The following is a 230,686-nucleotide window of genomic DNA, read 5'->3' as shown; positions in this document are numbered from 1 at the left end:
TAATTTGTAACTTCATAATAGGACACCTGCCCTTTCATTAGGAACATTCTGATGCCGATCTACCCGAAAAGCTTCTAGTGAAAGAACCTTCTCCGTCTTACCTTCGGCCCAATCTGCAACTAGCTTCCCAGTCATTGGACTAAGTAGAATACCATTACGATAATGCCCTGCCGCCACATATAGTCCCTTCAGCGACGGATGTTCACCCAAATAAGGTAAGCCATCTAATGTCTGTGGACGTAGCCCACTCCAAGCTCGCTCCCACTCTGTTTCGACGATACCCGGTAACAGTTGCTTCGCTGACTCTAATAACTTGGATATTCCCTTCAAAGTGACCTTGCGATCATAGCTATGTGCAGTTGCAGTTGCTCCAACAACGAGTCGCCCGCCTTTCTTCGGAACTAAATAACAACCATGGCTAAATATCGTAGATTGTAGCAACGGTGTGTGACTTAGAACAGAGAAACATTCCCCTTTGACCGGATAAATTGGGCATGTCAATCCAGCCTGCTCAAGAAGTGGCCCACTCCACGTTCCTGAAGCAATGATGACCTGATCAGCATGAACTGTTCCTTCACTTGTAACCACTCCAGTCATACGCCCATGTGCATAAATAAGAGATTTCACCTCAGTAAACTCCTTAATTTGTGCTCCAAGTGCTGCCGCTGCTTTGGCAAATGCGAGACATAACTCAGGCGCATCCACTTGACCATCTTCTTCAACTAGCATTGCTCCAAGCAGATCTGAAGAAATGCCCGGCTCCCGTTGCTTCACTTGCTCCAATGACAACCACTCAGCTTGTTCCCCTACTGTCTTTTGAAAAGCTAATGTACGTTGAATTTCGGTCACATCCGCTTCTGTTACTGCTACACGGAGTAGACCTTTACGCTTTAGACCAATATCTATCCCTGTTAACTCTCTTAGATCCGTAGCGAGCTTTGGGAATAACGCACGACTTGCCCGCGCCAAATCGAACATCGGTCCAACTTCGGTCATTTCAGCTTGTGCCGCAAGCATTCCCGCTGCCGCATTCGAAGCTTGACTTCCCAGACGATCACGCTCCAAGAGAATCACATTCATGCCTCTTGCGGACATATGGTAAGCAATCGAACTTCCAATCACTCCCCCACCTATAATAATGGCATCTAATTGCTTCATTCTGGTCATTGACCTCCTAAAGGTTTTTGGGTATAAACTTTAATTCCGTGTTCAAAAAGTTGACTTTTTGAACTTCCTCTAAACTATCTAATGCCTCTCGGTAGTCCTTCACCGACCTTAATGGATCATCTGCTGCGGTAATTCCCGATAGTATTGCAATTCCTGCTGCTCCAGTTGCGACAATCTGCTGCACATGGTCGGGCTTAATGCCCCCGATCGCGATAACTGGAATAGGGACTCTTTTCACAACTTCCCCTAATGCCTTCGTTCCTCTAGCTTGCTGTCCTGGCTTAGAAGCTGTTGGGAAGATATGTCCGTACACTAGATAATCAGCTCCTTGCTCACTCATCTCCACTGCCTCTTGAACATCGTGAACAGAACGTCCTATTCGCAATCTAGAAAAAGCTCTCCTCACTGCCTGCACCTCTAGGCTACGGTAGCTTAACTGGACTCCCCCAGTTCCAGCGGCATAAGCGACATCAACTCGGTCGTTTATGATCACTTTACTAAGAGGTACTCCAACTGTTCTTAAAGCCAATATCCCTGCCCAAAGGTCGGCCGCATGACTTGAGTTCTCCCTTATATGAAATGCTGTTACAAAAGGATGAATAAGTGCCGCTATCCTTGCAAAGCGTTCCAGCTCAGACTGACCATTCGAGATCACATGTAATTCTCGCGCTGACATTGTACTCCCTCCCTATTTTCCCTCAAGTCGAATCTCGGATATGATAGAACACCAAATAGGCCACCTTCTGCAATAGAAGGTGGCCTATAACTATAGTCAAAAGAATGCAGACGTATACACGCATACAAAACGATCTTAACCAAAGCTCAAGCTCACTTCCCTACGCTGGTATAATCCAGATCAGGTTCAAAGGGTTTGGAATCACACATTCCGTCTCAGCCAAATAGCACCCCTAGTGATCTAACGTATTCAATTGGATACATACTAACACAAATATTGGAATAATAGAATAACTTTTATTTATTAATTGCGTATCACTAGCTTACCTACCTTATGTCCTAGTAACACTAAAGGGAGCACGATTAACCCTGAAGGAGCGTATAACAATATTTCTTTTAGAGTAACAATGTCTTCGATTATTAATCTATAAAACAAATATCCTGAGTATGGCAAAATCACAATTAGTGCTGTTAATACCCCTGGGGTGTACAATTTCAAATATAAGGATTGTGCTAGATGAGTAAACACATGTACAAACATCAAGGCATTACAGCCTATGAATAGAACATAATGATGTTGCTCCACAGCCAGATAGGTAATGGGTATAAAAACAATGAACTCCATGAATACCGCTACCGCGAACTGAGATGATTTCACTTCTGACATGTTCTTAACTAGTTTCCGCGCAACCTTTGGTATGATCTTGTCGATTGTAGCATAATTCCTCTTCATCCAGGACTCCACAAATATGATTTCTTCAAAGTCATGGATCATAAAAACCGCTAGAAACAACCACATGAAAGATTCTATGGTTATAAATGAGTCAAGAAGTATCATTTAAAATCAACTCCCTACTACGGTATCTCTCTGCTAGCTTTCCGCCCATTCCTTAAAGATCTGTATCATCTCTTCTAAATTTCTCAATCCACCTGCACCTTCGAAATATCCATCTTTGATCCAACATCTCACCCAATCATGATCATTCCGATCAATGATAATTTCATCTAACGTTTTCCCCTCTAATTCAGTCTCAAGTAAAGGTACCGTTAATCTCCATCCGGGAGTGTCTATCGATTCAATCTTCAAAATATGAGTCTGCTCCCACTCATCATCACAATGATTCTCATACCAACCTTCTAACCATTTCAGGTTACTCATCTTCTTCCTCCTCGGTTAAACAAGTAATAATCCATAATACAAGAACAAGTAATCCCTACCACATATCGGATTAAATCAATGACTAAGAAACCTTTTCCTAATATTAATGCTCCCAATAGTGTTGATCGTATTCCAATAATCCAATCCGCCTGATACAACTGGCTGAATTCAATCGTAAAGCTAAATATTAAACTTAAATAAACAGAGATAAGCAATTTTTGCTGTACGAACAATATCCGACAACCGAAATAAATCATACTTGCCCACAAAGCATCTCCGAAATGTCGTGATACAAACAAGGGTAATACATCTGAAAATGCCCTCGAACAAATTCCTAAAGTCATTACTATAAAGAATAGGAATACGTATACTATTCTATTCTTCACTAACTTATCCAAATAACTGCTGCATATGCTCGTTTAATGGTTCATTGTCCGAGAATAAATCGGGATACTCACGCAGCATTTCTGTAAGAACCTCGGTCATCTTGACCGTGTCACATACACGTACAACCGCATCACCCAATTGTCCTAAATACATCGCACCATGCTTCACCATCACGTCCTCAACCTTCCAGAAATACTCTGACCATGACTGTCCACAATGCCTACGGGATGGTACTTCAATCACGGTTCCATCAGCCAAGACGGTTTGCAACGGTTCAGGATCATCGGTCATTCTACCTGGAATATCAACCCATTCCTCTACCCCATGCATGAAAGTATTCCTGCGCAAATCTACCCCAACAAGTAGTATGGTCGCTTGTCGATCCAACAATTTGCCCCATGCTGAACCTCTAGCACATGGTGTATCAAACACTTCATCACCCGTAGTGAATGATTCCGCTCCCTCTCCTAGGGCCGCCACGGAATGTGTGGGATGCCAAGACCGTACGACACCCGGTCGCTTACGGAATATTTCAGGAAGGATACCAATACAAGAAGGTGATTCTTCCACATAATATACAGGATTGCTCGCGTTGATATTAGCCCATGTATGAGTAGGGAAAACTAGTAGTCCGTCTTCCATAAATTCTGACAACATGTTGATGACCGTATCAGCCCCACCTTCTACTTCACCTAAGCTTTTCATGGACGAGTGTACAAGTACGACACCTTGTTGGTTAATTCTCATTTGTTGCATTTGTTCCAAAAGACTAGCGTGTGTATGCATAGTTGAATAGTCTCCTTTATGTCGTTTATGATATATGATGAGCTTACATTACTCTATTATATCCCATCTCTAATAAGGTAGGGAGTCCACTACATACCATTCGACAAGTTCAACTTCATTCCTTCTGTTTCTTCTTACCCATTGCCTCCATATACACACGTGTCTCAGATACTACAACACCCGATAGACCTAGTAGTGCAATCAAGTTAGGGAATGCCATCAATGCATTCATAATATCTGCAATAATCCATATGGCATCAAGCTTAATAAATGCTCCACCAGCTACTAATGCTATAAACAAGAAACGATATGGTTTAATCCCCTTTACCCCTATTAAATATTCAACACATCGTTCCCCATAGTAATTCCATCCTAGAATAGTTGTAAATGCGAACAATATCAAACAGATCGTCAGTAAATCTGCTCCAAATGCAGGGAAAGCGCTGGCGAATGCTGCCTGTGTCATAAGCGCACCTTCGTTATTTCCATTCCATACTCCTGTTACCAATAAAGTCAGTCCGGTCAGATTACAAATAATAATCGTATCGATAAAGGTACCTGTCATCGAAATCAATCCCTGCTCAGCTGCCCATTTCGTTTTGGCTGCAGCTGCAGCGATTGGTGCACTTCCCAGTCCAGACTCGTTGGAAAAGATCCCTCTTGCTACACCACTGCGTATTGCAAGCATAATCGTCGCCCCGACGAAACCACCTGTTGCCGCAGTCGTTGAGAAAGCAGATGTGAACACTAGAGCAATTGCGCTTGGGACCTCTTCAGCGAAGGTGATTAGAACTCCAAGAGCAGCAAGAATATACAAGACGGACATGAATGGAACCACCTTCGTGGACACTTGGGCAATACTCTTGATCCCTCCAATGGTCACGATCCCTGTCAGCACCGCTAGAATAACAGCCGTTACAACGACCGGAATTCCAAAGCTTGCTTCTGTTGAGGATACAATCGCATTCACCTGTGGAAACGTTCCTATACCGAACAATGCTACTAATATACCACTAGCAGCGAACATGATTGCTAGCGGTTTGAAGCGAGGACCGAGACCCTTTTCTATATAGTACATCGGTCCCCCCGAGTAATTTCCATTCTTATCTAACGTGCGATACTTAACAGCCAATAATCCTTCTGCATATTTCGTTGCCATCCCCAGAAAGGCTGCAACGATCATCCAGAACAACGCTCCTGGACCACCCATCTTAATAGCTGTGGCTACACCAACAATATTACCCGTACCGACGGTTGCGGCAAGAGCTGTGCTTAATGCCCCAAAGCTGCTAACATCACCATCCCCCTCATTAGGTGCTTTACCAATCAACTTGAGTGCCATCGGTAGACGAAGCACCTGAAGTAAATTTAATCGAATCGTCAGCCAAATCCCTGTTCCCATTACTAGAATAAGCAAGGGCGGTCCCCATACCCAACTATTAATATTTCCCAATACTTCTACCATCACAACCCACTCCCTCATCAATATTAATAAAAAAAGAGCCAAATCGACTGATTTGGACTCTTAGAGAGGTACAGGATATGAGATACACAAATACTCCGCCAATTAGTGAAATTAATCACAAATTATAGGTGATATCTACCATATTTTAATCCTGTCTCTGTCCTTTTGCCTGAGAGTTTAAGCAGATCTTCATCTGCCTTGCACCTTCGGCGCCCATAAAGGGTCTCTCCAGAGTTCTGTCCGTTTACGGTCCCGCTTCTACTAACTAAGCACCTGAGAGCTTTGCCCCTTCGGTCGGAACTTGCATTCCATCTCCCGCAAACTTCATCCAGCTATATGAATTTTCACTATTATACATAGTTAGCAAGCTACTTCACAAGTGGACAATCTGTGAAGTAGCTGGATGCCCTCTATTTCTATACCACTAATCGCCCCCGCTTCTCCGCTAAACTGATCGTCGCTTGCACACCTGAATTAAATTCTAGAAAGTCGCTTTCCACTCCATCGCTAAAGATCACACCGTTCTCCGGCATTTGCGATGTAATCTGCAGCGGGGTACCTCCATTAATCTGCCCAAAGACGAGCTCCGCAGAAGTTGTCCGGCTTGGAAATGGTTCTCTCACCGTGAAATACAAGTGGGGGCAGTTCCAATCCACCCGATAATCAGTAATGCTATGAGTATATTCCTCTGGAGCTGTTACATTTTGCATTTGTGCCGCATTTCTGGCGATTCCAGCAGCTCCAGCAAATACACTCTTCAGCCAGCCAGTTGATCCCATTCCGGTAGAGATAATAATTCCACTGGACGATTGCTGCTCAACGGCGCCATTCAGTTGAAGGAGATAACGCGCGGACACATGCGTTTTACGTCCCACGAATAGATCATTAACACCGTATAGACACTGACCATCATTCAGCTGAGCCTTCGCTAGAGTTACTTCCTTGATCGGTCGCCGCTTCTGGAACACATCCTGCACAATGAGCCTCAAATCCTTAACTACAAACGGTAATAGGACTCCATCCCATCGAAGTGGATCGGGATTAACACCAATTAAAGGCTGTTCCCCCAAATATTTCAACGTATTAGCCACTAGTCCATCCTGCCCTAGAACAACTACTGTATCCTCAGCACCAAAGATAAAATTCGGTACATGTTCCCTCTCCACCATTTGAACCCGCCCCATGGCGCTAAGCTCAACTAGCGCCATCTCCACCGCTGTCCGGTAATTATAATCTTCGCTGATATAATCACTGAAGTCCGCACCAAGCCTTTCGATATGGAACTGTGCCTGCTGTATCGTATTGTAGCGTACAACTAATTCTTCTAGCCTTGTTTTACGCTTAATCAGAACAATTTTATTTTCTGTCATTCGGTCACTCATCTTGACCCAGATCCTTTCACAACCGAACGCTCAGGAGCAGTACCCGACATCAATCCCTGCAATAGATCCGGTGTAATATTAAGCTGTCCAATCTTTTCGGCATTCTCTGCAAGCTCTTGGAATGCGATCGCAATCAATTGATCTGGGTTCATGCCTATGTTGGTCAACGACTGTAACACCTTCGGCTCAATTCCCTCCAACGACTTCATTACAGCAGCAAGCTCGTAAGCTTTGGCATCAGCTTGAGCTTTTTTATTGGCGACAGCTAACTCAATTAATTCCCGCTTCTTCTGTTCATGTATGGTATCAAAGCGAAGTTGTTCATCTTTCATTTCATTTTGCTTCTGCTTCACCGAGCGTTCCGCGTCAAGTTGTGTCTCACGGATTTGTTTTTTCTTCGTTTCAACCGCGATCTCTGTGTTTAACTCATTCTCCTTCACACGTCTTTCCTGTTCAATCGAAGCATTTCGGCGTATATAAAGAGCATCATCCGCACTACGTAGAATTTCCTCTCTCGCTTGGGCTTCTAGTGCACGTAACGTCTCTTTATTGGGTAGGATCGCAAGAATCGACATGCCCATCAGATCGATGCCAAGCTTCTCTAGCTCTTCATTGTTGCCAATCTCCCTCGTGATACTTTCTACTAACCGTTCACTAGATTGAATGGCTTCCTTAATCGGCATTTTCTCTAGATATTTTTTAGTTAGCACCTTGGCGATATGAATAACCCGTTGAGCTAACTTGCTTGGATCATCGGAAAGGTAATTATTCTTTCTCAAGTTATACGTGTAATTCAAAATTTGCGTTGTTTTGGAATAATCGATGATTCGATACGTCAATTGACCCTGCACTGTCACCATCTGATAATCCTTCGTGATTTCTTCAAATATGAACGGTACATCGATGGAAGTGACAGGTACGACAATAACCGAAGTTGTAGGAGCAAAGTAATAGAATGAGATACCGATCCCTTCTTGAACTACTTTTCCATTCTTCACCTTCATGACATAATCACTGGGTTGAAACTTCACAAATTTCAGTCCAAACATAATGATAACCTCACTCTCTTGTTAAACCAATTTTGTTGATATCCACATTCTATCATATCGTTTCGATATTATCAATACGACATTATAATTAAATTGGTGAATTTTCGCTCACGAAAGTCACCTTATCTAGGTTAGAAAATAGTGGGAGTGGTAAGGCATTCTTTTTATTTTTCTTCATTCAAACTTAAAGAGCCATCAGGATCATTGATCCTGATGGCTCTTTAACTTCGTGGATCATTTTAGAATGACCCATCCATTTATACACGTTTTTTTCTCGATCCAGACCATCCATCCAATGCATGGCGAAGTGATTCTAACGGATGGCTCCATAGCATTCGTGGTCCAGCATACTTCATAACAGCCTTGATCTGAAAACGTCGGTCTGCCTTGTAACAGTGGACAGGACAACGTCCGCACGTCGTCTTACCCTCACCGAAGCGGCAAAGCTCAAGACGAGTATGCGCGTAACGAACTAGATCCTTGCAGTCAGTGCACATTCCGTCTGAACCATTCTCCGTGTTCTCATTTCGAATATGTCCATGCCCCTTACAATATTTATAGATCATAATTGCTACGATATCTTTCTCCCTAACAATGCGATGACCCACATTTCCTGGTTGTTTTGCCAGCCGCTTCATACTCGTTTCTTCTGATATGGTCACGCACCTCACTTTCAAGTAACCATATCATTATAATTCCAAATGGCATCACTCTAATATTAACTATATCTCACCTCTGATATCCGCATCCTTGTCCTCCGATGGCTTGACCGCAAATAGGGTCAGCAACCCACCAACTGCTGCGACTGCCGCCATTATACCGAAGACAATCCAGTGATCTATATTATGTAACAGGGATATAATAGGTGGTCCGAGAGATACCCCGATAAATCTCATACTGCTATATAAAGAGGTAATGGTTCCTCGCTGTTCTTTCTCGATCCCCTCCGTAATTAATGCATCCATACAAGGAAGTGCGAGCCCAATCCCTGCACCGCAAAGCGAAAATAGACTTATCACGAAAATAATTTGGCTGCTGAATCCTATAATAACTAGGCAAACTGTTAATAAAGCCATTCCTGCAAATCCGGTCCATTTCATTATTTTCTTATTCTGACCAATGACCTTCCCACTAATGTATGAGCACAGACAAAGCACTGCAAGTGGGATCGCCAGCACCAACCCTTTAATAACGCCATCCAGTTTATATTTCGACTCCAGAGTCTCAGACAAATAGAACAATACCCCAAATAGAATAAACATACATATGCAACCCACAGCAAAAATCGCATATATCCAACGACCCTTTTCCTTCAAAATATCTTTCGTTCCCATCAAGAATTTCTTCAAAGAAACGTTAGACTCACCTTTATGAGGGGATTGGACTAGAAATATAACCAACATCAGGGAAATGAAACAGAGGACTGGTATACTAATGAAGGGTAAATACCATAGGATCATCCCGAGCGCTGCACCCAGAATCGGGCTAATAACCTTGCCGAATGTGTTGGACGTTTCAATAATGCCAAGACCGTGACTGACATCTTCTTCTTTCTCAAACATATCTCCAACTAACGGAATGACGATCGGAAATGCACCCGCTGCACCTATTCCCTGTAAAAGTCTACCTACTAAGATGATCCAGTATGCAGACATATCCGTTAATAACCAAGAAGCAGCCGCAGAGACCGCACCCCCTACAGCTGCTATGATTAGACTTGGAATAATGATTTTCTTTCTACCGTACCGATCTGAAAGATATCCTGCAATAGGAATGAATAGAATAGCCACAATCGCATACACCGTAATCAACATACTTACTTCAAAGGAACTGATGTGAAGTTCACGTGAAATTTGCGGCAATATAGGAATCAGCATGGAGTTACCCAGCGTCATGATGAGCGGAATGGAAGCGAGTGCTACTAAGTCCCATTTCTTATTCTCCATTGAATTAAACCACCTTTAAGGTTCTGTAGACATATCTATTGTGGTTTAATTGATCCCTTCATATTCACATACCAGTTAATACATTTCTTTCAAGCGATCACGAAAGGGATTATTCCTCCATAGTCTCTACTACCCTGAGTGAATCAAATACTTCCATATCAGCCGGCTCGTCTGATTCGACATACCTCTTAAGCATAGAAAGTTTATTGTCCCAGAAGCGCTCGTAGTATGCGAGCCACCGCTTCAATTCAAGCAGTGGCTCAGGATCTAGACGATAACGCGTTTCTCGACCTACCTTCCGAGCCTCTACCAATCCAGCATCCGCCAACACCCGTAGATGCTTGGATACAGCCGTGCGGCTCATCGTAAAATGCTCGCATAAGTTGTTTACCGGCATCTCCTGATCACCGAGTAAGTGTAACAGCCTACGGCGCGTTGGATCGGCGATTGCTTGAAAAACATCATGTTTAGACGCTGATTCAGCCATCTTAGGCCTGGACAAACTTTCTAAGCGACTCCACCATGCCAATCCAACCGTTTGCCATTCTCTCACGTACAAGTGCATGTGCTTCGCCGAATTCGGTAACACTATCCGCATCCCAGCCGGAATGAATGAGCGTAAATTCTGTTGTACCCTCTAATTCGACCAACTCAAATGTTAATGTCCAATCCTTGCCCCAATTGAAGGAAAGCTGGCGTGGTGGATCAATGACCGTCACTTTGCAAGGCGATTTGCCGAAAGGTCCTGCATCCAAATGAAAACCATAACCCTCTATCGGCTGAAAGTCATTCGGCATAAACCATATAGAAATCCCTTCGGAAGTTGCAACAGCATCCCATACCCTTTGAATGGGAGCGTTAAGTACTAGCGTTTTCCTAATCTCCTGAATCTCTCCTTGAGATTGCTTATCAATATTCCCCATTTGTTAGCCTCCATTAAGTATATTTCTATCTAACCGACATGAAACCATTTGGTTTCATGTTATTATATGGCTCCTTTTAGTTTCATGTCAAACACATATGTACGCTTATTAGGATATCCAAGAGCTTGTCGAGCATACTGCATACTAATACATACAGAAAAGACGGCCCCGCAGGACCGCCTAAACCCTATTCTAAGTTCGCGTGATTGCCGTACATCACCTTACCGCTCAATGACTGCTTCTCCATCAGTCGCAAAACAACGGCATCGCATACGAGTAATAGCATTTGCTCAAAGAGTGAACCCATCGGTTGAATCGTGCTTGATTCATCGTCTAGCTGATCCTTAGGCGCACCAGGCAGCTGAATAATAATATCTGCTAGCTCACCAATCGTAGTAGCTTGCGATAGCGTCAAAGCCGCGACACTTGCCCCCAAGCTTCGCGCCTTCTCTGCCATCGGCACAATCGACTTCGTCTCTCCCGAGCCCGACCCGATAATAAGCAGGTCTCCCTGAGCAAGACTTCTCGTTACCGTCTCACCTACAACGTATACATCCAGTCCGAGGTGCATCAGCCGCATCGCAAAGGCGCGCATCATGAGTCCAGAGCGGCCAGCCCCAGCTACGAACACTCTCCCCGCCTCACCTATTCGCTCAACGAGTAGCTCCAACTGTTCATCCGCGAGCTGACTAGAAGAGTTGTCCAACTCGCTCAATATCGCAGCAACGTATGACTTCGTTTCCATGATCATAATTACCCTAGCGTGATAAGTTGCTTCATCTCAGATGCAGCTGCTGCCATATCTTCTTGTCCTGTAATACCGCCACCTACGATAATTAGATCCGGCTTCACCGCAATAACTTCTGGTAATGTGCTGAGTTTAATACCACCAGCAACTGCTATTTTTGCATTTTTGACTACCGCTTTGATCGTGCGAAGATCATCGAAGGAGTTTTGACCTTCTGCTTGAAGATCATAACCCGTGTGAACACAAATATAATCCACACCTAGAGCATCAACCTCTGCTGCGCGCACAGCAAGATTTTTCACGGCAATCATATCAACCAATATCTGCTTACCATGTTTTTTAGCCTCTTCAACTGCACCCATAATACTTGCATCCTCCGCCACACCAAGAATGGTGACGATGTCTGCACCAGCCTCAACTGCTTTCATAACTTCGTATCCGCCTGCGTCCATAATTTTCAAGTCAGCGAGTACAGTCATATTAGGAAATGCTTCCTTTAACGCTTTTACCGCGTGTAAACCTTCGTTAATAACTATCGGTGTACCAATTTCAACAATATCAACAAAAGATTCGACTTGCTTCACAACTTCAATTGCTCCTGGAATATCGACAAGGTCTAACGCTAATTGTAATTTCATATATGATAATCTCCTTTAAAATGTACTAGACTTACTAATCCTTATTCTAGACACACCTTGTCAAAATGAAAAGTACGCACCTTTATGTAACGTAGTTACCAAATGGATACTATGAAGAGCCATTTCATTCATATTTCGCGGTGCGGTTCAGGCCTTTCCTGATGCTTCTCGCCCCAGTTCGATAGTGTATTAAGTAACTCCTTAACAGTTAAACCATACTCCGTCAGGGAATACTCTACCTTAGGCGGCACTTGTGAATACGCCTTCCGATTGATAATCCCATCTTCCTCTAGCTCCCTCAATTGCTGTGTCAACATTTTTTGCGTAATAGGCATCTCTCGCTTCAGCTCGCCAAACCGATGCGTACCCTCCGTCAAATGACATAGAATAACCGGCTTCCACTTTCCTCCAATGACCTTCAAGGTTAACTCAACCGTTTCTTTAAAATGCTGATCTCCCAATTCCAATCCCCCTTCAGTTCTATCTAATTCCGCAATACGCAGAACATAGTCATGCCCTCTTTGAACGAGTATACATCATTCTGATCTGCTTCACCTTTGTATTGGGGCCGAATGTATCGGTCACCTTCCATTTACTAGTATATAAAATGAACCGAGCCATATCAGACGCGCACAGCTGCACGTCTTCATGACTCGGTTCATGTGTATTATCAAACCCACTTATTCATGTTTCAAATTTCTTCTCATTCATGAAGGAGTTATCTTAACTTATACCAATGTAATCTTCACAGAAGTTGCACCCGCTGCTGGTGTAATTACGACACCGTCTGCACCGGATTCTGACTTACCGCCATCAACGGAAGCCACTTCATTAATACCTCTAAGTACAACAGACCAAGCTTTACCAACACCTGTTGTTGTTACTTCGATTACGGAACCAGAACGTGTAGCTGTAACATCAAGTTCCTTCTCCGCTTGTAGGTTAACAACCTCAGCTTGCGCTGTTGCACCATCAGCCAATTGGAATACATGTAGACTAACACCATCAGCAAAATCATAATCTGTCTTGTTATCTTGTTGACCCACTGCAATGATGCTGTTGGATTTAATCATCATAGGAAGCGTCATGAAATCATGATTCTCGCTATACCAACGTCCACCTTCAAGTACATCACCTGTCAGATAGTTCGTCCAAGTGCCTTCTGGAAGGTAATACGTCACATCGCCTTCTTTATTGAAGATTGGAGCAACCAAGATGGAATCACCGAACATATATTGCGTATCCAACGGAGCACAAGTTGGATCTTCAGGATATTCAAGCACCATCGCTCTCATCATCGGTATACCCATGACTGTAGATTCTACAGCAGAGTTAAATAGATACGGCATAAGTCTGCATTTCATCTTCGTGAACTCGCGAACGACATCAACTGCTTCGTCGCCGAATAACCAAGGAACTCGGTATGAAGTACTTCCGTGTAGACGGCTATGCGAAGACAACAGACCGAATTGTACCCAACGTTTGTATACGTCTGGTGCAGCTGTCTTTTCGAAACCACTAATATCATGACTCCAGAATCCGAATCCAGATAGACCTAGTGACAATCCACCACGAACGGTTTCCGCCATCGATTCATAACTTGCGGAACAATCTCCACCCCAGTGTACAGGGAACTGTTGTCCGCCAACCGTTGCAGAACGTGCGAATAGAGCAGCTTCACCTTTACCTAAGTTTTCTTCCAACACTTCAAATACAGCTTTGTTGTATAAGAAAGTATAGTAGTTATGCATTTTGACTGGATCAGATCCATCATAATAAACTACATCTGTAGGAATTCTTTCACCAAAGTCTGTTTTAAAGCTATCGACACCTTGTCCAATAAGGGTTTTCAACTTATCTTTGTACCATTGAACCGCATCTGGATTGGTGAAATCAACAAGACCCATACCTGCTTGCCATTTATCCCATTGCCATACGCCGCCATCAGCTGTCTTAACCAAGTATCCATTGTCCATACCTTCGTCGAACAAGTGGGATTTCTCTGCGATGTAAGGGTTAATCCATGCACAAATTTTTAGACCTTTATCTTTCAGACGTTTAAGCATGCCTTCTGGATCTGGGAACATATCTTTATCCCATTCAAAGTCACACCATTGATATTCTTTCATCCAGAAACAGTCAAAGTGGAATACAGATAGCGGAATATCACGATCTGCCATACCATCAATGAAATGATTTACAGTATCTTCATCATAATCTGTTGTGAATGACGTTGTAAGCCATAGACCAAATGTCCATGCTGGAGGAAGTGCAGGTTTACCTGTCAATTTCGTGTAATTATTCAACACTTCTTTCGGAGTGCCACCACCAATGATGAAGTATTCAAGCGATTCACCTTCGACGCTGAACTGTACTCTTGATACGTTCTCGGAGGCAATTTCGTAAGATACTTTCTCTGGATGATTAACGAACACGCCATAGCCTTTGTTGGATAGATAGAAAGGAATATTCTTATAGGATTGCTCAGAACTTGTCCCGCCATCCTCATTCCACATATCAACAATTTGACCATTCTTCACAAACGGTGTGAAGCGTTCGCCAAGACCGTAAATATATTCTCCAACGCCAAGATCAAGCTGTTCACGGTAATAAGTACTCTTGTCAGCAATATCTTCGATGTAAGCTGGTGCTCTCCAACCGCTACCTGTTACACGTTTACCTGAAAAGTTGAAATCAACATTCCAACCTTCCTTTCTGTTCACTTTGACGCTAAGACTTCCGCTCGTAAGCTCAGCCACTTCTTCGCCAATAGCGATTTGTACATCTGTATTTTCAGTGAATAATTCGAACTCAGGACCCTTTTTCACTTTACCTTTATGATGGTTATGCTGAACGCGAATAACATTAGGCATTGGAGAGCTATAAGTAGTTTTCAACAATGCACCATTTAGCGTATCACCTTTTGATTTAATCTCTTTCGTAGCTGCATACACGGTCATCGAATCACCGTTCTGCGTGATGTCACGGATATCCGCTGGACTCTGAATTTCATAACCTTCTCGGATTTGCCAATATCCATCCGTAAATTTCATGTATCTTACCTCCTTTGGTTTATACTATGATTATATTGATATAAAATAGACTTATCTTACGATATTTTGACCAAATGTATTAATATATTGATGTTTATCAGCAATTTACCTTATAATTAACCTAAAGGTGGAATCCAATACTATGAATCGGGAATTATTAAAAGAAAATCGGGCGCATGGCAACCCCCTGTATCCTGTTAGCATCTATCCTAATGTTGAGCAACTAAACGGTCAAAGCATCTTAGATTGCCATTGGCATGACGAAATGGAGTTTATCGTTGTCAGGCAAGGCAGTGCCATTTTCCAAATTAATACATCCTATTATGAAGTCCACGCAGGCGAGGCTATCTTCGTAAATAGTGGTGAGCTCCATGCTGGCTATGTGGAAAATGAAGATGATATTCCTTGTATTTTCTCAGCGGTCGTGTTTAGTCCTGACCTGCTTCTTAGTCAAGCCTTCGATATTGTACAAGAAAAGTTTATTACGCCAATACTTAAGAAACAAATACTCCCACCACCGCATATCAAGAATAACGAGCGATGGGAAATTGATATTCTTCATTACTTGGATAACATCCTTGCAGAGAATGAAGAAAATTCAGTAACATGTGAGTTAACGACCAAAGCTCAGCTTTACCTTATTTTTGCTAAGATGTTCAATCATATGCACACGACGACAAGGAATGAAAGCCGTTCTACTGGAAGCCATGAGAAGGTGGAGCGGATCAAAAATGTGCTGAATTATATTCATGAGCATTATCCAGAGCCGCTTAAGTTAAACGACCTCGCTTCAGAAATCAATATGAGCGAGGGCCATTTCTGCCGATTCTTCAAGCAAATGGTCCAGAAAACACCAATAGACTACATGAACAATTACCGCATTCAGAAAGCCTCTAAACTACTTGAGAACACGGATAAGAAAATCGTCGATATTGCCATGGATGTTGGCTTCGATAATCTGAGCTACTTCATCACGGTGTTTAAAAAACAAAAGAATTGCACTCCGTCTCACTACCGGAGGCAATTCTATGAAGGATTAAACTAAATGATACTTATCTGAATCAACATCTGTAATGAAATGACTCGGTTCCCCTAAGCTGAATATATGGAGGAGATGCATCGCGCGCGTACAAACGGTATAGAACAGCTTCCGTTCACTCTCACGCGCATACACCTCGTTAGAGGCGTTGTAGATGATCACCGCATCGAACTCAACCCCCTTGGCCAAGTACGATGGAATGACCAGCGTCCCCAACACATAGGAAGGCGTTGTTTTGGTTACTTTTTTCAATGTCAAATGACCCTTCAAAGCTTCATATACTAGCTCGCTCTCCTCAAGCGTCTTACAAATAATTGCTGTATGTTCAAATCCTTGAGCATTCAGCGATTCAATATCTGCAATGATCTTCTGGTGCAGCTCGTCAAGATCACTTTCAATGACAACCATCGGCTTCTCCCCTTGCCGATTAAAGGCAATGATCTTCTCCCCACCTGGCATCATGCTGCGGGTGAAATCCACAATCTCATAGGTTGAACGATAGCTTCTAATCAGATTGATCATTTCAGTATTCTCTGGACCATACAGCTGTTGCAGCGATTCCATGCTACCAAGAACGGATGCATGTGTATAAATCCCCTGATTCAAGTCACCAAGTGCCGTCATTCGAGCGCGAGGAAATAGTCTTTTTAAATAATGCAACTGGAATGGTGAGTAGTCCTGCACCTCATCTATGAATACATAACGTATGAGATTATTAGTTTGAAAACCTTGAACTAATTCCTGTAAAAATAAATACGGCGTTGCATCTTCATAAGATAGCTTGCCATTCTTCAAGTCACTTAACGTACTCTCACTAATTTCATTCCAATAATCAGGTAATTCGTTAGCTCCACTAATCGAATTGAGAAGTTCTTCACTCCGAAATAATTCCCGATATAGTCCTTTCGCATCCACGAACCTCTTCCGTCTAATCCACTTGCGAACTGGCTTCAGCCATTCATTCACAATCATACGAGCTAATAAATTCCGCTCTTGATCATAGCCATCAAAGCTGTCCTTCTTCGCATGCTGTTTACGCCGAATATGCGTGTAAGCTTTCTGATACTCATCAGGACTTAGTAGATCAATCTGACTATCTACCCAAGGGGCCTCCCTTTCCTTCCGAGCAAATAGCGTGAGTTCCTTCAACATCCATTCCACCATCAGCTCAATACGATTAGCTAACTTCACTCCAGGATCGAAGCTATAGAACTTTTCGCTCATCTTTTCTGACGAAATGATCAATCTTCCTTGGAATCGAATCGGTCGGAACATCATACCCTGGGTTTCTAAATATTCTTTATACTGGATAATAACTTCTAAGAATGCAGGTGATGATTTGTAATTAATAGCTGCCCGCTTCACATCAAGTGAATGCCCTTCTTCGGACTTCAATAAAGTCTCCATTTGCGAGAAGATATCTTCAAGTTCAAAGTCTTTAGCTAATCGGTAATCTAAATATGCCTGAAAGGTCGTCTGCTGCATATTCTCTTCCCCTAGTTCAGGAAGAACCGATGAAACGTAACTATTGAACAAGGGATTAGGTGAGAACAGAAGAACCTGATCGGCTCTCAAGGTTGCACGGTGTTTGTATAGTAAATAAGCGATACGCTGCAGAGCAGCAGATGTCTTACCACTACCGGCCGAGCCCTGAACAACCAACATGCGGCTCTTCTCATTACGAATAACGGCATTCTGTTCCTTCTGAATGGTTGCAACGATACTCTTCATTTGATTATCAGCGCTGTGGCTAAGCACTTGTTGTAGCAACTCATCACCAATCGTCACACCTGTATCGAATAAAACATCAATTTGGGAATTGCGTATAACGAATTGACGCTTAAGCTTCATTTCTCCTTTAATCTCTCCGCTGGGAGTCTCATAGTTAGCTGGGCCTGGCGCACCATCATAATACAGGCTTGATACGGGCGCACGCCAATCATAAACAAGGAATGTCTTATCATCATCATCTAGGAAAGAAGCGATACCCAGATAAATCGTTTCATTCTGATTCGAACCGTCTTCTTCAAAGTCTATCCGCCCGAAATATGGAGATCTAACAAGCAATCTCATTTTTTTCAATGATTCAGACGAATGAAGATGTCTTCGTTCACGCTCTGATAATACTTGAGACTGTTGGCGTAGACTGGTAGATGTTTCACCTAAGTCATCTGAGCTACTAAAGTTCACTCTTACTTCATCCCAGAACTCCTTACGTAAATCTACAACATCACCGCGTACCGCTCCCACTTCTTGTTCAAGCTTATCTATTCTTCTAGTCACTTTCGTGGTTACTTCATCAACTCGTTGCTGCTCGTCACGCCATTCTTGATCACTCGTGCTCATGAATGTTTCATCCCCTTACTCTCTATCTATTCGTTCACACCCTATTCGTTCACACCAACAGCATCAAATAAAGGAATAATTTCAATCCCATCGGCCGATATTCGCACCAGTCCCTTATCCGACAGACGAACTTCTGGAATGACTACAAGTGATAGTAGTGATAACGTCATGAACACGTTATTAAGACTACAACCTGCTCGTAACAAAGCCTGGCTTATCGCCTCAGATTGATGCGCTACCGTCTCGAATGGTTCTGGGGACATCAATCCACCAACCGGCAGTGGGAATAATGTTGTCTCACCTTCCGTCACCATGACCACACCTCCCTGCATTTCAGCAGCAAGGTTTCCTGCCTTAGCCATCAGAACATCATCATTCCCAATCACAGTCAAATTATGACTATCATGTGCTACCGTCATAGCGATTGCCGCCGGAACTTGCAATCCAATACCCATCAGAATCCCGATGGATTGACCACCATTCAATCCGTGGCGCTCAAATACAGCCATTTTGCACAGATCATCCGAATTCTCTAGATTCACATGGTCATCTTCTACTTTAACTTGAACTTTCCTTTCACGCGTATCCACGTGATTCTCGATCACTTCGATTGCTGTAGCGGATACCATCCCCTCAGCTATTGGAGCTACGATGTTGAAATCCTCTTCAGTCAATTGTCTGCCAATATGAACGGTCTCGAATGCTTCCTCAGGAATACGATATCCATCCCAAGTCATCTTCATCTGACCATTCTCAGCCACAACTTGACCCGCAGCAATCGTCATCACCACATCTACATCGGCTAAATTGCCATCAAGTAATATGATATCTGCACATGAACCCGGTGTTATGGAGCCAATATCTCTTGATACCCCAAACCGTTCAGCCGTATTGATCGTTGCCATTTGGAAGGCAGTCACAGGCTTTACCCCTTGCGAAATCGCATGTCTAACTACAAAATTGATATGCCCTTCCCGAAGTAGTGATTCAGAACTTCGATCGTCTGTGACCAACATCATACGTCTTGTATCAATTCCGTCTTCTGTATGAGCCTTAATGGTCTCTGCCACATCATGCCAAGCAGATCCTTGACGCATCTTCGCATACATTCCAAGTCGAATACGTTCGATAACATCTTCCTTCGTCACACATTCATGATCCCCACTTATACCACTCGCAGCATATACTGGCAAGCGCCAGTCATCCGATTTCCATGTGAAGTGCCCATCAGCATATTTCCCTGCACGTAGCGTTTCTTGAATCTCACGAATCATCTTGTCATCACCATATACAACACCTGGAAAGTTCATCACTTCGCCTAGTCCAATCATATCTGGTCCCCAACTTAATGCTTCGGCAACTTCCTCAGGTCCAATAAAGGCCCCTGTTGTCTCAATATCTGGATGTGTTGAGGGAACGCAAGATGGAGCCTGCATATATGCTGCCAGAGGTGTGGTTCTTGCCTCATCTAACATGAAACGCAGACCCTTTAGGCCCATGACATTTGATATTTCATGTGCATCGAAGAACCCACCTGTTGTTCCCAGGGGGAGTACCGCTTTGGCGAACTCGGTTACCGTAAGCTGTGTGCTCTCAATATGACAGTGACCATCCAGAAGTCCTGGAGCAGCATATTTACCTTGCGCATCAACTACAACCGTATTCTCATCTATAGTATGACTAATATCTTTGCCTACATATGCTATTCTTGAGCCCTGTACTGCAATCGACATTCCAGGTAGGATTTCACCTGAGATGACGTTCACTAACTTAACATTTATCACTGCTAGTGAAGCCTTAAGGTCCCCACGCGCTGTTGCAACAAGTTCGGGCATACAATCTGCTAATGTTGATCTGTTCCATTTGTATAACTCTGTCATTATATATTCTCCTTATCCTCTTCATTCTTGAGATAATTATCCACTAATCGATTAAGGCGATTCAATTGGTGACCATAGTCGTACATCGATGCGGCTACAATCGTTAATCGGAATGAACGACCACCTTCTTGTTCGATGTAATGCTTAATATTTCTTTTAATAAACTCATCGCTAGTTTCTTCCGTCAGTAGTGCTTCTGTTGTGTTCGGCTTTAACTTATGATCGAGTTTCAGCAGAATATGTTCGTGAAATTTCGTTAGCATTTCAATTTCATCAGTGAATTCCTGATCTGTATCCGCAAGACGTTCCGATTGGAAATAATGCTCCCCTATCGCATCTAACACTTCCTGACCCTTTCGTAGCGTATTCAGCATTTGCTTATACACAACTAAGTGCCTACTCTCACTGAGTGAACTCCTCTTAAGCTTCTTAAATTCTTCCTCAAATAACGAATACTTGTCGGAAAGAATATTAATATCCTTCTCCAAGTTATTCTTCTCATCCCTAAATATATGTTCCTTCAATTCATCGGTAATCGACGTCCGTAGCAATAACGACATTTGATCAAATATCCTTTGAATTTGCCCCGTTAATTGCTGTCTTGGTTTCGGTGGCATAACCAGAATATTAATTAAAAATGCTGAGATGATCCCAATAATACTTAGCGAGAATCGATTCAACGCAAATTCCCATTGACCTGAAGCTTCCATGACAGAAATGACTGTTACAAGAGTCAAACCAATCGTATCACCCATTTTGAATTTCAGACAGATCATTATAACAACGATACATACGAGTCCAACAGCAATAGGTTCATTTGAGAAGTAGTAACCGGCCAGCATTGCAACGACTGCTCCCAAAGTATTCGTCTGTATTTGGTCAAGAAAATACCGCCATGAACGATATATAGAAGGCTGCATAGCAAATATAGCTGCAACAGCCGCAATGACAGGAGGCGAGAGTTGAAGCCATGAACTAAGATATAAAGCGAGAGTAACCGCGATCCCTGTTTTAAGCATACGTGCACCAAAAGTCACAGTCATCTGTCCCCCTCTATAATTGGTTATTATGCATGAAATCCTACATATGGTTCATACTAATTCTGGAAAGCAAAAGAAACCAGAGGTGAAATAAAACATGAGTCACAAGCGAATCCTAACTAAATTAGCTATAACAACATTGATGACAGGTCTTCTATTCAGTGGGGCACAGATAAGAGAGTCCACCGTATATGCTCATTCGGAATCTCCAATAACGGAAACACCCCATCATAACAGGCAACACAAACATCAACATCGTCATGGTGGCATCACAAGAAATGCAGCTCATTTGCTAGGTATGGAAAGTCAGGAGTTATTGAAAGAATGGCAGAAAGGAAAGACCCTAATTCAAATCGCCAAAGATCGAAAGGGGTGGGACGAAGAAACGTTCACCAAGAAACTAAGTGAGATACAACTCAAAAAAATAGACACCGCCATCAAGTCTGGTAAGATAAGTAAAGAACAAGGTGATATGATCAAGCGGAAATTACCAGAAAAACTAAAGAACGCTCTAAATCATAAGCATGGAAATCACCATGAAATACAGCGTGGTACGTTCTCGCATCTTTAACTTAATTACTTTTCTATATGACGGATTAGCGAACTCTCTTTCACTTGACTTGGCAATTCGTCATATTCATTCAACTTTGAAATCCTAACTTTGCGGTTAGGATTTCATTCACTCCATATCATTCAATTCATTATATCTTCTTATCCGGTTCCGACACGGGAACCTCCAATAAATCTAAAATAAACATGAATATCGGTACTCCAAGAATCAGCCCCCATACCCCTAAGAAATGTTCGAATACGATGAGAACGGTAAACGTATAAAAGATAGGCAAATGAGTTTTAGAAGACATAAACTTCGGATTCATGAAATAAGCCTCAAAAGCATGTAATGCTGCTACCATCGCCAGCACATAGACAACACTGATCATTCCACCAATTTTGAATGCAATAGCGCATAATGGGACTAATGAGACAAACACACCTACAACAGGAACCAGACCTAGAAGAAAGATCATAATTGCAAGCGCGAATAAATTAGGAAATCCCATCATCCACAGGAACAACGTTGAAACAATACAATTAATGAGAGAGATTAGAAATTGAACTTCAATTACTTTTCCGAATGAGAAAATAAACTTCTTACCATAGTAAGTTAATTCATCGTAGAAATAAGCAAATTTACTTTCCTTAAATTTCGCGGTGAAGTGAGTAACTTTCTCCTTCTCTAACATGAAGAACAAACTCATAATAAGGGCTATTCCAATATTGAAGCTCCACTTACCAATATCAGATATCGTCTTCATTATGATACTTACACCTTGATCCACGTAACTAACCACATCAATCTTACGAATAGACTCCATTAAATAGTTCATTATTTTGTTATCTGTAGGCTCAAAGGGTTTACTGTAAAAAGAAATCACTTGCTGTACGAGATCATTGAGCTGCGATATCAGCTTAGGGGCATATTTGTATGTACCAATCGTTAAAATACCCAGGGCAATAACATAGAGAATAATAACTAACAAAATTCCATTAATCTTTAACCGTTTAGTGACCTTTTTAGTAAGAAATGAATGCAACCGATTAACCAAGTAGGTGATAATAAACGTGATTAACAATAGATTCATCATACTTCTAAATAAATAAAGTGACATAATAAGTGTTGCCAGAACAATGATTCTTTTAACAGCCGGGATTTGAAGAGTTTCTTTAAATGATGTCATCACGTAAGGCTAGGCTCCCTATGTTCAAGGTATTTTTGTTCGTACTGGACTCTATTGTATCATTAGATTCATACTGTTGAAAAGTGTGACCTCCAATGATCCATATGTTAAAGAATGATTCCCTTTTTATACTTCAATTATGATTCGTCATTTTTTCCAAAAAGGGTTATATTTGCTGAGATGCTCACGGAGTAATGGACAAAAATTAAAATTCCCTTAAAGAAAATTAAAATAATTTTATAAACTCTTAAGGAATGGAACTCCAACTTCTGTTAAACTAAAGTCTAGTAAACGTGCATCTAATATTAAGGGGGATTACAAAGTAATGACTGACAAAGAACTAGGAAATCCAGAGAATGAATCTTTTGAAGAAAAGCCTGAGGAAACAAACTCAGAAAAAAATGAGAGTATTGAAAATGAAGTGGTTGAAGATGAACTGATTGTAGACGAGCCCATCCTTTCCACTACAGAATCATTAAACTCGGATGAGACGGCTGTTCTTTTTCAAAATCAAGACAATCAGAATCCATCAAATCAAGTATCCGCAATTGCTCCACCATCTAACAGTAGCCCTAAGCTATGGATGGGTCTTTCTCTTCTGCTTGCTATTGTTCTAGTGATTGTTCTTATTAAACCACCTTTTGGTGGCAATGGAGGAACTACCGCCGTAGCTACTGTGAATGGTGTTGATATTACTAAGGAGACGCTTTATAACGAATTGGTTACTCTTGGTGGTACTCAGACACTCGACAATCTTATTACAGAACAACTTATTGAACAAGAAGTGACCAAAGCAAAAGTTACTGTATCGGAAGAAGACGTAACCAAAGAATTGGATACGATTAAGAAAAACTTCGGAACGGAAGAAGAGTTCACAGCAGCTCTTACCCAAATGGGTATGACATTGGACAACCTAAAGAAAGAAATGCAAATTCAAGTAAAAATACGTAAATTAGTAGAACCACAAGTAAAGGTAACTGATGAGGATATCAAGGCATTCTTCGAAAGCAATGCAGATACATTTGGCACAGCAACACTCGAAGAGTCATCTGCTGATATTAAAGAAATGTTGACCGGTCAACAACTTTCAACTTTATCTTCGGAATGGATCGCTGGACTTAAATCAAAAGCAGACATCAAGAATACACTAGTTACAGATGTGAAGACACCTGAGACAACTACTGATGAGCCTACTACTGATGAGCCAGTTACTGAACCCGTAAAATAACATTTAACTAATTTCAGCAAACAGACCACATGAGATCAACTCATGTGGTCTGTTTGTTAGTTCTTATTGGTTATTAGGCGGCTAGACGTTTAGCAAATCCAAGTGTTTGCCAATATGCGACTTGAGCGACTGCTCATAAGCCTCTTCTTTCTTCTCAAGCGTATCGAAGAACTCGTCACTAAATAGATTCTGACCAGATTCATCTTGTGCCTTTAGTAATATACCATACGTAATATGGAGTAATTGACGTGCATTATCTTCTTCCATATACTCTGGTAACTGCTCGTCAGACACTTGATCCAAAGGCTTAATTCTGGAAATGTTTGTAGTCACATGATAGTAGGCTTTGGCTTCTTCGAAGTGCTCCAGTGCGTAAGCATGCATTCTACGATACAATGAAGGGTTCTCCTTCGCTACTGTTCTTATCGCTTCGAGCCAATTCGTTCCTGCTGTTTTCACATGGAAGCGTCCCTTCGTATACTTAGCAATCACCGGAAATACGCTTAACTTATCGCTTCCAGAATGGATACTGAGTTTAAATCCAAAGTGATCAGCAATCGCTGCATGAATACGTAGTTCTTTCTCAAATTGTTCGAGATCTCCGATGTAATCTATTCCTTTTTGGAATTCTCCACAAAATCTTGGGGCCATACTAAATATACTAACATGGTTACGTTCTAGTTCCGCTGCTACGAAATAATGAGCTTCCGGAGATGTTGGAGTCACCGTTTCGTCTATGGAAATTTCAAAGTCAATCTCGCGATCCACCGATTTAATATATTTTTCATAAATGTAGACCATGAATGGAATAGCTTCATTATAAATAAGGACACATTTCATAAATTCTTTATGATCAAAGAATACTTTCTCTTCACCCACCTGGAATGATTGATCTAGGTATCTTCCTTCATAATCCTTACGTATCTCTTCTGACAGTAGCCCATAACGTTCATTTAATTCAAGATCATTGAGATCCTGAATATCACTTGGAATCTTCTCTGAACAATCTAGCGTCAGCATGGTAAATCCTAGATCGAGAGACATCTGAATGTCTGCTTCTTCTTTCAAATGATCCCCATCAGCTCCGTATCCATCTCTGAATCCCTCTTGAAATGCTGCAAAACTAGCTGCATCAAGCACATCAAGATAAGTTCTGCCAGTCAAGGCAAGTTCACGGATACTTTGTTGTGCTAGAACCGGTGAGACAGGACGACCTCTGAGTGTCGCTAAATGCCCCGGCCCTGCAAGTCCCAAGCGATCCCCTAAACCAAATGTTGTTGACTGTCTTCCAAAAGCTTTCGGTGATAAATGCGAGAAGTATCTGGCAAGAATGATACGATTCTCATGGGATAAAGGACATAATTTAAACCCATCTTGCACTTCACCAGCCAGTTCATTAAACAATTCACCGTCGCCAACCACCATGATTGCTTTCTTACCTTCCACTTTAAGCATAAGAAGGTGATCTGTATTATGGGTATGTAGAGAACGTTCATAAATTTTCACCTGTTGTGGTGATGCGGATTCAACGCGACCTTCTTTTAAAGATTGGGCAATTTGTTTCATAATAATAAACCTCCATATAATAGTATTTTATTATTGCTAACGAGTTAATTGTGCTGAAACCTCGTCATACACCCACTTAATGGGGATCTGATGTTCTCTAGCCGCCTTAGCGGCATCTTCGTACTCGGGGCCTTGGTGGATAACCTTCTGATCTTGCCACGCTTGCTTCACTCTAATCGTTCCATATTTCGTATCCACAGAGATCCATTTACGATCTAGTATTTTGCGAGACCATTCGCTTTTACGAACCCCAAAGGTTGTCGTTTCTCTTAATAGCGTCTCTTCACATTGATCCACATGATCGGGTAAAGATAATACAGTCACTAATACACCAGGTCTGTTCTTCTTCATATAAATGGATGTGTAAAATACATCCAGTGCTCCTGCTTCCAACAAACGCTCCATCGCGAAAGCCATCATCTCACCTGTACAGTCATCTAATTGAGCCTCCAGAACTTGAATCGTCTCTCGCTGGCTATGCTCATCGTGTTCAATTAGACATACACGTAACACGTTGGGATGGGCGAAATCCTTCGTCCCTGCTCCATAACCCATTCTTTCGATTTGTGCTGCAGGGAGTAATCCAAAGCGTGTCGCAAGAGCCTTTAGAATTCCGGCTCCAGTAGGAGTTGTCAATTCGCTCTCTACAGCAAAGTCATCCAATGGGATGCCCTTTAGAATCTCCAATGTAGCGGGTGCCGGAATAGGGTACAGACCATGCGCCATTCGCATTCTTCCTCTTCCCGTCGGAACAGGCGATGATTCGATAGTATCAATATCGAGGTTCTCGAGTGCCAGACACACGCCGATAATATCAATGATAGAATCCATGGCACCTACTTCATGAAAATGAACATCTTCTGGACTCATGCCATGAATTTTACCTTCCGCAACAGCGATCGCTTGAAAAATCCGAACACTTCTAAGCTTGACACGTTCCGGTAATGAGGATTGTTGAATATCCTTTATAATTCCCGAAGCTTTACGATGGACATGATCTTGGCTATGTCCGTGATCATGACTATGATCGTGACTGTGTCCGTGATCATGACTATGATCGTGACTGTGTCCGTGATCATCATTATGATCGTGGCTGTGTCCGTGATCATGACTATGATCGTGACTGTGTCCGTGATCATCATTATGATCGTGGCTGTGTCCGTGATCATGACTATGATCGTGGCTGTGCCCGTGATCATGACTATGATCGTGACTGTGGCCATGATCATGGCTATGATCGTGACTGTGGCCATCAGCCTCTTTTTCAAATCGGAGGACTAGTTTCTTGGCTGACATCCCTTGCTTCACGACAGTTTCAACATGCATTTCGAAAGGATCAAAGGGAAGTAGCTTCAGGTGATCTCGGATATAATCGATATCCGCTCCTAGATCAATTAAGGCTGATAAGGCCATATCTCCAGCAATCCCTGCGAAACAATCGAAATATAATACTCTACTCATTTGTCATTCGCCTCCGCTACCAATTGTTGAATAATGGCTGCGTTGTACCCCGCACCGAAACCGTTATCAATGTTAACTACTGAAATCCCTGCTGCACAGGATGTCATCATCGATAATAGAGGCGTTAGACCTTCGAAATGGCAACCATATCCTACGGAAGTAGGCACTGCGATAACAGGTCTTCGCACAAGACCACCTACAACACTAGCCAATGCCCCTTCCATGCCGGCAACTACTATGACAACATTGGCACTTTGGATATTCTCGCGATATGCTAGTAATCTGTCAATTCCTGCCACACCCACATCATAGATTCGCTCTACTTTACAACCCATCCACTCCGCAGTGATGGCCGCCTCTTCTGCAACAGGCATATCCGAGGTCCCCCCGCTTAGCACAGTAACTTTCCCTAAGAAAAGACGCTTCGCTGTTCCATAGGTGAAGATTTGCGGAATGGCTTGATAGACTCCCTCAGGAAATAACACCATCAATTCAGCGCCTATACTTGGCGCTAACCTAGTAACCATAACGCGACCATGTTTCTCAATGAGACGTGAAACTATGATTGTAATTTGTTCCTTAGTCTTCCCAGCACCAAACACAACTTCGGGGAATCCCGTTCTTTGTTCACGGTCCGTATCCAACTTACAGAATCCCAATTCCTCAAACGAGCTCATGACTGCCTCCTCGTTCCAATACGCGATTCATACTGCCACTTTTATAACCGGAAAGATCCATCGTTACAAATTCATAGCCTATCTTACGCAATTGGTTCGTAATTTCAGTTCCCATCTCGAGCAGATGGGTCATTTCATTGGGTTCAACTTCAATTCGGGCAATACTATTATGCGTTCGAACTCGAACTTGACGAAACCCTATTGACAGAAGATAATCTTCTGCTTGATCTACTTTGCTTATATTCTTAAGTGTAATCGTCTCCCCATAGGCAATCCGTGAAGACAAGCATGCGAAGGATGGTTTATCCCAGTTCGATATTCCGAGCTGCTTCCCAAGCTCTCTAATCTCAGGTTTGAATAAACCCACTTCTTGTAGCGGTCCGCGAACTCCATATTCTCGAGCTGCTTTCACGCCTGGTCTATGTTCACTCATATCATCTGCTATGAGGCCAAATACTAAGTGGTCATATCCTTCTACACTGTCATTAATATAGGGAAGTAACTCTTCGAACAGATTTTTTTTGCAGAAATAACAACGATTCTGTGTGTTCTCCACATATCCCGGTATTGCTAGCTCAGATGTATATACTACTTTATGCGGCGCACCTAACTCTATAGCAATTCGCTTCGCATCTTTCAACTCGCGAGAAGGGTATGTTTCCGAATCTGTTGTGACAGCCAATACATTGTCCGCCCCAAGTGTATCCAATGCCACTTTTAGTAAAAGTGTGCTATCCACACCACCGGAGAATGCCACCACTACTCGCTTCATTTCAGCTAATGTCTCTTTTAGTTGGTCATATTTATGCTGTAGTTCAGACATTTCCTCACACCTTTCATTCCATTAAAGAATCCACGAAGTTTTAAGTTGTCATTTCCTTAATACTAGTAGCATCCGGTATTTGGAATTTGGCAATTTCCTTATAGCTATCTTTCAATTGGCTATAGACTTTCAGATATATAGGCAGTAGTTGTTGGTAAAGTTGATGATTCTGTTCATTGGGTTCATAGCGCTCATTAGAGGACGCCTTAGTAGACCCAGTAGGATCTACCAGCTTATCAATCACTCCCATAGCGTATAGACCTAACTTAGCAGCACCAAGACCTGAGCTCTCAATAACTTCAGGTACTTCAACTGGAATCCCCAGAACATCCGCCATAATCTGACAGATAAGTTCAGATTGTAGTACTCCACCAGAAGCTCTTATAACTGTTGGCTTCACAGCAAGCCCCTCCATCAAGGATACAATCGATCCAATTTGAAAGATTATTCCTTCCATTGCTGCTCTTAGCATATGAGATTTGTGATGGCCCATTGATAACCCGAAGTATACTCCTCTTGCCTTAGCATCCCAAAACGGCGCTCTCTCACCTGTTAATAGTGGTAGAAACAAAAGCCCATTAGCCCCAGGAGGTGCCTGTCTAGCTACTTCTAGAAAAGAAGTATATTGTGCAAACTGATGTTGCCCTAGCGGTGCTAATCCATCCGAGAATAATTGTTCAACCGTCCAGCGAAGTACAACCCCACCGTTATTCGAAGCGCCACCAATCACCCAGTAGTCCTCTGCTAGCGCATAGCAGAACAATCGACCTTCAGGATCAAGTGTTGGTTGGCGTACAACCGCACGAACGGCACTACTCGTTCCAATCGATACAGCAGCTTCACTTGAATCCATCACACCGATTCCAAGGTTAGCTAGCACACCATCTGATGCTCCAATGACAAATGGCGTATCCTGATTAATCCCAATCTTAGAAGCGTATTCAGGATCTATTCCTTTTATCACATGTGTTGTGGGCACGGGATCAGATAACTGTTGCTTACTTATCCCAGTCACTTGAAGAGCCTGCTCATCCCAATCTAACTGATGAATATTGAACATTCCTGTGGCACTTGCAATCGAATAATCAATCGTGTATTCCTTAAACAAACGATAGAATATATATTCTTTTATACCGATAAATTTAGAAGCCTGTTGATATATCTCTGGTCGATGCTCACGTAACCAAATCAGCTTCGTCAAAGGAGACATCGGATGGATCGGGGTTCCCGTATTCTGATAAATGGATTGACCCTTCCCATTTCTGATCAATTCTTCGGCCGCTTCAACACTTCTCTGGTCTGCCCATATAATGCTCGCGGTCAATGGTTGATGTTGCTCATCCATAACGATAAGACTGTGCATAGCTGAACTGAATGACACACACAAAATATCATCCGGATGAACTCCCGATGTTACAATTACTGCATTCATACCATCAATAACTGCTTGAAAAATTTGCTCAGGATCTTGTTCTGCCATATCTGATTGCGGAACATGAAGTGGATACGCAATGGAATGGACACCTGTGACCTTCCCTGCACGATCAATCAATAATGTCTTTGCGCTTGTCGTACCGATATCCACAGCAACTACAAAATTGGGTTCATTCTTCATTTACTTAGATACCCCTCCTGATCAAATTGCCATTCAAAGGGTTCACTAATAACTTTGATTCGAGAATTTCCCTTCACTTCTTCAAGTAAATTCTCAGAAATCTCAATCTCACCCAAATGTAATGTATCTTTGATTCTTACTAATCTGCATGTGGTGAAATCAAGAATATTGCAAGTTTTGACCGCTGCTTTAATCGCATCTCGGTCATTACTAAGTGTTGTTGCCTGTTTCGTAGGAGCACATACCGTGGAAGTCAGACCATTGGCATAAGTAGCTATCCAATCAGCCTTACTAACCAACCGTTGCGTCGTGAAATCTGCTGTACCTACACCATTAACATTCCCCTGAGACTCTTCCGTTAAATCCAAAACAACCATCTTGTTGATCTCAGGTCCTCCATGTGCATAAGGCGTTGGATAACGGCCCGTCACATTTGGATCCATACCATCTCCACTAATATTTTTACCGATATAATCTATCACTAATACATCCAGATTAGAGAACATGATTTGTGGTAAACGTCTTTTCGCTTCAAGAAGAAGTTCTGGTTCCCGCTCCTCCATTTCCGCTGCTGGAACGACCTCTATTCTACATGTCTGATCATAAGCATTCTCTATCAAGGCAACTCCGAATACGATCGGTAGCTTGTCAATCATTCTTGCAGCCATAGCCGGAACATTCTCCGCCATATATTTAAATCCCAATTGATGGGTTGCTTCTGCACCTTTTTGTTTACCCAGACCAATCGCGATCATCTTCAGCAATCCACTTTCAATGGAACCACGGAATGCTGTATGCGGCTTCACGCGATTAATAACGACAATGGCATCTGCCTCTGTTGCAGCAATTCTATCCACATAGACAGGTAATCCATTAGGAAGAGTATCTATCAACACAACATCCATAGATGATCGAACCGGAACGCCCATGCTCTTCTCATCTATTCCTAAATGCGCAAGTACATCACTCTGTCCTTGATCAGTCGCGCCACCGTGGCTACCCATGCAAGGGACGATAAAAGGTTCTGTTCCTGCACGTTTCAATTCATCAATCACGCATTTTGTTATTTCATCAATCTTATATATTCCACGGCTTCCTACAGCAACGGCTACTCTACTCCCCTTAGCAATGGTAGGAATACATCCCGATTCTTCGAGCTTCAACTTTAATTCAGCAATGGGATCATCCAGCTTCGTATCATCGAAATGTTGACGGATCTTCACCATGCGAGGCACGGGGATATCCTTCAGCATTTGACTTAATAGATCGTTACTCATATGGTCATCGCTCCAAATCCGCCATCTACACGAATTAATGCTCCCGTTACGAATGAGGACGCTTTCTTAGATGCTAAGTAAATTGTAGTTCCTTGTAATTCCTCTGGATTACCAAAGCGATTCATTGGTGTATGAGTCATAATAGATGCTGTCCGTTCTGGTGATAGAATCTTCTTATTCTGTTCAGCTGGGAAGAACCCAGGAATTATCGCATTAACTCTAATATTATGCGGTGCTAACTCACGAGCAAGAAATTTCGTTACACTGTTCACGCCTGCTTTGGAAGCAGAGTACGTAAACACTTTGGATAACGGTGGATCAGAGGAAACAGAAGATATATTAATGATCGAGCCACCCCGGCCTTGATCAATCATTTGCTTACCAAATATTTGACTTGCTAATACAACGCTCTTCAAGTTGACATCCATAATCTTATCCCACTCGTCCATCTTAAGTTCAAAGAATGGCGTTGAACTATTCGTTCCAGAACAGTTCACCAAAGTATCAATGCTACCCGTCCATGCCAAGACCTGCTTCAGCACTTCTTTTAATTCATCTTCCACTGTCACATCTGCTTGGAATACTTCAGCTTCTCCACCAGCTTCTTCAATCCGTTTCTTCACGTCATTTGCCTTATCAAGATTACGTCCAACGATAGCTACTCGTGAACCTTGAGATGCTAAAGCCTCAGACATCGCTCCTCCAAGTACGCCGTTCCCACCTATAACTACTGAAGTTGTATCAGTTAGATCAAATAAATTCATAATAATAGTCCCTCCTAATGGTATATTGCTATATTAACGCAAATAACAACGTTGTTATTAATCATAATAACCCACTTTATATGTACTGTCTACCTCTTTACAACAAATAAATTCCTTATCGTTTTGAATGGTCTATGCTATAATAACAACGTTGTTAATTGTAGGAGGGATCAATGAAGTGTCCGTTACGATTAAAGATATAGCCGAACGTGCAGGTGTAAGTTTCTCCACTGTTAGTAAGGCACTTAACGACAGTCCGCTTGTGCACATGGATACGAAACAGAGAATATTAGATATCTCTCTCGAGTTAGGATACCAACCTAATACTGCCGCTCGCAGACTCGTATCGAATAAAAGCTGGACAATTGGCGTAGTATGGCCTTCAGTAGAACGATTCGCTCCATCAGCGTTAATTACTCGGATCAATAATGAAATGGCCAAGCATAATTATACAACACTGTTGTCAATCAATCAGACCGAATTAGCAATTGAAACCTTCCTTCGCTTACAGTGTGATGCCATTCTTGTGTTCTATGACCGAGAAGGTGAAGAATTACAGAACTTTACTAAACAGTCAGTCATTCCTATTCTTTATTATGGTGTGAATGGATTAACACCATTCACAACAATTGACGCTACTCGAAGTAAAGCTATTGAACTTGCCATTGAGCATTTGGTTTCACTAGGTCATGAGCGAATTGCCTATGTAGGAAATACGAATTCGAAGGACCCCTTACAATCTGAGAAGGTAGCTGCTTTTACCGAGCAATTGGCCAAATATCACCTGCCTATCACGATAGAATCCCTTATTCCCGTGAATAGTCTAGACACTTATGACGGTTATATGATCACGAAACAATTACTTGTCTCTTCCAATCAACCAACTGCCATCATCAGCGGAAGCTACGATCTTACTAAGGGAATCTTGCGTGCTGCGACCGAATTACAAATCCAGGTGCCGGAACAATTGTCCATCATTAGCTATGATAATATTCAACAAATGGAAGAACTTGAAGTGCCTATGACAGCAGTAGGTGTATCGCTGGAGGAAATTGTTAGCACGACGGTGCGAACCTTACTTACGATGATTGAGCAAAAGGATCCTGTACCCTCCATTTATTTGGTACCAGAGCTAGTTATCCGCTCATCCACATCAATACCTGCAAGGATTTGATTCTTATCGGCTACCGGGACAAAAATAACGGATTCCACACGTATTTTCTACGTTAAAATCCGTTATTTTTCATATACTAAGGCAGCTCTGTTAGACCATTAGGCTTACTTGTTATTCCTCTATGCATTCCCTTGAAGAATTCCTGCAACTGGGGTGACACCGAAAGTCTTTGCTAAATCAATCAATTGCTGGTCCGTTATTTGCTGTTTAATCGGATGTTGAGCTACTAACATATATATTTGCGCAGCCTTTTCTACCGTTTCAATCAGTCCAAATGTTTCATCCAACGTAGATCCTGTACCGAATATGCCATGTTGCGGCCAAATGACAATTCGATGATCCTTCATCTTCTTCGCTGTTTCTCGCCCAATCTCATTACTCCCTGGCACCATCCAAGGAATCACACTAACACCATCAGGGAAGACAACGATACATTCCGTACACATCTCCCATAAGGTCCGAGTAAACATCAATTCATCCAAATCATGAATAAAAGTCATCGCTAGTGTGTTAGTCGAGTGCGTATGCATGACTACCCGATGCGTGGGATCCACTCGTAACCGTTCAATATGACTCATGAAATGAGATGCCAGCTCACTTGTTGGAACTGCTCCATCATTCAATCCCCACAAAATATCGATGCTCTTCCCCGTAGACGATACCCGAATAACACCCAGGTTCGACTCAGGATCTGAGATCATATTTTTGAAATACTTACCCGAACCGGTCACAATGAAATACTTACTTGCTAATGGCTCGACTGGAAAGGTCAAATCAATCGTCCTAATCACTTTCTGTGTATCGATATATTTGCTAACTTCGGACTCATCTAACAAATAACTGATATTCCCTCCGTTACGTTCGTCCCAACCCAATTTCCACATATGATAAGTAATATCCGCCATTTCACGTATAAAAGGTACTTCGATTGCTGACAAATTACTCCTTGCTGGCTCATCAACCTTAAATACTAAAGTCACAGTAGCTCTCTCCTTTATAGTCAGTCTAGTTTAAGATTATTGGGGTCTATACATTTATCCTACGTTCACTATTCTTTATTGTCAACATAACAATCATATTTAATGTTGTTTTATGTTTTGTTTGTGTATTTTTAATGACAAGTAAAGAAATAATGTATCGGTAATCACTTAAAGTTGCTAATATTAAGATGGTTGTCTTATTGTAATATAAGATTAATTTGTTAATGAAAGAGTGGTGTCCTAATGTTAGCAGCTGAGAGAAGGCAACGAACGATTGACCTTATTCATCAAGATAAGCGCGTATTGGTCGCGGACTTAAGTAAAATGTTTGATGTCACAGAAGAGACCATTCGTCGTGATTTAGAGAAGTTAGAGAAAGAAGGAATTGTAACTCGTACTTACGGTGGAGCTATGCTCAATCGACACACGAACGAGGATCTTCCCTATTCGACTAGGAATACGATTAATATGGATATGAAAAGAGATATTGCCTTGAAGGCTCTACATTTAATTCAAGATGGCGATACCCTAATGGTGGATCCCAGTTCAACGGCATTCGAATTTGTGAAAACGTTAACTAATAAAAGTAATCTCACAATGATCACAAATTCTATTAATATTCTTTCTGAATTTGCAAATTCCAACTTGAATATCATTTCAACTGGAGGCTCTCTGCGCTACCGTTCACTTTCATTAGTAGGTCCGATCTCTCTAGAAACAGTTCAGAAATATAACGTGGATACGGTTATTATCGGTTGTAAGGGACTTTCGCTCGATAAGGGGATTACAGATTCCAATGAACCAGAATGTGAATTGAAGAAAACGATGCTCAAACAAGCTAACAAAGTTATTCTGCTAGCTGACCATACGAAATTTGATAAGGTTGCCTTTGTAAAGCTAACCGAACTGAATTTTATCCATTATATCATTACAGATCAGAAGCCCTCCAATCAGTGGTTAGAGCGATTAGCGGAGGTTGATATTGAAGTTATTTATTAAACTGTGAGGAGGATGAGTATTATCCTCCTCTCTACAGATGTTTCCCCAAATTACACTTGCATGTAATACATCCAACTATTATTGTTTATTGACAAGATAGGTAACCACTGGTTATAATGTTACCATCGGTTACTAACCGTTGGTTATCTTATTTTATTATCCCAATAGGAGTGCTTATCAGAAATGTTAACTAAACAGGAACTTCGTTCACAAGAGACGAAGAAAGAGATTATTAAGGCGGCTGGACAGCTGTTCTCTACTCGAGGGTTCGATTCGGTTACGATGCGAGAAATTGCCAAAGTGGCAGGTTGTTCCCATACTACGATTTACATTTATTTCAAGGATAAAGAAGCACTACTTCACCAGCTCTCTATGCCCCCACTCGAAGCATTAAAAACACAGCTTAAGAGTATCTCCCTACAGATAAATTTATCCCCTGAAGAAAAGCTTAAAACCGTCAGCCTTGAATTTATTCGTTTTTGCTTGCTTCATCGGAATATATACACGACCTTTATAGCCGTAAAGTCATCGCGTGTGGATCAAGAAGACTCAGCGAATGAAATTAATAAAATGCGGATTTCTTTGTTTACATTTCTGGAGGAGACACTTCAATATTGCTTTGTCATTGAGGGGAATGATGAACTTCTCTTGATGTACACGCGCATCTATTTCTTCACCTTGCATGGCATCGTAAGTACTTATACCCATTCTGAAGAATCCCTCGAGAGCCTGATGGACAGATTGTTACCTACTTTTGAAGAGGCGATTGAGGTGCTATTGATCGGTATACATGGAAAATTAAAAGGAGTGAAATAAAATGAAAATAACACAAATTTCAGATCATATTTGGAGTTTGAAGATATGGATAGTGATTCCGATTCACGTGTGGATTGTTGTTAATGAGGAAGGAGTAACCTTGGTCGATGCAGGGATACCCTTCATGGCCAAAGGTATTCTTACATTTATAGAAAAACTGGATGCAGGACCACTGACAACCATTCTCTTAACCCATGGTCATGGCGATCATACCGGAGCCATCCAACGAATACTAGAAGATACCCAGGTCCCTGTATTCGCCCATCCGATTGAAATCCCTTATATAGAAGGAGAACTTCCCTATCCTCGTAGAAAAAAGGCAGCGATCACCGTTGCTAAGCAACTCACGCATGCCCTTCCCGAGAACGAACACGGGGTACTTCAATCCATTGGGGGATTAACACCTTACCACACCCCGGGTCACTCACCCGGTCATGTCGTCTATTACCATCAGGAGGATCAAGTGCTGTTGGTTGGAGATCTTTTCACTGCTAAAAAAGGTAAACTCCGTAAACCAATGGCGATATTTACCGCTGATATGGCTGAAGCCATCCGAAGCAGTTCCATTGTCCGTCAATTGAAACCACTCCGACTTGAAGTCTGTCATGGATCATCCGTTCTCCGACCTGCGGATCAGTTAGACAATTACTTGAAGTCATAACAAGTGTCAATTTCTACCCGACATCATACTCAACAAGCCAACAGTCCCTTAATTCTCCTTCATGCCATTCGTGTTTCTCAAGCAGCTTCTTTTTCTCAAACCCATTCTTTTCGTATACCCTCAGAGCTCTTGTATTCCAAGTTTGAGGGTCCATAACAATTTTGCCCGCTTCTTTATTCGTGATTAGATAATGAACGATCTCTTTTATCAAAAGTGAACCGATACCTTGGTTCCAATATTCAACTTCCCCTATGAATTGATCCAATCCATATATATTACCTGCAAATCCTTCGTATCCATATTCCTTCTTTTCTTGATCATCAATGAAGTAGAACTGAATATACCCTATCTCTACTTCTTTGTATTGAATGATGCATTGCGTGATACCTTCTCTATTGTCATAGAAATTCTCTCTAATTAATTTCATATCGTGTGGACGATCACGACCTTCGTAGTATTCCAGCACCATTGGATCAGACAGCCATTTCAACAATAAGGTAGCATCTTCCGCTCTAAGTTGCCTAAGCCTCATTTCATCTTTTCTAAATAAAAACATCAAATTTAATCTCCTGTCTTAGAGCGGGTTAGACGCCTCAGCGTATTCTTCTATGAAAATCGATTGATTCTAAGTTGTCCGATTTCTAAATTGATCTAACAGGCTTTTCACTTCCCTAAATGATCTAAGGATGATAATATTCTTATCCTTTTCATGAATCTTTAGTTTATCGAGAATGGCTGGTCTTTTATGTTTTCTGAAATTCCATACCCATCTAATGAATTCCCAATCTAACTGTTCAGGGCATCCTTCATTTAAATCTGGCCTAGTTCTTCCATGGTACTTAATTCTTCGTTTAATAACTCTAAATGTAGTTATCCATGGGGATAAATCAAAGAAAATGATTGTATCTGCTCTCGCAATTCTAATATCTAATGTTCTACTATAGTTTCCATCGATGATCCATTCATTGTTTAGAATAAGCTCTTGTTGGAAAGTATCCCACTCCTCATTTGGAGTCGCAATCCATCCAGGTTGCCAATAATACGCATCCAAATGATATAAAGGCAATCTAGTAATATTCGATAGTTTTCTAGCAAGTGTTGATTTTCCCGATCCACCTGATCCAATGATCATGACTCTTTCCATTCGTATTCTCCTATTCAGTCGATCTGAGCCGTCCAGCCAAACAAATGTCGCATGCAAACAATGAACGATGGATGAAACAGACCCTCAGATCGATGAGCTGGGGTGATACATCCAACTCTTCCCTGCCCGTAAGTATGAATCCAACCAGCTGGTGCCTCTCCATCTTTCGAGCTGGAACGCAAGAATACATGTGTATTGGCTTCGTCGCATTTCACAAAATAATGTTCATCGAGGAATGAGAATGATCCCCTGTTCATGCCAAGCTCTGATACCAGATCTGAACTCTCTGTCCATGGAATAGACTTGTCCAATACTGGATGATATGTAACTTCAGCATTTTCTGATGGATGGTAAAGAAAGGATCCACGTAACATTTGTACATATTCGCAATCCTCATCATAAGATGCCATTCCGGCATGCCACGCAATCCAAGCTCCATCTTGTTCTACATACTGTTCAATCTGCTTTGAGACTTCTGATGTCATCCAACGCAGTTCAGGTTCGTTCTGTGGATCTACTCTATTTTCTGCAAATAGAATAGTTATATCCGGCTTGTCATTCAGCCGTTCACTTATCCAACTGGGTTCACAAAATTCAAGCTGAACCTTCCCCTCCGCGATGTGCGGAGAGAGAATTTCAGTCAACGATTGTTGGATCAGGGCAAGGTCATGGTAAAAGTCCCCAACTATGGCTAGTACCTTTTTCATATCGGCAAATCTCCTTTCTGTGCTTAAATCTATATGTTAGAAAGGCATCGGTTGACCTTTATGATCAACCATCCAAGCATCATCTGGCAACTTCACTTTCCCCTCGATCATATCTAATATTCCTCTGGCTGTATCCTCTGGATCCCCCGGAGCTTGGTCTCCACCCATTGGCGTGCGTATCCATCCTGGATGAATTGAGATGACACTGAAACCTTCCGGTTTTAATGCATTCTTTAACTGAGCCGAGAAGAAAGTCAGAGCATTCTTAGATATCGCATACGGATAATCCCCACCGTAAGCGCTAGTGAAGCATCCTGATTCGGAGCTTACATTGATAATACAAGCATTTTCACTCCGACGAAGTAATGGCAAGAAATGCTTAATCATCTTCATCGGACCGTAGACATTGGTCTCCATCGTCTGTTCCATATCACCAAAGTCTAAAGATTCAATAGTCTCATTACGGGCGATTAGAATGCCTGCGTTATTCAGAATTACATCAATATAGTCCATCTCAGACTCAATCGTTTCTTTTGCCTGGAATATCGAATTCTCTTTCGTTACATCTAATGGAACAATAGTAAGTTTCCCTGTGCCAGAATGTAATTCGCGTAGTCGTTCCTCATCCCGCTCCGGGTTTCTACTTCCCGCTATGACATCATGTCCACGTAACAATCCTTCTCTAACCGCGGCGTAGCCCAATCCTTGTCCAGCACCTGTTATCAATATTCTCATGGCGTTCAATCAGTCTCCTTCAATCTATCAATTTCGTTACACTGGGTGTTTAGTTATTATCATTCTCAAGCAATTCAATAAGTACCTTCAAATGATCAGAGCTGTCTATGTAAGCGTAGCGCCCACCTGTATATTCACCTTTCTGAATCAACGGCATGCCATTCTTCTCGAGCAACATCACCTTTTCCTTCATTCCATGGATCATGAATGCGATATGATGAACTCCTTCGCCCTGTTCATCAAGGAATTCACGCCATGTACTCGGATTCTCATCGGGCTCAATTAATTCAATTTGCAGTTGGCCACAATCGATAAAAGCGAGCTTTGCCCGTGCTTCTGCAGGTTGACCTTTATATTCAGTCTGTGACATTTCAAGCGGATCAGTCATAGACCACTTTGGTTTCTCAATGCCGAAGAAATCAGCATAAGCTTGTGATACCTTTTCAATATCTTTTACGATGATCCCGATTTGTGTCACGACTTGAGTTCCCAATATGTTCTTTTCCATCGTTATCAGTCTCCTTTAGTAGTAGTAGTCACAACGAAAGCGCTTGCACAGATTTCCATTGATAGAGGCGATCACAGGATGACTCGATTCTACCAAATAATCTACACCTTGTCACATCCCACGAACTCTTCACCAATGAATCCCACGCCAAGCGATGTGTCATCCGTACCACAAATACCGATACGTTGGAAGATGAAAGGGTATCGGCATGCGATGACCCTACATCTTCTATTCAAGAAGGCAGCAGTAAGCTCTTCACACTGAATGACTCACATTCTCTTTTTTTGTCTATACCAATAGGAGTATATTTCCTGATATCCGAGTCTCTCATAGAGCTTTACAGCTGGTGTATTACTTTTCACTACCAACAAGTAACTGTGGCTTGCCCCATTCAACTTGGCCCACTTCCCAATGTGTAAAATGAGTTCTCTAGCATATCCTCTATTTCTATATTTAGGATCTGTCACAATATCATACAGTCCAACATGGTTTTGTTCGATCACACCAATCCCACAAGCAACAGGAATTGTATCATAATAGAGTGTAAAGAATCCTTTCCTTAGAAACGACTCAGACAGTAATTTCTGGGTAATTCCAGCATTAGATTTGGAGAGTTCATTCATATCCGCCAAAGTGTGTAGCCACTCGTTCGTCATTTCATAACTAACATGTACATGGTTTGTTCGAGGTTCTTCAAGCTCTGACAAATCAAGTATTTGAACACTTGAAAGGTCCACTACATCATAACTCAAGCCGTTCAATATATTGTCTATATTCCCTGGAGTAACAAAAGGAGTTATTTTAAAGATGGTATCCAATCCAACGCTTGAATAAACATCTTCACAATACTGGATTTTATCTAGAGTGTTCTGCTCATTCTCATTGTAAATGGGGCTAATGGAATTCGATCTTTTCGTATATCCGTTAGCGAAACGTAAGAGCCACCCATCATAAACAAAACTCTGTAATGCCGGCCAAGCGTTAAGGGCGTATTCCTCAATCTTTCTATTCATGCCATTCACCACCATATATTCACTTTGAATAAATATACATGTGAACGAATGTTAATTCAATGGTTTAAGATCACTTTTCTTAAATATACTCTGCCTTGAATGAACTAGAACCACACTAATACTTTATTCTATTCATCCTGAAAGTAATAAAACATAGCAGATATATAAGATTTGCCACACCAAACAGTAAAAAAACACTTGGGGTTAAGAACATATATAGACTGTACGGTAAACTCCACAAAAAAGCGATTAATACAACCAAACTCCTCAATTGCCTTAATCCGATTATGAATACACCTGCCGGGATAACTAACATGGTAAAAGTAATTAAAGGACTACTCCTGTTCATCCCTTCAAAATATGGATTGCTCCACACTAAAATAATCCAAAGAATTATTGTAGATATACTTGCTACATATCCAAGTACTTTCATACATTTAATAACGCCTTCATTTTTCATTTTGAATCCTCTATTCTTTATTGTGTTTTGTCCGTGGTGTTTTATCAATAGTACATGATTATCGTTTCAGGCTCTCCGCTAAGTGACTTAGGCAATAAAAGCTATAGGGTCTGCGTCTTTTTGTAGCTTGGTAAACAAACTTCTCGTTTCTGTTACGCCACTTCTCATATTTTAAATATGAATCTTTATACTGCTAGAGAAAAATATCAAGAAGGACTCATCCACCTCGGATCAGCACCTGTCCAATGTCGAACACCTTGCGTAAAAAGTTCTTCTTCATTTTCATCAAAAGCTATTAGAAAACGAATGACAGTATTTCTTGCATATACCCAGTTTGATCTAGAAATATCATTTTGAAGTAATTCTTGTTCCACACAGACTATTCACTCGACAACTTATAAACTTTACCACTTACCGGATTAACAATGTACTCTACTTGTGTTTCATTTTCATTGAGTTTAAATAAATACCCGTGCTTGATAAAAATATTTCCAGAGTTAACCAAACCAAACGTTCGTTCTTCAGTCTCTTCAATTTTATAATCGGTAGTGTTTTGCTTTTGTTCATGAATTAACATTTTGGCTTCTTCATACGAGTAATTAGGAAAGAATGCCCACAGCATGGTCGGTGCCAATAAGAGTATAAATATTTGTAACCCATATACAATTTTTAGTTTGGCTGGAGATACTCGTTTGGTTCTAAAACAGCCCAAGATTCCTGACAAAGGTAAAGTAATTAGGAAACTACCATTCATCACTCTACTATAATAATTATTGAGACCTACGAGAATGAAAATCCCACCGATGATCTCGATAAGAAAAACAGCTGCAATAGCCAAGTTCATATATTTAAAGAAATCAGTGTTTAACTTTCCCACTCAATCACCTCTTCCTTGAAATATATTCGTTTTTCTACATTAATTTCAATCTTTCGTTTGCGTAAGTTGCCGCACCTATCATTCCTGCTCTTCCACCTAGTTGGGCCTGCTGAATCTTACATGCCTGATTGGATAGCTTTAATGCGTGTTTAGCAGTTGTTTCTCGAACGATGTTTAATAATCTATCACCAGCAGCAGACATACCTCCACCTACAATAATGACTTCAGGGTTCAATAAATTGATCACGTTAGAAAGTCCATAACCTAATATCCTTCCCGTTTCATGCATCACTTCAATAGCGAGATGATCTCCTTGATCATATGCTTCGGAAATCATTTTTGCTGATATTTCACTTTGATCTTGCCCGACCCATTCTTGAATAATACTTCTTTGACCCCCATTGAGTCTTTCAATACATGTGTTTACCATACCTACAGCAGAAACGTATCTTCCTAAGCATCCTGAACTTCCGCATTTACAAGGACGCCCTTCTCTGTACATATTCATATGTCCAATTTCCCCAGCACTTGAAGTTGTACCATAAATGACTTTTCCATCATTGACTATTCCCGACCCTAATCCTGTTCCTAAAGTAATTAATACCAGGTTTTGATAACCCATTCCAGAACCATATCGCCATTCACCGTAGAGATTTACACGAACATCATTATCAATAAAAGTGGGAAAATCAAAAAAAGTCTTCATACGATTAACAACATGAATGTTGCTCCAGTCAGGGAAATTAGGTGAAAAAATCGAAAGCCCTTCATGAGGATCTAAAAGACCTGGAATACCCATCCCCATACATTTGATATCGGTTAGAGATACATTTGTTATATGAATCATTTCCATTATCGTTTCTCTAATTCTATCCATTACATGGTCAGGCCCCATGGCTGCTTCTGTAGGAATAATTTTTTCTGTTAGCGTCTTAAAATCATTATTAAATATAGCCGCTTTAATGTTGGTACCACCAAGATCAATTCCTATAGTAAACTGATTCATATACTTCCTCCCATTCTGTATGTATTTAAATTTATTATTGCTAATGCACCTCCAAGCAACTTAAGACTCGTAGGGTCAGGTGGGCTTCGCCGGTTGGATGTGTCGCCTGCATCGACTTAAATCAGTCTTCCCGATTGAGGTCTTCTTACCATAAATCTTTCAGTGTTTTTTACAAATCCATATTGTTCGTACAATCCGTGAGCATCAGCTGTTCCTAAGAATCCAGATAAATCTTTTAAATCTTCGCTCTGTATAATGACTTTTACTAGTTTTTTGCCAATGCCTCTACCTCTATACTCATCATCAATTACGACATCACACAACCAGTATGTGGTTGCCCAATCAGTGATAACTCGTGCAAATCCAATCTGTCTACTTCCATGATAAACGCCATAACATAGTGAAGTTTCAATCGATCTATTCATTATTTCAACTGGCCTTTTATTCGCCCAATAAGACGCAGCTAAAAACATATAGATAGTTTCATGGTTTAAGAGTGTTTTGTCTGTGCTAATCAAATATTCCTCGAATCTAACTTCCATAAATACATCCTCCATTTTGCTTCATGATAGAACTGGATACCTTTCTTGAATCACTTAGTTGCCCTTCAGATTATTAAATGTTTGAGAAATTACATTAAGTTTTCCAGGCAATCCTTCAACTTCAACACTCTCTTCCTTTTCAACATAATTAATTCCATTTTCCTTATAGTACTTTTTCCAAAATAAAACTGCCAGTTTATTGTTCATTAATTGATCTACTTTAAATTTGCCATAGAACCGCTCTAGTACCAAACTGACTCCTTGAGCTGCTATTTTCATTCCTCGGTATTTTTTTATAATAAACAACTCTTGCACAATAAAATCTATCCCTTCCGGTACAAAAGGAGTTGAGCACACTAATACAAATCCTATGATTTTGTCATTATATATGATAAAAAATGGGTTTAATTCTTCTCTCTCAAGATATAAGTATGTATTCGTCGGATCGAAACTACCATCATCTTTTAATTCGTCACCACTAAATTCTGATAGATCATACAAATATAAATTATAAAGGTTTAAAAATGTTTCCTTCTGTACTTTGGTTATTTTAGTAATTTGAACTTTCATCTCATCACTCCATATCTTTATATTTATATACCTTTCACATAACGTTACACATTCCTGACGTTCAAGTGGCTTAACGCAACAAAGTTACCGGATCATCAGACTTAGCCAGTTGGATGTGTCACCTGAATAATCTCCATGAAAATTCTTCTAAGCGATCAAGGGCGAATCTGTCGCCTGAATTCACCTCTCCGATATCCCTCTTGGCGACCGAGGAGCATCAGAGACGATGCCGAAAAATATTGTTAGATGATGCTAAGGTAACCATACTTCCAGCAGTGTTTTCCTAAACAATTCATCCAACTTAGTCGTTGGGTTTGATGTTGCAAAATTCACGGTTTTTATATATGCTTCAAGATATTTAATTTCTAAATCGATATATTCATTGATTACGTTGACTCTCGGTTCTAAATCAAGTTCTTCTCCTTGAATTTTACGAGATAAGAGTATATTTATCTGAGTTTTCAAATCTCCCTCTAACAATATACTTTCTACTAAATCCTTAAATAATATAGGAGGCATAGTGTTATGTTGTTCAATCCATCTGCAAGCTAATACTGGGCGTAATACGTAAAAATACTTCTTGATTTTAACTTGATCACCTTGTAGATATTCACGGTAATTATTGCGTGCCATATTTAGATAATGATAAAAACACGATATAGGCGAGAAAACCTCACTACTCAAATCTCCCAAATCATTAATAAAGTCATATTTCTGATAATAAACTATATTGGAAAGTAACCATTCTTGTAATGGAGGATTAGATTTTCTAAGTAGTTTAAGTGCTTTTCTGATATCCCACCCGTTAATATCTAATAGATCATTAATTGGTAATTCAATAACATCCCTCTTATCATCAATAGATAAGTACCAATCAGGTTGATTAATATAGATGAATCTTACGTCATAATCACTATCTTTAGAAGGAAACCCCCATGCCCTACTTCCAGATTCACAGGCATATAATATTTTTACATTATGCTTTTCTTCAATGGTTTTTAATTCTTCTTTGATAATTTCCTCCATTATTTTCCCTCCAGTAGTTTCGTCTAACTTTCGGCATTCCTGACAATCAAGCAGCTTAAGTGACCGAAGGGAACGGGCCATCAGACTTAGCTGGTTGATTGTGTCGCCTGAATTCACTTCTCAGCCCCCGCCTAGGCTACCGGGAAGTGGCAGCGACGACGTAGGTTTACTTTGTTAGACGAAGATCCCTGCATCTAAGCGTTACCTTCACGGTTCCATTGTTCTATCATTCCTTCAAGTTCTAATAAATCTCTTACAATTCCATCTGATTCAAATCGTTCTGTATAATAAGTGTCTTCCTTCCATATCCCTCTCATACCAGCATTTCTACTCGCAATTACATCATTTGTCGGATGATCTCCAACGTAGACACATTCTGTAGGTTGTACGTTCATCCTTTCAGCTGCTCTAAGGAATATAGATGGATCCGGTTTTCGAATTCCCTCTAATTCAGATATCAATATGACTTCAAAGTAGTCTTGTATTCCTAATGCTTGAATATTACTGGATTGAAAATCACCATACCATTTGTAATCATTCCGAGCTTGTATCCCTGATTTTTGAGATTATTTAGTGTTTCAATTGTATTGGGGAAAGACACTGCAAAAGATGAGAATCCAGTTTTGTAGTCAGACAGTAAGTCATTCCAATCCAAAGGTAACTCAAATTCCTTGATGAGGTCTTGGTAGACTTTATCCTTCCAGACATACCCACGATTATCAAGTTCAATGAAACGGTTAATATAGTCTTCTTTATTAATATCCTTAGAGTGCTTAATAAGCCTTTCATACTGATCAACAATAAAAAGGTATAACGAATGATTACGATCCAAGAGAGTTCCATCAAGATCAAAAATAATTGATCGAATCATATAGTTTCCATCCTTTAATGGTTTAAGTGATTTTCGTCTAACGTTCGCGCATTACCGACGGTCAAACGGATTAAAAGTGTTCTTCAATATGTTTAAATATCTCTTGATTCTTTTTTACTATTATTCTTTTAACTTCAAATTTATTTGTAATCTCAAGTATTTGGCATATACCTTCCTGATCGTATTCGCGATTCCATATAAATAGCATTTGGTATAAATTCTTTAAAGATTGCTTGTAATTCCATTGTTCTAAACCCACTCTTGTCTTTATAAACCTTTGAATTACTCTAAGATCACGAAAAAGTCTATTAGGTTGAAGAAAAAATATTAAGTCAGCTTCCCCAAAACTCTCCTGTCCCCATTTATAATGTACGCCTTCAAGTATCCAACTTTCTTTATGAAGGATTTCATCCAACATTGAATCTCTTACTTCTATTGGATATCGTAAATTTTCAGCACTTCGATCCCATACTAGATTATCTAGCTCATAGTAATTTACTCCATACTTGTTTGATAGCTCTTTTGCAATATAAGACTTGCCACTACCACAAGCTCCAATTATACGAATTTTGATTTTCACTCACCACCTGGATTCACATTCAAAAAACACTTGCAAAATCCCTTAAACCATCTTTTAATATTTCAATTCCTTCAATATCGATTCCCAATAATCGCCTTTGTTCATGCCTTATCTTATGTATTAAAGAGATATATTCCATTTGTTCTTCAACCGTTAACTCATCCATGCTGTAAAAATGTCTTTTCGAGGCTAGTATCACTAGACCTGTAATCGGGTAAGCAACATCTTGATGTACATGAAAATTGGAACTTTCATAAATTGTTCCACCCGTTGGTGTGATTAATCCACTTGTTAAAGCGCAGCTTAAGCATTCTACTTCTATTGATCTCTCGTCAGCCAATGTAATATGTTTTGGCATACTTCATCTCCTGATTTTAAATAAAAGCTGACTTCGTAATTTCATCTGACGTTCTTGTATTCGCGATGTCCATCCCCCTTAGATAGCTCTTATCTTAGGAGAATGGATGTATCTTCCTGATTCTTCTTCCTCGAAAATGCTTCTAGCAGATCAAAGGCAGAATGGGCCGTAGCGCAAATATGATGCTATCGAAAGTTATTGTTTTTTATTGAATATTAAAACTATTGATTATTTTTTCATATTCTTTAAAATCAGCTTCTTTGAACCTTGTTTTATCAACAAAAAAGTCTAAGGTAACAAAATCAGAGCCTTTATGAATTACTGCGAGTTTACCCACACTATCATTAGTTGTATAATCTATGACTTTTGCTTCGGTATTATAAATTTTAGTATTAACTTCATTTGTTACTTTGATATATTCATAATCATTCTTTAGTAAGCTTTTATAATATTCATCTAATGTAGTCTCACTTTGAATAACCAAATTAATGTCAATACCCATGTAGTAGTTACTTATCATTTGCCTTGAATTAGTTTGTATAGAAGAATTCCAATTTCCGTTTACTATAACTTGATAGAAGTTTTGAGATTCGGGGTCGTAGATATTTACATATTTAGGCCCGCCAATGGTTACTTTGTTATTCTTACTATCATATTTCAGGGTGGAGTTTAATCCAAAATACTCAGACATACTTCTAACCGATAAATAAAGTGATCCCTCATACTTTAGAGCTTTAATAGAATTAGCTTCTTGACCATTCAATTCAACATTTACTGCAGGATAGAATAATGCCTTTACTTCTTTGTACTGTGTTGCTGCAAAAACTCCAGCGGCATTACCTATTAAAAAAATAAATACAATCAATGAAATACTGATCTTTTTTTTCAATTAGTTCTCCTCCAATATTAATAATAATTTCCTATTACGTTGTGGTATTCACGACGCGCCATTATCCTAAGGTCCGAAAGAGCGGCGGCGACGCGGTTTGATATGTACGGGTGTTTTCGCCCGAATCAGCTTCCATCTTTTCCTCACCAGACGAGCCTACGGGCGAATGCTCCGAAGTAGAAATCCTCTGGTTTATAGGGGGGGTGTCAGTGCCTCCTTTGTAATACCCTCAACTTCAGTTATCTTTGACTATCGTGTTCCGCTAGATTAATTAATTCTGGGGATGTTTATATTATTATATGTACTTTTAACTTATCGGCCTCTAGTGCCATCTCCTGATGAATATTGATAATTTGCTCAAGCTGAACAACACGATCTTGAAGCTTTGAGTTTAGAGGATCATCTTTTAACTGAGCCGCTAATGATAAAAACTGGGGTACTTCCCAGACGCTTCGTAAAGCAGTACTTAAACAGTAACCATACCTAGCTAGTCGCTCGTCCCCCTGCCATCCCATATCCCTCAATCCTTTGATGTAGGCTTTGAATAAAGATTCTTGAAAAGCTTCGTATTCAATTGTAGGGATAATGCCCAGGCTCATGTTTACGCCAAACATCTTGCCAAGGTCCTCACCAATACCTGATATACTCATGAATTGCCAGTCTATCAGCACTAATTGATCGCTCTCTGAATCATTTTTGTTTATTAGCATATTCATTTGACTCAAGTCTTGATGTGCTAGCACACGTGGCAAGCACTCAAGGGAAGTTAAGTTTTCTTCAATATCTTTAGTAAAGCCTTGAAACCACGTCCAAATGCTCAGTTCATTTTTCCTTTGTAATCGATTTAAGTAGACTTCCGGATTAGGAGCATACATTCGACTTGATGTTGTCCACGACTTAAGCCAGCCTCTGCATATCCATTCCTCATTGGGTATTTCTTTTCCCGTAATATAACTCCCATTAAAACGTCCTAGCTGACGAGCGATAAAGTCAAACTGTTCCAGTGAGTGTGCATAGTTACCTTCTACCCGTTCCATCGATAACCATATCGTACCATCCCGCTGTTCTTCAACAAGATAACTCCTTGCAGCTTTAATTACCTTGGGCAGATCTTCCAACAGCTTTGATTCAAACACAAGTGCTTCCCGGCGCCAGTAATTGTGATGATGAGGTTCTTCTTTCTCTGCACTATCCGCTTTAATAACTTTTAATATAATAGACCATGGTTGCTGCTCATTATTAATTCTTACGAAACCATGCAGATGAAAGATTCCCGCTGTTGTAAAATTTGGTGTTTTATAATCTAAATCGTCGCATGTGATCGTTATAAGTTCTAATGTAACTTCACCAAATATTTTTTGGATACAAGCATAGATTTGATCAATTTTGTTGCCTATAGGTAAACTTGTATTATTATATACCAACAGATTCAAACCCATAGAACCCCCTTATTTATCACCAGTATTTTTCGCACTTTATTATTTTCATCAATCCGAGAATTATATTCGTTCAAAATTTTACTACCCTGCCTGTTCGCTGATTTCCTATAACGTTTCAGTATTCACGATATGACCCAGCCTTAGATAGCTCTCTTATCTTAGCCTGGGTCATTTGTTGTCTGAGCTTCTTCCATGATTATACATCTGACAACTAAGGGATGATAGCCCTGCAGCGTGAATATGGTGCTATACGGCGTGCTTGACGAAATAATTCAAGGTTGAGCCATAACATAAATATTTTTTACAAAAACACCTAAACTCCTTTAAACATCAGATATAAAAGGAGGAATGACAAGACCCTTTTAAACACTTATCCGGGAGGTGAACGGGGATTTACTTCGCGGATTGTCGAAGGCAAGTAGCGAAGCTAGGTGGCTTTCGCTTACCCACAATCCGCTTAAGCAACCATAAACAATGGCGGTCCAGAAATATCTCCCTGGACCGCCATCGTTCACATCAATTTTAATAAAACATCCAAACTAGACATTGCCTGGCTTATGGCTTTCAAAAACGACCGACGCCCCGCTCTTCATTCGCACTGTGTAGTACGAAGGGCCCAGCGGTGAAGGATGAATCTCTTCGCCGGTTATTTTGCATGCTCCCGACCATTCAGGCATCTTGACAGTTGTATCGGTATCTCTATCCGCTGTAAGTTCTGCTCGGAACGACCCCGTATCGATGTTCCACACAACTGTCGCTTTGCCCGTATGGAATCTCCAATCGGCGAACCGTCCTCGCTTCCAGCGGCCCGGCAGAGCCGGTAGCAATTTAATGAGGTTAGCCGATACTTGAAGCAATTGCTCCTGAACGGCGTTCACCCAGCCCATATTGGCGTCCAATTGTACCGGAGCCGTAGGCATGAGCATCGAAACACCCATCCCTCGCCAGTCATTATGAAGCGTAAATAGATTTGGCAACAGACTCGATCTAGAGAGAATATCCAAACAATTTAAGGAAGCGTCTCCATCACCTAGCCGCGCATAAATAGCTGCCATATGCGCAAGCGACCAGCCGCTTTGCGCCCCGATCTCGCGCTTCTGCACCGCCGTTTCGAACGCCCTGAACAAGTTCGGATCGCTCTCTCTCGTTACTTCCTGCCCCGGGAATACTGGGTATAGATGCGAGAGATGGCGATGTGCGTAACGGTCCTCGAAAGTTGAATGAATCCACTCACTGACCGCACCGTCCTTATTCAGCCTATAAGCTGGCAAGCGGGTCAGCATGAGGCTCCATTCTTTTGCTACCTCCGGATCTCCGCCCGCTTTCTGATTCACTTCTATTAAATGCTGAAGAAGCTCTTTCAGAATGGCGATATCCATCGTTGCATTAATCGCCGTAGGCATAGGGTGCGCAAGCGGCTTACCATCCGTCGGCATAAAGTTAAGCGGAGTATTCTCAGGTGATACGGAGGGATACATTTTGTAAAGCCCATCCGTATCACTAACCAAGAAGTCTTCGTAAAACCACAATGTCTCAAGCATGAATGGCAACGCCGTCTCCTGTAGAAATTGGAGATCACCAGTATAACGGAAATGTTCATAATAGTGACGGGCAAGCCACCCAGCCGCACCGATCCAGTTCATAATGACGGGTACGATCTGATTCGGAACGCCGATGCCCGGCGTAGAGCCTGCAGGAATATAGATACCGCGACAGCCGTACAGCTTACTTGCATTTTCGCGAAAATCATCCATCAACCCATCATAGTAACGGAATAACGAAGGGACCAATTCGCCCAGACCGCCAACATGCGCATGCCAGTACATCATCTGAATGTTCTCGTTCGCCATGTTGTGGCTCCATACCAGCCTGTAATCTCCACCCCACAGTCCATACAGACCGAAAGGCTCCGCATCTCCCGCAGTTGAAGTACCGCTCAAGAACAAATAGCGACCATATGCCCACATTTTACGCACTAGCGCAGGTGGCGCCTCTCCCTCATAGGCGTCCAACAGCAGTCGTTCATTAGTTCGTGAATCGTGATCTGCATCATCCAATTCCAACGAGACGGAATGGTACAACGGCCGATGCAGGGCAAGATGGCGATTAAGCAGCTTGTCGTAGGAGGTATCCACAGCAAGCTGAGCCAATTCCTCTTTCAATCGCTCCCAATCCTTAGACCGCTTACCTAGGACGAACACCTTCACCAACACCAGCATTCGCCGAACTCCCTCGAAGCGGATTACGCTCCCAATCGTTTCGATGCGTCCGTCCTGTGGAATGACCTGCATAACTGCACCGAAATCCGTTCCATCATCATTTGTTCCGGCAAACCAAGCGTAAGTACCGCTGGCTCCGACTTCAATCGACTGTTCGAGCTCCTTGAATTCCGGCGTATCCGCCCAACGGTCACTCGGATGTAGAGCAAGACTAATTTCTCCCGATATAGAGGCTTCCTCATCCCCTCCGAGTTCATAGACAACTGTATCGTCAGCACGCGAGACAAATAGCCGCCGATTGTACTGGCTCGGTCCATCTGTCCAGCCGACTGTTACTTCGCCGCTGTCCATCGCAAGCGTTCGGCTGTAGCCGCGAAAAGCATTGCGACAAGGCATGACAAGGTTTATCGCAGCCAGTGGAAATCTGGAGGCTAGCTTCGTTCTATAACCGCTCTCATGCAATGCATTCGTAAGCTGCCAGCTAGCCTCGGCATATCGCTCTTCATCCATCAGCTTGCGCGTCTGAGCAAGTGTATCGCTTACATCCGGCAGCTCATCCTTGCTCCCCCAATGCCAGAGGCGAGCATGATTAAGAAGTACCGTCTCCTCCTGAACGCCTCCAAACACGGATGCGCCAATCACGCCATTGCCAGAGGGTAGCGCTTCCCGCCACATATTTCTCCACCAAGAGGCGGGATAACTCATGATGAGTTTATCTGCGCTTCGCTTGTCTTCTTGCTCCTGCATCCATATCATCCTTCTTTCAGCTGCTCGCGAAGTCGCTCCAACTCAATACTGGCAAGCAACAGCGGTGCAACCCCCATCAGAACGTCGCTCACAATCTTCTCACTCATATAATAAGTATAGGAACCGTCGCGGTATTTGCGCCCGCCTAGTCCAGCCCCATTGCAGATGCGATGGAGATGAACCCCTTGCTCATCCTCAGTTACGAATTGGGTAAGTATTCCTTCATAGGCCTTTTCTACAGCCTTCCTGTCAATCTCCGCTAAATAACCAAGCCGAATGCCTTTCGCCATCGCATACGTTAACATGCAGGAGCCTGACGCCTCCAAATAGTTCCCTTGGCGACCATTGCAGTCCATAAGCTGATACCAGACGCCGCTCTCTTGATCCTGCACCCGCAGAACCGCATTCGCCATTCGCTCAAAAATCCCCATCAACTGCCCTCGCTTCGGATGATGAACGGGAAAATGCTCAAGCGAGTCAACGAGCGCCATGGCATACCAGCCCATTGCCCGTCCCCAAACATGTCGAGAGCGGCCAGTTTTGCCATCGCACCAAAGCTGTTCCCGACTCTCATCCCAAGCATGATGTAGCAATCCCGTTTGCGGGTCACGTGTGCGCTTTTCGATAAGTAGCAATTGATGCGCTGCTTCATCGAACCAGTTGTCCTCACCGAAGGTCCGAGCAAATTCGGCCATGAATGGCGATGACATATACAGACCATCCAACCACATTTGGTAAGGGTATATTTTCTTATGCCAATATCCGCCCTCATCCGTACGAGGCTGACCCATCAGCTGAGTAATTAGAAGTCGAGCCGCCTGCTCATACTTAGGTTCGCCAGTCTCTCTCCATAATCTCAGCAAGTTTTTCCCTTTGTTAATATGATCAAGATTGTATTCCTCCAGCGTATAGCCGCGAATAGAACCGTCTTCTTGGATGAACACGTCCATATGCCGCTTCACAGTCGCTTGGTATTCCGGTTCTCCTGTCCAATTACCCAGTTGTCCGATCGCCGTCAGCGTCATACCAGACACATAGCCCCATTTGTTAGCAATATTCGGGTGATAACCGTTCTGGCTATGAGATAAGATCGTCCTAGCAATCTTAATCGATAAGTGTTGGGTGCTAATGATTTCAGTTGCCGTGTTCACTCGCCTTCTCCTCCTTCATTACGTTGCCATTAGCGGCAAAGAAGTGAAATTCTCTGGAATGTTTACTAGATACAGATTCCCATAACCGTTCTTATCACTTGTGAACAGTAGCTGCTTCCCGTTCGCGTTAAAGCGCGGGTGGGCATGCACCTTTTGTGAATGAAAGCTGCAGCGAAGCTCGCAAAGAGTGCGCGGGCCTTCATACACACCGTCAATCTTACGCCAAAGACTAAGTGACTTGACCGCACCCTTACCATCCACGATTACCTGACCCAATCCATCCGAATATCCATGCCAAGTATCGAAATCGAACTCCGTCTCTTCCATTTCCGTATTGTCATAACGAATACTGCCGAAAAAGTTAGTACCGTTCGCACGAAATCCGTGATAGCCAACCGTCACTCCATCCGGATAAAAAAATTCATGCCCGACCTTTTCCCCATTCTCTAGCCGCTCCCTGATTTTCCAGGCCTCTCCGGTACGCAGATCCAGTCCCCATATCCGATGGTCAACGAGATGCCATGGCCCTTCATGACAGAAGGTCATTAACCATGGCTCCTTCGGCGATGTATTGATATGAGTAATGAACTTGTTCGCTTCATATACTTTCTCTCCGCCGCCGACCTGTGCATCAATGCGTATAATCATACTGTGAGGTGCAGCATCCATCAGCTCTCGATGGCCGACATAGCCATTGCCTAGATCGAGTCGAATTCGATGCGACAGATCCTCTTGCACGCAGGTCATAACGAATCGGCCGTCAGCTGTTGCGTTCGCATTGCCCAGATGATACCCCTCTGGTGCTTCATAGATTAGCTTCTCTTCAAGCGATACCAGATCCAGTCGGATAAGCTGCCTTCCGATCTTAATGAACGCTGCACTTCCATCGGGCAATAAGCAAGCATCCATTTGACCAACATCCTTGTAATCCGTCAACTGGGTTATCAGACCGCTTTCCACATGAAGACTGTACAGATTCGTGTTATTTCCCCTGTCTGAGATCATGAGTAGCCTTTGTTCTCCGTCATACCAGCCGTTCTCTGTAAAATATAAATGATAGCTATGCGCCTTATAATTGGTCAATTGTGTGACTTCCAGCCCTGTTAGCCGATCAATTTCCGTTTTTCGCTCCGAGGGCCACACTGTTCCTTTTGCAGACATGCTCTCGCCTCCTGTATATACGAACTTTGGTAACCTCTATAACCAGGGCTTCAGCCCTTCCCATTTCACCGACCAACTGCCATCTTGCGGGAATCCGGGATTGCGGACAGCCGAATTCGCCTCTGACTCTATGACTGCACCGTCGCCTTCCTTCCAGCCAGAAGCCATCATTGCAACAGCGGCTAGCAGGCCTCCGTTACCCGGCAGATAAGCGGATAAGCCAGGGCGCTGGTAGTTATGCCCATTAGTTAAATACGTATTCTTGGATGCATCCATCAGTAGGAAATCCACCGCAAGATCCGGTTCCCCGAGCCTTGCCGCTGTCATGGCGCACATCGGGAAATCCCAGCCCCATGCCGATTCCCAGATCCAAACCTCCTTCACCTTCAGCAAAGTGGCCAGCATGACCTTACGGTCAATTAATGTGCCCGGCAGAATGCCCAATGCTCCTAGCATAGACGGATGGTCGCGATTTTTCGTCTGAAACGTTTCCGGACACAGCTCATGGGCCAGATAGACGCCTTCCGCTTGCGGAGGCTGTGCTAACGATTGGGCAACCTCTGCCCAAAGCGGATTGGCCGACTGCTGCATGCGTTCCGCCCAGCGAATCGCAATTTCCAAACCATACTTCCAATACTCCAGTTCATATGGAGGGTTTTTGCTGCCTTCCAAAGGATGACATTCTTGCGCAGGGATAAGGGGCGGTCCTAGATCATAAACTCGCGTCTCTTCATTCCAGTGAGCGAAGGATACCATGAAATCGGCAGCTTCGAACACGATATTACGGAACCGCTCCAGCATAGCGCTTGAGGGATCAGCCTGATAACACAGCTCAGCTAGTGTCATCGGATGAGGCTGCTGCCAGATTAGGCCGTTCGCAACCGGCGATGGGCAAGGCTTGCCGGCGAAGCCGACCATCTTAGGCCAACGCGCCCCCTCATAGCCTTGAGACTGCGCTAATTCACGCGCCACAGGTAAGATTTGTTCATACCAGTCCATGCTATTGAGCAAATAATTTTCTCTGCCCCACAATGGAAAATGAGCCGCATGCCACCAATGCATCTCTAGATGCATCTTTCCGAACCAGCTATTGTACATCAGGCCAGTCTCTTGCGGTGGCAACGATCCGCCGCTATGCAGCGCAAGCAAAAACTGCGACAGTACGACACGCCTTTCCAGCTCATACGCTCTTGGATCAGCGCTTCCTGAAAAGTCGATCGCTGCACCACTCATCCAGAACGACTCCCAATGACGCTCGCTCGCAGTCTCGATAGCGGAAACCTCTGCCGTTTGCGGCGATTCTTTTGCGAAGCCAATCGAGAATTCCAGTGATTTACTGTTTGCATCCGGCAGCAGAGTGAACTCATGCACGCCGGTCCGCTCCAGACTTCCCGCATTCCACGACCAACTGACCTCATAACGATCCTCGTCCATACTTCTTACAATGCTTGCTCTGTTAACGTCTAACTCACCTAATTCCGTCCGATGCCTATCGTCATTATCAAGATCCGGGAATACAGCTTTGGCCCATGTAGTTGAGGTCATATCCGGCCTAGGAAAACGCATGAACACCTGCAGCCTTCCCTGCTCGATTAATGGAGACATGACTCTCACGCCGATGGCGTCAATCGTTGGATCACAAGCCGTCATGACATGAACCGGCACATCTCGCACCGTAAATTCACTTGTCAGAATGCCTGACCATAAATTCATTTTTTGACTAATGTTCGTTATGTCCTCTGCTGGCGCCTCTCCACCCGATTCACTTATGAAACGAAACGAAATGCGGCCCAGTTGAAGGCGATGCGGATTCTGACGCAGCCAGTGATAAGCTTCGACTTTATCGCCCGGCTTCATCGCATATCCGACCGACCTGCCGTACGTATCGTAGCTCTGGTATGCTGCATCACGCTCGGTGAACCGTTCGGGACCGTCTGTATAATGCCATCCCCAATTGGATTGCGTACCAAGAGGTACCTCATATTCATTCGGAAAACTTTGCAGACCTGTAATGTCAGCGCTGAAGGCAAACTCTCCGTTGCCTACAGAAAACGGGGATACAGGGTCCCATTTGTTCAACTCTGGTTGATGGCGTTCCACAATCTGTCGTCTGTCCATTTGGATCCTCCTATTTGCTTGAACCCGGGACCGCGCCCAATCTTTATCTATTCGAGCTGGTACCGGCTTCTCATCATATCCCGATACTTGCCGGGGGTAATATCTTTGAACTTACGAAAACTACGAATAAAGCTGTTCTCATGCTGATAGCCTACCATTAACGCAATATCCGAAATACGATCATTCGTCTTCAACAGCAACTCACTCGCCCGCTCAATACGAAGTCGGGTCAAATAGTTATAAATGGTCTCACCCGTTTCTTGTTTGAACAACTGACTGGCTAGACTGCTACTAATACCAATCGCTTCAGATATTTCAGGTATGCCAATCGGCTCGTTTAGATGCTGCTTCAAATAGTCAATCATGCGATGACACATGATAAAATCTTTACTCTCAGTTAGTCGCAGGAAACGTTGCGTCATTACGATAGCCCGACTCTCCAATTCCCCTTTGATATCCTCAAGATGAAGAGTGTCGAATCCGATATAGGTTTGACATGAAGAGCCATCTGTAGCAGGACGGAGCCCCTCGATTCTCTCGATAGCCGACTGCAGGAAAGTTACCGTTGCCGATGGATACCCATATTGACTGCGGATATTATCAACCATTCTCCCGATTGCTTCCAGAGAGTCCAGCTCGTTGCCTGCTTCTATGGCACCAATCAATTCATCAAGTGTATTTTCATACTGCGGCTGCTCATTCACTTCGTGTCCAGACACCTCTTGAAATGGGATTACTTGTTCATAGCCTTGATATAACCGGTAAGTAAGCGCATTCTCAGATTCCAGCATCACTTGCTTCAGCCTGGTAATATCCGTCTGTGTGTGGCTAATCCCTGCCGATACACTAAATTTCAACAAGCGCGACACAATTTCTAGTGATTCCGCAAGTAATTTCTCGCATCGCAGCCCTTCAACACGAGGCTGCAGCAAAATGGCTGTCTTGTCCTTGCCGAAATCAGCACATACAATTCGCCATTGCGGCTCGAACAGCTCTGCCACAATATTGGCCAAAGCGAATTTCAACAGCGAATGATCACCACCAGTGAAAGTCCGCGACCATTCCTCGTAACGATCTATCGACAGAATAGCTACCGTTACTGGCGCTACCGTCCATTCACCTAAGTAACGGCTCCATTTCTCCTCAATATCCCGCTTCCCGCTCAGGTTACCGGAATAAATATCAGTAAGCAGCTTAGAGGAAGCATCCGACATCGACTCTCGGACGAGCTGTGCCAGATGCGCATGGTTGGTGAACAATTCTCCGGCAAGTCTCTCAAGATCGATTCCGTCCGGACTGTTTGTCTTACGATCATAATTGCTGAATAACTGTTTGAGTCGACGTACTGGGCGGAAAGCCGCCGCATTAATATAGTAAATTGTAGCTCCGCCAAGGCCGAGAGCCGCAATAGATACCAACAGAACGACATTAGCCACCCGCTTGGACTTCGCTAGCAAGCTGTCTTGCTCAACAATAGACACATACCTCCACCCCGTTACTGGCGATTCGAGTTGATTAATGAGCAGTTGGCTATTCTGGATCGTGATGTCTCCGCCATCATCCTTTCTCTGCGCATCCATCGCACGACTCACTGCCTCTCTATCAAAGTCATAGTTCGAAACAGAGTAGAGTATCTCGTCATGTTCGTCAATAATGTAGCGCATTCGGTTCAAGTTGTTCATGATTGGCGGATTTAGCTTAGCGAACAATGTATCGTTTTTTAGATTGACAGCAACAATCCCTTTGAACTCTCCTTGAATCATAATCTTACGAAACAACGTAACGCTCGAACCCTTTGCTCCCGCCCCTTCAGGCACCATTCGTTTCTTAATGAGCGTCGTTCTCTTTCCGAATTCAGAAGCTACACCGGTCCAGTCAGAATCGTCAAATGTCAGCTTTCTAGAGCTGAAACCTTGCGGAATGGCTAGAAAACTTTCTCGGGTAAGATCATAGACATAAATGCTTTTGATATACTTAGAGTTGCTAATTAATGTCGACAGCAATTGATAGGTCTCCGTAATATTCGTATAAGAGTTCTGTACTTTACTAGTCAAAAACTTGTTCACATTATCGCTCAGGGCGACTTGAATCGCGACCTTGTCAGTCTCACTGATCAATCCGTCGATCACGTTCATATCCAGCATCAGCATCTGACGTTGCAATTCGCTGAGCTCTTCTTGCATCACCGACTTCGACGTGTGATACGAAGTCAGACTTACAGCCAAAATAATGAGAAAGACTGATACGGTCAAAATGAGCACAAGCCTAATCTGAGTATTCGCCAGATTATATTTCAAAAATTTCTTAATAGACTGAGTCATGGGAAATTCCACCTTATACCGAAGATCCTTTTATTATAACGTGATCTTCTCCTCGTAACATACCCCGTCTGACCTAATTATTCGTCCTCCAGCACCACTTAAGCTTTCTCTCTCAACCATTCTTTCATTAGTTGAGTTTCAATACCGGCCAGCAATACGATGCCGATACCATGTGTATCGTTCAAATTCCAGCCTAGTTCATGCTTATAGTAAGCGTGGGAATAGGACCAACTGGAGCCTTTGCACACGCCGAACAAATTCCCTCGTTTATCAACAGCCCGTTCGCATATTCCCTGCCAGCCGTTCAGCGTCGCCCGGACGTATGGAGCAGGATTTTCCAGCCAGCTATGACGAACTCCAAGTGCGAAGCCATATATGAACATCGAGGTGCATGAGGATTCCTCATACGATTCCAAATCAGTCAATACTTGATGCCACAGACCATGCTTGCCCTGTAATCTGCGGTACCCTTCCGCCAACTCCCTATAGAAAGCGAGTATAGACGGATAGCTGTCATGCGTCTTCGGCAATACTTCAAGCAACACGGCCAGCGAGAAGAATACCCAGCCATTCCCTCTGCCCCAGGCCGTCCGAGAAGGCTTTCCATTACGAACATCGTACACATGAGACATAATCTGTTGCTCCGCTATATACAAATATTTCTTATAAAGTAGCAGTTGCTTAGCGGCTTCGTCGATGTAACGCGAATCGCCGGTAATCTCGGAATACCTGCATAGGAATGGAACACTCATATACATATCGTCACACCACATCGTGTTATGCATGCTTGGTGAGACACCGATCTTGCGGTAAAGCGCCCCGTCCTCTAATCGGTCCTGTACGTTCATAATGTAATCCGCAATGTCATCGGCGACCATACTCGATCCTTTGAGGGGGCGGTGGCGTTCAACCATAATCGCAAGTGCCCCGAAGGAGCCGCAGTCGTCGAGGCTATCGATATGAGAAAGCTGATTGTTCAAACCTGCTGCTCCGAAACGCTCGCGGTCCCACAGCGAGTATTCATAAGTCGATGTTGCAAATTCAACATGATCTGCGACGTAATTCGCTAGCTCTTCATGCTGCAGCAGCCTACTCGTACCCAACAGTCCAGACAACGTAACACCAAGCGGATAATTCCAACGGCCGTATAGCTCATTCTCAAGAAAGGGACGTACATATGCTTCCGGCTGATCCGTCGTCCAGAATACTCTCGTATGCCGGTCAACCGCCACCTTATCAAGCGCCAAATAATCGACCGGATCGATATTCGCTTCCGCTGAGAACGGGCCCAAATACAACCATTGACCGTGATAGCCATGTATGCGTCGAGGGGCAACGAGTTCCACTTCCGGATTGGCGATATCTCGAAGCTGGAAGCCCCATCCTTGACCATCGCAATGGCAACAGGCAATCAGGTCGCCGCTCCCCGGTGCTGCTTCGAGTGTGAATGAGAAGTCACCTGGTTGCTGCTCTGCGTACATTTCCTTCCCCTGCCATATGAATCGTATTGGACCATAGGCGGTTCCAGCGATCGTTACATGCTGTCTCGAAGCAGAACGATTGACGATCGTCGCCCATCCAAAGGCAGAATAACCCGGTTGCATGTCATATATAAGATCCAGACGACCTTTCCCCTCTTCACTTGCAGGAAACCATGCTACACCCGTCGCTGCTTCCGTCTGATTCGTTCCCGGGATGTCAACCATCGACTGATCCAACGGTCTCGTATAAATCCAGCCTTCCTCCCCGTCTCGTTCAACGGTGGGCGCCAAGAAGTGAAACGGTTTATTTTTGCGACTACCTGTACCAAAGGTTGCTCCGCAGTTCCCTTCCCGGCCCTTTCCCAGCTCCAATACGAAGTGATTCCATCCACGCACTAAATTAATCTTTAGTTTGATCGGCACCGCCTTTGACGATGACGCTGATTCCTCCTCAGAGATCTCCTCCTCTGGGGAGGATCCGAAACGCTGATTCCCATTGTGATACAACTTCACTTGCCCGAAGCAGCGAAGATGGAAAATGAACTCATGCGGCTGATCGATCCACAGCTTTGCCCAAGCGTACACCCGCTGGCCGTCTTGCATATCGGCAAACATGTGCTGCAACGGAAACTGATAGGAATGATCCTCTCCCTTACGAATTTCGCTGGTCCGCGTCACCCGATAAACCGGCTCATGCGGCGGATTATCACCGACATACCGCTGCGCGATAATCTTTAGCACATGCGGTATACTGTCGCCCTTCGTCTGCGTAGCTATACTATCCATCGAATCGAAATATCGGCTTAAATTTGCTATCACTATACTCCGCCTCTCTGGCCGGTTAGGCTCTCTTCTCGTTCCTGCGCTCCATTGCTATCATTATCGGTTCCGTTGCCGAGTACCTCCTCTATCGTAATCGGCCGATGCTCCTTCACCGAACGCCATACCGCTTCGCCCGTCGCCACTGAATAAGCGCCATCCACTGCACCCGACAAAATACGATACGGCCGTCTCGGATCCTCCCCCATGAACAGGTCTTCAAGCAGCAATGGATCTCCCCCTCCATGTCCGCCTTCACGATGTACGACATGAATCGTTTCCTTCGAGCCGAACAATGGAAAGTAGTCGATCGTTTGCACAGACGTGGGGAAAGGTGTTCTACCTGGCATATGATATTCCACTGTCTCAATTCTCCCTTTCGTCCCGTTGATGGCAAGCCGATAGCCCTCATAAGGTAGCGAGAAGTTAACCGAATAACTGAGGAGCGCTCCGCCGCTATATTTCACCGTCGCCGTATACGTATCTTCAATTTCGATATCCGAATCGAAGATACATCGGTCCGGACGGTAATCTGAATAAGGGAAGGACTTGCCTGCTTCAAGTGAGCCCAGATGATCATCCGGAACTTTAAGATTCCGGCTGCGAGCATTCCAACGCGAGTAATACGAGCAATTCTCCGTATACTCGCATGTACTGCAGAATCGGCCGTCTTCCTTCTTCGGATTCGCCTCTCCATCAGCACCATAATAATTCAAAGCGCCATATGCGAACACCTCGACCGGCTTCTGATTAATCCACCAGTTGACCAGATCGAAATGATGCGTACACTTGTGCACAGACAAGCCGCCCGACAGCTCACGTTCTCGGTTCCACCTTTTGAAGTAACTGGAGCCGTGATAGGTATCCAAGTACCAATTCAAGTCAATCGACGTAATTCTGCCAAGCTTTCCTTCCTGTACCATTTCTTTAATCTTCGTATGAATCGGAGTATAGCGATAATTGAATGTCACAATAACCGAGCCCTTGCTCGCCTTCTCCGCTTCCATGACACGCCTGCTGTCCGCTCCAGTCGTTACCATTGGTTTCTCCGTAATGACATCCAAATCACGCTCAAGGGCGGCAATCAAGTACTGTGCATGCGTATCATCGCGGCCGGCGACAATAATCACATCCGGCTTCGTCTCATCTACCATTCGATCAAATTCGTTTTCGCCATACGTCCCTATGTCGGCATGCTCCGGGTATCTCGAACGGTACAGTTCAAAGCGCATCGGATCACGGTCGAGCAGTCCAACAACCTCACAGCTTCCAGCGAAGGTGCTCAGAATAGGCTTGGCGAACATGCCCAGCGCACGTCCGCTCACTCCGCAAATTGCGTATCGTTTTCTCATCTGAACCAATCCTTTCGAGCAATTAGGCTATCATATAGACAGCAGCAGGACCGGCAAGAACACTGACCCTGCTGCTAACCACCTATTTCTTAACTTTGGCATACCATTCTTGTGCCCGTTTGGTGACGGTCTCGCCGCCAGCTTTATTCCAACGGTCCACGTACTCGTCAAATTTCTCCAGCGGCCATTCACCAATGACGATCTTCGTCAAATATTCTTGAAAAAGTTTATGTGATTGAATATCCGGGAAGCCTTCGTACACCGTATTCGGCAATCCATCGCCGGCAATTCGGCGTGCGTCAGCCGTACTGACAGTGAAGACATCCTGAACCATCTGCTGCATATCTTCCGGAATCGTCTCTTTAATCCGAATATCCATATCTTCTTTTGTCGTCAAATTGCGCATCCCCAGCGCGATAGGACGGCTATCCTCTGGCGGCAGTATGACCTTCTTGCCATTCACAACTTCATGCTGTTGTCCTTCGATGCCAAAACGAATGAACTCTTCGTTGCTATTATCGTAGAAGAAATCGAGCAGCTTAAGGGAATACTCCGCTTTATCCTTTGCGACAGTCGGGATCATCCACTCCGGCTCACCCATGCTCTTCTGCGTAACGAAGCCTTCAAAACCTTCTGCCTTCGGTATCGGCATGCCAACAACATAAGCATCCGGCGCACCTTTGAGCATTGCAGTATAACGATCACGGAGGTTAGCAGGGAGGTGATACCAGCTACCAACTAAGTTATTGTTAATTTTGGCCTGCCAAACATCACCTTTGTTCAAGAACGTCTCATTGTCCAACAGCTTTTCTTCATAAAGCTCACGATTATAAACAATAGAGGCCTTCATATTTTTCGTAACACCCGCATATTGAATCTCGCCTTCATAGACATCCCACTCCGGAACGCCCTCCCACATTGCAACACCATACATGCCGAACAGGTGGTCCATCCACTTGCCGAATTCACGTCCCGAAGTAGGTAATTCATCCGCTTTGCCATTGCCATTAGGGTCCTTATCACGGAATGCCATCAACACCTCTTTATACTCCTCTGTTGTTGTCGGCATCGATAGTCCTACCTTATCAAGCCAGTCCTGACGAATCAACGGCGCTCGCTCAGGAACGAGAAACACTTTAGGTATGTAGTAAATCTTACCGTCTGGGGATGCTGATCGTACGATATCCCAAGCTTCTTCCGGAATGTTCTTCCAAACATTAGGCGCATACTTAGGAAGTAAATCATCGAGCGGCAAAGCTCCGCCTTGCTTAATTAACGTCTGTTCGACACCGCCAATTGGCCGTAGAATGTCCGGCAAGTCATCGGACGCAATCATCAAGTTCAGAAATTCTGTCGGCTCCGAACCTGGAGCCGTCGTTATCAGTTCATATACGACGCCTGTATTCTCTTGCACATACTTCACATGCTCATTATTTTTGTCAGGTATGGTCCCTACGCCCATATGGCTTTTGAATACTTTTACCGTAACAGGCTTATTCCCCTCCGCGTCATTCTCCGAAGCCTTCGGCTTCTCTCCACTGTTAGAGCAACCGGTTAGGATGGAAACTACCAGCACCATTGCCATAGCGGATACTTTGGCCGACTTTCTAAACACATGTTTCTTCATACGTTCAGCCTCCCTTTTTAGTGTATAAAAGCTATATATTAAGCCAGTAAATCGGCTTCATACCCTTTTTCCATCCACGATAAAACCAACTACTCCTTCAAGGAGCCGAGCATAGATCCCTTCACAAAATATTTTTGCAAATATGGATATACGAGAACAATCGGAATGGTAGCGAATAAGATTGTTGCCGCTTTCAACGTGGTCGTGTTGAAATCATAGTCACCTAGAACCAGATTGACTGCTGCTAGCTCCTCGGGCGAAGTCAGATAAGCGCGAAGCTTCGTTTGCAGCGGCCATTTCTCCGGGTCACGAATGAACAGAATCGCTCGTTGAAAGGTGTTCCAATAGCCTACTGCATAAAACAAGCTCACGGTAGCGATCACCGGCTTCGAGAGCGGCAAATAGATTCGGAACAATATCCCCGCCTCATTGCAGCCATCGATTCGGGCAGAATCATCCAGCTCTTTCGGAATACCTGCAAAGAAGGTACGGATAATGATCATATTAAATGTACCAATTAACCCTGGCAAAATTAGTGACCACAACGAGTTCATCATGCCAAGCTCGCGCACCGTCAGAAAGAACGGAATCATCGGAGCATTGAAGATCATCGTAATGATAATGCCAAGCATGATCGGCTTACGCAGAAGAAACTGCTTATGCGACAACGGATAGGCCGTCAGCACCGAGAAGATCATACTCAGCAAAGTTCCCACCACCGTTATGTACAGCGTGACACCGAATGACGTCCACAGCCCCTTATTCTGCAAAATATGTGACCAGGATGCCGTCGTGAATTCAACAGGGAACAGGAACACCAGCTTGGAATCCGCTGCGGCGGGCGAACTGAAGGATACAGCCAGTAACTGAATGAGCGGCAGCAGCATCGTCGCAGCAGCAGTGATTAGAAACACATAATTAAAAAACTGAAATAGATGTTCTCCTTTAGTCCGTTTCATCACCACAACCCCTGTTCTGTTTTTCGAGCCATCCGGTTAAATACCCACAATAAAACAAAGCCAATGACCGATTGGAATAAGCCGATCGCAGTCGTTACGCTATATTGCCCTTGCAATACCCCTGCTCGATATACATATGTTTCGATAATATCTCCGACCGAGTACGTCATCGGTGTCAATAAGTTGTAGATTTGATCAAATCCAAGTTCCAAGAAGTTACCAATATTCAGTAGGAACAGTACCAGGATGGTTGGGAACATAGTAGGCAGCGTAATAAAGATCGTCTGCTTCCACCGATTTGCTCCATCCATGACCGCCGCTTCATATAAGCTCGGATTAATGCCAGCGATTGCGGCCAAGTAAATGATCGTTCCCCAACCGACATCTTTCCAAATACTAGATATGACGACAATGGTACGGAAATATCGCTGCTCCTGCATGAATAGAATCGTATCTGCTCCGAACCAGCCGCCCACCATATTGATAGCACCCTTACTCGACAATAACTCGAATACGATTCCCCCAACAACGACCCAAGATAAAAAGTGGGGAAGATAGAATAAACTTTGCACCACCCGTTTGGCTAGCATCAACCTAACTTCATTAAATAGAAGTGCGAGGATGATCGGAGCTGGGAAACCAAAAACGAGTTGATAAAGGGCGATTGTCGCCGTATTCCTTAATACGATATAAAAGTCTTGATACGTGAAGATAAATTTGAAGTTGTCCAATCCAACCCATGAACTTGATAACATTCCTTTAAAAATCTGGTAGTCTTGAAACGCGATCACACTGCCTGCCAGCGGTAAATATTTAAATACGAGATAATAGATGATGCCGGGCAATATCATGACATAGAGCATCCAGTACTTTCGCATATTAACGAGGTACCGATTCCCCATCAAGTTAAATCCTCTGCTCGATGTACGGCTGGAGACGGGCTCCAATTGATCTTGCGTTTGTGCCATCTTGAACCCCCTTCGCTTATTGTTCCGCCATCATAACTGCTCAAGAGCTTCATAAACAATCGCTCATTCCTCCATTGCATACACAAATCCATGATCTAGGATTATTTGGACGATTCGCATACTCCAACCGTGATACGTTGATAAACAAATGAGACTATCTCACTGTTCAAAAGTTCATCAAACCGATTGTGAAAAGACCGCAGCAGCAAGGCCGCAGTGGATTTGTTGATGCCGTAGTGGATTCGTTTGTTGACGCGCGACGCGTCTTTCTCATTCATTTTTTTCTCTTATTGCATGCTTCGCAAATCCTCCCATAAAGAAGACTGCCGAAGGCTTCCGCTCCTGGGTTAGTAGGTGGCAAAAAAATGAGGGCACCTCATCTAGGCACCCTCTTGTTTATTCCGTATTGTATGTCTACATTTAGAATCTGAAATATTGCTTCTCATTATAATTAAGATACGTTACGGACAATTTCGTCATGGTGTTTTTGATCTCCAAGACAAAGGATCCGCCACGGCGGACCCTTCTGCTGTTTTATTGAACTATCGCGCGTTAGATCCACTCCAACGATCACGGTGCATCACAGATTGTCGTCTGTTAACACGTAAAGAAATGTATGTGGACCTAGACGAGGATTATTTTAACAAACAGAAACAGCAATCTATTGTAATGTACGCGGTTCGACGACTAGAAAACTTAGGTTATTCTGTAACTATTGCAGAAGTCTCTTAATTCATTAATATACCAATATTCCTTATTTCGGGTGCTGTGACTTTCTCGAATAAGTTGGCTAAACTGTATGTACCTTATCTCACTATTGTGAAGTCTTCCTCACCCTCACTAATAGGCAGATCAATTATAGTCGTTTTCTTTACAGATGCCCGTTTCAATGACTGCATGCAATTGACCAGAAGAGAAATTTGCAACTCTTCCCCTTGTATTTCTACTTCCACACTTCCATCTTTTAAATTTTTTACCCATCCCGTTAATTTCATTCTTTGAGCAATACAATATATTTCCAAGCGGAAACCTACGTTTTGTACCCTTCCAGAAAAAGTAATCTTTTTTCTGACTATAGTGCTTGATACAAGTTTTGGAAACTTAATGCGATTTGCATGCCAAATGACATATTCATCTCTTAATTTCTTGAAAACATTCATTCTTTCATGTACTCCTTTTTATGGCTGTTTTATTTTTCGGATTGCTTAACACTCTTCAACTAAGTTGCCCTTTAGTTTAAGTAGATACTAAGCCTCGGCCGGTCTACTCCTTGTTTGATTGATACTCTAGCTTGTAAACAATTTCCCCATCTATCACTCGACCATCTGCTTCAAAACCTAATTTTTCATATAAATGCTTTGCCCAAGTATTATCTGGTTCAAAGCTTATATAAATTACCTGATGCTCTTTATCTTTTTTAATCCTGCCAATAAGTTTCTCCATTGCAGCTTTCCCATAGCCTTTTGACTGATATTTAGCATCTATCATTAAACGATAAATCCAATATTCATTATCCTCTATATCGATACAATACATCGTGAATCCCACTAAAACGTCATCGTGATATATAGACAAGCAAATACACTCTGGAAATGCCTTTGCCTGTGCAATAGAAAACAAATTAGTCGCTACAAACTTTTTTTGTTCATCTATCACACCCAACTTAATAACATCAAAAAAATTATTTCTATCTATCTCCCTAAATGCTATCATAACTACTCCCTCCCTAAATAATTATTTATCCCTTTATTATTACTTACTTATGATACGGTTCCCTTCGATTGATCTTAAACAATCCTGTAAAAAGCCCATTAATATTCCTGCGAATTTAGACTTAATAGAAAGTTTTAATAACACTCTATCAGCACGATTAGATATTTGAGTTGGAAACTGTCAATTACTCTCTAATGCTACTATGATCACAATTAGTTCCTTCGTTGTAAAGCCCTTCGGGTCAACTCTTTGATTCAACTATCGAAATTATTTTAAAATGTTCTACTACAATTATTGTTTCGTCTGTTAAACATAAACCTTCATTTAACATAGATTGTTCCCAGCAATTATTATGATCTTTATAAAATTCTTGTATGGAAGTATAATTTTCTCCCTGTGCTATTCTGTCATCCACTAATCCATATGGAATCTCATAGTTCTCTGTGATTTCTATTGTACATTTATAATTTCCTCTTCTATCGAATACAGCTACTAAATCACCAACATTAGTTGGCTCTTCTTCTGGATCGTCATAATACCAGATCTTTGGTGTACAAGTAACTGTTTTCACCTCTGAAATAACCTCATTTAAAAGTCTATCGTCATTCTCGTCCTTACCCCAAAATACTAATTTTTTCATTTCTCTTCTCCTCATATCCCAAATACAATAATTACTTCGCTTTACAAATTTCCAAAAAACACATTTTTCACTTCCGCTTTTGCTTCGGGCGAACCGAGTAGCCGTCAGACGTCGATGCATAAAAATGGTGTTATCCGATGCTACTCCTTCATTCTTCATATATAAGGTTTTCACCCTCATGAATTGCTACAACGGACGTGCCTTCTGTGTTTATAAAGTTTAATGTTACTTCACCAAACTTGTGTGGATGGTATTTCTCAGGTTCTTTCTTGGACTTCTCAATCATTAATTCAAAATTTTCATCTATGGGCAAACCTCTAAGTTGCAGTAGATATATCGTATGTAAGGATATGTGCGCTATTGGTATCTTTAACCCACTTCACTTTTGAGCCAAGCATCTCACTAACAAAACGTAGCGGAACATAAGTAACTCCATCTTTGATATTCGGACTAGTATCAAGTGAATATGTTTTCTCATTAACCTTAATTTGATTAGATCCAGACTTCATCATAATATAGATGTTATCTTTCGTTATCTCTATAATAAATTCGGCAGGCATCCATTTAACCACGGCACCTAGCTCTTCAAAAACTCCTCTTAACGGAATAAGCATACGACCATCTTGGATAATTGGTTTAGCTGATAACGATAACGGATTACCATTAATATATACGTGTATGCTTTCACTATTGTTTTCGTAAATTAAATGATGGTTTACACCGAAAAAAATAATGTAATTAAAAACAACTTGAGTATGGTTTTCATTTTTTAAATCCTTTGAATTAGTAGTTTCGGATAACGTCTCCGTGTTCACGACGTCCTACCACCTAAAGCCCCATAGGAGCGTCCTCGATTCGTTTGGGTGGTAGGATGTCTCCTGGCCTGGAACCACTTACTTCCAGGACCGAGGCAGCTTGTCTGTCGATGCGAGAACAGAATGTTACCAGATGTCAAATATCTTCTTGAACTACTTACTTTACCTCCTATTTTTTCTTTCTTGATATTCCATAATCGCTGAAACTAATAATTCCTTATTGAAATCTGGCCATAAAGTTTCCGTAAACCAAAGTTCAGATCGTTCTGACTGCCACAATAAAAAATTGCTTAATCTTTTCTCTCCGCTTGTTCTAATTATTAAATCCGGAGTCGGACATCCTTTCGTGTATAAATAAGATTCAAAAAGTTCTTCAGTTACTTCACTTCGATTATGATTATCATTTATGCAGTTCTGAATTGCTTGAATAATATCTGCTCTCCCGCCATAGTTCATTGCAAAATTAATGATCATCCCAGTATTCATTTGGGTCATTTCTTTACTTTCTTCCATAATATTTTGAATGGATTTTGGAAATTTAGTAATATCACCAATATATCGAATTTGAATATTCTCTCTTTGGAGTTCATCAAGTATTTCGCCTTAAAAAAAGAGCTTTGGTAGGTTTATCAAATAATTCACTTCTTCTTCAGGCCTAGTCCAATTTTCTGTAGAAAAAGCGTAAAGCGTGAGATATTTAATTCTCAGTTGGTGACAATTCCGAATAATCTCACGCATTGTCGTCATTCCTGCATAATGACCTGAGGTTCTTGGTAATCCTCTCTTCTTTGCCCACCTCCCATTGCCATCCATCATAATCGCAATATGGTCTGGTACAATATAATTTAACTCCTGTCCAGAGTTAGTTTCAGTTTTTTTAAATAACATCTTGAATCGCCTCCAAATTACTGCAAATGATTTTTAAAACAGTAATTTATAAATTACATACCCTATAATCAATATTAAAATTAAAGTTCCAGTGCCTTTCCATCCCAAACCGCCAACTAAATCAGCTAAATTTCCATATTCAGCACGATTTACTCCATCATTAAACGCACCAAAAGGGTTATTTTTTAATTCTTCTTGTCTTAAACGTTCTCTTTTTTTTTCAGGTGTTTCTGTTTGAGAATCCATTTAACCACCTCCTGATAAAAACCTGCCCTTTTCTTCACCAATTGCTCTATATTCAATGGATTCTAACTATTCTCATGTTCAATCAATTGACATTCATTTAAGCAATGATATGAATTTTATGGTCTTCGACTGCTCTTAGAGATAACTCCATATAAATCAGTCCTTTGATCGAAGAGTCTTTGCTTTCGCCCTTACAATATTTACTAAGGACTTAGCCTCGCAGGGTTGTTCTTTAATTATTCGGTACTTTTCAGAGGTTGACACTCGTAGATACTTCAAATCATTATTGATTTGTATCGTTGCTGATAGACAGTAACTCAAGCTTAATTTTGTCCGTCACTTGTTCATCTTGCTTATTCCGAGGATCTAATACGATTTTATCAGCAATAATAATTAATCCCTGATCATAATAAACATTCTTATCGAATACTTCCATAATAACTCTCAGTGGCACAAAAATACGGTCATTTTTCTTCTCGATCGTTGTATTCATTACATCTTTAAATCCATTGATTGAAATATTAGATTTATTTTCATTAAATACAATCTTTTGATTACGATATTGAATAGTAACCTCATACTTTTTTTGATCATAGTTAACTTGGGCACCAAACGCACTTGATATAAAACGTAGTGGCACCATCGTTTTACCATCCCTGACATACGGGGTGATGTTAGTGTCCGCATAATCTATCGTTGTTTTTGTTCCTTTGACAAGAACAGTGGCGTGTCCAACCGAAAGCACGACAGCATTCCGAATGACATCATTCACCATGGAATCAGTCACTATTGGCTGCTGAACTTTGTTTTGACATGGACTACCCTTGTACAACTCCATGTACCTAACTATAATGTCGAGTGCATCTTGCCTAATATCCATATGCAAATTCTGATCAGTAAGAATTTGTTCTATATAATTCCAACTGCACATCATATCTTGTTGGGATAAGGCAATCGTATACACAAGTGCAACAGTCATACTATCTGGTATATCCTTCCTAGCTTGAGATAACCAATTCACATCTGGATCCATATAATGATCCAGGACCCTCATATATCCAAGAACAAAAACCTCATCCGCCCTAAGTGCCCCTATATCTAACGAATCGAAAGTCATTCCATATACTTGAATCGCATACTCGTCTGTAAAGTTTCTTTCGTTCCATATTTGATCGGAATATAATGCATTAATAACTGCTGCTCTCTCGTCTAATGGGGAATCTTTCGCTGATAAGAAATCTGCAACTTTCTCACTTAATCCGTTGTTTTTGGACTCTGTAACCATCTTTACGTCAAGGTACGCTTGATAAATAGCAGTAGAAGTAATAGGTGAGTCAGCATACACGATGCCTTGTTGACTTACAAAGAAGATACATAAAAGGAGTAATAGTTTCGATTGAAACAATTTACGAATTTTCACCGATTTGTTCATTAACCTTTCCTCCTTGTGCTTAATGAAATAGTATATTCTATGATTTGTGCTAAGCATCTTAAGTGACCGCAGGGAACGGGTCTTCAGACTTAGCTGATTGAATGTGTCGCCTGAACATACTTCTTGGAAATCCTTCTTAGCGATCAAGGGCGAATGCCCGAAGTAGGAATGCTGTGTTAGCAGATGTCAGTACCTTCTTCGAATAACGTTCGATGGCTGTTTATATTTGTTTGGTCAAAATTACTTCAAGAGGCTCGTTCTCTTGTAACAAACATCCAACATCACGATATCCAAGCTTCCTATAAAAGTGCTGTGCTCCTTCATTAGATTGAGTAGACGTCATAACGGTTGTAAATCCTCTTTCGCTCATTAATTCTTCCCAATAAAGTACTACTTCCTTGCCAAAACTTTGTCCTCTATATCCTTCATCAATCCATATCATATTCATAAAGGGAGTATTATCCCAAAAGTATCCATACCTCATCCAACCAATTTCTTGGCTCTCATCTCTAAGTATAAATATCTCTTTTTCGTTAATTTTTGATCTGATCAGTGTTTCGACTATATGCTTATCTCTTTCTAAAATGTACATATAATCTGTATCTTTTGCAAAATCAATCTTCATAGCTAACCCTCCGATTTTTTTTCTGAGCTTTCTTCCTTCTTGATGATAATCTGTACTGATTTCTGCTAATGTTTCCGCATCTGCGACCCGGATTTAGATAGCTCTTATCTTAGGTAGGGTCGTGTGTTGTCTGAGCTACTCCTAAGTTTATACACCAACAACCTAGGGGGCGAATGCCCCACAGCTCAGATGCTTTGTTAGGTGATGTCAGTTGACCTCTTCGATTAATCCCAATCCCTCTGTGACTACTCTTAGGAAATATTCTTTATGCTCTGGGTGACATGCAATTAAATATGGCTCTTCATTCATTCCATTAAAGGGGTTGCCTTCAAAATCTATGACAATCCCTCCTGCTTCTTTAACCATTAATATCCCAGAGTATAAATCATCTCCCTCGGAGTTATATAATACAATTCCATCTATATCTCCTTTAGCCAACATGCACCATTGCAACGTTGGAGCCCATAATCTTATCATTCTTTTAAAATGAAGGTCTAAATGCTGGCGCAATTTGACAGCATTCTCATCGTTCTGTACCTTATGACCCTGAATCCAAGCAATTGTACCTTTTTTTATCTCCTCTTTCTTCTTAACTTGCAACTGTTCATTATTACAGAATGATCCTTCTTCTTTACTGGTTATATAGAGTCGGTTTACTAGCGGTTCATAAACGACACCTAGAACCGGTTCTGATCTATACATCAATGTTATCGATGTTGAAAAAATCGGCAGACCAATCGCGAAATTATTCGTTCCATCCAATGGGTCAATCATCCAAAGCCAGTCACTTGTTTTGCCGTTATTGCCACTCTCTTCACTATCGATTTGATGTTCTGGAAACACATCCATGATTTCATCCAATATAATTTTCTCTGCTTTATGGTCAACATCAGTAACAATATCACCATAAATATCCTTTTCCTGTAGATCAATACCTTTATCAAAGTAATCTTTTGCTACTTGACCAGCTTTCAATATTGCTGTAATTGAGATCTTTTTTGCAACTCGTATGATATCTTCTTCCATGATTCACCTCAACAATAAATTTTACAACTGATTTCACCAAACGTTTCCGTGTTCACGACGTCCCACCACCTTAAGGTCAGTAGGACCGGCCGCGATGCGGTTAGGTAGTTTATGCGATGCTTCCGACTTCTTGATATGCTTACAATACGCTTTATACGTTCTTAAATTTGTGCTTTAAAAAGCTTTTTCAAATCTTATTACCGTTCTCAAAATCCAATTTTAATAATGACAAGTTCTTAACCTATTAATTTCCCCACTCTTCTAATGATAATTTTTCGGTCACACCTTTCAGTTCTTCAGGTGCATTAACAAAACACATTAATTCTAAGCTATTTCCGTCTGGATCATTAAAATATACCGACGCATTTTCTTGATATGGGCGAATAAAGGGTTCTATACTTTTCCTCGTTCCAAAAGGAACAGGCTTTATATTAATTGAAGATAACCATTCTAAACTCTTTTTAAGATCTTCAAAAGATACTCTAAAAGCTATGTGTCTTAAGGAAGGATGGTACGGTGTTTTATATTCATCTCCTTCCCACAACCCCAACCAACTTCTGCCTTCTTCAATCCAAAAAAAAGCCGTTTCTTCATCACGCCATGCTAATTTCAATCCTAATTTATTATAGAAATCTATTGAAATCCCCAGGTTTTTAACAGGTAAATGTGCCTCATATAAACCTATTATCATAATTACCACTCCTTGGTGTAAAAATATATTGCTACTAGTACTTCGAAAGTAATTGATTTCATGTATTTATGAGAATCTTTAATATGTTCTTCACACTTCAGTAGTTTCGCATAATATTATTGTGTTCCTGAACCTGAAAGGCTTAAAGGAGCGTATCCACTTAGCCTTGCAGGGTTGTCTTCCTGATTCCACTTCCTCGGAATTCCTCGGGCAGACCAAGGAGCGTCAGCGTCGATGCTGAAAAACATTGTTATGCGTAGTACCCTCTTCTTGAATATCCACTCAAAAGGTTTAGTTGCCTCCTAATAATTCTAATGCTTTTCTGTATTTCTCAAGTCTTTTATAATCAATTTCTGTCGGTTCTTTAATTCTTGTAAGATTCATATTTTCTTTAATATCAGCTATCTTTACATTTCTTGAGATTCGATTTTTAATAGTCTTTTCAATAAATTTTTCATAACTATCTTTTTCTGATCTCGTTAATAAATGAATTGCTTCGATTATCTCTTCAGAAAAGCCTTGCTCCCTTAATTGTTCAAATGTTACCTGAGTATCTTCAATTACATCATGTAATACTGCCACAATCTTCTCTTCAATTGTTTCTACCCTGTTCATAACTGCGATTGGATGTAATATATATGGATTTCCGCCTTTATCATGTTGCCCCTTATGTGCCTTTAAGGCTATTAATATTGCTAACTCAATATCATCCAAGCTGATCATCTCCGATCTTGGGTTTAATTACACTCAGGGTATTACACATAACGTTTCCGTGTTCACGACGTCCTTTCCCCTTAGATAGCTCTTATCTTAGGGCGATGGATATGTCTGGTTGAACAAGCTTCTCTACTACTGAATGACTTCATATGAATCCGCTTCTTCCACTTCGGTCCAGACCAAGGGCGAATGCCCGCTGTGTGAAAACATTGTTCGATGATGCTTGCAGACTTCTTTGAATTAACTTACATAATCTTTTTGGCTACAAAGGTTATACAATCAGTTGTCAGTTTTACGGGTTTTCCATTCCTGTCAATGTCATATTCTAATTGCTTTACAAATCGCTTTTGAATTTCCCATGTAGCATACTGATGATCTAATAATTCCAACATTCTTTCTTTAGTTATGTTCACTTCAAACATTGGATCCAACTCTAGTCCATTTTCGAGATTTACTTCTTGTATATTTGATCCGATTATTATGCAGTTGGATCCATTTCTTTTCGTTCCAAAAGTCATTTCATTAAGTTTTCTTTCCAATGCTCTTTCCGAACTTACATGTTCTAAGGCAGATACAGCTACAATAACGTCATATTCTTCTTGTTCGATATTAAATTGTTCAATATCTGATAGTCTTGTTACAATTTATTGTTCGACCCCAGATTTCTGACTATAATCATGTAATTTATCTATAGCGGACTCCAATAAATCAACGCAAACTACTTTTCCATTTCTATTCTTCATTGATTCGGCTATGGGAATGCTATTCCTACCAACCCCAGATCCTAAATCAAGAACACTTAAGTATTCTTTATCTTTATATTCTTCTAAAAGATCGATTACCGTTTTTACTGGTTTATGCAGCCAAGTGCCTGGCTCAAATAAACTATAATTATTGTAACAAAAGTCATGATATTTCTTCTCTTCTTTCCTTATATTTGCTACTCTGTTCATACCCTCACCTCAAGCTTTCTGCAAGTTTCATCTAACGTTTGGTATTCCTGATGTTTAAGCAGCTTAAGTGACCATAGGGAATGGGTCGTCAGACTTAGCTGGTTAAATGTGCGCCTGATTCTACTTCTCTGAAAATCACCTTGGCGACCAAGGTGCGAATGCGACGATGTAGGAATGTTTTGTTATCAGAAGTGATTTCCTTCTTGAATTAGCGAAAAAATGACTTATATATTCTTAATGCGTTTTAGTATCAATTGAGCGGTTTCATTAACTTCTTCAAGCTCTTCACCACTAGTTGGATCATACACTATTCTTGTTAGTTCGCCTTTAAATTCAATAATTAAATGTTCTGATAACTCTTCAACAAAATATCTTAAGCACCATTCTTTCCATATATCATCTTTGGCACTTAAAACCTCTTTAACGTGTGGAATTGTTTCTTCTGGGTATCTGAGTAATAATTTAGCTATCTCTGTAGATATGGGCCAATTTATATCTTGAAGCCATTCTAGTAGGTTTGGGATCAGTATAATAACATTTGAATATTCCAACTTATTCAATTCAGTTACACTATCAAAATCATGTTTGTCTTTGGGTAAATAAATTCTTAAATTCTCCATGAATACCCCCAAATAGGTTCATCTTTTATATGTTTAATAAAACTTTGCAATCATTTCTGATAACGTTTGTGCATTACTGACGTTCAAGCGGCTTAAGTGATCGTAGGGAACGGGTCACCTGATTTCACTTCTCCGAAAATCATCTTGGTGACCGAGGAGTGAACGCGACGATGTAGGAATGTCTAGCTGATGTCTGTCACTTCTTTGAGATACAATCAGCAGCTTTTAATATTTATATAACCCCGAATATTTTTAAAGCGTACGAAATACCACCTTCACTTGCTCTTCTTGTAACAAAGTTCGCTTTCTTTTTTAATAGATTCTCACCATTTCCCATTGCAATTCCCAAGCCAACATACTCCAACATATCTAAGTCGTTTCCTCCGTCACCGAAAGCAATAGCTTCAAATTTGTCAATTTCTAAATAATCAAGAACCTTTTTAATCGCTGTTGACTTGGAAACTTCCGCTTCTTCAAGCACATTCATGACATATCTGTGAAACCTCACGAACCTGAGCTTGGGGAAGTTAACAATATATTTTTGAGCTTCGCTGCCGTCTGCATACAGGCACATGCAATAAACTTCCTCTGCCGTAGAACTCATTTTTGGGGGATATTGAGTAATACTTAACGTCTCTTTCAGTGCCTCCATGACTCGTTTATTATCTGAGCCAATTCCGTTCATCGCGAATGCCTCCGTAAAATAAGAAACGCTATGTCCGTTTAATTCAGCAAATGCCGTGACGTCTCGAAGGGTTTCTGTCGAAAGCGCTGATTTATAAATAACGTTTCCATCACATTTTATAAGTGCACCGTTTGCAGAAATAATTGTGTCAATACCCATTAACACCAACTCTTCACACAAACTGTACGGTCTCCCTGTCGCAACCACAACTTTTATTCCTTTGTTAATCAACAGATTAATTGCTTCTTTCGTACTTTGCGGTATGCTCCTATCAATCTCACTTAATAGGGTACCGTCAACATCGAAAAATACAACCTTGTACATAATATATTGATCCTCTCTCTAACTTTATTACTTGAATGTTAACTGTTCACAAGACATAAACGCAATTAGTATGTTCGTAGTTCACATGATCCTGACCGATTTCTGCTAACGTTGCGCATTCCTGACGTCCAAGCAGCTTAAGGACCGTAGGTCCGGGTGGCTCTGCCACTTAGCCGGTTGGATGTGTCGACTGAAAACACTACTCAGAAAATCTTCCCGGCGACCAAGGAACGTTAGCGACGTAGCAAGAATGTTGTGTTATACGATGTTGGCGTCTTCTTTGATTTACAATAATATATCGTGAGGTAAACAAGCATGTACTCCTTTGACTCCATTAACAATTTGAGTGATTCGTAAATCAATAATGGAACTTCCTAATGCGATAGCTTCTACCCTATTCAATCCATATTGTTCTCCAATTAGATCTAACATTTGATCCAAAGCTTGAACAGTCGCCTTATTCAAATCTTCATCAAAACCAAACGTAAGCCATCCCGAAGGTGTGTTAGCTCGAGGCAGAGAAATCACCATATCTTCAAGTACCTCGATTGTTACATCTACTAATTCCATTGGACATTCAATTGCCTGACAACTCACTTCTCCATCCCCTTGCATTGCATGCCCTTCTCCTATTACGAGATATGCCCCATCAACAGATATTGGCAGATACAAGGTACTACCTTTCACTATTTCCTTACAATCTATATTACCACCACAAAATCTAGGAGGCCAAGTGGAATGATCTCCACTTTGTTCCGGTGGCATCCCGACTACACCCATAAAGGGCTTTAATGGAACTGTAAAATCACGTTCATTAATATGACATGAACCCTTCATCATCTGATTATCAAGTTTCCAATCAAGTATAATTTCTTTATAATCTAACAAAAATAATTGTTCATTTTGCCAATTTGGATACTCTCCTGCTGCAGTAAAGCCATATTGGCCAGGTTTTATTTCATTAAAATGTATTTTAATCGTCATCCCCTTTTTAGCTTCTTCAATAAAGATAGGACCAACTAACGCATGGCCTGAGCCTTTTCTTGCAAAAGGCTTAATACGTTCCTTGTAACTTTTACCTGTCCCCCACCCAGCATCAAGTGTTTCAAAACGAAGGGTGTCCCCTGACTTAATTGAAACACATGGCTTAACTTCTGTTGTTAATAAGCCAATCAAGGATTCATTACTTAATTGGATATTATATACTGCCATGATTACACCTCCAATTATTCGCTTTTACGCCAATTTCTTATAACGTTTAGAGGTTCACGACGAAAACCCACCTGCTTCTTGCTCTTGCTTTCATCAGGTGGGTTTCTGTGTTAGTGTAATTGCTTCTCCCAATCAAGGGCGTATGCCCGCAGCGTGAAGCTTTTGTTAGACCAAGTCCCTTGAATTATCTTCACAAGCCTTATCTATTAATATTTCTTTATAAGTTTTTACAATGAAAATTAAAATAGAAAGGTTTTCTTCCACATTTCCAGTTTCTAATCCATGATCTGCATTTGGTATTTCAATAATTCTTTGACTACTTTCTATTTGTCTTACACTTTCAACTATAAATAAGGGATCTTTACTACCAAATATCACAATTCCATTTGTAGTATTAATGAATTCAATTGTTTCAACCAATGGTGTCAGAAATATATGGTTTATTTGAACTTGCAATCTTCTATGAACTTCACCAGCTATAATGGTACCTAAGCTTTTACTAATAAAAATGACTTGATCATAATTGTTAGCAATTATTTTAATTGATTCAAAACATTCATCTATTACTTTAGGTAAATCATTAAGATCAAGACTCATTCTTGCGGCTTGATACCCGTACTCTAAAATTAATAAATCATAGTCAAGTTGAAGTGCAGTATTACCAGCATAATAAAGAAGTGGAAGTTCACAGGAATAGTTTCTACCTGGGAAAAGTACGACTAACTTTCTATTTCGTTCTTGAACTGAGATATGTTTTTGGTTTAATTCAGTTCCCCAAAACGAGGGGACACGAATTAGTTCAAATTTCATTTTACATCATCCTTCCAATCTTCAAGTGATTTCGTCTAACGTTTGGCATTCCTGTCGTTCATTCAGCTTAAGGACCGTAGGTATGGGTCGTCAGACTTCGCTGGTTGAATGTATCGCCTGAATATACTTCTTAGAAATCCTTCTTAGCGATCAAGGGCGAATGCCCGCAGTAGGAATGCTGTGTTATCGGATGTCAGTCTCTACTCTGAATCTCAATCATTCATTATCTATATATCCAAAGTTCTATGACATAATTTGACCTTGGTAGATATGTTGCTTCTACTTCTTTATCAAGATCTTCTTCTGGGATGATATATGTACTTTTGAGTTCAATATTATTAACTTCAAATGTTTCAAAAAGACTACGTGCAGTGACATGGCCGCTTGAAAATCCTTTTACTGTTTTATAATCTTTTGAAAAATAAGCTCCAATATCCAAATAACTAGTAGCCCAAATGTAACTAAAAAACACTACCATTCCGATCCCACCTAAAAAAGTAAAAGCTCTAATAAAATATCTTTTCAGTTTCTTCTCTATTGTCTCTAACTTGTTAAACAGACTTAAAGTAGTTAATAATATACCAATCAGTAAAATATATATACCAAATAATAACCAGAATAAAAAATGATTAATACAAAATATACTAATAAAAAACGGAAAAATAAGCAGTCCCCAAAGGAAGTTCTTTAATAGATTATTCACTATAGATCTCCGATCTTTTTGTGATTTTTGCATTTACACTGATTTCCAATAACGTTGCGCATTCCTGACGTTCAAGCGGCTTAAGTGACCAATGGGAACGGGTCGTCAGACTTAGCTGGTTGAATGGGTCGCCTGAATTAACTTCACTGATATCCCTCATAGCGATCAAGAGCGAATGCCCGCAGTAGGAATGTTGTGTTAGACGATGTTCATGCCATCTGCGAGTTGCTTAAACCTATACTTCGTGAGCATTATATACTATCGCAATGATTTTCTTGTATTTTCTCTATAATCTCTCTTACACAATGATCTATATCCTTATTTGAGCAATCAAGAGTTTTATCACTATACTTAATGTATAGAGGAACTCTTTCCTCGTAAACGTTCTTAAGGCTATTTCCTTTCTTTATTACAATACCTCTGGTTGTTATGTTTATTAGTCTCCTTTTAATTTCCTCATATGGGACATGTAAATAAATAATCTGTCCACCCTGTTTAAGGACATTCATAGCTTTATCTGAATATATAACACTTCCACCTGTAGATATAATGCAATTTTTAAGTTGCAATTCAGACACTATTTTTTCTTCGACCTCCATAAATTTCTCTATACCATCATTATCAATGATATCTTGTAATAACCTACCTTCATGTTGTTGTATAATAATATCTGAATCCGCGTAATCCATTCCTAAAGCTTTTGCAAGTAACACACCTAAAGTGCTTTTACCAGCTCCAGACATACCTATGAGAACTATATTCATATTCTCCCTCCAATTATTTCTAACAGTTCTGATTATTTATATATTGTATGAATTTCGTCTAACGTTAAGCATTCCTGACGTTCAAGCGGCTTAAGTGACCGAAGAGAACGGGTCGTAAGACTTAGCTGGTTAAATGTGTCGCCTGAATCTGCTTCTCAGAAAATCCTCTTGGCGATCAAGGGCGAATGCCCGCAGTAGGAATGCTGTGTTATCGGATGGCCCTGTCTTCTTCGATATCACTCACGAAATTTACTATGTAGTTTACCGCATCCTCGAAATCCCTCGCAATATAATCAACTTCTGTATTTGACCATTTATGTTTATATTTATTTACTGCTTCATTTCCAGCACCTGTTAATACTAAAACCTTCATACATCCAGCATTATATCCGGCTACAATATCTGACCATCTATCTCCGATTACAATACATCTAGTTAAATCTAGTTTATTCTCTTCTGCTGCTTTGAATAGCATCCCTGGATTAGGTTTACGACAGTTACATCCTTCAGTATGTTGATGTGGGCAAATGTATACTGCATCAAAGCCAAAATCTATCATTTCATTTCTAAAGGATTCCTCTGTGGCTTCTCCTCTTGAAATGCCCGGTTGATTTGTAAATCCAAATAGTTTTATCCCTTCTTTTTTCAGCCTATTTAAAGCTTCATCAGTATAAGTAAACAATTCAAACGAACCCGGATAAAGTATTTCATCGGTTCCTCCAATTGTTCCATCCCGATCAATAAACACTGCTTGTATCTTATTCTCTTCCATGATCTTCATCCTCTGCTGTTTCTTTGATTAGTTTTGTTATTCATATGATTCACAGTCCTTTCACATAACGTTGTGCATTTCTGACGTCCATACGACTTAAGGACCGTAGGTCCGGGTGGCTCTGCCACTTAGCCGGTTGGATGTGTCACCTGAATCAGCTTTCTACGAAAACTCTTCTTGGTGACCAAGGGAGCGTAGTGACCGATGTGGTAATGCAATGTTATCGGATGTAACATGACCCCTTGAATCAACTAATAAAATCTTGTATTCTTCTTCCATTCTCTATCCGCTCTTTAAATTGCCCTTTTGTATATTCATCAATGGCTTTGTTCCAAAATATCTGCGCCGATTTGTTTCCTTCGATCTGATAGACTTCCCATTGTCCTTTATGTAAATCAAAAATACGAGCAGCTACAGCTTTGCCAATCCCTTCTCGTCTATATTTCTTTAATATAAAGAACTCAGCAATTGAATAATAATCACGTTCAGCTGTTTCAATTAACCTTACCAATACAAACCCTACATACTTATTATCTTGTTTAATTACATACGCAAATCTATGATTCTCTTCTTTCCAGTAATCTTCTAATGGATACGCTCCATATAGTCCGCCTTTTTCTACATCGCATTTTATAAATTCGGAAAAATCATAAATATAAAACTGCATTAAATTAGCCAGTACTTCCTTATATTCTTTGTTTACTTGAATTAATTCAAATTTCATTTGAATTTCTCCGCCCTAATTTATATATAATACTCATGTTATTTCCGATAACATTGTTGTATTCACGACGTCGATCCCCCTTAAATAGCTCTTATCTTAGGGGGATCGATGTGTCCGGCTGAATCCACTTCTTGCTGCTGAAATGCCTCTTCGATTCGACTACTAACTTCAGACTGGACCGAGGGGCGAATGCCCCGAAGCATGAATATCGTGTTATATGATGCCAGTGCCATCTTCGAAATGCTCACAAAACTTTTACTTAGTCTTTAACAATTCTTCAATCAGTATCCCGTTTATCTTTAGTCCAGTGATATTACAATCATTAATCTCCATATTGGTTAGGTCACAGTTGTTAAATATTATGGGCTTATAGTTTCCATGCGGATCATAATCCCAGTCAGATTCTTGTGGTAATACAACATCGACAAATTCCGTTCCGAAAAGGTGAACATGCTCGATCTTCATATGACTCATATTTGCATGTTGAATTGAAGTGCCTGTCAGGTTAGCATCTGTAATTCTAAGTTCAGATGCATTGATGTCATTTACTGCCATTCCACTCATATTTGCGTTATTAATCTTAGTCTTTGATAGATTAACATTATCAAAATCTAGTCCCTCCGCATTAACTTCCTTAAATGTAGATCCAGAAATGTTTTTCATCTTTAATTCCATCTTTGCGACTTCTAATCCCATGTTCATTCTCCTGTTTGATTATATTGTTAAATGTAAATTTCAATGGTGTTTAAAATAGGGTTGAACTGGTTTCATATAACGTTTTTGTATCTACAAACCCGAGAGGCTTAAGGCGCAGAGCGCCGGGTCCGACGGACTAAGCCTCGCAGGGTTGTTCGCTGATTCAGCTTCTTGGCTTATCGCTTCTCGCGAACCAAGGGCGTAGCCCGCAGCGTAGATACGATGGAACATTGAATTACTTGCATTATTTATTATTTATTACTATTCTGAAATCTATAAATTATCTTGTTACCATCATTTCTTGTTTCAGCAGTTTCCTCTTTGTAATTTCCAACAGTATAATTATGAATTATTCTTCTCCAAAAAGTCTGTGCTCTTTTATTAGTTTCTCTTGGGTTTGTCTGCAACTCCCAAGTACCTTGATGATTATCAAACACTTTAACCGCAGCAGTTTCAGCCACACCTCTACCACGAAATGACCGTAAAATAAAAAACTCATTTATGTAAAAATCACTACCATGAGGTGTGTATGGGGGTGTACCCACGAGAGCAAATCCTGCAGGAACTTCATCTACTTTTATCAGGTATGGAAATAGTATTGATGGTTTAGTCCACCATACATCAAATACTGTATTTTGCTCAAACAAAGTCAATGTCTCATCGTCTTCAAAAACTCCGTATTTATTGGGTTTCCATCCCCATATCTCAGATAAATCATGCAAATATAATGGGTATAAATTATTGATAATAAATTTAGTGTTTTGGTCTGTTAGAGTTATAGTTACTTGCATTTATCTATCTCCGTTCTGTCGTATAACGTTTGTGTATTCACGACGAGCCCCGGCCTTAGATAGCTCTTAAGGTATAACGTGTGTTTAATTCGACTTAAAACCGTGAAATCCTTTATCTATGCGGTTTTCACGGTTTCAGAAGAGTTGTGAAGTGTTATCAAGTTGTTATGCTTTGTGGGCAAGTTGTGGGCATGTATAATCAAAATAATAAAAGAATACCCTGCCGACCACAATTAAGGTTAGCGGGGTATTCTTTACCCACGCTATCAGCTTGGAAGGCTGATACTTGCGATTAGCAACGTGTTTCTGTGCTATGCAAAACCGCGTAAAGTAAGGGATATTATTTTTTTGCGATGTACTATAGAGCACTCAGAATCTAAATAACAACATATGGACTGCCCCATTTGGGGGCAGTCTTTTTTTTTTGCTTCATTATATATACTCTTTTATTTCTAAAGTGAATTTGTCTTTCTATATAAAAAAAACCACCGACCAATAAAGGTTAGCGGAAGATTATTTGCTTTCTCGTCTTCGTTAAATAAATCCGAAACTCAAATCTTTCTCTCATGTAATACTTATCGGTGATCTTGACAGTTTCAGGCGTATATTTCTGGACTGGTCCACCATAATCAACTATGCAATCCGGTTGATCCTCGCTGATCTGTACGACATATACCCTTACTTGAGCGAGTGCTGCAGCAAATAGTTCAGTGTCCGTGCTAAGGACTTTGTATGTAGTATTCATAAGGTTTCTCCAACTTACTTATTATTAGTATTCGAATTTTTTTTCAAAACAAACTTAAGTTTTAATAATTTCCATGTCGAAATTATTAAATCATCTTCTCGTTGTCTGGAATCATTCGCTGTCTTTTTATAAAACATATATGAGTAGGCCAGTGAGCTCAGATAAAGCGGAAAAATAAACCCTACAGTAGCTACTAATGTATAAAATGTCACTTGAATGGAAAGAAGGTTTAATTTAAGTGAATAGTCCAAAAGGATAATATACAATACAACACAACAAAAACTCATCACCAAAGTAGATAATTTCTTGATTGTCCCAATGAATTCAATGTATAGAGCTTTTACTGGTTTAAAATTTTGATCCTTATGTCTAAAGTGTTCTTTATATATTATATCGTGGGCATCCCAAAATTCTGTTTCCAATAAAGTATGGAAATCAATTAGTTTTTCAGTAATAATAGATTCAAGTGAACTTTTGTTTTTATGAGTATTGAACAATGCATTTAAATCTATGTATTTTTTTAATAAAACTGAGGAGCCTAAAAGCTGTGCTTTCGAGCTAAAATCTTTAAAGAACGCATCGATTAATCCTTGCTTCTCGTTATCGTCTGTTGATTGATTAATTTCTTTAAGCCTAAAAAACATGGGTCCATACACTTCATTATAGCTTTTTGATAGTTCAGAATATGATGAATCTTTCCTTTTCTCTCTTATTCTAAATTGATAACCAATAAAAGCAGTGAATACAGCAATTATAATTACAGAAATCTGAATTCCAAACATTATACTCCCCCATTTTAAGTGATAAGCTAAATAAAAAAAATTCCTCATTGGCTTCGGCTTATATGACATTTTCCCGATGTTCGGATTAAACTGTCGGTACTTCCGAACTGTGTAACATCAATATAGTTCATTGGGGACATTATGTATACGGAAACTAAACTTCCATTAAGGAAAGATTCCCTTAGCTTAACGCAAAAAAAAGGCCCTACCAGTTTATATACCGGTAGGGCCTTTTGTATGTTGTTAAAGGGCTTTTGTTTATCTTATTAAGGGATGAACCTTAAAGGGAGATTATATTGAGGTTAGAAACAAATAAAAGCTTCGTTAGCATATAGCCAACGAAGCTTTTATCATTCTTTCATGTATATTTATTTTATTGGACCAGAGATTCAACCCGGTAAAGGGATGAATCTCTGGTCCATAAGCTCACTTTTTATTAAATTTTCAAAATGACTACTAGAAATAAAAATACCACGATCATAACAATTAAAACCCAAGTTAGGATGTAACGGGCATCTATATTCATTTAGTACTCACCTCCTTAACTGCTTAATAAGCAAATCAAGGAGCTATGGAAAGTGTTTTCTAGTTTTATCATATGCAATCATTCAAAGAAATATTCCAGATAATTTGAGGTTAGAAATAGATGGAATCTCCGATAGCGAATGCCAAAACAGCTTTTAAAAGTTGCTTTCACATTCTGTTATGATACTTTTTGTGTATTCAGTGTAGTGTATATTTACTCTTGTTTCTTATTAAGATTACCAATAATACACTATAACAATTCTACTTTAGAGGAGAATGACAATTAAAAGAGAAATACCTAAGGTAGGCGACTCTTAGTCTTCTATAAAAAAATTAGGAGAATGATAATGATCTTTAAAAATCTAAAAATTGAAAAGTGGAACCAATTTGAGATGGTTGACATCACCCTCAACCCCAGGTTGACAGTTATTACTGGTGCAAATGGTGCTGGGAAAAGCACCTTACTTAGACTTTTAGGTAGATTGGTCGGTTGGGGATATTCCGAAACTGCGACACCTTCCAACATAAAAGGTAGAAAGGGGTCAATATATAAGCTAGGACGAAGAAAATTAACAGATAGTCCCTCTGATGCTCATAGCAGTATCGGAAGCATCACTTTACAAAATGGACAGAAAATTAATATTAACGCTCCAAGCCTATCCCAGCAAGTCAACTACAATATCACTCTAGAACCACATATGCAATTAAAGGGTCTTAATATACCTTCACACAGAACTGCTTATTCTTATAAACAGATTACTTCAATCCCTGTAAAAGCACAAACAAAAAACGAAGCCTACAACATGTTTAATTCATCTTTAATGAGTAGTTTCTTTGGACAGTATTCAAATCCGCCAATTATTCAAATGAAATCAACAATAATTAGTCTTGCCTTATTTGGGAAAGGAAATGAATACGTCCAATCTGATGATGACGCATTAGAATTATTTTTGGGTTTTATAGAAATACTCAGAAAATTACTCCCTCCCACCTTAGGCTTTAATGACCTAAGCGTCAGAAACGGCGAAGTCATTCTTGAAACAAACAGTGGGGACTTTTTATTAGATGCCGTTTCGGGTGGTATTGGAGCAATTTTAGATTTAGCATGGCAAATTTATATGTTTGAAGCTGGAAAGGATGAACCCTTTTTCGTGCTGATTGATGAGGCCGAAAATCACCTTCACGCGTCAATGCAAAGGCAACTTCTCCCTAATTTACTTTCTTCATTTCCTAAGGCACAATTTATTGTGACTACTCATAGCCCTTTAATGGTGAACTCGGTAAGAGAGTCAACCGTTTACGCACTTAAATACAACGATGAAAATGCTGTTATTAGTGAAGTACTCGACTTCGAAAACAAAGCTGCTAATGCATCCCAAATACTACGAGAAGTACTTGGAGTACCTGTAACAATGCCTATATGGGTTGAAGACAGCTTGAATGAAATCTTAAATAAATATAAAACATCGGAATTAACACCTGAGGGGTATTTAGGTTTAAAAAGTGAACTAGCAAACGTTGGATTAGCAGATCATTTGCCTCAAGCTTTGGGTTTACTTCAAGGAGGCGAATAGTCATTGAGGTCTTTAATAAAAGGGAGTAAACCCGCTATTCTTGTTGAAAAAGAAGATGAGTGGACTAATGAACTTATGGCTTTTGTATTAAATGATGATAAAATCCCAAAAACGGTCAATGGAAGATATGGACACCCAGAAATAAAGGCGGCTCTACTATTAGAAACTTCTAATAAATGTGTTTACTGTGAATCCAAAATCACTCATATAGATCATGGAGATATAGAACATATTGAACCCAAATCAGAAGTTCGAAATAAAACCTTTTTGTGGGATAACTTAACTATTGGTTGCTCTAAGTGTAATCAGAACAAAAAAATATATTATGATCCACTCCTACCTTTGTTGAACCCATATATTGATATTCCTGAAGAAAAAATAATTTTTTGCGGTCCACTTCCGTTCCCTGCTAAAGGAAACAGGAATGCTGAAATGACTATACGGCTCCTAAAGCTAGATCGCCCTGAATTGATAGAACGCCGAACAGAATGCATAAAATCAATAGATCCACTAATAATTGCATATGAGCAGACAGATAACCATACGTTAAAAGGGCTTATTTGGGATGATATTCATGATAGAACGTTACCGGATAAAGAATTTTCATTAATGATTGAACAAATGATCAAAGTGAGATTACCAGTTACAGCCTAATCAATAAAACAGCATGGAAGAGTTAGTAGACTCCTACATGCTGTTTTATTCTAAATTCAGGTTTCACTATTAAGTCGTGTGAGTTGACCATCTTTTTTATACAATTAAAACAAACGAATTTCCCATTTTCACCGATTCCATGTTCTCCACTATCACACATAATACATTTGAAGTTAATATTCAACTCCCGCTTATTACTGTATTCCATATTCAACACTCCCTCTATTAGAATTTTATGTCTAATTTTTCTTCCCTAGAACGAAATAAATATGCCCCACCGACCGAAGTCAGCAGGGCATAATCCCAAGCGCTTGCGAATTTACTTATCCGTTTTGTTTAGCCTGTCCTGAAGCTTCACGCACAGTGTCGGTCAACCTTCCGATTTTCTTTTTCTCTTCCTGTGTCTTAGCGGCTCCATATGCCAGTTTCATATAGGAGATAATACCATCGGCATCTTCTTTTTTCAATTCAATCTCCCCCTTTGCATAGTAATCTTGAAGATACTTCGTAGGCTCCACAACACCGGATTCAGACTCTGTAAACCCATAACTAGGTGTGGATTTCTTCCGGATCTCGTAATGTAGATGCGGTCCAGTTGAAACCCCTGTACTACCTTGAAGCCCCACCTTCTGCCCTCTCTTGACCTTATCCCCCACCTTTACCGATGCGACGGATAGATGAGCGTAAACATGAAGGAATCCTTTGTCATCCTTGACTGCCACTACGATACCGTACCCACCGAATCCCGAACCTTTGGCACCTTCCTTTGCATGGGTGACTTCACCAGCTACAAATGCGTACAACGGGCCCAATGAGGGCGTGGTGACTAAATCAACGCCCTTGTGGAACTTTGCTGTTTTATAAACAGGGTGAATTCTCATTCCGAAAGGACTTGTCAATCTAAGAGTTTCAAATGGATTCATTATTGATTGCCACCCTTCTGTTTAAAAATAGCTATGACATCTTTGATCTTATTTGGTAGAGGTAAACCCAACCGTCCGTAATTTTCCGTAACAGAAATAAGTTCATTAGCCAGATAAAAGTAAATGGCACCGATCATAATTACGTCAGTTCCCATCAGGACATCTAGCCTGTGAGCCAATATAACAACGAGTAGCATAAGTCCCTTCTTGGCTATCCCCCAAAATCCAACGCTACTACTTAATCCGTGACCCTCTTTGATCGATGCCAGCATGCCAGTTACATAATCGATCACAATCGCAATCAGAAAAAATGATATCAACTCAGACCAGCCTCCCCATAAATACGTGCCTACTGATCCAAATAACGCTATGCCCCACTTTAACGCTAAATCCAATCTCTCCACTTCATTTCCCCCTATTCAATAAAAAATAGCCCTCATAGTTATGAGGGCAAAATAAAAACGCCTTACTGGGCGCTGTGTCTAAACTGTCTCTATCGGCTGACCATTCTCATCGTAACCGAGTACAACCAATCTTGCTCTTACTGCAACCTTTGACTTATCCGGTACTTGAGAAAAAGTAATGTCGCCATAAACAATCAGTGCTGCCATAACTACTATCATATTGATTCCACCTCCCTTCGATACCTTTAGTAAAGCCCATAATAAAAGGCGGGTCATGACTGTCAAGGTCATTCACCGCCTAATAGCATGCTGTATATTTCGAACAATGCTGTTTTGTTCTCCCTATCTTTTTCTTCCATTTTCATATCAAGATCTTTCATTTGTTCGCTTAAAGGTTTCTGATATACAGGCACTTCCGGTTCAGGATCACTTGGATCGGGATACGAAAACTCTAATGTCAATGTATCGGGATTAACTCGCCCTAATATCTGCGTGTTAAATTCTTCGGAATATTGCCCAATTTCCAATTCTATCACTATCACACTTTGTGGGTCGCGACCTTGTAAGGCAGTGAAAGACTCGAAATCTGACTCGATAGATGGTCTATCAAAGCCTTCCATAACTCTCGGTTCTCCTGTGTTCACCAGTATAATACCTGTTGATTTATCAGCGTAAATTCTTCTATTTAATGTTTTCATATTATCCCCTCCTACTTTCTCTCATAGACATAAATTCTATATACTCCACCTGGTCCATAAGGTTGGAGACTAAAACTCGTATTTGTAACATTGTATAGTGCTGGCGAATAACTCCCGCCTGAGTTATAGCTAAATTTCCCAGTCGGTGGGTCATATCTATATACCGTATATGCACCATCAAGAAGAGAGGACTGTATTTGTATTATTTGCCAGTTGAATCCAATATTAATATCAACCATTGTATCGCCTGTATATTCCCCGTAAAAAAACTTTTTACCCTCTATCAACGTCCCGACCAATTGACCGTTAAACATCGGTACGCCAGCTCTAACATTGTTAGGGTTTAGATTAGGTTCACTCAGATATGCCCAATTGATACCATTAAGATAATGCGCATTGGGGATACCCATATATAAACTGCCAGGACCATATACAACACTACTCGCATAAATTTGATCGGCCATATCCGGATTTCGAACAGGCATAGTTCCCTGTTTACCAAACATCTTTACATCTGATCGCCAATAAGCAGGGTGGAAATTAGGATCTGATATTCCACCATAAGTAGCACCGTCCCAATATCCTTTATAAGGCATAACGTCAATAACTCCTTGTGTCACCGACGCAACCCCAATCATAGTTGTACCTTGATATGCTCCGACACGTTTAGCCATTGTTCCAACAAATGGTCCATTTTTATTTGATGCAGTAACGCCCGCCAATACATCAGCGGCTGTTGCTGCTCCTGTTGCCCTAATAACTGCCGCAATCTTGGGGATGAGTTGCGCCCATGTCTCGTTCGTGGTTGATGGTATCCCAATGGAATTGAGCGCGGCAACCGTTTCATTTTTACGCTCAATTCCAGCTTGCTTTCCCGCTGTAGCTTCTTTCATAACCAGCCCTAAAGCTTTTTCTGTTGGAGCTACGTTCTCCCTTGATCCGTTTGTGGCGTTGGAGAGCATCACTTTACCTGCAACGATTAAACTGGCATCAGGAATCGTTATGCCCTCTACCTTTTCACTTACGAGTTTCAATTGAGTGTCTATGATATCCATATTCCCATTTGACACTTCAACGTCATAGAATTCAGTTTCATCAGGTTTTACAAGCCCGTAATTCGGCGTATTAATTGGCATTAACTTAACACCTCACTTCTTAATTGATCATGCGTATATGCCGCAAGTTGAGCATGTGTATACCTTGCAAGTGTGCTGTGCTGGTTATAGCGTAGCTCGACAGTGATAACCATGTTTTGAGGAACAATACGTCCAAGCATTTCACCCACTGCATCAAACATTCCTTTTACAGTCAGCTCAATCTTTACTTTCAGAGTCTTGTCAGCTCCATTAATCGTTAATTCGTACCCTTCATCACCAAGTAATGAATTTAACAAATTACGCAACACAGATCGGGTATATGGCACCTGCTCATTATATCGAGTCAACAGTCTGAATCGTCTTGTTTCAAGATCATCTGTTGCCATCACGTTCATGTGCAGCATGTCTTCATAACGTTTAATCCCGCGATTAGTAGCTGATAAAAGGAATTGGTCTAGCAAACCATTTTCAATCTCCTGCCACAAAGCTTCAAGCACGGGGTTCTCAACTTTTGCAATCTCAATCATCTCTTTAACCTCATGAAAAATAGGTGGTAGGTAATCAAGAACGCTAACTGATCTAGCCAACGACAACACCCCGGATCGGTATAGCATCATTGTCTAGTACCGCGTTTTGCTGAATACCGTTTAATTTGGTATTAGCAATATCAATAATGCCGGGCATACCAAGGAAACGAGTCTCGATTTGAGAGATCCGGACTACAATAGCATCTGATTCAGCCCATTCTTCACTCAGCTCAGTGAAGTAAGTGTCGATTACAGTTTGAACATTAGGTTCAATGGCTGCCCAATCCCAGCCACTTTGATAGGTGATGGTAGTCTCAATGTCGATCGTATCCTCTGTTACACCAAATACAGTAACGGTATGATCGATAGGAGCAATCCCCAAGCCATCCCCTTGCTGACCTACTGGATCAACCTCTTCCTGTAAGGTCTCTATGAGGGTTGGTGAAGGCTTCTGAAACCGCGAATCTATAATCACTAGCTTTACAGTCCCGCCACCGTTCCAAGCACGATACACTTTCACGCCACCCACACCCTGCAGCGCACCAACTTTTTCTTTATAGTCAGCCCTGTTACCCCCGAAGGCTTGAGATTCGAAAGTGTTAAAATATCGGGCACGAAACACTTCGGTATCTTCTTCATCTTCACCAGGGATCAGTATTTCTGTTAGCTCTGCACCGGTTAATCCATTGATATAATCAATTGGAGTCAGTGCGCCTAGATATAGGTTTCCTATGTTCCCAGAGGTCTCACATTCCAGCATGTATTCATGCTCAGCTATTTTTTCAATCACGATATAGTTTAAATCGTCAAGAGAAAACCGATCGGCTAAGCCAACATTAATGTTGAACACACCTTTTATTTGGGCTTTGGTCGCTTCATAGGGTTTTAGTCCTCTTTCAGCTGCACGCTTGATTAAGTTTTCTCGTGACATTGTATCTGCAAAGGTCTCTAACAAGATTCCCTTCAGGGCTACCAAGGCTTGCACCATTTCCACTGAGTTTGCCGCAATAGCATTAAATACAATAGAGCCCACTCGCTTGTCTAATTTGTTATCAATGCCATTCAACTTCTGTTGCATTAAATCTTCATAGGTCATATCCAGCATTAGATACTCACCTCTTTCTCTGACTCGAAATTACCGTAAATGGAATGTACCGTGAAGACCACATGCACCTTACCTCTTTTTACATCAAAAGAAAAAGCATCAACACTTTCGATACGTTCATCTTGTGTCAATGCTTCCGATATTCTTCTCTTTATCTCTGGTAATACAAAATTCGTGGGTTTACCAAAGAGATCCTTCAGCTCCACTCCGTAATCCCACGGATATATTAAATAATCATAGCGCTCAATGCTCAACATTAAGAAGATTGATTGTTTCAATGCTTCAATCTCATCGATGAATCCTATAATTCGATCAGCATCGATATTAAGCTTGTACGTCTTGGTAGACTGTGCTTCTATCTCAAAGTCAGCTTCTAGATCGTCGTTGATTAAAGGGATCATACTTTCACTTCCTTGTCTAAGACAATGTACTTCTGTCCACCCTGAGTCCTCACAAGTATCACCCCATCGCCTATCTCCAACCCATTATGAACCGTCACCTTTGATGTCCCTCCGCCATCGGCCGTCATATTCACATCGTAATCCACCACGTTATGCGTCAATATCAAATGTACAGATGTCAGGGTAAGCTTTTGTTCAACAAGAATCTTCAATGGTATTACACTTGTCACTTGTCCGTACCGAATAGCCATTGGATCGGCTGCGGCTACCGCTTCAGTTGCAGCACGTTTAATAGCTCTTACGATATCATCCATATTACGCAATGAACTCACCTCCCCTAAGTGTCAGATTCATAAGGTGCTCGTCTTGCTTGAAGGTGTGCTTAACACTTTCCACTATCATGTAGTTTGCTATGTTAATGTCTCCAAGGTTCAACTTCACGACTAGACTACTACCAGCACGCACCCGGACATCACCAAAGGCATTCGTAATACTCAAGTTACGTGTTTTACGGTTATACATTTCTAATAACGTGTTCGCTTTCAACTTACCGTTAGTAGTTTCATTGATTTCTTCAAAGTATTGAAGCGTGCCCCAGTTGTTCATATTATTGCTATCCATAGCGATATAGATTTCTCGTTTTTTTGTTTTCTCATTATCGTAGGAAAGCTTAATCTTGTTGTACGTGTTCGAGTCGATTGAAGTCGTATAGTCGAAGTTCTCTCCAGTTTCTTCATCGATTAGCAAGTCTAGTTTCATTGATTCAATATCTTTTAGCGTTAATTTACCAAAGTCATCATATAAGACATACAGCTTCTTTTTGTTGTCTAACGTTAGATCGAGGGAGCTTTGAATCATGTCGAACAAGGTTTTATTCTCTTCTAGCCTATATGCAATCTTATAAACCGTATTCTCGATCATGCCAGTATTCAGATTAAAATCAGTAGCAAGCATTTTCAAAAATTCACTAGCAGTTTTATTCGTATAGTCCTTGGTGTCTTTATTTTTAAGGTAACGTAACTGGTCGTAAGCAGTGACAGTAATCGAATTATCTCTTGATCTCTTTTTGGCAAATACAAATCCATAGAATACGTTTTGGTCGTCAATCTTCAGGCGAACTGCATTACCCTCCTGAAAGTTTAACCCCGCATCTTTAAGCACCGAAAATGTTAATTTACCAGGAGAACCTTTCCTTGCTGTTTCCCATACGATCCCTTCTTCAACTACGGGATATAGGATAGTCGAGCCATTCTGAATACTTAGTTCGATATTACTCAAATTTAATCACCTGCCCTACAGAAATTAGATTAGGATTCTTGATTCCATTCAGCTTGGCTATTTGAGTATACTTCGAACCATCACCTAGAGACTTTTTACAGATTGCCCAAAGAGTATCGCCACTTACAACGATATGTGATTTGACTGCTTGCTTTGTGACCTCTCGTCCCTTAGTCGTCGTTAGTGCAGTTGTCTTTAGATCTGTATCCTTTTTCAAGGTGACTATCTTTGTTCCGTATACCCGATACTGCTTCAAGTTCAATGCAACCGTTATGTCAGATCCGTTATTCGCATCCTCAGTGATGCTGTAGTCTTCTAACGTCACTTTGAGGTTGGTATCGAATAACAGTACCCCACCAGGAGATACACGGGATACGATAAACTGGAATGGCTTCAAGCTAGTCTTTAACTTCTCGAATTTATCTAAATAATACGCAGCTTCTTGAAATCCATCCGGATAAATAGCAAATGGATACTTAACTTGCGGAATTATTATGCTGAGTGAAACTTCTGTTAGCCCTGCCTTTTTCAAAAGGTTTACTTCGCCTTCATTAATAAGAGTGATGGTTTTATTATTATTACTGATTTTGATTTGCAACTTTGAAGGAGCGATCGGTAACTGTACGCTATCCATGTAAAAACTATATGCCATTATCCTTACGCCCCTTCCGCTACAGCATCAATGGTTTCTTCTAACTTTTCACCGAAATAATCAACCATACCGTCCAGATCCATATCCGAACTAACCGTGTTATGGTTTGTTAACTCTACCTTGATCTCTGCAGTAGTGAATCGGTTAACAACATCTCGCTCTGCAGCATCGCGTAGGTATTTCAAATCCTCTTCTGATGCTTCCATGGATTTTGCCATCTTTGCTGTATTTGCAGCAGTGTCCGCTATTTTATCGCCAGTATCCATTTTGTTAGCATAGTCTCCAGCGTTAATCGCACTTGTAGCGGCATCCGAACCTGGGATGTTAATTGAGTCCATTAAGTTACTCAGGCTAAACTTATCAGCAACATTTTCCCCAAATTTATATCCGGAATCATAAGCTTCTCCGTAATCAAAACTGTCATAATGTAACGCACTAGCATCCATACGTGGAATTTTGATTTCAGCCTCCCCTACTAGATCCGTAACGGCACCTTTAAGAGATCCACGCCAACCACTTACCGCACTTGCAAGGTTAGACCCGAATATAGTATCTATTGCTGATGCTATGCCTTCCAAGATCCCCAGAATCGTATCTCCCATATCGGCGAACAATCGAACAATTGAACCTACCGGATCGTTGAATACATTTGCAAAGAATTCAGCAAAACTTGCGATGAAGTTCCAAATGATCGCTACCACATCAATAACTAGATTTCCAGCTGCTACAAATAGATTTCCTATAAAGGCTAGGGTTGTCATGAATACACCTGCAATGATTCCAGTCGCCGATACACTTGTACCCGCGAACTTATTTACAGCTGCCACTACTGCATAAAACACCACAATCAATCCAACGATAGCTAGTACGATCCAAGTAATGGGGCAGGCATATATAGCGGCATTTAGACCGTGTTGGGCGACTGTGGTCATAAATGTGGCACTAGATTGGGCGATCGATGCTGCCCAATCAACCCACTTAGCTGCTGCCTGAGCCATTATTATTCCTTTGGTTATTAATGCGACTACATTATAGGCAAGGAACGCACCAACAACTCCATAAACAACAGGAGAGATCCAAGACCAGTTATCTACAAAAAAATTAGTTATACTCGATATGATATTAAACAGATCCATAGCAACACTGGAGAGAATAACAATACCTGCGATAATATTATTGGTAAGTTCTTCGAAACGACTACTGTTTGCTATCTCATTTATTTTTACGAGTATAGGTTGAAAGGCCATTAGAGCATTATTCTTAACGCTCGTCCACACCTGACCTAGTGTCTTAGGCATAGATTCAAAACTAGCGTTAATCTCATCTGTAGCAGATAACATGGCATTTTTAACAATGTCGGCTGTAATCTCTCCATCGGAAGCCATATCTCGAATCTTGCCTATTGGGACATCTAGATAATCAGCTATCGTCTGGATAACGTTTGGAGCAGCTTCAAATACTGCGTTTAACTCTTCTCCACGTAAAACCCCAGATCCTAGAGCTTGTGTTAACTGTAGACTTGCAGAGGATACTTCCTGCTGTGAAGCTCCCGCAATAACAAACATCTTATTTAGATTTTCCGCAAATGCTATCGTCTCCTGGTTGGATTTAAACGCATCTTTTGCCCTTTGACCTAGTTTTGCAACAACATCAGCAGTACCTAAATAAGATGCCCTTGCACGTTCCGCTGATTGAAATATCATATTTTGCAATTGTTCTGTCGTTTGCAGTCCGTCATTCATTAAATTTAGCCTGGCTGTCGTCTGTGCTACGCTATCAGATAATTCAATAATTTTCTTCGCACCTATCACGGAACCAATAACTGCGGCAACTTGCATGAATTTACTAGCTAATCCACTCGCTGCGTCTTGCCCGTTATGAATGTCTTTATTCAATTGTTGTTGTGCTGCATCTGCGTCCCGTATTTCTTGTTCGACACTATTAAATGCTATCTCAGCCTTTGCAAGTTCTTGACGAGCGGTCTGAATACTAGCTGTATCAATAGCCTGGCTAGAAGCGGATTGTAAGGACTCGAAGCTATTTAATACGACATTCATAGCTGTGTTCATAGAACGAAAAGCAGGGGACATACCATCTTGGATTTGAATCGCTGTTCGGATTGTGGCCATCTATTTCACCTCTCTTTCAGGCAAAACAAAAAGCACTCTTATTGAGTGCTCAAGGAATTGTCATATTTAATTACCCATCTTAAAAATAATTGAGATTATATGTTATTTTCGCTAGATCGAATTTGCCGTCCAATATATTATTAATCCAAAAGTCTGCCACTTTATCAGAAACAGGGCTATACCTCAAAGTCAAAGTATTGTCCTCAATTTTCTTCAAATGTTCTCCTTTTTCTATCCCAAACATTTGAAATAAGGAATCTTTACTTTCGAAGCTGAATTTATCATCGCTATACCCCATGTAAGACCCAGAGTATACATTTAATCTAGCCACTGAATCATCAAAAAGAATAAATTCATATTTATTTTTTTCGTAAACATACAATTTCCCTACTATGGATTCTCCACTTTTGGGAACTTTCCATCCATAATCCTCGATCTTCTCCGGTTCACCCAAATTAGCTATAAGTTCCTGAGAGCTTAATCTACTAAATTCAGATGCGTTTATGATCATAGATTCAGCATTGCCTAAAGGTGCACTACTATCACCGTTATCGTTGCTAGTTGCAGAGCATCCCGTAATACCGATAACGGCTATTAACAGTATCCACAACAGACTGAAACTTCTAATCTTTAATATATTCAATACAGATCCCCCTCTGTTATATGTTACCAATATAATACAACAGAGTGGTCTATTATTCTAGCATTCTACTTTTTGTTCCCAGCCTTCTTCGCTTCTTCTTTATCCTTCTTGATCTTAAATTGAACGGACCCAATCACAAAGGCCCGCTCCTCTTTAGGTAAACCCATGTATGTGCTTGGAAGCATGTTTAATTGGTGAAGGCAATAATGAGCCATATTAGCGTCAAAATCACCTTCACTTATTAGTTTTTTGCTTCGTCGACCAAGTCGTCCATACCTACATCAAAGCCGTTTACCTCTTGGATCTTCTTCATGTACTCCTGATATTCACCAGGCTTCAACATCACCTTCAGTAAGGCTTCGGCACCCATAACACCATAGGAGTCTTGCAACTCTTGGCTATTAAGGTTAGGGAATACTGTACACTTTGTTCCTAACGATCCCAGATACCCATTTGCGTCAAAGTCTTGCGTGTACTGCCCACGCTTTCCCGGAACTGCCACCTTTTTTGTGTACTGCTTACGAATCGCTTCATCATCAACACTGGTAACGGCTGTGATCTCCCATTCAACAGGTTTGCCTTCTGCATCGATGAATCGTTTTGAAGCTGCGAACTTCACATTATCTTCTTGTATTGCATTTTGACTTAAAAAAGCACTTAAATTACTCATATCTATCACCTTATCCTTTTCTAATTGAATTTCAAAAGGCCGCTATGTAAGCGACCATCCTCTTATTGCATACCAGGTAACAATTTGAATTTCTCAGGCATTTCGAAGTCATCAAACGTGCCATCAATCGGCTCGTCCAGATACTCTCCATCTGCATCGAATTTAGAGAGTACTCCACCATCCAAGTTACAATCCTTATGGATAATCGTTTGACGACCAACACTAGATGTCGGATCTTCATTGGTTACCTGGATGTCGAAATAAATATCCTCACCCGTTTCTTTAAATCTGTACAGTAATTCACGAAAAATAGATTGATTGTAATGAGCTGTCCCGCTGAATGTACCTTCCCATCCAGTAGATTTATTACCCTTACCTGTTTTCCCTAGAATGGGAACCTTTGTTTTAGTCTTATCGAAAGTAGATTCAAAATCTATAATTTGCATGAAGTTATAGCGATTACCCTCGACTGTTATAAAACATTCAGCAAGTGCCGCGCTGACAGAATCCTTCGCTTTCATAGTTTGAGCAAAGTGTTGTAAATTCAATTTGATCATTACTTTTCATCTCCCCTCTCTTAAGATACTTTCACGGTCATGTATAGTTGGGCCATCGCATTGGTTGGTGTCACCCCATCGGATACAACTACAGACTTCTTGGTTTCGCCTTTCGTAACCACAACATCATCCGCTTTAAAGTCCTCAATAGCTCTAATCTGCTCTAATTCCTGATGATGTTTTACTACGTCATTCCAAAATGAGATTCGACCGGCGGGATCGTTCGGTACGTTACCCAAATACTTCGTATTGAATAGGACTGCGATATCATTACCGATCTGATCGAGTACGCGAATCGTTTGATTGCTGGAGAAGTCCTCATTTTTATCAACTGTGAATGTCGTAAAGCTATTGATATCCTCAAGCACTCGGACATCTTCACCAACTTTATGCAGGATGAACTTCCCTGCCTTTAATGCGGCTTCTAGTTCGCTTTGCTTGTAACTTACGTTCACCGCATACTCACCATCGTATTTCTTGTTCGTGTTAGATTTATTCACTGCAACGCCTGCAGCAATACCTGTCACCCAATAGATGAGAGCCGCAACGTTCGTATCATCTGTTACATCGTTCTGAAGGTTGATTACCCCTTCATAATCAGCTTCAGAACGATAAACAGCCACTTGGAACTTAACCCCTACCTGATCACGTAATCGCTTCGTAAACTGTACGTACAGGTCCGCGATTGTCGGAACGGTAGATACACAACCAAGAGTATTGAATGAATACGGTTCTAGCTTGTCCAGTGCGTCCTGGTGCTCTGCACCTTCTATATCATCGCCATTAGCCCCTAACGTCATAGAAAGTCCACCTAGCACCGTTGCCGTTAGAACGACATTGGATTTCCACGTAACATAATCTGTATCCAGTAGGTTGTCCGTGTTAGGCAATACGGTTTGACTATCGACTAGATTAGATCCAAGATACGTTAATACATCCATCTCGGTAATATCATCTACGTTAATTTCGATAACCGTTTTTAAATCATTACCACGCACACCCTTGTGTTTTGCAGTAGCGAAAGTATTCGATGCAGTCACACCATCTTTCATGAGCTTATAAAAATATCCGGTTTGAATGTTCTTGAATAGATCACGCAGACCTTTCAATTTTGCATGAGTGTAATCATATCCAAAAATCTTCAGTGAATCCTTTTGGAAGTCCTCGGCTGTTACGGTGAACACCTCACCATCCACTCCCCAATCAAGCGGGATAGGAATCGCTGCGTAACCCCGATCACTCAATGAAGCGGTAGCCCGGGCAGCACTCACAAAGTTAATATAACTACCGGGCAGTTTTTTGTTCTGTGTTAAGAAAGTACCTCCACCTAATGCCATCTATTTCACCTTTCCTTCCATAAAATCTGTGATTAAGCTACCTACTTCATCGAAGCTGTACCTCGTATCGTCTTTCAGCAAGGTGTTCAGAAGGTCCCTCTGTCCGGCATACTTCTGACTTTGAACTAACTGCTTCTTACTGAATTTATAGGATTCAATCAATCCATCTGTTGATGTCTTGTTCTCATCTGCATTTTTAATAATCTTTGGTGCCATCTTGTCACCCCTTCAATCCGTTCTTTATTTTCAAATCTTCCATCTTATCTAGTGGATCCGTAATCTTATATATGTGGTAATTGTAGTTCACGAAGAAATGAAGCACTCCGTCCACGACTTCACTGTTGATGTTGGTACCCCGTAGGAGATCACCTGATATCGTCGTAATGTATTCCAGTGCATCATTCAGCCGATCAACTATCTCGTGCATCTCGGTCTTCTGATCCGTTGTGCTTGGGAAGTAATGAATGTCGAATGGTTGTTCTCGAAAATATCGCTTCCCTATCACTTGTGTTTGCCTGGATGTTAAAAGGACAATAAAAAAACAAGGTTCCTCTAGACCTTGTTTAACTGATTCAGTGTAGATCGTATAATCCTCACCAAATACTTGGTTCAGCTTTATAGCGATAGCATTAACAACATCATTTATCATTGAAAGCCTCCCCTAAGTATTTCATGAGTTTCTTCTCCAACAATTTAGGCGCTTGAGCATTCAGCTCTTCTTCGGAAATGGTTAGCATAAACTTGCCGCTCACCCAACCCTTATGATTAGCTGTACGGTGTCCATACTCAACGTAGGAAGCGTAGTTAACTGGATTGATGATCTCAACCTGGTACACACTACCGACCTTTGTAACTACAAGTGATTCCGCATAAGCCTTGGCATTGCTTTTCCCGCCACTCTCCGCTTCCTCATGAGTTTTGGCAGTCCAGCCACGTCTCAAGGTACCGCCTTTTTTTCCTGACGAAGTTGGATACTGACCTACTGTCGTTCGCTTAATCACCTTTGCGAGTAACCTTGCGGCTAGTTCCTTGGCACATTCTTCTGAAAACTTGCCTATATCAGCACGCTGAAGCTTATCCAGTTTCTTTTGAAGGTTCTGGAGCTGTCTGAAGTCAACCTTACCCCATTTAGCCATTACGCCCACCCATTAAACAAAATAAGCGTTATTTCTTGATGAGAACTGTATATTGCAGGCTCTCCACTATCTCGATAAGCTGTTGATCGACCATTCTGAGTTATGAAGATCTTGGACCCCGGCTTCACCATTAATTCAGGTGCGATAAAGAGCTTTATCGTCTGAGTGACTACCCCAGCTGTATCCGTTTGGTTTACAGAAGTTACACGCTCAAACGATAGGCGGCAAGGTTGATTCTCAAGCACAGGCACTTCTTGCTGTTTCGTTATCTTAGTAATAGGATCTTTAAGGGATTGATACTCATAGATGGTACATGTCCCTTTGTAGAGTGATTCTATAGCCTTACGTTTAGCACTCACCATTTGATCACCCTGTAAAACGCATAATCCCCCTCACGCATCAAGAAGTTAATCAGTGCATTCAGCCTAGCTTCTGGTGTCATGCTTCCGGAATCTAATGCGAACGTGATATTGGTATCGCCTTCCTGGATGCTCTTAACAGCTGTGTCCAAATCCCAGCCTGTCAATTGGCCCACGCTCTTCTTGCTTAATAGAAATTCCCCTACTACCATATCAACTGCATTCTGGTGTAGAGGAATCGGTATTTCATTTAGATTGGTTTGTGACTTGATGTGATTCTCAATCTTTTGAATAATGAAGCCAAGAACCCATGCATCGCCATCAACGATTACGTAACCGAAGGTTTCAAGCCTTTTCTTCACATCATCAAGCATGAAACTCACATCCTATTCTTTTTCAACCTCAAGTATCTTCTTCAAGATACCGTTACGGCTTGTTGCTTGGCCGATGTCGATTCCTTTTTCTTCAACGTAAGCCTTGATCTCTTCATCGCTCATACTGTCAAATTCAGAATCGCCATCATTTGAATTATCAGCATCCTCCTGAACTTTGCCTGATTCGTCAGTTTTAGGTCCACCGTCACCTTGACCAGCGTCTGGTTCCATATCCTCAACCTCATAGCCACGGCTTCCAAACCAAGACAATAAATAAGGATCGGAACATTCTCCGACCCCCATCACGAATGTAACACCTGCTGAAACCCCACTGTATTGCTTATTAGGCGCATTTACCTTTGCCATATAGAATTTCTCCTCCCTATTACTGAACTTTGATCTTACGCATAACTCCGGCAGCCTTAGTAGCCTTGAGCGCCACACCCGCAACCATTTCAACCTCGCCTGTCTTCACAGCTCCGGCAGTTGTATAATCCGGTACCCACGTTTGAATAGGTGCCACACCCGCCATAGAAATAGCATGGAAAGCATCTAGTCCCAATCTAGCGGCATATAAGGATGTCTCACCAGTTGTTCCGTCAACAGCCACAACAGGTGTGTTAGAACCTGCCTTTGCTCCAAAATCAACGAATGGAATACCGTTGTAAGATTCTACATTTTGACCGAAGTCATTTTTAGTTACTTGGTAAGCTCCAGCACGTCGAGCAGCTGCGCGAATCTTAGCGATTAACTTCAAGTTACCACCAATGAATCCAGGCGTCCCATCAAGACCCATTAAAAATTCATCTAGATCATCTAGGAAGGCGGCGTAATTAGCCGTAACCAAAGCTGAAGTAGATAAGTCTATTACATCTGTTGGCATATATTCAGTTGAGGACCCTGTGAGTGCTTTTTCTAATCCATCGAAAGCAATAGATTCAGTAGCCGTATCACCATTAATGACCGTATCGTTAAACAATGCAGAAGCTGCCTTGATCTTTTGTGCCATTTGAAGTGTTACTTCATCAATGATACCGCCCATATTAGCAATAATACGGTCGATTTTGAACGCTCCACCGAATACGGCTAAGTCTGTCGTGATCCGTTCTTTTGTCACTTCCTGTGATGTGTACTCACTATTCACGGCACGGAATGCAGCGGTAGGTTGCGTTTTTAATCGAGTATACCCATAGGTTAATGTTGCACCTCCACCCGTGGGAGATACCACATCATCGAACGTTAAGTTGTTGAATAGGAAGTTTGATTTTGCGAACTCATCAATAACCCCCATTTGAAGTGCATCTTGAACATTTAATTTTGCTTCTGCTAAAGTAACTGCCATGGTACATTACCACCTTTTCTAATTGTTTTGTTCACTACTTGTAAAATGCATCTTTACTGCTTCAGCAAGTGAAGATGGTTGTGTTCCTCCGCCAGGCTGCCCTTCACCTGATTCACCGGGTTTGATTCCCTTGAACTTAGGTTGTTGTGTTGTAGATTGCGCATCAAAAAGGAACTTGGAATCTTCACCCTCTTGTAGCTTTTTAAGCTGGTCTTCTAAACCCTTAATTGTTTCGCCATCAAGTTCAGCCTTATCAAGGTCAAGCAAAGCCTTTACCGCTTTGATATTCTTTGCCTTCGCACCTGTTAGGGCTCGATCAACTGCACCATCAATTTGGATTTTCTTGATCTGTGCCTCATGCTGCTCTTTTGCCGTTGTATTTTCACCTTGAAGCTTCTCGATTTGAGCTTGTAAACCTTCTGCATCTACCTTCTTCAAATCCTCCAACTGCTTATCACGAGCTACCAAATCAGTTTCGAGTTTCTTTTTAGCGTCGTTCACTTCGTCGAATCGACTCTTTGGAATCGTTGTTCCGATACCCGCTAAAACCTTATCTGCTTGCTCCTCAGTTAGACCCATTGCCATTAATTGTTCTTTATTCATCTATATCATCCTTTCAAATTACGCTTTTTAGCGTGGGTTTCGTCCACGGATTTGTCTTTATAGTTAACGTCCAAAATACCAAAATGACGAAAATAGGCATAATAAAAGCACCTCCTACCAGTTACGGTCGAAAGTGCTTCTACATGCAACGAATTACTATGTCTTGCCAAATGTCTTTGATTGGCTTACCCTCAATTTGAAACTCCAACATATCTTCAAGTGAATCGAAGAATTCTCCATCTCCATCAGGGCATAGCGCAATAACTCTTTTCCCTTCAGACCATCCGATATAGTATCTGCTACCATAGATGAAGCACTCGATATCTAGTCTCATTTCAATTGATTCTTTAAATTCTTCCAAATTATTAAACTTATCATCACTCATACCTACCACTCCTCTCTATAGCATCCTTATTCGCTATTCGTTCGCCCTTAGTAAGTTCCCTACCGTCCTCCTCATCTCTCTTAACTTTGTTCGAACCTTCTATTTCTCTCCAATCATGAGAATGAGGTACAATCTTATGCGTTTTGGCGTTCCCGTGATCAGTTAAGTGTATATCTAATTTTACTTTCCCTGTACGCCCGTAATATCTTCTAGAGTCAAGTTTGCCATCTACGTAGTTATCGTAGGCGCTGTTAGGTGGACCATTTACATCGATTTTATGAAGAGTGCCTTTTACAAGGTTCTTCTGAGCAGTAACTTGCCAATTAACATCTCGATACAAGCTTTTCATACTCGACCATTCTTCAGGTTTATTATACTTCATGTCCTGGTACGTAGCAAAGGATTTCGGTGCATATTTACCTAATACTTCCTTGTATTGAGTAAACTGATTTTTGTCAGAAGTTAGGTTCTTACGTTTCTTCTCTTCAAGAACAGCAGCTGGATTGCTCTTGATCGTCTTATCATACCAATCCTCATACTTCATGTTACTTGGAACGTAGTATGTTTTACCGTCAATGCCACGTGCTGCACGCTCACCCTCGTTATCGTCAAAGTATGGAACGGTACATGTGCGACACCAAGGATGGAATGGTGGAGCGGTCACCCCTACCTCATAGTCCTTCATATCAAATACCTTACCGTCGAGTGCTTGGCATGTTGCGCTAGTGTGGTTGTCCAACGTTGCTACAATCTCAAATCTCTCAACATCGAGTGCTTTGAAGCAATCCTCTTGAGCAGCTGAAGCGAAAAAAGCCGATTCCGTCATAATCAAACGGCCAGCTTTGTTCTTGCTCACATTGAATTGATCCGATATAGCTTTGATAGCCTTATCCGGTGTATCACCTCTGATGATGCCTTGCGTAAGCTGGGTGTGTACTGAATTAACCAATGTTTGCTTTGCAGTCCAGCTTTTATCCTTAAAGGTCGAACCATCAGCAGTCCAGGGCTTTGATATGACCTGTGATAGCTGCTTCTCATTCAAGCCATGTAGATCATACCCAACATTAAAACCCCTCTGAATCTCAAAGGCTGTGTGATAATAACCATCTGAATAGATACCTCGAGCTAGCTTATCAATTCCGTCAGTCTGGTTACCGTATAGAACTTCGGCCTGTTGTTGGGTCTGAATCTTCAATGCTTCCAGCCTCGATATATGAACCCTCGCTGATGCATTCTCAAGTTCTTTCATCCATTGTGGATCCAGCGCATTCTCTTCACCATATTTGACGTATTCCATGACATCCCACTGAAATTCTTTAAGCTCATTAGTATTCAGGAGCCGTTTAGCTTCGACCAGGGATATCTCATTATTATCAGCGAAACGTTGATACCATCTTGCAATGTCCTTCTCAACGCTAGCTTCAGCAATCTTGTACTGCTGCTCTAATTCAAAGTAATAAGCCTGTCCTTTATTCAGCTGGGCTTCCTGTAGTTTGATGAACCTCTTCTGCCAGTAACTACTCTTCGGTGCCATCTAGATCACCGCCTGTAGCCCCTTTGGGAAAAGCATTTTCGTATTCGTCCATTGCACTTTGCTTTTCTTTTTCAATTCGAGCCAGTTCGATCTTAATATCAGATGTCCAAGGATGCTGTCCAACAATCGTCTCCATCGAAATAACACCAACAGATTTAGATGCATTCTCGATACTCTCAGTTTCGTTAATGAGGATGTCTCGGTTAAAGATAACCTTTACCTGTTCCTTCTCAAAATCACCTTGTCCGGTATTGGCTAAGTGCACATTAACGAACCAAAGCAACTCTTCGAAGGAAGCTTGATACTCTGTCTCCATACCGTTTGCATCAAGATCTATATCGCTATACATCGACTGGATATTCATCTGATTAGGCGAACCTGACATTCTATCATCCTTGGCATCATAACCACGGCCATTCTCGATCAGAGCTTTCTTAAATATCTCCAGGATGACCTTGTAGTTCTCTGAGTTGACTGTCACTTCTAGTGTCTTCAAATCACCGGCTGCACCGTCTACCGTTTTGACTTTAACCGCACCGTACTGAGCTAAATTCCTTCTGAATTCACCTAAATTTTGACCGTCATAGTTTTGTAGGACCAGTATCGTATTACGAGCATCTTCCTGCATGTTGTTCTGGAAGTCTGATAGGATCGTGTTGATACCGTCCTGTAACGATCGCACCCTCTTAATCAGTGGAATCTCTTTGTTGTTGTACTTGAACGGAATGAGCGGCACTTTTGACCAGTTCCAGCCTACCTCATTTCCTTCACCATCCTCTACCTTAAGGTATGTGGTTGATGGGTTCTCCACATCATCTAGCAGAGCGTTATTCTGCCATACAAACCGATGGATTCCGTCGGTGGTATAAACCTCAACCTTTTCAATGACGACTTCCTTTGTACCCTCATAGGCTTCAACCGTATACATACGAATTGCGAAATCCAGCTCCGTATGATCAGCATCTTTCCAGAAGGGAAGAACCTCATGGGGTTGAAACTTCTTAAAGCGAAATTCACCTATCTCATTGTAGTAGGGATGTAACCAAGAAATTCCGGCATTCATTGAATCTTCGCCCAGGTTCTTGAACGTTCTGAGGAATCGATTGTTGAATACTCCCTTTAGCAATTCACTATAGGGTACATTCTCCGTTTCAAACGTTAGTGGCTTGGCCAACAAGTAATTCACCTTTTGATCAACCAGTTTTGCATACTGGTTATCAATGATCTTATTGTTCGGTAGGTTCTCGACTTCTTCCAGCAGACCATCAGCCCCTATCACCGTTCTCCTGCGTTTTAAGATTGGATGGTCACCCTGGTAGTACATCTCACCCTCTATCATATGCTTACGCTTTGGTGAGTTCTTAAACTTTACAATCTCACGTTCTAATATTTGTTTATCAGTCATGGCCGATTTTGCACCATCTGTGATTATCTTCTTGATCCTTGCCATTTTACTTCCAAGGTTTAATAGGTTAATCATTTAGGCCCTCCTTTCTCAATCGAAGCTGAATGTATCACCTTGACCAATCTTTTCAGCTATTCCTGTTGTAGCATCCGGGGCATCATCATGCTTGTTTTTACCTTCTTTTTGATAACTCGTCATAGCCTTATAGTATTCAGGCCATCGATCTCTCCAGTTAGCTGGGTAGTATACATGACCCATCACCCATGTAGCATTAGAAAGTATTCTTGCAACCTTATTCTTCGATTGGTGGAAGGTGTTGATCTGAGCTCTGTTACTCTTGAACTTCTGCAACAGTATCCGCTCAACCGATCTCCCAAACCCTCTACCACCGTTATTGGATTCTATGTCAGCTACATTCACTTTGCCTTCATGGATCATCTTAGCGGTACCAGGCTCCGTTTCTTCCATTGGCTCTTTCGTGTATAGGACATCCAACACGTAAGCTTCGTTGTTATACACACCATAGTTGATGCTGCATAAGAAGTCGGCTCCTGTATCCGCTGTATCTGTATAGTTTCGGATAGAGGTAAACAACGGATTCCCTGAAGCATCCGATGGAATTTTGTCATATGTCTTGAATGAGCTGTACAACTTACCTTTAATATCGATTGGCTCCTGCTGATAGTTAGCAGATGCTATATCCTCACCCATGGCTCTTACCTTCATGTCGTATGATTCACGAGATAAGACTTCATCACATAGCATCGTTCCGTCATCCTGCAAGGCCTTCATACTAAGGTGACGGACTTTCTTTTTCTCCTCTGTGAAGTGTTCTAACGCCTTGCCTGCTAAATCACCTGTCGCCCACCTAGTCATGATAATGATGATCTTGCCGCCTTCTTCAAGACGTGACAGCATCGTATTAGTAAACCAGTCCCAGTGCTTCTCTAGCACATCTGCGTTGTTTGCTTCAAGCGCTGATTTGATTAGATCATCGATAATCAGGATCGTAGCACCGAAGCCTGTAGCCGTACCCGTAGGAGACGTTGCCAGGTAGTTGTTATATCCACCTTCTAAACTCCATAGATTCATAGCACCATCACCCCGCTGGATCTTAACTTGCGGGAATATATCACTGTACACGATCATGCCTTCATCAGCCTTAACGGTGCTGATCCCGTTACGCACAGCCTTACTGAACGTGGTAGATAGTGTCTCGTTGTATGATCCCGTCATGATCTTAGCAGACTGGTCTTGCCCGAATACCCATTGTGCGAACATGGACGCTGTACGACTCTTTCCATGCCGCGGTGGCTCATTGACTATCAGTATGTCGTCCTCAGACTCATAGAACTCCTGCATCTCATTACAGAGGTTAACCAGGTACTCTCGTTCAGACTTATAGAAGTCTGGGGCCATAGCCTGACAAAAAGAAAAGAACTCGCGGTTAGCAAGTTCTATACGTGCGTATCTTTTGATTAATTCGAAATCAACCATCACGGATCAACCTCCTAAGTTCCTCGACGGTCAGATCCTTGAGTGGATTGTTCATATCAACCGTATCCCTGTTTGGTACCTTGGAATTTAAAACAGCAACGTTCGCTTTGATCTGTTCAATCCGCTGTTTATATTCTTCTTTCGCTTGCCCAGGAGTAGCAAGGCGTAGAGCATCATCATACTGCTTAATAGTCCGAGTGAGGGATGTCCATGCAGCAGCCATTGACTTTAGTCCAGTAGCAGATCGATCCCAAGCGAACTGGAATTCAAACTCTTCCTTTATAGCCACTTGCTTGATATCAGGATCTCTCTTAGTGCCAGTATTGACGAGCTCGTATTCTGCCCTTTTTAATTCCTTGATCATTTCATCTTTTCCTGTTACATGCTGAATGCTCAAGGCACGGATGATGTTTGTGAGTTGTATGCGAATGCTTTCCCACAATATATCTAGTGGTGTTAGATCAGCGGTCAGGTCATAAATCTCCTGTGTTTCCTTATCATCTGGAAGGAATTTACGGAACAATCCATGTGTAACAGCCTTATCATTTCCTATAGGACCACCAGGACCGCCCTTATTACCTTTAGCATTGCGGTTGCCATGTGGCGCACCTGGACGCGGATCCGGCAGCTCTTCCCACTTATCAAGACTCTTCCATTTACGGACCATACCCGAATTGATACCAAGCTTGGCCGCTATCTCTGCAGGCTTCATTTCCTTGCCACTCTCAAACCATAGGGAGAGTGCTTTCTTACGATCTGGACTTCTCTCTCTTGCCATTACATGTTGCACCTCACCCCCGACATAGTGTATACACGACTTATGCAAGTACATGTGCACAAAATGCTGATTTTGAACATAAGTACTTCTCCAAAATAACAGCAAGAGGAGCATAGTATCAAGGTTTAACTGATTTGCTTATCAGTAGTTTTATCAGTAGTCCATTCATCCTTTATGCATAACCGTGCAAACCCGCGTCATTGCTCATTTTTTTGAAATTGATATTTTCGATTATTTCCCAGCCATTTTGCATAAATCCGAAATTATTCATCGTTTATACACCTAGATTGGACTGGAATTGAGTTGGTTTTCTTAGAATCATTCTAAATAAGGAATTCACTCTCTTTTTCCCTCTCTCAAAACCAACTTTTCCAACCAATTTTTGAACCTGATTTCCCCTAATAAATGTAACTAGAGAGAAACATAACTCTATTTCTGTTGCACTCATGAATTTGTATCTTTACGATCACATCAAGCTTTGTGTCAATTCTCTTTTTGAGTGCAACATTAGCCTGATTGTGTAAAACTCAAACGCCTAATTGCATCGTCCATGGAGTCCTGGGTATTGCCTATATAAAGCAAAGTTGTAGCTATATCTTCATGACCAAACATCTCCATTAGTAACGCTAGGTTGCGTGGATCGTCATTATAAAGGTGATATCCCCACGTCTTCCGGAGTGAATGAACACCGATGCCAGTAAGCCCAAATCTCTTTGCTACACCGCTAATCATCTTGTAGGCTGTTACTCTATGAATCGGTTCTCCTACAGCTCCAGTGAGCTTCTTACGTTGCCTGCTAGGGAATAAATAATCCTCATCATCCATATCCTCAATGTAAATCATCAAGTCTTCGTAAAGATCTGGGTGAATGATAAACTTTTTACGCTTTTTCTTCTTCCGTTTTCGATTCTTGGTTTTCTCAGCCACATAATTGATGTGCAGCTGATCTCTGACAGATGAAACTTTGAGCTGCAGCAAATCCGATACCCGAAGACCGCTATGAATACCCATTGAGAAGAAGATATAATTTCTGAAACTCGTAACCTTAAGATAGTTTTTGATTTGGACAATTACCGACTTGTCCCGGATCGGTTGGACCTCATTCATATCACCACCTCATTGTGCAGTTTTTTTCATAACAAAAGAGCCACTCCTATAATTAAGAGTGACTCCTTCTTTATCTACATTTAGCCATTTCACTATTATCAAATGAAAGAGCATCCGTTAAGGTGCTTAGATTTTAATTTGATATTCAGGAGAGTCTTTCCTACAACACGCAATTCGTTATTCCATTAGAGTAAAATAACCCTAATCAACATAACAGAATATTCTACTAGCTCTACCGAGTTAATAAAGAAGGGGCGTTGGGCATTATGTTGTAAACTCAAAAGATCATAAATATGCTCATGAACACAAATGTTAATATGAACTTTCTTTAGTTTTTTTTACAGATCTTTTATCCTCTTCAATGATATTAATTATTACATCTGAAAGCCAGGAACTAGATAATGATATTCCCAAAGCTATAACAGCAAAGCCATCACTTAAAGATGTTGAGACAATTTTGAAATATGCAAGCAACCCAAAACCTACAATCACTGCAACTATTAGAGCCATAATCACTGATAATAAGTTTGATAAGTATAACTTTCTATTAGGGGGAATGTATAAATCCTCCACTTTTTCTTTAGCTAAATATAAGAGTGAAAGAATCGAAAGAAAAAATGAGGTAATATTAAAAAAGACTATAAAGGGAAAATCACTATCAAATATACGAATTATACCTAACCCAGTAAAGGTTAAGAAGACACCTATCTGTAAGTATTTATACGTTAAGCCCATTCGTATATTCCCTCTCAAGATCCTCTAGTTTTTTAATTGTTAAGGGAATCAAATAACTTATATAGTCTATATACTCTTTTAATTCCCTTTGACTCAAAGCGGTTCCCTCTCCACGTTCCAATGCGACGGCGTAGATATAGCTAAGATGAAATTCATCATCATCATCATCCTTCGAAATGAATAAAGCACCGAAAAAAATATCGGAATTAATTAAATTTATTTCTTCTAAAGCAGATGGAAGTAACGCCCTATATATTTCAGTTATTCGGGGTGATAATATCCTTAAACAATTGACGTTCTCTTCAAAATATAGGTATATACTGGAATAATCAAAATCTATAGCATATAGATTGTAATTATCTGAACCAGTCACATTTCGGTACTCATAATCAGCAAGTAATTTTTCAAGCTCATCATTTTTCAATATTAACACTCCTTTATATCAATACCATATTCTTTTCTGAATTTAGATTTGTATAAAGATCATCTATATCAGGTGTATACCATTTCACTCCCACTATTTGATCAGAAAAATACAGGGTCACAAAATTCTTTATTTCATTTACCAATGTTACCTTTTCTTCTCTGGTCATTGGACTTAAAAGGATAAAATGAATTTTGTTTTGAGTGATATCCACCAAATACCTTTTAGCTTGGTGAACACCATTGACATTTTTCTTATTAATAACTTTTGTCTCAAAACCAAAGAAATCTTCAAAACAATTTACGTTGTCTGAGAATTCAAAAGTCTTATTCATAAGAAGGGCGAAAGATACACTCATTTCCCACCGCCTCCTAATAATATTTTGAATATCTTTTGACTAATAGAACCACTGTAATCTTTATGCTCCACTGATTGAACATTAGTATCATATGTAGCAAATATTAATATGTCGGAATATGTCAAATTCGAACTACCCCATTTATTACTACATTCAATTAATTCAGGTACTGCCCAGTTCTTATCTTCATCATTCTTTACCAAAAGTATTATCTGCTCACGTATTTCCTTTGTGTAATGTCTTTCCCCCCATTGCTTTATTTCCTTATGCTTCAATTCCTCTTTTATACGATGTGCTGTGAGATGTCTTTCAATCTCGGCTAGCTCATATTTATGACGTAATAACTCTTTCATAAACGTTGTCCTAATATCAAAGAATATGCTTCTATAATATTACCCCTCACTGAAGCACCCCTCCATTCTACATATGTAGTTATTCAACATCAAATCCAATGTTAAACGTTGAATGCATTTAAATCTCCAGACAAAACAAAGATATAATAGTTAAAGTGTAATTAGTATATTCACTTTTAGCTTACTGCACAACCTAATTACATTAACTATCAAGCATAAGGTCATTACTATCAATAACCATAAAGGTTCATATAATTTAATTGAATTATAAATTTTTAGCCCTTCGCAATCTAACTTAGATTATATTCGTTATATATTACAGATTTCCTGCCTTTTCATAAAAGTATATCTCGCCAGGAATGTGTCTTTTCTATATTTCAGTATCGTTTGGAGTTCAATTATTGTCAAATCCTTTAGGGCTTCCTTAATAGGTAAAGAAAAGTCTCCAGACATATATACGTAAGCGCTTGTTAATTTGAATCTATTCATCTGTATAAATAATGTCATTAGCATATTGCGGTATCACTACCGCATAACGAGCTAAAGGGTGAGGTTCACAATGAACCTCACCCTTTAAAACCTATGTTCACCTTAGAGAACAGTTCCTTCTCGCTTAATTACCACGTTATCAATATACCACGGGAATAAGTTCATGTGGTGCTCAACTTAGGGTCAAGTTACGTTCATGTTACGGTCAAAATTCCGTATCGTCCTGTTCAAAGAATCCCATGAGCTTGAGGGTGTTGGCCATGCTCTCCTCACCGTCCGTAATCTTCCGTCTAATCGTGCTATCACTTAAGCCATGTCGGAAGAATAAGAGCGTCTCTTTATATGAATATCCCTGCATGTATCTATAATCAATAGCCTTTTTGGAATCCTCATCCTGGACTATACCCCATGCTCTTCGTAGTTGATGTGTATAGAAATGATACTTTTGGTATACCCATCGTTGCTTTTCGATTAGAATTGCTGCATTCGCGGTCTTATCTGCGTGCATATCCTCCTGATCGATCCGTCTTGCTGATTCACCATCTATGGCCACTTGCTTTAGTTCTTGTCCAAATTTCTCAAAATCACTCATAAGTGAAGTCATACTTTTATATTTACCAAGCAAGAATTTTGTTCGCTGGATCTCCATCTTGTCTGCCTTTGGAAAGAGTTCTCCTTGTCCCCATGCCATCGCCATTCCCCTCATTCCCCTTTGTATGGTAATATAGTGAGAGGAATTACTATTAGTAGAGACCACTTGCGCCCGACCAAGGAATGCAAGGGGTCTCGTTTTGTTTACTCATTCGCACAGTTCTTCTCTATTTTTATTGTTATTGCTCTGCTCAAATTGCTCCTGCAGATCAGTTCGGATCCTAGATGTATACTTTCGCTTACCTTGATTTTTGCTAATGTCTTGAACAACTTGGTGGAGTCTGCTTAATTCTCCGGTCATTCCTTTCTGACGGTTCAGGTAGTCATACAATGGTTGTAGCCGTTCAATCTCATCCTTAGCCCTCCGGCGTCTACGTCTGTTCACCTGCATCTGACGTACCAACTCATAACCTCCCAAATCGTCCACGTCCAGAAACTCCAACGCATGAGTTAGGTCAAGATACTCATCATTGCAATGAGCCAGGTCTTTCGTATGCTGATCGTAGGTGGTCTTAATTCCCTTGAAGACTCCTAACATTTGTCGAGAAGCATCCTCTGCAGTTAACTCCATAATCTGATTTCCCCTCACTGACCGGATGCGAGTTTCATGTCCAATTGAATGTAATGTACGTCTGTCGTCTCGTCATGTTGTATCACATACCGTTTCCTTTCTACGCTCCTTTGATCAAGCCAATCTACCAATCGTTTATTTATAATAGCGACAGAACCCGTACCACCAAATGCCTTTCGCAATTTTATTCCAGATGTATCCTTAACCACGATCAAGCACGTTTTATCTGCACTGAATCCGACTCTTACATAGTTGCCTACTTCGCATTTTAGTAGTTGAGCTGCCATCGTGTTCAAATGGAGTCCTCCTGCATTTAGACCGATCGTTGGGTTACTGGGTAAGTTACCGTCTACAAACCACTCAATGCCTTCGAGCATCGTTTTAACACCATGCCTTTTGGCTTCTTCTAAATTCACTTTTCTTGTAGTCACTTCATGCTTCATTTTGATATCCTCGCTCTCTGTAATTTCCATATATTTTATAAGCTTTTCACCAATCCGGACTAATAGTCTACTTACTTGAACCTGTGAGATACCAACCACTTCGGCAATCTCATTTTGTGACTTATCTTCCAACCGCATTTCTGTAATCTCACGTTCTCTGTCCTCGAGCGTAAAGATGAACTCATTCACCACGACACCGGACAGGTCAGTTTTACTCGCCATCATATCAAGTAGTGAAACAGATTGTGATTCATTTTCAGAAGCACCTAGACTTTGATCCAATGATGATACACGTGAGTTTCTAATGTGCTTAGAAGCTTCTTTCGCTTCCTTTAAGCTACATTCCAACCTCTCTGATATATCAACCGGTGAAGCATCTACTAAGTTGTTTTTATAAATTTTATTTACTAGAGAGTATATGGATCGTGGAACCCTAACGCTCGATCCCTTATCCCTCATGAAGCGTTGTATTTCCCATTTGATCATAGGGAACGCATACGTGGAGAATGCTGTTACCTCACCATTAAATTTGGTGGGGTCATAGGCGTGAAATGCCTTTATAAGCCCAATGGTTCCTTCTCCCACCAAATCTTCGTAATCCACACCCTGATTTATAAATTTCCGGTGCGCATTCGCTATGGAGTGAACCATCCCCATATTTTTAGGGATCACTTCATCACAGTAACCAAGATGAGGGTTGTAATAATTATTCATCTCTCCCTCTCCTTACTCTCCTGCAGCTGTTGGCAAAGAGTTTCATATTTTCTTAATGCCGCTCGGTAATGCGGGTGTTTCGTTCCTATTGACTCTATATATTCCGCACCTTTGATGATTTGGGCCTGCAATCGTTCCTGGTGATAGGTCATGAGTTTTATAAATAATTGCTGGAAGTAATCATAAATTCCTTCTGTCGTCTCAGCTTCACAACGTTCAGACATGAACTTCCAATAGGTTACCTCATCCATTTCCTTGGATTCATAGGCTGAGTTAACTTGCCGTATGAACATTTTTTCGTAACAGACGATGATTCTGTTATTCTCTTGTACCGTTAGCTTGGGACTATACATCGTGATATTCACGCCCCTTTATTTTGTACCTACTCGTTGTCAGTAGCGATATCTATCAATATCAGAAAATTTACTGATATTTTTGAAATAGAACATTTCTACTAATCCCGTTCCTGTATTACGACCTTTCGCAACGATGATTTCAACGATATTCTTCTTCGGGGTATCAGCGTTGTAATAATCATCTCGGTAAAGAAAATCTATCTCATCTGCATCCTGCTCAATGGATCCGGACTCCCGCAAATCACTCATCATAGGACGCTTATCCTGCCGTTGTTCTACACCTCGGCTGAGTTGAGAAAGAGCAACTACCGGACAATCATTATCTCTCGCTATTTGCTTAAGAGTGCGACTGATGTAACTGATTTCCTGTTCACGGCTTTGAAATTTTCTGCCAGGGTTAATCAACTGCAGGTAATCTATCTGAACTAGTAGATCCTTATATTTCTTTTTCAGCAGCTTCACTTTGGATGCTATCTCTTGGATCGTGATGCCTGGCGTATCGTCAATGTATATCGGCAAGGTACTCAACACCGAACGAGCTCCTGTGTATTTAGGCCAGTCATCTGGGCTTAAGTGTCCAGTTCTCAGGATAGTTCCGTCTAGCATCCCAATATTAGCTATCAGCCGTTCACCTAACTTTTTAGCAGGCATTTCCAAGCTGAATATAGCAACTGCATATCCACCCTTAGCAGCTGCCAAGGCTTCGTTTAGCATAAAGGCTGTCTTACCTACCGAAGGACGAGCAGCGAGTATGATCAAATCCTGCTTCTGACGACCTCCTGTGAGTTTGTTCAGATCGATCCCGCATGTTGGTGCCCCGGTTATTCCCTTCGACTCTCCACGGGCCTCCACTTCGTCCTCATGGTCCTTCATCACGTCATCGATGCTGATTAAGCTTCGTTCCGATCTGATTTGACCACTTAATTCCTCAACGTCTTTTTGCATGTCAGCAATTACTTTACGAGGATCGCTTTCTGCATCCAGTGCCATAAGTTGTTCTTCTAAAGCCCTTCGTGCTTTTTGCTTAAGACCATTGGTTTCAAGAATCGAAATATACTGCTTTAAATTTACGGTTGTTGGAACGGCGTCAGCCAAGTCAGATAAATACCCTATTCCTCCGATGTCCTCGAGCGCTCCCCGCTCTCTTAACGCTGTACTTAAGGTGATTAGGTCAATAGGCTTGCCTAAGTCATGTAACTCACATACCGCTTCAAAGATCACTCGGTGATTAGGAGAGAATGCTTCTGGATATAACCTCTCTGTGATGAGATCGCTTGTTTCGGTGCTCCGATCCAGTAGCAAACTCCCTAACACTGCTTGTTCAGCATCAAGGTGATATAAGTCATTCATCTGCTTCACCACCTGTTAAGAGAAGTCGTCCGGCATTCTTCTCCCATTCGTCCATCAGGAGAAATCGTTGTTGGGTTTCAAGTCTCAGCCTTTCAACGTCCGTTCCTGATACATTCCCACGAATCTCCGAAACGGTTGGTGCGAACCTAACCGTCTTGATGTGATGATCCAAATTCTGTATCGCTCGAGAAAATGGAATATCTGACATCATGCTTGTCCAAAGGATTATGGCTTCCTTGCTAAGTTGGAATGTTGAGTAAGCCGTGGAGATCAGGGTAAGTACCTTGAGCGTGTCCTCCTTGTTCATTCTGTAATTCCTCCATTTCCCTTTGCAGTAGTGATTTATTTTGATCAAAACGGCTATTACCGATCTTGTCGTTTGATTGGGTTCCATTCCTGAGCGCTGTAAGTTTACGGTTCGCTTCTTCGTCCGTTGTATTTTTTACAATCGCGAAAGTGTATTCTTCCTTGGCGCTTGATTTTTCTGGCAATCCCATATGAGTTCTGATAGCGTACTCCACTCGTTCAAGGGTGTACTTATCGAAATATTTCATGATCTTAAGAATAATGCTGTCGGATATATTCTTACCCTTCCTGGTCTCTCTCACGAAATCTAGGTATTCATCGATAATTTTTATAAGGTCAGGAAAATAGCGTGAGCGGAAATTATTAATTTCGGCGGAAGAATCTTTAATATCCTTTTTTATTAATTCTTTATTAATTCTTCTTAGTTCTTTATTCTTTATATCCGCTTGCTGTTCCCTAGCTTCTCCGTCATGTGTTACTTCACTGTTATCAGTAACAGCTTGAGGTTGATAATTCCCCCAGTTCACAAGGGTTATTAGCGTGTATTCCCTGTTACCCTTACCACGTTCTATTGTGATCATGTCTCTTTTGACCATCCATTCGAGAATTGAGGCAATTGTCTTCGGATTTGGCTCCTTTTTCTGTACTCCTTCATACCAGGAAATACCCTGTGCTAACCCTCGAACAGAGGTCAAATGTTGTCCTTTTTTGATCAAGAATACACCGCCATCAGTTTTCGGTATTTCCCCATCTTCGTAGTTAACTTTGTATTTGAGATACTGCCAAAGCCGATGATAGAGCGGCGGCATGGCCCATATATCGCTCTGGAGTTCTCTTCGGTGATCCCTGATATACCCATTTACAGCCATACTTCACCTACCCCTACTCGTCATCAGATAATTTAAAATCACTCACCAAATGCCGCTTCAAATAATTGCTCTAGGGCGTCGTCAGGCAATGCTACACACCGGATGACCTGTGCTACGAATTCTCTCCGTTCTTCCCAACTAACGACTTCCAGTACATTCAGCATGTCATCAAATAGCTGTTTCTTATTATCAAGAAGAGGGCGCCACTCAAACTTGATATGGTGATATTTTCCGTAAAAATCACTTAATGGTCTACGATCATATTTATTAATGAAGTCAACAAGCTCACGCTCATCAGGTGGTAAATCTTCATATTGTAATTTCCCAACTAGAACGCTCATGAGACGACCTCCTTCTTGGAATCAGCAAGAAGGGTTCTGACATACTCCGTGTATTCAACTTGGAGTCCATTCAACTCAATAAAATTTGCCTGGTAACTAGCAACGCTTCTCAAATGCTCAAAGTATTCAATTCTATCTGACTTAAAATCTTTGAGTCTAGTATTTGCCTGTTCAGCTCGTACATTTGCAATGCCCAACTGTATTTCCAAATAAGCTTTATGAGCAAGAAGACGCTTATTGTGTATAAAAACTTTTCTAATAGACCATAATTTTGATAGTAGCTTTTTCATTCTAAGCACTCTCCTATTTGATAGGCAGCCCTTGCGCAAATCAAAATAATGATGCTATAATGTGCGCAAGGAAACCTATATTGAATTTTGCGATCGTCTTAACGCCCCGCCAAGGTATTGTTAAGGCGATCTTGACTTTTTATGACCTCAGTCCAGCCTATCAAACCAATTCCCTCTACAATGGATTCACTCAACTTCTCAATATCCCGTTCAAGCGTTTCAGGACTTGAACCGAGAGCCATCATATCCTTTGTGATTTCATTAATCGACCTTGGTTTCATTGCCATCCTCCCCTAGGAACACCTCTGAGCGATAATCATTGATTGCCATGCCTAACAATAGAGATAATTGTTTCAATCTGCTCACTCTTTCCTTGAAGCCCTTAACCGCATACGGAAGACATCTAGATGATTTAGTTTCGGCAAATTCAGCTTCCTTATTTATTGCGGTTGTCGCATCTAATACGTCATCAAAATCTAGAGTACGTATGAACTCAACCAGTCTTAGTTCGTGCTCTGTACCGATCCCAAGTTCGAAATCATTAACTTCCTCGTATTCCTTATAATCATTAGCTTCTGCAATGCCTTTCTGAGAAATGACACCGCTACTGAACCAGGCTGAATATTCGTCATTAGCAATACACATAGTTATTTGAAAGTCCGTGATATATTTAGATACCGATATATTAAGATTAAAACAGAACTCTGATTCCCCTAGAATGACCACAAGTGAATCCCCTTCATTACCTTCGATATATTCGATCCTAACAGATTCACCTACGATGCTAACCAATGGATCCGACCATTCACTGAGCTTTAATTCCAAACTACAAGGCACAGAAAACTTATTCATTACTCCAAACAAATGTATTGCTTCATCCACACCCGATTTGATCATTTGAATAGTTGACATATTTATTTCGCTCCTTTAGATTTCTTTTTAATATTTCGCACGATAATAGCGTGCTGAATGGGATTGTTGAACCATAGACGAGCTAAGTGTTCTAAGGTCATTCTTCTACCCTCTCCCTACTATCATCCGAATCTTAATTGAAGTGCTTCAAACACCAGTTCCTTGTTGTTTGGATCCAGTGAATCCATATCGGACAAATTAACTTTGTTAGATTCATTAAAAAGATGCAGGGCCAAACAAAGAATAAACTTTTCGGACTGGCTCCATGGCTTTGAAATTCGTTTCAGACCTGTTATATCAATCGTACATTCTGCAAAGTCAATATGTGTCGCAATGTAACGTTGCAACAGTGAATGCTCCGTAAATAGATATAGTGTTCCACGCCAGTAGCGGTCTTTCATTAATTCCTCTGGGATCGTCATTGTTCAATCTCCTTTCAATAATTTTCTTATCTGATAGAATAGAAATTGTCGATATTTACAATTAAATTAGAAAGGTTGATACTTTTGTTGACTCATTTATTTACACTTTCAAACGGGATAGTCAGTTGGCTTGGAATTTGGGCCGGAGTCTTTATAAGTGGTATCCTTATTTTTTATGGATACAGATACCAGTTCTCCAAAGCTCCGCTAGAAAATCAATTAAAACTTGTCTACTTACCTATGTTTGTATTGCTTGAACCTGATTTATACAAGCCATCTAATGAAATTGGTATAACTAGACTGAGAATAGTAGCCGCAGAAATTTCAACGATTGTCCAAAATCACTATGAGCTTGTTGATCCATCTATAGTTCATTGGTCAAGACTCTTCAGATGTGCCGTTGATAAAGATGGTTTCTCACACGAGGAAATAACTGAGCATTACATTCATCTTTGTCAGTTAGTTGACCGAGAATTCGAAAGAACAAGAAAGAAAATGCATTTGCCAACAAGAGATATATATTACCGTATAAACAACGATCAATTTACTTCAAAATCAAGACTTTACTTGAGTGTAATATTTGTAGCCATTCCTCCGATTCTCGGATTTATAGGTGTCGGATTTTTGTTAGGTTTATTTATGGTCACAATCGACAAATTAATAAAGTAATCAATGTTGATGCACCTAAAACTATCATTAAATCCCCATTATTTATCTTTCTGAACATATTTACCTCCCCTTAGGTATATTTTTTTCATTACACTCTCTTTAATAGCGAGGGTGTTTTTATTTATTCATTTCATTCTCCTTTCTCCACTTCAGAACAGTTATCAAGTTCCTGCTCTCAAAAGAATTGCCTTGATCCTCGGCTCACTCGACTTGGAATTTTCGAACTCCCTCACCCAATCGGTACGGGAATACCATTTGCGTGCTTCCTTAAACCCATTAAGCTCGCCGGATAACAACCAATCCTGCACAGTACGAACAGTGACGCCAAACCGTTTAGCTACTTCTTCATCGGTCATAATTTGGTACTCCTCTTTTTCCAGCCAGCCAAAACGACTGAATAAATCGCTCAGAATCAAACGCTGGTTGTCTGCTGACTGCATAGTAATTATTTGATTGATAATCGTTATAGCCATTTGAATCTGTTCAGACATAAATAACACCTCACTTTCTGTCTAATAACTCCATCTCCTTTTACCTCACCCCCCTTCGATTAATTCATACATCTTTCTAGTCCGAAAAAACTCGGATTCACATCCAAAAAAAATATTATCACCATTAACTCCATATAACCTTTGGATGTTTACTAATAAACTTCTTGGTATGTCAGCTGAATCTCTTTCATATCTAGAAAGCGTGTCTTTGTTAATACCTAAGCTGCTTGATGCTCGCATTAAAGTCATACCTGAATTAACCCTAGCTGCTCGTAAAGTGATTACCACTTGATCACCTTCTTTCTGATCTTGTACCCATAATATCCGAATAAATTCGGAATGTCAAACGAATTTATTCGGATAAAAAATAATATTTCCGAAAATATACGGAAAATATCTTGCATATAATGAAGTTATGATTTAAAATGATGTCAAGAATAGTTAATGACTTTAAGGGGGCATTGATGTGATAGACAGGGACTTAGCACTAAAAAATGAAATCGCCAAAAATTTAAGAGGGTTAATAAAAACGCGGGGTCTGACTCAAATAAGGCTCGCTGAACTATCGGGAATTTCTAAAAGTACTTTATCTGATTATTTAAATTCGAACACTCTTATTAATGTAGGAAACGTAGAAAAAATAGCCGAAGTATTAGGTGTAGATAAGTCAGAGATCGACCCTTCTTTCGCAACTACTAAAAGCTTATCAAAAAAAGAAAAACAAATCGAAACTATCGCAGCCCACATAGATGACAACGTCACCGAGGATGAAATGGAAGATATTAAAAAATACATAGAGTTTATTAAGTCACAACGGAAATGAGTTGACGCTATGTCTTATGAGGCGTTGGTATCGCAGTACCCACAACTAACCATTAAGGAAACAGACTTACCACGAGGGCTTTCGGGGTTATATTTTGATAATGTTATCCTTATAGACAGAAGAGTAAATAGGTATGAGAAGCGTTGCATCCTTGCAGAAGAATTGGGTCACTATGAAACTACATACGGAGATATTACTGATCAATCCAAGGTCCAGAACCGAAAGCAAGAGCTACGAGCAAGGGCCTGGGGATATCAAAAACTTATCCCCCTACACCGAATCATTGAAGCAGGACGAGCTGGTATAGAGGGTAGACACGATGTCGCTGAGCATCTAGGCGTGACTGAGGATTTTTTACAGAGCACCATCGAGCACTACCAGCGAAAATACGGACTATATGTGGTCGTAGGACCTGATCTTATATATTTTGAACCTTTAACATTAACACCGCTCTGCTGAATTCTTGCGCTTCCTCGCCGCGAGGCGGTTTCCTATAGCATTAAGTAGAACGTACGTTCCCGAAAGGAGGTAAAATTGTGGCAAGAAGAAAAAAAGATGTGCTGCCGCCTAATGTGCGTAAGCGCGGAAAGGGATATACCTATAGATACGATATCCCTATTATTAATGAGGAAGGTAAAAAGGATAGGAAACAAACGGATACGCCATCCTATCCGACTCCAGAAGAAGCGTATAAAGCGGGTATTCTCATCGAAGCGGAACTGGCGAAAGGAACTTTTATCGATGAGGATAAAACAATATTTAATCTTTGGGCCCCGCAAATGCTTGTATATCATATCAAGCTTAATAAGTTGAGTCTAAACACTATCCACTCATACAATAACCTTATAAAGCACCCCGCCTTATATTTTAACGGTCAGCGTATTAAGGACATTACTACAGGACAATATCAGGACTTTTTAATATGGATGCAAACGGAACGTAAACTTGCTGTAAAGTCGATCGAGAGCATACACGGATTGATGAACGCCTTATTTAGACATGCTGTTCAGCGTGGCCAAATAGGTTCATCGCCAAGCGTTGGAGCAACAATCCCTAAAGAGGAGCACGAAATAGACTTCGATCGTGACGAAGAAGAAGAAGTTCCTAACTTTTTGGAAAAAGTGCAACTCATCGCCGTTATAGCTGCGGCAAAACAAAGAGCTGAGCAAGCGGAATTTCCCAGGATAGCTTTTGCTTGGAGACAGTTTACCCGCGTACTTTTAATCATGGCTCATACAGGGGTGCGCGTCGGAGAACTTAGCGTGCTCGAACCAAGAAAATTTGACAAGGATAAGTTGAAGATAAAGATTAGCGCGACTCTGTACGACAAAGACGGACTCGGAAGATATCAGATCGGACCACCCAAAAACAAAACATCCAAACGAGCAATTGATATTAGCGCTAGAATCGCTACGGTTGTCGACGCACAAATAAAGGATCTAAAAAGCTTCCGCTTTATGGTCGGACCAAAATACCATGTAAATAAAGACGGCAGAGATTTTATTTTTGTAATGCATACCGATCAGTTACCTGGATATCCACTACGACCAGCAACAGTCAATGAGATGTTGGTAAAAGTTTTAGAGGATGTAGGGTTACCTGGCAAATATATTACTATTCACGGCTTGCGTCATACCTATACGAGCTTATCTGCAGAAGCTAATGTTACACTCGAAGACATAATAAAACAGCTGGGGCATTCTACTGATAAGGTGACTAAGCGCGTTTACCTGCATGTGACTGAGGCGAGACGTAAAGCAAACGTAGATAAGTTGGATGCCCTAATCGGTGATATCTTTTGAGTTTGTGGGCAAGTTGTGGGCAACACCCCTTATAAACCCTGTTAGATCAAGGGGTTATCCTTAGATAGCTCTTATCTTAGGTCGGGACGTGTGTTGTCTGAGCTACTTCCTTAATTTACTCCTTACAACCAAGGGGCGTAAGCCCCGCAGCGTGAATACGGTGTTGGCGAAAGTTATTGGCTTCCTGAACTACTTAAACATCACTTGGCAATCGCATTGAAATTATATGTCTGTAAATTTTGCTTTTGGTCAACTATTACTACATAATCTAAACCTGTTACATCCACTGCAATATCTGTAGGATAAATTTCATCTACTGGCACTACTGCTGATAGGATTGGATTGCCAATCGGCTCTCCGTCTTTCGTGGATTCACATAAAATGCTCGCCCCCTCCGAACCGCTGCCCGTTATAATCGCCTTATTATAAACGGAGTATTTCAGAGTTAAGAATTGTTTATTTAAATGAATAACAATGCTGTTTGCTGTATCATCCGGTTGATTAAAGATTTCATAGCTATGACCGTCCGCGTCCATAAAACTATCTGTGACCGCCACTACTGAATATGCTAATTTCGCTTTAGCGATATCTACTATATCTCCAGAATTGTATTCACTGCTCGGAAGATTCCCGCTTTCAGTAGTTGCTATTGGTGTCGAGCTTTCGTTAACAGCTGGTGTTTTTGCTGTAGGTGCTGAGCTTTCGTTAACTACTGGTGTTGTTGAAACTACCGTATCCTTCTCCTTGGACACCTTGGCAATTAACGTACCTCCAATAACACCGATCACGAGAATAACAATAGCAATTATTACAACATTACCTTTATCTTTCATTGAATCACTCCACTCAATATCATGTTAATAATAATATCGCTCACCAGTTTCATATAGTCACGTATTATCTTCTATTTTGTTTCCAGTAATTTCAGCTAACGTTTGGCATTCCTGACGTTCAAGCAGCTTAAGTGACCGTAGGGCACGGGTCGTCAGTCTTAGCTGGTTGAATGTATCGCCTGAATTAACTTCTCTGAAATTCCTCTTGGCGATCAAGGGCGAATGCCCACAGTAGAAATGCAGTGTTATCGGATGTCTTCGTCTTCCTGAGTCATCTACAAAATATTATTGTAATCTTTCATAACTGTGTTTACAAAATGTGTTTTTCCTTCCGTATATGCTATACGGTTATTTTTGAATTTCTTTGCAAGTTCTTTCTTTAATGCTGAGTATGCAGTTACTAATTCAGGGCGTTTTCTTAATATGTCTCTAAATATTATGTGCTTTATTAATGCGTCACTTTCTTTATTACAGACATAAAGATGATGTTCCTGTTTTGGATTCATCTCGTTATTATAAGGTACTTTATCATCAATTCTTGAAAATGCTTCCCTGTTCTCAATCCCTAAATTCCCCTCATGAAAGTAACCCAATTCACTTAGCTTTCCAATTACCTGTGGAAGTAACATCATTGAGTCTATTACGATATCAATATCTATAATGGGTTTAGCTGCTAGGCCAGGAACAGATGTGCTTCCAACATGTTCTATGGTTAAAGCCAATTCTCCTAAATTGTGTCTTAATAAATCTTGTAATTTATTAAACGTGTTAGGCCATTCCTCATCATAACCTTCAATAATCACTGGTCTAGAACCCATCCTGAAAAGCCCTCCTTAATAATATGTATTTATGAAGATTTTCGATAACGTTTTGTATTCGCGACGTCCCACCGACTAACTGCGCTAGCGCAGTTAGTCGGTGCGGATGTGTCCGCTGAATCCACATCTCTGCCGATTGCTTCTAGCGGACCGAGGAGCCGTCAGGCTCCGATTCGCGAATATGATGTTATCGGATGTGACCGACTTCATGGATATACCTACTAATTGACCTTATATTCCTCAAAATTTAGCAATCTAAATCTTCCTTCATCATACTCTTCTTCCGGAAATCGTGAAGAATCAAGAGCATGAAGTGTTCTGGCAATATTTATACATTCTTGTAATTCATTATCGATTTCATTTTTTCTTATTAGAATTTGCTTTAATCGATCAATTGTTGCCTCATCTACGTTTTTAATATCAATTAAAATACTTAAAAACAGCCACCGTGTGTCTTGGTTGCTTAGAATATTTGAGCCATCAATTGTTGGATTATATCCAGAAAATATCTCAAAGAGACTGACTACACTGCTTGCTGCAATTGATCCTAATTTTTTTATTTCATCTTCAATATCATACTTGTTACGATTCATTTGTTTATACGAACTTGTTTCATCTGTATCCTTCTCAATTAAAATATCACTTAATAAATCACACCAATGGGAAACTTGATGGTCTATTGGTAATGAATATATTCTGTCTAAATAAAGATCATATTCTTTAATTTCAGGGAATGCCTTATAGTAGTCTTGAATCGTTACTGTCTTTTTTATGTAATGAAAATAATCAGAATCATGTTCGACGATAAATGCAATAAAACTGTCAACCTTATTTAGTTGTGAAAAAGTTGGTTCAAGCTCGTTAATTATTTCAATTAGAATATTAATAAATTTTCGAGTTAATTCATTTAATGATTCTTCATTTTGAATATCGAAATATTCGGAAAGTTTAGCTTCGTACAAGGAGTTAAATGTTTTTATTTCTTTCGGTTGGATAGAATCTTCGTAATAAAAATCGCCAACATTGTATTTCACTCCCGAAAAGCCGTATAACTTGTCCTCAGTGTATGAACTATAATGTTTTCTTACATGATTTTCAAACGAGTCTAATGTGTTCCACTTCATATTAACAGTCCCGTAGGTGGCATAGCAGTCCAAAATCACTGCGTATACTTCTTGATTTTCAGTTGTACTTGCAAAGGTCTCCAGATTACTTCGAAAATGATCAAATAATAAATTCTTAAACAAATTGAAATCAGGGTTCTTCATACTTTTTTCTCCTTTTTCGGTCATTTCCGATAACGTCTGGCATTCCTGACGTTCAAGCAGCTTAAGTGACCATAGTGAACGGGTCGTCAGACTTAGCTGCTTGAATGTATCGCCTGAATATACTTCTTCGAAATCCTTCTTAGCGATCAAGGGCGAATGCCCGCAGTAGGTATGCAGTGTTAACTGATGTCAACGGCTTCCTCGAATTACTCTCAATCTATTACCTTTTTACAGGGGTAAGTCTACTCGGTAGTTCTTTGTCATTAATCCAAGCATCAACAATCTTGTTAAATAACTCAGGTTGGGCAAGGGATACTCCATGACCAACCTTCTGTATAATAATACCTTTACCATTTGAGGTTTTGTCTAATATGTCTAATACAGATTTCTTCATTATTTTTTTCTCTTTCTCTCCAACAGTAATTAAAATTTTTGATTTAGACATACTGAAGTCTTTGGGTATACTAAAAGACATATTTTCTTCTAGAATCTTAATAAGAGTGTTAAGATTCATATTATAGGTTTCCTTATAATACGTCTCAAACATTTGCTTTCCAATGTATAACTGTTTTGCTTGAATCTTCGAAAAGGTTCGATTTTTTGTTAGCCTATAAGTTAACCGGATAGTAGGTTTAATTATTTTATTAGCTAATGGAATAGGTCTAACAAGTGCACTATTTAATATTGAATAATCTACTATATCTGGGTTCATACTTAGTATTTTAATAGCTACTTGTGCACCTAAAGAAAATCCGATTAGAATAACTTTTTTACCTTGTACTTTAGTTAGAATCAAACTTAATATTTCTTCAGCACAATCATTAATAGAAAAGTCCGTGCTAGAACTCAAGCCATGTCCAGGTAAGTCCGGAACTAAACAATGGTAATCATTAAAGTATTCAATTTGTTTCTCCCACATCCAACCACTTACTCCTCCCCCATGTAAAAAAACAATAAGAGAAGCTTCTGTATTTCCCGACTCTTTATAATATAACTTCAATGGAATTCACACCTTTACTTCTTCGATTATTCTTACCTTATTATGTCTCTCCGTTGATTTCAGTTAACGTTTCTGTATTCACGAACCCGAGAGGCTTAAAGGAGCGTATGCGACTGGGTGGCTTAGCCACTTAGCCTCGCAGGGTTGTCTGCCTGCTCATACTTCTCCGAATTGCTTCGGGGCAGACCAAGGGGGCTTGTCCCCCGCAGCGTGAATACTCTGTTGGTATTCTCAGTTCATACCCGACTGGCTCGGGGATGAACTTTTTCTTTATACTGGAGGAAACACTGGGCTGAAAAACGCATGCTTTGTTGGGACATAGATCCCGTCGCATAAAGTGTTTTACGCCCTCGCCTTTTGTTCATACCCCGATTCAGCTGGTTGGGCCTTTGAGCCCGTATCACCGTGCCAACCTGTGGAGATCAAAAGTGCTGGCCCCAGTGAAACTAAGGAGGTTATATGAATACACCTGTTCTAAGTATCGATGTTGCTAAAGGTAAGAGTGTTGCTGCTGCTTTTCTTTCTTACCATGACTGTATGTACAAACCATTTCCATTCTCTCATACTCATGACGACCTCAATCATCTCCTATCGATCTTGCTGCAGATGAAGGAAGCCACAGGCCATGAACCCAACGTTGTTCTAGAAGCTACTGGAAATTATTCCAAACCCCTTGTATCTTTCTTTACTTCACATGGCTATTCTGTCATTGTTCTCAATCCATTACTTACTCATCAGCTGAAGCAAAAGGCGGTACGGAAGGTCAAGACCGACCCGATCGATGCCATACGTATTGCTCATGTCTTCTACCTCCAATCTCCTGAACCTCAAGTAGAACTAAGCGATTCTGTTCAACAGCTTCGTGTCATTTGTCGACAATACCAGCATTGGACAGGCCTCTATGGCGAGACACAGCTTCATTTCCGTGCCGTTCTTGATCTTATCTTTCCGGGGTATGACAAGGCCTTTCACAAAGTCTGTAACCGTACTTCTCTTGAACTGTTATCTCGTTATCCAACTCCCAAAGAACTCTTAGAGGCAGATCATGAGGAGGTCATTGAGTTACTCCTCTCCAATCGCAGAGGTCGGGATTGGAATGAATCGAAACTAGTACAACTGCTTGCCATTGCTAACAACAGTCTTCCTGATCTCCATGCCATTCAGGCCCAGAAGATTGTTCTTATGCACTATATTCAACTGCTAAAGACCTATCAGGACTGTATGAAAGATCTCTTGGTAACCATGCAGTCGATGGCTGAGTCTATAGAAACCTACCACCTTCTACGAACGATTCCAGGAGTGGGTCCGTTAACTGCTGCCATGTTCATCGCTGAAATTGGAGATATTAAAAGGTTCCCGTCCGTTAAACAGCTAACAGCTTTTGCCGGGCTAGACTCAGCTGTTCACGAATCAGGAACCTTCAAATCCAAGAAGAATCGAATATCTAAACGGGGCTCTTCTTACCTTCGAACGGCTCTTTATCAGGCTACCGTTGCCGCCATTTCCAAGCAAATTCATGGCCCAAGAAATTCGATTCTCTTCCAATTCTATCAGCAAAAACGGACAGAAGGCAAACCGGCAAAAGTCGCAATTGTCGCTACTTCTCACAAGCTTTTACGCATTGTTTTTGGAATGTGGAAGTCTGGTCAGGCATTTAACTGTGGTTAAGACTGAAATTAGTAATTAAATTCCAGAAAAACTTACTCTTGTGGGTAGGTTTATTTAAGTATGTCTATCTTATTCCTATGAAAATATTATTAATGATAGGGTTGACTTTGATTAGCTGGTTTATGTGATGTCATAGTCCTCTTCGATAAACCTTAGGAAAAATCTAATCATTCCACATTCTTGTTACTTCTTCTAATTCTAAGTCCTCGAATTGCATTTTATAGATATCTGGTTTCTTTAATTGATTCAAAAACTCCAAGCCAAAAGATGGATCAAAATGATTCATCATCAAAGTCATTACAAGACCATGAGTCCCGATTGCTATTTTCTTCCCTCTGTGCTCTTTTAATGTGGGTTTTAGAACTGAGATTGCTCTTTTCTGACAATCAGCATTAGACTCTCCACCCGGCAAGGTATAATCAGGGTCATTAAAACTCTCTCTGATACTAGACATTAACTCTGCATTTTCAATAAAATAAGATGCAAAATGACGTTCTCTAAGATCTTCAAATACTTTAAAATCTAATTTTAAGTGCTCCGCTAATCCCTCAACACTAAGAATTGCTCGAGTATAAGGACTTGATATAATCATGTCTATTCCTTCACCTATAAGTAACTTCGTTACTTTTTCAATATCATTCTTTCCTTTTGGGGTAAGCCCTCTTGTTCTTTCATTTCCTTCATTGTATGGTGATTCTCCATGCCTAATCATATAGATAATTGTCTTCATACAGGCCTCCTTTAAATGCTTTCATTAAATGTCACACTGTGATTTCACATAACGTTTGGGTATCTACGAATCCTCTCCACCTTAAAGGAGCAAAGCGACTGGCTGCAACGCGGTTAGGTGGTGCAGGGTTGTCTGCTGAATCCGCATCCTAGAAATCCCTCTTGCAGACCAAGGCCGATAGGCCGCAGCGTAGATACGATGTTATCTGATGGAATCGGCTTCTTCGATTTATCTAGCATATCTATTCGACCTCATGATAAGCATGCAGAGGATTTCTACCTTTATATTTTGTAGCTTAATATTGGGTCACCACAGTCCTCTACTTCTCCGGTTTCTTGAAAACCACAACTCTTATAAATTGAGTTCGCTACAATATTATGTGAGACATGAGATACTCTAATTTCTTTGCAATCGTTTCTATTCTTAAGTTTAGTAATGACTTGCTGTATAGCTGATTTCCCATAGCCCTTACCTTGAAATCTCTCATCAATCATAAATCTAAGTATCCAATAATACCCATCAGAATATATTTCATTATCAAATAGGATAAAGCCTACCATTGAATCTTCTGCGTATATTCCATATGGCTTTGAAGTAATTTCTTTGGTTGCATGTATTAGTGAATCTGCATTAGATGCTACTAAGCTTAATTGGTCTTCTCGTGGTTTAAGACTAATACATTCTATTTCGTTTTCTTTGCTAATTGGTATTAGGGCTACATTGGTTTGAGACATGTACTTCCTCCGTTTTTTAATTTACTTACCGATTCTTTCAGATAACTACTAATCTACGAACTCGTTTATCCCTCTCACACAGCCAGATAAACGAATTCGCTTATTCCCCCTTCGTCGGGGTGATAGACGAAGCTATTCTTCATCACTCCAGATTATACCATCTCGTGAACGCTGATTGCAGTAAATATCTGTATTGCTGACTAAAATTACATAGATTCTGCTTTCAACTCATGATTCTCCCAGACTATTATATTCTCTTATGAAAATATATAGATTTTAATCCTCTTTCGATTCCCAAAAAAAAGAACCGTTCAGCATCTCCATCGAACGGTTCTTAAATGTTCCCCCTCCACCTTCACCCCACAATCAGTGCAAACACCACACCAGGTCCATGCACGCCAATGGTTAGATCGTTCTCAATGTCTGCCGATCGGCTAGGACCGGAGATGAAATGAATACCAGCTGGGAGCTGCTCCCTTCCCGCTTCATCGAAATCAATTAACACCTCTCCTAAGCGAGTCTTAAATCGTTCCAATGGTATGATCGCGATAAGTGCGGTAGGTAATAGACTAACGGATCTTCCTTTGTCCTTGGAAGATACCACAACGATCGAGCCCGTATGTGATACGGCATAGTCCGCCATCACAATCCCAATGTCCGCTTCTGCGGCTCGAGCTATCCAATCTTCATCGGACTCGCTATTCCACTGCGATACTACGACATCCTCTAAGTTTTCTTTCAGTTGAAGATTATTCAGTTCAACCTCATTCTGATGAATCATATATCGTGCAGATAATTCAGTAGCTTTGCTGCAAATAAAGGACTGCACTTCTCGCATATCAGATATTCTGTGTACATGTCCACCGGCAGCCTCGAAATTATCTGTGAAATGTTGAACTTGTTCTTCAGAAGACCATTCGAAGGATTGCCAGAAATCTGGTGCGCCTCGAAAAGGATGTGGTGGAGCATTCGTGAGGCGTGGATGCCCTAATCGTCCGGCAATCCCCTTCATGAATTGCTCCTGTTTCGCACGGGATTCTGATTCCATTTGTGCCAACCACTCTTGATGTGTCTCAGCCATGGTCTTTCCCTCCCGCTTCCCTATTTCTTACGATCTCTTCCATTCGATTGGTGACCGATGGATCCATCTCTTGTAATCCGTAGCGAATCTCTTCTTCCATCGTGCCCCATTGATCACGAAATGATTGCTTAGCAAGGCTTGGAGCGACACGATAGTTATTCCAGCCTTTTAATGGACCAAGCTTCGAGGTGATTTCTCCATCTTTTACGACAAGTCTCTGCGCTAGCCTCCCAAATTTTAAAGCGTTCTCATAACGTTTCGAATTAGCCATAATAGCAGCGAAGCCACGCATTCCTATGGACTCTATTTTATCTCCGAGTCCTCGTTCAACCTTGCGCCTCCGCAAGTAGATTAACATATCATGCAATGGTATTTTCACCGGACAGGCTTCATAACAAGCCCCACAAAGGGTCGATGCACTAGCAATGTCATCCCATTCGTCGATATTCTTATTCAGTGCAGGTGTCAGCACTGCTCCGATCGGACCGCTGTACGTTCCACCGTATGCATGCCCGCCAATATGACGGTACACAGGACAGGCATTTAGACAAGCACCACAGCGAATACAGTTAAGTAGTTCCTGAAATTCAGGGTCACCCAGTTGCAAAGAACGGCCATTATCTAGAATAATAATATGCATCTCATCCGGTCCATCCCCATCTTCCTGTCTACGAGGTCCCGTAATGCCAGACATGTACACCGTTAACTTCTGCCCTGTAGCGGAGCGCGGAAGCAGTGTTGCCATAACTTCTAGATCACTCCATGATGGAATAATCCGTTCCATTCCCATTAATGTAATTTGTATTGAAGGTACGGTGGACACCATTCGTGCATTACCTTCATTTTCAAATAAAACCATAGAACCTGTCTCTGCAATTGCGAAATTACATCCCGTCATCCCAATATCTGCTTCGAGGAACTTCTCTCGTAATTTCTTCCGTACAAATCCAGCCAGTATGGCGGTGTCGGGCGGTAACGTCTCCCCAGCTTCCTTTGATAAAAGATCAGCAATCTGATAACGATTCTTATGAATGGCAGGAATGATAATATGAGAAGGCGTCTCTCCAGCCAATTGAATAATATATTCACCCAGATCACTCTCCACGACATCCACACCAATGGATTCAAGCGCCTGATTCAAATGGAGTTCTTCCGTGACCATCGACTTGGACTTCACGACGGATGATGCTTGTTTCCGCTCAGCAATAGCCAGTGTAATCTTCACGGCATCTTCAGCAGTATCTGCAAAATGTACATGAACCCCATTCGATCTTGCCTGATTCGCAAATTGATTCAGATAATAATCTAGATGAGCAATGGTATGTAGTCTGATCTGTCTACCACGTTCCCGCCATTCCTCCCAATTCCCAAGATCATCTGAAGCTTTCCTTTTGCCATCACGTAATCGTTCGGTCGTGAATTTAACAGCCTTACGCAGAAAATCATCATTTAAAGCAAGCTCTGCACGCCCTTTGACAGTCGTTCCTTTGATGTCTGTCTTACTCATGCATGCTCCACCCCTTCATATAGCAACTCAGCTAAATGCATCACACGGATTGGCTTATTCCGATAACGTAGATTTCCTGCGATGTTCATAAGACAGGCCATATCTAGACCGACAAGCACTTCTGCTTCACTTTCTAACACATGATCCGCCTTCTCTACCACCATAGCTCCAGATATATCCGACATTTTAACAGCAAAGGTTCCCCCGAACCCACAACAATCCTCGGCAAAAGGAAGTGGAATGAGTTCCATTCCTTTGACATTGCTCATGAGCATCATCGGTTCTTCTTTAATCCCTAAAATCCGGCTTCCATGACATGATGGATGATAAGTCACTTTATGCGGGAAAGTTGCCCCTACATCAGTAACCCCTAACACTTGCACAAGAAACTGTGTGAACTCATAGGATTTTTTCTGTAATCCCACCGCTGTTGCAAACAAGATAGGATCATCTTCAAATAATTTCGGATAATGATGAATCATGCCTATACAGGAGCCTGATGGTGCGATGACGAAATCACTATCCTCAAACGCTTCCAGAATCGTCTTAGCCGATGCTCTCGCTTCTTCCCAATAGCCGCTGTTGAAAGCAGGTTGTCCGCAACAAGTCTGAATAGAGGGAAAGTGAAGTGCAACACCATATTTAGCCAACAATCGAGCCATTGCCTCTCCAATTCGAGGATACACAGCATCACTTATACAAGTTATGAACATACTTACCTTCATCATCCCACCTCACTTTCAAACCTTCTACTTTTATGCTCTTTGGTTGCAATCCATCTCATTGTTCTCTATGTTAAACCGCTGTTACTACGATAGACCGTTCAAGTAACTGCTGCTGTGTTGTTTGATCAAGATTCTGATCCGTAATGATCTCACTAACGCCATCAAGCTCTCCTACATGTGTAAAAGACTGCACACCGAACTTACTAGAATCAGCTAATAAGAAAACATGATCCGATATTCCAATCATTCGCTGTTTCACTTGTGCTTGCAATTCATTAGATTCGCTAATGCCGCGCTCCAAATGAACGCCCTTGCAGGAAAAGAAACATTTGTCCACATGATAAGTGTCCAACGTTCGCTCAGCCAACGGCCCCACGAATGACAAAGATCTTTGAGACAGCAAACCACCTGTCGAAATGACCTGAATCTTTTCTTTTCCACTTAGCTCCAATGCGACCTTGATCGAATTGGTAAGAACCGTTAGTGGAATATCCGGTACAATGGCAGCCATGTACCAAGCCGTTGTACTCGCATCAAGCAGGATTCGATCATTCGGTTGAATTCGTTTAACCGCTTCCTTAGCGATTCTTCGCTTCTCGTCCGCATGCATGATCTCCCGTTCCCCATAAGGTGTCTCGGGATGATGATCCTTTATATTCACCGCACCTCCGTGAGAACGCCGCAAACGACCAGACTTCTCCAATCGATCAAGATCTCGACGAATCGTCTCCTCCGTCACTTGACATAACTCACTCAGCTCCGTTACACGGATGCTTCCTCTATCGTTCACCAATCCAACAATCATCTCGTATCGCTCTGCAACTAGCATAACTTACCTCTTTCTACAACTTTTTTTGTACGATGGACCCGTCATTTATTCTAGACCCACCACTCTTCGAAACTGGCCATATGCTTCTTCCCACATCGCTGCCTGTTCCGGCTCATAAATAGTGATTAGGAAGGAATCTCTAATGACTTGTCTTGCTTCCCATACATCACTCAGGTCCCCTTGAGCAATCCATTGAACAGCCAAATTACCGATGGCGCTTCCTTCTGCTGGTCCTGCCCACACCGGCTTTCCGATGGCGTTCGCCGTCCATTGACATAGAAGCGTATTATGAATACCGCCTCCTACCATATGAAGTCCTTGAAAAGCTTGCCCAGACAATCGTTCTGTCCATTCCAGCACAACCCTATATTTTAAAGCAAGACTCTCCAAAATGCACCTTACTACCGCGCCAATCCCTTCAGGTGGTTTCTGTCCAGTCTGCAGAGCATATTTCCGAATTCGTTCAGGCATATTTCCAGGAGGCAAGAAGAGTGGATCGTCCGGATCTATCATCGTAAAGAATGAAGGTGCCTGTTGCGCAAGCTGAATTAGCTCTGGAAAAGAATACACATCACCCGCTCGTTCCCATTCCCTTCTGCACTCTTGTAAAATCCATAATCCCATAATGTTCTTCAGCAACCGGAAGGTACCGTATGCACCACCCTCATTCGTGAAATTCAGATCTAGTGCCATATCACTTAGGACAGGTTCCTGCACTTCCGTTCCCATCAATGACCATGTACCACATATTAAATAAGCGAAAGATCGTTCAGTAGCCGGAACAGCCACAACAGCAGAAGCAGTATCATGCTCAGCTGCAGTGAAGATAGGGATGGATGCCATACCAAGTTCATGCTGTAACGCTGAGCTTAGTTTACCAACATTCGTCCCCGGCTGAACAACTTGGCCGAACCATGACTCCTTGAATCCCAACTTCCTTATTAACGTTGCATCCCATTGTCCTTCAACCGGATTGTACAGCTGTGTCGTTGTGGCATTCGTAAATTCATGGACCATTTCACCGCATAAGAAATAACGAAGGAGATCAGGAATCATTAGCAAATTCTTACCGGCTTGTAATATAGGAGAACCGGCTTGTTGCAGGGCTGCCAATTGGTATACCGTATTAAATGGTAAAAACTGAATACCCGTTCGACCGAATATCTCCTTGGCTGGAATGTTCGAAAGTACCTGCTCCATAATCCCGTCCGTATGATGATCACGATAATGATATGGATTACCAATGAGCTCTCCTCCATTGCCAATCATACCGAAATCCACCGCCCAAGAATCGATCGCCAAACTCTTAATCGTCACCTTCTGATGCTTCGCCTTCAGTAATCCTTGCTTCATCTCATGGAGTAAACGAAGGATATCCCAGTGCAGGCGATTTCCCACCTGTACTGGGTCGTTAGAGAAGCGATGAAGCTCCTCTACTTCCATCGTTGTATCCTTCAAACGCCCAATCACTGCTCTCCCGCTACTTGCTCCAAGATCATACGCTAGCACACTCACCAGCTTGCACCACCCTTACCCCTTACCTGAATATCTTGTTCATAACTGCTATCCATATAAGCTTTCATCGGATTCAGTGGCAAATTCTGTTCTTCCCGAATCGCATGAAGTAATGGAGTTACGTCGAATTCGAATGCTTTGCGAACAGCATCCTCTGCGGCTAGAACATCATTACGAACTTGTGCATCCTCTACTTCCGCATGATTGACTAGAAGCGCCTTAGCGAATTGCGTCTGTACATTAAGGACAGAACGGATCATCGCTGGAATTTTCTGTTCAATATTATGACATTGATCAATCATATAGGCGATATTATTCACAGACTGCACAATGTCCGCATCCTGATCTTCTGAAGCACTAATAATTTGATAAAATATGAGGAATAGTTCATACGGATTAACCGAACCTACGATCAGATCATCATCTGCATATTTGCGAGCATTAAAGTGAAAACCACCCAATCTTTTCTCATCAATCAGATACGCAACTATGTGCTCCACATTCGTGCCCTGCGCATGATGCCCCGTATCCACGAGTACCTCTGCTTGCGGCCCAAGCTTCATAGCCATATTATAGGCCATTCCCCAATCAGCTAAATCGGTATGATAGAAAGCTGGCTCGAATGATTTATATTCAATGAGCATCCGCATCTGTGGGGTCAACTTCTTATAGAGTTCAGCCAAAGCTTCGTACATCCAAGCTTTACGCTTTCGAATATGTCCCTGTCCCGGGTAGTTAGTACCATCTGCGAACCACAGACTAATGTCACGAGATCCTGTTTCTTTGGCAATATCAACACATTCTAATAGATGATCTGTCGCTTTACGGCGAACCATCGCATCAGAGTTCGTAACACTACCCAGCATATAATCCTCTTCTTGAAAAAGATTAGGGTTCACAGCACCGATGCTGAGTCCTAGACCTTCTGCATGAGCACGTAGCTTACCGTAATCCTCGACTTTATCCCAAGGAATATGAATCGCCACCGAAGGAGCCAATCCGGTCACTGCATGGACCTGGGCTGCATCTTCCATTTTCTCAAATGGATTACGTGGGACACCATTCTTCTGATACACTTTGAAACGTGTTCCTGAGTCTCCATACCCCCAAGAAGGGGTCTCAATACGTAGTTCCTTCAATTTCTGTTTCACTTGATCAAGGTCAATCCCTCTAGCCTGCTGTTGTTCCTCAAATAATGCATAAGCGCGATCTATCATTGTTCGCATCCTCTCTTCATTCACATTAATATGATTATCTAGTAAAAGCTGCCGGAACCCCGCCATCGATAGTCATCATACAGCCGGTTGTCTTCTCAGATTTGGAAGATGCGAAGAACGCGATACCCTCAGCGATATCCTTCGGATAAATATTGACCAATAATGTCGTCCGTTTGCGATAATACTCTTCGAGCTCATTTGGTTCGATTCCGTAAGCAGCTGCACGTTCATTGCGCCAATTGGAATTCCAGATCGCTGATCCTTGTAATATGGCGTCAGGAAGAATCGTATTCACACGGATTCCGAATTCTCCACCCTCCGCTGCAATGCAACGCGCAAGATGTGCTTCGAGTGCCTTAGCAGAACTATAAGCGGCTGCATTTTTACCAGCATAAACGGAGTTTTTAGATCCAATAAACACCATGTTTCCTCCTATAGCCTGCTCTTTCATAAGTTTAAATGCTTCACGAGCTACTAAGAAGTAACCAGTACCGAGCACTGAAATATTCAGATTCCATTCATGTAAAGACGTCTCCGCAAACGGACTGGATGTGGCAAGCCCCGCATTATTTATTATAATGTCTATGCCACCATATTCCACTGCTGCTTCTGCATAGGCATTCACAACGTCCTCTTCTTTCGTTACATCCATTTGCACAGCAATCGCTCGGTTCTCACCATATTGCGCATTAATCTCTGCTGCAACTTTTTGTGCACCTTCTAGATTGAGGTCTGCAAGTACAACATGTGCTCCTTCGGACACTAATCTCCGAGCAGTTTCACTACCTATACCACCCGCGCCACCTGTAATAAAAGCTATCTTCCGAGAGAATTCTGTTTCCACTGGAGCTAGAGACAACTTATATAATTCAAGTGGCCAATACTCTACGTTATAGGATTCATTCTCGCTGAGAGAGACGAAATCACCAAGAGTTGTAGCTCCCCTCATCACTGCAATTGCACGATGGTACAGGGCACCACTCACTTTAGAATTAGACCAGCTCTTACCAGTATTGATCATCCCAATGCCAGGTATGAGAATGACACGAGGTGCAGGTTCAAACATGACATCTCCTTCATGCTTGTTCCGCTCGAAATAAGATTTATATTGCTCTGTATATGCGGTAATCCCTTGTATTAACTTGTTCTTCAGACCATCGACATCATCAGCATTAGGCGTCCAATCAATGAAGAGTGGGACAACCTTCGTATGAACTAAATGGTCTGGGCAAGCGGCTCCAACTTGAGATAATTTAGAAGAGTCTCTACTATTTACAAATTGCAATATATCTTCCTTATCATCAAAAGTCAAAATCATTTTCTTCTCATGACTCACCAGTCCTCTTATAAGAGGAGCAATCTGTGCGACGATACTTCTACGATCCACTGAAGATTGCGCTTTCGAAACAAGTCCACCAAAAAGTTTCTCTTCATTCAATTGATTCTCAATATATTGTTCCGCTTCATTAATAACTTCGATTGTCTTGGCATAACATGCTTCTGAAGTATCCCCCCAAGTTACAAGGCCATGCTTCTCCATCAATACCAATTCAGCGTTCGGATTAGCTAATACGCCTCTAGCAATCATTTGAGAGAGCGTGAACCCCGGTCTGATATATGGAACCCATACGAAACGATCTCCATATATTTCTCGGGCAATAATCTGTCCGTTATCCGCACAACATATGCTAATAATCGCATCCGGATGTGTATGATCGACATGGTTAAATGGTAGAAAGGCATGTAATAATGTCTCAATGGATGCCCGTGGATGTTGTGCATCTATCATGCAGTGATTCAAATACTGAACCATTTCATCGTCTGTCATATCTGACCTTTCATATAAGGGACGGATATCTTCCAATCGCAGACCCGTGAAATTACGTGCTTTCATGGTTGCGAGATCTGAGCCACTCCCCTTCACCCACATCACTTCAACTTCACGACCTCGGAAATCATTAACGATGGTCTTCATCGATGTGTTACCGCCACCCCAATTGCATACTTGCCGATCTTCTCCAATAATATTCGAACGATACACAAGCTCTTCTAACCCATTTGAACATTTAACCGCTTCCAGTTGATCCCAATTTTTCTGCACCATTAGAAATAATTACCTCCAATAAATAATGTGTTTTTTATATTGTATTACATTTGTTTGTGTTTGAAAACAACTATTTCAAACATAAACAAAGATAAATAAGAAAATCCTTCCTCTTTATGGAGATGTGCCACTTTTATTCTCTTATATTAATGCAATTTAATTTTTGATGATCATGTTGTTTTAGTAATATTTTGAGGATAATCGCCGATTTGAATATCAACGTTTTCATTTTTCTGATGAATATAGTTCTTTTATCCTGAGTTCCACAATTAATAGGTCTATTTATATAGACTATATCTCCTATAAGGTGGTATTATGTGTGTTAGTAGTTTCCAAATAATAAGGAGGATACATAACATGTCATGGTTCATTAATCTTCAACTTTCCCAAAAGGTTATCGCTGGGTGCTACCTCGTAGCCGCATTATTCTCAATTCCTGTCATTGTAACCTTTATTGTAATCGGAAAGATTCTCATTGGAATCGTACTCATTCTATTACTACTTGGTCTGACCTACCCTTTATCTCGCTTCATTGAGAGAACGCTTACATCTACTTTTGATGAGATATCCATCGTCACTGCTCGTATTGCCCAAGGTGACTTTACCGAACGCGCTAGCGAAACAGGTTCCATGATCAAATTAAACCAGTCCTTCAACAGCATGATTGATAAACTCACCAAAATACTTAATGAAGCTTCTGTAATTACGAAGCAAGTTATGGGGACTAGCCGTGGAATTGCAGACAAGAACCAAGAGCTTAAACAAGTGATGACCCAAGTAGCCTTTTCATCGAATGAATTGGCCGTTGGAGCAAGTGAAATATCTCAGGATATTGCTGGCATGACCGAGTCCATTCAAGATATCGAGGAAAAAGTATCTAATTATACTATTTCAACGAAGAACATGAATGAACGTTCTATACATACACTCAAGCTCGTCGAAAGCGGTCGTCAGTCCGTCGAGAAACAAGCCGAAGGAATGAAGAAGAACATTCATGCTACACAACAAGTTGCCAGTACTATACAGGCCCTATCTATTAACGCACAAGGAATATCAAAGATAACAAAGTCCATTTCCGAATTAGCAGAACAGACAAATTTATTGTCCTTAAACGCTTCAATTGAGGCAGCCCGTGCTGGAGAGCATGGCAGAGGCTTTGCCGTCGTAGCGGCAGAAGTACGGAAATTAGCTGAAGAGTCAGCGGCATCCACACAGGGTGTATTCAGCTTAGTGAAAAGTATAGAACAAGATGTAAAACAAGCGATCGAACATATTCATGTCAACGAAGAAATCGTTACACAGCAGAATGAAATGATCCATGAAGCCGAACAGATCTTTACCCAAATTGTGCAAAGTGTGCAGTATATCACTGAACAAATTTCTTCCTTCTCCAATGAAAGTGATGTAATGTTGGAAAGTGCTCTTAAAATATCTTCTGCAATTCAGAATATTTCAGCTATAACTGAACAATCCGCAGCGGGTACGCAGCAGGTCTCTGCCTCTATGAATGAGCAGATTTCTTCTATATCGGCTGTTGCCGAAGAGGCTGAAACGATGAATAGAGCGGTCTTTCAGCTTCAGAAGACCATTCATATTTTCAAATTCTAATTCAGCATAAAGTTCAACGCAAAGAGGCCCTTTACCTAAAAGGGCCTCTTTGTCTGCTGTATTATTATCCCATAAAAAACTCATGTAGGATACCGCTACGATCACGGATCATCCTTCCGATCGCTGTTGCCCTCTGATTTCTTGATTGTATAAAGCTTTAGCGGATGAAATAAGAGGGCAAAGGCAAAGGCGAACGCTATCGCTTCTTCAGGACAATTCCGTTACCTTCGCTACTTCGAGCATAATCATTCTTTCCTGCATGTACTAATTATAGTTTAAAGCCTATTTTGTAACGTGCTTTGGAGTACGTAGCACCCACAATAATCGAACTGCTTTTTATGATTTCTTTTCCAAGGCTATCTCTACTGTTTTATGAATATGCATGTCTAGTAGATTTACATCTTTCAACCGAAGTTTACGTAACTTTGTTAAAGAGTTCGGATCAATGATGTCATCTTCTGGACCATATGTAACAAGTATCTGGGCAATTACCATATTTCAGGTTCTACGACATCCGTATCGGATTCACGGAAAATCAATTTCAGCAATAAATATTTGAATTTATGAAAAAAGCATCCTTCGCACGAATAGATTGCGTAAAGGATGCCTCTTAACAGAACTCATACTTGCAGAAAACAAGGATTAATGTTCGAAGCAGCGAAGGTAACGGAATTGTCCTGTAGAAGCGCTAGCGTTCGCCTACAAGCTTTCCGTAGGAAAGCTACTTCGAAAGCATATACTTTGCCCTCGGATTTCAACCGCAATAGGCGGTATATAATCAAGAAATCTGAGGGCAACAGCGATCGTAAGGACAATCCGTTATCGCAGCGGCATCCCACACCGGTCTATGCGGACTTTATCAGTAGCCTCTATCTAAATGTGCCTCTTTGATCGTCATATCACTTCTGATCTTCCGTCGGATCCTGATAATCATTATGATTAGCCTTTGGTTTTACTTTATTCCTCCGTGTCAACCACAGTGATAACCATATAACACCCCCAACAAGTATGACAGGCAAAGCCCCGAAGAGAATAACGACTATCCACTGGAATAACAGTGTCAGAACATTTATCGTACCTTTAAGTGCGTCATTCGCCCGTTCGAACAAAGGTGCCTGCTCTTTATCAACTAAAGCTGGATCCACGATGCCATCTTGCTGATACAAGCGAATTTCTACCGTTGAATAGGATACATTGTTATTGATGTAACGTATTCTCCCCTTGATCAATTCGATATCCTCCTGAATTTTACCTAGTTCATTCGCAAAGGTTACCAACTCAGTCGTCTTTGTCGCCTTTTTCATAAACTCTGTATATTGAGTCTCCATTAGCTCCTTCACTTTAAGTCGGGATTCCAAATCCACATACTCCTCAGATACATCCTGACCTTTAATACTTTGCTGAAATGATTCATGTTTTATTTGCTCTATCCCACCTAGTAAAGAGGAGAAACCATTCGCTGGAACTTTAATGATAAAAGTTCCTCCAACCTCATGTGTCGATTGATTCTCTGAGAACTCCACAATATACCCACCTGAGAGTGACACCAAATCTCTCACTTCTGACTGAGCCACTGAATAATCTTTGATGCGCATCACCAGATTGGCTGTGTAAATGAGTTTCTTGTTCAATGCCTCCGCAGTTGAAGCACTATTAAACCCCTTTAGTTGCTCAACAGGTACAACAGGCGTTGATATCGTTCCCGTCTGCAATTCCTGCTCTGTTATATTCATTTGGTCCGCTAGGGCCGTGGTTGGCTTTGCTGCTGAATTTAATTCCGCAGAAAACCCTGTTGATGTTGCCACATTTTCCAAACTACTCTCAGACTTTACTTCTGCGTTCGCTGACGAATAGTTAGCATCTCCAGCATTATCCGAACTTGATGACCCACAGCCACTTAACAATATTGATAATAGCAGAATGCAAATAAACCCCCGTTTACCCATACTCATTCCCCCCGCTTCATTTGTTAATTTAGATCTACCTTATAGAAATTGTTCAAAAGGTCAGCTTTTGAACACCTACTTATATGTATGACGTTTACAATACTTGGAAGGTTGCACGATAACAACAATATTTCTTGTCTGCATATATGAACTATGTGTATAATAGTAACACAAACATACATTCGTATTTATTTATCAATCAACTTTGTCAGTCACAGGAGGCTATTATGAAAGGTTCCACGCATCTCGCCATTGGAACGGTTATCGGAATTGCTGCAGCTATGTATCATCCCTTTTCCGTTCATAACACAGCTCTTTATATCGCAGTGTCTGCCTTTTCTGCCTTAAGTGCAGATCTTGATGGAAACAGCATTCTTAGCTCTAGAATAGGTAAATTTTCTAAACAAATACGCCAACTTCTTGTCTGGGGTAGCCTTATACTCACTTCGGTACTCACATTCTTATTTCTGTACGACCAGTCATTTCACGCCGAATATTCTATCGTCTGTCTGATCGCTTTACTATTTGGTTTCATCACCAAAGAAGGAATGATACGCAATGCACTAATTAGTGCTATCGGAGGATTACTGATGTATGGTGGCTGGCATTTCAATATGAATTGGCTCATTGGGCTGGGTCTATTCATCGCTTGGGCACCCTGGCTGAAGCATCGAGGAATGACGCACACGGTGTGGGCTCTATGTATATGGGGAATGATAAGCTATAGCATGGAACAACAGCTACAAGTCGATGGATTAATGGCTGTAGCCACGACCAGCTATCTCTCTCATCTACTCGCGGATACATTAACACCGCAAGGTGTGAAATGGTTGTACCCTCTTTATAAAAGATCCATAAAGCTGCGACTCTAATAGTCGCAGCTTTATTTTATAGGTAATGGATAGGTAAGTCGAAACTGGTTAGGTGTCATCTCCTCTAGACGACGAAAGTTATAAATGAAATAACTAGCATTGGAAAATCCACACTGTAACCCTATTTGTTTAACGGAAAGGCTACTCGTTGCGAGTAGTCTCTTAGCAAGCGTGATCCGGGCCTCCAGCATATATTGAACAGGAGTTGTACCCATAATCTGACGAAACATTCGATTGAAGTAATAGATACTATAACCCGAAACGGCCGCCATATCCGATAAGGAAAGTGACTCGTGACAGTGATTCTGAATATAATCTGCCGTTGTACGTATTTTATCATGATGAGTCAGTAGCGAATGTCCCTGCAAATGAACAGCATTCAGCGCAAGCTCCGCTAATATTTCATACACAATCGCGGAAATTCTCGCTTCATACATATTCTCAAATGACTCACCAAGCTTTAGGAGTTCATCTGTCAGCATTAGGAATCTCTCTTTACGAGCGAATGTGAATAACCACACCTCTCCTATACTTCTTCCATTTAACAATGACGTCAAATCATGGCCGCTGAAGTGAATCCAACGAATGTCCCATGGATGTTCTGGGTCTGCACGATACTGCTGTACTTGTCCCGGACCGTAAAGAAAACCATTCCCTTCACTCAATTCCACCCACTCTTGCTTATCATGAACAAATACAAATCCCTTCCCCTGAAAAACCATATGAAGATTGAATTGTTGCAGTTGTCCACTTGGACGATTCTCTGCATGCAACGGATCCATATAATGCCCACATGCATCTGGATAACAGGTATAACCTTTAAATCCTGGATTCGGCAAAAAATACTGAACTCTCATTTGATTCACCCCTTATAATATCGCAAGATCCTGATACGATTCGCAATATCATTCTATATTATCTTCTGTTTCATTGATTTACAATGAATTTAGGGATTCATCTACTTTTTCAAAATAACACTATTAGTGAGAGTTCAAAAAGTTATTTTTTTGAACTACCTTTATACATGAAAGGATGTCATATAGAATGAATAACTTCTCTAAGATACAAATGGGTGTGGACTATTACCCAGAGCATTGGGATCCTTCCCTATGGGAACAGGATGCTATTCAGATGAAGGAAGTTGGCGTTAAAATTGTCCGTGTTGGCGAATTCGCATGGAGTCGATTTGAACCTGAGGAGGGCCAATTTAACTTTGAGTGGCTAGACCGTGCTATTCACCTCTTTCACCGTCAAGGTATTCAGATTGTTATAGGTACTCCCACCCATACTCCCCCTAGATGGCTTACGGAGAAATGTCCGGATATTCTACCTATCCAAGCAAATGGACACACGTACCATGCCGGTGTTCGTGGGCATCGTTGTTTCAACAGTGTTTCATTACATTCTTATGGATCACGTATCATTGAGAAGCTAACACTTCATTACAAGGATCACCCTGCAATCATTGGATGGCAGACTGATAATGAATTTAGCCTAGTGTATTGTCATTGTGAATCCTGTAACGAACAATTTCGTGTATGGCTTCAAGCCAAATACGGTACTCTTGAACAGTTAAATCAGGAATGGGGAACCGTGGTTTGGAGTGGCGAATACAACGATTGGAGCCAAGTAACGACACCTTTCGGTGGATCACCTCATCAGAATCCATCCTATCAACTGGACTTCTACCGCTTCCAATCTGCTTGCGTTGAACAATATCAACAGACTCAGATTGAGATCATTCGTAGAAATTGCCCAGAACACTTCATCACACATAACTTTCATAGTTATCCACAAAAGCTGGACCTATATCCTTTAGGAGAGCAACTAGATGTGGCCGCTTTCGATTACTATCCGAATACATCACCAGATAAAACATCTACAGGTCCATATAGCGGTGCGTTGTCTCTAGATGTCACGCGAGGTATCAAACGACGTAATTTCTGGATCATGGAGCAACTAAGTGGGCCTCCTGGTGGGTGGGGACCGATGTGGCGCACACCATATCCTGGCTTCATTCGCGCCTATATATGGCAGACAATTGCTAGAGGTGCAGACACGGTTGTTCAATTTCGTTGGAGAAGTGCAACCATGGGGGCTGAACAATTCTGGCATGGATTGATCGATCACAGCAATGTACCTGGTCGTCGATTTGAAGAATTCTCACAAGTATGTACAGAGGTGAATACACTCTCACGTTTATTAGAAGGAAGCATTGTCCGTAATGATGTTGCTATCCTTCACTCTCATGACCAGCTCGTAGCTCTAGATATCCAACCGCAAGTCGAAGGGCTAGATTATTACGAGAATATCAAACAATGGCACCGAGCCTTAACGAAATTAGGTATCGGTACTGACGTCATCAATTGGACAGAGAACCTGTCTGGATACAAACTTATTATTGCACCAAGTCTATATTTAATGGACTCAACGGTTGCTACTTCTCTAGAGGCTTTCGCGGCAGCTGGAGGAACACTAATTATTACTCACCGAAGTGGTGTGAAGAATCTGAATAATGTATGCCTTATGGAACCTTTTCCTGGCATGCTATCCCATTGTGCGGGAGTTCAAGTAAGTGAGTATGATCCGATTGCAAACAGCCTCCATCACATCATTACAGCGGATGAACAGACCTATTCCTCCACACAGTGGTGCGATATATTGCACCCGACTACAGCAGAGGTAGTAGCTTCGTATCATGATGATTTCTATGCAGGGAAAGCGGCGATTACCGTTAATAGCTTTGGCAAGGGAAAAGTATATTATTTGGGTACCCATCCCGAGGAAAATTATATGAAATCACTACTTCATCAGTTAGCAGTAGCGCATGATATTCCACATTTCCCCGATCTACCAGAAGGTGTTCAAATATCAGTACGAATGCGTGATTCTCAAGCATTCTTCTTCCTATTAAATTTAAGTAGGGAATCTCGAAGTATTGTCTTAGATCATCCGTATAAGAGTGTTCTCTATGATGGGCTAACACATGAAGGAACACTAACTTTAGAACCTTATGGGGTAGATATTTGTACGATAGAACTATATTAAATAATTTAGGCCATGGTGGTCGTTATTGCGGTCAATACCGCAGGCGACCACTTTGGTGTACCTTTTATTTAAAATGTCTGAAATGCTTGCAAACGGTTTCCAATTTGATTACTGTTAATATACAGTTTGTCAAAAAGATAATATCGAGGAGGACAATAGATGAAATACCGTTTACTAGGGGATACAGAACTGAAGGTTAGTGAAGTTAGCTTTGGAACTTGGGCCATTGGAGGAGATTGGGGAAATTCTAATGATCAGGAAGCCATTTCCGGTCTTCAGCGTGCTATGGATGAAGGTGTTAATTTCTTTGACACGGCAGATGTTTACGGTTCGGGGCATGCAGAGGAGTTACTAGCTACAGCTACGAAAGGTAAAGAGGATAATGTACATATTGCCACCAAATTTTGCCGTGCAGGCGATGTTCAGGATCCAGCCAATTATTCAGAAGAAGCGATTCGCCAATATTGTGAGAATAGTCTAAAGCGTCTGCAACGCGAAAGAATCGATTTGTATCAGATTCACTGTCCACCACTTGCCATTCTAAAGGATGGTCGAGTGTTTGAAGTACTAGAGAAGCTACAACAAGAAGGAAAGATCCGTCATTTCGGTGTGAGTGTAGAGACAATCGAGGAAGGTTTATTCTGTCTGGACGTTCCGGGTCTTAAAGCACTTCAGGTTATATTTAATTTGCTACGCCAAAAGCCAGCTAATGAGCTGTTCCCGAAGGCAAATACAGCTGGTGTTGGGATTCTTGTCAGATTGCCACTTGCGAGTGGACTGCTTACAGGTAAATTCAATGAGAACAGTACATTTGCTGCAGATGACCATCGCAACTTTAACGCAAATGGTGAACATTTCAATGTGGGTGAAACATTCGCCGGGTTGCCTTTCACCAAGGGAGTAGAGCTTGCAAGAGAACTTGCATGGATCGCGGAAGGTCGGGGAGATATGGCACGCGCATCTATGCGCTGGATTCTTGAGAATCCGAATATCACCTGTGTGATTCCTGGATTCAAAAACGTCCGACAAGTAGAGGACAATCTCGGTACCGTTGACGTGCCTGCATTTAGCACAGAAGAATTGGACCGACTACGCTCATTCTATGAGAATCAAGTGGAAACACATATTCGGGGAGCTTATTAGGGTCAACAACATAAAACGTCCTGTCATTCCTAATTGGAGATGACAGGACGTTTTACTATCGCAATGAGTGCTAATTTCACTAAGATATAACTTGATAGGAATGGCTATTGAATTTAGATTCCTGAAGTATCTGGCTGGATGTCTCATGAAGAAAGACAATTTTCCCACAGAGCCCCTTTTGCATCAGCTCGAAGGCTTCCTCGTAGCGATCCAATGTAAAAGTGTGTGTCACAAGACCATCCAAATGAATAAGATTATTATCGAGAAGCCCCCTCATTTGGTACCATGTTTGATACATGCGACGCCCTGTAATACCTTCCACACGAATGCCTTTGAAAATAATGTTCCCCATATCCAGCAAGACATCTTTCGTCGGAATACCTAATAACGATACACGAGCTGCATTCGCTGCTCCTTCAAATCCTTCACGAATGGCATCAGGATTACCTGACATTTCCAAGACAACCTCCGCACCTTCACCATCTGTATGTTTTTTAATCGCTCTCGATAACTTCTCCGTTGAACTATTAATAAGTACATCCGCACCCATTTTATGCGCCATATCTAATCGATATGGATTAATATCCGCTGCAATAATTTTGCCAGCTCCGCAAGCCTTAGCCACGGCTATGGACATTAATCCGATTAACCCTGCACCAATGACCGCTACAGACTTACCAACGATATCTCCAGATAGTACCGTCTGGACAGCATTACCAAGCGGGTCCTGAAGACATGCCAATTCAAAAGGCATATCCGGACGATTATGGATGATATTGCTTGCCCTAACGACCGCATATTTCGCAAAACACCCCGGCGCTGTAATACCGAAGCTACGTGTGTTCAGACATACATGCGAATTCCCCGTTCTACATGGCTTGCAATAGCCGCAAACCATATGCCCTTCAGCCGATACACTTTCCCCTACATTCACATTCATGACCTGACTTCCAATAGCTTCAACAATGCCAGCGAATTCATGTCCGAATACATTTGGCGTCACCACACTTTTCTCCGCCCAAGCATCCCAATTGTAAATATGTACGTCCGTTCCGCAGATAGAGCTCGCTTTGACGCGAACCAACACTTCGTCTGGACCAATATCAGGTACAGGAACCTCTTTGAGCACTGCACCCGGCTCACGTTTCTCTTTAACTAGCCCCATCATCGTTCTCTCCACGAGATCCCCACCTTTAGTCGCTAAAGCGATATTATTAACAATCATGAAATTATTTCGATTTCTTAATGATTGATTTAATCATCTTCTTGTTCATTTGAATTAGTGTATAAGCTTTCAATAGCTTCGTTCTCTTCGTGTTGTTAATGATGCGAATCTGATAATTGAGTTTAACTCGATCTGACCAGAAGAACTTATATTCTTGAAGCCCACTCATTAAATCAATTTCTGTCACATCACTCTGTAAATAATGCTCCATCACACGATTTAAAAGAACGACTCCCACACCGTATTCAGCGAATTCAGTCGAAAATGTCGAGATATACAAATAAACTTTATTATGATAAGCAAACGTAAGCATAGCAGAAGCAATATTCCCATCAATCTCTATGTAAGAAAAATGAGCACCATGATTACCCTCAAAGAGCGGAATAATTTCTTTGTAAAAAGAATCTACTCGCGGTTCGTTAAATAAGCTTTGTTGCCACCTCTTTTTGTGTAGCTCAGTGAAACTGTTCCAAATTGGTTCATTACATGGTTCATTCAACTTAATACTAACTTCGTGCTCACGGCATAACTTTCGTTCTTTGCGTTCTATTGCTTTAATTCGGTTGATATCTACTTTTTGGTCATTGTAAATTTCCATATTCACATATGGGGATAAGGACAGCTGCCTAGTGAACACTTCAAACTGCTCCCCGAAGCATTGTTGAACTAAGGATGTCGTAGCATTGTGAGACTGAAAGCTAATGAGGTCGATCCAATCCCATTCTTCTTGATGCAGAACTAAGGTCTCAGAAATTTGCTTCATTAATTTGATATTATGATATCGTTTATGTAAGTAGAATGTGTTGGATTCCCCCGTACCTGAAATAATGCATTGTAACGACTTTACGGTGCGCCATTTCACTTTACATGTAGTTATACATAAAGGAGCTATGGCTACGCACTGAGATTGATCCGTTACTACGATGACAAATAATTGCTTATGATCCTCAAACATGTATTTTAAATAGGATTGCAGCCATTCCCATGTATCGAATATTTCTGCTTGTTCTACATGATGAATTAAATCCCGCCATTGTTCTTCCAGCTGTGACAACGCTTCTACGCTACGAATGATTGTGGTCTTCATATTACGATTAGGTAACTCCTTTCCTAAGCAAAAAAAAGGGTCCCAGCAGCAGGCCCATTCACAACATATTGTATTAAATATCGATGGGGAAATTACGGGATAACTCTATGATTTTAGAGCCATACACTAACAAAGTCATACTAGAATCAACTGGAAATTTCACGGACTGTGCTTTTCCCTTTAGTTGAACATTCGGAATAGATCTTGAGATGGTTAAATTACTCGTGTATGAGTAAATCGTTACTATTCTAGGTAAAGATTTCGTTAAGTCCTCTTTCGTGAGCTTTGTTACTAACGTCAGTTTATTATAAGCAAATACAGCAAGTGATAGATTTGAAATATCAACTTCTGCGGCATTATTCGTAAACGCTATGAACTCCTCATTCAATATCCCTTTTAAAGCAGTACTTGTCTTCCCTTCACTATTACTGCTAAGATAGTTCGTTGTCATGACAGGACTAGTGAGATAGAACTCCTGCAATGATTGAGCGTAATTAGTGAACTGGTTGGATGTCATACTCACTCCGGTGCAAGTGGTTGGGCTATCTATTTTCACAGCTTGATTGTTACCATACTGACTACGTGCATTGTTGCCAGTAATATTCACAAGTGAGCTATCTTTAATGTGAATGCCATACATACCAGGAAAGAAAATATTGTTGTTTGATATATTGCCTATGAAATAGGGGCTTTTCTCGATATAAACACCCGTTGCCACATTATCAACACCTGACTTCCAGGTGAGATTGTTAGCGTTGACAATTCCTCCTACAATTTCAGATAAATAAACCCCATATTTCTGAGCCCAAGCGATATTATTGTTAGAAATAACAACATTAAAGCCTTTCTTACATACAATAGCACTGTCTCCCGATTCAAATATATTGTTTCCTTCGATCACAACCCAATTGAAGATCTCAATATAAATATTCGATTGTTCCGATCCCGTATGAGCGAAGAATAGAACATTTCCTTTACAGATTAGACCGTCTAAACCTTTTGCCCAAATATGAAATTTGTTACCGAAAGCCCCTCGAGTATTCGCTCTTGATTCATACATATTGTTAGTGAAATTCACATCCCCCACACCGCAATTCCCGCCATCCGTTGGAGGAAGATAATCAACATAGAGTCCATAATTACAATCGATGATTTGATTATCTGTAATGGAGAAACGTGAGCAATGCTGTGTCTGATTCACAGGTTCGAAATTAATCGCTTTTAGACAATGGATAAATCTAACATTCGTAATCAATACGCCAAACACCCATTTACAATTAATCCCGTTTCTTTTCTTCTCGCCATTGATCGTTATCCCATCAATTCGAATATTCCCAGTGCCTGAGAATCGATCCGTATTACTTGTCACTTTCCCACTTAGATTAATTGTGCCATTCAATGTCCCAGACCCTGTAATATTGATATTAGAGGTGTTAATTGTAAAGTTCGCTTTGTACACACCTTCAGGAATGAGGATAACTCCACCAGTAACGCTTATACTATTAACTGCTTGTTGTATAGCTACCGAATCATCTGTCATTCCATCACCTTTGGCTCCAAAATCTCTGACATTCGTAGCACCTAACTGTGACATATGATCATCCCTCCATTGACATTATCATCTCCTATTTCTAGTTTATTATATTAACAATCTATCTTTTTGGTTCTGACATTGCACCTAGTATAAACATCCACTCTCTTATCACTTGAAAATAGCAATCCTAACACCACAATTAAAAATGTGTAGATACATATACTATAGTACTGATTCGGGTTGAAATTAACGACGACAAGATTCCCTACAAACAAAGAAACCGGTAACCACAATTCATCTTTAAATTTCCGCAAACTCCAAATAAATAATACAATATACATGGTCATAAATAAGATGAAGCTTACGAGACCTTGTTCCACAAGAATGTTAATAAATTGAGAATGTATAACAATGTCTTTGATCCCAAAGTTCGCTTGCTGATATGGAATATATTGACCCGCGCCCACCCCAAACCAAATGTGATCTTTGAATATGTTAAACGCTGCAGCAAACTGGGTAAATCGATTCGATTGGGTATCCCCTCTATCCACAATGAATGTCTGATAAAGATCTTCTCCGAACACTTGATAGGCTACGATCACTACAGTAATGCTTACTAAACCTATGACATATCTTCTAATCCATTGACGATGATCCGCAACTCCAGTCATGACAATGAAAATAAGAAATTGAATACAAATGGATAAATACCCGATCCTCGTAAAAGTTAAGATAATAAAAAGGACATTGAGAAGAAAAATAATGAGACTTCCCAGACTCCTTTTCTTGTAGTGATAATATAATAGTACAGAGAATAGAATGGCACCTAAATTCCCCGCGCCATTGCTAGCACCGACAAATCCCATAACTCTTTTCGTTATCACTGCCCCTTCATAGTAATTAATACTTCCTTCTGTGGTAAAAGGTAAGAACGATTTATTGAACTTATATTGCAGTAACCCCAAAGTTGAATTAGCTAAAGAGTATATTGCAATCCCTGCCAACAAAGTAGAAGTCTTCAATTCCATTAAAGATAATAAATAGAACATAATTGCTAGCAAAAGCATATTAATAAACACGTTGATATGATAAATATAGAGACCTATTTCATAAAGTTGAACCGTATACACCTGTAATATGAATAGTACAATCATTCCGCTGATCAGAATGAACAAGGTGTTTAGTTTTGTTCTTAATTCAATCTGAATGACCAAATGATTGATTCTGCTCTTAAGAAATATATGAATGAGCAACGTACAATTTAATAACAACAACATAACAAAAGGTAGATCGACATAAATATCTTGTTCACCAACATTAAATCGAATACCACTGATCATCCCCACAATGACACATCCAACAGTGAAACTATGAACAAAGTCCCCTTTGAATACATTGAGCACAAGGAGTAGCCCTATCATAAGTACAGGAATACAGAGCATTAATAGCGTAAAGAACATAATGATTCCTCTTAATTATTCATTTTATTTTCTATAAATTGAATCAATTGCTCTGCTTGCGATTTCCTAGAAAATCTCCCGCGATCTGAATAATCATATTTGTTCTTTACCAGTTCTGATAATCGATCAGCAATATCTTCCCGATGATGCTTCGCACATTCACCATATTTGCCATGGACTAAGGCGATGAGTTCCTCATCTTCTGTCACGGCGATAATAGGTTTACACCCACCGATATACTCAAAAGTTTTCCCTGGAATAGCATAGTTACTACCCTTGGTATGCGTTAGAATAACAGCGATATCTGCTTCTTTTAACCAATGGATAGCCTCTGCATGCTTCACGGTACCTACGAGCCGAATCGAAATTCCTGTTATGACCTGTTCAAATGATTGAATATCATGAAGTGCTTGTTGATCCAGAACACCTACAATATTGAATGTGATTAGGATTCCTGTACGCTCATGGAACATTATTAATCCTTCAATAAATTGTTTAATATTCCTTCCTTTATAGATAGAGCCAATATGAGTTAATTCCAAATGAGTTATTGCATTGTCAATAGGTTGATATTCACTGTCTATGAAATACTGCTCATCGTATCCATTCTTAATGATTTGAATATCTAATCTATCGTCCTGATCTTGATAATACTGATGAATCCCTTGTGAGACAGCTACAACACCGTCAGCAAGTTTAGAAATAATTTTTTCTGCACGTTTTAATGCCCTTTTGGGATTGCCCTCACCGATATCATTGTTAATGATGTCACGGATTTCAATCACAGCTGGAATATGAGGCGCTTTTTTTTTAATATAATCTAATATATATAAACCATACACATCTGGAACGGTTACCCATATAGCAGCCACTTCATGCGTACTTAAGTATTGATCCAATTGGTTAAATAAGGATTTATTCATTTGGTCGAACTTATATTTACTTAATTTATAGTTACGCCATGTGGATACAATCCATTTATTACGCAGTATTCGTTCTATTTTTTTGTTCTTATTTCTTTTGTTCTGTACTTCATTTTCTTGTATCGTTTGTGTGAAAATACTATGAGGTGTTGTAAATTTATAGTTCCAGGTGGAGAATCGACTTTGAAAAGAACCAAATTGTGTATCATTAATCGTTAATAAGCTATATCTATCTGCGAAATAATTCATAATTCCAGTGTAACGGACGGATGCTACGACCGGTTGCCCTTCGATATAATCCGAAATTAGAATCAATGTCTTCTTCATCTAATCCCACCTTTCATAATCGAATACTCCCCCTCCATCACAGGCAAATTCACATAGCCTTCACGAACATCCATAATCACATCATCAGGGCGCCTTATTTGAAAAATGTTATATTGGCTGAATTTCAGGGAAATGACTTGATCGCGGTATGATGCTGGATGTTCCAATATAAACGTATTCTCGTTGATTCTTTCGACAGTTACATGATCTCGAAGATTTACGTAATCAGCTAGCTCACTTCCTGTGCAATACCAAACTTTCTTATCCTCCAAATAGTGAAATATGCCTCTTAAACTTTTGCGATCATCAAAAATATTGGGACTTTGCCTTTTTCCATCATCTCGCGAGGGAGCAATATGCTCTTGCACACTAATGACCAATTGATGTTCTAATAAATAAGTAATCTCGCGTAGCTTCCAGCGAATAAGTATTTTTTTGAGAACTCTTTTGGCGATCCCCTTCATGGTCGTTTCCCGATGAAGTACACCATTCAATATCGACCCACTTAGCGTAGATGGAATATCAATAACTGCTGTGCTTCCAAATCTCTTGATATCAAAGTTGGTTAGCGGATTGTGATCATTCCCACATATTTCTTGCTTTCCTCCATCAGAGATTCCCCTATTCCAATACCGGCACCACCACGAGAATCCCGATTGATCAATGCTCTCATCCGAATAACCGTTACTCGTATAACCACAATATTTCCCACCACTTGGATTGATTCCGATAACATCCTGATAAATATCTTTCCCCTTACGAATCGTATCTAAGGCTTCATCTACACTGTTGAACAAGGCCCATTCTTGAATAAAATCAACTGCACGCTGACCCACCTTCCCATGTGTTGTACCATGGTATGCAAGTTCGAAATTCGGATGTTGGTGAATGGACTTAAAGAACTCCTTACTTCCCTCATCTGCATTCATCGGTTCTGACACTTGAGTTAACAAAGGCTTCAGAAGCATTCCTACTCTAACGCCTACAGGAACGAAGAATGTTACTTTCAGTTGTGGGAAATCTTTTAGAATCATCTCATTTAAATAACGGAAGGAAGAATTCTTCTCGTTCTTGTGGTACCCCCAATCATCTCCTAAATGTAATGTTCCATCTTTATTCGTATCTACCCATGTATTAGCGAGATCATCAATCATCAGCAACACAGGGGATCTTGCATTGTTATACCATTTACAAAGTTCAATGCTCATTGGTTATACCTCTTATAGCCCGAACTACTTCTCTTGTTCTAGTAAGAAATCGAAAAAACTTCGTTTTCGGGTTAGACATATTCCACATGGCTAATGAATAATTCACTGAAAAGCGATTAGTCCACCTGAATTTCCACGAATAACTTCCAGCCCCAAAGTCAATTTTCTCTCCATGGCCACGCTCAAATATATACTGAATCATTTCGATCATAAGCACATCAGCAATCCCGTGAAAGTGGGAATACTTTGGATCATAAGCTGTATTCCATCCATAAAGAACATTTCCAAATAAGTAACAGGACTTATAAACAATGATTTCACCTTCTTCTGATTCAAGAACAAAGGTAACCATTTGATCATTATCTTTGAATAACCGTTTTAGAAACTTTTCGTTATTTCCATTTTCAAACAAACTTTTCCTTTCGTATTTCCCCTTTTCACTCTGTAAGTATTGCTTCTCCAATTTGTGAATATGGGATATTTGTTCATAAATATCCTCACTCTCACTGCCTCTTACCACCTTAAATCGATAATTGGTTTCGCCAAGTAATTTAGCACGTTTCTTTCTCATCTTGGTGTTCATAATTTCTTTATCAAACTGTTCGTAGGAAGTGAAGTCTTCCGTATCAAACCTTGGTGAAGATGTTAAATAATGAACATACGGATTGTATTTATCATGCCTTAATAAATACCGAAGCAATGGTGTATCCATCTGTATATGTGTCATCTCGATTCTGTCCCAACGACTAGCATGGTCTTCAATAACCTTAAAGATATCTTTAATAATCGCCAATGCTGAAAATTGGCTACTATCTAGTATGAAATTGAAATAATCACCTTTTCCTATAAATCGTAATTCATTACATTTTAATAATTTCTTATCAATTTTTCTAAACATTAATGGTGCGATTCCTACCATTTCATTATCTCGATAGCAGCAAATAATAAATAACTGATTGTTCTTATTCTGGCCGTAAGTAAGCCACCAACAATAATTAAAATGAAATGTACTATAATATGTCGTTTTTCGATCGCATCGTTCTATTCTTTCCCAATCCTCTTTAATGCTGAGTAAACCTTCAACATCGGTTATTAATTTTGTTGTCACAACAAACGGACTCCTTTATTCAATAATTTGTGAACAATGATAGCATTCATGATTTAGAACTCACTTCGTTCACTGCTAATTTCGCTGCTTTACGCAATCGAAAGTTATTCAGAATTCCTGAAACCTCATCTTTAGAAATAAATTCACATTTGACGCTTAACAATAAAAACACAACACATAAAACGGTATTCAGAATAAGTTCCATAATAAAATAATCTATAAATATGAAGTCGAAGACGTGGACCAAAAAATAATAAACCCCGTATATCGGAGTTATAATGATCAAAAATTTGTATGGATATAATATTCCGTAACCAAGTTGATAATACTTCGATCCATAATGATAAAACACACCGTTCGCTATGACATACGCAATAACTGTAGATATGGCGGAACCGTATATACCCAACCAAGGTATCAGTATCATATTCGCAATGATATTAATAACAGCTGCCATAATCGTAATCATTGAATTGATTCGCATCTTATTGGCAATATGTAGTCCCAAGGAATAAAAGGATATCGCGCCTGATAAGAAATAAGAAAGGGCTATAATAGGAACTAAATAAGCAGCCGTTCCATACTCAGTAGGTGCAATCAAATGGATTGCAATGTTTGCAAAGAGTGATAGCCCTAGTACACAGAACCAACCGATGAAATTGTATAATCGAAACATACTACCAATCTGCTCTCTTCCATTCTCTTCTTTGTATACTGAGAATTTGAACGGCGTAAATACGGATGCAAATGGATTAATAAATACTGGATTAATGAGCATTCCTATTTTGTATCCAACGGAGTAGACAGCCACTGCAGATAGATTCATGTATCCTCTGATCAAGAAACGATCACTCAATGTTAGAATCCAGGCAGATACGTCCCCGAGCATAAGACCTGATCCATAACGAAGCATCTTCCTGAGTTGTTCTAACTTAAATCTCAGCTTGAAATTCCGGAAATCCACCACGAATAGAAATAGAAAAACAGATAAATTGCCACATAGCTGCGCCATTAATATCCCTACAATGCCCAGATCCAACATAATGAAGAAATAAATAGCGAATAACAGCGTAGTCAGAATCGTAGAGAACTGAATAGCGCTAGATTTCAGGGCATTAAATTTCATTGCATGAAAACTCGAATACGTTGTGTTGAAACAGATCAACACGGAACTTGCTACAACGAAAGGGATAAATAAATGAGCATTCGGATCTTCTCCGAACAACACGGGATACAGCCAAGGATTCGCTAACCAGGCCATTCCAATACAACAACCTCCCCAGACGAATGAGAAGGTCATAGCTGTATTTTTAAGATCATTCTTATTCTCGAACTCATTGAAGAATCGAACCATGCCGGAATATACGCCAAGCGTAATGGCAATAGCCAATAACTGCTGTACACTAATAATCAGATCATAGTGTCCATAGTCCTCCTGTGATAAGTTTCTGGTATACAGAGGAATAAGGAATAAGTTCATTAATTGCGTCAACACCGATGAGAAGAAGTATATTAATCCATTAGAAAACATTTTTTTATTTACGACATTCATCTAGGATCACTTTACTTTCCAGACTCCTTTGTCCTGCGATTTTGAAATACACTTCTAATAAATCCATAGCATAATCCCTTTGTTCGAGCACACTCGCTCGTTGTTTATGTACTGGGTAATTGTTCATAACATCCTGTACCTGTTGTATTAAATCATGGATATTACGAGATTGGAAAAGGATCGTTCCATCAGGACGCTTGCAGACATCACTTGCTATGGAGGGAATCGAGTAGTAGAGTGCTTCTGCAATAGAAACCCCATAACCATCCGTTGTTGTAGGGCGAACAAATAGATGACTCTTTCTCACAAGCGGGAATAGTTCCGTGTTGCTTACCTCGTAAAATAAAAAACGATCTTCAAGATTGAACATCTTTATTCTTTTTCGAAGAAAACTGTAGTAATTTCGTTCATCCACACTTTGACTAGCAACTCCCAGAGTTGCGAACAGAATCCGAACATCGTAGTTCATCTCTGTTAATTTCTTGAGCAGATCAATTAGAAGATCCACCCCGTATAGATCCTTCCTTTGGTGAAAGCGGATAAAGCCGTTTGCCGTAATCACAAACTTAGCTCCCTCTATAAATGTTAATACTTCATTGGGAATGGCAAGATCATTTGACTCACATTCCACAGGTTGGATATAAGCAGGAATCGTTATGACCTTATGTTCACTAAAGCCCAAACGTACTAATTCCTGCGTATCTTCTTCGTTCACACACACAATCTGATCTATCGTTTGTAAACTTTTTAATAATAGGAATCTAACCACAGCGTTCGAATTCTTAATCTGCTGCATTAGACTTTCACCATGTACCGTTAGAATGATTTTTTTACCGAATATTTTATAGCAGCCTAACAACATTCTGACGGTTCGATTAATCGTATGGAAATGAAAAAGATCCCCTCGAATAAAGGGAATCTTGAACAGGAATCTTTTATATCCCTGTAAAGAATAGATATTGTCTTCTATCCGACAATCATTCGCTTCATTATAAACATCACATTGAATTCCTTCATCTCTCAGCCTTTTTTGGATACGTTTAATATGTACGGAGATTCCACCAACGGGTGGCGGTACGGGACCGATCATAATAATTTTCATAGAGTATGTCCCTCTCGCCCGATCAATACTTCAACCGTTTTTAACTTACCTGATGCTTCTCTTGGAATATGATCTACAATATGAATCATGAAGCGCATCGAATCTGTAAAAATAGTTCGGAGTCTTTGCATGACGAATTGCAGTTCGTCCATCACCTGATCCTCAGCCTGAAATGTTTCTACTAATAATTCAATTTCATTATATTGATGCTGAATCAATTTGCATGCGGTAACGAATTTCGTTCCACGAACTGCAATCGCAATTAAAGCTGATGACACCATGTCTCCATTTGGCTTATACATAATTTCTCCAACTCTACCATCAATGGATTGAATCGTCGGAAACAAATAGTTCGGTTGGCTAGAGGTTTCGATAATTCCTGATGCAATGTCCATAAGCTCATAACGAATGAGAGGCATCACATCATTAATAAAGGATGTTCCAATCAACTCATTGGAGTGGGTGTCCAATTCAACATATCCATAGAGAGGCACAAAGCTATATGCTTGTGAATCACCTGTCCAACCAGCCACTATGGTTCTCTCTGATTGACCATAATGTGCGTGTAATTTCGCACTAGGGAACGCTGAGTTTATAGTGTTTATCTGATGTTCATATACATTCTCCGAAGCCATCAGAATTGCTTTAGGCTCATATTGATTGACCATATTATTCTCTATCACCAATTTGGATACAAGGCTTAACGATGAGGGATAGCCATGCATAAATTCATATCCTAGCTCATGAATGAGTTTCCATATTTTCCGAATATTACTCCCTGTTATTCTGGATACATTAATACGAAGGACCCTGTGATAATCATCCTTAAGATACTCTTCACCACCTGGAAAGTACCCTCTAAATTCTACCCTTCCATCACCAGGACGATATCCTACTGTAGACCATAAGAAACAAGTGGTTGCCCATTCGCGCTGCTCGACACGACGATTTGAATAAATCGTTAATGAACTACCCGTCGAACCACTCGTTGAACCTACGGATAATTTCTTAGGGTCATATTTGGATACGAGAATGTCGCGACCACTCTCTTTAACCATAGCTTTGGTAATCTTAGGTATTCGCTGAATATCTGAGGGGTTCTTCAGTTGGCTGGGATGGAATCCGTGTTCATCATACCGTTGACGATAAAAGAGTGTTTCATCATACGCTAGTTTCACAATATCCATGAAAGAATTGAATTGAGCCTCACGGATTTGGTCACCGCTCATTTCTTTCAACCTTTCTAACTTGTCTAACCACTCATAAAAGTCTTTACCTACATTGACGTAACGATAAGGCAAATAAGATAAAATTTGTTTCGCAATACCTCTCGTAAGACTCATTTCAATCACCCCATTCTCGACCATTGAATTATAGTATTCATCCAAGCGGCAGACCCACTAACATGAATCATGTGGCTCGGTTCACGAACACCATATCGACTAGATACCCAGCAATCTTGTACTTCTATATTGCTACTACCTTTAATCAATAGCTCAACAACTAATCCTTGTTGATGAAATTCAACATGATTCTCGTACTGTATTATTTCTACGCCTGGAGATAATATGTATGCAGCAGTGTAGGTTAAGCGTTGTTCATTTAAGTTCTGTACGTCCTCCAACACATCTGATATTTCTAAATGGTTCTCTCTTAAAGTAAATTCTCGGTGATGCACAATACCAAGTTTATCTTTATAACCTTGATGATGACCCGCAAATCGTGAATCCGTGAATACGTCACACTGTGCAAATGTCTGCTCACGCATCAAGAATAGGTTGTCATCGTCGAAATCATTCTGTTCTTTATCTCCTATTCGAATCGTGTTATGCATCATGGTACTTCGAAAGTGATTCCTCATCCGATAATCTGCCGTGTATACATAAGACCCCGGATCTATGATGAAATCATGTCCATCCAACTGTAATTCAAAGCTTAATTGATCGTTATGACTATGCGCTCCATGACCATGGAAAGACATTTCACCACAACGTATATGGCAAAAAGTCCGACTATTTCGGAGAATGAAATAACCTCCATCTTGAAAAGAAATCGATTGTAGTTTCTCAACTGGGGGAGCTACTTCCGTCTTCATGGAACCCGTAATCCATAATGAATTCTCTTCTTCCCCTTGAGCATAGAATCTAAAGTCATCGCGATCGAACAACTCTCCTGCAATGGTTAATAAATGCCGACCATCATTTCTAATCCAGTTACCATAGCGAGATACTATCAGCAGACGCCCATCATCCGCATCTCCAATAATGGGGAAACGTCCATTAGGCTTCGTCATATGCATCATGTATTCGAACATTCGCTCAAGTCGCTGCATGTATTCTTTAGTAAATGTCATGTGATTATGAGAGCATACAACAGTCGTTAGTAAGAAGCATTCGGCAACTAATCGATGATACGATGTTGATGCTTCATAATTCGTTCCATCGTTATTCACTTGCACGAACATCTCACGTTCCATCTCTGCATAAGCATACTCAAGCCATCGCTTGGGATGATTCGTTGTATTCCCCCTTAACGATGCCTTGAACTCACCGAAATAAATGCCCAGACTAATTAAACCAACAAGATTGGATAGATAATGATTTCCTGTATGTTCCCCGGTATTCTCCAAGTTGTTCATAATAAATTGTCCATGTAAATATAATGAAGTGTGAATTCGTTCCCAGAATGATGATGAAATCGATGGGCTTTCCTGAAAAAAATAACAGCCCGATATCCAATTCACAGCTCGAATAGCTACATCCATAGTACACGTCCAATTGACAGACATCTCAATCGGATTATGGTCTATCCAATCATCTATCTGTGCCTGAAACTCTAAGGCATACTTCTCATTATCCGTTATCCAATACGCTTTCCCCATTGTGAATAGATGTTGGAATCTAGATAGCTCCCATGGTATCTTCACATCCGCAGCATTGCCGAGGTCAACAATGGGGATTTGTTTATAGAATGTATTCCTCCATCTATACTTAGTCTTAAAATCCTCGTTCCACGGAAATTTAGCTCCCAGTTGTACAGGTCCTGAACCTAGTAAATCAAATTGATGACTACAAATTCGATCTGCATCTTTAATAATGGAAATATCCAACTGGGATGCTATAAGTTGTTCTACATAAGATGTGCGATCTTGTACATGAAAGAAATAACGGCTATCGCTTTGAAATCCGTTGAACTGCGCTGTATTAATCTGAATGGGAAAAGTGATCATCTTGTATTTTCGTACCGTATAGCGAATTTGCTGTACTGCGGTGATTGCAATCTTCTTCACAGCTTGATCAAGTGGTAAATTCCTTAGCCTTTTTACTTTTGCCATTAGGACAGACATTCTTCACACTCCAACCTTCTAACTCACGGGAAGTTAGTTAAAGAATCCTCGTGTATCAATTACAATTTTCTCTTTCAGTAAATTACTATCAATATCCTTAAACACATCATGGTTAACGAGTAGCAGTACAATGTCTGACTTTCGGATTGCCTCTTCTGCAGCCATTAGACTGACATGCATAAGCAGAAGAGATTCAGGCAATTCCTTAATATGAGGTTCAGCAACGTAAATTGTACCCACTTCCAATTTTGATAAATGCTCGACAATTTTGACCGCGGGACTTTCACGTAGATCGTTCATATTTGCCTTAAAGGCCAACCCAAGACAAGCGATGACAGGTGATTTAAATCGTCCGGCTCGCTCACTTACTCGATCAACAACATACCCAGGTTTATAATCATTTACAATCCGTGCTGTGCGTATAAGCTTTGCTTGTTCTGGAGCTGCATCAACGAGAAACCAAGGATCGACCGCAATACAATGCCCCCCTACACCCGGGCCAGGTTGTAAGATTTGAACGCGAGGATGATGATTCGCTAATCGGATCAATTCCCATACACTAATATCTAAATGATCACAAATGAGAGATAATTCATTAGCGAAGGCAATATTGACATCACGGAAAGAATTCTCCGTCAATTTCGCCATTTCTGCCGTTCTCGCATTCGTTTCTAATATCTCACCGCTTACAAATTGCTTATAGAACTCAACCGTCTTTTTCGTCGAAGGACTATCAATTCCTCCAATAATACGATCATTCTCAACGAGTTCTCTTAATATTTGACCAGGCATAACTCTTTCAGGACAGTGCGCAACATAAATTCGATTACAGATCGAGTGCGATGTTTCTGATACACTCAGGTCTGTTCTAGCTTCCAGAATCCAATTTACAATTTTCTCGGTTGTACCTATCGGACTCGTCGATTCCAAGATGACAAGATTACCTGGTCTTATATAAGGTGCGATTGCCATGGTTGCATCATATACGTAGCTTATATTCGGCTTATGATCGTCTTGAAATGGCGTAGGTACTGCTACAATAAAGATATCTGCCTCTTCCGGCTCAGATGAGACATGAAGCTGCCCACTCTGAATGGCGGCCTTAACCATAATATCTAGATCAGGTTCATAAATATGAACTTCACCCTGGTTAATTGACTCCACTGCTTGCCGATTAATATCTACCCCGTGTACCTCATATCCTTTGACAGCAAGTAAACTAGCCGTTGGCAGCCCTATGTAACCAAGCCCTATAACACATATTTTCTTATACATTTACGTTCCTACCTTATCATCATTAGAATATTATTAAAGTATAATAAGGGCATTTAACCCATCCTCACAACACACTATTGACGATAAACGTCTAAGGTACTCTCGTACCCACAGCATGATCGAGTGCCTACCCTGATATAGGTGTAATAGGCATGACCTTCAAACCAACTTCAACTTCAATTTTATTGAATACCATAGTAGTTATACTGGTGTGCCTCTGACTTATTAAACTTTTTATTATTCAGGACGACTCCGAGGATATGCGCCTTCACGCTCTCCAATCTTTCTTTAGATTTCTGGATATATTGTCGCTTCACCTTACCTGCATTCACAACAAGAATGACTCCATCACTTATCGACGCTACAATTAGCCCATCTGCCACCGCCATGATCGGCGAGGTATCTATTAAAATAATGTCAAAGTCTTCTTTCCAACCTTCAACGACCTCATGCAATTTGCCGGATGACAGTAGCTCTGTTGGATTCGGTGGAATCGGCCCCGCAGTAACAAGCGATAGATTCTCTATTTCTGTTATTCGAACGACCTCATCACATGAGCATTGATTAGCTAATATATTGGAGAGTCCCGTTCTATTCGTTACGTCGAAAATCTCTTGTATTGAAGGATGTCTTAGATCGGCATCAATGAGTAATACACTTTTCCCTTCTTGTGCATACGCTACAGCTAGATTGCTAATCGTCGTTGTCTTACCTTCACCTGCCTGTGTTGAAGTAACCGCCATGACATGAAGATTATGATTCCAACTTGAAAATTGAATATTAGCCCGCAAGTTTCTATAGCCTTCTGAAATAGCAGATCTACGATTTGAGTTCATAATTAATTTAGATTTATTGGCTGAGCGATGCATATTTTTCTCCCATCTGTTCTTTTGATCGACGTCTTGAACGTGTTCGCATATCTTTCTTCTTAATTTTTCGTATTGAGCCTAACGTCGTTAGCTCCAAATAGCGTTCAACATCTTGTTCATTTTCCACCGTATCATTTAGATACTCTTTAATCAGCACTCCCCCTATTGCTAACATGAAAGAAGCAACCAATGCGATCACACTATTCAACAACACATTTGGGCTAACTGCCTCTGGTGAAATCCGAGGCTTGGCGGTATCCAAGATTGTGATATTATCTATCTTCATAATTCTAGGAATCTCGCTCTTAAAGACTTGTGAAACTGCATTCACAATTTGCATGGCATGCTCATAAGATGAATCTTTTATTTCCAAAGTAATCATTTGAGAGTTTTGCGTTGTTACAACTTTGATCCGTTCCATTAAATCCTCTGATGAGACCTTTAGTTCCGGATAACTCTGAACAACTTTATCCATGATCGACGCTGATCTTACAATCACTTTATATGAATTGATAAGCATAATATTAGAGTTAATTTCGTTCATATCTAGTGCTGGTTTTCCTTCCCCATCAAGGTTCGACTTATTGACAATTAACGTACTCGAGGCTTCATAGATTGGCGTCATGTAGTACATACTGTAATATCCCGTTCCTAACGTACACAGAATTACGAAGATTACAATTAACCACAATCGCTTTCTTAACATGCTCATCAATAACTTCAGTTCCATCGTGATCTCCCCTCAAACGTGTTCAAAGTTTACGTTCGTATTCATTCCTTAACATACAAACTTATGCGAAATCCTTATCTTTTAGTTTTATTTTTGAGTTTCAGCAAGAACTAAGTTGTATTTATGAGATGTTTGACGTTATAATGATACGAAATGTATCGCACTTCGTAATGTTAATTTACGATACAATTTGTATCGTGTCAAGTTGTTTTTATGTCTTATTTTTATATGGTTATGATGCTTAGGGAGGAAAATCAATGAAGATTGAGAATCGAATTGCAGAATTGCGAGAGCAGAAAGGATGGACGCAAGAAGAAGTATCTACATCCATTGGGATCAGCCGTGCAGCATTATCCCACTATGAGAAGAGTAGACGAAAACCAGATTTCGAAACATTATCACAACTAGCCGATTTATTCCAAGTCTCCATTGATTATTTAATTGGAAGAAGGAGTATTCCCCACAACATATTGGAACACAGAGATCGAGAAATGACAGACTAATTGGATTAGTTGAACGGTGAAATTTAAGATCATTTAGAAACAACAAAAAGGACTGAGCACAAAGGTCAATACTTTGACCTTTGTGACAGCCCCTTCTTCTGATTATTTATTTTTGATATCCTTTCAAAGATACACTGAAGCTATAGCTACGGTTCCCGAACAGTCTGTATTCTGGATGAGGTCTTGAACCCCAGCTATCATCACCACCTACACCCATTTGCTTGTAATTAATCCGAACGACTGTTGTATCAGACTTCGGTAACTTATAGGCATGATCCGCAGCTTCAATTTCCGTTGGCGTATAAGGAAGTACATTCAGTTCGAACCGTGGAGATCCTTGAATGAAGAGCCCTACCCGTTGATTGTTCTCAATGGATGCATGACGTACTTCTGTCTTATTCCCACATTCTTGTGGTCGTAAATAAGGAACCCACTGCTCGCTCACCTTACCAGAATATAGACCTACAGGTGCACCTGTATTGCGATCCCACTGATTCTCATGGGGTCCTTTACCATACCATTCTATTTGATCAAAGGAGCCAACCATCGTCAATAGTAATCCAATCTCAGGGATATCTGGTGAACCTTCACCTGGGAGAAGATCCATATCCAAGATCACTTCCCCATCTCCATGAACCGTGTACGTGATCGTACATAATGATGTCGTTGTAGTAGGGAGTGAGTAAGTTGTCACCAACTTCACCGTACGATCTTGTATTTCATAAGCAAACTGAACTAGCGTTCTTCTCGCACCTGCCTCCCGCCACGTCCCACTACGTTCCTCATGACCATTCCCTCTGTCATTGTCCGTTAATGCGCGCCAGAAGTTCGGAATAGGTGCTTGTTGAATCAGCTCCACACCCTTCAATTGATACGAAGACATTTCACCTGTGAGCTTATCGAATTGCACGAGGAACTGTTCCCCGCTTACTCTCAACACTTTCTCCTGATCCACAACCTGCAATGTAGGAAGAGCATCCGTCTGAGACGTAGATACAACCTCTCCCCATGCTACGGGTAACACAACGAATTGATCATAGGCAATTTCATGCCCTCGCTTGGCCCACTCTGTATCTTCTTTCAGTACAAAACGCAATATCAGAATATATTCTGATCCAACCTGACCTAACACTGGGATAGCCTCTTTCAGATCAATCACTTCTGAGGAATTTGGCTTGACAGAAATCGTCGTACGCCCTTCTTGTTCAATGACCCCATTGTTCGTCAACTGCCAAATTAAATCGTAATCTGATACATTCGTAAACAAATGCTCGTTCGTAATCTTGATCCGACCTTGTTGTATATCTTCACTTGCAAATTTCACATTCTGGTAGCACTTCTTCGTTTCAAGCAACTTAGGGGTTACCGTCCGATCAGCAAAAATCAATCCATTCCCACAAAATGTCCCATCATGTGGAGATTCACCGAAATCACCACCGTAAGCTAGATAAGATACACCACTGTCTGTCTTAGTCAAAATGGATTGGTCAATCCAGTCCCATATGAAACCACCTTGTAGAATAGGATAACGGTCAAACAACTCCCAATATTCATTCAGTCCACCACAAGAATTCCCCATCGCATGACTATATTCACACAGAATAAAAGGCTTTTGTGGGTTGTTACGAGCATATTCCTCAATTTGACGTACATGAGTGTACATTTGACTTTCAATATCAGAAGCAGCCTCAGATGGCCGGTAATGGAATACTCCTTCATAGTGCACAAGCCGAGAAGGATCTACTTCCTTCAAAAAGTTATACATAGCAATGAAATTATCTCCCCCAAAGGATTCATTACCGAGTGACCAAATCACAATGGAAGGATGATTCTTATCCCTTTGGAACATCGTATTACACCGGTCAAGAACGTTAGCCTTCCATTCTGGCTTACTGCCTGGGATAGCGTCCCCAAGTTCCTTTTGACCATAAGTCCAGCTACCATGCGTCTCCAGATTTGTCTCATCGATCACGTACAGACCATACTCATTACACAATTCATACCACTTCGGATGATTTGGATAATGAGAGGTACGCACGGAGTTAATATTATGTGATTTCATCAAAACAATATCAGCGATCATATCTTCTACACTGACCGTACGACCTGTATGAGGAGAGAACTCATGGCGATTCACACCTTTAAATACGATAATTTCACCATTTATCTTCATTAATCCATCTTCGATACCGAATTTACGGAAACCTACCTTACAGCTAATGAACTGAAGTGTATTCCCCTCAGCGTCCTTCAACTGAAGTACTAATGTATATAGATGTGGCTTCTCGGCACTCCATTTCTCAGGATGATCTACACGAACTGAACCTTGTAGTTGCTTAGATGGCTTTCCATTAAGCGAAGCAGCTATACTTAGTGGTTGCTGTAATATCGGCTGATGCGTGTGATCATACAATGTTGCCTCTATCCTAATCGGACCTGCATTCACTTCTGTATAGTTATTAACCTGTGCTGTAATGGACAATTGACCATTCTGTAGATCATCCTCAAGTTCAGCCTTTGCAAAGAAATCATAAATATGGATATTAGGTGTTGTAAATAAATATACATCGCGAAATATACCACTCATCCGCCAGAAATCCTGATCTTCTAGCCAGCTAGCGTCACACCAGCGATATACCTCGACAGCTAATTTATTCTCACCGGGTACCAAGTAAGGTGTCAGATCAAATTCTGAGGGTGTGAAAGTATCTTCACTATAACCAACTAAGTCACCATTAAGCCATATATAGAACGCAGATTCAACCCCTTGAAAACTAATAAATACGGGGTTATCCTCCCATTCTTCAGGTACTGTAAATGTTCGTACATACGACCCTACAGGATTATACTCCGTTGGAGCAAAAGGTGGTTTGATGTCCTCTCTTTCAGACCAAGGATACCGAACGTTAGTATACTGCGGATAATCATATCCTTGGAGCTGCCAATGAGAGGGAACCGAGATCGTATCCCAATCACTACAATCCACATCCTGTTTATAGAAATCAACGATGCGTTCGTCTGGGTTACTCGCCCATGCGAACTTCCATATCCCATTTAACGAATGAACATTTGCCGATTCCTCTAATTTTCCAGCTAAAGCTTCTTCCAACGATTGGTATGTCATTAATGTCGCGTGGGCGTCCATCCGATTCAATTGAAAAATTTCAGGATTGTTATTCCATTCGGGATAGCCGTTTGCAGGTGATTTATAAACATATTTCTGTTTCGTCATTCAAGTCACTCCTAATCTCGTATTTAAGATATACTATCACTATATTCACATTATAATAATGAAACCGTTTTATTTCTATTTAAGGATTTTCGCATCTATATAACAATATGAAACCGGAGGATCAATATGGATTCCATTGCATTTCCAATCGTAACCGAATTTGATTCCAACCTTCCTATCTATCTGACTAGCGCGGGACACTGGGATAATCAAAACCACACTTCTCGTCCTGAAGGCTTTTATTGCTACCAATGGCTTCAGGTTATTTCTGGCGAAGGGGAACTGAATTTAGAAGGACATACCTACCCTGTCTCAACGGGTCAAGCCATTTGTTTGTACCCTAACATACCCCATTCCTACCATGCGATATCAGAACCTTGGGAATTGAATTTCATATCTTTTGACGGTAACCTCTGTAGTACACTATTACAGCAAGCCGGTATTCATCAATCCGGCGTTTTTTCACTAACCGATAGTGATGCTATCATGGCTCATTTAACTCATTTGCTAACCATTACAAGTTCAGAACGTTCCTATCTTAGTGTGGAATGCTCTAAAGTTCTATATACGCTTATTCTTGATTTAACCAAATACGTTTATACGCACAACGATAATACGCAGCAGAATGTCCTTCGATTGCAACCCGTCATGCAATATATGAAACAGAACTGTTATCAATCGATTACCATTGATCAGATTGCAACTTATGCGGGAATTTCCCCTCAATATTTATGCTCTCTGTTCAAAAAGACATTACATATTCGGCCCATGGAATATATTAATCGAGAAAGAATTACTAGAAGTAAAGAGTTAATGTTCCTCAACCCAGCTAAAAAGATACACCAAATTGCCAAGGAATCTGGTTATGAGCATCCTAGTTATTTCTGCACCGTTTTCAAAAGATTAGAGGGCATGACTCCTGAACAATTCAAAAAGTCCCACGGGCTGTAGCTGTAATCAGCCTATTCTTACTACACTTCAATCTACAACAAACAAGGACCCATCCATTAACTGGACAGGTCCTTGCTCTTATTGTCTCTTCTTCACTACTGACGATACAGACCACAGGAATTATAAATAAATTCGTTTAAGTTCCTTACCCGATTGGTAAATCCCCGAAATCATTTTCTGTGTCTTGAGTGCTTCTTTACCGTCAATATAGAGCGCTCCACCACTATTCAACGACTCATAGAAATCACGAATTTGTTTCAAATGGCTGACTCCCCAGTACATTTTCACACCTTCGCCGTAATCGATCTCTTCATTTGGATTCTTGTCTCTCGATACTTCTTTTCCATCATTATATACAATAGTTGCTTTTTCGCCGATCATTTTGGCGATGCCGTTCTCGCAATGAACCTCAATCTCTACAGGAGCGTCATAACTATGATAATTGATCGCAAAGAAACCACCGAAGATACCATTCTTAAATTTCACTACACCTTCAACACTATCTTCGACTTCTATAATTTCATGTGCACGATTGCCAATCTGAGCATCAACATATTCAATTTCTTCACCTACGAACCAACGCATCAAATCCATCGTATGAATAGCCTGGTCAATCAGAACACCGCCACCTTCTTTAGCCCATGTCCCTTTCCAGTCGCTCTTGCTATAATATTCGTCTGAACGATTCCAAGTTACCGAACACTTTGCACCAAGGACTTGTCCAAGACTACCATCTACAATCGCATCCTTGATCAACTGTGATCCCGGATTGTAACGATTCTGAAAGATTACTCCTAATGTAACACCGTTACTCTCACATACATCCACCATGTTCTGTCCATCTTCAGTTGTAATACTCATTGGCTTCTCAGTAAGAATATGCTTACCTTTACTCGCCACATATGCCGTCATAGGAGCATGCAAGTAATGTGGAGTACAGATATGAACAACATCAATTTCTTCCTTATCTAACATTTCCTCATAGCTTGTATAGTAAGTACAATTAAATTTCTCGGCTGCTTGCTTGGCACGATCTTCCTTGTTGTCACATACTGCAACTAGTTCAGCATCATCAGATAATTGAATTGAAATGGCATGCATAGGGAAAATATTCCCACATCCAATAATAGCTACTTTGAATTTACTCATAATTAATTCTCTCCTTAGTAATTAATATGATTTCGTATTCTGCGTACTATCCTTGCACTGTTTCCAACCATGCCTTCGCGATAAGAGCATGACCTGCTGCTGTTGGATGCACACCATCTCCCGCCCAATAAGAAGGATCAATCTGTGTACTTGCCGAAGCAAATAGTCCGTCGAGAGGGACATATAGTGTCTGGAACTCACGTGCTAAATCACGAATTGCTTGAATCTTAGGATCTAAATCTTCTCTCCATGTCTTACGATCTTCAGGTACTGGTAAGCAGAAAGGCTCCACTAGAATCAATTTGGCATCAGTATGCTCGTTGGTGCGTTCAATCAATTTGCGATATCCTTTATAAAACTGCTCAGCAGAGGTAGCTTCATCATTGTCGTAACGTCGCCACACATCATTAATACCGATGTATATTGACACCCATGCCGGATTTAATCGCAAACAATCTTCTTCCCATCTTCGATCGAGATCAATAACACGGTTACCGCTTATTCCACGATTTGTGAAATTGGTATTCTTCTCCGGATATTTACGACCCCATTCTGCCGCTGCAAGAAAAGCATATCCAGAACCTAAGCTACCATGATCCGAATAATTTCTTCCACAATCCGTCACACTATCCCCTATAAAAAGAATAGTTTCATTGTTCTCAATCGAAATCATGCACGTACCAGCTCCTTTACTAATATTCATTCCTTGAAACTTCTACTCTATTCTACTACAACAACTCCGTCTATTAAAGATGTCGCAAAGAATGAAAAGTTGGAGAGACTTCCGAGTTATCCCTTGTAAACACGGGACTCTTTCATACCCGATTTATTGGGAGATTTCCCTCTATATTTGTTCGTTCCAGAGTTTGGCTTCTGGTCATTCGATGCCTTCTGTTTAGGCTTGGTCGGCCCCGCCTTCGATGATTGCTGATTTTTAGAACCTTCTGGTTTGATAGGCTCCGTTGTAATCAGCATTGGATAAGGATGACCCTTCACTTCAGGGATACTCTTACCAATCAATTTCTCAATATCCTTGAAGAACGGCATTTCTTCAATCTCACAGAAAGAGATTGCGATCCCACTCATTCCCGCTCTACCTGTACGTCCAATGCGATGAACATACGTTTCCGAGATATTAGGTAAGTTAAAGTTGATGACATGGGACAACTCATCAATATCAATTCCCCTTGCAGCGATATCCGTTGCAACCAACACTCTCGTTACACCACTTTTAAAATTACTTAGTGCAAGTTGCCGAGCAGCTTGTGACTTATCTCCGTGAATGGCCTGAGTTTGTATATTCGCTTTGGTCAGTTCACGTACCACGCGGTTAGCACCATGCTTCGTCCGTGTAAATACGAGAGCCGATGTAATGGACTTATCCTCTAAAAGGTGAGCCAATAACTGTTGCTTATTTCCTTTATCCACAAAATAGACAAATTGCTCAATCTGACTAGCAGTAGAAGACACCGGGGTAATCTCCACTTTCACCGGATCAACCAGTATCGATTTCACCATTTTGGATATTTCTGGCGGCATCGTAGCTGAGAACAACAATGTTTGTTTTTTAGCAGGGATTTTTGCAGTTATTTTTTTCACATCATGAATAAAGCCCATATCTAGCATTCGATCAGCTTCATCAAGTACGAATATTTCGATATATTTAAGATCAACACATTTTTGATTCATTAAATCGATAAGTCGGCCTGGAGTGGCAACAAGAATATCGACCCCCTGATTTAAGGCCCGCTCCTGTGTCTTTTGCGATACGCCACCATATATTGCACTGCAACGAATATCAGTGTATCGCGCATATGATTCAATGTTCTCATGAATTTGAAGTGCAAGCTCTCTTGTGGGCGTCAGAATTAAAGAACGAATGCGGCGTGGAGCACTTCCCGCACTTTTCCCCTCGATTAGTAATTGTAGTATGGGTACAGCGAATGCTGCTGTTTTCCCTGTTCCAGTCTGGGCACAACCAAGTAAATCTTTTCCAGCTAAGATAGGCGGAATCGCCTGCTCCTGTATTGGTGTCGGCGCCGTATAGTTCTCATCCCCTAGTGCTTTTAAAATCGGGGGTATTATTTTCATATCGATAAATGTCATGTTGTCTCCTTATTCTGTATCAATTATATTTTTAGCTCAACACCTTAACTAGTGCTTAACAAACAATTGTGTAGGATACCACTTAGAGCGGTTGAAATCTGAGAGCAAAGCATATGCTTCCAAAGTAGCTTTCCGTAGGAAAGCTTGTAGGCGAGCGCTACCGCTTCTTCAGGACAATTCCGTCACCTTCACTACTTCGTACATAATCTAAACAATCCGTTAAAATTGTGTATCCATACAACTACTCCCCCCTATTGTAGGAGCGAATAACGGAACGTATGTCCACAAATACGCCTTAATAACGATGTTGAACCATATTTAAAGTAGGAATAAGGTTAATTCCCTTGTCCTAAGGTCGTTTCAAAAAAGCATACAAGCCACACAAGGACGTGACTAGGTTGATCCCAGTACACGTCCCATTGTAACAAAACATCGACTCATCCATCCATTATAACACTTTGTCGAATATGTAGTATAATTATCTTCATAGCAATAGAATAGTATCTCTAATTTAAGGAGCGTGATTAACCCGTGAATATTCAAGTAACACCACTGGCTAAAGAAAAGTTAAAGGAGGCACTTGGAGATCAACCAGGATACTTCAAGCTTTTTTTTGATACCGTAGGCTGTGGATGCGATGGAATAACTGTGCTCTTGATTATGAGCCAACCAGATATTGGTGATATAGAAATAGAAGCTAGCTCTCTTCCTTTTCTCATTAATCCGCAGCATGAGATATATTATGAAGATGTGATGTCACTTGATGTGGATCCGAATTTTCCATCCTATAAATTATCCAGTAATTCAACCATTTACAGTAGTAATGTGAAGACTAGAGATATTCGTTAGAAATAATCAAATAAAAACAAGGTCATTGTATTTCTACAAGTACCTTGTTTTTTTAATTGTGAAATATAATTAAGTTATGCAAACGAAGGTTTATGTTCATAAACAGTTCCACTAAGCACTTTAACATACTCTTTATCGCTTCCTTCAATGGAAGGTCCGACAAATAGCACTTTCCCCTGAATCTTACGTGCACTTGCTCTCATACGTTTCTTTCGGGGCATTGAGCTTCCCCTAGATACGGATTTTTTTCTAACTGTGTGTGTTTCATCCTTCACTACCCAAGGTCCTTTGGCGGGTAAATTAAGTTGGGATTGCCGAAAGTTGTCGTTATTATTCATTTGGTTTCCCCTCCAACTAAATGCCTTATGGTACGAAGTAATTCATCATTATATGAGACGATGTCCTCAAGATTACCCTCAGGTATCATTTCAACACCCGAAATGTGAACGGATAGGACATGCTCTCTACCTAAAGGATAGCATAGCACATATACGTCCGCAACTTCTTTACGCTTGAAGAACGTCCACTTACCACTATTATATACATCAAGTACATAAATGGATTGTGACTTTTCATACATATTATCTACATGGAAAGGATAGAACTTCCCCCTACCAACATTTCCACCTACTTGTCGAATTCCATCACTCCCGCTTGACTGCCAGAAGGCCGCACCCGTGACACGACAATTTATCGGGGAGATGAATGAGTTCCGAACAGCTTCGCTTAATGCGTGATATTTCTGATCTTCTGGAACCGTAACATTACGGTTAAATTCCCAAAAAAAATGAAGAATGCTCTGTTTTCGCTGTAATTCCTCCTCCTTTTGCCTAAGAAGTACACTTGGATCTAAATAATGTTTCTCACGCTCAATAATATCTAAAATTTTTAAGCAGGCTACAGTAACCGCTGCTTCATAATTACTATCATTGCGACATTCATATTCCAAAATTGTTAAACCCGCAAGATCTGAGAGCAAATGGAATTGCGTTATATTAACTCCAGTAACTAGATCGTCTCTTTCGGCTACTTCTTGTGGAACAATACAAAACACACGATTCCTTCTTAGTTTCCCCCAAAATAAACCCATTTCAAAGATCGTATTATCTCTTGTAATAAAGACATGCTTCCCACGAATAAGAACAACATCATCTGGAGAGAATACAAATATCCCGTAATCACTCTGATCCAATATACGCTCTAATGATTCCATCGTATACTCATTCGCACCAAATGTTCCTGCAAACCACGGTGTTACCTGAACTGATCTTCCGATTTGAGATTGAATCGCACTTGCGTATCTTATAGATTCTCTTGATGATCCAATGAATAAATTCGGCTTGATACTTATGGTAGACAATGGCATGTCTCCTTTTTGAGAAATTCAAAAAATTCCACTAATAACCATTATACATTATTACCATATTTTAGTGAAGTCCTTCTCTGAAGTGGCTATTCTTTTATTCGTAATCCTATTACTCTCTCCAAAATTCAAAGATACATACTAAATAGAGTCTATCTACTCGGGATACTCCGAGTGGATAGACTCTATTTACCAACCTATAAAGTTATCTATCTTCTGATCCACAGCCTACTTACGTTTACTTGATTAATAAGGATCAGCTATATGTCCTTTATCTTCGGCATCTTGAACACCTTCTTTGGTTCGTGTTGCTCCCAAGGGGCCTCCGAATTCTTGATCATCGAATTTACTTGGCTTTATTCTATCTTTTAACCCTAAACCTTCCGCTACCCTACGTCCGTACTCCTCATCGCATCTAGTGAATAATTCAGCCATCCCTTGTTGAATATGAGGGCGACTTGTTTTCAATGTATTCACAAGATTAAGTATCAGATCATCACGTTCCCAGTCTTCGAACTCCCGATATCTCTCACCTGCATACTTGTAATCGTTGGTACGCTCAATCACTTGTCGTACCAGATTGCCTTCTACACGAGGTGTATGTTCTTTCCCTGTTTTCTCCGCTTCATGCAAGCCTCCCAATGTAGACGGTTCGTAATTGATATGGGGATTCTGCCCCGGGGCGCTGTCTACTCGGTAGGTCATTTGCCCACCACTCTGATTCGTGGCAACTTGCTTCTTCGGAGCATTAATAGGTAACTGCAAATAGTTCGGTCCTACACGGTATCTCTGGGTGTCCGAATAAGAAAGCGTTCGTCCTTGCAGCATTTTGTCATCCGAGAAGTCAAGCCCATCCACAAGCACTCCGGTACCAAATGCTACTTGCTCCACTTCCGCAAAATAATTGTCTGGGTTTCGATTCAGAATCATCCGTCCTACTGGAAGAAAGGGAAATATGTCCGTCGGCCACAGCTTCGTATCATCAAGAGGATCGAAATCAAGTTCAGGATGTTCATCATCACTCATGATTTGGACACATAACTCCCATTCCGGATTATTCCCCGATTCAATGGCCTCATACAAATCTTGAGTTGCATGATTAAAATTCTTTCCCTGGATATCCTCCGCTTCTTTCTGGGTTAAGTTCTTGATTCCCTGCTTAGGTTCCCAATGATACTTAATCAGAACAGCTTCTCCCTCAGCATTCACCCATTTATATGTATTGACTCCTGAACCTTGCATTTGCCGATAGTTGGCTGGAATACCCCAAGGTGAAAATAAAAATGTGATCATCATTAATGCTTCAGGCGTATTCATAATAAAGTCAAATATGCGTTCCCCATCCTGAATATTCGTAACTGGATCCGGCTTGAAAGCATGTATAAGATCCGGAAATTTGATGGCATCCCGTATAAAGAACACTTTCAAGTTGTTACCAACGAGATCCCAATTACCGTCCTCCGTATAAAATTTAACAGCAAATCCTCTCGGATCACGTAATGTCTCTGGGGAATGGCTCCCATGAATAACAGATGAGAAACGGACGAATACAGGCGTCTGCTTTCCCTTCTCTTGGAATAGTTTAGCTCGGGTATACTTCGCGATAGATTCGTTCCCAACACTTCCATAGGACTCGAAGTAACCATGAGCACCTGCACCGCGTGCATGAACAACACGTTCGGGAATTCGTTCTCGATCAAAGTGAGTTATCTTCTCGATATAGTGATAATTTTCGAGAGTTGTAGGTCCCCGACTTCCTACCGTACGCATACTTTGGTTATTGTCGATTGGATGCCCCTGGCGATCTGTCAACGTTGTATCTTCTTTGTCACTCACTTAGCATAACCTCCTTTAAATGTCATAATTATCATGCACTTCATGTCTCTGAATTATGCAACCGATTCATCCCCCTTAGGTCATAAACACCTTTGTTCCAATAGAATGCATTCACAAGAAAAAACAACCTGTCCCAAATCACTTGATTGGGACAGGTTGTTTGTTTTGTTATATGTCAATACGAAGCATTCATCATTTATTCATTATTCATTATTCATTATTCAATAAAGCTAAAATGAAAGTAACTGCTTCTGCTCTTGTTGCCAGATCCCAAGGCGCAAACTCATTCGTTTCTCTGCCTTGAACAAGTTTCGCTTTCACCGCAGCTGCAACGTACGATCTAGCCCATGCCGGAATTTTATCCGCATCTTTAAATGTCAATTCTACATTAGACTCCAACGGAAGATTGAGTGCTCGAACAATCATTGCCGTAATTTCTACACGAGTAATTTGTTGTGTAGGACGGAATGTGTTATCCGTGTAGCCTTTAATAATCCCTGCTTCTATGCTCCGTGTGACAAAGCCTCTTGCCCATGCCGGAATCCCATCCAAATCGATGATGTTTACATCCCCTGAACCTTCCAATTTCAACGCACGTCCTAACATCGTAGCAAACTCTGCACGTGTCACTTCTGCATTCGGATGGAACGTATGGTCGCTATACCCATTAATAATTCCAAGCTTGATTGCTTGTTCGATGGCCTTAGATGCCCAATGCCCAACAATGTCTGTAAGGGTTACAATAGGTGTTGATTTATCACTGTCGCCTTCAGTCCCTAACTTGCCATCTATTTCTGGCTTGACATCTGTCACCGGCTTACCATTATCAGTATCTGGAATGTGGGTTGAACCGTCCCCCGTAGAGCCTTCACCATCTGGTTCCGATATATATACTGAAGTTCGCAGTGCTACGCTTGGTCCATCAGTACTCCACTGACCGCTTCCATTACTAGCCTCTACCTTAAATGTATACAATGTGTCAGAATTTAATCCCGTTACCGCATAACTGTATACGGAGCCCGTGACTGTTGCCAGCGTAACGCCATCTTTGTAGATTTGATATGCTGTGACATCGGTTGTACTCACCGTTCCGGACCAGTTCAATGCCAATCCAGACGTCCCCACATTCGTTCCTGACAATAATCCATTATGCCATGTTGGTATCGTCAGTTCGGGTACAATCACCTCAGGTACAATTGATCCTTCGAATGCCACTCTTGCTGCATTCAATGCTTCCACTGCTGCATCGATATCGGCTTGAGTGGACTCTTCACTATTCCATATTACGTCTTGTGCTTCCTTAATCGCAGCATCTAACGCTATTTTCGAGCCCACCGGATATTGTCCAGGCTCCGTACCTTCTACTGCATTACCATATACAGATTGCGCTACTGAAATTGCACTGCTTAATGCTTCTGTAATGATAGGCGCATTTGGATCTTTATTCACTGATTCTTCGAATGCTACTCTTGCTACATTTAATGCATCTACTTCTGTATCGACATCGGCTTGAGTGGACTCTTCACTATTCCATACAGCTTGTGCTGCAATGATCGCAGCATTTAACGCCTTTTTTGAGTCTTCTGGATACTGCCCAGGCTCCGTACCTTCAACTGCATTGTCATGCAGAACTTTCGCTATTGAAATTGCAGTAGCTAACTCTTCTTTATTCACTACAATACCCATCGACCAATCCGATAACGGCGCTACCCCAGGTAGCTGCTCTTTCGTCGGCGGGTTCTCGCCCGATCCAAGTGGCACAATCAGAAGCGAAATCCGCGCATCTTTCCTATTTTTCAAATGTACAGCCAGCTTCTTCACAGGTGTTTCCTCGGTAGTGACACCTGGCTTTGAATACTGGATAGCCGGATTCGGAGACGTAGCCAACGGCTTTGCGTCCATAATTTGAATCATGTCACCTTCCTGAGAATCTAGCAATCCGATCCACATTCGTTTTTCTCCAATCATCAACATAGCTGATTTGCCGTCGTCAGCAACCGTTGCGGAAGCCTTTCCGTTGAAGTGCAGGAACGAATAAACTTCGCCCGGTGTATTAAATTGAATCTCATCCTGTAGCAAAACATGTTGACGGTCGTCTAGCATAGCGATACCTCTGCGTACTTTCGACACATCTTTTCCATTATAGGCTTTCGTCAAATCCATAATGGAATAGGCTTTGTCCGCATAAGATTGAAGTATTTCGATTGGTGTATTGTACAGACGGTAATCCCCATTGTAGACAAATGTCTGATCAGTATCCCCATCTTTACCAGTTGCCTGCTTCGGGTTTAATACGAGTGTATTATGTCCTTCGGCGCGCTTCGTATAGTATGTCCATCTTGGACCATATGTGCTAAAGAAGTTAGGCCATTCCGCACGGTTGCGGTCACCGAGATCGGAAAACCATTGCTCACCGAGCGCATCAAGTACGAATGAACCTGCATCAAGATCCATATGGCCGTTTTGGGCCGCTCCTGCTTTAAAATTGATCGATATACCATCGGGATCCGACCATGACTGCCGCATCGCCCCTATCTCAATTCCTGTATATTGCTTGTCCAGCGGAAGCTGAGAGAACTCTGTTCCTCCTTTATGCTGTGGGTTGTACCATAATAACGACAGAGGGTCTATCGCTCCAACCTTGCCTGTGAATGGAATCTGGTACTGCGTGTACTCCGGCTTGTTATATCGATTCGCCAAATAGTACATCTGCTCGTTATCGCCAATTCCCGTACCGCTGTCGCCAAAATTAAATGCCTTGGATGTAGCTCCTGTCAAATAGATCGGGAAGTACCCGCTCTCGGACAACCCCTCGAAAGAAGCCAACGGGTTATTTACCGCTCCTAACGCTGTATCTATCGATCCCAGCAGACGCACAAGATAAATCCAAGTATAATTCCAGTAGGCATAACCTTCGAACCAGCCGCCGTGGGGATTAAACTTTTCTAACGAATATAAAATATCGGTCATTCCGTTTTCCATAATCTCTCCAGCCAAATATGGCACTTCATCGCCAATCGCTAGAGCACTTATAAGCTGTCCCGCATTGCTCACCGTATTCCAATTGTTCGCATCCGGAACATTTCTACCTAACCAGTAGTTAGTCGCATATGGAGCATCGTCGCCCAAACGATACGTCACTATACCCGGCATCATGCCCTTCTCAATAATATGCTTGCGTAGCTCGCTTCGCTGCTCCTCTGTCCATGCATCATAGAACCAGTCATATGCAAATGCAGCCGACATCAGTCTAGCTGACAGCTCTAAGAACATATCAGGATCCCATAGCGGTCTTATAAAAAGCTGTTGCAGCTCCAACCAAGCACGATCCGCATAATCTTTATCTTTGGTCAATTGATACATCATTCCTAGCAGTAATATGCGCTGTGGGTCTTCACCGTTATAGGTACTTCCATCCATTAGCGTTGCTGCTTGCTGCTTCACATTCTCATACCATGCAGCAGAAACTGCATCCGTCTCAATCTTCTGCTTCAGCGCCTCAAAATCATCCGTAGTCGCCATCAATCTTGGATGCTCTGTACGAAGCTGAGTTTGCCAAGCTGGAGGAGTTGTTTGCTCCTTAACCGAAAGCTTAAAGCTATCTTGAAAACCTTCATAATGAGCGCTGATCATCGTCTCTCCTGCTGCAAGAGCCTTAATCATACCGTCTGCTTCGATCGTTGCGATTCCCTCATCGCTGCTGCGGAAATCCATTCCATCTATGACCGCATTCACTTGCTTGTTATGCTGCATCTCATACAATACAGGCTTGGCCGTACTGCCAATCGCGAGCTCAGGAACATGCTCAAGCATCACACGATTGGTGAAGCTTTGCGTCATTTTCGCTAAGCCAGCAACGTCCTCTGTGCTCAAGGCACCTCGATATATTCTCATATCGTCTAGGGAAACATTTAATTTATCTCTGGTCACATTAGCTAGTACGCCCTTCCCATTAACACCGATTTTGGGCGTCAAACTCGTATCGACCGTTCCTTGTTTAACGGATAAATCAACTGCCTTGCCCGGTACCTCTACACCTTCGATGTAAAATCTAGCGGAGCCATCCCGGTCATGTGTGACGGCAAAGTGATGCCAATTCGTATCTTTAATTTGATAAATGGTCACCTCGGGGAACTCCTTACCTTCAACAGTCATCTGCCAACGGATATTTTCATAGGCATCGGTTGTGATTTGCCAGCCTACATCTTTGATGACGCCCTTGTTGCTAATAAGAACGGGCCAGCCGTCCGTCTTCGTCAAGTTCGGGAATTGAATCCAGAACGCTATAGAGAAATCGGTATCTGCCCCAAACTTCAGATCATCGTGACCGCCAAGATCGACATAAGGAGCAGGGCTTCCAGGTTTGACCACGCTATAGTCAGTATCAAAATACAAAGCTTGCCCTTTATAGCCTGCGCTGTAGTTTTTCAATGGACCCACAACACTGGGCTGGACACCGCTGGTACCGCCATTGTTGACGTTGCCATCAAACGGTAAGTGTACCAACACATCCGCTGCAGAAGCCGCTTCTGCAGCTCGCAGCATTTGATTTTCCATCTCTGTAAGCAGCGGCATCCCGTTTACAGCCTCCATCACGGAATCAAATGAATCCGCAATCCCCAAATTCATTTCAGACTCACTAAGATTGGCAGCATTCGCTTGCGGACATCCCATCCCCGGAATAACTCCAGCAATATTCGCGAACACATTCATCATTAACGATACTATTGCCACTAGGGCTATCGCTCGTATCTTTTTACTCTGCCTCATACGTTCAACTCCTCTACATTTTTGAAAACGATCATCAGTCATACTTTTCCGTTAATAGCATTAGATACTAAGCTTATCAAGTAAGCTGTATATGATTTGCGCTACTTCCGCACACCTTTCTTCCATTTCATCCACTTCTATATAAAGCGCTTTCAACACAACCGGCTCCTTCCGTATATTAAGTTAACATTTAAGTATTATTAGCCATTATAAAGTGATAGATCGGTATTACGACAGGTTGTATTTGTACCTGTTCACGCACAATTTTGACCTCCAGATATTGGATCACAGCAAAAAAACCTACCGTCTCTGATGAGACGATAGGTCACTAACACGATCACTTTTCTTTTGTCTTCTTGCCAAGTCTCTGAAGTCGATCAACTGCCCCTAATAACGCGGGTATTAATATCGGCAACATCACAAAACTTAATAAGAAGAGCCCAATAATAACGGTTATCGCTACTTCAATGAGTGTGAGCACCCCTGAAGGAATTAATGAAGCGAATGTCCCTCCAAGAATGATAGCTGCTGAGATAACTACTCCTCCAATATGACGCGCAGCATCTACGATAGCCTGTGCTGAATCATCCTCTAACTCTCTATAACGCATCATCAAGAATATACTATAGTCTACTCCCAGTGCCACAATCATGATGAAGCTAAAGAATGGCACATTCCAACCGAGTGCATCAACACCGAACATATTAGTACTAAGTAGTTCACTGATGCCAAGCGATGTATAGTACGCTAAAATCAATGAGCCAATAATGAAAACTGGTTTTAACAACGAACGAGTAATTATGATAAGTACAAATCCAATGCCGATCAACATGATCGTTGCTGTCCGTGCAAAGTCACTACTTGATATCTCTTCAAGATCAATATTCTGAGATGTTTTCCCTCCAATAGCTATTTCTGCATCACTTAGAACACTGTCATTTAATGTAGCATGAACGGTTTCCTTTAACTTTCTAACGATGGACATTGCTTCTTTCGAATACGGGTTAACATCTAGAATAATATTCATTTGCGTGATGGTTCGATCATCTGACATATACATATTTAATGCCTTCTGGAAATCATCACTTTTGAATATATCCTCTGGGATATAGAATTTTTCAGATGCTTGAGATTCACTCAGACCACTTAAATAGTCCTGAGCATCCATTAATCCGTTACTAACCTCGCCCAGTCCTTTCGTACTTTCTGACAGACCTGTTTGCAATGTCTCCATTTGGTCAGATAGATCAGATAGACCTGACAGAAGCTGTTCTTGCCCATCATTAATTTGAACTAATCCTGTTTCCAACTCTGGCGCCTGACTAGCCATTTGACTAGAACCATCCACTGCCGTCTGAATGCCCTCTTTTAAAATACCTGAACCTTCTTGAAGCTGATTCACACCCGCCTGCACTTTAGAATAACCCACATCGACTTGTGCAAGGGATGTATTCGCTTGTTTAAATGAGACCATAGCGGAATCATACTGCTTCGTTAAATCATTTAACTTCGTGGATAGTTCGACCAATTGTTGTTTCCCACCGGAAGCGACAGCAAGAGAGGTCTGGACATTCACATTCTCAATTAATTCAGGGTTAGTCTGTAACAATTTGGTCATCGATGACTCAATCTGTTCATACCCTTGTCTCGCTCCTTCTATCGCTTGCCCGATGCTAGTAAAGTGCTGTCTGAAAGATGCTAACCCATTGTTGAGTTCAGAATATCCTTCGAGCAATTTAGAAGTAGAGCTTAAGAGGACTTTCATATTGTCTTGTATCGAGTCTAATCCGGCGTCTAATTTCTCAGCACCTTTTACGCCATCTTCCATACCCATAGTTAACTTACGCAATGCATCACCTAGAGCAGAGACACCATTCTTCACTTCATTTGTTCCATCAATCAGCTTCTGTACGTTATCAACACCACTTGATTCTGTAGTACTAAACTTGTCTTCCGCTGATGACAAACCCTCATTAATTTGTCCAACGCCATCTTTGGCGTCACCAAGTCCATCCTTAAGCACTTTGGCTTGATCTTTAATATATAACTCACTTATTTGTTCACCAGCTGGACGTGTAGACGTAAATACTTTCGATACGCCATCCACATTAGATATCTTCTCAGCTAGTTCATCTAATACTTGCAATGACTTTGTATCATCTAGAGGTTGATCGGATCGTATTACAAGCGTTGAAGGTGATGAGAACCCTAAAGAATAATGATCTTCAATCACATTAATCCCCTGCTTGGACTCATATCCATTATCTACTTCTAATAGATCGTTATAGCTAAGTGAATCACTGTACTTGATTAGAAAAGGAATGCATATTATAGCGACGAATAAAAGAGCTACTAAAGGTCTAGCTACGGATGTTTTAGCCAAAAATGCCCATACTTTGCTTTCTCCATGACCTTCAAATCTTTTAAGTGGCCAAAACATCTTCTTACCTAACAACGCCATAAAGAATGGATTCAACGTCATTAATACAAGAATGAGAATAGCTACTCCAATAGCTACCGCTGAACTTGCTTGGTATAGTCTGAATTCTGCTAATAGGAGTGCCATAAACCCTATAAATACAGCTAAACCACTATATAACACTGTTTTTCCCGATGCCTTATATGTTTCTTTTACAGCATCAAGAACATTCTCTGTCTTACTTAGTTCTTCCTTAAATCTTGTAAATAGGAGGATATTATAATCTGTTCCAATTCCGAAGAGTATGACCACTAAGAACACTTGCGTAAAATTAGAAAATGGATAATTAAACTTATCCACCATATGTGCAATGATTCCCATCGATACTAGATAAGATATTCCGACTGATAGCAGCGAAATAAAAGGTACCACCGGTGAACGGAAGACTAGAATCAATACGAGAATGATAAATACAATGGCAATAATCTCTGTTTTCTGTACACCTTCTTGTGTCGATTGAGAGAAATCTTCTAGTACTAATCCAGTACCCGTTAAATAAGTATCCACACTATCCATATGAACGATAGTTCTAAGTCTATCTGCTACTTCTGAAATCGTTCCTTGGTCTCGCTGAATAGATATTTGTGTTAATATCGTCGTCTGGTCTTCAGATAACAATTGAGCTTCGGTTTGTTCATTATCCATGTGCGAGACAATTTGTTTGATCCCAAGCTCGGACTCTTTCTCTTTCAGATGAACTATGACATCTTCAACATGTTCTTTCTGTTGGGAAGTTAATTTCTCGTCAGTACCACTGTTAAATACAGCAATAATCTGGTACGTTCCTCCACTCTCCGTACTCATATCATCCATCATAGATTGAGCAACTTCACTTTGTGCTGTGTCCGATATGGAGATTTGCCCTTTATCCCTAACTAGCTGATCCATATCAGGCATAGTCATCACAATCACAACCGTAATCACTACCCATAGCACAAAAGAAGCCACTCTCCAATTTTTTATCTTTTTCATCGTATCTACCCTGCTTTCCAAAATGGTTAATTATATTTATTATTCGGAATGAAGTTTCATTCCGCTTATAAAGTTCATAGTATAGGAATGAATGTTCATTCCTAACATAACAAGCTATAGAATCAATAGATTCTAATAGCATTCCAGCAGCATTCTTCAACACTATTCATTAGTTCGGAACTTTCCTTAATAACACCTGCTCGAATTAATCTAAATAATTGTGAGAAGGCACCATATACAATAGCAATCATAGCATCCGATGGTAATGCACATAGAACCCCTTGCTGTTTACCAGTTTCTATAAAATCCCTAAGAAAGTCGAGAAATTGTTCAAACGTTTGTTTACTTTTCTCATCCAGATAGTGCCCACTACAATGTGAATCGATGAAATGTAGCGCATGTGTATTATTCTCTGCGTAACGAATCATTTCATGAAACAGCATATGAAAGTCTTCACGAACATTACCGGTAGAATCCAACTTTTCTAATTTCAATGATTCCGAGAACTTTTGAATGCATTCTTGAAATAGAGAGTTAACAAGTGCTTCTTTATTCTCGAAATAGCGATATATCGTCCCTGCACCCACTTTGGCATTATCCGCGATCATGGGCACTGTTGTACCGTCATAACCTCTTTCAGCGAATAATTTCATGGCAGCGATCAGAATATCATCTCGCTTATTGCTAGCCATTTTGTCAGCTCCATTCACGGAATGAACTTTCATTCCTATTCTAAATCCCGACCAATCAAATGTCAAATAATTTGAAAGATCGGTTCGTCTGGAATAAATTGAACAGGAATATTGGGGTATTTATCCTGAATCCAGCTAGCAAGATATTTCATACCTGCCCATTCACTCTCAGCATGCCCCACAACGATTAGGGCCTTTTGTCTATTCTGAAAGACAGCGTCCCTAACATACTCTGGCGTTTCCCATTCTGGTCCCTCTCCATAGATGATTAAATCAAGATTATCCCTTTCGAACAATGGAATGACCATTTCACCGCCGCCTCGGTATCCAACCAACAAGCCGATACGTTTACATGGCATTCCGATATGACCGACAACCCGCACATGGCTAATATTCAATTTTTTCTTTACAACATTCGCTACCTCTTGGACAGACATTTCAGGAACATCAAGGATGGTCGCGTAAGGTAGATGTTCTTGCACCAAACCATTCCAATCCAATTGCTGTAGCAATCCCGCCATAATCCCATCCAGTTTAGAACGATGAATCAAATCATGGCAACGATAAATAGCTATACCACTTTCTTCAATCACTCTTACCTTCTCTTGAACCACGGGATCCTCTTCAATCCGTTCTTTATTTCCAAAGTGACTATAGAATAAGCCCTCATGTGTAATTAACAAATTAACACCTAACGTTCTCGCCCTTTCAATCACAGACTGACTTGCTACAAATGCCGTTGCGATTCCCGTCACTGTTGCATTCGATTCTCCGTAGTGAAGAATATCAACGCCAGCCTCCATATGACCTGCAGATTCCTTCAAAGTTTGTATAACTTCTCCTATAGTAGTGTCCATATATATTCAGACCTCCGTCTCAACATTTAGTATACAAAATGATTCATTAGCCAGACAACCAATGGAGCTATCATTGAGCCTGCAATTGCACATACGGTCATAGCTACAGAGCTCATCGAGACGGACTCCTCTCCGTATTCGAGCGCTTTCGCTGTACCAAGCGCATGGGAAGCCGTACCTAGACCGATTCCAATTCCAATGGCATCTTTTATTCTAAACATCTTCAAGATATAAGGTCCGCCAATAGCTCCCGTAAAACCAGCAATCATCACAAATACGGAGGTTAAGGAGTAGTCCCCACCCAAGTTATCCGATATTTGAATCGCTACGGGTGTGGTAATGGATTTAGGTAATAAGGAGAGAATATATAATTCAGAGAATCCCAATATAATAGCTAGAAACATCCCACTGAGCATCCCTACTAGCAAGCCCGTTAGTGTTCCTCCCAAGATCGCTGGCAGATTGCGACGAAGCACATGGCGTTGTTTATATAAAGGATATGCTAAAGAGACGACAGCTGGCCCAAGCAGTTGGTTAATCCATTGACCACCGATCATATACGTTTCATAAGGAATCCGAAAATACAGTAGCAAAACAACAACAGCAAACGTGGCTGTTAATGCAGGCATGAGTACGGGAATATGAAAACGTCTGTAAATCATGGACATCACGATATAAATACTTACATTTGCCAGAACAATCACTACTGCAGTCATAAACATTATATTTCTTCTCCCTTCTCTCCAATATCACTTGTATTGCTTCTACTCTTAGTGCCCGGTCTTGCTAACCATTGACTGGCATGTGCCGCAGCTCCAATCGTCAACACTGAACTTACGATAAGTACAAGGATCAACAGCAATCCTCTTCCATTAAAAATGTTCATATGATTCACAATCCCTGCAGTCGCTGGGATAAAGAATAAAGGAAGATACGATAAAATGGTATTCGATCCGCTCTCGATCCAAGTAACAGGTACCACCTTACACAATAACAAACCAAAGAGTAGCAGTAACCCTACGATACTTCCTGGAATCGGGAGGTGAAGCAGTTTCTGTATATAGTCGCCAGCCATATAAAATAAATATAACAATCCGACCTGAGCCATAATTCGAATGATTTTCATGATGCTTATAGTCCCTTCATTAATTCAACTTATTTTTTAAAAAGATCGAACTCTAATAGACTAACAGAGTTTTCAGTTTTTTTTCAATCCATTTATGAAAATTTCAAGAATGTTTGATATAATCAACTCAAATCACATTTTATAAACTCAGATATAGACGAAGGGGACGTTCGAATTGTCAAAGATCATTAAAACCTTAACTATTGCCGGAAGTGACTCCAGCGGGGGAGCAGGCATTCAAGCAGATTTAAAAACTTTTGAGGAGTATGGCACCTACGGTTTCAGCGCCTTAACTACCATTGTAACGATGGACCCGGACAACGGCTGGCATCATAATGTCTATCCAATCGAAGCGGCACTTGTCGCTGAACAGTTGAAAACAGTCTTCGCTGGCGGTCCCGTCGATGCCATGAAAACCGGCATGCTGGGAAGTGTAGACATTGTGCGTGTTGTGGAGCAATCCATCAAGGATAATCGTCAGACCAATGTAGTCATTGATCCAGTCATGGTATGTAAAGGCGAAGATGAAGTTCTGAATCCCGAGAGCGCTAACGCTATCCGCGATTTACTATTGCCATTGGCTACCGTAGCAACACCCAATCTATTCGAAGCAGGCGTATTGTCTGGTCTAGGCAAACTCTCTTCGATTGAAGATATGAAGGAAGCCGCCCGCCTTATTCATGGTCTCGGTGCACGTAACGTCGTGGTTAAAGGTGGTAAAGCACTGGATGGAAAGCAAGCTGTTGACGTCTTTTTCAATGGCTCCGAGTATACCGTCTTTACAGCAGATAAAATTGAGCCCGCAACTAATCATGGTGCTGGCTGTACCTTTGCCGCTGCGATTGCTGGTGGTCTAGCTAACGGTCTGTCCGTCGACGAGGCTGTTGCGAAGGCCAAGGACTTCGTCTTAGCTGCCATTCGAAACGGCTTTGCGTTTAATGAATATGTCGGTCCCGTCTTTCATGGTGGATACCGTTTAGAGCAATAAGATAGTTCCATTAATAATATAACAAACAATGGCAGTCCAGAAGGTGATTATACGCCTCTGAACTGCCATTTTCATTTTCATCCAACATCGTATCAACTTTCTTTATATTTCCTATGTTTCTTTCTTCTATTTATAAAATAAATGACGACCAATATCACAATTAAAAGGGCCGATCCTACAACAATACAAATATTTTTTATATTAGGAGCGTTAATCTCCACCCGAACAGGTTCAGGATCAGTCAATGAAATATTCCAGATTAATGTATTTCCCTCTATTTTATTAGCATTATGATCACCAAAGACGTCGATCGGTAAGGTAAGCGAGAAATCGAAAGCAAGCTGGTTAAGAATAAATTGGCTCAGCTTTTCCGGTAACTCAAAAGACCGAATGCTCTGTAACATTTCAGGTTCGTATTCTGTTAAATTAAGCTGTGCAGAAATATTATATTTTGTATAGAAGAATCTATCCGTTTCTTTCACATCCATCTTAATTCCCTTGAAATCTCCTTTAATTTCCTTCATCTCTTGAAGTGAAGCATAAGTTTTCAACAACTCATACTCCGTCTTGTCACCAGATTGGTTTTTGTGAACCTGAATTCCGAAGTCACTCATCGTGGTCTCAAGCACTTTATCCAATGACTTGCCTATAAGTTTATTGATACTAGCATCCATTTGTAGATTCATGCTCACATCTACGCTTCCATTCTTATGTACAGTTACACCTACTGCCCCATTGGCACAACCTGTTAGCATAATCACCATCAAGAACAGCAGGATGAATTGCATCTTTTTCTTTTTCAATTTAATACCTCCAACTATACATAACCTACAAATTAGAAAAGAACATAATCATATTTGGGGATGAACGCTGTCGCTCATCTACGTCGAAATTATCGGTGTGTAGAATATGAGTATACACAATTTCAATCCGAAACTGAAATGGCATCCAATTAAACGAATAACGGAACCTTCTCATGATGAGAAGACTCCGCTATTCTTATAAACAACATTCACTTTTTTTTACAATTCCTCAGACTGAAACTGAAATGATTTGAAATTAAACTGACTACCCGGAAGGAATACGAAAGTGACCGTTTGTAGGCCTTTGACTTGCTCGATAACATATTCACGTTCACAGTAACCCTCAGAGAAACTGAATTCAACCAATTGTTTAACATCTCCCTGCTCACCGTTGAACAGTACATGGATTGTATTATGATCGATTGGTGAATGTCCCTCAATAACCAGCTTACGACTACCTATTTCTCCGAAATCCATATCTTCAAAAATAAGGGATACGTTATTTCCAATATCTTCAATCGCATCAGGAGTAACAGTGAAGGAATCTCCATAAAGCGTATTATTATCAAGTACGCTTAATCGTTCGAAACCTTTCAACCGTTTCTTGAACTCGAAGCCCTTGAGGTGAATTTTATGGCGTAACACGAAATAGATCGATGTCACACCCGTTAATGTTTTCGGTAAAATGTACGTTTCCTCCTGATATTCATTCCATATCGTTGGTTTGTAATAGGAAACGACTGTCAGCAATTCTGCTTGATCTTCTCCCGGTGTACCTTCCCAAATTTCAATAGAGAACTGTTCGCTATCCAAAGAAAAGATTGGGAGTGTAATTTCATTCGAGCCATATGGACCAAAATCAATTCTCTCAAAACTAATCAGGCTCTCGCCATCTCTAGAAGTTGCCATTCCCCGATCATTGCCGTTCGTTAAATTATAGCTTCTATCACTGTGATAAGCCGCTGATACGAATTCATACGGATTAATAAAGGCATGACCCATATTTTGAATTTCCATTTCAAATAATGAGTACATCTTAATTTTACTGGAGCCATTCTTTGTTGCACATCGAATATAAACTTTTCCATCTCCGAGAGCTGTTACAGTAGCTTCATGACCATTAGACTGAATTGTTGCAATATTAGATTCTACCCCTGCTACATTCGTAACTCTCCATTCAACCTCCTGATAGGTTGCATCACTTGGATGAAGTTTGACACGAATCGGAAGCGTTATTTGTTCCGGAGAGAACTGATTGCCTCCAGGATAAATGATCTCCAGCTTGCGTACCGGAATTTCATCTGCTGCGTGTTGTTCTAGTTCGTGATTTGGCTGCGATGCATCATGCGAAGCTGAATAGCTGTATAATGCTAACTCCTCTTCAGCTTCGCCAGCATACGAAGGCGCAACAGAAGACAAAGTAAGTTGACTTGCAGGAATTCCCTTCGAACTTGCAGTCACCACAATTGTACCAGGCTCATTCGTACTGGCGATGATCGCAAGCAGTTTACCACTGAACAATCTTCGATTGTTTCCTTTGTAAGAGTCATAATCGGTACTATCACCATTATCCAAGCCTACTAAACGAGCAGGACCTTCTATTGTAAGATGTATACGATTATTAGCGTTGGCTACATGATTTCCATCCACATCATTCGTTGATATCTCAATGAAGATTAAGTCAGAGCCATCTGCTTGCATGACCGTGTGATCCGTCGTCTGTACGATGGTCGCTGCATCACCGAAAGAGCGCTGAATATCCGTCGCAATAACTTGATCATTTTCATCATAGGCTACTGCTTTTATCGTGCCTTTCGTATAAGGCAATTGCCATTCTCCAATCAGCTTCTGACCATGTACATGATCAATGTGGAATACACCTTGTGATTGTTCATTGAAGAACAGTTCAATCTTCGGTGCATTCGAACATACACGTATATCGATCATTTGCCCTTCAGAGAAATCCCAATAAGGGAAAATATGCACCATCGGTGCTTTTTTGTAATCTGTCCATTCCGCTTGATAGATATAGAAGGAATCTTTCTTAAATCCCGCTGTGTCTAATTGGCCGAAATAAGAGTTTTTAGTAAAGTAGGGTGTTGGTTCCCCGATATAATCAAAGCCAGTCCATATGAATTGACCTAACGAGAAAGTCGCATCGCGATCTGCGATAATACAGTGTTCTGTACTTTTAGCTCCCCAACTTGTCGAGCTGTTACCAAGGGATGAACACTGCTCGTCATCGTCAGATAAAACGGACTGTGCTAGTGGAAAATGATAGATCCCCCTGCTCTGTACCGTTGAGGATGTTTCACTACCGTAAATAAACCAATCTGGATGCTCTTGATGATGGTTTTCATAATATTTCTCGGCATAATTATATCCAGCGAATTTCACGATATCCGCACATTTCTGAGCATTTTCCCAAGGCATATAATTCGAGCCAATCGTAACGACAGCATTCTCTCTCGGATCATGACGTTGTACGGCAGCTAATAATTCCCTTGTTACTTCTTGTCCCCGTTCATCAGCATGAGTGTCGTAAATTTCATTCCCAATACTCCACATTAACATGCTAGGATGATTTCGATCTCGGCGTACCCAGCTTGCAACGTCTTTCTCCCACCATTCTGAGTAGAATCGCGCATAATCATAAGGATTTTTAGGCCGTTCCCACATATCGAACGCTTCAGACACGATTAATAGTCCCAACTCATCTGCAAGCTCCATCAGTTCTACCGCAGGCATATTATGGGCGGTCCGGATCGCGTTAACTCCCATTTCTTGAAGTAGCGTCATTTGACGTTTCAAGGCAACTTTATTGATAGCTACGCCAAGACTTCCCAAATCATGATGCTGACACACACCATTTAGTTTGACATGACGTCCATTCAGAAAGAATCCTTTTTCTGTATCAAAGGTCATCGTCCGAAAGCCAAAGTTCAGTTGTTCATCATCGATTACCGTATCATCTATTATAAGTTCCGTTTGTAATGTATATAAATTCGGATCAATAATATCCCATACCATCGGATTACTAACGATTAGCGTGGACTTTATTTGTCTATCTTCCGCATGAAATTGAACCTCAGATTGCTTGACTACGTTCTGTTTACCATCCACAATACTGTGTCTAAGCTTGTATGTTGATGAGGTGCTACAGGCTGGATCGATCACAATCTCTGTATCCACTTCTACATGCCAATTCGACTCCTCTTTCTTGGTAGTCACATATATGCCATGCGGAACAATATGTGAAGAAGGGTAAGTATTGAACCATACGGAACGATAGATTCCAGCTCCAGAATACCAACGGGAATTAGGTGCTTCATGGATAACATGAACATAGATTTCGTTCATCCCCTCAATTAGATATGGGGTAATATCCATTTCAAAGCTGGAATAGCCACTCTTCCATGTTCCAACTTCATGACCATTCACATACAACGTTGAGTCCATATATACGCCTTCAAAATAGAGTGTGTATATCGTATTTGGGCATATGTCAGTTTGTTCTATCGTCTTTTTATACCAACCGTCCCCATCTTCATATAGATGATTCGAATCATAGATTAACCAATCATGTGGGAGCGTTATAGCAACCCAATCACCACATTGAGATACCGAATCGTAGTCCGAATGTAGCGGCTTTTTCGAAAAAAGCCACTCGTTATTAATCTTCTGTTTCTTATTCATGTATTGCGTAAAGGATACTCCTGACTTTAGTCGTGAGAGGAATTTATGTAAACTTCGCTTCTCATGATGAATCCGATCCCTTACTTCCTCCCTTCAAAAATATAATTTACTACTTTTCCACTTCTAATAAGAACATACGTTTGATATAATAAAAAATGGTTGTTGTCAAGTGATTGTGCGTTTCCAACCTGGGCGTTCACAAGATATCTTATCACTGATTGGATTTCTGGGCTATACCGCGATCTTTATAAAAGTAAAGAACCCGCTCAGGTGAGGTGGCCACTGGAAAAGTCCACACACATTGGTGTAGGATACTGCTACGATAACGAATTGTCCTTACGATCGCTATTGCCATCCGATTTCTTGGCTGGATTATTACCGAGAAGTGATTCAGGCTCTGGAAGAGGAATAAAATAGAAGCGAAAAATAGTGAATTAAAACACTGACACGGGTACGATGTGGCATCTTCCTCGGGTCTCGTTGGCATGAATATGAAAGAATCCATGGCCATATTCGCAGTTAATCTCAAAAAAATATTGACGCTCATGAAGTAAAAGGGCAGAGAAGAACATAAATAAAGGCTCCCCATTCAGAATTGAATGGGGAGCCTTTATTTATTACAATTCATTTCATAAAATTAAAATTATCGGTTTTTCAGTGGCCTTCTACGAATGTAGGAGGAGCTTAGTTGAAATGAAAAGCATCCCTGTATCTCTTTGCTTCGCAATTATTTGATTAATTGTGCGACAGTGGAGAGATCTACAATATCAATTTTGCCATCCGCATTTACATCAGCTGCCTTAAAGTTAGCCCAGTCGGCACTTTGGTCTGTCTTACCGAATGCAGCCGCAACGATGCCTAGGTCACCAATCGACACTTTTCCATCGCCGTTCAGGTCGCCTTTAATGTAACCAATGCTTATACTTTGGGAAATGTTCGAAAGCGGTGTTTCAACGCCATTCCCATCCGCTAAAATAATGTTTGTCAGCTTAATATCAGTAGAAGCTATCTGTGCATTCGATTTTGCTTTAAGCTGCAAACTTAATAGATCGCCATCCGAATGAATCGCATTGCCTTCTCCTAGGCTCGCGAGTATAATTCGAACTTTCCCTGGCGCTTTCACCTCTTTGCTTATAACTTCCAAGCCTGTTTTCAAAGACGTTGCGTCTAGAAAGTCCAGTTTATCCGGATCAAAATTAAGGGTAAGCTCTTGCGCATACACATTTTGAGTTACATTGTTCAAACCAAAATTAAGGTTGAAAGCTTTTCCAGCCATTACAGACGCATCTCCGGTTAAGGAGGCGCTTACTTCAGCTGTGCTGGAGCCCTTTACTGTAATAGAATCAGTCAACGTAATTTGGTTTGACGAGTTGCCTACATACACCGCGTACGTTCCTTCGTGTGTTGTCCAATGATCGGCATCTGCATCCCAGGTAGACATAGGATGGCTCGAGGCTGCTGGATCAATCGTGATCGCAATCTGCTTCTCCTCACCTGGAGCAAGCCAAACCTTCTTGAAGCCTACCAGACGCTTCGGAGGTTGGTTCGCTGTCTCCGGCAGGCCTAAATAAACTTGAGGCACCTCAGCACCTGCAACGTTACCAGTATTCTTCACGGAGAATGACACTTGGAACGGCTTGATGCCATCGGAAGTCTTCTGCGAAATGGCGAGTTTAGAAATTTCGAAATTAGTATAGGACAGGCCATAACCGAAAGCAAACACCGGGTCGATGCCTTGGGCATCGTACCAGCGGTAGCCCATTTCAAGACCTTCACTGTACGTCGCTGTCAACGGCAGGGGACCTGCTCCGTCGGGGTCAATCCCCGGCCACTGCGCAGGCGTGGCGTTTGCGGCTTCCCGCTCCTGGGTCGGGAACGAGATTGGTAGTTTGCCGGAGGGATTGACGATCCCCAGCAGCAGGTTGGCGACGATGTTGCCGTCCTCCTGCCCTGGATACCAGGCCTCAAGGACCGCCGGCACCTTGTCGAGCCACGGAAGCAGCACCGGGCCGCCGTTCTTGAGGACGACGACGGTATTCGGGTTGGCTGCAGCCACTGCAGCCACCAGTGCGTCCTGGTTCACTCCGTCCGTAACCGGCAGCGCGAGCGATGAGCGGTCGACTCCCTCACGGGAGATATCGCCGACCATCACCACGGCGACATCAGACTTCGCGGCCAGCGCCGCGGCCTCCGCGATGTTGCTGGCGTTGTTATAGGTGACCGAGGCGTCAGAGCCCAGCGCGTGGAGCGCGTTGTTCAGGCCCTGCTCGGGCGTCACGGTATAGGGCGAGGTCACGACGATCTCATTCGAGGGTCCCTGCGAGTTGAACTTCGCCGAGCCGGCGAACGTCGGGGTCCCGATGAGTGCGACCGATTTGAGTGAAGCCGCCTTCAACGGCAGTGTGCTGTGGTCATTCTTCAATAGGACGCTGCCCTGTTCCCCGATGTCCTGGATCCGCCGCCCGTTGGCCGCGAAGTCGATTGGCCTCAGGCTGTTGATAGGGTCGTCGAACTGCCCCAGCTCGATCATCACGGTGTACCGCCGGTCGAGCTGCTTGTCGATATCGGCGACAGTCAGCTCACCCGTATCCAAAGCCTTGTGGATCAGCACAGGGGTAAACCAGCGGGGGCTGGCGAACTCGAGGTCAAGGCCTGCCTTGATGGCCGGTGCCGTGCTGTGTGTTGCCCCACGGTCGGACATGACATAGCCCTTGAATCCCAGGTCCTCGCGCAGCCAATCGGTGAGCAGTTCAGAGCTTTCGCAGGCGTACACGCCGTTCAAGTGCGGGTAGGAACACATGACTGATGCGAGGTTGGCTTCTTGGATCGTCATTTCGAACGGCAGCAGGTATAGCTCGTGCATGGTTCGGTCGTCGACGATGGTGTCCATGGTCTGGCGGCTGGTCTCCTGCTCGTTGGCCGCAAAGTGCTTGGCGACGGACTGCACCCCGTGTGCCTGCACGGCGTTGACCTGGGCGACGGCCATGACTCCCGCGAGGTAGGGGTCTTCACCAAAGTACTCAAAATTGCGTCCGGCGTTCGGAACCCGGCCCAGGTTGATGCCTGGAGTGAGCAACACGTTGTGGCCGCTGGCACGGGTTTCCTCCCCGATGATGTCGCCCCACGCCGATGAGACGTCCGGGTCGAACGATGAGGCGACAGTCAGAGCACTGGTCAGACCCGTTGAAGTCGGTGCCACAGCGCAGTCACCACCGCCAAAGGGACCGTTGGTCATCCGGAGAGTGGGGATGGCCAGCTCGGGGATCCCTTCGACGTGGCGCCCCTGCGAGGAAAAATCGCAGCCGGGGATGTTGGTGTTTGCCACCGGCATCATGGCAATCTGCTGAATCTTCTGATCGAGGCTCATCGCGTCGATGAGTAGGTCAGAACGCACCTCGGGCGTGAGTGAGGTGTTCATCCAAGGCAATTTATCCGGCTGTGCTGTATCAGCGCTGGCAGCGCCGACTGAGAGTGACAAGCTCATAGATACAACAAGAAATGCTAATGCAATTTTTTTCGAATAATATGATACCGATTTCAAATCAATCACTCCTCATAGTAAGTTAGTCACGTTTAAAGTAAAGGAAGGCGCGTCATCTGCATACGTTACCAGATGAGGGACATATACAAAGCACATTAATAAAATTAAGCTGAGCAATACGATTTTTGTCTCACGATGAAGGCTCCTCCCATGATTGAGACAGGAGGAAAGCATGCGCTCTCCCCCTGCTTCTCAGTTACTCAATTAATTGTGCGACAGTGGAGAGATCTACAATATCAATTTTGCCATCCGCATTTACATCAGCTGCCTTAAAGTTAGCCCAGTCGGCACTTTGGTCTGTCTTACCAAATGCAGCCGCAACGATGCCTAGGTCACCAATCGACACTTTGCCATCGCCGTTCAGGTCGCCTTTAATGTAACCAATGCTTATACTTTGGGTAATATTCGAAAGCGATGTTTCAACGCCATTCCCATCCGCTAAAATAATGTTTGTCAGCTTAACATCAGTAGAAGCTATCTGTGCATTCGATTTTGCTTTAAGCTGTAAACTTAATAGATCGCCATCCGAATGAATCGCATTGCCTTCTCCTAGGCTCGCGAGTATAATTCGAACTTTCCCTGGCGCTTTCACCTCTTTGCTTATAACTTCCAAGTCTGTTTTCAATGACGTTGCGTCTACAAAGTCCAATTTAGCCGGATCAAAATTAAGAGTAAGCTCCTGGGCATACACATTTTGATCTACTTTATTCAGACCAAAGTTCAAACTAAAGGCTTCTCCAGCCGTTACAGAAGTTTTTCCGGTTAGCGTAGCACTAATGTCAGAAGCGTTTGCTGCATAAGATAATCCAAAACCAAATGTGTAGCCGTCACCAACTGCATTCGTGTAAGTGTAGTCGAACGTTTCGGCGTAGCCTGGTACGTCCGGTGCATTTTTCTCTACTGCTTCTTGGCTAGCTGGGATCGTGATCGGCAGCTTACCTGTAGGGTTGAAGCGCCCTCGCAGCACGTCGAGCAGGGCTTCAGCCTTGACGCTGTAGGTTGCCACGACAGCTGCAGCGCCGGGCTCAACCTCGTTGATAACCCACGGATTGGTCATGTTGATCACTAGAGCAGTCGGAACGGCCGCCTCGATCTGTTTGACCCGAGCAACGTCGATACCAGTGAGTGTGCCCAACTGGATCTCCACCGTGGAGAGGTCAGGATACTCGTATGCTTTCGGACGTAACACCACGAGCGCTGCGTTCGCCTCCTCGAGCGTGCCCACGATGTTTACCAATGGATCCTCCTTAGTGATGAGCTCCTTCATTGAAGTGGTCTGAGCGGCGCTGTTGGTACCGTTGAAAACTTCCACGTACAGCTTCGTAGTGGCGAGTTTTGCATCCGTCAGAGGCAGCAGTCCTTTATCGTTGCGCAGGAGCGTAACCGACTGGCGGTGAGCCTCGTCGGCCCGTGCCTGGTTTGCAGGTGAGTCTGCGATCTCCTGAGCCGCAGCCGGGTCAACGTATGGGTTCTCGAACAGTCCAAGATTGAATATCTCCGTAAGCAGAAGCGTCAAATGAGGGGTGAGCTCCTCTTCATTGAGCACACCCGTGTTAACCGCGGAGATGAGTCCGCTCGGGTTGTTGCTGTCAGAGAATATGCTCGTTCCAGCGCGGATCGCCTTGGCGAACTTCTCCTCGATTGACAGGCTCTCCACACCATAAGCCATGCCGGCCAGCACGCCGCTGTCGCTGTTCACGTAGCCTTTGAAGCCCATCGTGTTCCGCAACAGGTCGGTGATGATGCCCTTGTTGTAGGCACCTGCCACCTGCTCGAACTGCTCGGTTTCAGAGTACCAAAGCTCTTTCGGGAGCTGATCGGCACTCTCGTTGCTAGGAACGTTGTAGAAGGACATGATCGAGCTCGCCCCTGCGTCAATTGCAGCCTGGAACGGCGGAAGTTGGTACTTGGATAAGCTTCCAGGCGTCGGGTAGAGCGTATACTTGCCGTGCGGTAAGTGCGGGTCCAAACCTCTTACTACAGGCCCGTCGCCAGGGAAATGCTTGATGGTATGGACAACAGACTCGCTGTTGATCTCCTCCCCTTGGAAGCCTTTAACAACCTCAGTGGCTATCATCGAGTTTAGCTCTGTGCTCTCGCCGAAAGTTTCGCTGATACGGCGCCAACGCGGCTCTGTCACGACCTCAACCTGGGTGCCATAGATCTTCCGGATGCCGGACGCGCGCCACTCTTCGCGGGCGATCTCAGCAAAGTCGCGGATAAGGGCTTGGTCTTGTGTTGCCGCCAGGCCCAAGGCTCCAGGCCAAGAGGAGAACTGTCCAGAGGCCTCTTGGAAGCCGAACTGGAGAGATTCTGCAATATGGTTCCGCGGGTTGGAGGTAAATACTATCGGGATACCCAGCGGTGTGGCTTCCGCGATCTCCTGATATGTGTTGTTCCGTGTAGCTATATCGAAGGCAGTAGGGTTGTCGCGTAGGATGAAGTAACGTAGGTTACGATTCTGGATGAAATCGTTGACAGTGGCAGCGTTAGGATTAGAGGTGATGTTCATGAGGCCGGCTTTCTCCGCCACACTCATGCGAGGAATGAGGTCGGCCACGCGCTGCTCAGTGGATAGTCCCCAGTTTTCATAAATGTCCAGTTCACCGTTACCGTTTAAATCTTTGTATTCCTCACCATCAATCGTAAGTATAGCCTTTACATGACTAGAGATTACAGGCTGTGTTGCGCCATCAGCCGCACTTACGTTTGATAGACCAAGCGAAGATAACAACAACGAACCAAGTAAAAGCAATGCAACTGGTTTAGATTTTATCGAGATCGAATTCATACTTTATCCCCTCACATTAATCATATTTTATACTGTTAGCGATTCCCTTTTTAGGCTTTCATTGTTGAGATTTCCTTTACAAGTCCTTTGTTAAGCACTATCAAAACAATTAGTAAAAATAGCAAATTTTTAATGACGCATACCAAAAATCTTGATAAACTTCGTTTACTTAAGGTGGATTTCTCATATTATTACGACCTCCTTCATTACTAGAAATTTCGATACATTCTATTTCGTCATAGAACTAGAATCGAAAGAAGTGGTCTAATTCCTACTTATACAAATTTGTATAAATGTTATACATCAAAACAGCTGCTTGAGCCCTATTCGTTGTTCCTTTTGGATCGATCGCGCCCCCAACCCCCTGAACAAGCCCCATTTTGACCATTGCAGCAACGCTTTGAACAGCATAATCAGCTATTTTTGCATGATCCTTAAATTGGTTTAGTTGTTCCTCATTCGAGTCTGTTGGCATTTGTTTAGCCACTCGCAACGTACGCTCTGTCAATACAATCATTTCTTCCCTTGTAATTGACTCGTGAGGCAGGAACAAATTGTCGCCTACTCCTTCCGTAATGCCCAAACCTCTAGCGATTCTCACAGCATCATGGAAATAATCACTTTCTTTTACATCCGCAAATTCGCTCCCAACTTCCTTACTTAGGTCAAGCTCTAAAGTCCGTACTAACAAGACCAAAAAATCGGCGCGTGTAACGGACTGACGAGGAGCAAATGCCTTGTCTGAGATACCGTTGATGATCCCTTTGGATGCCAAAACCTCAATCTGTTTTTTTGCCCAATCCAAAATAGCAATATCGTCAAATGTTTTTTGAACAAATGCTATGGCGTACTTACTTAAGTGTGTAGTCGAAAAAATGACTGATCCCGTAGTGGCATCATATCTGCCGTTAGGAACCGGAGCCACTTTACCCTCTTCATTTAAATACCATACAACGATATGCTCAGGGCTCTTTAATTCTTCTGCGCTCAGTGAATATGGCACGACTACCGTTACAGGGGAATTCGGGTTATTCCAAGAGATTTTTTTGTCACCGATATACAGGCTTATATCTCTAATAGGTCGATCCCCGATTTGCTTCCCTAGAGCTTGGTCTAGTTCACTGGCATCTACTTTTCCGATCCTCAACCTTATGCTATCGGCAGTTATTTCACCGACTTCAAACATTTTATTGGATATTAAAATAGTCCCAAGCGGCGAAGTTACCTTTATTTGAACCAAACCTCCATTAGCTGCGAAAGCGGATGTCGGCAATTCCAATTCGTAAGCTGTTGCACCTGGTACTTCTTTAATGACAACCTCTATATTTTTGACTCCTTTTTCATTGGCTGCTATCTGCTTGACTGCCTTATCCCAAGCTGCCTCGGTTACAATTGCAGTTGCCATTTTCGTTACAGAATTCATCTTCACGTCCGGGTTTAGTATTCCTGGTGTTGACTGATCAATTGGCGAATTTACAACAATTCCCGTACCACCAGAGCCCGAATCTCCAGAGCCTGAACCTCCAGGGCCTGAACCTCCTGAATTTCCGCTAGCAATCGACGCGCTCACCTTCGTATCTGGAAGATACATATGTCCGGTCAATAGGCTATCCACCGTTTGAACGGATTTCAGCTCAAGTGTAGCGGTTCCTTGTCGAATCGTTTTGAACGTTATGGTCGCTAGATTTAATGCACCGCTCTCACCCGCTACTTTGTGTAGCTTGGTACTTGCAAATCGTAGTTGATTACCTTCAAGCATTGGTTTGATTGAGAATCCATCGGACATGCCACCTTGAACTCCCTTATATTCCAGCATGGTTTGATCAAAATTGAGACTGAATTCATATCCGTACACATCCCTCAAATCATTCCCAGCAACGGTAATCTGCAGCTCATTGCCTAACGCTACCTGGTTGTTAGTCACGTTTAAAGTAAAGGAAGGCGCGGCATCCGCATACGTAACCAGAGGAGGTACATATACAAAGCACATTAATAAAATTAAACTGAGCAAATACGATTTTTGTCTCACGATGAAGTCTCCTCCCATGATAGAGACAGGAGTAAAGGTTGCGCTCTCCCCTGCTTCTCAGTTACTCAATTAATTGCGCTACTTTGGAATTTGCAATGTTCAAACACTCACATATTGTTCTTTATTAAGCGCATACATAAATATTAAGGTAACGTTATGATTCAGGTGGACATCTCAGCAATTCACCTCCATCTAATTGCTTAGTCATGCGGTGGCTATGTCTTATTACCCTGGTTGCAATGCTTTTCTGTCTTGCGGAAACATGGTGCCATTCCGTTATCCGATACATTAGCCGTCGCTATGTAAGAGATTAGGTCAATCATAATAGAACTGTATCTGAAACATAACGGGACAAAACTATTGTGAAGGGGGAGATTCCTATGCAGTGTATTTAATAGAATTCATAGTGTTAATTTATTGGGAGAATAGAAAAACGAGCTCCCTGGGGAGCCCGTCTAGGCAGGTAAATCAATGTTTTTTGATATGGAGATTACAACTAGCCTTTGACAGAACCGCCTGTCATCTGCATAAAAGATTTATTCGCAAAAACATATACAATTAGAATCGGCAAAATCGATAAGCAGGCACCCGCCATGATCAGATGGGTTTGCGTGGCTGCAGTCGTACCATATCTTAAATCCGCTAAACCAACCGTCAAGGTTTGTAATTTAGGGTTTGTCATCGTAAAAACAAGTGGCAAGATATATTCATTCCAAGCATTCCGGAAGGCAAATAATGCTGCGACGCCTAAACCCGGCTTCAATAACGGAAGAATAATTCGCCAATAAACCGAAAAGAAACTACATCCATCAATGTACGCCGCTTCATCCAAATCCCGAGGAATTCCTTTGAAGAAACCGATTAGAATAAAAAAGGTAGTGGCATGGGCACTAATTAGAATAAAGATAACCCCCCATAACGAGGTATTCAAATGTAATTTCACCATAAGTTCAAATTGCGGTCGGATAACAACGGCACCAATAGATATAAACATCGTCGCTGCTTGAAGACTAACATAAAGGCTCTTTCCGAAAAAACTTCTGCGATCCACAGCATAGGCGGCCATCGAAGCCAAAAGAAGTGTCCCAATCGTCGTAAACGTACTAATAAATAAACTATTCCAAGTAAACCTAGCAAAGTCAGCTTGTTTCCAAGCATCCAAGTAGTTCGAGAAATGCCAAACGCTAGGAAGAATAGTGGCGCCTGCCGTCAGCTCTGCATTCGTTTTGAAAGAGCCAAATAACGTAACGAGCACAGGAAACACAGTAAATACAGCAATAAGCCCTAGAAATACCCAAAGAATTAACACGGAAAAAATACGTTTCGCTCGCTTGCCAACTTTAATTATCGGAGCGGTATTAGTTGCTGGTGCTGTGTTCATTACAGCAAACCCCCTAGGCTAGAAAATACGGTTTAAACGTTTTGATAACCAGAAATAACCTAATGTAATGAGTCCGACGATTGCGGCAGACATAAAGCCAACAGCGCTACCATAGCCAATCTGTTGAATCATAGTCGAACTAGAAGAGATCGGGAAGAACATTCGATATACATACAGATACATAACCTCTGTTCGTCCGATCGGACCGCCCTCTGTTAATACCATAATACTTTCGTAACCCTTTAACGATATGGTAATCGCTAGCATAATAATCATTTGCAGCACGGGCCCCAACATAGGGATGGTAATGTAGAAGAACTTTTGAGAAGCGTTCGCTCCGTCTAGCGAAGCGCTCTCATAGACATCATCCGGAATGTTTTGCAGACCAGCGAGGAAGAGAAGCATATAGTTTCCAATTGCACCCCAGATGGCAACGATGATAGATGTTACCATGGCTAGATCGGGTCCAAGCCAATCAATGCTTTTGGAGATGATATGATATTTCAATAAAAACTGGTTTAATATTCCGTTGTAAGAATTAAAAATATTAAAAAAGACGATGGAGATTACCGCGGTACTCAGCACCGTTGGCATAAAATAAATCGCTCTCAAAAAGTTTCTACCTTTAACTCCTTTATTTAATATTACCGCTAAAACTAATGATAACGGAATCGTGATGATGATTTTCCCCATCGCATAGATCGCGGTATTAACAACTGAGTTCCAGTAGGCTCCATCTCTCATCAAACTAGCAAAATTACCAAATCCGATAAATACTTCTTCTCCGTATCCTGGATAATCATAAAACATATATCTAATCGCCCATACAATCGGATAAATACCTAGCACCACGGTGAATATTAGACTGGGCAAAATAAATGAGTAAGATTCTCCTAATTTGCGTAGACTGGTCATGTTCGATTTCATCTCCTTAAATAACAAGGATAGGGCATACGAGATGCTCCTATCCTTTTTTGGCATGATCCATGCATTAGAAGTATTATTTGACTAACATTCCTTGCATACTCTTCGCATCAAAGTCCGGCATTGCTTCAGTTGTTACATCTCCAGATGCTCTAGCTTTATCAAGTGCAGCATTGTATCGCGTATTTACATCCGTAATCATCTCATCCAAATCTCCGCCACTAATCGCATATTTAATAAATAGGTTTGGAAAATCTGTTCCTTCTACAGTCACTTTCGGCGAAATAGGCCACAAGCCATCATATTGTGTAGGGAGGAATCCCGCAATACCAGGCATTTCCGGATTTTTGGACTGAGCTATAATTTCTGGAAGAAGAGATAAGCCATAGCCATCTTCATAATATGTTCTTAACACTTCATCACTGTACATATACTCCATGAATGTCCAAGCCTCTTTTTTATTTTCAGTCTGACTGCTGATGGAAAGCCATGGACCTGTTTTCCAGTAACCTGCTACTCCTGCAATGTCATCGCTAATCGTTGGAGGCAAAGCAGCTGACCAGTTTACTTTTGTTGGGAACTGCGTTAGATATACATTTGGCTCAGCGGAAATCGATAGGTACATGCCGATCTTTCCTTCAGCAAATTGAGCACGCAGTGGATCAATGTCTAGGGCCTCTACGCCCGGAAGCATACTGCCGTCATCCTTCATTTGCTTAAATGCCTTCATGATTTCTGTAAATCCAGAAAAGTCATATTTGCCTGTTTTGAAATCGTAGCCATAACCGCCGATTCCACTCAACTCAGCGATCGATCTTGGAGCCTTTTCAAAAGAGTTGTCTGCTCCTTTAAAGTTAATCGCAAAGCCATAGGCACCAATATCCTTGCCTGCCTCAGTAAGTTTTTTCGCAACCTCAACCATATCGTTCAATGTTTTAGGAGGGCTTGTGATACCAGCTTTCTCAAAAAGATCGACGTTATAAATTAGTCGGCTTGAATATCCGTAGTTGGGAAGGGAAAAAATTTGGCCATCCATCATGTTTGATTTATCAATGAGTGCCCCTTGGAATTTAGCCTTTATCCCATCATTCATATAGCCATCCAGCGGTTCCAGATACCCCTTCTTGACAAAAGGAATAAAATTGCTTGGGGTCGTTCTAATAATGTCAGGGGCTTGCTTGCTAGAGAATGCAATATCAACGGACTGGTTATAGTTCTCAGACAGTCCTTTCAACTCTACCTCAATATTCTCTGTATTGGTTTCGTTAAACCTTTCGACGACTTCTTGAATATAGGTCAAATCATGCCTATCCTCTGTCCAATAGTTGAGCTTAACCTTCTCGGCTTTAGTTGTTACTTCGGTAGACGCCTTTGGTGCTGGTTCATTTGTCCCCTTAGCCGAATTCGTAGAATTTCCGTTACCTGAGGAGCATGCGCTCAAACTAAGAACAAGGATTGCAGCTACAGTAACCATTCGCGTTCTATTAAACATAAATATTTCAACCCCTTTGTTTTTTTAAATACTGGTTATATCAATTATTATAATTTACCGAAGTCAAAGACATAATGGGATAAACCTATTCTCAAGGGGGATTTTCCAACGATCTTTACTACTATTTGTAATAAGCCTGTTTGAACTCTGATGGTGTCATTCCCGTATTTTTCTTGAATATTTCGCTGAAATATCGCCGATCCTCATAACCAATATCAGCTGCAACCTCCTGCACCTGATGGCCTTTCATTAGCATTAATTTGGCTTGATCAATTCGTTCATTCGTTACAAATTGAAGGAAGGTTTGGCCTGTAACCTTTTTGAATAAATTGCTGAAATAACTGCTGCTCAGATGTACCAGCTTGGCACATTCATTCACTGATAAATCCAAATGAAGATGACTCTTCGCGTATTCAATAACTTTATGTATAACGCGCTCAGCCTCTGTTGTTCTATATTTATCTTGTAATACACAGCCATTAATACATAGCTGCTCAAGAGATTTTTGTAATTCTAGTAACGACATCCGATCTGTATTTTTATGCTCTTCAATGTCCGCTTTTAACCCTTGCAAATCATCGATATGCAGTTTTTCCTCTAATACTCTCAGAACCATATAAACCAATTCATCATACATCGTAATCAGATATTGCGGATGTGGCAGCGGATGTATTTTAGTACAATCCTCATAGATTTGTTGCAATACTTCAAGAACCAACTCCTGATTTCCTGAACGCACAGCAAAGAGAATCTCCTTCTCTTGATCTAGTGAATAGGTACGTAAATGCTGACTCATCTGACCAAAATCGCCATAACGAAACACTCCATTGCCGCCTGTATAAAAATTATAGGTCAATGCGCTTATGGCCTGCTGGTATCCGATAAAAATTTCTGAAATGTAGTTTATGCCTAGGCCCACCCCGATCGAAACGGTATGACGTGAATATTGCGCACAATGATTACAGCAAATCTCGGCTAAAGATCTAGGATCTATCTGTGCTGTAGAATTATAGATTACGACAAGGCGATTCGTGCTTTCTCTAAATACGACCCCTTGTGTATGGGCGCTAATCGTCTCCTCCAAAATATTTTGCAAAGCATAACGAGTTAGCTCTACTTCACCGATAGGCAGCGTTTGAATGGTTTTCGAGAATTGATCGATCTCGACGACCATAACAACAAATCCCTCTTTCTTTAAACCAATTTCAAGATAGTCCCATTTATCTCCCGCGTTTTCCTCGCTTGATGAATAGCAGATAAGCAGGTTGAAATATTCCTGCCTTAAGAGCGGCTTGCTTTCTCTTACTCTAGCTTCCATCTCATATATTCTTTTATGCTTGCCCCGCTCAAGTTCAATTTCTTTAGTAGCCTTCAGGACAACCTCTACAATATCTTCCATTGAAAAAGGCTTAGCTACAAAATCAAAGGCCCCGTATCGAATCGCCTGCTGAGCGTAACTAAATTCCGTATAGCCGCTTAAAAGAATGACTTTGCATGCTGGGAATTTTTCTATGATTCTACGCGTTAATTCAAGTCCATCCATAACCGGCATCCGAATATCTGTCAATATAATATCTGGCTGAAGCTCCAAAGCCATCTTGAGCCCTTCCTCACCGTCTAAGGCAGTACCAATGATCTCAATACCATAATCCGCCCAAGGGATTCCAAGAGATATCCCATCTATAACACTCATGATATCGTCCAACACACACATGCTAATCCGTTTCTCCATATCCATCTCTTCCCTTCATATTGATTATTAATGTAATAGTGGTTTTCTGATCTGGAACACTTTCGAGGATCATCTCAGAATCTCCGCTGTAATAAAGCTGCAGCCTGTGATAAATGTTGCGCAGCGCATACCCCGTCTTCTGAGTGGGCACTTGTAAATTTTTCATGATCTCGTCCACGTTCATGCCACTCCCATTATCCTCTACAGTAATAACGAGATGTTCCTCCGTTTTTCCAATCAATATATCAATGGTGCCGCCTGATTTACGATTCTTAAAACCATGTAAAATTGAATTTTCAACCAAGGGCTGAAGAATAACTTTGAGGATTGTGATGTAAGTTATGGAGTCATTTTCCATATCCACCACCACATTATAGTCAAATAAATTCGTATAGCATTTTTTTTGAATGAATAAATATTGCTTCACATGCTCAATTTCTTTCTCTAATGTCGTGTACTCGAATCCATTATTTAAACCAAGCTGGAACATTCGCGATAAGGAAAGAACCATTTCCTTAACATCATCCGATTGATTCAATTGCGCTTTCCAATAAATCGTATTTAACGTGTTATACAAAAAATGAGGATCGATTTGCGCCTGTAATGCTTTAATTTCCGCCTTGCGCTTCTTAATTTCAATTTCTCCAGTTTCCTTGATGGATAGAGCTAATTCCTCTAGCATACTATTGAATTTCCTTCCGACCTGAGAGACCTCATCCTGATATTCACTTTCAAATCGAACGCTTAAATCATTCGTCTGTTCAACTTTCATCATTAAGTTTCGCAACTTAAGTAACGGCTTCAGTAAATTAGCTGTGAGAATATTGGAATAAATCATAGAAAACAATAGACTTCCAATCATAATTAAAATCGTAACCCATTTGATCAAATTGATTTGTTTTAAGAGATCTGATTTTAATTGAACACTAAGCAGGATCCAGTCCTCTGCTAAAGATAGGCTTGAATAATTGATCAAAAGGGAGTTTTTAGTTCCTTTATATTCAAAACTACCTTTCGTATCCTGATTAATATTTTCAACAAAACCACTCTCACTAAAACAGCTCGAAAAACTGGATTCCGAAGAAAATATCGGGTCCCCCTTACTCGAGACAAGATGAAACAGTTGGCCTGTTTCATCTACATTTTTCATAAGCAGATCAATCAACGCTTGTTCTTTAATATTCACGATAATGTAAATCTCATTATTTTGGTTTTCTGTAAGCGGTTGCATAACTAAAGTAATAACCTTTTCTTTTCTCCGAAAGAAGGTATCCTCATGTCCTCCTATCCAAATGGCATGCTGATATTCCGAAATGAGTTTGTACATTTCAGTATTAAAAAAGGAGTTTTCTTTCAGCCGCACATGATTGGTCGGATAAAATTCACCTATAGACGTTGTAATAAGAATAGACTGAACGGCTGGCTCCAATACTTGAATTTGTGAAAATGGCGTTTGAATGGAAGATAACAGCTGATAATAGTTTTGCGTATCGCCCGCGGATGCATTTTTAATGATGTCCTTGAAAGATTCGCTGATTGTCAGCGTCATGACAGATACGATAATTTGCCTTAGCTTCTCATCGAATACCTGGGCAGACTTATTCAGGATGTTCTGGCTTAATTCGGAGGCATTTCTCTTAAGTACATTAGCTGCAATAAAATAAGTCATCATCCCCGTCGTGCTAATCGCTAACGTGATCAAAATTACAAACGAAAGCCAGATCCTGTTCTTATACGATAGCTGATACAACCATTGTTTATAGTTCAACGTCTCTCTCCCCCTGTTTAAGCACTAACTTTATGTATCGTAATCTATCGTATCAAATTACGATAGATTACGATAGATTTCGATACATAAAATACGTCCCGAGCTAAATCAGTATCGAGACATATCCCCAATCTTATTCGATTTTTCTTTAAGCTGTAAGCTTAATAGATCGCTTTTAACCCATTAATCGCGATTGGAGTGTTTCTCATGAAACCTATTTTTGTTCCTCATTCGAATTACCAGGACTTCGTACTCAACCAACTTCAAACTCACTTTGGACCTGGTATCGTCATCATCAACAAGGACTGGCCGCTTGTGACCATACTCTGGATGACCGATCTTTCGCCCATCACAACTTTACTTTACGATACCTACTCTCATCGTGGCCCTAAACCCAAAGATCCAGCTTCCGTGCTCCGTTGCTACCTCATCTACCTCATGACCCATCCTGAGAAAGGTCTCACGCAGTGGGTGAAAAGGCTCCTATCTCTAAACCTGGCAGGCTAAAATGTCTAGTAGAGTGGATGTTGCGCCACGACATGATCTCTGCGGCGGACAGCCAACACGATTTACCCTTGTACCCTAGACTACACCCTGCTTCTCGATCACCAGAACATTGAGCCCTTTATTGATCTAAGCAAGCGTGGTAAGAAGAATACAGCCACAACCAGCGATATCCAAATTTCACCTACGGGCGTTCCCATCTGTGTCGTTGATTTAATCATAATGGATATGTATCAGATGCATAATGGGACTAAACTATTCTGAAGGGAGGGATTCCTATGCTTTCTATTTTCTACTCCTTCTCCATCATCTTTTCGCGATAGGATCTGTAACTGAAAAAAGTCCCCCTACGAGTGAAGGCCACTGAAAAAGTCCACGCACATTGGTGTAGGATGCCGCTATGATGACGGATTGTTCTTACGATCACTGTTTCCCTCCGATTTCTTAATTGGATTCTGCTTATAGCGGTTGAAATCAGAGGGCAAAGCATATGCTTTCGAAGTAGCTTTCCGTAGGAAAGCTTGTAGGCGAACGCTACCGCTTCTTCAGGACAATTCCGTCACCTTCGCTACTTCGAACATAATCGATTGTTTCCTGCAAGTATGGATTTTTTCTCAGAGGTATCTTTTAGCCTCAGTCCATATATGGCTATTTACGATATCGTCGTGCCTCAATATAATATGCTTCGTCAAATGAACGATCTCGTAGATTTTTCGTTTGCCCATGAAGAATTACAGAATAACTATTGCCTTGATAACGGTCGCAATGCAGTTACTCCCATTCGTATGTTCAGATACTTATTATTGAAATCAATCTTTGATTTATCAGATGTGGATATCTTGGAACGATCGAAATATGAACAGACACGGGTATGAGGTGGCATCTCCCTCGGGTCTCGTTGGTATGCATATGCAAGGTGCGATGACCATATTTGCTGTTAATCTCAAAAGAATATTGACGCTTATGAAGTAAAAAAGATAGAGAAGAACATAAAAAAGAGCGACTTTTCATTCAGAATAGAATGGAAAGTCGCCTTTATTTATTGAAATTCAATTCACAAAATTAAAAACACAAGTTTTCACTGGCCACCAGGTGAGTCGGTTCATTCAAATTTCATCGCCTACCGGCTTAGTTACAGCTTCTGACCGCAATCCGGACAGAAATTAGCACCTTCGGTTTTTGCACCACAATTCGGACAGAAATTAGGTTTTTTATGGCCTTCCGGAGAAGAGGGAGCAGCAGGTGTAGATTGCTGGTTCTCAGTCGGAGGCTGTTGATTTTGATTTATATTTTTCATCATCTCATTGGCCATATTCATTCCCATCATCATACCAGCCATGTCCGAAGCAGCACCGCCGCCTTGTACTTTGCCGGAGGAAATACCGTCCGTCATGCTAACCTGTTGATACTTCTGCAGATTACCAATCATTTCGTGGGAAGCCGTTTTCGTAATCATATCTTGAATTTCTTTAGGGTAATTAAAGCTCATCACTTGAAAGCCTGTAATCGTCATCCCATTATCCATGATCTCCATATCCAAATCTTCGCGGATACCTTTGGCAATATCCGAAGCATTTGCCTGCAGATTAAACATGTCTTTTCCTTCTCTGCTGATCCATTTCATTAATAACTGATCTAACACAGAAGTAATTCTTATTTTAATATCCTCAACAAGATAACTATTTTTAATTCCAGCAATCTTATCGATCAGCGTAACGTAATCATTCACTTTGAAATTGAATGTGCCGTTAGCGCGAATAGGCATGCCGCCTGGAAGCTGGGGAGTCGGGATCAGAATCGGATTTTGCGTTCCCCATTTAACGGTGAATTCCTTCGTATTAACGAATAAGACTTCCACTCTCATCCCGCTGTTAAAGCCAAATTTAAACCCTTTCAACGTGGATAGGAATGGAATGATGTCCGAATCAATATTGAATTGCCCTTCATCCTCGAAAATCCCTTCGATCTTGCCGTTATTTACGAAGATAGCATCTTGACCAGATCGGATTATTAATTTACTTCCTTTTTTAATTTCACGGTTGCTCCACTTCCAAAAAATCATATCATCTCTAAACTCTTCCCATTCCACAACGTTAGCAAATTGATTTTTGAAAAATCCCATTATTATATCATCCCTTCTATTTAAAATGATCCTCTACTACCGCTATGCGAATGGCCACCCCCAGTGGTACCTCCTCCGCCTCCACCTGAACCGCCTCCATTATTCTTTTCGATCTTCCGTTTCGTTGTCGTTGTTCGAAGGTATTGGTCCCGGCGATCCAGAATCCCTGAAGTGCTTGCATCCTCGTACGTATGCCGATTTACCGTCACACGACCACCCGAACGATAAGCCATCATACCCACGATAAGCCCACCAAGTCCTAGTGATACAGCCAATTGAAACCAACCATTAAATAGGATGTTATCCGGATCAACGTTTGAGTTCCTATTTGAGGTATCGTTCGAGTAAATACTTGAGTTATTACCTGAGTTTGTGTTCGAGTTAACTCCTGAGCTAATACCCAAGTTAGCACCTGAGTTAGTGCCTGAGTTAACAGTTGGCTCAATTCCCATATATTCATGTACTGTTTGAATATACTTTTGAAATGCAAGTCCGTAATATCCATTAATTAAATCTGGGACAATTTTTAAGCGGATCTGATCAAGCCTACCGTCATCCAGATACTCTTTACCTTTATAAAATCCAGCGAAATAAATCCCCCTATTTCTCATCTCCATAGTCAATATGACCGCATCACCATGAGGCTTATCATATCCAGGTGCCTGTTCATCATAGAAATCCTGTGCCATTTTCATCACATCAATATTATCATCGTTGTTAGAAGTTAAAATAATAATATCTATTTCTCTCTCGGCTCCATATTCATTAGCCATCAGATTCAGCTCATCATACTCTTCCTGATCTAGCAGACCCGCTTCATCATATATTAATGTCTTCAATTCTGCTGCGGACACTGTCATCTCTATAGGAACAGCTAGATACAGAGCCAAGAAGAACAGGATGGCTAGGATCGTTCTATTCTTGTTCACCAGAACCCTCCCCCCATCATCAACGAAATGAGCTTCAGTGAAAGTAAGGTGGCACCAGAAATACTTGCAAACCATACGGTCACTTTCGCCTTACTGATCGGTGGCTTGCCGACGATCTTGCCCGTTTGGCCATTCATCGCAAATGTATATTTCGACTTATTATAGTCATAATGTACCATCCATACCGGAAGTAGGACATAATCCGCCTGTTTGACACGGGTATCAATTTGCTTATTCGTGAAGCTCATCGTTGTATATCCTGAAGTCGCAGACTGAATATAAGAATTAATGTATTCCTTAATTTTTTCTTTCGCTCGCGGGAACAACTCTTTGTCGTCATAACTGTATTTTTCCGCGATATAGCCAGCTAGATATGGCGTTTTAAATTCTTTTAGCTTTCCGTAGGGAAATGGCTCTAATTTATCCATCAGTTCATCATTCATTTTCTCCGCGGCATCAATCGGCACCTTCACATAATTCAGACGAATCTTTCGGTATACATCGAAATGCTGCGTTTCCGTAATCTGATAGTCTCCTTTTCTGTAGGTTCTCACCTTCGTGCCATGACCATGAACCTCCACCTTATTATGTAATTCATATAACCAGAAGGGCACATACAACCCCGTTATTCCTTCGATTCGATCCGCTGTCATAAAGTCATTTGGCGTCAGACGACCATTCTTGCACCATTTCCGAAAAGCATTCATTGCTTCTTCCTTACTAATTGAAAAGGGGATGACCATCGCTGGAGCAAGTGTCCCCGACAGCCGATCGCCGATCACGACAGCTGAACCACAAAAGCTACAGACCGTTGCGGCCGTCTCCGCTTCAGTCATGATAACTGCTCCGCAGCTGTTGCAATGATACTCCATAACTTCATTTTCCGAGAAAACATTGGGACTCATTGGATCAGGAAGTTGCTCAATATTGTCTTCTCTTCCGCAGCTGTGGCACGATAACATTCCTGTCTTACTATCAAAGACCATACCACTACCGCAGTTTGGACATTTATATTCAATTACCGACATCTACTCACCTCTATCACAAAGAAACTGTTATTCTTTATTCTTCATTTGATCTTTCATTGCAGCCAACTCATCTTCTGGATTCGTATTCGTATTCGTATTCGTATTCGTATTCGTATTCGCACTCTTCTCCAATTGTGCGAACAGTTCATCCAGATCATCCTTAGGAATTGCTCTAAGTTCAGCTAGAGCCATTGCTTCATCATATGCTAGATTAGCCTTATCTTCCATAGCATCAAAAACGGAACCACTTTCGCCTGCGGAAGACCCACTAGAGTTCAACTTTTGCTGTGCTTTAGTAGCAGCCATTTTCTCTTTCAGATTGACCCGCCGTTCTTCCAACTTGCCAATATCTGATCCGATTTTTTCCTGCATTTGTTTCATACTTAAGGCGTTAGCCAAAGCTAAGTCATAGGTAGCTTGTAAATGATTGTATTTCTCTACTTGGGTTGCCTTCCTCTCAAGGAACCTCAGAGCGCCCTCATCATCACCAGCTTCTACAGCCTTCTCTGCATATTTTTGCAGCTTTCTAATCTCCGCCTGGCATTCATCAAGTACCCTCTTCGCTCTTCTCTCATCCGAGAGCACCGAAGCCGTCTCCGCTTTGACCTTACCCAGATCGCTGTTCAAGTTCCGCATATAATCATCAACCATCTTCTCTGGATCTTCTGCCTTATCCAATAAAGCATTAATATTGCTTGCCATAATATCTTTAAATCTTGACAAGATTCCCATGATGAGCCTCCTCGAAAAGAATTACATTACACCTATAATACATCAATTTGTGTCAAAAGGTTTCATTTCACGAAAGATTAGCATTCCTCATCCCGAAGCATCTTTTCGCTTTTCTCAGTTTCTTTCTGTAAAATACAAACAGTCCTGATGCAGAAGTCCTTTATCTGGTTGGGGTTCCCTAGTTAGAGTTAGGCTAAGCTTCTTCCAGTAAAAGAAAACATGCATCCTAGCAATAATTTATTCTGTTTAGAGACTCACTATCGTTTTCCAATAAACCCCAGAATTTAAAGTATGTGAATAAGGGATTTAGGTAATGAATAGGCTGATAGCTTAGAATTTCTACCTAATGAGGTGACCAGTAAAAGTGAATAATTACGTTGAGATGATTGGAAGGACAATATTAGCGTTTATAGCTTTGTTATTAATTTCAAGAATTTTGGGGAAACAAACAGTCTCAAATATGACCTTTCATGATTTCGCGACAGGAATTACCATGGGGGCAATTGCAGCAAATTTGGCTTTTAATAGACAATTTCCTGTTTTGTATTTTCTTATATGTCTGGTTATATTAACTCTCATTTCTTATATTTCGTCTGCGGTGGCTCTTAGATTCCAGAGAACAAGAAATTGGATTGCGGGAGCACCAACCGTAGTTATTGATAAAGGAAAAATACTAGAAGCAAACATGCGAAAGATACATTACACGTTGGACTCCCTTAACCAATCTTTAAGAGAAAAGGAAGTATTTAATCTAGCTGAGGTAGATTATGCAATCTTGGAGACGAATGGACAGCTATCTGTAAAGAAAAAAGAGCAATACCTGCCCGTAACTAAACAAGATTTACATATCGTATCAAGTCATTCCATGTTCCCCGTTGAATTAATTATGGATGGGACAATCATGCATATGAATTTAGTCGATAATCATATATCAGAGGAATGGCTGAGACAACAAATCAAAAATACAGGAAAAGAGGTTCACGACATTTTTTATGCTGTAAAGACGACAACTGGGAATCTAATATATGATTATTATCAAGATAAATTGATTAATCCTCTCGATATAGAATAACGAAGTTCAACCGCACAGGCGACCGTAGTTGCAAGGCTTCACTTCAAATCACACTAAAAACCCCCGCTCAACAAAGAGGGGGGCGAAGCCTGCCATCACAACCCTATTGATGCATATTCCTACTTCTTCTGCTAAGGATTATAAGGAAAATGTAAACATCCTACAATTATATTTCCAGCTTCATAAAGCTCTCTATCCGCTCCAGCGCCTGTGATAATTTCTGCGTGGATACCGAGTAGGAGCAGCGGATATGCCCCTCTCCACCCACACCAAACACATGGCCGGGCACGACGGCAACACCTGATTCCTTCAATAACTGCAAGGCAAACGTCTCGGAGTCGAGCCCCGTGTGAGCGATACTCGGAAACGCATAGAATGCGCCTTCCGGTACATGGCAAGGCATCCCGATCGAACGGAATCCGTTCACCACCAGCTCCCGGCGCTGCCGATACACTTCTCTCATCTCATTCATAGCCTCAAGGCCATGGCGTAGGGATTCTATTGCAGCAATCTGTCCCAGCACCGGGGCACACATGGCAGTATATTGATGGATCTTCAGCATCGCCGCCAGCAGCTCGCGGTGACCGCAGGCATAGCCGATTCTCCAGCCGGTCATTGCGAACGCTTTGGAAAAGCCGCTAAGTACAATGGTCCTCTCCTGCATCCCTGGCAACGAGGCAATACTGACATGCTTCCGGTCATAGGTCAGCTCGGCATAGACTTCATCAGAGATGACCAGCAGATTGTTCTCCTTAACGATGTCGGCAATCGGTTGCCAGTCCTCGGCAGTCATGATCGCTCCCGTCGGGTTGTTCGGGTAATTAAGCATCAGCAGCTTGGAACGCGGGGTAATCGCCCGTCGCAAGGCCTCAGCGGTCAGCTTGAAACCATCTTCCGCTCTCGCTTCCACTTCTACTACAGTACCGCCATTCAGATAACCGATCGGCGAGTAAGCGATATAACTGGGAAAAGGAAGAAGAATTTCATCGCCCGGAGCGGTGAACGCCCGCAGAGCCAAGTCCAGCGCTTCGCTGCTGCCTACAGTCACGAGCACCTCGCTGGCGGGATCGTAGCGTAGATTGAAGTTATTGTGCAAATAGTCGGCAATTCCCTCTCTAAGTTCGGGCAAACCCGCATTCGGCGTATATCTCGTTGCTCCCTGACTCAGCGCCTTCATGCATGCTTCCCTGATGTGTTCCGGGGTGACAAAATCCGGCTCACCTACGCCGAGCGAAATGATATCCTGACTGCCGGCACTGAGGTCAAAGAAAGCACGTATCCCGGAAGGCGGGATATCTCGTACACGTGGGGCAATCCAATCACTCAACATGAACCGACACCCCCTTGTTCTTACTGCGTTCCGTTAGGGAGCAGCTGATAATCCGGTCCAGTAATGCACTGAACGACAGTCCGGCTGCTGCGGCACTTTTCGGAAGAAGACTCGTTGTAGTCATCCCAGGTAGCGTATTGACTTCCAATACATATGGATCACCGTCCAACAACAGGATATCGACCCGAGCATAAACACTGCACTTCAACGCTTTGTAACAGGTCATTGCCGCCTTGCGTACCGACTGGTCCAACTCCGGCGGCAGGGTCAACACCACCTCATCTGCTCCGCTTTCCTCATACTTGGCACTGTAATCGAACCATTCCGAAGACACCGAAGTAATCCCTACCACAGGCAGGAGTTCCCCCTCCAGAATGGAGCAGGTGATTTCCTGGCCCACGGTATACTGTTCAATCAGGATCGACTGCTCGGGGTCACTGGCAAAAGCCTTCAGCACCGCGCTATACAGCCCCAACTCACCGTTCACCTTTTCCATCCCGATGCTGGAACCGCCAGAATTCGGCTTCACCATCACCGGATACCCCAGCCCTTCAACGGCTTCCGACGAATAGTCTTCCAAGCTGTCCCAGCACAGCCAATCGGGCGTGTTGATCCCTTCATAACGGAGGATTTTTTTGGACAGATCCTTATTCATACACAGACTGCTCGCCAGAACGCCGCTTCCTGTATACGGTATGCCCAGTGTCTCCAGCGTCCCCTGTATCGTCCCGTCCTCGCCGTAAGCCCCATGCAGAGCCAAGAGAGCAACATCAAGTCCCTTTACCTTCTCCACAAGCTCCTCCGGCTTACTGAATACAACTGGAATCACCTCATATTTATTACGGTCCAGATGATTCATCATCTCTCTGCCCGTGTTCAGCGACACCTCAATTTCGGATGAAATGCCTCCCATAATTACGCCAACCTTCATCATTAGCACTCCTTCATCCCATTAGTTTGTGCGCTGTTTCACCAATAACCTCGATTCCCTTGCGGATGTCCTCATCCGCCACTCTCGAGAATCCCAGCCGCATCGTATGCTGCCCGCCACCATCGGTATAGAACATCTCTCCTGCTGTAAAAATAACCCCTTGATCACGACACGCCGCAAGTAATTCTCTCGTATTAAATCCCTCGGCAAATGCCACGAACAAATGTAGTCCCCCATCGCCCGTCAATGTTTGGTAAGGAACATGCTGCTTGCAGCATTCCAAGGTCAGCTCATACTTCCGTTTATATTCCGCTCTCGCCTTTTTCAAATATTTCTCCAGATTGCCATTGTACAAATATTGATAGAGAATCGATTGATCCAAGGTTGAAGTATGAATCGTCTGCGCCCGCTTGATACTCTCCAGGTAATAGATCAGTTCCTGATCAGCCAGCACCCAGCCTACCCGAAGACCGGGGAACAAGACTTTGGAAAAACTTCCGAGATAAATCACACTGTTGCCTGCACCGGCCGTTGCAATCAGCGGCGATACATGCGATCCCGAATAACGGAGCTCTTCATTAAAACCATCCTCAATGACCGGAATATCGTATCCCGCCATCAGCTTCATCAGGCTCTGTCTTTTCTCAGGGGACATAACAATCCCGGTCGGATTATGGTACGAAGGCACGAAGTAGGCACAATCGTACTCTCCCTCATCCAACGCCTTCTCCAGCTCTCCCAGGTGAATGCCATCCCGTTCCATGGGAATTCCCTGTATCCCGAAGCCGTGCAGCTTGAGATTCTTGATCGCCGTATGATGCGTGGGATTCTCGGTCAGGACATGACCACTCTTCCGGTTTAGGGCAGACAGCACAATATTAAAACCCTCCGTAAAGCCATTGGTGATCAGAATGTCCTTGCCCTTCATATCCACGCCCTTGTGCTCCATATATTGGTGCAAATAGTCAATCAACGGCTTGTAGCCCTTGGCATAACCGTAGTTCAGCAGGACATTTCCTTCCACAGCCATCCGGTCCATAAAGGCCCGCTTTACATTATCAAGATCGAACAACCCCTCATCAGGCGCAATACTGGTAAAAGAAATCGTCCCCTTCTCCGCACGGATGCCGTGCTTCATAATATCCAGCTCTTCGGCCAGCAAGGCGTGGCCGTTCAAATGCGCTTTCCAATCCATGAATCTAGACGAGACCTTAACCGTGCCGGGTGCAGAAGGGGCCACGTAGTTCCCTTGCCCTTTAACGGCGTAAACAAACCCATCGTCCTCCAGCCCCTCATAAGCAGCGATTACCGAGTTGCGACTCACCTGCAGCAGCACACCCATTTCACGTGTGGACGGGAGCTTCTGGTCGCCTTGTAGAGCGCCCTTTATAATTAAGTGCTTCATATAGTCTTTGACTTGTATATATACCGGTCGTCCTGCAATGAGCTTGAAATCCTTAAACATTCATCATCGCCCCCATAGCTATCATGGCACAGTCAGCAGGGTAAAAAAAGAACCACGACCCCGGATTTTTCATCCAGTCGTGGTTCTTAGGGGGTTGGCGTATGCGCATTCATTAAAATTCAAGTTATGCTGGTTTCATCTTCCAGTTAAATATATAATATTCACTAAATCATGAACTATATCTAGAGTTCTGATCGTAGATAGCCACAATTCTATAAATGAGGTTATACCATGTATTTAATAGACGCTTCAAAAACATCCTATATCTTAAATAGCTTAGCGAATGTACTCAAGCAACATTCGATCACCTTTGACGTCCATTACTGGGGAATCAATCCGCATCATTTGCACAATCCGCTGCACAAGCACTCTTTTTTTGAAATATGTTACGTAGTGGAGGGGCAGGGGATTTACCTGGATGATGGTACACAATTTGTTTTGGAAACAGGAACCTTATTCTGTTCAAGACCAGAGATATGGCATCAAATCCGTAGTCAAAATGAAATGTACCTGGTTTATGTAGCTTTCGATGTTGACCCTATCCACTCTGGTTCTGAGATGTTAGAACGCTTCCATAAGTTATACCGCACCAACCAGTTCCTCATCCCCAATAGCCAAAATTCATCAAGCGTCCTACTATGGTCAGCGCTGCTTAAGCATTTCGAATCGCCCGAGTTTATTAATAAAGAGATTATTGTTAGTATCGCCCAAGCCTTACTCCTTTCCTTCTATACCGCCTTCACAGAGCACACTGAAAAGACGTTGCAATTGCCTAAAGACAAGGCATCCCTCTATTTGCTCAATCAAGCTAAGGCTTTTATCCGTGACAACTTAGAGCAACCGTTGCACTTAGATGACTTAGCGAATTATTTACATATATCGGGCCGTCACTTATCTAGACTATTTACAGCTGAAATAGGCCAAAGCTATGTCACATACGTAAAATCCGAACGGATTCGATCTGCAGCCAATTTGCTTAAGTATACGAATGAACCCATTAAGAACATTTCAGAAAAGGTTGGATTTAACTCCGTTCATTATTTTACAAAAGCATTTTCAAGCATAATGGGAATTCCCCCTGGTGCGCATAGAAATAAGTACACCACCGAAAGTACTCCCACATAATCTTGTCTTAAAATTACAATGGATTGTCGTATTATTGCAAAGACAGTTTGCCTACCTATCTCCTATAATCGATTTATAGAAATCAAATTGAGAAACATGGAGGTAGGATTAAAGATGATTACACAAAATGAGGTTGAATTTTTTAAGGAGAATGGTTATTTATTAGTCAAAGAGGTTTTCAACCAAAATGAAGTCGAAGAAATGAGAAACGCAGTAGATAGGATTATTGTTAAAGCCGCTGCGACAAAATATGATGCCAATTCCGCTTGGACTGGAGATTATCTACCACCCGAGGAAATGAAAAAGCTAGTACTTAAAGGCTTCCATGATGTGCATTACCATGACGCCTCCTTCACAAGAGCCGCGATTCACCCGAATATGGTAAATGTAGTGTCCCAAATTATTGGACCAAATGTACAACTTCATCACTCTAAGATGCTAGTTAAGCCACCCGAGAATGGTGCTGCTTTTCCGATGCATCAGGATACCCCCTATTTCCCTCATGAAAAACATACCATGTTAGCAGCGAGCGTGCATTTTGACGATTCCGATATGGAAAATGGTTGCCTCTGTGTAATTCCTGGATCACATAAAGCAGGTTTATTGCCTCACATGGGTAAACATTACTTGAACCATAAAGAATATCCGCTCAGCATGGGGACACCTTGTCCGGCCAAAGCAGGCGATGTATTATTCTTCAATTATTTAACGATCCATGGCTCCGATACCAATCGCAGTAGCCGCCCAAGAAGAAATGTTCTATTTCAATATCGCGATCCGATGGATTTCCCAACAGAAGAAACACATATCAACTGGGGTCAAGGCTTGATGATTTGTGGCGAGAACGAGATTTACAAAGAGTATAAAGGAGCTTACTAGATTAAGATCGTTCATTCTATTCAAAAACACTTTCGAAAAATCTCATGTCTATTAATATGTCTACAATTTGAGTATATAACAACCCCCAGTCCACTTGAGGACTGGAGGGTCATGATCGCCATGATCGCCATCGAGGTAACTACGATGGTACGGAAGCTGAGCTTTATTCCATTAGCTTATGGATACACGCGATGCGGAAGAATTTTTAGCCAAATCTCTGTTTCTTTATCCTTTTTACTGTAGTCATGATAATTAGTTGCTTCAAGGACATCTCTGTAATACCACTGTTCTGGCTTGTTATCCGGCCACTGCTTCGCGTCTTTGTGAATGTCTTTGGTCTGGACATGTCGATCTAATACACTATTGATTAAGGTCATGGCTTCAGCACGTGTGATGTATTGATCAGGCCTAAAGGTCTTATCCGCATACCCATTTATCCAGCCTTTATTCGCAGAGGATGCGATGTACCTCTCTGCCCAATGTCCACTGATATCCGTGAAAAGGTCATTCGTTCTTTCATCCAATTTATCAAATCTTGAAGCAATTGTTGCAAACTCAGCTCTTGTAATTGGCCGTTCCGGTGCAAATGTACCATCTGGATAACCAATTATATAGTCGAAATGAAGATCATACTCTAATTTAGGTGGCTGTACAACAGGAGGCTTTGGTGTTGCTTTAGGTGTTGGGGCTGATGCAGGATTCGGTGGTGTGTAGGGTTCGGGATCTCGTGTTGGTTTTGGATCTGGTTTTGGTTCTGGATTAATAATTATTTTAATCGTCGATAAATATTCATCGCCACCTTCACCAGTTAGGGCGAAGACTGTGAATGTATCCGTACCTACATAATTCGCTTCTGGCGTATATGTCCAGCTTCCATCCACATTCACTATTACTGTTCCGTGGCTAGGGTTGCTATCAACCTCAAAATATAACGGATCCATTTCCAAATCTACTGCTACGGGATCTCCAGATACAGCCGTATTTCGCATCGTTTCTTTCGTTTCATTGATTATGTTAGGCGGCCCGTTAACAGGAAACTCAAACGGTTCAATAACTTCAATCGTTCTAACAATTGTTTGGACCAAACTATCAGTAATGACATTTACGTTGAACTACTCACCACTTAACCGACCTTACGGTCTGTTTGAAGTGGGAGATTCCTAGGAACACCAACCTAACGGTCGGTTTTGGATTAGGCTAGCCCCGCAGTCCCTGCGGTTAGAAGCCTTATGGCTTCATCTTTAAGATTGATTGCTGCGTTAATATCTCTTTGATGATGGGTATGACACTCTGGGCAGTCCCATTCACGTAGTCCGAGATTTTTAACGTCTATGTTTTTGTAGCCACAACTTGAGCAGAGCTGGCTGGAAGGAAAGTTTCTAGCAACGGTAACGACTTGTTTTCCAGACCATTTCGCTTTATATTCAATCATTCTCTTGAATTGTGACCATGATACGTCACTGATGGCTTTAGCCAGTTTGTGATTTTTAAGCATATTCGATACCGACAAATCTTCCATCCCAATCATGTCGTGGTTTTTGACAATGTTGGTTGAAATCTTGTCTAAGTAATCTTTTCGTGCATTGGTAATCTTCTCATGAATACGTGCTACTTTTATTTTGGCTTTATGCCAATTTGAACCACCTATGGTTCGTCTACTCATGATTCTTTGCGCTCTGGCTAATTCCTTTTCAAACATGTAGAAAAACTTAGGGTTCGAATAGAGCGTTTCATCAGAGAAAATAGCAAGATCTTTTAAACCTAGATCGATTCCAATGATCGATTTTGTTTTAGGAGATTCGATGATTTTGATTTCAGTCATTAAAGAAACAAAGTATTTACCAGATGGATTACATCTGACGGTAGCACTCAATATGCGACCTTCTACTTCACGACTTTTGGCAAAGCAAACACATCCAAGTTTAGGCAACTTCATGCGATTTTCTATGACACCTATATTGCCATTCGTATACTTGGTTGTATAAGATTGAACAGCATTCTTTTTTGATTTAAAACGTGGTTGTTTGTTTTTCTTTTTGTAATAGCGTTGGAATGAATCGGCTAAGTTTTCAACCGATTTTTGAAGGGAAATACTATCTACTTCTTTAAGAAAAGAATAGTATTTTTTTAATTCACGCACAGCTTTGACAGACTCATATTTATTGAAAAAGGCACCTTTCCAGTTGTTTGATGGTAATTGGCCATTCTGTCTCATTTCTTCAACGATGTACCAATAGGCATCTTTTTCTTTCTGTTTGGCAAGGAAAAAGTTGAAGACGAACCTTGAACAACCGATGGTCTTATGAATGAGTTCTGCTTGTTTTCTGTTTGGGTAGATACGAAATTTGTATGCTTTACGTACTAACATGAGTCATACCTCCATCATACCAAGAACATTCGTTCTATTATATCATATGGTGGAAGGATTTGGCTATCGCCAACCGAAATTCATCTCCCACCTACTCATTGGGCTTTGCCCTTCACATTCATTGAGGTGGAAGTCTTCTTTCGGAAAATGATAAATTCATCTTTACCCGTAAAACCTTCTTTTGCTTCATATTGAAACATAGGGAAATTATAGTAATCTAATAGTGTTCCATTTGTTGGCGCTTTTACTAATTCAAAACTAAATGTTCCTTGATCAGGATAAGCAAATTTTAAAGTACGTGTAATTATCTCCCCTGTTTGCACTACGGCAACGTTCGGTATTTGGGAGTACAGCGCACCTATAGAATAGAAATTCTCACCCGAATCAATTGTGATACTTTCCTCACTGGTAACTGGAGTTACAATATTATAGCCTACCACTGTGCTGAACTTAACTGTATAGGTACCATCTGCTACATTAAGAAACAAGAATTTTCCGTCCTCATAGGTTGTCGTGCTTGCTACTTCCTTACCTCCATTCATAAGCTTTACAGTTACACTCTGCTCAATTGGGTAGTCTCTATCAGCAGCATAGCTTGGAGTAATCATAAGCATAGGAGCCATGAATCCAACTATAAGTGATGCTAATCATAACCATGACCATACTTTAGTCATCTGTCGTTTAATTTAATACTACACCTCACTATAATTCTGATTAGCGATTCCAATAACCATATCTGCATGTAAGAATCTTGGTTGTTCCTAACCAGCACTAATCACTTCATTACCCAGTTTCCTCCACTCTACAATACTTTGATTTGACAACATTAAAAGTACCATATTGCTTTTGCGCATTCTATTATCCGAACGTAGCAAAATAGTCGAAGTCGGGTATACTTTCATTCTCCCCACAAACATTCAAAAACTCCTTCGGCGTCTTCGGGCGCTAATGAAGCTTTGCTGAGACCTATCAGTAAATACCTCGTCATCGTGAATATGGTCATCTGACAACAATTTAGATATAATTCTATTGTTTTGTAATGCGTGCTGCTTTTGCAGAATTGAACTGATGTTTGTCTTCTGTTCTAAACTAAAAAAACAGTAACAGTCTTGGACCAGAAAATAAAGTCCTAGACTGTCACTGTTTGATTGAGCTAACGTGTCCCGTTAGATTAACATTGTAAGTGGGTAATGTTTGCAAAATCGAATAATATAAATCCATTAGCAACACATCTAATTTTAGTTATAGAGCATTCTGAAACCAAATTGCTCTGTTCACTTATAAAATTCAGGTGTTTATTATCCAGCTCTTCTTGAGAAAATTCATTTACCAAAAAGTCTGTAATCAATCTGCCATGAGTGACTACAACAATGCTTTCCTGTGCGGAAAAATGAGCGTTTAAAGTCCATAAATAAGTGCTAGCCTTGTTCCTGTTCGTCAAACTTAGTTTCTCTCAGTTTCCATGGTTTTTCCACCTGCAACGCCACTTTAAATAACGCTGCAATCACATGATCTTCTCGGCTACTAAATATCTTCATTGTTCTTTCCTCCCTATTAGTCTTCTTAGGAACAGTCTGCTCTACTTCTCTATGCTTTAGACCTCACCATCCATCAAATATAGCGACGAAGCAATGTTGTTCTATTATTTTTTATGTGTTAATATATTTTAAATAATAGAAAATAATAGAATATAGTAGACAAATCTGGAAAAGGCCTTTGGAGGTTTGGAAATGAAAGTCATAAATGTTTTGGTCGTTATTGTTATTATCGTTTCCATTTTATTGCCGGCATATCTATTTAACGAAGCAAAAAAAAATTTCTCGAACAAAAGACAATATGAGGTAAATTGGCAATTGAAATTGCCTTCCAAATTTAAGGAACTTGATCAATATACAAATCAAGGTGGATTTCGCGGGGAAGGGATACGCTATACTATTTTTAAATCTAAAGAAAAGCACTTTTCCTCAATATTAGAGTCAACAAGCGGAAGAAAGATTTTAAAAAAATATTCCGGGGATACTCTTCATGATAATGAAAGAGATATAAAAAATTATGTTGAGAATATATTGCTGCGCTTAGATGTTTCTAAAGATAATATACCAAATTTTAATGAAGTTTACTTGTGGCAAGAGTTCAATTATGAATCTGATAGATTAGTTGTTCTATATTTCCCCAATAGGAAACTTTGTTATTTTGTGGAAGAATTAAGATGAAAATTTAAGGAGATAATTTCGATGTTTAGCCCAATATGATACCCTGAATCCGTGAAATACCTAAACTCGGGGCAGTGGGCCCTTGTAACTGGCTGCGATTTGGGTGGAAACTCATGGGAAAAGCGAATGAATTACCAAGCAAGCATAGGGGAACAGAGCTTGCCATGAAACAAGCTCTCCGAACTTTCGTTCTTCTCCTTAAATCAATAACAATACCATTATGATTACAAGTCATAATTATGAGGATATCAAAGAATTGTGTGATGATACCTATATTATTAATGAAGGTCATTTAGAAAAGCTGAGTGAAGAGTTGAATGAAAAGTATTTTAACAGAAGTGATAACTAGGGAAAAATGATAAAGCCAATCGGAGGATATTATCTACATTTTTGAACCGAGTTATTCCTATTTTAATTATGCATCATTTGGCGAATCCAATATTATGATTCAAGGAGACATCCCTTCGATGACCGTCAATAAACGAACTCGTCGTTTTCAGTCATCATCAATTATAACAAAACAAGCGATCAATCGAGATAAAGGTTTAGCCGCCCTCTCGAAGATCGCTTGTTTCCAGTTACCACGCTTAGTCACAAATTTATTTTATCGTAAGCGATCAATTTCACCAAACCACAAAATTGCCCATATATTATTTATGCATTTAGTTGAATACTCTTCAGATTTATCATTTTTCGTGAGTCACTTTTTGCATCAGTTGTGGCCATTTTGGCAGCTTTCATGATCCATCACAACAATCAGGACTATTTAAGTAAGGTTATTATATTACGAACACTTACTATATCCACAGTTACTACACGTCTTGCATCCTTCGATGCTTATGAGCGCTGCTGAACCACAGCTTGGACATAGATCACGAGATGTTTGCTTAACGCCGTGATTACGTTGGCCAGAGCCAGCGTTCGCTGATTCTACTGCGCGCGTTGTAGCTGCGGGTGCTGGATCGTGATCATGTTCACTCCCTGTATCACTCTGCACATGAGATTCCAGTGCTTTCGCAACAGCATCTGCGATGGATTCCACACGGTTCGCGCCGAAGCCAATAGCACCGGAACCACCGATTCCTTTAAGATGCTTAATAAGGAGTTCCACTTTCTGCCCATGATCTCCATAACGAAGGAACAAGGAACATACACGGCCCAAAGCCTCGGCCATAGCGAATACGTCAGATCCTGCCTTTCCAACATTTAGGAAGATTTCGCTAGGGATTCCATTCAGATCGTTGATTGTTATATATGCCATTCCAAATGGTGTATTCACCTTATATGTCGCTCCACGAAGGACTTGTGGACGTCTCTTATACTGCTTGTCAACGACTTTCGTCTCTTGCGATTCAACGGTCGCTTCAGACGTCAAGCTTCCACTCAGTGATTCCAGAGCCACATTTTCACCTGCAATGTGATCCACTACTTGCTGCTCTTCTTCCACTTCTTGTGCTACATTGTCCACAGATTCCTTCTCATCTTCCTTCTTTTCTGTGTTTAGAACTTGTACGTCACGGCTACCATCACGATAGATGGTCACGCCTTTACAACCTAGATCGAATGCCAGCTCATAGAGCTCTGCTGTCTCTTCTACAGTAAAGTCGGACGGACAGTTGGCTGTCTTCGAAATAGAGCTATCTACCCAGCGCTGAATCGCTGCTTGTACATAAATATGCTCTTTCGCTGATAGATCCATCGATGTAACGAAATATTCCGGTAATTCCTGACCAGGATGTGCTTCAAGCCATTCCTGTGCAATCGGTACGAATTGCTCATCATAACCTAGACGACTTTGACGATAATATTTGAAGGCGAAATACGGTTCAATCCCCGTTGAAGTTCCAACCATTGTACCCGTACTACCTGTCGGCGCTTGAGTAATGACTGTCACGTTACGCATACCCTTTTCTCTAATAGCTTGACCCACTTCAGGGAAGGCTTCTGTCATATTACGCATAAATCCGCTTTGTAAGTATTTCTCAGCATCGAATGCTGTAAATGAACCTTTCTCTGCC

221 protein-coding genes, 6 pseudogenes and 2 riboswitches (2 of these 229 running past the window's edge) are annotated in these 230,686 nt (G+C 41.2%); of the genes and pseudogenes, 30 read left to right on the top strand and 197 right to left on the bottom strand.

Annotated elements, in window-relative coordinates; genetic code table 11:
- The 18 genes from thiS to yicI all read right to left on the bottom strand — a co-directional run.
- A protein-coding gene (gene thiS, locus ACP8HI_RS05030) for a sulfur carrier protein ThiS (protein ID WP_438350035.1) crosses the window boundary here: on the bottom strand, window positions 1-16 show its beginning. 188 nt of this gene lie to the left of the window's left edge; the window shows 16 of its 204 coding nt (coding positions 1-16); it begins with the start codon at window positions 14-16; its stop codon lies beyond the left edge, outside the window.
- Window positions 13-1,158: a glycine oxidase ThiO gene (gene thiO / locus ACP8HI_RS05025; RefSeq protein ID WP_438350034.1), complete on the bottom strand. Its 1,146-nt coding sequence runs from the start codon at window positions 1,156-1,158 to the stop codon at window positions 13-15. The genes thiS and thiO overlap by 4 nt, the downstream gene beginning before the upstream one ends.
- Window positions 1,159-1,174: 16 nt before the next feature.
- Window positions 1,175-1,843 (bottom strand): thiamine phosphate synthase, encoded by a 669-nt coding sequence (locus ACP8HI_RS05020; RefSeq protein WP_438350033.1) that lies wholly within the window; start codon window positions 1,841-1,843, stop codon window positions 1,175-1,177.
- 140 nt (window positions 1,844-1,983) lie between these two features.
- A riboswitch (TPP riboswitch) is annotated at window positions 1,984-2,087 on the bottom strand.
- Window positions 2,088-2,146: 59 nt separating this feature from the next.
- Window positions 2,147-2,680, bottom strand: coding sequence for an HXXEE domain-containing protein (locus ACP8HI_RS05015; RefSeq protein ID WP_438350032.1), 534 nt, complete (start codon window positions 2,678-2,680; stop codon window positions 2,147-2,149).
- A gap of 33 nt (window positions 2,681-2,713) precedes the next feature.
- Window positions 2,714-3,001, bottom strand: coding sequence for an immunity 53 family protein (locus ACP8HI_RS05010; protein ID WP_438350031.1), 288 nt, complete (start codon window positions 2,999-3,001; stop codon window positions 2,714-2,716).
- Window positions 2,998-3,345 carry a DUF2809 domain-containing protein gene (locus ACP8HI_RS05005; protein WP_438350030.1) on the bottom strand — a complete coding sequence of 116 codons (348 nt, stop codon included), beginning with the start codon at window positions 3,343-3,345 and terminating at the stop codon, window positions 2,998-3,000. Before ACP8HI_RS05005 ends, ACP8HI_RS05010 begins: the two co-directional genes overlap by 4 nt.
- A 46-nt stretch (window positions 3,346-3,391) precedes the next feature.
- On the bottom strand, window positions 3,392-4,174 hold the full coding sequence (locus ACP8HI_RS05000) for an AAC(3) family N-acetyltransferase (RefSeq protein WP_438350029.1): 783 nt from the start codon (window positions 4,172-4,174) through the stop codon (window positions 3,392-3,394).
- 115 nt (window positions 4,175-4,289) lie between these two features.
- Window positions 4,290-5,639 (bottom strand): alanine/glycine:cation symporter family protein, encoded by a 1,350-nt coding sequence (locus ACP8HI_RS04995; RefSeq protein WP_438350028.1) that lies wholly within the window; start codon window positions 5,637-5,639, stop codon window positions 4,290-4,292.
- 147 nt (window positions 5,640-5,786) lie between these two features.
- Window positions 5,787-5,881, bottom strand: a riboswitch (glycine riboswitch).
- A 174-nt stretch (window positions 5,882-6,055) separates the two neighbouring features.
- Window positions 6,056-7,021, bottom strand: coding sequence for a sugar kinase (locus ACP8HI_RS04990; protein WP_438350027.1), 966 nt, complete (start codon window positions 7,019-7,021; stop codon window positions 6,056-6,058).
- Window positions 7,018-8,070: an SPFH domain-containing protein gene (locus ACP8HI_RS04985; RefSeq protein ID WP_438350026.1), complete on the bottom strand. Its 1,053-nt coding sequence runs from the start codon at window positions 8,068-8,070 to the stop codon at window positions 7,018-7,020. The genes ACP8HI_RS04990 and ACP8HI_RS04985 overlap by 4 nt, the downstream gene beginning before the upstream one ends.
- Before the next feature lie 257 nt (window positions 8,071-8,327).
- Complete coding sequence (locus ACP8HI_RS04980; protein WP_438350025.1) at window positions 8,328-8,708, bottom strand: nitrous oxide-stimulated promoter family protein; 381 nt, start codon at window positions 8,706-8,708, stop codon at window positions 8,328-8,330.
- Between the two features lie 84 nt (window positions 8,709-8,792).
- Entirely contained in the window at window positions 8,793-10,016 is a 1,224-nt protein-coding gene (locus ACP8HI_RS04975) for an MFS transporter (protein WP_438350024.1), read from the bottom strand.
- A gap of 109 nt (window positions 10,017-10,125) precedes the next feature.
- A complete protein-coding gene (locus ACP8HI_RS04970; protein ID WP_438350023.1) occupies window positions 10,126-10,503 on the bottom strand; it encodes an ArsR/SmtB family transcription factor in 378 nt (125 codons plus the stop codon).
- Between the two features lies 1 nt (window position 10,504).
- A complete protein-coding gene (locus ACP8HI_RS04965) occupies window positions 10,505-10,939 on the bottom strand; it encodes an SRPBCC family protein (protein WP_438350022.1) in 435 nt (144 codons plus the stop codon).
- 187 nt (window positions 10,940-11,126) lie between these two features.
- Entirely contained in the window at window positions 11,127-11,684 is a 558-nt protein-coding gene (gene hxlB / locus ACP8HI_RS04960) for a 6-phospho-3-hexuloisomerase (protein WP_438350021.1), read from the bottom strand.
- A gap of 8 nt (window positions 11,685-11,692) precedes the next feature.
- Complete coding sequence (gene hxlA / locus ACP8HI_RS04955; RefSeq protein ID WP_438350020.1) at window positions 11,693-12,325, bottom strand: 3-hexulose-6-phosphate synthase; 633 nt, start codon at window positions 12,323-12,325, stop codon at window positions 11,693-11,695.
- Between the two features lie 128 nt (window positions 12,326-12,453).
- Entirely contained in the window at window positions 12,454-12,786 is a 333-nt protein-coding gene (locus ACP8HI_RS04950; protein ID WP_438350019.1) for a winged helix-turn-helix transcriptional regulator, read from the bottom strand.
- Window positions 12,787-13,053: 267 nt separating this feature from the next.
- Window positions 13,054-15,378 (bottom strand): alpha-xylosidase, encoded by a 2,325-nt coding sequence (gene yicI, locus ACP8HI_RS04945; RefSeq protein ID WP_438350018.1) that lies wholly within the window; start codon window positions 15,376-15,378, stop codon window positions 13,054-13,056.
- A gap of 142 nt (window positions 15,379-15,520) precedes the next feature.
- Here yicI and ACP8HI_RS04940 point away from each other — a divergent pair, with 142 nt between their 5' ends.
- Window positions 15,521-16,423 (top strand): AraC family transcriptional regulator, encoded by a 903-nt coding sequence (locus ACP8HI_RS04940; RefSeq protein ID WP_438350017.1) that lies wholly within the window; start codon window positions 15,521-15,523, stop codon window positions 16,421-16,423.
- On the opposite strand, the gene helD is transcribed toward ACP8HI_RS04940, so the two are convergent.
- From helD to ACP8HI_RS04925, 3 genes are read right to left on the bottom strand one after another with little or no spacing between them, the layout of a single operon-like run.
- Entirely contained in the window at window positions 16,415-18,763 is a 2,349-nt protein-coding gene (helD, locus tag ACP8HI_RS04935) for an RNA polymerase recycling motor HelD (protein WP_438350016.1), read from the bottom strand. The two genes, ACP8HI_RS04940 and helD, sit on opposite strands and share 9 nt — an antisense overlap.
- A 41-nt stretch (window positions 18,764-18,804) precedes the next feature.
- Window positions 18,805-20,643: an adenine deaminase gene (locus tag ACP8HI_RS04930; RefSeq protein ID WP_438350015.1), complete on the bottom strand. Its 1,839-nt coding sequence runs from the start codon at window positions 20,641-20,643 to the stop codon at window positions 18,805-18,807.
- On the bottom strand, window positions 20,643-21,680 hold the full coding sequence (locus ACP8HI_RS04925) for an FUSC family protein (protein ID WP_438351709.1): 1,038 nt from the start codon (window positions 21,678-21,680) through the stop codon (window positions 20,643-20,645). Before ACP8HI_RS04925 ends, ACP8HI_RS04930 begins: the two co-directional genes overlap by 1 nt.
- Before the next feature lie 100 nt (window positions 21,681-21,780).
- Here ACP8HI_RS04925 and ACP8HI_RS04920 point away from each other — a divergent pair, with 100 nt between their 5' ends.
- A complete protein-coding gene (locus ACP8HI_RS04920) occupies window positions 21,781-22,254 on the top strand; it encodes a hypothetical protein (RefSeq protein WP_438350014.1) in 474 nt (157 codons plus the stop codon).
- A gap of 130 nt (window positions 22,255-22,384) precedes the next feature.
- On the opposite strand, the gene ACP8HI_RS04915 is transcribed toward ACP8HI_RS04920, so the two are convergent.
- The gene (locus tag ACP8HI_RS04915) at window positions 22,385-23,422 is read right to left on the bottom strand and encodes an AI-2E family transporter (protein ID WP_438351708.1); all 1,038 of its coding nucleotides are present in this window, start codon (window positions 23,420-23,422) and stop codon (window positions 22,385-22,387) included.
- A gap of 325 nt (window positions 23,423-23,747) precedes the next feature.
- Here ACP8HI_RS04915 and ACP8HI_RS04910 point away from each other — a divergent pair, with 325 nt between their 5' ends.
- Entirely contained in the window at window positions 23,748-24,650 is a 903-nt protein-coding gene (locus tag ACP8HI_RS04910) for a SurA N-terminal domain-containing protein (protein WP_438350013.1), read from the top strand.
- A gap of 81 nt (window positions 24,651-24,731) precedes the next feature.
- Here the strand turns inward: ACP8HI_RS04910 and ACP8HI_RS04905 are convergent, their stop codons facing one another.
- The 7 genes from ACP8HI_RS04905 to ACP8HI_RS04875 are packed head-to-tail and all read right to left on the bottom strand — an operon-like array spanning window position 24,732 to window position 32,833.
- A complete protein-coding gene (locus ACP8HI_RS04905; protein WP_438350012.1) occupies window positions 24,732-26,216 on the bottom strand; it encodes a tagaturonate epimerase family protein in 1,485 nt (494 codons plus the stop codon).
- Window positions 26,217-26,252: 36 nt separating this feature from the next.
- Complete coding sequence (larC, locus tag ACP8HI_RS04900; RefSeq protein WP_438350011.1) at window positions 26,253-27,677, bottom strand: nickel pincer cofactor biosynthesis protein LarC; 1,425 nt, start codon at window positions 27,675-27,677, stop codon at window positions 26,253-26,255.
- On the bottom strand, window positions 27,674-28,354 hold the full coding sequence (gene larB / locus ACP8HI_RS04895; RefSeq protein WP_438350010.1) for a nickel pincer cofactor biosynthesis protein LarB: 681 nt from the start codon (window positions 28,352-28,354) through the stop codon (window positions 27,674-27,676). Before larB ends, larC begins: the two co-directional genes overlap by 4 nt.
- A complete protein-coding gene (larE, locus tag ACP8HI_RS04890; protein WP_438350009.1) occupies window positions 28,341-29,177 on the bottom strand; it encodes an ATP-dependent sacrificial sulfur transferase LarE in 837 nt (278 codons plus the stop codon). The genes larB and larE overlap by 14 nt, the downstream gene beginning before the upstream one ends.
- A gap of 40 nt (window positions 29,178-29,217) precedes the next feature.
- A complete protein-coding gene (locus tag ACP8HI_RS04885; protein ID WP_438350008.1) occupies window positions 29,218-30,792 on the bottom strand; it encodes a gluconokinase in 1,575 nt (524 codons plus the stop codon).
- Window positions 30,789-32,069: a lactate racemase domain-containing protein gene (locus ACP8HI_RS04880; RefSeq protein WP_438350007.1), complete on the bottom strand. Its 1,281-nt coding sequence runs from the start codon at window positions 32,067-32,069 to the stop codon at window positions 30,789-30,791. The genes ACP8HI_RS04885 and ACP8HI_RS04880 overlap by 4 nt, the downstream gene beginning before the upstream one ends.
- The gene (locus ACP8HI_RS04875) at window positions 32,066-32,833 is read right to left on the bottom strand and encodes an SDR family oxidoreductase (RefSeq protein WP_438350006.1); all 768 of its coding nucleotides are present in this window, start codon (window positions 32,831-32,833) and stop codon (window positions 32,066-32,068) included. Before ACP8HI_RS04875 ends, ACP8HI_RS04880 begins: the two co-directional genes overlap by 4 nt.
- A 178-nt stretch (window positions 32,834-33,011) precedes the next feature.
- Here ACP8HI_RS04875 and ACP8HI_RS04870 point away from each other — a divergent pair, with 178 nt between their 5' ends.
- Window positions 33,012-34,007: a LacI family DNA-binding transcriptional regulator gene (locus ACP8HI_RS04870; protein WP_438350005.1), complete on the top strand. Its 996-nt coding sequence runs from the start codon at window positions 33,012-33,014 to the stop codon at window positions 34,005-34,007.
- A 119-nt stretch (window positions 34,008-34,126) separates the two neighbouring features.
- Here the strand turns inward: ACP8HI_RS04870 and rhaD are convergent, their stop codons facing one another.
- Window positions 34,127-34,987 carry a rhamnulose-1-phosphate aldolase gene (gene rhaD, locus ACP8HI_RS04865; protein ID WP_438350004.1) on the bottom strand — a complete coding sequence of 287 codons (861 nt, stop codon included), beginning with the start codon at window positions 34,985-34,987 and terminating at the stop codon, window positions 34,127-34,129.
- A 243-nt stretch (window positions 34,988-35,230) separates the two neighbouring features.
- Between rhaD and ACP8HI_RS04860 the strand changes: the two genes are divergently transcribed.
- The 3 genes from ACP8HI_RS04860 to ACP8HI_RS04850 all read left to right on the top strand — a co-directional run bounded on the left by ACP8HI_RS04860 (window position 35,231) and on the right by ACP8HI_RS04850 (window position 37,463).
- On the top strand, window positions 35,231-35,986 hold the full coding sequence (locus tag ACP8HI_RS04860) for a DeoR/GlpR family DNA-binding transcription regulator (RefSeq protein WP_438350003.1): 756 nt from the start codon (window positions 35,231-35,233) through the stop codon (window positions 35,984-35,986).
- A gap of 183 nt (window positions 35,987-36,169) precedes the next feature.
- Window positions 36,170-36,802 carry a TetR/AcrR family transcriptional regulator gene (locus tag ACP8HI_RS04855; RefSeq protein WP_438350002.1) on the top strand — a complete coding sequence of 211 codons (633 nt, stop codon included), beginning with the start codon at window positions 36,170-36,172 and terminating at the stop codon, window positions 36,800-36,802.
- 1 nt (window position 36,803) lies between these two features.
- Entirely contained in the window at window positions 36,804-37,463 is a 660-nt protein-coding gene (locus ACP8HI_RS04850) for an MBL fold metallo-hydrolase (RefSeq protein WP_438350001.1), read from the top strand.
- Between the two features lie 13 nt (window positions 37,464-37,476).
- Here ACP8HI_RS04850 and ACP8HI_RS04845 read toward each other — a convergent pair whose 3' ends face one another.
- The 28 genes from ACP8HI_RS04845 to ACP8HI_RS04710 form a co-directional block, all read right to left on the bottom strand.
- Window positions 37,477-38,019 carry a GNAT family N-acetyltransferase gene (locus ACP8HI_RS04845; RefSeq protein ID WP_438350000.1) on the bottom strand — a complete coding sequence of 181 codons (543 nt, stop codon included), beginning with the start codon at window positions 38,017-38,019 and terminating at the stop codon, window positions 37,477-37,479.
- Window positions 38,020-38,088: 69 nt separating this feature from the next.
- On the bottom strand, window positions 38,089-38,607 hold the full coding sequence (locus ACP8HI_RS04840) for a DNA topology modulation protein (protein WP_438349999.1): 519 nt from the start codon (window positions 38,605-38,607) through the stop codon (window positions 38,089-38,091).
- Between the two features lie 14 nt (window positions 38,608-38,621).
- Complete coding sequence (locus ACP8HI_RS04835; protein ID WP_438349998.1) at window positions 38,622-39,314, bottom strand: ThuA domain-containing protein; 693 nt, start codon at window positions 39,312-39,314, stop codon at window positions 38,622-38,624.
- Window positions 39,315-39,350: 36 nt separating this feature from the next.
- The gene (locus ACP8HI_RS04830; RefSeq protein ID WP_438349997.1) at window positions 39,351-40,049 is read right to left on the bottom strand and encodes an SDR family oxidoreductase; all 699 of its coding nucleotides are present in this window, start codon (window positions 40,047-40,049) and stop codon (window positions 39,351-39,353) included.
- Window positions 40,050-40,098: 49 nt separating this feature from the next.
- Window positions 40,099-40,557 carry a VOC family protein gene (locus ACP8HI_RS04825; protein WP_438349996.1) on the bottom strand — a complete coding sequence of 153 codons (459 nt, stop codon included), beginning with the start codon at window positions 40,555-40,557 and terminating at the stop codon, window positions 40,099-40,101.
- Between the two features lie 269 nt (window positions 40,558-40,826).
- Window positions 40,827-41,570, bottom strand: coding sequence for a GNAT family N-acetyltransferase (locus ACP8HI_RS04820; RefSeq protein ID WP_438349995.1), 744 nt, complete (start codon window positions 41,568-41,570; stop codon window positions 40,827-40,829).
- Window positions 41,571-42,236: 666 nt separating this feature from the next.
- Window positions 42,237-42,404, bottom strand: a complete 168-nt coding sequence (locus ACP8HI_RS04815) for a hypothetical protein (RefSeq protein WP_438349994.1) — start codon at window positions 42,402-42,404, stop codon at window positions 42,237-42,239.
- A 5-nt stretch (window positions 42,405-42,409) separates the two neighbouring features.
- Entirely contained in the window at window positions 42,410-42,907 is a 498-nt protein-coding gene (locus ACP8HI_RS04810) for a hypothetical protein (protein ID WP_438349993.1), read from the bottom strand.
- A gap of 34 nt (window positions 42,908-42,941) precedes the next feature.
- The gene (locus ACP8HI_RS04805) at window positions 42,942-43,913 is read right to left on the bottom strand and encodes an ROK family protein (protein ID WP_438349992.1); all 972 of its coding nucleotides are present in this window, start codon (window positions 43,911-43,913) and stop codon (window positions 42,942-42,944) included.
- A 116-nt stretch (window positions 43,914-44,029) separates the two neighbouring features.
- Window positions 44,030-44,455, bottom strand: a complete 426-nt coding sequence (locus ACP8HI_RS04800; RefSeq protein ID WP_438349991.1) for a GNAT family N-acetyltransferase — start codon at window positions 44,453-44,455, stop codon at window positions 44,030-44,032.
- A 54-nt stretch (window positions 44,456-44,509) separates the two neighbouring features.
- Entirely contained in the window at window positions 44,510-45,025 is a 516-nt protein-coding gene (locus ACP8HI_RS04795; RefSeq protein ID WP_438349990.1) for a GNAT family N-acetyltransferase, read from the bottom strand.
- 252 nt (window positions 45,026-45,277) lie between these two features.
- Window positions 45,278-46,051: a nucleotidyltransferase domain-containing protein gene (locus tag ACP8HI_RS04790; RefSeq protein WP_438349989.1), complete on the bottom strand. Its 774-nt coding sequence runs from the start codon at window positions 46,049-46,051 to the stop codon at window positions 45,278-45,280.
- 194 nt (window positions 46,052-46,245) lie between these two features.
- Window positions 46,246-46,512, bottom strand: coding sequence for an HAD family hydrolase (locus tag ACP8HI_RS04785; RefSeq protein ID WP_438349988.1), 267 nt, complete (start codon window positions 46,510-46,512; stop codon window positions 46,246-46,248).
- 26 nt (window positions 46,513-46,538) lie between these two features.
- Window positions 46,539-46,922, bottom strand: coding sequence for an HAD family hydrolase (locus ACP8HI_RS04780; RefSeq protein ID WP_438349987.1), 384 nt, complete (start codon window positions 46,920-46,922; stop codon window positions 46,539-46,541).
- A 70-nt stretch (window positions 46,923-46,992) separates the two neighbouring features.
- Window positions 46,993-47,502 (bottom strand): hypothetical protein, encoded by a 510-nt coding sequence (locus ACP8HI_RS04775; protein ID WP_438349986.1) that lies wholly within the window; start codon window positions 47,500-47,502, stop codon window positions 46,993-46,995.
- Window positions 47,503-47,521: 19 nt separating this feature from the next.
- Complete coding sequence (locus ACP8HI_RS04770; RefSeq protein ID WP_438349985.1) at window positions 47,522-47,860, bottom strand: HIT family protein; 339 nt, start codon at window positions 47,858-47,860, stop codon at window positions 47,522-47,524.
- Between the two features lie 205 nt (window positions 47,861-48,065).
- Window positions 48,066-48,749: a hypothetical protein gene (locus ACP8HI_RS04765; RefSeq protein ID WP_438349984.1), complete on the bottom strand. Its 684-nt coding sequence runs from the start codon at window positions 48,747-48,749 to the stop codon at window positions 48,066-48,068.
- 287 nt (window positions 48,750-49,036) lie between these two features.
- Window positions 49,037-50,182, bottom strand: a complete 1,146-nt coding sequence (locus ACP8HI_RS04760) for a hypothetical protein (RefSeq protein WP_438349983.1) — start codon at window positions 50,180-50,182, stop codon at window positions 49,037-49,039.
- 545 nt (window positions 50,183-50,727) lie between these two features.
- The gene (locus tag ACP8HI_RS04755; protein ID WP_438349982.1) at window positions 50,728-53,154 is read right to left on the bottom strand and encodes a glycosyl hydrolase family 95 catalytic domain-containing protein; all 2,427 of its coding nucleotides are present in this window, start codon (window positions 53,152-53,154) and stop codon (window positions 50,728-50,730) included.
- 5 nt (window positions 53,155-53,159) lie between these two features.
- The gene (locus ACP8HI_RS04750) at window positions 53,160-54,305 is read right to left on the bottom strand and encodes a glycoside hydrolase family 88/105 protein (protein WP_438349981.1); all 1,146 of its coding nucleotides are present in this window, start codon (window positions 54,303-54,305) and stop codon (window positions 53,160-53,162) included.
- An 18-nt stretch (window positions 54,306-54,323) separates the two neighbouring features.
- Window positions 54,324-55,466 carry an oligogalacturonate lyase family protein gene (locus tag ACP8HI_RS04745; protein ID WP_438349980.1) on the bottom strand — a complete coding sequence of 381 codons (1,143 nt, stop codon included), beginning with the start codon at window positions 55,464-55,466 and terminating at the stop codon, window positions 54,324-54,326.
- A 36-nt stretch (window positions 55,467-55,502) separates the two neighbouring features.
- Window positions 55,503-57,584 (bottom strand): glycoside hydrolase family 65, encoded by a 2,082-nt coding sequence (locus ACP8HI_RS04740; protein WP_438349979.1) that lies wholly within the window; start codon window positions 57,582-57,584, stop codon window positions 55,503-55,505.
- Between the two features lie 47 nt (window positions 57,585-57,631).
- Complete coding sequence (locus tag ACP8HI_RS04735; protein WP_438349978.1) at window positions 57,632-59,905, bottom strand: AraC family transcriptional regulator; 2,274 nt, start codon at window positions 59,903-59,905, stop codon at window positions 57,632-57,634.
- A 98-nt stretch (window positions 59,906-60,003) separates the two neighbouring features.
- Complete coding sequence (locus ACP8HI_RS04730) at window positions 60,004-62,205, bottom strand: glycoside hydrolase family 88/105 protein (protein ID WP_438349977.1); 2,202 nt, start codon at window positions 62,203-62,205, stop codon at window positions 60,004-60,006.
- Window positions 62,205-63,557, bottom strand: coding sequence for a Gfo/Idh/MocA family protein (locus ACP8HI_RS04725; protein WP_438349976.1), 1,353 nt, complete (start codon window positions 63,555-63,557; stop codon window positions 62,205-62,207). The genes ACP8HI_RS04730 and ACP8HI_RS04725 overlap by 1 nt, the downstream gene beginning before the upstream one ends.
- An 82-nt stretch (window positions 63,558-63,639) precedes the next feature.
- Complete coding sequence (locus ACP8HI_RS04720) at window positions 63,640-65,184, bottom strand: extracellular solute-binding protein (RefSeq protein ID WP_438349975.1); 1,545 nt, start codon at window positions 65,182-65,184, stop codon at window positions 63,640-63,642.
- 89 nt (window positions 65,185-65,273) lie between these two features.
- Window positions 65,274-66,143 carry a carbohydrate ABC transporter permease gene (locus tag ACP8HI_RS04715; protein ID WP_438349974.1) on the bottom strand — a complete coding sequence of 290 codons (870 nt, stop codon included), beginning with the start codon at window positions 66,141-66,143 and terminating at the stop codon, window positions 65,274-65,276.
- A complete protein-coding gene (locus ACP8HI_RS04710; RefSeq protein WP_438351707.1) occupies window positions 66,143-67,045 on the bottom strand; it encodes an ABC transporter permease in 903 nt (300 codons plus the stop codon). The genes ACP8HI_RS04715 and ACP8HI_RS04710 overlap by 1 nt, the downstream gene beginning before the upstream one ends.
- Window positions 67,046-67,546: 501 nt before the next feature.
- Between ACP8HI_RS04710 and ACP8HI_RS04705 the strand changes: the two genes are divergently transcribed.
- Window positions 67,547-67,843 carry a hypothetical protein gene (locus ACP8HI_RS04705; protein ID WP_438349973.1) on the top strand — a complete coding sequence of 99 codons (297 nt, stop codon included), beginning with the start codon at window positions 67,547-67,549 and terminating at the stop codon, window positions 67,841-67,843.
- A gap of 74 nt (window positions 67,844-67,917) precedes the next feature.
- Here the strand turns inward: ACP8HI_RS04705 and ACP8HI_RS04700 are convergent, their stop codons facing one another.
- The 25 genes and pseudogenes from ACP8HI_RS04700 to ACP8HI_RS04580 form a co-directional block, all read right to left on the bottom strand.
- Window positions 67,918-68,271, bottom strand: a complete 354-nt coding sequence (locus ACP8HI_RS04700; protein ID WP_438349972.1) for an acylphosphatase — start codon at window positions 68,269-68,271, stop codon at window positions 67,918-67,920.
- Between the two features lie 103 nt (window positions 68,272-68,374).
- Window positions 68,375-68,824 carry a GNAT family N-acetyltransferase gene (locus ACP8HI_RS04695; RefSeq protein ID WP_438349971.1) on the bottom strand — a complete coding sequence of 150 codons (450 nt, stop codon included), beginning with the start codon at window positions 68,822-68,824 and terminating at the stop codon, window positions 68,375-68,377.
- Between the two features lie 241 nt (window positions 68,825-69,065).
- Window positions 69,066-69,464, bottom strand: coding sequence for an ASCH domain-containing protein (locus ACP8HI_RS04690; RefSeq protein WP_438349970.1), 399 nt, complete (start codon window positions 69,462-69,464; stop codon window positions 69,066-69,068).
- 317 nt (window positions 69,465-69,781) lie between these two features.
- Complete coding sequence (locus ACP8HI_RS04685; protein WP_438349969.1) at window positions 69,782-70,279, bottom strand: copper amine oxidase N-terminal domain-containing protein; 498 nt, start codon at window positions 70,277-70,279, stop codon at window positions 69,782-69,784.
- A gap of 162 nt (window positions 70,280-70,441) precedes the next feature.
- Window positions 70,442-71,167 (bottom strand): annotated as a pseudogene (locus ACP8HI_RS04680) (isoprenyl transferase).
- Between the two features lie 33 nt (window positions 71,168-71,200).
- Entirely contained in the window at window positions 71,201-71,413 is a 213-nt protein-coding gene (locus ACP8HI_RS04675) for a DUF6366 family protein (RefSeq protein WP_438349968.1), read from the bottom strand.
- Between the two features lie 283 nt (window positions 71,414-71,696).
- Window positions 71,697-72,845: a copper amine oxidase N-terminal domain-containing protein gene (locus tag ACP8HI_RS04670; protein ID WP_438349967.1), complete on the bottom strand. Its 1,149-nt coding sequence runs from the start codon at window positions 72,843-72,845 to the stop codon at window positions 71,697-71,699.
- 220 nt (window positions 72,846-73,065) lie between these two features.
- Window positions 73,066-73,470, bottom strand: coding sequence for a GNAT family N-acetyltransferase (locus ACP8HI_RS04665; protein ID WP_438349966.1), 405 nt, complete (start codon window positions 73,468-73,470; stop codon window positions 73,066-73,068).
- A gap of 207 nt (window positions 73,471-73,677) precedes the next feature.
- The gene (locus ACP8HI_RS04660; RefSeq protein ID WP_438349965.1) at window positions 73,678-74,496 is read right to left on the bottom strand and encodes an inositol monophosphatase family protein; all 819 of its coding nucleotides are present in this window, start codon (window positions 74,494-74,496) and stop codon (window positions 73,678-73,680) included.
- A 244-nt stretch (window positions 74,497-74,740) separates the two neighbouring features.
- Complete coding sequence (locus ACP8HI_RS04655) at window positions 74,741-75,187, bottom strand: VOC family protein (RefSeq protein ID WP_438349964.1); 447 nt, start codon at window positions 75,185-75,187, stop codon at window positions 74,741-74,743.
- Between the two features lie 291 nt (window positions 75,188-75,478).
- Complete coding sequence (locus tag ACP8HI_RS04650) at window positions 75,479-75,901, bottom strand: HD domain-containing protein (protein WP_438349963.1); 423 nt, start codon at window positions 75,899-75,901, stop codon at window positions 75,479-75,481.
- A 248-nt stretch (window positions 75,902-76,149) separates the two neighbouring features.
- Window positions 76,150-76,857: pseudogene (locus ACP8HI_RS04645) on the bottom strand (class I SAM-dependent methyltransferase).
- A 224-nt stretch (window positions 76,858-77,081) separates the two neighbouring features.
- On the bottom strand, window positions 77,082-77,477 hold the full coding sequence (locus tag ACP8HI_RS04640) for a DUF5071 domain-containing protein (RefSeq protein ID WP_438349962.1): 396 nt from the start codon (window positions 77,475-77,477) through the stop codon (window positions 77,082-77,084).
- Window positions 77,478-77,709: 232 nt separating this feature from the next.
- Window positions 77,710-78,486, bottom strand: coding sequence for a Cof-type HAD-IIB family hydrolase (locus ACP8HI_RS04635; RefSeq protein WP_438349961.1), 777 nt, complete (start codon window positions 78,484-78,486; stop codon window positions 77,710-77,712).
- A gap of 285 nt (window positions 78,487-78,771) precedes the next feature.
- Window positions 78,772-79,698, bottom strand: coding sequence for an acetamidase/formamidase family protein (locus tag ACP8HI_RS04630; RefSeq protein ID WP_438349960.1), 927 nt, complete (start codon window positions 79,696-79,698; stop codon window positions 78,772-78,774).
- A gap of 165 nt (window positions 79,699-79,863) precedes the next feature.
- Window positions 79,864-80,508, bottom strand: coding sequence for an alpha/beta hydrolase (locus tag ACP8HI_RS04625; RefSeq protein ID WP_438349959.1), 645 nt, complete (start codon window positions 80,506-80,508; stop codon window positions 79,864-79,866).
- Between the two features lie 223 nt (window positions 80,509-80,731).
- Entirely contained in the window at window positions 80,732-81,244 is a 513-nt protein-coding gene (locus tag ACP8HI_RS04620; RefSeq protein WP_438349958.1) for a hypothetical protein, read from the bottom strand.
- 218 nt (window positions 81,245-81,462) lie between these two features.
- Complete coding sequence (locus ACP8HI_RS04615) at window positions 81,463-81,975, bottom strand: shikimate kinase (RefSeq protein WP_438349957.1); 513 nt, start codon at window positions 81,973-81,975, stop codon at window positions 81,463-81,465.
- Window positions 81,976-82,183: 208 nt separating this feature from the next.
- Window positions 82,184-82,747, bottom strand: coding sequence for an HAD-IIIA family hydrolase (locus ACP8HI_RS04610; protein ID WP_438349956.1), 564 nt, complete (start codon window positions 82,745-82,747; stop codon window positions 82,184-82,186).
- Window positions 82,748-82,994: 247 nt separating this feature from the next.
- Window positions 82,995-83,471, bottom strand: coding sequence for a GNAT family N-acetyltransferase (locus tag ACP8HI_RS04605; protein ID WP_438349955.1), 477 nt, complete (start codon window positions 83,469-83,471; stop codon window positions 82,995-82,997).
- A gap of 80 nt (window positions 83,472-83,551) precedes the next feature.
- Entirely contained in the window at window positions 83,552-83,719 is a 168-nt protein-coding gene (locus ACP8HI_RS04600; protein WP_438349954.1) for a hypothetical protein, read from the bottom strand.
- Between the two features lie 7 nt (window positions 83,720-83,726).
- The gene (locus tag ACP8HI_RS04595) at window positions 83,727-84,167 is read right to left on the bottom strand and encodes a pentapeptide repeat-containing protein (RefSeq protein ID WP_438349953.1); all 441 of its coding nucleotides are present in this window, start codon (window positions 84,165-84,167) and stop codon (window positions 83,727-83,729) included.
- 251 nt (window positions 84,168-84,418) lie between these two features.
- The gene (locus ACP8HI_RS04590) at window positions 84,419-84,958 is read right to left on the bottom strand and encodes a GNAT family N-acetyltransferase (protein WP_438349952.1); all 540 of its coding nucleotides are present in this window, start codon (window positions 84,956-84,958) and stop codon (window positions 84,419-84,421) included.
- Window positions 84,959-85,460: 502 nt separating this feature from the next.
- Window positions 85,461-85,703, bottom strand: coding sequence for a hypothetical protein (locus tag ACP8HI_RS04585; protein ID WP_438349951.1), 243 nt, complete (start codon window positions 85,701-85,703; stop codon window positions 85,461-85,463).
- Between the two features lie 14 nt (window positions 85,704-85,717).
- On the bottom strand, window positions 85,718-86,485 hold the full coding sequence (locus ACP8HI_RS04580; RefSeq protein WP_438349950.1) for a hypothetical protein: 768 nt from the start codon (window positions 86,483-86,485) through the stop codon (window positions 85,718-85,720).
- Between the two features lie 872 nt (window positions 86,486-87,357).
- On the opposite strand from ACP8HI_RS04580, the gene ACP8HI_RS04575 reads away from it, so the two are divergent.
- Together ACP8HI_RS04575 and ACP8HI_RS04570 are read left to right on the top strand one after the other, a co-directional pair.
- Window positions 87,358-88,584: an AAA family ATPase gene (locus ACP8HI_RS04575; protein ID WP_438349949.1), complete on the top strand. Its 1,227-nt coding sequence runs from the start codon at window positions 87,358-87,360 to the stop codon at window positions 88,582-88,584.
- 3 nt (window positions 88,585-88,587) lie between these two features.
- Window positions 88,588-89,238 carry an HNH endonuclease gene (locus ACP8HI_RS04570; protein WP_438349948.1) on the top strand — a complete coding sequence of 217 codons (651 nt, stop codon included), beginning with the start codon at window positions 88,588-88,590 and terminating at the stop codon, window positions 89,236-89,238.
- Between the two features lie 323 nt (window positions 89,239-89,561).
- Here the strand turns inward: ACP8HI_RS04570 and ACP8HI_RS04565 are convergent, their stop codons facing one another.
- The 46 genes from ACP8HI_RS04565 to ACP8HI_RS04340 all read right to left on the bottom strand — a co-directional run bounded on the left by ACP8HI_RS04565 (window position 89,562) and on the right by ACP8HI_RS04340 (window position 121,763).
- Window positions 89,562-90,161: a M23 family metallopeptidase gene (locus ACP8HI_RS04565; protein WP_438349947.1), complete on the bottom strand. Its 600-nt coding sequence runs from the start codon at window positions 90,159-90,161 to the stop codon at window positions 89,562-89,564.
- Window positions 90,161-90,565 (bottom strand): phage holin family protein, encoded by a 405-nt coding sequence (locus ACP8HI_RS04560; RefSeq protein WP_438349946.1) that lies wholly within the window; start codon window positions 90,563-90,565, stop codon window positions 90,161-90,163. The genes ACP8HI_RS04565 and ACP8HI_RS04560 overlap by 1 nt, the downstream gene beginning before the upstream one ends.
- A 78-nt stretch (window positions 90,566-90,643) precedes the next feature.
- Window positions 90,644-90,784, bottom strand: a complete 141-nt coding sequence (locus ACP8HI_RS04555; protein WP_438349945.1) for a CD1375 family protein — start codon at window positions 90,782-90,784, stop codon at window positions 90,644-90,646.
- 68 nt (window positions 90,785-90,852) lie between these two features.
- Window positions 90,853-91,263 (bottom strand): hypothetical protein, encoded by a 411-nt coding sequence (locus ACP8HI_RS04550; protein ID WP_438349944.1) that lies wholly within the window; start codon window positions 91,261-91,263, stop codon window positions 90,853-90,855.
- Window positions 91,264-91,274: 11 nt separating this feature from the next.
- Complete coding sequence (locus tag ACP8HI_RS04545) at window positions 91,275-92,399, bottom strand: hypothetical protein (protein WP_438349943.1); 1,125 nt, start codon at window positions 92,397-92,399, stop codon at window positions 91,275-91,277.
- The gene (locus ACP8HI_RS04540; protein WP_438351706.1) at window positions 92,399-92,956 is read right to left on the bottom strand and encodes a putative phage tail protein; all 558 of its coding nucleotides are present in this window, start codon (window positions 92,954-92,956) and stop codon (window positions 92,399-92,401) included. Before ACP8HI_RS04540 ends, ACP8HI_RS04545 begins: the two co-directional genes overlap by 1 nt.
- On the bottom strand, window positions 92,940-93,992 hold the full coding sequence (locus ACP8HI_RS04535) for a baseplate J/gp47 family protein (protein ID WP_438349942.1): 1,053 nt from the start codon (window positions 93,990-93,992) through the stop codon (window positions 92,940-92,942). The genes ACP8HI_RS04540 and ACP8HI_RS04535 overlap by 17 nt, the downstream gene beginning before the upstream one ends.
- Complete coding sequence (locus ACP8HI_RS04530) at window positions 93,992-94,393, bottom strand: DUF2634 domain-containing protein (RefSeq protein WP_438349941.1); 402 nt, start codon at window positions 94,391-94,393, stop codon at window positions 93,992-93,994. Before ACP8HI_RS04530 ends, ACP8HI_RS04535 begins: the two co-directional genes overlap by 1 nt.
- Window positions 94,390-94,707, bottom strand: a complete 318-nt coding sequence (locus ACP8HI_RS04525; protein WP_438351705.1) for a DUF2577 domain-containing protein — start codon at window positions 94,705-94,707, stop codon at window positions 94,390-94,392. The genes ACP8HI_RS04530 and ACP8HI_RS04525 overlap by 4 nt, the downstream gene beginning before the upstream one ends.
- 1 nt (window position 94,708) lies before the next feature.
- Window positions 94,709-95,671 carry an XkdQ/YqbQ family protein gene (locus ACP8HI_RS04520; RefSeq protein WP_438349940.1) on the bottom strand — a complete coding sequence of 321 codons (963 nt, stop codon included), beginning with the start codon at window positions 95,669-95,671 and terminating at the stop codon, window positions 94,709-94,711.
- Window positions 95,664-96,323, bottom strand: a complete 660-nt coding sequence (locus ACP8HI_RS04515) for a LysM peptidoglycan-binding domain-containing protein (RefSeq protein ID WP_438349939.1) — start codon at window positions 96,321-96,323, stop codon at window positions 95,664-95,666. The genes ACP8HI_RS04520 and ACP8HI_RS04515 overlap by 8 nt, the downstream gene beginning before the upstream one ends.
- Before the next feature lie 5 nt (window positions 96,324-96,328).
- Window positions 96,329-98,452 carry a tape measure protein gene (locus ACP8HI_RS04510; RefSeq protein ID WP_438349938.1) on the bottom strand — a complete coding sequence of 708 codons (2,124 nt, stop codon included), beginning with the start codon at window positions 98,450-98,452 and terminating at the stop codon, window positions 96,329-96,331.
- A 79-nt stretch (window positions 98,453-98,531) separates the two neighbouring features.
- Window positions 98,532-99,095, bottom strand: coding sequence for a hypothetical protein (locus ACP8HI_RS04505; protein ID WP_438349937.1), 564 nt, complete (start codon window positions 99,093-99,095; stop codon window positions 98,532-98,534).
- A gap of 241 nt (window positions 99,096-99,336) precedes the next feature.
- On the bottom strand, window positions 99,337-99,765 hold the full coding sequence (locus ACP8HI_RS04500; RefSeq protein WP_438349936.1) for a phage tail assembly chaperone: 429 nt from the start codon (window positions 99,763-99,765) through the stop codon (window positions 99,337-99,339).
- Window positions 99,766-99,827: 62 nt separating this feature from the next.
- Window positions 99,828-100,322: a phage tail tube protein gene (locus ACP8HI_RS04495; RefSeq protein WP_438349935.1), complete on the bottom strand. Its 495-nt coding sequence runs from the start codon at window positions 100,320-100,322 to the stop codon at window positions 99,828-99,830.
- A 20-nt stretch (window positions 100,323-100,342) separates the two neighbouring features.
- On the bottom strand, window positions 100,343-101,659 hold the full coding sequence (locus ACP8HI_RS04490) for a phage tail sheath family protein (RefSeq protein WP_438349934.1): 1,317 nt from the start codon (window positions 101,657-101,659) through the stop codon (window positions 100,343-100,345).
- Complete coding sequence (locus tag ACP8HI_RS04485) at window positions 101,660-101,875, bottom strand: hypothetical protein (protein WP_438349933.1); 216 nt, start codon at window positions 101,873-101,875, stop codon at window positions 101,660-101,662.
- Window positions 101,876-101,879: 4 nt separating this feature from the next.
- Window positions 101,880-102,308, bottom strand: coding sequence for a phage tail terminator family protein (locus ACP8HI_RS04480; protein ID WP_438349932.1), 429 nt, complete (start codon window positions 102,306-102,308; stop codon window positions 101,880-101,882).
- Entirely contained in the window at window positions 102,298-102,795 is a 498-nt protein-coding gene (locus ACP8HI_RS04475) for an HK97 gp10 family phage protein (RefSeq protein WP_438349931.1), read from the bottom strand. Before ACP8HI_RS04475 ends, ACP8HI_RS04480 begins: the two co-directional genes overlap by 11 nt.
- Window positions 102,795-103,157, bottom strand: a complete 363-nt coding sequence (locus tag ACP8HI_RS04470; RefSeq protein ID WP_438349930.1) for an ABC transporter ATP-binding protein — start codon at window positions 103,155-103,157, stop codon at window positions 102,795-102,797. Before ACP8HI_RS04470 ends, ACP8HI_RS04475 begins: the two co-directional genes overlap by 1 nt.
- Entirely contained in the window at window positions 103,151-103,528 is a 378-nt protein-coding gene (locus tag ACP8HI_RS04465; RefSeq protein WP_438349929.1) for a hypothetical protein, read from the bottom strand. The genes ACP8HI_RS04470 and ACP8HI_RS04465 overlap by 7 nt, the downstream gene beginning before the upstream one ends.
- A gap of 12 nt (window positions 103,529-103,540) precedes the next feature.
- Complete coding sequence (locus tag ACP8HI_RS04460; RefSeq protein WP_438349928.1) at window positions 103,541-103,894, bottom strand: hypothetical protein; 354 nt, start codon at window positions 103,892-103,894, stop codon at window positions 103,541-103,543.
- 19 nt (window positions 103,895-103,913) lie between these two features.
- The gene (locus ACP8HI_RS04455; protein WP_438349927.1) at window positions 103,914-104,870 is read right to left on the bottom strand and encodes a major capsid protein; all 957 of its coding nucleotides are present in this window, start codon (window positions 104,868-104,870) and stop codon (window positions 103,914-103,916) included.
- 18 nt (window positions 104,871-104,888) lie between these two features.
- A complete protein-coding gene (locus ACP8HI_RS04450; protein ID WP_438349926.1) occupies window positions 104,889-105,473 on the bottom strand; it encodes a phage scaffolding protein in 585 nt (194 codons plus the stop codon).
- A gap of 139 nt (window positions 105,474-105,612) precedes the next feature.
- Entirely contained in the window at window positions 105,613-105,858 is a 246-nt protein-coding gene (locus tag ACP8HI_RS04445) for a hypothetical protein (protein WP_438349925.1), read from the bottom strand.
- Complete coding sequence (locus tag ACP8HI_RS04440) at window positions 105,851-107,392, bottom strand: minor capsid protein (RefSeq protein WP_438349924.1); 1,542 nt, start codon at window positions 107,390-107,392, stop codon at window positions 105,851-105,853. The genes ACP8HI_RS04445 and ACP8HI_RS04440 overlap by 8 nt, the downstream gene beginning before the upstream one ends.
- Complete coding sequence (locus tag ACP8HI_RS04435) at window positions 107,376-108,872, bottom strand: phage portal protein (RefSeq protein ID WP_438349923.1); 1,497 nt, start codon at window positions 108,870-108,872, stop codon at window positions 107,376-107,378. Before ACP8HI_RS04435 ends, ACP8HI_RS04440 begins: the two co-directional genes overlap by 17 nt.
- Before the next feature lie 15 nt (window positions 108,873-108,887).
- Window positions 108,888-110,294 carry a phage terminase large subunit gene (gene terL / locus ACP8HI_RS04430; protein WP_438351704.1) on the bottom strand — a complete coding sequence of 469 codons (1,407 nt, stop codon included), beginning with the start codon at window positions 110,292-110,294 and terminating at the stop codon, window positions 108,888-108,890.
- Window positions 110,287-111,072 (bottom strand): phage terminase small subunit, encoded by a 786-nt coding sequence (terS, locus tag ACP8HI_RS04425; RefSeq protein ID WP_438349922.1) that lies wholly within the window; start codon window positions 111,070-111,072, stop codon window positions 110,287-110,289. The genes terL and terS overlap by 8 nt, the downstream gene beginning before the upstream one ends.
- 507 nt (window positions 111,073-111,579) lie before the next feature.
- Window positions 111,580-112,179, bottom strand: coding sequence for a tyrosine-type recombinase/integrase (locus tag ACP8HI_RS04420; RefSeq protein WP_438349921.1), 600 nt, complete (start codon window positions 112,177-112,179; stop codon window positions 111,580-111,582).
- Between the two features lie 312 nt (window positions 112,180-112,491).
- The gene (locus ACP8HI_RS04415) at window positions 112,492-112,914 is read right to left on the bottom strand and encodes a hypothetical protein (RefSeq protein WP_438349920.1); all 423 of its coding nucleotides are present in this window, start codon (window positions 112,912-112,914) and stop codon (window positions 112,492-112,494) included.
- Window positions 112,898-113,338, bottom strand: coding sequence for a hypothetical protein (locus ACP8HI_RS04410; protein WP_438349919.1), 441 nt, complete (start codon window positions 113,336-113,338; stop codon window positions 112,898-112,900). The genes ACP8HI_RS04415 and ACP8HI_RS04410 overlap by 17 nt, the downstream gene beginning before the upstream one ends.
- 13 nt (window positions 113,339-113,351) lie before the next feature.
- Window positions 113,352-113,696 (bottom strand): hypothetical protein, encoded by a 345-nt coding sequence (locus ACP8HI_RS04405; protein ID WP_438349918.1) that lies wholly within the window; start codon window positions 113,694-113,696, stop codon window positions 113,352-113,354.
- Window positions 113,693-114,049 (bottom strand): hypothetical protein, encoded by a 357-nt coding sequence (locus tag ACP8HI_RS04400; RefSeq protein ID WP_438349917.1) that lies wholly within the window; start codon window positions 114,047-114,049, stop codon window positions 113,693-113,695. The genes ACP8HI_RS04405 and ACP8HI_RS04400 overlap by 4 nt, the downstream gene beginning before the upstream one ends.
- A gap of 694 nt (window positions 114,050-114,743) precedes the next feature.
- Window positions 114,744-115,235 (bottom strand): hypothetical protein, encoded by a 492-nt coding sequence (locus tag ACP8HI_RS04395; protein WP_438349916.1) that lies wholly within the window; start codon window positions 115,233-115,235, stop codon window positions 114,744-114,746.
- A 102-nt stretch (window positions 115,236-115,337) separates the two neighbouring features.
- Complete coding sequence (locus tag ACP8HI_RS04390) at window positions 115,338-115,760, bottom strand: hypothetical protein (protein ID WP_438349915.1); 423 nt, start codon at window positions 115,758-115,760, stop codon at window positions 115,338-115,340.
- 14 nt (window positions 115,761-115,774) lie between these two features.
- A complete protein-coding gene (locus ACP8HI_RS04385) occupies window positions 115,775-116,917 on the bottom strand; it encodes a sigma-70 family RNA polymerase sigma factor (RefSeq protein ID WP_438349914.1) in 1,143 nt (380 codons plus the stop codon).
- Complete coding sequence (locus ACP8HI_RS04380; protein WP_438349913.1) at window positions 116,914-117,270, bottom strand: hypothetical protein; 357 nt, start codon at window positions 117,268-117,270, stop codon at window positions 116,914-116,916. The genes ACP8HI_RS04385 and ACP8HI_RS04380 overlap by 4 nt, the downstream gene beginning before the upstream one ends.
- 39 nt (window positions 117,271-117,309) lie before the next feature.
- Window positions 117,310-118,623 (bottom strand): replicative DNA helicase, encoded by a 1,314-nt coding sequence (gene dnaB / locus ACP8HI_RS04375; RefSeq protein ID WP_438349912.1) that lies wholly within the window; start codon window positions 118,621-118,623, stop codon window positions 117,310-117,312.
- A complete protein-coding gene (locus ACP8HI_RS04370; protein WP_438349911.1) occupies window positions 118,616-118,834 on the bottom strand; it encodes a hypothetical protein in 219 nt (72 codons plus the stop codon). Before ACP8HI_RS04370 ends, dnaB begins: the two co-directional genes overlap by 8 nt.
- A 28-nt stretch (window positions 118,835-118,862) precedes the next feature.
- A complete protein-coding gene (locus tag ACP8HI_RS04365; RefSeq protein WP_438349910.1) occupies window positions 118,863-119,798 on the bottom strand; it encodes a hypothetical protein in 936 nt (311 codons plus the stop codon).
- Between the two features lie 38 nt (window positions 119,799-119,836).
- Window positions 119,837-120,139 carry a pyruvate-formate lyase-activating enzyme gene (locus ACP8HI_RS04360; protein ID WP_438349909.1) on the bottom strand — a complete coding sequence of 101 codons (303 nt, stop codon included), beginning with the start codon at window positions 120,137-120,139 and terminating at the stop codon, window positions 119,837-119,839.
- Complete coding sequence (locus ACP8HI_RS04355; RefSeq protein WP_438349908.1) at window positions 120,136-120,429, bottom strand: hypothetical protein; 294 nt, start codon at window positions 120,427-120,429, stop codon at window positions 120,136-120,138. Before ACP8HI_RS04355 ends, ACP8HI_RS04360 begins: the two co-directional genes overlap by 4 nt.
- Window positions 120,430-120,527: 98 nt before the next feature.
- Window positions 120,528-120,710: a hypothetical protein gene (locus ACP8HI_RS04350; RefSeq protein WP_438349907.1), complete on the bottom strand. Its 183-nt coding sequence runs from the start codon at window positions 120,708-120,710 to the stop codon at window positions 120,528-120,530.
- Window positions 120,691-121,341 (bottom strand): hypothetical protein, encoded by a 651-nt coding sequence (locus ACP8HI_RS04345; protein ID WP_438349906.1) that lies wholly within the window; start codon window positions 121,339-121,341, stop codon window positions 120,691-120,693. Before ACP8HI_RS04345 ends, ACP8HI_RS04350 begins: the two co-directional genes overlap by 20 nt.
- 122 nt (window positions 121,342-121,463) lie before the next feature.
- Window positions 121,464-121,763 (bottom strand): hypothetical protein, encoded by a 300-nt coding sequence (locus ACP8HI_RS04340; protein WP_438349905.1) that lies wholly within the window; start codon window positions 121,761-121,763, stop codon window positions 121,464-121,466.
- A gap of 87 nt (window positions 121,764-121,850) precedes the next feature.
- Between ACP8HI_RS04340 and ACP8HI_RS04335 the strand changes: the two genes are divergently transcribed.
- On the top strand, window positions 121,851-122,432 hold the full coding sequence (locus ACP8HI_RS04335; protein ID WP_438349904.1) for a hypothetical protein: 582 nt from the start codon (window positions 121,851-121,853) through the stop codon (window positions 122,430-122,432).
- A 161-nt stretch (window positions 122,433-122,593) separates the two neighbouring features.
- Here the strand turns inward: ACP8HI_RS04335 and ACP8HI_RS04330 are convergent, their stop codons facing one another.
- Window positions 122,594-122,923, bottom strand: coding sequence for a helix-turn-helix domain-containing protein (locus ACP8HI_RS04330; RefSeq protein ID WP_438349903.1), 330 nt, complete (start codon window positions 122,921-122,923; stop codon window positions 122,594-122,596).
- Between the two features lie 45 nt (window positions 122,924-122,968).
- Complete coding sequence (locus ACP8HI_RS04325; RefSeq protein WP_438349902.1) at window positions 122,969-123,211, bottom strand: helix-turn-helix domain-containing protein; 243 nt, start codon at window positions 123,209-123,211, stop codon at window positions 122,969-122,971.
- 178 nt (window positions 123,212-123,389) lie between these two features.
- Between ACP8HI_RS04325 and ACP8HI_RS04320 the strand changes: the two genes are divergently transcribed.
- The 3 genes from ACP8HI_RS04320 to ACP8HI_RS04310 all read left to right on the top strand — a co-directional run bounded on the left by ACP8HI_RS04320 (window position 123,390) and on the right by ACP8HI_RS04310 (window position 125,548).
- Window positions 123,390-123,746, top strand: coding sequence for a helix-turn-helix domain-containing protein (locus ACP8HI_RS04320; RefSeq protein ID WP_438349901.1), 357 nt, complete (start codon window positions 123,390-123,392; stop codon window positions 123,744-123,746).
- A gap of 9 nt (window positions 123,747-123,755) precedes the next feature.
- A complete protein-coding gene (locus ACP8HI_RS04315) occupies window positions 123,756-124,205 on the top strand; it encodes an ImmA/IrrE family metallo-endopeptidase (RefSeq protein ID WP_438349900.1) in 450 nt (149 codons plus the stop codon).
- A gap of 77 nt (window positions 124,206-124,282) precedes the next feature.
- Window positions 124,283-125,548: a tyrosine-type recombinase/integrase gene (locus ACP8HI_RS04310; RefSeq protein WP_438349899.1), complete on the top strand. Its 1,266-nt coding sequence runs from the start codon at window positions 124,283-124,285 to the stop codon at window positions 125,546-125,548.
- A 200-nt stretch (window positions 125,549-125,748) separates the two neighbouring features.
- Here ACP8HI_RS04310 and ACP8HI_RS04305 read toward each other — a convergent pair whose 3' ends face one another.
- The 4 genes from ACP8HI_RS04305 to ACP8HI_RS04290 all read right to left on the bottom strand — a co-directional run bounded on the left by ACP8HI_RS04305 (window position 125,749) and on the right by ACP8HI_RS04290 (window position 129,467).
- Entirely contained in the window at window positions 125,749-126,381 is a 633-nt protein-coding gene (locus ACP8HI_RS04305) for a hypothetical protein (protein WP_438349898.1), read from the bottom strand.
- Between the two features lie 275 nt (window positions 126,382-126,656).
- On the bottom strand, window positions 126,657-127,199 hold the full coding sequence (locus tag ACP8HI_RS04300; RefSeq protein WP_438349897.1) for a GrpB family protein: 543 nt from the start codon (window positions 127,197-127,199) through the stop codon (window positions 126,657-126,659).
- Window positions 127,200-127,420: 221 nt separating this feature from the next.
- Window positions 127,421-128,617 carry a DUF4303 domain-containing protein gene (locus ACP8HI_RS04295; RefSeq protein ID WP_438349896.1) on the bottom strand — a complete coding sequence of 399 codons (1,197 nt, stop codon included), beginning with the start codon at window positions 128,615-128,617 and terminating at the stop codon, window positions 127,421-127,423.
- A 70-nt stretch (window positions 128,618-128,687) separates the two neighbouring features.
- Window positions 128,688-129,467, bottom strand: coding sequence for an alpha/beta fold hydrolase (locus ACP8HI_RS04290; RefSeq protein WP_438349895.1), 780 nt, complete (start codon window positions 129,465-129,467; stop codon window positions 128,688-128,690).
- A 459-nt stretch (window positions 129,468-129,926) separates the two neighbouring features.
- On the opposite strand from ACP8HI_RS04290, the gene ACP8HI_RS04285 reads away from it, so the two are divergent.
- Window positions 129,927-131,135 carry an IS110 family transposase gene (locus tag ACP8HI_RS04285; protein ID WP_438349894.1) on the top strand — a complete coding sequence of 403 codons (1,209 nt, stop codon included), beginning with the start codon at window positions 129,927-129,929 and terminating at the stop codon, window positions 131,133-131,135.
- 163 nt (window positions 131,136-131,298) lie between these two features.
- On the opposite strand, the gene ACP8HI_RS04280 is transcribed toward ACP8HI_RS04285, so the two are convergent.
- The 10 genes from ACP8HI_RS04280 to ACP8HI_RS04235 form a co-directional block, all read right to left on the bottom strand.
- Window positions 131,299-131,865: a histidine phosphatase family protein gene (locus ACP8HI_RS04280; RefSeq protein ID WP_438349893.1), complete on the bottom strand. Its 567-nt coding sequence runs from the start codon at window positions 131,863-131,865 to the stop codon at window positions 131,299-131,301.
- Between the two features lie 113 nt (window positions 131,866-131,978).
- Entirely contained in the window at window positions 131,979-132,104 is a 126-nt protein-coding gene (locus ACP8HI_RS04275) for a hypothetical protein (protein ID WP_438349892.1), read from the bottom strand.
- Between the two features lie 42 nt (window positions 132,105-132,146).
- Window positions 132,147-132,599 carry a GNAT family N-acetyltransferase gene (locus ACP8HI_RS04270; RefSeq protein WP_438349891.1) on the bottom strand — a complete coding sequence of 151 codons (453 nt, stop codon included), beginning with the start codon at window positions 132,597-132,599 and terminating at the stop codon, window positions 132,147-132,149.
- A 355-nt stretch (window positions 132,600-132,954) separates the two neighbouring features.
- Window positions 132,955-133,680 carry a LutC/YkgG family protein gene (locus ACP8HI_RS04265; RefSeq protein WP_438349890.1) on the bottom strand — a complete coding sequence of 242 codons (726 nt, stop codon included), beginning with the start codon at window positions 133,678-133,680 and terminating at the stop codon, window positions 132,955-132,957.
- Entirely contained in the window at window positions 133,673-135,187 is a 1,515-nt protein-coding gene (locus ACP8HI_RS04260; protein WP_438349889.1) for a LutB/LldF family L-lactate oxidation iron-sulfur protein, read from the bottom strand. Before ACP8HI_RS04260 ends, ACP8HI_RS04265 begins: the two co-directional genes overlap by 8 nt.
- A complete protein-coding gene (locus tag ACP8HI_RS04255; RefSeq protein ID WP_438351703.1) occupies window positions 135,184-135,912 on the bottom strand; it encodes a (Fe-S)-binding protein in 729 nt (242 codons plus the stop codon). Before ACP8HI_RS04255 ends, ACP8HI_RS04260 begins: the two co-directional genes overlap by 4 nt.
- 70 nt (window positions 135,913-135,982) lie before the next feature.
- The gene (locus tag ACP8HI_RS04250; RefSeq protein WP_438349888.1) at window positions 135,983-136,741 is read right to left on the bottom strand and encodes a DeoR/GlpR family DNA-binding transcription regulator; all 759 of its coding nucleotides are present in this window, start codon (window positions 136,739-136,741) and stop codon (window positions 135,983-135,985) included.
- 45 nt (window positions 136,742-136,786) lie between these two features.
- Entirely contained in the window at window positions 136,787-138,256 is a 1,470-nt protein-coding gene (locus ACP8HI_RS04245) for a rhamnulokinase (RefSeq protein WP_438349887.1), read from the bottom strand.
- Window positions 138,253-139,473 (bottom strand): L-rhamnose isomerase, encoded by a 1,221-nt coding sequence (gene rhaI, locus ACP8HI_RS04240; protein ID WP_438349886.1) that lies wholly within the window; start codon window positions 139,471-139,473, stop codon window positions 138,253-138,255. Before rhaI ends, ACP8HI_RS04245 begins: the two co-directional genes overlap by 4 nt.
- Window positions 139,474-139,507: 34 nt before the next feature.
- Entirely contained in the window at window positions 139,508-141,577 is a 2,070-nt protein-coding gene (locus tag ACP8HI_RS04235) for a bifunctional aldolase/short-chain dehydrogenase (protein ID WP_438349885.1), read from the bottom strand.
- 357 nt (window positions 141,578-141,934) lie between these two features.
- On the opposite strand from ACP8HI_RS04235, the gene ACP8HI_RS04230 reads away from it, so the two are divergent.
- A complete protein-coding gene (locus ACP8HI_RS04230) occupies window positions 141,935-143,185 on the top strand; it encodes a methyl-accepting chemotaxis protein (RefSeq protein WP_438349884.1) in 1,251 nt (416 codons plus the stop codon).
- Window positions 143,186-143,474: 289 nt separating this feature from the next.
- Here the strand turns inward: ACP8HI_RS04230 and ACP8HI_RS04225 are convergent.
- Window positions 143,475-143,745: pseudogene (locus ACP8HI_RS04225) on the bottom strand (IS5/IS1182 family transposase); the annotation flags it as partial.
- 339 nt (window positions 143,746-144,084) lie between these two features.
- The gene (locus tag ACP8HI_RS04220) at window positions 144,085-145,131 is read right to left on the bottom strand and encodes a DUF4349 domain-containing protein (protein WP_438349883.1); all 1,047 of its coding nucleotides are present in this window, start codon (window positions 145,129-145,131) and stop codon (window positions 144,085-144,087) included.
- Window positions 145,132-145,358: 227 nt separating this feature from the next.
- Between ACP8HI_RS04220 and ACP8HI_RS04215 the strand changes: the two genes are divergently transcribed.
- The gene (locus ACP8HI_RS04215) at window positions 145,359-146,003 is read left to right on the top strand and encodes a metal-dependent hydrolase (RefSeq protein WP_438349882.1); all 645 of its coding nucleotides are present in this window, start codon (window positions 145,359-145,361) and stop codon (window positions 146,001-146,003) included.
- Window positions 146,004-146,014: 11 nt separating this feature from the next.
- On the opposite strand, the gene ACP8HI_RS04210 is transcribed toward ACP8HI_RS04215, so the two are convergent.
- Complete coding sequence (locus ACP8HI_RS04210) at window positions 146,015-146,860, bottom strand: AraC family transcriptional regulator (RefSeq protein ID WP_438349881.1); 846 nt, start codon at window positions 146,858-146,860, stop codon at window positions 146,015-146,017.
- A 187-nt stretch (window positions 146,861-147,047) separates the two neighbouring features.
- Here ACP8HI_RS04210 and ACP8HI_RS04205 point away from each other — a divergent pair, with 187 nt between their 5' ends.
- Window positions 147,048-149,051 carry a beta-galactosidase gene (locus tag ACP8HI_RS04205; RefSeq protein ID WP_438349880.1) on the top strand — a complete coding sequence of 668 codons (2,004 nt, stop codon included), beginning with the start codon at window positions 147,048-147,050 and terminating at the stop codon, window positions 149,049-149,051.
- Between the two features lie 159 nt (window positions 149,052-149,210).
- The gene (locus ACP8HI_RS04200; protein ID WP_438349879.1) at window positions 149,211-150,194 is read left to right on the top strand and encodes an aldo/keto reductase; all 984 of its coding nucleotides are present in this window, start codon (window positions 149,211-149,213) and stop codon (window positions 150,192-150,194) included.
- Window positions 150,195-150,273: 79 nt separating this feature from the next.
- On the opposite strand, the gene tdh is transcribed toward ACP8HI_RS04200, so the two are convergent.
- The 14 genes from tdh to ACP8HI_RS04130 all read right to left on the bottom strand — a co-directional run bounded on the left by tdh (window position 150,274) and on the right by ACP8HI_RS04130 (window position 167,940).
- Complete coding sequence (gene tdh, locus ACP8HI_RS04195) at window positions 150,274-151,419, bottom strand: L-threonine 3-dehydrogenase (RefSeq protein WP_438349878.1); 1,146 nt, start codon at window positions 151,417-151,419, stop codon at window positions 150,274-150,276.
- Window positions 151,420-151,423: 4 nt separating this feature from the next.
- Window positions 151,424-152,506, bottom strand: a complete 1,083-nt coding sequence (locus ACP8HI_RS04190; RefSeq protein WP_438349877.1) for a GNAT family N-acetyltransferase — start codon at window positions 152,504-152,506, stop codon at window positions 151,424-151,426.
- Between the two features lie 73 nt (window positions 152,507-152,579).
- Window positions 152,580-154,100, bottom strand: coding sequence for a glycosyl hydrolase family 28-related protein (locus ACP8HI_RS04185; protein WP_438349876.1), 1,521 nt, complete (start codon window positions 154,098-154,100; stop codon window positions 152,580-152,582).
- Window positions 154,101-154,150: 50 nt separating this feature from the next.
- On the bottom strand, window positions 154,151-155,500 hold the full coding sequence (locus ACP8HI_RS04180; protein ID WP_438349875.1) for an O-antigen ligase family protein: 1,350 nt from the start codon (window positions 155,498-155,500) through the stop codon (window positions 154,151-154,153).
- 11 nt (window positions 155,501-155,511) lie between these two features.
- Entirely contained in the window at window positions 155,512-156,750 is a 1,239-nt protein-coding gene (locus ACP8HI_RS04175; RefSeq protein WP_438349874.1) for a hypothetical protein, read from the bottom strand.
- Window positions 156,747-157,958, bottom strand: coding sequence for a hypothetical protein (locus ACP8HI_RS04170; protein ID WP_438349873.1), 1,212 nt, complete (start codon window positions 157,956-157,958; stop codon window positions 156,747-156,749). Before ACP8HI_RS04170 ends, ACP8HI_RS04175 begins: the two co-directional genes overlap by 4 nt.
- Window positions 157,948-159,066 (bottom strand): GNAT family N-acetyltransferase, encoded by a 1,119-nt coding sequence (locus ACP8HI_RS04165; RefSeq protein WP_438349872.1) that lies wholly within the window; start codon window positions 159,064-159,066, stop codon window positions 157,948-157,950. The genes ACP8HI_RS04170 and ACP8HI_RS04165 overlap by 11 nt, the downstream gene beginning before the upstream one ends.
- 46 nt (window positions 159,067-159,112) lie before the next feature.
- Window positions 159,113-160,618: a lipopolysaccharide biosynthesis protein gene (locus tag ACP8HI_RS04160; protein WP_438349871.1), complete on the bottom strand. Its 1,506-nt coding sequence runs from the start codon at window positions 160,616-160,618 to the stop codon at window positions 159,113-159,115.
- The gene (locus ACP8HI_RS04155) at window positions 160,602-161,720 is read right to left on the bottom strand and encodes a glycosyltransferase family 4 protein (protein ID WP_438349870.1); all 1,119 of its coding nucleotides are present in this window, start codon (window positions 161,718-161,720) and stop codon (window positions 160,602-160,604) included. The genes ACP8HI_RS04160 and ACP8HI_RS04155 overlap by 17 nt, the downstream gene beginning before the upstream one ends.
- A complete protein-coding gene (locus tag ACP8HI_RS04150) occupies window positions 161,717-163,063 on the bottom strand; it encodes a hypothetical protein (RefSeq protein WP_438349869.1) in 1,347 nt (448 codons plus the stop codon). The genes ACP8HI_RS04155 and ACP8HI_RS04150 overlap by 4 nt, the downstream gene beginning before the upstream one ends.
- Window positions 163,064-163,068: 5 nt before the next feature.
- Window positions 163,069-165,054 carry an alginate lyase family protein gene (locus ACP8HI_RS04145; RefSeq protein ID WP_438349868.1) on the bottom strand — a complete coding sequence of 662 codons (1,986 nt, stop codon included), beginning with the start codon at window positions 165,052-165,054 and terminating at the stop codon, window positions 163,069-163,071.
- A 45-nt stretch (window positions 165,055-165,099) separates the two neighbouring features.
- On the bottom strand, window positions 165,100-166,341 hold the full coding sequence (gene wecC, locus ACP8HI_RS04140) for a UDP-N-acetyl-D-mannosamine dehydrogenase (protein ID WP_438349867.1): 1,242 nt from the start codon (window positions 166,339-166,341) through the stop codon (window positions 165,100-165,102).
- A gap of 182 nt (window positions 166,342-166,523) precedes the next feature.
- Window positions 166,524-167,210 carry a CpsD/CapB family tyrosine-protein kinase gene (locus ACP8HI_RS04135; protein ID WP_438349866.1) on the bottom strand — a complete coding sequence of 229 codons (687 nt, stop codon included), beginning with the start codon at window positions 167,208-167,210 and terminating at the stop codon, window positions 166,524-166,526.
- Window positions 167,191-167,940, bottom strand: a complete 750-nt coding sequence (locus tag ACP8HI_RS04130) for a YveK family protein (protein WP_438349865.1) — start codon at window positions 167,938-167,940, stop codon at window positions 167,191-167,193. The genes ACP8HI_RS04135 and ACP8HI_RS04130 overlap by 20 nt, the downstream gene beginning before the upstream one ends.
- 257 nt (window positions 167,941-168,197) lie before the next feature.
- Here ACP8HI_RS04130 and ACP8HI_RS04125 point away from each other — a divergent pair.
- A pseudogene (locus tag ACP8HI_RS04125) lies at window positions 168,198-168,440 on the top strand (helix-turn-helix domain-containing protein); the annotation flags it as partial.
- A gap of 109 nt (window positions 168,441-168,549) precedes the next feature.
- On the opposite strand, the gene ACP8HI_RS04120 reads toward ACP8HI_RS04125, so the two are convergent.
- Window positions 168,550-171,675 (bottom strand): glycoside hydrolase family 2 TIM barrel-domain containing protein, encoded by a 3,126-nt coding sequence (locus ACP8HI_RS04120; protein WP_438349864.1) that lies wholly within the window; start codon window positions 171,673-171,675, stop codon window positions 168,550-168,552.
- Between the two features lie 126 nt (window positions 171,676-171,801).
- Here ACP8HI_RS04120 and ACP8HI_RS04115 point away from each other — a divergent pair, with 126 nt between their 5' ends.
- Complete coding sequence (locus ACP8HI_RS04115; protein WP_438349863.1) at window positions 171,802-172,626, top strand: AraC family transcriptional regulator; 825 nt, start codon at window positions 171,802-171,804, stop codon at window positions 172,624-172,626.
- A 120-nt stretch (window positions 172,627-172,746) separates the two neighbouring features.
- On the opposite strand, the gene ACP8HI_RS04110 is transcribed toward ACP8HI_RS04115, so the two are convergent.
- From ACP8HI_RS04110 to ACP8HI_RS04100, 3 genes are all read right to left on the bottom strand, one after another.
- Entirely contained in the window at window positions 172,747-173,775 is a 1,029-nt protein-coding gene (locus ACP8HI_RS04110) for a Gfo/Idh/MocA family protein (protein WP_438349862.1), read from the bottom strand.
- 46 nt (window positions 173,776-173,821) lie between these two features.
- Window positions 173,822-174,448, bottom strand: a complete 627-nt coding sequence (locus tag ACP8HI_RS04105) for an SGNH/GDSL hydrolase family protein (protein WP_438351702.1) — start codon at window positions 174,446-174,448, stop codon at window positions 173,822-173,824.
- A gap of 116 nt (window positions 174,449-174,564) precedes the next feature.
- On the bottom strand, window positions 174,565-175,881 hold the full coding sequence (locus tag ACP8HI_RS04100) for a DEAD/DEAH box helicase (protein ID WP_438349861.1): 1,317 nt from the start codon (window positions 175,879-175,881) through the stop codon (window positions 174,565-174,567).
- A 531-nt stretch (window positions 175,882-176,412) separates the two neighbouring features.
- Here ACP8HI_RS04100 and ACP8HI_RS04095 point away from each other — a divergent pair.
- The gene (locus ACP8HI_RS04095; protein ID WP_438349860.1) at window positions 176,413-176,730 is read left to right on the top strand and encodes an iron-sulfur cluster biosynthesis family protein; all 318 of its coding nucleotides are present in this window, start codon (window positions 176,413-176,415) and stop codon (window positions 176,728-176,730) included.
- A 74-nt stretch (window positions 176,731-176,804) separates the two neighbouring features.
- On the opposite strand, the gene ACP8HI_RS04090 is transcribed toward ACP8HI_RS04095, so the two are convergent.
- From ACP8HI_RS04090 to ACP8HI_RS04050, 9 genes are all read right to left on the bottom strand, one after another.
- Entirely contained in the window at window positions 176,805-177,068 is a 264-nt protein-coding gene (locus ACP8HI_RS04090) for a hypothetical protein (RefSeq protein WP_438349859.1), read from the bottom strand.
- Window positions 177,065-178,096, bottom strand: coding sequence for a TIR domain-containing protein (locus tag ACP8HI_RS04085; RefSeq protein WP_438349858.1), 1,032 nt, complete (start codon window positions 178,094-178,096; stop codon window positions 177,065-177,067). The genes ACP8HI_RS04090 and ACP8HI_RS04085 overlap by 4 nt, the downstream gene beginning before the upstream one ends.
- A 243-nt stretch (window positions 178,097-178,339) precedes the next feature.
- The gene (locus ACP8HI_RS04080) at window positions 178,340-179,929 is read right to left on the bottom strand and encodes a catalase (protein ID WP_438349857.1); all 1,590 of its coding nucleotides are present in this window, start codon (window positions 179,927-179,929) and stop codon (window positions 178,340-178,342) included.
- Between the two features lie 210 nt (window positions 179,930-180,139).
- Window positions 180,140-184,699, bottom strand: a complete 4,560-nt coding sequence (locus tag ACP8HI_RS04075; RefSeq protein ID WP_438349856.1) for an S-layer homology domain-containing protein — start codon at window positions 184,697-184,699, stop codon at window positions 180,140-180,142.
- Window positions 184,700-185,036: 337 nt separating this feature from the next.
- Window positions 185,037-188,150, bottom strand: coding sequence for an MMPL family transporter (locus ACP8HI_RS04070; RefSeq protein WP_438349855.1), 3,114 nt, complete (start codon window positions 188,148-188,150; stop codon window positions 185,037-185,039).
- A 122-nt stretch (window positions 188,151-188,272) separates the two neighbouring features.
- The gene (locus ACP8HI_RS04065; RefSeq protein ID WP_438349854.1) at window positions 188,273-188,875 is read right to left on the bottom strand and encodes a TetR/AcrR family transcriptional regulator; all 603 of its coding nucleotides are present in this window, start codon (window positions 188,873-188,875) and stop codon (window positions 188,273-188,275) included.
- Between the two features lie 29 nt (window positions 188,876-188,904).
- On the bottom strand, window positions 188,905-189,699 hold the full coding sequence (locus tag ACP8HI_RS04060) for a Nif3-like dinuclear metal center hexameric protein (protein ID WP_438349853.1): 795 nt from the start codon (window positions 189,697-189,699) through the stop codon (window positions 188,905-188,907).
- Between the two features lie 26 nt (window positions 189,700-189,725).
- Window positions 189,726-190,421 carry an LrgB family protein gene (locus ACP8HI_RS04055; RefSeq protein ID WP_438349852.1) on the bottom strand — a complete coding sequence of 232 codons (696 nt, stop codon included), beginning with the start codon at window positions 190,419-190,421 and terminating at the stop codon, window positions 189,726-189,728.
- Window positions 190,421-190,825: a CidA/LrgA family holin-like protein gene (locus tag ACP8HI_RS04050; RefSeq protein ID WP_438349851.1), complete on the bottom strand. Its 405-nt coding sequence runs from the start codon at window positions 190,823-190,825 to the stop codon at window positions 190,421-190,423. Before ACP8HI_RS04050 ends, ACP8HI_RS04055 begins: the two co-directional genes overlap by 1 nt.
- A gap of 175 nt (window positions 190,826-191,000) precedes the next feature.
- Here ACP8HI_RS04050 and thiD point away from each other — a divergent pair, with 175 nt between their 5' ends.
- Window positions 191,001-191,813, top strand: a complete 813-nt coding sequence (gene thiD / locus ACP8HI_RS04045; protein ID WP_438349850.1) for a bifunctional hydroxymethylpyrimidine kinase/phosphomethylpyrimidine kinase — start codon at window positions 191,001-191,003, stop codon at window positions 191,811-191,813.
- Between the two features lie 92 nt (window positions 191,814-191,905).
- Here the strand turns inward: thiD and ACP8HI_RS04040 are convergent, their stop codons facing one another.
- Together ACP8HI_RS04040 and ACP8HI_RS04035 are read right to left on the bottom strand one after the other, a co-directional pair.
- A complete protein-coding gene (locus tag ACP8HI_RS04040) occupies window positions 191,906-192,616 on the bottom strand; it encodes a hypothetical protein (protein ID WP_438349849.1) in 711 nt (236 codons plus the stop codon).
- Between the two features lie 219 nt (window positions 192,617-192,835).
- Window positions 192,836-196,312, bottom strand: coding sequence for a glycoside hydrolase family 2 TIM barrel-domain containing protein (locus ACP8HI_RS04035; RefSeq protein ID WP_438349848.1), 3,477 nt, complete (start codon window positions 196,310-196,312; stop codon window positions 192,836-192,838).
- 401 nt (window positions 196,313-196,713) lie between these two features.
- Between ACP8HI_RS04035 and ACP8HI_RS04030 the strand changes: the two are divergent.
- Window positions 196,714-196,866, top strand: a pseudogene (locus ACP8HI_RS04030) (IS5/IS1182 family transposase); the annotation flags it as partial.
- Window positions 196,867-197,039: 173 nt separating this feature from the next.
- Here the strand turns inward: ACP8HI_RS04030 and ACP8HI_RS04025 are convergent.
- The 8 genes from ACP8HI_RS04025 to ACP8HI_RS03990 form a co-directional block, all read right to left on the bottom strand.
- The gene (locus tag ACP8HI_RS04025) at window positions 197,040-199,862 is read right to left on the bottom strand and encodes a glycoside hydrolase family 3 C-terminal domain-containing protein (RefSeq protein WP_438349847.1); all 2,823 of its coding nucleotides are present in this window, start codon (window positions 199,860-199,862) and stop codon (window positions 197,040-197,042) included.
- Window positions 199,863-200,049: 187 nt separating this feature from the next.
- The gene (locus ACP8HI_RS04020) at window positions 200,050-202,644 is read right to left on the bottom strand and encodes a glycoside hydrolase family 3 N-terminal domain-containing protein (RefSeq protein ID WP_438349846.1); all 2,595 of its coding nucleotides are present in this window, start codon (window positions 202,642-202,644) and stop codon (window positions 200,050-200,052) included.
- Window positions 202,645-202,915: 271 nt separating this feature from the next.
- The gene (locus ACP8HI_RS04015; protein WP_438349845.1) at window positions 202,916-204,673 is read right to left on the bottom strand and encodes an S-layer homology domain-containing protein; all 1,758 of its coding nucleotides are present in this window, start codon (window positions 204,671-204,673) and stop codon (window positions 202,916-202,918) included.
- A 496-nt stretch (window positions 204,674-205,169) separates the two neighbouring features.
- A complete protein-coding gene (locus ACP8HI_RS04010) occupies window positions 205,170-206,054 on the bottom strand; it encodes a carbohydrate ABC transporter permease (protein ID WP_438349844.1) in 885 nt (294 codons plus the stop codon).
- A gap of 18 nt (window positions 206,055-206,072) precedes the next feature.
- Complete coding sequence (locus tag ACP8HI_RS04005; protein ID WP_438349843.1) at window positions 206,073-206,969, bottom strand: carbohydrate ABC transporter permease; 897 nt, start codon at window positions 206,967-206,969, stop codon at window positions 206,073-206,075.
- Between the two features lie 85 nt (window positions 206,970-207,054).
- Window positions 207,055-208,470 (bottom strand): ABC transporter substrate-binding protein, encoded by a 1,416-nt coding sequence (locus ACP8HI_RS04000; protein WP_438349842.1) that lies wholly within the window; start codon window positions 208,468-208,470, stop codon window positions 207,055-207,057.
- 121 nt (window positions 208,471-208,591) lie between these two features.
- Window positions 208,592-210,202 (bottom strand): response regulator, encoded by a 1,611-nt coding sequence (locus ACP8HI_RS03995; protein WP_438349841.1) that lies wholly within the window; start codon window positions 210,200-210,202, stop codon window positions 208,592-208,594.
- Window positions 210,186-211,970: a sensor histidine kinase gene (locus tag ACP8HI_RS03990; protein ID WP_438349840.1), complete on the bottom strand. Its 1,785-nt coding sequence runs from the start codon at window positions 211,968-211,970 to the stop codon at window positions 210,186-210,188. The genes ACP8HI_RS03995 and ACP8HI_RS03990 overlap by 17 nt, the downstream gene beginning before the upstream one ends.
- 207 nt (window positions 211,971-212,177) lie before the next feature.
- Between ACP8HI_RS03990 and ACP8HI_RS03985 the strand changes: the two genes are divergently transcribed.
- A complete protein-coding gene (locus tag ACP8HI_RS03985) occupies window positions 212,178-212,477 on the top strand; it encodes a hypothetical protein (RefSeq protein WP_438349839.1) in 300 nt (99 codons plus the stop codon).
- Window positions 212,478-213,076: 599 nt separating this feature from the next.
- Window positions 213,077-213,340 (top strand): annotated as a pseudogene (locus ACP8HI_RS03980) (IS5/IS1182 family transposase); the annotation flags it as partial.
- 266 nt (window positions 213,341-213,606) lie between these two features.
- Here ACP8HI_RS03980 and ACP8HI_RS03975 read toward each other — a convergent pair.
- The 4 genes from ACP8HI_RS03975 to ACP8HI_RS03960 are packed head-to-tail and all read right to left on the bottom strand — an operon-like array spanning window position 213,607 to window position 217,285.
- A complete protein-coding gene (locus ACP8HI_RS03975) occupies window positions 213,607-214,596 on the bottom strand; it encodes an SPFH domain-containing protein (protein ID WP_438349838.1) in 990 nt (329 codons plus the stop codon).
- Between the two features lie 20 nt (window positions 214,597-214,616).
- Window positions 214,617-215,525 (bottom strand): TPM domain-containing protein, encoded by a 909-nt coding sequence (locus ACP8HI_RS03970; RefSeq protein WP_438349837.1) that lies wholly within the window; start codon window positions 215,523-215,525, stop codon window positions 214,617-214,619.
- Window positions 215,522-216,553, bottom strand: coding sequence for a TFIIB-type zinc ribbon-containing protein (locus tag ACP8HI_RS03965; RefSeq protein WP_438349836.1), 1,032 nt, complete (start codon window positions 216,551-216,553; stop codon window positions 215,522-215,524). Before ACP8HI_RS03965 ends, ACP8HI_RS03970 begins: the two co-directional genes overlap by 4 nt.
- A 27-nt stretch (window positions 216,554-216,580) precedes the next feature.
- Window positions 216,581-217,285, bottom strand: coding sequence for a PspA/IM30 family protein (locus ACP8HI_RS03960; protein WP_438349835.1), 705 nt, complete (start codon window positions 217,283-217,285; stop codon window positions 216,581-216,583).
- Between the two features lie 364 nt (window positions 217,286-217,649).
- Here ACP8HI_RS03960 and ACP8HI_RS03955 point away from each other — a divergent pair, with 364 nt between their 5' ends.
- Window positions 217,650-218,357, top strand: a complete 708-nt coding sequence (locus ACP8HI_RS03955) for a DUF421 domain-containing protein (RefSeq protein ID WP_438349834.1) — start codon at window positions 217,650-217,652, stop codon at window positions 218,355-218,357.
- A gap of 166 nt (window positions 218,358-218,523) precedes the next feature.
- On the opposite strand, the gene ACP8HI_RS03950 is transcribed toward ACP8HI_RS03955, so the two are convergent.
- Genes ACP8HI_RS03950 through ACP8HI_RS03940 form a run of 3 tightly spaced genes read right to left on the bottom strand, consistent with a single transcriptional unit; the run spans window position 218,524 to window position 222,083 of the window.
- Window positions 218,524-219,687 carry a pyridoxal phosphate-dependent aminotransferase gene (locus ACP8HI_RS03950; protein ID WP_438349833.1) on the bottom strand — a complete coding sequence of 388 codons (1,164 nt, stop codon included), beginning with the start codon at window positions 219,685-219,687 and terminating at the stop codon, window positions 218,524-218,526.
- Window positions 219,677-220,618 (bottom strand): D-alanine--D-alanine ligase, encoded by a 942-nt coding sequence (locus ACP8HI_RS03945; protein ID WP_438351701.1) that lies wholly within the window; start codon window positions 220,616-220,618, stop codon window positions 219,677-219,679. The genes ACP8HI_RS03950 and ACP8HI_RS03945 overlap by 11 nt, the downstream gene beginning before the upstream one ends.
- 13 nt (window positions 220,619-220,631) lie before the next feature.
- Window positions 220,632-222,083 (bottom strand): PLP-dependent aminotransferase family protein, encoded by a 1,452-nt coding sequence (locus ACP8HI_RS03940; protein WP_438349832.1) that lies wholly within the window; start codon window positions 222,081-222,083, stop codon window positions 220,632-220,634.
- Window positions 222,084-222,314: 231 nt separating this feature from the next.
- Here ACP8HI_RS03940 and ACP8HI_RS03935 point away from each other — a divergent pair, with 231 nt between their 5' ends.
- Together ACP8HI_RS03935 and ACP8HI_RS03930 are read left to right on the top strand one after the other, a co-directional pair.
- A complete protein-coding gene (locus ACP8HI_RS03935; protein WP_438349831.1) occupies window positions 222,315-223,208 on the top strand; it encodes a helix-turn-helix domain-containing protein in 894 nt (297 codons plus the stop codon).
- Window positions 223,209-223,322: 114 nt separating this feature from the next.
- On the top strand, window positions 223,323-224,087 hold the full coding sequence (locus ACP8HI_RS03930) for a phytanoyl-CoA dioxygenase family protein (RefSeq protein WP_438349830.1): 765 nt from the start codon (window positions 223,323-223,325) through the stop codon (window positions 224,085-224,087).
- A gap of 176 nt (window positions 224,088-224,263) precedes the next feature.
- On the opposite strand, the gene ACP8HI_RS03925 is transcribed toward ACP8HI_RS03930, so the two are convergent.
- The 4 genes from ACP8HI_RS03925 to ACP8HI_RS03910 form a co-directional block, all read right to left on the bottom strand.
- Window positions 224,264-225,172 carry an S-layer homology domain-containing protein gene (locus tag ACP8HI_RS03925; RefSeq protein ID WP_438349829.1) on the bottom strand — a complete coding sequence of 303 codons (909 nt, stop codon included), beginning with the start codon at window positions 225,170-225,172 and terminating at the stop codon, window positions 224,264-224,266.
- A 107-nt stretch (window positions 225,173-225,279) separates the two neighbouring features.
- Window positions 225,280-226,455 (bottom strand): IS200/IS605 family element RNA-guided endonuclease TnpB, encoded by a 1,176-nt coding sequence (tnpB, locus tag ACP8HI_RS03920; RefSeq protein ID WP_438349828.1) that lies wholly within the window; start codon window positions 226,453-226,455, stop codon window positions 225,280-225,282.
- 95 nt (window positions 226,456-226,550) lie between these two features.
- Window positions 226,551-227,078: an SdrD B-like domain-containing protein gene (locus ACP8HI_RS03915; RefSeq protein WP_438349827.1), complete on the bottom strand. Its 528-nt coding sequence runs from the start codon at window positions 227,076-227,078 to the stop codon at window positions 226,551-226,553.
- Window positions 227,079-227,216: 138 nt separating this feature from the next.
- Window positions 227,217-227,372 carry a hypothetical protein gene (locus tag ACP8HI_RS03910; RefSeq protein ID WP_438349826.1) on the bottom strand — a complete coding sequence of 52 codons (156 nt, stop codon included), beginning with the start codon at window positions 227,370-227,372 and terminating at the stop codon, window positions 227,217-227,219.
- An 813-nt stretch (window positions 227,373-228,185) separates the two neighbouring features.
- Here ACP8HI_RS03910 and ACP8HI_RS03905 point away from each other — a divergent pair.
- Window positions 228,186-228,668, top strand: a complete 483-nt coding sequence (locus tag ACP8HI_RS03905) for a hypothetical protein (RefSeq protein ID WP_438349825.1) — start codon at window positions 228,186-228,188, stop codon at window positions 228,666-228,668.
- Between the two features lie 784 nt (window positions 228,669-229,452).
- Here the strand turns inward: ACP8HI_RS03905 and ACP8HI_RS03900 are convergent.
- Window positions 229,453-230,686, bottom strand: partial view of an adenosylcobalamin-dependent ribonucleoside-diphosphate reductase gene (locus ACP8HI_RS03900; RefSeq protein ID WP_438349824.1) — the end only. The gene runs 1,403 nt beyond the window's last position; only the last 1,234 of its 2,637 coding nucleotides appear in the window; the start codon falls outside the window, past its right edge; the stop codon is at window positions 229,453-229,455.

It is taken from the genome of Paenibacillus sp. FA6 (genome assembly GCF_051550225.1).
GTDB lineage: Bacteria > Bacillota > Bacilli > Paenibacillales > Paenibacillaceae > Paenibacillus_AQ.
Note: the sequence above shows the minus strand (reverse complement) of the source record. Positions and strands in the feature narration are given on the sequence as shown.

Excerpts from the sequence above, each read along its gene's own strand:
- thiO (WP_438350034.1), bottom strand. The coding sequence starts at position 1,158 with ATGAAGCAATTAGATGCCATTATTATAGGTGGGGGAGTGATTGGAAGT.
- ACP8HI_RS05020 (WP_438350033.1), bottom strand. The coding sequence starts at position 1,843 with ATGTCAGCGCGAGAATTACATGTGATCTCGAATGGTCAGTCTGAGCTG.
- ACP8HI_RS05015 (WP_438350032.1), bottom strand. The coding sequence starts at position 2,680 with ATGATACTTCTTGACTCATTTATAACCATAGAATCTTTCATGTGGTTG.
- ACP8HI_RS05010 (WP_438350031.1), bottom strand. The coding sequence starts at position 3,001 with ATGAGTAACCTGAAATGGTTAGAAGGTTGGTATGAGAATCATTGTGAT.
- ACP8HI_RS05005 (WP_438350030.1), bottom strand. The coding sequence starts at position 3,345 with ATGACTTTAGGAATTTGTTCGAGGGCATTTTCAGATGTATTACCCTTG.
- ACP8HI_RS05000 (WP_438350029.1), bottom strand. The coding sequence starts at position 4,174 with ATGCATACACACGCTAGTCTTTTGGAACAAATGCAACAAATGAGAATT.
- ACP8HI_RS04995 (WP_438350028.1), bottom strand. The coding sequence starts at position 5,639 with ATGGTAGAAGTATTGGGAAATATTAATAGTTGGGTATGGGGACCGCCC.
- ACP8HI_RS04990 (WP_438350027.1), bottom strand. The coding sequence starts at position 7,021 with ATGAGTGACCGAATGACAGAAAATAAAATTGTTCTGATTAAGCGTAAA.
- ACP8HI_RS04985 (WP_438350026.1), bottom strand. The coding sequence starts at position 8,070 with ATGTTTGGACTGAAATTTGTGAAGTTTCAACCCAGTGATTATGTCATG.
- ACP8HI_RS04980 (WP_438350025.1), bottom strand. The coding sequence starts at position 8,708 with ATGAAGCGGCTGGCAAAACAACCAGGAAATGTGGGTCATCGCATTGTT.
- ACP8HI_RS04975 (WP_438350024.1), bottom strand. The coding sequence starts at position 10,016 with ATGGAGAATAAGAAATGGGACTTAGTAGCACTCGCTTCCATTCCGCTC.
- ACP8HI_RS04970 (WP_438350023.1), bottom strand. The coding sequence starts at position 10,503 with ATGGCTGAATCAGCGTCTAAACATGATGTTTTTCAAGCAATCGCCGAT.
- ACP8HI_RS04965 (WP_438350022.1), bottom strand. The coding sequence starts at position 10,939 with ATGGGGAATATTGATAAGCAATCTCAAGGAGAGATTCAGGAGATTAGG.
- hxlB (WP_438350021.1), bottom strand. The coding sequence starts at position 11,684 with ATGGAAACGAAGTCATACGTTGCTGCGATATTGAGCGAGTTGGACAAC.
- hxlA (WP_438350020.1), bottom strand. The coding sequence starts at position 12,325 with ATGAAATTACAATTAGCGTTAGACCTTGTCGATATTCCAGGAGCAATT.
- yicI (WP_438350018.1), bottom strand. The coding sequence starts at position 15,378 with ATGAAATTTACGGATGGATATTGGCAAATCCGAGAAGGTTATGAAATT.
- ACP8HI_RS04940 (WP_438350017.1), top strand. The coding sequence starts at position 15,521 with ATGAATCGGGAATTATTAAAAGAAAATCGGGCGCATGGCAACCCCCTG.
- helD (WP_438350016.1), bottom strand. The coding sequence starts at position 18,763 with ATGAGCACGAGTGATCAAGAATGGCGTGACGAGCAGCAACGAGTTGAT.
- ACP8HI_RS04930 (WP_438350015.1), bottom strand. The coding sequence starts at position 20,643 with ATGACAGAGTTATACAAATGGAACAGATCAACATTAGCAGATTGTATG.
- ACP8HI_RS04920 (WP_438350014.1), top strand. The coding sequence starts at position 21,781 with ATGAGTCACAAGCGAATCCTAACTAAATTAGCTATAACAACATTGATG.
- ACP8HI_RS04915 (WP_438351708.1), bottom strand. The coding sequence starts at position 23,422 with ATGACATCATTTAAAGAAACTCTTCAAATCCCGGCTGTTAAAAGAATC.
- ACP8HI_RS04910 (WP_438350013.1), top strand. The coding sequence starts at position 23,748 with ATGACTGACAAAGAACTAGGAAATCCAGAGAATGAATCTTTTGAAGAA.
- ACP8HI_RS04905 (WP_438350012.1), bottom strand. The coding sequence starts at position 26,216 with ATGAAACAAATTGCCCAATCTTTAAAAGAAGGTCGCGTTGAATCCGCA.
- larC (WP_438350011.1), bottom strand. The coding sequence starts at position 27,677 with ATGAGTAGAGTATTATATTTCGATTGTTTCGCAGGGATTGCTGGAGAT.
- larB (WP_438350010.1), bottom strand. The coding sequence starts at position 28,354 with ATGAGCTCGTTTGAGGAATTGGGATTCTGTAAGTTGGATACGGACCGT.
- larE (WP_438350009.1), bottom strand. The coding sequence starts at position 29,177 with ATGTCTGAACTACAGCATAAATATGACCAACTAAAAGAGACATTAGCT.
- ACP8HI_RS04885 (WP_438350008.1), bottom strand. The coding sequence starts at position 30,792 with ATGAAGAATGAACCCAATTTTGTAGTTGCTGTGGATATCGGTACGACA.
- ACP8HI_RS04880 (WP_438350007.1), bottom strand. The coding sequence starts at position 32,069 with ATGAGTAACGATCTATTAAGTCAAATGCTGAAGGATATCCCCGTGCCT.
- ACP8HI_RS04875 (WP_438350006.1), bottom strand. The coding sequence starts at position 32,833 with ATGAATTTATTTGATCTAACTGATACAACTTCAGTAGTTATAGGTGGG.
- ACP8HI_RS04860 (WP_438350003.1), top strand. The coding sequence starts at position 35,231 with ATGTTAGCAGCTGAGAGAAGGCAACGAACGATTGACCTTATTCATCAA.
- ACP8HI_RS04855 (WP_438350002.1), top strand. The coding sequence starts at position 36,170 with ATGTTAACTAAACAGGAACTTCGTTCACAAGAGACGAAGAAAGAGATT.
- ACP8HI_RS04850 (WP_438350001.1), top strand. The coding sequence starts at position 36,804 with ATGAAAATAACACAAATTTCAGATCATATTTGGAGTTTGAAGATATGG.
- ACP8HI_RS04845 (WP_438350000.1), bottom strand. The coding sequence starts at position 38,019 with ATGTTTTTATTTAGAAAAGATGAAATGAGGCTTAGGCAACTTAGAGCG.
- ACP8HI_RS04840 (WP_438349999.1), bottom strand. The coding sequence starts at position 38,607 with ATGGAAAGAGTCATGATCATTGGATCAGGTGGATCGGGAAAATCAACA.
- ACP8HI_RS04835 (WP_438349998.1), bottom strand. The coding sequence starts at position 39,314 with ATGAAAAAGGTACTAGCCATAGTTGGGGACTTTTACCATGACCTTGCC.
- ACP8HI_RS04830 (WP_438349997.1), bottom strand. The coding sequence starts at position 40,049 with ATGAGAATATTGATAACAGGTGCTGGACAAGGATTGGGCTACGCCGCG.
- ACP8HI_RS04825 (WP_438349996.1), bottom strand. The coding sequence starts at position 40,557 with ATGGAAAAGAACATATTGGGAACTCAAGTCGTGACACAAATCGGGATC.
- ACP8HI_RS04820 (WP_438349995.1), bottom strand. The coding sequence starts at position 41,570 with ATGAATAGAAAGATTGAGGAATACGCCCTTAACGCTTGGCCGGCATTA.
- ACP8HI_RS04805 (WP_438349992.1), bottom strand. The coding sequence starts at position 43,913 with ATGAATCAGTTTACTATAGGAATTGATCTTGGTGGTACCAACATTAAA.
- ACP8HI_RS04800 (WP_438349991.1), bottom strand. The coding sequence starts at position 44,455 with ATGGAAGTTAGATTCGAGGAATATTTGATTAGCACAGACAAAACACTC.
- ACP8HI_RS04795 (WP_438349990.1), bottom strand. The coding sequence starts at position 45,025 with ATGAAAGTTCAAATTACTAAAATAACCAAAGTACAGAAGGAAACATTT.
- ACP8HI_RS04790 (WP_438349989.1), bottom strand. The coding sequence starts at position 46,051 with ATGGAGGAAATTATCAAAGAAGAATTAAAAACCATTGAAGAAAAGCAT.
- ACP8HI_RS04780 (WP_438349987.1), bottom strand. The coding sequence starts at position 46,922 with ATGATTCGATCAATTATTTTTGATCTTGATGGAACTCTCTTGGATCGT.
- ACP8HI_RS04770 (WP_438349985.1), bottom strand. The coding sequence starts at position 47,860 with ATGCCAAAACATATTACATTGGCTGACGAGAGATCAATAGAAGTAGAA.
- ACP8HI_RS04755 (WP_438349982.1), bottom strand. The coding sequence starts at position 53,154 with ATGCAGGAGCAAGAAGACAAGCGAAGCGCAGATAAACTCATCATGAGT.
- ACP8HI_RS04745 (WP_438349980.1), bottom strand. The coding sequence starts at position 55,466 with ATGTCTGCAAAAGGAACAGTGTGGCCCTCGGAGCGAAAAACGGAAATT.
- ACP8HI_RS04740 (WP_438349979.1), bottom strand. The coding sequence starts at position 57,584 with ATGGACAGACGACAGATTGTGGAACGCCATCAACCAGAGTTGAACAAA.
- ACP8HI_RS04735 (WP_438349978.1), bottom strand. The coding sequence starts at position 59,905 with ATGACTCAGTCTATTAAGAAATTTTTGAAATATAATCTGGCGAATACT.
- ACP8HI_RS04725 (WP_438349976.1), bottom strand. The coding sequence starts at position 63,557 with ATGAGAAAACGATACGCAATTTGCGGAGTGAGCGGACGTGCGCTGGGC.
- ACP8HI_RS04720 (WP_438349975.1), bottom strand. The coding sequence starts at position 65,184 with ATGAAGAAACATGTGTTTAGAAAGTCGGCCAAAGTATCCGCTATGGCA.
- ACP8HI_RS04715 (WP_438349974.1), bottom strand. The coding sequence starts at position 66,143 with ATGAAACGGACTAAAGGAGAACATCTATTTCAGTTTTTTAATTATGTG.
- ACP8HI_RS04710 (WP_438351707.1), bottom strand. The coding sequence starts at position 67,045 with ATGGGGAATCGGTACCTCGTTAATATGCGAAAGTACTGGATGCTCTAT.
- ACP8HI_RS04700 (WP_438349972.1), bottom strand. The coding sequence starts at position 68,271 with ATGAATGTTTTCAAGAAATTAAGAGATGAATATGTCATTTGGCATGCA.
- ACP8HI_RS04695 (WP_438349971.1), bottom strand. The coding sequence starts at position 68,824 with ATGATAGCATTTAGGGAGATAGATAGAAATAATTTTTTTGATGTTATT.
- ACP8HI_RS04690 (WP_438349970.1), bottom strand. The coding sequence starts at position 69,464 with ATGAAAAAATTAGTATTTTGGGGTAAGGACGAGAATGACGATAGACTT.
- ACP8HI_RS04675 (WP_438349968.1), bottom strand. The coding sequence starts at position 71,413 with ATGGATTCTCAAACAGAAACACCTGAAAAAAAAAGAGAACGTTTAAGA.
- ACP8HI_RS04670 (WP_438349967.1), bottom strand. The coding sequence starts at position 72,845 with ATGAACAAATCGGTGAAAATTCGTAAATTGTTTCAATCGAAACTATTA.
- ACP8HI_RS04665 (WP_438349966.1), bottom strand. The coding sequence starts at position 73,470 with ATGAAGATTGATTTTGCAAAAGATACAGATTATATGTACATTTTAGAA.
- ACP8HI_RS04660 (WP_438349965.1), bottom strand. The coding sequence starts at position 74,496 with ATGGAAGAAGATATCATACGAGTTGCAAAAAAGATCTCAATTACAGCA.
- ACP8HI_RS04655 (WP_438349964.1), bottom strand. The coding sequence starts at position 75,187 with ATGATAATAGGTTTATATGAGGCACATTTACCTGTTAAAAACCTGGGG.
- ACP8HI_RS04640 (WP_438349962.1), bottom strand. The coding sequence starts at position 77,477 with ATGGAGAATTTAAGAATTTATTTACCCAAAGACAAACATGATTTTGAT.
- ACP8HI_RS04635 (WP_438349961.1), bottom strand. The coding sequence starts at position 78,486 with ATGTACAAGGTTGTATTTTTCGATGTTGACGGTACCCTATTAAGTGAG.
- ACP8HI_RS04630 (WP_438349960.1), bottom strand. The coding sequence starts at position 79,698 with ATGGCAGTATATAATATCCAATTAAGTAATGAATCCTTGATTGGCTTA.
- ACP8HI_RS04625 (WP_438349959.1), bottom strand. The coding sequence starts at position 80,508 with ATGAAATTTGAACTAATTCGTGTCCCCTCGTTTTGGGGAACTGAATTA.
- ACP8HI_RS04620 (WP_438349958.1), bottom strand. The coding sequence starts at position 81,244 with ATGCAAAAATCACAAAAAGATCGGAGATCTATAGTGAATAATCTATTA.
- ACP8HI_RS04615 (WP_438349957.1), bottom strand. The coding sequence starts at position 81,975 with ATGAATATAGTTCTCATAGGTATGTCTGGAGCTGGTAAAAGCACTTTA.
- ACP8HI_RS04610 (WP_438349956.1), bottom strand. The coding sequence starts at position 82,747 with ATGGAAGAGAATAAGATACAAGCAGTGTTTATTGATCGGGATGGAACA.
- ACP8HI_RS04605 (WP_438349955.1), bottom strand. The coding sequence starts at position 83,471 with ATGAAATTTGAATTAATTCAAGTAAACAAAGAATATAAGGAAGTACTG.
- ACP8HI_RS04595 (WP_438349953.1), bottom strand. The coding sequence starts at position 84,167 with ATGGGATTAGAAGTCGCAAAGATGGAATTAAAGATGAAAAACATTTCT.
- ACP8HI_RS04590 (WP_438349952.1), bottom strand. The coding sequence starts at position 84,958 with ATGCAAGTAACTATAACTCTAACAGACCAAAACACTAAATTTATTATC.
- ACP8HI_RS04585 (WP_438349951.1), bottom strand. The coding sequence starts at position 85,703 with ATGAATACTACATACAAAGTCCTTAGCACGGACACTGAACTATTTGCT.
- ACP8HI_RS04580 (WP_438349950.1), bottom strand. The coding sequence starts at position 86,485 with ATGTTTGGAATTCAGATTTCTGTAATTATAATTGCTGTATTCACTGCT.
- ACP8HI_RS04575 (WP_438349949.1), top strand. The coding sequence starts at position 87,358 with ATGATCTTTAAAAATCTAAAAATTGAAAAGTGGAACCAATTTGAGATG.
- ACP8HI_RS04565 (WP_438349947.1), bottom strand. The coding sequence starts at position 90,161 with ATGAATCCATTTGAAACTCTTAGATTGACAAGTCCTTTCGGAATGAGA.
- ACP8HI_RS04555 (WP_438349945.1), bottom strand. The coding sequence starts at position 90,784 with ATGATAGTAGTTATGGCAGCACTGATTGTTTATGGCGACATTACTTTT.
- ACP8HI_RS04550 (WP_438349944.1), bottom strand. The coding sequence starts at position 91,263 with ATGAAAACATTAAATAGAAGAATTTACGCTGATAAATCAACAGGTATT.
- ACP8HI_RS04545 (WP_438349943.1), bottom strand. The coding sequence starts at position 92,399 with ATGCCAATTAATACGCCGAATTACGGGCTTGTAAAACCTGATGAAACT.
- ACP8HI_RS04535 (WP_438349942.1), bottom strand. The coding sequence starts at position 93,992 with ATGCTGGATATGACCTATGAAGATTTAATGCAACAGAAGTTGAATGGC.
- ACP8HI_RS04530 (WP_438349941.1), bottom strand. The coding sequence starts at position 94,393 with ATGATCCCTTTAATCAACGACGATCTAGAAGCTGACTTTGAGATAGAA.
- ACP8HI_RS04525 (WP_438351705.1), bottom strand. The coding sequence starts at position 94,707 with ATGGATGATATCGTAAGAGCTATTAAACGTGCTGCAACTGAAGCGGTA.
- ACP8HI_RS04515 (WP_438349939.1), bottom strand. The coding sequence starts at position 96,323 with ATGGCATATAGTTTTTACATGGATAGCGTACAGTTACCGATCGCTCCT.
- ACP8HI_RS04510 (WP_438349938.1), bottom strand. The coding sequence starts at position 98,452 with ATGGCCACAATCCGAACAGCGATTCAAATCCAAGATGGTATGTCCCCT.
- ACP8HI_RS04500 (WP_438349936.1), bottom strand. The coding sequence starts at position 99,765 with ATGAGTAATTTAAGTGCTTTTTTAAGTCAAAATGCAATACAAGAAGAT.
- ACP8HI_RS04495 (WP_438349935.1), bottom strand. The coding sequence starts at position 100,322 with ATGATCAAATTGAATTTACAACACTTTGCTCAAACTATGAAAGCGAAG.
- ACP8HI_RS04490 (WP_438349934.1), bottom strand. The coding sequence starts at position 101,659 with ATGGCATTAGGTGGAGGTACTTTCTTAACACAGAACAAAAAACTGCCC.
- ACP8HI_RS04485 (WP_438349933.1), bottom strand. The coding sequence starts at position 101,875 with ATGGCACCAAAGATTATTAAAAATGCAGATGAGAACAAGACATCAACA.
- ACP8HI_RS04480 (WP_438349932.1), bottom strand. The coding sequence starts at position 102,308 with ATGATAAATGATGTTGTTAATGCTATCGCTATAAAGCTGAACCAAGTA.
- ACP8HI_RS04475 (WP_438349931.1), bottom strand. The coding sequence starts at position 102,795 with ATGGCTAAATGGGGTAAGGTTGACTTCAGACAGCTCCAGAACCTTCAA.
- ACP8HI_RS04470 (WP_438349930.1), bottom strand. The coding sequence starts at position 103,157 with ATGGTGAGTGCTAAACGTAAGGCTATAGAATCACTCTACAAAGGGACA.
- ACP8HI_RS04465 (WP_438349929.1), bottom strand. The coding sequence starts at position 103,528 with ATGCTTGATGATGTGAAGAAAAGGCTTGAAACCTTCGGTTACGTAATC.
- ACP8HI_RS04460 (WP_438349928.1), bottom strand. The coding sequence starts at position 103,894 with ATGGCAAAGGTAAATGCGCCTAATAAGCAATACAGTGGGGTTTCAGCA.
- ACP8HI_RS04455 (WP_438349927.1), bottom strand. The coding sequence starts at position 104,870 with ATGGCAGTTACTTTAGCAGAAGCAAAATTAAATGTTCAAGATGCACTT.
- ACP8HI_RS04450 (WP_438349926.1), bottom strand. The coding sequence starts at position 105,473 with ATGAATAAAGAACAATTAATGGCAATGGGTCTAACTGAGGAGCAAGCA.
- ACP8HI_RS04445 (WP_438349925.1), bottom strand. The coding sequence starts at position 105,858 with ATGAGTGATGATAAGTTTAATAATTTGGAAGAATTTAAAGAATCAATT.
- ACP8HI_RS04440 (WP_438349924.1), bottom strand. The coding sequence starts at position 107,392 with ATGGCACCGAAGAGTAGTTACTGGCAGAAGAGGTTCATCAAACTACAG.
- ACP8HI_RS04435 (WP_438349923.1), bottom strand. The coding sequence starts at position 108,872 with ATGATTAACCTATTAAACCTTGGAAGTAAAATGGCAAGGATCAAGAAG.
- terL (WP_438351704.1), bottom strand. The coding sequence starts at position 110,294 with ATGGTTGATTTCGAATTAATCAAAAGATACGCACGTATAGAACTTGCT.
- terS (WP_438349922.1), bottom strand. The coding sequence starts at position 111,072 with ATGGCAAGAGAGAGAAGTCCAGATCGTAAGAAAGCACTCTCCCTATGG.
- ACP8HI_RS04420 (WP_438349921.1), bottom strand. The coding sequence starts at position 112,179 with ATGAATGAGGTCCAACCGATCCGGGACAAGTCGGTAATTGTCCAAATC.
- ACP8HI_RS04415 (WP_438349920.1), bottom strand. The coding sequence starts at position 112,914 with ATGGGCTTAACGTATAAATACTTACAGATAGGTGTCTTCTTAACCTTT.
- ACP8HI_RS04405 (WP_438349918.1), bottom strand. The coding sequence starts at position 113,696 with ATGAGTGTATCTTTCGCCCTTCTTATGAATAAGACTTTTGAATTCTCA.
- ACP8HI_RS04400 (WP_438349917.1), bottom strand. The coding sequence starts at position 114,049 with ATGAAAGAGTTATTACGTCATAAATATGAGCTAGCCGAGATTGAAAGA.
- ACP8HI_RS04395 (WP_438349916.1), bottom strand. The coding sequence starts at position 115,235 with ATGGCGATGGCATGGGGACAAGGAGAACTCTTTCCAAAGGCAGACAAG.
- ACP8HI_RS04390 (WP_438349915.1), bottom strand. The coding sequence starts at position 115,760 with ATGGAGTTAACTGCAGAGGATGCTTCTCGACAAATGTTAGGAGTCTTC.
- ACP8HI_RS04385 (WP_438349914.1), bottom strand. The coding sequence starts at position 116,917 with ATGAATAATTATTACAACCCTCATCTTGGTTACTGTGATGAAGTGATC.
- ACP8HI_RS04380 (WP_438349913.1), bottom strand. The coding sequence starts at position 117,270 with ATGTATAGTCCCAAGCTAACGGTACAAGAGAATAACAGAATCATCGTC.
- dnaB (WP_438349912.1), bottom strand. The coding sequence starts at position 118,623 with ATGAATGACTTATATCACCTTGATGCTGAACAAGCAGTGTTAGGGAGT.
- ACP8HI_RS04370 (WP_438349911.1), bottom strand. The coding sequence starts at position 118,834 with ATGATGTCAGATATTCCATTTTCTCGAGCGATACAGAATTTGGATCAT.
- ACP8HI_RS04365 (WP_438349910.1), bottom strand. The coding sequence starts at position 119,798 with ATGGCTGTAAATGGGTATATCAGGGATCACCGAAGAGAACTCCAGAGC.
- ACP8HI_RS04360 (WP_438349909.1), bottom strand. The coding sequence starts at position 120,139 with ATGAGCGTTCTAGTTGGGAAATTACAATATGAAGATTTACCACCTGAT.
- ACP8HI_RS04355 (WP_438349908.1), bottom strand. The coding sequence starts at position 120,429 with ATGAAAAAGCTACTATCAAAATTATGGTCTATTAGAAAAGTTTTTATA.
- ACP8HI_RS04350 (WP_438349907.1), bottom strand. The coding sequence starts at position 120,710 with ATGAAACCAAGGTCGATTAATGAAATCACAAAGGATATGATGGCTCTC.
- ACP8HI_RS04345 (WP_438349906.1), bottom strand. The coding sequence starts at position 121,341 with ATGTCAACTATTCAAATGATCAAATCGGGTGTGGATGAAGCAATACAT.
- ACP8HI_RS04340 (WP_438349905.1), bottom strand. The coding sequence starts at position 121,763 with ATGACGATCCCAGAGGAATTAATGAAAGACCGCTACTGGCGTGGAACA.
- ACP8HI_RS04330 (WP_438349903.1), bottom strand. The coding sequence starts at position 122,923 with ATGTCTGAACAGATTCAAATGGCTATAACGATTATCAATCAAATAATT.
- ACP8HI_RS04315 (WP_438349900.1), top strand. The coding sequence starts at position 123,756 with ATGTCTTATGAGGCGTTGGTATCGCAGTACCCACAACTAACCATTAAG.
- ACP8HI_RS04305 (WP_438349898.1), bottom strand. The coding sequence starts at position 126,381 with ATGAAAGATAAAGGTAATGTTGTAATAATTGCTATTGTTATTCTCGTG.
- ACP8HI_RS04300 (WP_438349897.1), bottom strand. The coding sequence starts at position 127,199 with ATGGGTTCTAGACCAGTGATTATTGAAGGTTATGATGAGGAATGGCCT.
- ACP8HI_RS04285 (WP_438349894.1), top strand. The coding sequence starts at position 129,927 with ATGAATACACCTGTTCTAAGTATCGATGTTGCTAAAGGTAAGAGTGTT.
- ACP8HI_RS04280 (WP_438349893.1), bottom strand. The coding sequence starts at position 131,865 with ATGAAGACAATTATCTATATGATTAGGCATGGAGAATCACCATACAAT.
- ACP8HI_RS04275 (WP_438349892.1), bottom strand. The coding sequence starts at position 132,104 with ATGCTAGATAAATCGAAGAAGCCGATTCCATCAGATAACATCGTATCT.
- ACP8HI_RS04270 (WP_438349891.1), bottom strand. The coding sequence starts at position 132,599 with ATGTCTCAAACCAATGTAGCCCTAATACCAATTAGCAAAGAAAACGAA.
- ACP8HI_RS04265 (WP_438349890.1), bottom strand. The coding sequence starts at position 133,680 with ATGGCTGAGACACATCAAGAGTGGTTGGCACAAATGGAATCAGAATCC.
- ACP8HI_RS04260 (WP_438349889.1), bottom strand. The coding sequence starts at position 135,187 with ATGAGTAAGACAGACATCAAAGGAACGACTGTCAAAGGGCGTGCAGAG.
- ACP8HI_RS04255 (WP_438351703.1), bottom strand. The coding sequence starts at position 135,912 with ATGAAGGTAAGTATGTTCATAACTTGTATAAGTGATGCTGTGTATCCT.
- ACP8HI_RS04250 (WP_438349888.1), bottom strand. The coding sequence starts at position 136,741 with ATGCTAGTTGCAGAGCGATACGAGATGATTGTTGGATTGGTGAACGAT.
- rhaI (WP_438349886.1), bottom strand. The coding sequence starts at position 139,473 with ATGATAGATCGCGCTTATGCATTATTTGAGGAACAACAGCAGGCTAGA.
- ACP8HI_RS04235 (WP_438349885.1), bottom strand. The coding sequence starts at position 141,577 with ATGGTGCAGAAAAATTGGGATCAACTGGAAGCGGTTAAATGTTCAAAT.
- ACP8HI_RS04230 (WP_438349884.1), top strand. The coding sequence starts at position 141,935 with ATGTCATGGTTCATTAATCTTCAACTTTCCCAAAAGGTTATCGCTGGG.
- ACP8HI_RS04220 (WP_438349883.1), bottom strand. The coding sequence starts at position 145,131 with ATGGGTAAACGGGGGTTTATTTGCATTCTGCTATTATCAATATTGTTA.
- ACP8HI_RS04215 (WP_438349882.1), top strand. The coding sequence starts at position 145,359 with ATGAAAGGTTCCACGCATCTCGCCATTGGAACGGTTATCGGAATTGCT.
- ACP8HI_RS04210 (WP_438349881.1), bottom strand. The coding sequence starts at position 146,860 with ATGAGAGTTCAGTATTTTTTGCCGAATCCAGGATTTAAAGGTTATACC.
- ACP8HI_RS04205 (WP_438349880.1), top strand. The coding sequence starts at position 147,048 with ATGAATAACTTCTCTAAGATACAAATGGGTGTGGACTATTACCCAGAG.
- ACP8HI_RS04200 (WP_438349879.1), top strand. The coding sequence starts at position 149,211 with ATGAAATACCGTTTACTAGGGGATACAGAACTGAAGGTTAGTGAAGTT.
- tdh (WP_438349878.1), bottom strand. The coding sequence starts at position 151,419 with ATGATTGTTAATAATATCGCTTTAGCGACTAAAGGTGGGGATCTCGTG.
- ACP8HI_RS04190 (WP_438349877.1), bottom strand. The coding sequence starts at position 152,506 with ATGAAGACCACAATCATTCGTAGCGTAGAAGCGTTGTCACAGCTGGAA.
- ACP8HI_RS04185 (WP_438349876.1), bottom strand. The coding sequence starts at position 154,100 with ATGTCACAGTTAGGTGCTACGAATGTCAGAGATTTTGGAGCCAAAGGT.
- ACP8HI_RS04180 (WP_438349875.1), bottom strand. The coding sequence starts at position 155,500 with ATGTTCTTTACGCTATTAATGCTCTGTATTCCTGTACTTATGATAGGG.
- ACP8HI_RS04175 (WP_438349874.1), bottom strand. The coding sequence starts at position 156,750 with ATGAAGAAGACATTGATTCTAATTTCGGATTATATCGAAGGGCAACCG.
- ACP8HI_RS04170 (WP_438349873.1), bottom strand. The coding sequence starts at position 157,958 with ATGAGCATTGAACTTTGTAAATGGTATAACAATGCAAGATCCCCTGTG.
- ACP8HI_RS04160 (WP_438349871.1), bottom strand. The coding sequence starts at position 160,618 with ATGAATGTCGTAAATAAAAAAATGTTTTCTAATGGATTAATATACTTC.
- ACP8HI_RS04155 (WP_438349870.1), bottom strand. The coding sequence starts at position 161,720 with ATGAAAATTATTATGATCGGTCCCGTACCGCCACCCGTTGGTGGAATC.
- ACP8HI_RS04150 (WP_438349869.1), bottom strand. The coding sequence starts at position 163,063 with ATGAGTCTTACGAGAGGTATTGCGAAACAAATTTTATCTTATTTGCCT.
- ACP8HI_RS04145 (WP_438349868.1), bottom strand. The coding sequence starts at position 165,054 with ATGGCAAAAGTAAAAAGGCTAAGGAATTTACCACTTGATCAAGCTGTG.
- wecC (WP_438349867.1), bottom strand. The coding sequence starts at position 166,341 with ATGTATAAGAAAATATGTGTTATAGGGCTTGGTTACATAGGGCTGCCA.
- ACP8HI_RS04135 (WP_438349866.1), bottom strand. The coding sequence starts at position 167,210 with ATGCATCGCTCAGCCAATAAATCTAAATTAATTATGAACTCAAATCGT.
- ACP8HI_RS04130 (WP_438349865.1), bottom strand. The coding sequence starts at position 167,940 with ATGGAACTGAAGTTATTGATGAGCATGTTAAGAAAGCGATTGTGGTTA.
- ACP8HI_RS04120 (WP_438349864.1), bottom strand. The coding sequence starts at position 171,675 with ATGACGAAACAGAAATATGTTTATAAATCACCTGCAAACGGCTATCCC.
- ACP8HI_RS04115 (WP_438349863.1), top strand. The coding sequence starts at position 171,802 with ATGGATTCCATTGCATTTCCAATCGTAACCGAATTTGATTCCAACCTT.
- ACP8HI_RS04110 (WP_438349862.1), bottom strand. The coding sequence starts at position 173,775 with ATGAGTAAATTCAAAGTAGCTATTATTGGATGTGGGAATATTTTCCCT.
- ACP8HI_RS04105 (WP_438351702.1), bottom strand. The coding sequence starts at position 174,448 with ATGATTTCGATTGAGAACAATGAAACTATTCTTTTTATAGGGGATAGT.
- ACP8HI_RS04100 (WP_438349861.1), bottom strand. The coding sequence starts at position 175,881 with ATGACATTTATCGATATGAAAATAATACCCCCGATTTTAAAAGCACTA.
- ACP8HI_RS04090 (WP_438349859.1), bottom strand. The coding sequence starts at position 177,068 with ATGAATAATAACGACAACTTTCGGCAATCCCAACTTAATTTACCCGCC.
- ACP8HI_RS04085 (WP_438349858.1), bottom strand. The coding sequence starts at position 178,096 with ATGCCATTGTCTACCATAAGTATCAAGCCGAATTTATTCATTGGATCA.
- ACP8HI_RS04075 (WP_438349856.1), bottom strand. The coding sequence starts at position 184,699 with ATGAGGCAGAGTAAAAAGATACGAGCGATAGCCCTAGTGGCAATAGTA.
- ACP8HI_RS04070 (WP_438349855.1), bottom strand. The coding sequence starts at position 188,150 with ATGAAAAAGATAAAAAATTGGAGAGTGGCTTCTTTTGTGCTATGGGTA.
- ACP8HI_RS04065 (WP_438349854.1), bottom strand. The coding sequence starts at position 188,875 with ATGAAAGTTCATTCCGTGAATGGAGCTGACAAAATGGCTAGCAATAAG.
- ACP8HI_RS04060 (WP_438349853.1), bottom strand. The coding sequence starts at position 189,699 with ATGGACACTACTATAGGAGAAGTTATACAAACTTTGAAGGAATCTGCA.
- ACP8HI_RS04055 (WP_438349852.1), bottom strand. The coding sequence starts at position 190,421 with ATGTTTATGACTGCAGTAGTGATTGTTCTGGCAAATGTAAGTATTTAT.
- ACP8HI_RS04050 (WP_438349851.1), bottom strand. The coding sequence starts at position 190,825 with ATGAAAATCATTCGAATTATGGCTCAGGTCGGATTGTTATATTTATTT.
- ACP8HI_RS04035 (WP_438349848.1), bottom strand. The coding sequence starts at position 196,312 with ATGAATAAGAAACAGAAGATTAATAACGAGTGGCTTTTTTCGAAAAAG.
- ACP8HI_RS04020 (WP_438349846.1), bottom strand. The coding sequence starts at position 202,644 with ATGAATTCGATCTCGATAAAATCTAAACCAGTTGCATTGCTTTTACTT.
- ACP8HI_RS04010 (WP_438349844.1), bottom strand. The coding sequence starts at position 206,054 with ATGAACACAGCACCAGCAACTAATACCGCTCCGATAATTAAAGTTGGC.
- ACP8HI_RS04005 (WP_438349843.1), bottom strand. The coding sequence starts at position 206,969 with ATGACCAGTCTACGCAAATTAGGAGAATCTTACTCATTTATTTTGCCC.
- ACP8HI_RS04000 (WP_438349842.1), bottom strand. The coding sequence starts at position 208,470 with ATGTTTAATAGAACGCGAATGGTTACTGTAGCTGCAATCCTTGTTCTT.
- ACP8HI_RS03995 (WP_438349841.1), bottom strand. The coding sequence starts at position 210,202 with ATGGAGAAACGGATTAGCATGTGTGTGTTGGACGATATCATGAGTGTT.
- ACP8HI_RS03985 (WP_438349839.1), top strand. The coding sequence starts at position 212,178 with ATGAAACCTATTTTTGTTCCTCATTCGAATTACCAGGACTTCGTACTC.
- ACP8HI_RS03975 (WP_438349838.1), bottom strand. The coding sequence starts at position 214,596 with ATGGGATTTTTCAAAAATCAATTTGCTAACGTTGTGGAATGGGAAGAG.
- ACP8HI_RS03965 (WP_438349836.1), bottom strand. The coding sequence starts at position 216,553 with ATGTCGGTAATTGAATATAAATGTCCAAACTGCGGTAGTGGTATGGTC.
- ACP8HI_RS03960 (WP_438349835.1), bottom strand. The coding sequence starts at position 217,285 with ATGGGAATCTTGTCAAGATTTAAAGATATTATGGCAAGCAATATTAAT.
- ACP8HI_RS03950 (WP_438349833.1), bottom strand. The coding sequence starts at position 219,687 with ATGTTGAGTGATTGGATTGCCCCACGTGTACGAGATATCCCGCCTTCC.
- ACP8HI_RS03945 (WP_438351701.1), bottom strand. The coding sequence starts at position 220,618 with ATGAAGGTTGGCGTAATTATGGGAGGCATTTCATCCGAAATTGAGGTG.
- ACP8HI_RS03940 (WP_438349832.1), bottom strand. The coding sequence starts at position 222,083 with ATGTTTAAGGATTTCAAGCTCATTGCAGGACGACCGGTATATATACAA.
- ACP8HI_RS03935 (WP_438349831.1), top strand. The coding sequence starts at position 222,315 with ATGTATTTAATAGACGCTTCAAAAACATCCTATATCTTAAATAGCTTA.
- ACP8HI_RS03930 (WP_438349830.1), top strand. The coding sequence starts at position 223,323 with ATGATTACACAAAATGAGGTTGAATTTTTTAAGGAGAATGGTTATTTA.
- tnpB (WP_438349828.1), bottom strand. The coding sequence starts at position 226,455 with ATGTTAGTACGTAAAGCATACAAATTTCGTATCTACCCAAACAGAAAA.
- ACP8HI_RS03915 (WP_438349827.1), bottom strand. The coding sequence starts at position 227,078 with ATGGCTCCTATGCTTATGATTACTCCAAGCTATGCTGCTGATAGAGAC.
- ACP8HI_RS03910 (WP_438349826.1), bottom strand. The coding sequence starts at position 227,372 with ATGTTTGTGGGGAGAATGAAAGTATACCCGACTTCGACTATTTTGCTA.
- ACP8HI_RS03905 (WP_438349825.1), top strand. The coding sequence starts at position 228,186 with ATGAAAGTCATAAATGTTTTGGTCGTTATTGTTATTATCGTTTCCATT.